This is a genomic window from Kitasatospora griseola (assembly GCF_044999035.1).
GTDB lineage: Bacteria > Actinomycetota > Actinomycetes > Streptomycetales > Streptomycetaceae > Kitasatospora > Kitasatospora griseola.
Window position 1 is genome coordinate 4,718,045 of sequence record NZ_CP173360.1, and the last position, 228,494, is coordinate 4,946,538.

The window sequence follows — 228,494 nt, forward strand, 5'->3', positions numbered from 1 at the left end:
CCACGTCCTTGGTGGCGATCACCAGGCCGGCCTTGGCCACCAGGCGCTGCGCGAGCTGCCCCATCTCCAGCACGATCGGGTGCAGGTCGTTCGGGACGGCGGTCTCCGGGTAGCGCAGCCGGGCGACCTTGGCGACGTGCCGGGCCAGGTCGCCGCAGCGCTCCAGGTCGGAGCTCATCCGCAGCGAGGTGACCACGATCCGCAGGTCGGTGGCGACCGGCTGCTGGCGGGCCAGCAGGTCGATGGCCCGGTTCTCCAGGTCGTGGTGCAGGTTGTTGATCTTCTCGTCGGCGGCGATCACGCTCTCCGCCAGCTCCAGATCCGCGTCCAGCAGTGCGGTGGTGGCCCGTCCCATCGCCGAGCCGACCAGCCGGGCCATCTCGACCAGGCCGTCGCTGATCGAGTCGAGTTCCTCGTGGTACGCGTCGCGCATTGCGCTCTTCTCCTCCAGTACCGGTGTCGGTGGCGGTGCCGACCGGACGCCTCGCACCGGGCGGCCCGATGCGGGGCCGACCGAACGGACGGCCGCTGCTGGTGGCGCGAATGGTAGCCGCGTCACCGCCCACACGGGCTTGCACGGCCCAGAATTGTTCGTTCGAGCGACCTCCCACGGCCTCAGCGGTGAATCAGCAGCATCGTGAAGGTGAATTCTCGGCAACGCCCGGCCGATGCCTTGATCGCACCCTTACGGAGCCCGCCCGGCCACCATTTACGCTGGCAGGCATGGACGTGAACGTGGCCGCCGCCGCTGCCTGCGCCATAGCCGGGCTCGGCGTCGGCCTCACCGCCTCCATCGCCTTCCGTTGGAGCGAGCGCGAGCAGAACCGGGGAAGCGGCGGCGGCAGCAGCAGGAACGCAGGACCGGAACCCCTCCAGGAACCGGCCCTGCCGCCGGGCGTGGACACCGTGCTGTCGGTGCTGCGCTCCTGCGCGATCGTGCTCGGCGACGGCGACGAGGTGGTCAAGGCCTCCTCCGCCGCCTACGCGATGGGCCTGGTCCGCGGCGGTGCGGTGGCCGTGGAGCAGATGCTCTCGCTGGCCCGCTCCACCCGCCGGGACGGCGAGATCCGGCAGATCGAGCTGGAACTCACCCGCCCCGGCGCCTCCGCCCGGGCCGCCGAACCGCTCGCGGTCTCGGTCCGGGTCGCCCCGCTGGGCTCCCGGCTGGTGCTGGTGCTGGTCGAGGACCGCACCGAGCGCCGCCGGATCGAGGCGATCCGCCGCGACTTCGTGGCGAACGTCTCGCACGAGCTGAAGACCCCGGTCGGCGCGCTCTCCCTGCTCTCCGAGGCCGTCGCGGACGCCGCCGACGACCCGGAGGCGGTGCAGCGCTTCGCCGGCCGGATGCAGGTCGAGGCCACCCGGCTGGCCAGCCTGGTCCAGGAGATCATCGACCTCTCCCGGGTCCAGGACGACCAGCTGAAGGTCGACCCGGAGCCGGTCTCGGTGGACGAGCTGATCGCCGAGGCGATCGACCGCTGCCGGCAGACCGCCGCCGCCAAGCAGATCGTCATCGCCGCGGGCGGCACCACCGGCCTGTACCTGGTCGGCAACCGCGGCCAACTGGCCGCCGCGCTCGGCAACCTGGTGGAGAACGCGGTGAACTACAGCCCGCCGCGCACCAGGGTGGCGATCGCCACCCGCCGGATCTCCAGCGCCGCGGCGCTGGGCGAGGCGGACGGCGAACTGATCGAGATCTCGGTGACCGACCAGGGCATCGGCATCTCGGAGAAGGACCGCGAGCGGATCTTCGAACGCTTCTACCGGGTGGACCCCGCCCGCTCCCGCCTCACCGGTGGCACCGGCCTCGGCCTGTCCATCGTCAAGCACGTCGCCGCCTCGCACCGCGGAACCGTGTCGGTGTGGAGCGTCGAGGGCCAGGGTTCCACCTTCACACTGCGGCTCCCCGCCGGGCAGGCCCCGGTCGAGGACCGCGCATCCTCAGCAGCACCCACACTTCCTGCCCCGGAGGCCCGATCGTGACCCGTGTACTGGTGGTCGAGGACGAGGAGTCGTTCAGCGACGCCCTGTCGTACATGCTCCGCAAGGAAGGCTTCGAGGTGGCGATCGCCGCCACCGGGCCCGACGCGCTGGAGCAGTTCGAGCGCAACGGAGCCGACCTCGTGCTGCTCGACCTGATGCTGCCGGGCCTGCCCGGCACCGAGGTCTGCCGCCAGCTGCGGGTCCGCTCCAACGTCCCGGTGATCATGGTCACCGCCAAGGACAGCGAGATCGACAAGGTCGTCGGGCTGGAGATAGGAGCAGACGACTACGTCACCAAGCCCTACTCCACCCGCGAGCTGGTCGCCCGGATCCGCGCGGTGCTCCGCCGCCGCGGCGAGGACGCGAACGGCGACGGCGCCGCCGCCCCCGGTGCGCTGGAGGCCGGCCCGGTCCGGATGGACGTCGACCGGCACGTGGTGACGGTGGACGGCGCCAAGGTCGACCTGCCGCTGAAGGAGTTCGACCTGCTGGAGATGCTGCTGCGCAACGCCGGCCGGGTGCTCACCCGGATGCAGCTGATCGACCGGGTGTGGGGCGCGGACTACGTCGGAGACACCAAGACCCTGGACGTCCACGTCAAGCGCCTGCGGGCGAAGATCGAGCCCGACCCGGGCGCGCCGCGCTACCTGGTCACCGTCCGCGGCCTGGGCTACAAGTTCGAGCCGTAAACCGCGACACACCGAGAAGGGGCCCCGCCGCGGCGGGGCCCCTTCTCGGTGGTGCGGGGTGTCAGTGCGCGGGGGCCGACGGGCTGCCCGCCGGGGCGCTCGGCGAGCCGCTCGCGGTGGCGCCGGCGGTCGGCGACGAGGTCGCGGCCGGGGAGGCGCTGCCGGTCGGCGAGGCCGAGGACTTGGTCTGCGGGCCGAAGCCCTGGTAGTAGCCGGCGGCCGGCTGCACGTTGGCGTTGGCGGAGACGTCGCCGGCGCTCTTGAACGTGAAGGTGGTCGGGGTGTAGCCGCCGACCGAGACCTTGGCGTTCGGCACCTGGGCGTTCGCGGCGCCGCCCTTGCCGCCCAGCAGCACCGACTCGCCCGCGTGGATGACGATCTGCGAGACCTGCGCGCCGTTCTCGTCGGTCAGGGTGGCGGAGGTGCCGCCGACCTTGATCCCGGTCAGCACCAGGTCGTCCTTCGGCGCGATGTTGGCGATGTTCGCGGTGACGGCGACCGGACCCGCGTACTCGCCGGCCGAACCCTCGGGGGCGACCACGACGATGTTGTTGAGCTTGACCGAGTTGTCGATCGAGGTCGCCGCGTTGTCCGGCTTGATCTGCAGGGTGTCGGCGTCGTTGCCCGCCGCGCAGGCGGACAGCGGGACGATCGCTGCGAGGACGAGGGCGGCGGCAGCGCCGCGTCGAAGGCTCCGGCTCACGGCGGCGACTTCTCCTTGGGGGACGATCCACGGAAGAGGGGATCACGGTCGGTGGTCGAGGGCCACACTACCGACCACACATATCCGGGAATCACGGGGTGGCCCCGTGTCGCGGTCCGATCACGATCCGGACCGTTCGGCGAGTCGGAGGCAAAAACTCAAGATCCAATCATGGTTTCGGGAGTGTGACCAGAGGTTTCGCCGCCCAGGTCAGACCGCCTCCGACCTGCGGGAAGCCCCCGTCGAACACCGGTCGCAGCACGCGACGGGGGTGGTTGTCAAGCCCTGGAACCCGCCCTGACCTGCGAAAACGCCCTTCGGGTCAGCCGAAAAGCGTGTTATTCTGGAAAGCCACGGAAGGGGTCCTGTCACATGACGTTCAAGGTTGGCGACACGGTGGTCTACCCCCATCACGGGGCTGCGCTGATCGAGGCCATCGAAACTCGCCAGATCAAGGGTGTGGACAAGACCTACCTGGTGCTGAAGGTGCAGCAGGGAGATCTGACGCTCCGCGTCCCCGCGGAGAACGCCGAGTTCGTCGGTGTCCGCGACGTGGTGGGCCAGGAAGGCCTGGACCGCGTTTTCGAGGTGCTTCGCGCGCCCTACACCGAAGAACCCACCAACTGGTCGCGCCGCTACAAGGCGAACCTGGAGAAGCTCGCGTCCGGCGACGTGATCAAGGTCGCCGAGGTGGTCCGCGACCTGTGGCGCCGCGAGCGTGAGCGCGGCCTGTCGGCCGGCGAGAAGCGAATGCTCGCCAAGGCGCGCCAGATCCTGGTCAGCGAGCTCGCGCTCGCCGAGAACACCAACGAGGACAAGGCCGAGACGCTGCTCGACGAGGTCCTCGCCTCCTGAGGCAGAGGCCCTGACGACAGCTTCGAGGGCAGCCTCGAACCCGGCTCGGCTCGACGCAGCGCCCGAGGGTACCCGAAAGGGCGCCTCGGGCGCTTCGCCGTGCCCGGAAGTCGAGTGGCACGGTGAAGCGGTGACGGAAGGGGCGGCGCGGTTCCACTAACGTGCAGTCAGGAAGGGGGCCTGCCCGCTCGCGAATCCGCGTTCGGCACGGCCATACCCATCGCGACCAAGGAGCCAAACCTGAACGCCTCAGCACAGCTCGCGGCAGCGGTCGTCCCGGCCGCCGGACGCGGCGAGCGACTCGGCCCCGGCGCCCCCAAGGCGCTGCGCGAACTCGGCGGCGTCCCGCTGCTGGTGCACGCGGTCCGGGCGCTGGCCCGCAGCCGGGCGGTCGGCCTGGTGGTGGTGTGCGCGCCGCCGGACGGCGTGGCGGAGGTCGTCGCGCTGCTGGACAGCCACGGCCTGGACGGCAAGGACGTCCGGGTGGTGCCCGGCGGCGCCAGCCGGCAGGAGTCGGTGCGGCTCGGGCTGGCCGCGATCCCGGCCGGCACCCGGGTGGTGCTGGTGCACGACGCGGCCCGCCCGCTGGTGCCCGTCGAGGTGGTGGACGCGGTGGCCGCCGCCGTCCGGGCCGGCGCCGAGGCGGTGGTGCCGGCGGTGCCGCTGGCCGACACCGTCAAGCGGGTCGAGCCGCAGCCGTCCGGCCCCGAGCCGGTGCTGGACACGCCCGACCGCTCCACGCTGCGCGCCGTGCAGACCCCGCAGGGCTTCGATCTGGCCGGCCTGGTCACGGCGCACGGGAAGGCCGTCGCCGAGGGCATCGAGGTGACCGACGACGCCGGGCTGATCGAGCGCTTCGGCGGCCGGGTCGTCGTGGTGCCCGGCCACGAGGAGGCGTTCAAGGTCACCCGCCCGCTGGACCTCGTGCTCGCCGAGGCCGTACTCGCCCGCCGGAGGGCCACCGATGCCTACTGAGAACACCGCCCCGATCCTGCCGCGGATCGGCATCGGCACCGACGTGCACGCCTTCGAGGCCGGCCGGCCGCTGCGGGTGGCCGGGCTGGACTGGCCGGGCGAGACCGGCCTGGCCGGGCACTCGGACGCCGACGTGGCCGCGCACGCCGCCTGCGACGCGCTGTTCTCCGCCGCCGGGATCGGCGACCTGGGCGCGCACTTCGGCACCGACCGCCCCGAGTGGGCGGGCGCGGCCGGCGTGGCGCTGCTCGGCGAGGCCGCCCGGCTGGTGCGGGAGGCCGGCTTCGAGATCGGCAACGTGGCGATCCAGGTGATCGGCGTCCGTCCGAAGATCGGCAAGCGCCGGGCCGAGGCCCAGGCCGCGCTGTCGGCGGCGGTCGGCGCGCCGGTGTCGGTCTCCGGCACCACCACCGACGGCCTGGGCCTGACCGGCCGGGCCGAGGGACTCGCCGCGATCGCGACGGCGCTGGTCTACGAACGGCCCGCCGCCTAGCCTGGGATGACGGACAGTCATCTCTCTGGTGCGGGAGGAATCGTGGGCGTCGAGCTCGACGACAACGTGAAGAAGCTGCTGGACACGAAGAGCTTCGCGGTGGTCTCCACCGTGCAGCCCGACGGCAGTCCGCAGTCCTCGGTGGTGTGGGTGCGGCGGGACGGCGACGACATCCTGTTCTCCACCGTGCAGGGGCGGCGCAAGCACCTGAACCTGGTGCGGGATCCGCGGGTCAGCGTGCTGATCAACCCGGCGGACAGCCCGTACCAGTACTTCGAGGCGCGCGGCGAGGTCACCATGACCACCGAGGGCGGCCGGGAGCTGATCGACGAGCTGTCCCGCAAGTACCGCGGCCAGGACTACGCGTGGGACGGGCCGGACGCGGTGCGGGTGGTGGTGAGGCTCAGTCCGCGCAAGGTGGTCGCCAACTTCTGAGCATGGCGCGCCAAGTGGCTGGAAGGTGGCGGGGCACCCCCCGCCGCCCACTACTCTGGACGCTGTGAGCCTTCGCCTGTACGACACCATGACCCGCCAGGTACGCGACTTCGTCCCGCTGGTGCCGGGCTGTGTCTCGATCTACCTGTGCGGTGCAACCGTGCAGGCGCCCCCGCACATCGGGCACATCAGGTCGGGACTCAACTTCGACGTGATGCAGCGGTGGTTCCGCTACCGCGGCTACGAGGTCACCTTCGTCCGCAACGTCACCGACATCGACGACAAGGTGATCGCCAAGGGGCGCGAGCAGTCCACCGAGTGGTGGAAGATCGCGCACGCCAACGAGCGTGCGTTCAACGAGGGTTACGACGCCCTCGGCTGCCTGCCGCCGAGCGCGGAGCCGCGTGCCACCGGCCACGTGCCGGAGATGATCGAGATGATGCGCGGCCTGATCGAGCGCGGCCACGCGTACGAGGCCGACGGCAACGTGTACTTCGCGGTCACCACCTACCCGGACTACCTGGCGCTCTCCAACCAGGAGTTGGAGAACCTGCGGCAGCCCTCCGGCGACAACGAGACCGGCAAGCGCGACCCGCGCGACTTCGCGATGTGGAAGGCCGCCAAGCCCGGCGAGCCGAGCTGGGAGACGCCCTGGGGCCGCGGGCGCCCCGGCTGGCACCTGGAGTGCTCGGCGATGGTGCACAAGTACCTGGGCACCTCGTTCGACATCCACGGCGGCGGGCTGGACCTGATCTTCCCGCACCACGAGAACGAGATCGCCCAGTCCAGGGCGTACGGCGACGACTTCGCCAACTTCTGGGTGCACAACGCCTGGGTCACCATGAGCGGCGAGAAGATGTCCAAGTCGCTGGGCAACTCGGTGCTGGTCTCCGAGATGGTGCAGCGCTGGCGGCCGATCGTGCTGCGCTACTACCTGGCCGGCCCGCACTACCGCTCGATGATCGAGTACAGCGAGGAGTCGCTGCGCGACGCCGAGACCGCGTTCCAGCGGATCGAGGGCTTCATCGAGCGCGCCGTCGAGCGCTGCGGCATGGTCGACGCCGCGCCCGAGGTGCCGCTGGCCTTCGCCGAGGCGATGGACGACGACCTGGGCGTTCCGCAGGCGCTGGCCGTGGTGCACACCGCCGTCCGGCAGGGCAACAGCGCGCTCGGCGCGGACGACAAGGAGTCCACCGCGGCCCGCCTCGGCGAGGTCCGGGCGATGCTCGGCGTGCTCGGCCTCGACCCGCTGGACGAGATGTGGGCCGGCGGCGGCAGCCAGGGCGAGGAGCTCACCGGCGTCGTCGACGCGCTGGTCGCGCTGGTCCTGGAACAGCGCCAGGCGGCCCGCGCCCGCAAGGACTTCGCCACCGCGGACGCCATCCGCGACCAGCTCGGCCACGCCGGGCTGGCGATCGAGGACACCCCGTCCGGCCCGCGCTGGACGATCAACCAGTAGCCCCTCGGGGCGCGTGGGGGCCGTACCCTTTGTATGGGTGCGGCCCCCACGCACGAAGCAGACGCAGAGACAGGAAGTACAGCCATGGCCGGCAACAGCCAGCGCAGGAACCGCCGCAACCCCGGATCGAAGAAGGGCGCGAGTGTCGGTACCGGCGGCCACAGCCGGAAGGCACTGCAGGGCAAGGGCCCGACGCCGCCCGGCGCGGAGCGCAAGGGACACCCCAAGCAGCGTGCCGCCAACGCGGCGCTGAAGCGCGAGCGCGACGCCAAGTCCCGGGCCGGCATGCGCCGGTCGGGCGGTCCGCGCAGCGGCCGCGGCGGCGCGGGCGCGGCCGAGCTGGTGGTGGGCCGCAACTCGGTGGTCGAGGCGCTGCAGGGCGGCGTGCCCGCGACCGCGCTGTACGTGCAGCAGTTCATCGACACCGACGACCGCGTCCGCGACGCCTTCCAGGCCGCCAACGAGCGCGGCATCCCGCTGATGGAGGCTCCGCGCCCGCAGCTGGACCAGATGACCGGCGGCCTGAACCACCAGGGCCTGGTGCTCCAGGTCCCGCCGTACGAGTACGCGCACCCGGACGACCTCCTGGAGGAGGCCGCCAACATCGGGCAGGACGCGCTGATCATGGCGCTGGACGGCGTCACCGACTCCCGCAACCTGGGCGCCGTGGTCCGGTCCGCCGCCGCCTTCGGCGCGCACGGCGTGGTCATCCCCGAGCGCCGCGCGGCCGGTATGACCGCCGGTGCCTGGAAGACCTCCTCCGGTGCCGCGGCCCGGCTGCCCGTGGCCCGCGCCACCAACCTGACCCGTGCGCTGGAGGCCTACCAGAAGGCCGGCCTGATGGTGGTCGGCCTGGCCGCCGACGGCGAGGCCGAGATCGGCGACCTGGACGCGCTGACCGGCCCCGTGGTGATCGTGGCCGGCTCCGAGGGCAAGGGCCTGTCCCGCCTGGTGTCCGAGACCTGCGACCTGCGGGTGCGGATCCCGATGCCCGGTCAGACCGAGTCGCTGAACGCCGGTGTCGCCGCCGGCATCGTGCTGTACGAGGCCGCGCGGATGCGTGCCAAGCGCTAGGCGCCGGAGCCGGGCGTCCGGTGTCGGACGTGGGGGCACCAAGCGCTAAGTCGACTGTTACTGTGCGTGACATTCGGCTGCTCAGTGCGTCAATTTCGTGAGTCGTCCGGTCGGGTTCGGTCGAGCCCGATCGGATTTCTCATGATCGCTTCAAATCCTCGCCCGGGATGCACCCGGGAGAGTGTCCTCCGGGCCGGTCACCCGGTTAGAGGGGTGTGGACACCAGAACACCTCGGCGTTTCGGGCAGCGCCCCGCGGCGATAGACGACGGCCCGGGCCTCAACACGGTCCGGGTTCCGTCCGACCCGGCGAAGCTCAGCAGCACCCAGGCCAGTTTCCGGGTCAGGCTCTCCGGCCCGGTGACCGCACTGATCGACCCCCCGGCCGGCGCCGCCTTCGGCGACCCGTACGGCCTGCAGCACGGCGCCCGTCCGCTGGTCACCCCGCAGGTCGTGGTGCCCGCGAAGGCCGCGGTGCCCGCACTGGCCGGGATCACCGCCGCCTCGGTCACCGGCGCCGCACCCCGCCGCAAGACCCGGGTGGTCACCTGGAGCGGCCAGGCCGGCCCCGGCGACACCGCCGCCACCCAGCTCCTCGAAGCCGTCCGGCTGAACACCGTGCCCGCCCCGGCGAAGGCCTTCGCCGAGCAGGACACCCAGCAACTTCAGGCCGTCCCCCGGCAGTACGGCTCGGGCTCGGGTACCGGCTCCGGCACGGGCTCGGGCTTCGGCTCGGACGAGACCTCGCGGGTGGGCATCGCCGAACTGCTGGACGACTCCGTGCGGGTCGGCGGGCACAGCTGGCACCCCGAGGGCGAGCTGCCCGAGATGCCGTCGCTCGGCGAGGGCTCCAGGCACGCCTGGTACCCCGGCCGCCGGGTCGACCTCGGCCTGGTCCTGCTGCCGCTGCGGGTGCTGCTCGGCTCGCTGTCGGTGTACGCGGGCTTCAGCAAGCTGTGCGACCCCGTCTACTTCGACGGCGGCGAACGCGGCTCGATGATGCGCTGGCTGTCCTCGCTGCACCCCTGGAAGGTCGCCCAGCCGCTGCTGGACTTCGCCATGGCCCACCCGGTCGGGGCCGGCCTCGCGGTCGCCTTCGCGGAGATCGTCATCGGCGTGCTGTCCATCCTGGGCCTGTGGCAGCGACTCGCCTCCGGCGCGGCGATGGCACTGTCCGCGGCCCTGCTGTTCACCGTCAGCTGGAAGGCGGTGCCGGCCTACGACACCCCCGACCTGATCTTCCTCGCGGCCTGGAGCCCGCTGCTGATCGCCGGCGCCCCGTTCGCCTCACTGGACGGACGGATCGCCCTGGAGGCCTTCCGCCGCCACGGACCCGCCGAGCCCGCCGCCGTCCGACGGCGGATGCTGCGCCGCCGCTCGGTCGTGACCGCCGTGGTGGTCGGCCTGACCCTGCTCACCGGCTCGCTGCTGGGCGCCGCGGTCCGCACCGGCCGCACCGCACCGGTGCACCCGCCGACGGACTACGGCTCCCCGGTGTGGCCGAGCAACGGCCCCTCGCCCTCCCCGGCCACGCCCTCGCCGACGCCGTCACCGTCCCCGAGCAAGGCCACGCCCTCGCCGAGCCGCAGCAACGGGACCAAGCCCAAGCCCAGCGCCAGCACCACCGGCGGCGGCTCCTCCACCTCGTCCCCGCACGCCGGGACGGGCAACGGGGTCGGTTCCGGAAGCGGCTCCGGGACGGGTGCCGGCACCGGCTCCACCGGCGGCACCGGCACGCCCAGCACCCCCCGGTCCCAGCCCTCGCACGGGGTGATCGGCGGGCTGCTCGGCAGCGGGCCGCCACTGCTGGAACTCGGCATGCGGCCGACGGCCGCGGGCGGAGGGGTCTGACGGGCCCTCGGCACAGCGGCAGGGCCCCTTCCGGGAACTCTCCCGGGAGGGGCCCTTCGCCGTGCGTCGAGCTGCGTGAGGGGCTGTGTGTTGAGATGCGTGGGGCGAGAGCGAGGGTGCGCAAAGAAAGAGGGGCGCGGGGAACTGCGCGACAAGCGCAAGGCCCGTCCGCAAGGTCGCGATCAAGTGCAGGTCATTGTCTCCTGCGTCGCGATCTCGCCGACGGGTTCCTTCCGCCTCGCGCAGCTCTCCGCGCCCCTGTCGGGCCGTGCTGCCCCTACCCGACCACTCCCGCAGCGAAGGAGCCGTCGCAGACCGGGCGGGCGAAGGAGCGGGCGCGCTGGACGTCGCCCTGGTACTTCTTCACCGCGGCGCGGCCGAGCTCGCCGGCCAGGGTGCTGCAGTACGGGGTGAGGGAGGGCTTCTCCCGCATGGTGCGTTCCAGGAGGTCGAGCGCGGTGCCCGGGTTGTGGTTCTTGAGCTCCTCCATCAGGTCGACCCGGAGCGCTTCCTGCGCGGCCAGGCCCTGGGTGTTGGGGGAGGTGGAGGTCCGGCCGATGGAGCCGTCCCCACTGGACGCCGCGACCACCTGCTGGTCCAGCGCCGTCGGTGGGGCCCATGGGACGCGGGTGACGGCGAGGGTGCCGGTGGTCACCAGGATCACCGGCAGGGTGAGGGCAACGGTCTGGCCGATTCGGCGAACGAGCTGTTTCACGCACAGGAGAGTAGCGGTGCGTGGCGGAACAGGCGCGCCGCGTTACCCCAACGAGTGACCAGTGTCCTGTTTTGTTCCGCCATGAGGTTGACGCGAGGGTCCGGGAACGGCGAAACCCCCTGCCGACCGCCGCGGGCAGGGGGTTCCGTGTGCTCGTCAGTGACGCGCGTCGGCCGTCAGCGGCTGAGGCGCGCGCCGGTGGTGGCGAAGACGTGGGTCTCGTTGCCGACCGGGACGACGTGGATGGTCTCGCCGCGCTGCGGGATCTCCCGGCTGTGCACGCGGACCACGATGTCCTTGTCCTGGCCCGACACCTGGGTGGTGCCGTAGACGAAGCCGTCCGCGCCGAGCTCCTCGACCACGTTGACGGTGACCGCGACGCCCTCCAGGCCGCCGGCCGGGACGATCTGGAAGTGCTCGGGGCGGATGCCCACCACGACGTTCTTGGCGTCGCCGGCCTTCGACAGGTCCTCGCGGTCGATGTTGATCACCGAGCCGCCGAACTTGACGCCGCCGTCCACCAGCGGAACCTCGACCAGGTTCATCGCGGGGGAGCCGATGAAGCCGGCCACGAACAGGTTGGCGGGCCGGTCGTACATGGCACGCGGGGCGTCGACCTGCTGGAGCACGCCCTTGTCGAGCACCGCGACGCGGTCGCCCATGGTCATGGCCTCGGTCTGGTCGTGGGTGACGTAGACCGTGGTGATGCCCAGGCGGCGCTGCAGGCCGGCGATCTGGGTGCGGGTCGAGACGCGGAGCTTGGCGTCCAGGTTCGACAGCGGCTCGTCCATCAGGAAGACCTGCGGCTGGCGGACGATCGCACGGCCCATCGCGACACGCTGGCGCTGACCGCCGGAGAGCGCCTTCGGCTTGCGGTCCAGGTACTCGGTCAGGTCGAGGATCTTGGCGGCCTCTTCGACCTTGGTGCGGATGTCCGCCTTGTTCACGCCGGCGATCTTCAGGGCGAAGCCCATGTTCTCGGCGACGGTCATGTGCGGGTACAGCGCGTAGTTCTGGAACACCATCGCGATGTCCCGGTCCTTCGGCGGCAGGTGGGTCACGTCGCGGTCGCCGATGCGGATGGCGCCCTGGTTCACGTCCTCCAGGCCGGCCAGCATGCGCAGGGAGGTGGACTTGCCACAGCCGGAGGGGCCGACCAGGACGAGGAACTCGCCGTCGCCGATCTCCAGGTCGAGCGCGTCGACCGACGGCTTGTCGGCACCCGGGTAGACGCGGGTGGCCTTGTCGTACGTCACAGAAGCCATGCTGCTTCGCTCCTTCACCGGCAGGAACGTGCCGGACGATCCGAGTAAAGGTTGGGTTGTCTGCACCGCCCCGAGTGGTCTGGACCACCGACCCTCCAGCGCGGTTCCTCGTGACGCTACCTGGCAGTTCGTCGTTTTGTCAGCCCTCAACCCCCCTTGCTCCCGCATCGATCAGGTCACGACCCCACCACTCCCCCTCCCCGCCCCACCCCCAACCGCCCGCATCCGCCCGCCCCCGCCCGGTACACTGCCCACTGGTACCGCCGCGTATCCCGCGGCCGGTCACCACGCCTCCTTAGCTCAGCTGGCCAGAGCACCGCTCTTGTAAAGCGGGGGTCGTCGGTTCGAACCCGACAGGGGGCTCCGCAGGCCATCAAGTGCAGGCCTCTGACCTGCGCAAACGTCCGTAGTGCAACCAAGAAATCCCCCTCCAAGATCATCTGGAGGGGGATTTTGCGGTCGGTGGGGACACGGTGGGGACGTGGCGTCGGGGGGTACCTGGGTCTTTCGGCCGACGGCCACCTCGGCCCTGACGAACACGGAAGACGACCCCACAAGGCCAAGCTCACGCTCGCCCCGGGGCAACCAGCCGCGTGTCCACCTGCCCGCGCTAAGGCCCGGACAGGCCTGCCTCTGACTGGACGATGCCGTCCCCGGGCCTGCATCGGGGACGACCGCCTGTCAGGACTGTGCGTCGCTACCGAGCTTGTCGCCCACGTACCCGAGCCGGAACGCGGGCTCCTCCGGAACGAGGCGGAAGTGCAGTCGCCCCGCTCCTGGAGTGAACCGGCCGTGCCAGGAGAAGCAGCGGTCTTCGCCGTCGAGATCGGTGAAGGTGCAAAGCTGCTGACGGCTCTGTGATTCCGGAGTGATGTGCGGGTGCTGCCACGTGGGTTCGGGAGAGCTCGCCGGGTCCCAGTTGGCGGCTGTCGCTTCCAGATCGACCAGCAGCTTGCGGACAGGTCGGTGCCACTTCACGTCGAGGCGGCGGAGGCCTCGCTCAAAGCGGGGGGTCTTCTGGAGGTGCGGGAAGAACTCGTCCCAGGCGTCGAGGATTTCTGTAGGAGTGGTGAGCGAGGCTGAAGCCGTGTCCTGCGCCCAGGCTCTGTGCTCCTCGGCCTCACTCGGGCTGGAGCAATGCCGCGCGCGGTCGCGGCTGCTCTCGATGCCGTCTTCGGTGAGATGGTGGATATCGACGTCCAGCCATGAGGTCGCCCACTTCGCCGACACCGGAAGACTGACGGCAAGCCCGTCGGCGAGGTGCGCGAACGCGATTCCCTCCACGGTGCGGTTGTCGTGCCGGTACTCGATTTCATCCGGATCGAGCGTCAACTGGACGGCGTCGTGGAAGGGCGAACGATTGCGCAGCGCGAGGAGGTAGCGATGCCGATCGCGGTTCTGCTTGCTTGAGCTCACCCACTGTTGGTACAGGTACCCGCGCGCCAGCTCGGACGTCGGGAGTGGGCTCCTGGTGACCAACGCGATGCTCTGCCAGCTCTTGAGATGGCGCAGTGTGTCGATGAAGCCGGCCATTGCAGTGTCCACCTCTCTGCGGTCAGATTCGGACTCGCAGGACAGCTCGTTGAGAAACAGTGTCAGGGACACTCCCACCCCGGGGTTTCTGTTGAGGATCGACTGTTGGAACGCGACGCCGGACATTAGTCGAGAAGCTTCTCCAGAGAGTTCTCCCACTCGTCGAAGAACCCTGCCGGCCATTCGGAGAGCATGCCGTCGTCGCCCATGGCAGGGCTGATCACTTGGGCGGTCAGTGCGTGGCGCCGGAAGAAGTGGACGGCCGTGGACGAGGCAGGGATGCGCCCGTCCTTCACGGCGATGCGCAACCCGTTGAGGACGTGGTCGGAGTGGGTCTCGAGGAGAACTTGAGCCCCAGCGGCGACTGCGGCCACGGCGAGGTATGCCAGCCAGGTCTGTCCTTGTGGGTGGAGGTGCGCCTCCGGGTTCTCCAGAAGGATCAGGGAACCCGGCTGGGCCGACAGGCAGGCGACGACGATCGGCAGGGCGTAGGTCAGCCCGAAGCCGACGTTGGTGGGACGGTAGCGGTTCGAAGCGGAGACACCGGAGCCGAAGCCGTAGCTGAGTCGTACGGTGTCAGTCCCGTCGATGCCCACGGCCTGGAGGTTGACGCCTGGGCAGAGCCGCTGCATCCACGCCTCGGTCTGCGAGAGGAGGGAGGCGGAGTGGTCGTCGTCGAGTCGGAGGGGGCCGGCCGCGACGGGGTCGTCCTGGTGAGCCCGCAGGAAGTTGACGGTGTGCTCGCCCCGAGAGCCGAGGAAGCCACGCCCCACGGCTGCTTGGTGGGAACGCGGATAGCTGGCGGCTGGGACGATGCGGTCGGCCTTGAGGTACTGGAATCCTGGCTGGAAGAGCGAGCACTCGTCCGCGTCCTGGGCGTCCGGGCCCATCGGGCAACCGGTCATCCTCAGCAGGTCGTCTTCACGGCCGTAGGCGGCACTCCACTCGTAGCGGGTGTTGTCGGAGGTGACGGCGAGTGCGATGGTGCGGTCGTCCGCGACGTTCGACTCGTGCCGTACGTACGTGTCGTGCCGGACGTCCTGACCGGTGCCGAGTTCGACTAGTTCGCCGTTGAGGAGGAAGCCGCCGCCGTCGTCGTGGAGGTGGAGGAGCCCCGCCTCGTAGGACTGGCGGAGGAGCGCGAGGGACTGCAGAACAGTGCTCTTCCCGGAGGAATTCAGTCCGGTGAGGAGCGTGAACGGGGCCAGAGTGATGTCCTGGCGGGCGAATGCCTTGAAGTTGGTGATGTCGATATGTTCAAGCATCGAGCGTCTCCTGGAAGATCCGGTCCATTTCGCGGAATCGAAGCCTGACTTTTCCGACATCGCCGGTGCCGGCCGACACTGCGCCGACGAAGAGTGGGTCGTCCATCAGTTCCATGAACTTCTCCTCCACGACGGACTGGCGGGCAGCAAGCACGCGGATCTCGGCGGGGGTCCGGTTGGCCAGGCATGCCGATTCGGTCTCGAACAGCGCCTTGTTGACCGGAGAGCGGCGGTTGTATCCCGGGAATCGCTTCCGGAAGGCGTGAATCCCGAAGATCCGTTTGGCCGCATCCATGGCGTGGAGGAAACGGTCCTCCAAGCTGGAAAGCTCGTCCGGGGACAATGTATTGATTTCATGCATGGCGGCGCGGAGGAATCCGTCGAAATCCTGCGATGCGTACGAATCCGGAGAGTTGAGGCTGAAGGCCAGGAACCGGAGGCACATCTCGCGGTCCGACATCCGTTCGGGGGAGACGCTGTAGGACGTCGCGCTTAGGAAGGGGCTAGTGTTGGCGAGCTCGTAGAGGAAGGTGCGGGCCCGGCCCGGAATGAGCGCATGCCGCAGTTCCTGACGGGTCAGCGGACGGCCGCCCGTGTTGATGCGGGCGAAGATGTTGAACTTCACCTCCTCCGGTGTGCCACGACGGATGAGGAGGACCACGAGTTCGGTCTCCTCGATCCGGGTCTGAAGGCGGCCTGGCAGGTCGGCGAAGGAGTGCCCGTTGAACTCGGTTAGGTACTCCAGGCCGGTAAGGACAAGTGGGTCGGCGCCGACAGCGGCGGGGTCGACGAAGCGCGCGATGGTGCTAAGGCGCTGGACGCCGTCGACGATCGCCCATGACTCCTCGTCCACCTCGGCGGCGTAGAGCGTCGGCAGGGTGATCCGAAGCAGAAGCGACTCGATGAGCCTGCTCTGCGCTTTCGCTGTCCAGATGCCGGCACGGCGCTGGAAGTCCGGGGCGAGGTCGATGGTGTCGCGCCGGATGCGATTGAGGAGGAGCGAGACCGTGGGGGTGCGGGTCTGAACTTCGATCTTGCTGGGATCGAAGGGGCTGGCGATCTGCTCACCGATGTCCTCGGACTCGACGCCGGAGCTCTTGCCGCCGTCGTCGAACTCGACAGGGAGCTGAGCCCCCGGCTCGTCGAATGCGAAGAGTGCGTCCGGGACGGGGTGCCGGGACTTCCTGCCCGAGGAACCGTTGCTGTCTGTCATGATCCATCCTCGTTGGCACTCAGTGCTGCTCAGTAACGCGCTGCCACCAGGCTCGACCCCGGAGTCGTTCCACGTAATTTAGCCCGACCGCGCGCTGCAGCCGGGCCAAATCGATCGGATACGTGCTGGCGACTCGGGGTCGCGGGCGGGTGAGGCCTTGGCGAACACCCAGGCTGCGCTATCGGTACTTGACCGGCCTCGCTCTTGGTCATCGACAGAGCCTGGACGTCGGTTAGCCCGACCTTGGAGGTCGGGCCCTCGGACCTTTCTGTGTCAGGGCCCAGCTTGGCGATCGTGCCAGTGGAGCTGGAAAGCAGCTCGGCGCCACGAGCAGGTGGGGACGTGGTGGGGACACACGAACCGTGAAGTCTCGTGAAAGCCAGTGACCACCCGATCAGGCATACGCCATCTGACCTGCGGCGGGGGTAAAGCTCGGGGCTGTCAGCGGCGGACCGTGAGGCACCTCGGTCCTCTTGTAGAGCGGGGGTCGTCGGTTCGAACCCGACAGGGGGCTCGGATTCGAGTGCGAGCCGGAGGGCCTGTGGAGGGTGGACGCCCCGGGGCCGGGAGTGGCTTCGGGGCGTTTCTGTGTCTGGGGCCGTCGGGCGGAGGGGTGCCCGTTGAGTGGGTGGCAAGTCGACGGCAATGGGGCGGACGTACGGTCGGCGGGATGGTGCTTCCCCGTGCGAGCGGGCTTCGCAGCCGCTCCTGTGCGCATGGCCGAACAGACTCTTCATGTGGAAAAGAGGCCTGATGTCACGCAGATTCCCGATGGCGGTCGTGTCACTCCTGGCGCTGGTGGCTTCGTTCCTGGCTGCCGCGCCCGCCGGGCACGCGGCCAGTCCCTGTAACGCCCCCGAGCCGCCGCCGTCCTGCAACGAGCCGCCGCCCCCGGGTGGCTCGGGGACGCCCCCGACGCCGAGACAACTGCCGTACAGCTATGCGGAGTCGTTGACGCTCAGCGGCTGGTGTGTGGACGTGCCCAACGGTTCGCCGGTCACCGGGAGCGCGATCCAGATCTGGGGGTGCAACAACTCCGGTGCACAGCGGTGGATTTCGCGGCCGGTGGGGGGCGGGGTGTCGTGGGTGGACGTCGCCACGGGCAAGTGCCTGGACGTCAAGTGGGGCGGCTCGGCGGACGGCACCGCCGTCTGGCAGTGGGACTGCAACGGGACGCCCGCGCAGGTCTGGCGCGACGAACCGGCGGCCTCCGGCGGCCGGCAGCTGGTCAACTCGGGCAGCGGGAAGTGCCTGGACGTCCCGAACGACGACTTCCGCAACGGCAATCCCCTGCAGGTTTGGAGCTGCCACGACAGGCCGGCGCAGCGGCTGGGGCGCCAGGCGGCCCAGCCGTGGCCGGGGTCGCGGCTGCGCCCGATCTACGCGATCGCGCACAACCTCAACTCCGCGGACCGGGTCGGTTCGGCCCTCGACGCCGGATACAACGCCATCGAGGTCGACGCCGCCAACCACGCGTACGGCGGCTGCTTCGTCGACGACTGGGAGTGGGTGGCCTGCGACGTCGGCAACCCGGCCTCCGAGAACGTCGACAGCGGCAACGTGGGCCGCAAGCGGGTCTCGGCGATCTTCGACGAGATGGCCGCCCAGCGCCGCGCCGGGCGCAACCTGACGCTGGTCTGGATCGACATCAAGCACCCCGAGAACCGGGACCTCGGCACGTTGAAGGCGCTGGCCCGGGACAAGCTGGTGGCCAACGGCATCCAGGTGGTCTACGAGGTGACCTGGGACAACGACCAGCGGACGCTCTGGGCGGACCTCAAGCAGGGCCTCACCCGGTCCGAGGGGGTGATGGTCACCGGGACGTACCAGGACGCCAACATCGCCTTCTCCTACAACGGCGGCGGCGTCGACTTCCAGCACCGGCTGGTCGACGACGGCTCCGCGATCTTCGCCACCGCGGTCGGCACCTGCGGCAACGACGGCAGCGACAAGGTGGCCGGCCTGAAACAGAGCACGGCGGTCCGGGACGCGGGCTACCTGACAGGAGTCTTCTCCTGGACCATCGGCTCCTCCTCCGGCGCCGCCTCGTGCGCCGGCCGGCTGCTCGGCGAGGCGGGCGTGGACGGCCTCATCGCGGGCTACAAGTTCGACGACTACCAGCGGTCCGGCGACACCGACCAGGCCGTGAAGAACATCACCGACTGGGTCAACGCCCACAGTGGCCAGGCGCGTCTGGCGACGGTCCAGGACACGGTCTTCGCCTGAGCCCGTCAGCCCGTCAGCCCGTCAGCCCGTCAGCCCGACGGCCCGTCAGCCCAGTAGTCCGGCAGCCCGACAGCCCTGCGCCGGCGGGGCGTCAGGCGGCGCCGGTGGTGGATTCGGTGGCGGCGATGAGGGTGTGGAGTTCGGCGACGACGGGGGTGTCGGCGGTGTCGAGGTGGGCGAGGGCGTCGTGCCAGTGGGCGAGGGCCTGGGGGATGCGGCCCTGGTCGTGGAGGACGCGGCCGTAGGCGTGTTCGGCGAGGCCGGTGCCGTAGGTGTCGTCGAGTTCGGTGGTGAGGTCGAGCAGGTGGCGGCCGAGGGCGGCGGCCTCGTCGAGGCGGCGCAGGCGGCGGAGGGCCTCGATCTCGCGGAGGCGGCATTCGCGCTTGGTGTTCCACGGGGCGTTCTCGGCGAGGTCGAGCGCGGCGCGGAAGTGGGCCAGTGCCTCGGCGGGTCGGTTCAGCCGCAGGTGGGCGTTGCCGATGTTGCAGCGGCCGGCCATCTCCATCGGCACCGGGTCGGGGAGGCGTTTGGCGGCGTCGATGCTGCGGGTGTGCAGGGGGATGGCGAGTTCGGGGTCCTCGGGTTCGAGCAGGTTGCCCAGTGCGGACAGGGCGCGGGCCTCGTTGAGCGGGTCGTCCTGTTCGACGGCGAGGCCGAGTGCCTCGTGCAGGGTGAGGACGGCCTCCCGCGGGCGGTCGAGGAGTTGCAGCAGCATGCCGCGGTTGTTCAGGGCGATCTGGAGGCGGTGCTGGTTGCCGGTGCGCTGCCAGAGCGGGATGGACCGGTCGACCAGGTCGAGGGCGTCGGCGAAGCGGCCGGTGTCGAAGTGGGCGCTGGCCAGGTCGACCAGGGCGAGGCCCTCGGCGGCGGTGCGGTCCTCGCGGCGGGCGACCCGGAGCGCGATCTCGTTCAGGTGCACCAGTTCCGGGGTGCGGCCGCGGGCGCGCAGGTAGGGGAGCAGGGCCTGGACCAGGTCGAGCAGGGTGGGGGCGGCCCAGCTCCGGTCGGCCAGCCGTTCGACCAGCACGGTGAGGTTGGTGTACTCGCCGTCGCCGAAGGCGAACGCGCTCTCCTGGTCCCGGTCGGCGACGTCGCTGCCGGCGGGCAGTCCGCGCTGGCGGTGCAGGGTCGGGTCGAGGACGCGGGCGGCGCCGGCGGCGGCGTCGAGGTACCAGTCGAGGGCGTCGGCGACGGCGCGGGTGCGGTCGGCCGGGTCCTCGGTGAGTTCGCGGGCGAAGTCCCGGACCAGGTCGTGCGGGGCGAACCGGCCGCCCCCGAGCTCGTCGACCAGGGCGACGTCGGCCAGCCGGTCCAGGGCGGCGCCGGCCTGCGAGGGGCTGATCCGCAGCACGCCGGAGAGCAGCCCGGGGGAGTACTCGGGCAGGTCGAGGGCGCCGACGGCGACCAGCGCGTCGGCGGCCCGGCGGTCCAGGCGGCGGTCGGAGCCGCGCAGTGCCTCGTGGGCCAGGGCGAGTGACTGACGGACGCTCAGGTCGTCGAGTTCGAGTTCGTCGAGCCGGTCCTCGTCGTCCTCCAGACGGCCGACCAGGTTGCGGACGGACGGGGCGGTGCGGGCGGTCAGTCGGGCGGCGACGATCCGCAGGGCGAGCGGGAGCCGGCCGCACAGTTCCACCAGCCGGGCCAGGTGGGTGTGTTCGACACCGACCAGTTGGAGGCCGCGGCCGGCCCGGCCGGCGGCGAGTTCGACCAGCGCGATGCTCTCGGCGGTGGAGAGGGTGCCGAGGCGGACGTGGACCGCGCCGTCGAGGGCGAGCATCGGCGTCCGGCTGGTGACCAGCACGCCGCAGCCGGGGCCGGACGGCAGCAGTGGGCGGACCTGGGCGAGGTCGGCCGCGTCGTCCAGCAGCAGCAGGGTGCGGGTGCCGCTCAGGGTGGAGCGCAGCAGGGCGGCGGCGCCGTCGACCTCGTCGGGGACGTCGGCGGGGTTGGTGCCGAGGCCGCGCAGCAGGGCGGTGAGGGCCTGGTGCGGGCCGAGCGGGGTGAGGCCGGCGGTGGCGCCGCGCAGGTTGAGGAAGAGCTGGCCGTCGGGGAAGCGGCCGCGCAGGGTGTCGGCGCAGTGGACGGCGAGTGCGGACTTGCCGACTCCGGCCATGCCGCTGAGCACGGCCAGGCCGGGGCGGTCGGTGCCGGCCAGCAGGGCCTGCCGGAGGGCTTCGAGCTCGTCCGGGCGGCCGACGAAGTGCGCGGGCGGGGTGGGGAGTTGGGCGGGGATCGGACGGGTCGGCCGGGCCTCGGGCGCGGGTTCGGGCTGGTCGGCGAGGATCCGGGCGTGCAGGGCGCGGACGGCGGGTCCGGGTTCGATGCCGAGTTCGTCGATCAGGGCGCGGCGCAGCCGCTGGTAGACGGTGAGGGCCTGGGCGCGCCGGTCGGCGCCGTGCAGGGCGAGCATCAGCTGCCCGTGGAAGGCCTCGCGCAGCGGGTGTTCGCCGACCAGGCGGGTGAGTTCGGCGACCAGCCCGCGGGGGCGGCCCTGGTGCAGTTCGGCGTCGAAGCGCCACTCCAGGGCCTGCAGCCGGTTCTCCTGCCACTGGTCGCGGCGGGCCCGGCCGTCGGCGCTGTCCGGCAGGTCGGCGAGCGGGTCGCCGCGCCACAGGTCGAGGGCGGCGGAGGTCTCGGCGAGCACCCGGGGCCAGTCGGCGGCCTCGTGCGCGGCGCGGGCCCGCTGGACCGCCAGTTCGAACTGGCGGCTGTCCAACTCCTGGTCGGCGACGACGAGTCGGTACCCGGAGGGGGCGGCGCGCAGTCGGTCGCCGGTCTCGTCGCCGAGCGACTTGCGCAGCCGGGCGACCAGGTTGCGCAGCGAGGCCTCGGCGGTGCTGGGGGCCTCCTCGCCCCACAGGGCGTCGATCAGCCGGTCCAGCGAGACCGGCTGGTTGGCGTGGATCAGCAGCACGGCCAGCAGGGTGCGGGCCTTGGGGCCGCGCACGGGGCAGTCCCGGGTGCCGTCGTGTGCCTGGAGACTGCCGAGCAACCCGAACCGCATGGTTCCACCCCCACGTCCGTTGCGACCCCCCAACGGCCCCACGGGACGCGTTAGGTCGATGTTATCGGCGGATTATGTGCGTGAACCAAGCTCTTTCATGTCGGCAGGTGAAGCCAGCTGGCGGAAAGTCAGAAATGGCGGCTTTGCCCACCGTGGGGCGGCCGGCCGACCGGAAGAGCCCAGGGAGACTGCCGTGACTCGCTCGAACACCGCTCGTCGTACCGTCGCCGCGCTGCTCACCGCGGGGGTGTCGGCGGTCCTGATGACCGCGGCGCCGGCGCACGCCGACAGCAGCGACAGCTGCCACCCGTCCGGCGCGATGCCGCGGGTCGGCGTGTTCGGCAACGAGTTCGCCCCGGCGCCGTCCGACCCGCTGGTCCGGGCGCAGGGCTGGGTCGGAGCGGGCCTGGCCTGCTCCCCGATGGGCAGCTTCGGCGGGTACCGGACCGACGCGGGCGGCTACGCGGCGATGGCCTGGCACCTGACCGAGTCGATGGAGCCGTCCGAGCTCCTCTCCACCGGGTCGGTGACGCCGCTCGCCGGCCGTGACGACCTGGCCCCCGGCGACGGACTGCTGAACCCGGCGGGCTTCGGCCACGTGGTGGTCTTCGACCACTGGGCCGACGACGCGCACACCTCCTACCTGGGCTACGAGTTCACCGCGGCGGGCGTGCAGCACCGTACCGTCCCGTACCCGTACTTCGCGGGCCAGGGCGATTTCCGGCCGGTTCGCGCGGCGCGCTGACCGACCCGGCCGAACCACCCCACCGAGAACCCACACCGACCAGCACCCGTACGGCAGTTCGCACGCCGTCGGCGGGTCGGCACCGCCATGCCGAAATCGAGAAGGAGCTGTCCCGTGAAACCGCACCGTCGAGCCCTGGCCACCGCGGCCACCGCCCTGGCCCTGGCCGCCACCGCCCTCGGAACCGTCCCCGCGTTCGCGGCGGGAGCGAGCGACGGTGCCACCAAGAACGTCGACTACCTGGGCCGGACGTTCTCGATCCCCGCCGACTGGCCGGTGATCGACCTGTCCGCCGACCCCCGGACCTGCGTCCGCTTCGACCGGCACGCCCTCTACCTCGGCACCCCCGGCGCCGACCAGGACTGCCCGTCCCACGTGATCGGCCGCACCGAGGCCCTGCTGGTCCAGCCGGCCGCCGGCGAGCCGGTCGGCACCACCGTCAACGACACCGGACGGGAGATCGCCGCCGCCGACGGGACGGTGCGGATCACCGCCGCCTACGACACCGACCAGGCGCTGGTCACCGGCATCCTGACCGGCGCCGCGATCCCCGCGAAGGCGCCCGCCAAGGCCGCCGCCCTCGGGGCCGGGGCGCTGACGGCCGCGGCCGTCCCGGCGACCAGCACGAACTACACGGGCAAGGGCTTCGACGCCTGCGCCGCCCCCAGCAGCTCCCTGATGGCGGGCTGGATGGCCGACTCGCCGTACCGCGCCGTCGGCATCTACATCGGCGGCTCCAACCGGGGCTGCGCCCAGCCCAACCTGACCCCCGGCTGGGTGAGTCAACAGGCCGCCGCAGGCTGGCACTTCATGCCGCTGTACGTGGGCCCGCAGGCCGCCGGCATCAGTTCCCCGGCCGGCCAGGGCGCGGCCGCCGCCGACGACGCGATCAACAACGCGGTCGCCCTCGGCTTCGGCCCGGGCAGCGTCCTCTACTACGACATGGAGGCGTACTCCCCGACCTACAGCAGCAAGGTGCTGGCCTTCGAGTCGGCCTGGACCGAGCGGCTGCACGCCCGCGGCTACCTCTCCGCCATCTACAGCAGCTCGGACAGTGGCATCGCCGACCTGGCGAACCACGTCTCCGCCCACACCATGCCCGACGTGGTGTACTTCGCCCGCTGGAACCGCTCTGCCGACACCAACGATCCGGCGGTTCCCGCCTCGTACTGGGCCGGCCACCAGCGGGTGCACCAGTACTCGGGCAACGTCACCGAGAGCTACCACGGCTACTCGTTGGAGATCGACGCCGACTACCTGGACGTCCAGGTGGCCCAGGAACCCGTCGTGCCGGCCGGCGTGCTCTACCACAGCATCGTTTCCGGGGGCGGGAGTTGGGCGGGGTTCGCGCCGCTCGCCGGAGTGGGCACGCCGACCATGCTGGCCCGCGAGAGCGCCATCACCGGAATGCCGGACGGCACTGCGCAGGTGGTGGGCATCGGCAGTGACGGCAATGTCTACCACGAGGCCCGGCTCACCGACGGGAACTGGACCGGGTTCGCGCCGCTGGCCGGTGTCGGTACGCCGACCATGCAGGCGAGCAAGGTGGCGATCGCCGGAATGCCGGACGGCACCGCGCAGGTGGTGGCGATCGGCAGTGACGGCAACGTGTACCACGAGATCCGCCTCCCGAACGGGAGTTGGAGTGGCTTCGCGCCGCTGGCCGGGGTCGGCACGTCGACCATGCAGGCCCGCGAGGTGGCCATCGCCGCGATGCCGGACGGCAGCGCCCAGGTGGTGGCGATCGGCAGTGACGGCAACGTCTACCACGAGACCCGTCTCACCAACGGGAGTTGGAGTGGCTTCGCGCCGCTGGCCGGTGTGGGTACGCCGACCATGCTGGCGAGCAAGGTGGCGATCGCCGGACTGCCGGACGGCAGCGCGCAGGTGGTGGCGATCGGCAGTGACGGCAAGGTCTACCACGAGACCCGTCTGACCAACGCAGGCTGGACCGGGTTCGCGCCGCTGGACGGCGTCGGGACCTCGACCATGCAGGCCTTCGAGGTGGCCATCGCCGGCCTGCCGAACGGGACTTCGCAGGTGCTGGCGATCGGCAGCGACCACCAGGCGTACTCCCGGGTGCGGCTCACGGACGCCAACTGGACGGCCTTCCAGGCGATGGCGGGCCACGACGGCGCCGCGACCTTCCCGGCCCAGCGGGTGGCGGTCGCCGCGATGCCCGACGGCTCCACCCAGGTGCTCGCCACCACGCTCTGACCCGCCCTCGGCCGGGGCCGGCCCCACGGCCCGCCCCGGCCGAGCCCCCAAATGTTCGCCCCACCAGTTTCGGACGGCCCTCCGGGCGTCCACATTCCTAGGAGTTCCACACCATGCGAATCGCACACAAGTTCGGCAAGGCCGGTCTGGCCGCCATGGTCGCGGCCGGCGCCCTGACCACCCTCGCGGCCGGCACGGCGCACGCCGACGTGGCCGGCATCGTCAATGTGGCGAACAGCCAAATCAACCAGGGCCCGTGCGGCCTCGGTGGCATCGGGTACTTCCCCCCCAACCACAGCGGCAGTTCCTGCGACGGAGCGGGCCACAAGCGCGAGGACTGGTGCTCCGACTTCGCGGCCTGGGTCTGGGGCCAAAGCGGCGTCGACCACGTCAATGACCTGACCCCCTCCGCCGCGAGCTTCTACGACTACGGTGTTCGATACGGCACCTTGCACCGGACTCCGCAGGTCGGCGACGCGGTCGTGTGGGACTTCAACCCCTCCACCGACTGGGCCAGGCACGTGAACCTGGTGACCGCGGTCAACGGCAGCACGATCACCGTGGTCGGCGGCAACCAGAGCGGCACCGTCAACCCCTACCAGATCTACAACGCCGGGATCGGATCCACGTCGTCCAGCGGCCAGCGGATCAGCGGCTTCATCTCCCCGGTCTTCAACGGCGCCACCAGCAACCCGTCCAGCCTGCCGGCCGGCACCCTGGTGAAGTCCGCCTCCAGCCCGACCGTCAAGGTGATCGTGGGCGGCGCCGGCCTGGCGATCCAGGGTTCCGACGTGGACGCCGACCACTACGACCTCAGCAAGATCGTCACCGTCGGCGACGCCGCGTTCAACGCGCTGCCCGCCGTCCCGCCGAACGGAACCGTCGTGATGGACCAGTCCGGTACCGACAACTCCCGCTACGTGGTCGTCGACGGCGTCGCCCTGAACATCGGCGGCGACGACTGGGTCTCGGGCGGCTACAGCACCAAGCCGCAGATGGGCGTCCCCACCTCCTGGCTGCGCGACGCCACGCAGCGCACCCTGGGCGTCGGTGTGGTCGTGCTGGACCAGTCGGGCGCCGACAACAGCCGCTACGTGATGGTCGGCGGCGCCGCGCTGCCGATCACCGGCGCCGAGTGGGACAACGACAACTACGCCGCCCGCCACTCGGTCGGCGTTCCGGCCGCCTGGCTGAAGGCGGCCGCCGCCAAGCCGGTGCCGGACGGGACCGTGGTGATGGACCAGCACGGCACCGACAACAGCCGCTACGTGATGGTCGGCGGCGCGGCCGCCGCCATCTCCGGCACCGAGTGGGACAACGACGGCTACAGCGACCGCCCGCTGATGGGCGTCCCCGGCGCCTGGCTGGGCCGGGCGGCCGCGGCCAAGCCCGCCGACGGAATGCTGCTGAAGGGCGAATCGGGCGCCGACCCGTCGGTGTACGTCACCGCCAACGGCTCCGCCCTGCCGCTGACCGTCCCCGAGTACAACGACGTCTGGGCCAACCGCGCGACCACCGGCGCCCCGGAGCGCTGGCTGGCCTGGATCGTCGCCAAGCCGCTGGCCAACGGCACCGTCATCACCAACGCCAGCGGACAGGAGGCCACCCGCTACGTGATGGCCGGCGGCAAGGCCGTCCCGCTCAGCGGCGCCGACTTCACCGCGCTCGGCTACGACCAGCAGCCGCTGCGCGGCGTCCCCGGCGCCTGGGAGGCCACTGCGGCCGCCAAGACCGCTCCGTCCGACGGCACCATGCTCCTGTCGCCCGACAACACCACCGTCTGGCAGGTCGTCAACAACGGCCACAAGCGTCCGATGGCCACGAGCGAGTTCGGCGACGGCGGCTACTCCTTCCTGGACGTGGTCCGCGTCCCGACCGCCCTCACCGCGTCCCTGCCCAACGCCTGATGCCCCACCACAACCCGCCGGCCCCGTTGTCGGGAGGTTCAGGCGAGCAGCAGCGGCATGTCCCAGTCGTGCGGGGTGCCGCCCGACGCGTACGAGTCGAGGGCGAGCGCGACGCCGGAGGCGCCGTCCAGGTAGCCGGAGACGTCGGAGGCGAACGGCTCGGCGGTCATGGAGAAGCGCAGGCCGAACGGGGCGTCCGGGTCGAACGCGTCGATCAGCCGGGCGGCGATCAGGTCGCGCCGCCGCTCGATCCGCGGGTCCTCGAAGTGCTCGTTCAGACGGCCGAGTTGGTGCAGTGCGCCGGCCCAGCCGTGGCACAGCGCGTGGTCGGTGATGCCCCAGTCGTCGAGCGGGACGGTGAGCAGCCGTTCCACCGAGTCGCGGGCGACCGCCGTCCAGTCGGGGCGGTCCAGCGCCGCCCCGGCCACCTGCAGGGCGCGCGAGACGCCGGGGGCCCCGTAGCACCAGGACGGCCAACTGGCGGGCTTCGCACAGGCGTCCGGGCCGGCCAGGTACTCGTCCAGGTCCAGGTAGCCCGGCCAGTACGGGCCGTGCTCGTCGCGCACCGCCCAGTGCAGCAGCAGTCCGGCGGCGCTCTCCATCGCCTCCTGGTGGCCGGGCAGCCGGATGCCGTCCCGCCAGGCCAGCGCGAGCAGCATCAGCGGGCCCGCGACGCCGTGCGACAGGCCCAGGTTGAGGTGGCCGTCGGGCATCAGGTGCTCGGAGCCGATCCGCGGCGCGTCCAGCGCCCACCAGCGCGGGACGCGCACCCCGCGGTGCTCGGTCTCGCCGCGGGCCAGCTCGATCAGGTAGCCGAGGACGCTCTCCAGCTCCTCGCCGCAGGTCTCGGCGCGGGCCAGCAGGTACCGGCCGACGCCGGTCATGCCGCGCACCACCTCGTAGTGGCCGATGGTGGCCAGCGGCCCGTCCGGCACGGCGGGCAGCGCGGTGTGCACCAACTGCCGCTGGTAGGCGTCCAGTCGGTGCAGGGCGGTGGTGTAGCCGCCGGTGGCCCGGTTGGCGACCAGCACGGCGAACGCCAGCGCCCCCGGGCCCTTGAAGATCCCGCTGGGCGTGGTGTCGCCGTCGGCGGCGGCCCGGGTGCCGACGGCGAGCCAGCCGTGCGCCCGCGCCACCCGGTCGGCGCGCGGCCGGGCGCCGCCGCTGAACGCCAGCGACAGGCCCGGACTGCCGCTGCCGAGCGTCAGCTCGACCCACACCCCCTCCGCCACCCCGTCCTCGGCGGCCTCGGCCGGAATCCGGGTGGCGGCCATGGTCGCGGCGGGGTCGGCCAACCGGTCGAGAATCCGGTCGGACACCTCCCCGGCCGCCTCGCGCAGCTCGGACGACGTCCTTGCGGTGGGTTCGGTGACGGTCATCGGGGGCTCCGGGTGGTGAAGGGGCGGGCGGTGGAACTGGGGTGACGCGACGTCATGACCGGCGATCGGCGTGCGCCCGGCGGCCCAGCAGGGAGCGGGCCGTGCCGCGCAGCACGGCGTAGCCGCGGGACTCGGCGGCCCGGTCGATGCCGAACAGGCGGTTGTGGCGCATGTGCAGCAACGACATCAGGGCCTCGTCCCGGTCGGCCTCCGGTGCGGCGAACAGCCTGCGGCCGAAGGCGCGCGGGGCGGAGGACTCCGTCCAGAGGGTGGCCAGGGCGGGGACGCCGAGCAGTTCGGCGGCGTGCCGGGCGGCGTCGCCGGGGCGGATCAGCCGGTCGGTCAGGGCGCGGTGGCGCTGGTAGACCTGGTGGTCGGCGGTCTTGTCGAACAGGCGGTCGGCCCAGTCGCACCAGTCCCAGTCGCCGAGCGAGTCCAGCAGCACGGCGTGGCCGACGGCGGCCAGCACCTCGTCCGGCACCGCGGCCGCGCCCGCCCGCCGGGCCTGCAGCTGGACGATCGCGGACTGGCTGTCCGTCAGGAACAGCTCCTCGGCGTCCGGCAGGGCGTCCGGCCCGAGGTAGCGGTCGGTCTCCGGCCGGTACACGTCCAGCGCCATGGTGCGCAGCGCGCCGGTGTCGATCAGCTTCCGGACGTGCCGGGCGAGGGTCGGCAGGACGCGGCCGGCCAGGGCGGCGGGGTCGCCGTGCAGGCGCAGCCGCAGGTGCGGTTCGGGGTCGCGGTAGCGCAGGAAGAACCAGCGGTCGATGTCGCCGTCGAGGTCGACGAGCAGCCGGGGCAGGTGGTCGGCGAGCAGCGTCTCGTGGGCCGACGGGTCGGCGTACAGCTTGGCGAACAGCCAGTCCTCGCCGGGCAGGTGGATGTCCGTCGGGGCGGTGCGCAGGGCCGGTACGGCGAGCGGCGGGCGGGTGTCGGCGGCGGGCTCCGGCGCGGGGGTGCGGAACAGCGGGACGACGATCTCGGTGCTGTGGCCGTGGTTCCAGCCGAGTCCGGCGCCGTCCGCGGTGAGGTCCTGGAACAGCTGGAACCGCGGTTCGGGGGCGGTGAGTTCGGCGCGCAGCAGCTCGGTGTCCCAGCTCTCGCGCAGGTCGATCGGGAACATCCGGTCGTTGCTGGCGATCTGCAGCCGGTCGGGCACCCGGTAGCGCTCGCGCCACTCGCGCAGGCCCTCCGCCCAGGCGGCGGGCCCGGCGGTGCGGGCGGCGTCGCGCAGGCGGCGGCCGGGCAGCCAGCGGCGCGGCGTGGTGAGGACCCGGCCGTAGCGGACGGCGGGCAGGTACGGCAGGGTGTCCAGGCCCGCCCAGTCCCAGCCGGACCACACCCGGGGGCGGGCCGCGGCCAGCTCGGACAGGAACCGGGCGACCGGCGGGGCCTGCCCGTCCAAGGCGAGCATGTGCGGGAAGACCGGGACGACCGGACGGCCCGTCTCCGGGTGCAGCAGGCGCAGCCCGTCCTCGCCGGCGGCGACCAGCAGGGTGCGCCAGTCCAGGCAGTGCGGGTCGCCGCGGTCGGCGGGCACCCCGATCGGCAGGCGGTGCGGCAGCAGCTGCGGGACCTGGACGATGTTCAGCGACCGCGGGTCGCGCGGGGCCAGTTCGACCTGGACGGGCAGCGCAGCGTTCTCGGTGGACTCGTCCGGCCCGGCGGCGAGCGCGGCGAGGCCGTCGGTCAGGCCGGTCAGCTCGGCGAACCGGCCGGCGGTGGCGCCGGCCGTCCAGGAGCCGATGTGCGGGCTGCCGAGCAGCAGGAACTCGCCGCGGTCGAGCGCGGCGGTGGAGTCGGCGAGCAGCTGGAAGCAGAGCTCCAGGGTGCGCGGCGGGCGGGTGCTGCCCGGGGTGTGGCCGGCGGCGTCGGCGAGCCGGGCGACGTCGGCGTCGTCCAGCACCAGGTCCCGGCCGGACATCACGGCCTGCTGGACGAGTTCGGCGACGGCGTTGCGGCGCGGCCGGTCGGCGTCGTCGCCGGGCCCGGTGCGGGCGTGCGCGGGCAGCGCGCCGCCGTACTCGGGCGGCAGGCCGAGGCCGCGGTGCGGGTCGGCCAGGTCGCCGAGCGGGACGGCGCTCGCGGTGCCGTAGCGCTCGATGAACCGCTCCCGGTAGTCCCGCAGGTGCTCCAGCGAGGTCCACTCCGGCGTGATCGCCCAGATCGCCTCCGCGTACCGGCGCACTTCCTCGCCGATCGCCTCCGGCAGCACCAGGTCGGCGGGCATCCGCAGGTCGACCTGGACGGGCGGCCGCTCACCGGCCCGGTCGGCCGGGTCGAGCGCCCGGACCTCGCGCAGCAGGGCCCGCCAGGACTCCAGCCCCTCGCCGGGACGGTCGCGTTCGTGCACGGCCGCGGCGGCGCGCACGGCCCGCAGCCCCTCGGCGGCGCCCGGCACCGCCCCGTCCACGGCGGACTCGATCCGCGCCAGCAGCGCGTCGTCGATCCGGTGCGGGGTGAGCGAGGTGAGCAGGAAGCCGTGCTGGACCAGCCCGGCCAGCACCCTGTCGATCCGTTCGGCGGACAGCTGCGGGAAGCGCTCCACCAGGTCGGCCAGCAGCGCGGCGTAGCCCACCGGTCGGGCCGCCAGCTCGCGCACCCGGGCGACCAGCGCGTTGTCGCGCACCGAGATCTCGCGCTCGTCGGTCTGCCGCAGCAGCCGGCCGTCGCGCAGCACGGACAGGTCGTCGAGCACCACCTCGACCCGGCGGCGGACCTCCGGCACGGCCAGCCAGGCCAGCACCCGGCGGTGCAGCCAGCCGCCGTCCAACCGCACCCGGACCTGGCCGGAGCCGACGGGCGAGGACTTCGCGGCGGCCCCGAACCGGGCCCGGCCGACACCCGCGAACAGCCCGAACGGCGTGGGCCGGCCGCCCGAACGCCGGGCGTAGCGGGTCAGGGTGCGAGCGGCGCTGACGGTCCGCTTGCGGCCGAGCGCCGCCGCGCCGTCGGGCTCACCGAGGCGCTGCAGGCTCAGCGCGAGGCTGCCGCTGGCGACCTCGACGGCCTGCCGCAGCAGCGGGCTCGCAGCCAGCCGGCGCACACCTGGGACGGGGTCGTCCGGGTCGATCAGGGCCTCGGCGCCCGTTCGGGGAGTGCTGGCCATCCGCACCAGCACCGGCTCACGGATCTCGAACAGGGCCTGCTCCGGTCGCACGTTCGTGGTGCCCCTCTAGGTCGGAAACGGCGGGGAACTGCGGGAATTGCGGGGAACTGCGGGAACCGCCGGAAACAGCGGGGGAACGGCGGGAAACACAGAGCGCGGGGCGGGCTGCAGCCCGCCCCGCGCACGTTGCTCACCGACGTGACGTCAGCAGCAGACCGGGCAACGGGTGCCGATCGCGTAGCTGCTCGGAGAGGTGAAGGTGCCCTGGCCGAAGGCCTGGGTCTCCTCCGCGACCTCCGCGATGCGGAGGTCCAGGTCGAGGTCGGTGTCCTGCTGCACGAGGATCTCGTTACGCATGTTCCCCTCCAGAGGGTTCGTCGGTCCGACCGGAGCGGAGCCCCGGCCGCAGCACCGGCCGTGAACGAGCGTTCGCATCCGGTGCCGAGGCCAACTTTTTCCCGGCTTCCCACCATGTGGTGAGTGCTGTCCTGGCCAACCTGGCCGCAGCCGCCCGCCCGGCGCCGTCCCGTCGCCCCCGCGACCCCCGCCACCTGCGGTTCGTCCCTCGTCGGGCCGCCGACCGGTCCAGGCCCGGACGGTGCGCACGCTGTCCATTTCGGGGCAGGGCGCCGACGGCCAGGTTTCAGCAGCGAAAACCATGAACACTCCTGGTCCCGGGTGGTGGGCACGAGGAGGACGGGACCCGTGCGACTGGAGTCCGCGACAGGTTCGGCGGACGTTCATCGTTTTGACTCGAACTTTGCCGTCCGACGGCCGGGAAACGATCAGTCGGCCGGCCGCGACGAGGCCTGCCGAGCCTCCGGAGCATCCGCCACCCGGTGCACGAACGTCGCGGTCAGGAACGCCACCACCGCGCAGACGATCACCAGCGGCATCGAATCCGTCGCCTGATCACCCAGCAGCGCAGCCGCCAGCACCGTGCTCGTCACCGGCAGCCGGGTGACCGCCGCACTGCTCGCCGCCAACCCCGCCGCCAACCCCGCCTCCACCCCCATCCCCGGCAGACCGCCCACCGCCACCCCCAGCGCCGCACCCAGCAGCACCGCCGGAAAGATCGGCCCGCCCCGCAGCGACCCCAGCGCCACCCCCCAACCCAGCCCCTTGAACACCACCAACGCCAACAGCGCCCCCACCGACCAGGACTGCGGATCCGCCGCCAACTGCCCGAGCGTCGCCTGCCCCGACAGCGCCGCCTCCTCCGGCGACCGGCCCGTCGCCACCGCGTACCCCGTCAGACACAGACCCACCAGCACCGCACAGATCACCGTCCGCACTGCCGTCCGCTGCGCCGTGAACGCCGCGAACCGGTGACCCAGCGTCCGCGCAGCGACCATCACCACCGCGACCAGCACCGCCAACGGCACCCCCCACAGGAAGTCCCCGGCATCCGGCAGCTCCGCCTTCGGCACCACCGGCAGCGTCAACGCCCCGATCGACAGCCCCGTCCAGTGCCCGAAGCCCGTGAACACCAGCGCGCCCACCCCCGCCGACAGCAGACACGGCAGGATCAGCAACGTCAGCTGCGGCCCGCCCAGACCCGCCGCCTCGATCATCATCACCGCCGCCACCAGCGGACTCCCGAAGATCGTCGAGATCGCCGCCGTCGACCCGGCCGCACCCAGCATCGGCCCCACCCTCGGATTCGCCGCCCGCCGGGCCCGGCTCACCGCCAACAGCGCCAACCCGCTGCCCACCGCCATCAACGGAGCCTCCGGACCCAGCACCGCACCGAGCGGCAACGAGACCAACGCCGCCAGCACCACCGACGGCACCTCCACCGGCAGCGTCGGCGGCCCGCCCAACCCGTGCACCGGGATGTGCCCGCCCCGCCCCGGCATCCTCGTCACGATCGGCGCCAGCAGCAGACCCGCCAACGCCAACGCCGGCAACGGCCACCACCACGGCGCCCGCCCGTACCCCAGGGCCTCCGGCGCCGACTCCCACACCCAGTGCTGCAACTCGTGTTCGAGGCTCACGAAACCGAACGCCGCCAACGAGACCGGTACACCCACCAGCGCGGACACCAACAGCAACCGCCCGTAACCCGGACTGCGCAGCAACTCCCGGATCCCGGCGGCCTGCTCTGCCATCTGCGCTCCCTGATCACCCGGACACACCTGCTCCGACCGTCCTGCGGCCCGCCGCCACCGGCCATCCGGGCGCGCCGAACGGGCGAGCAGCACTCGCGCGAGCCCGCCGCACCGGTCGTACGGTGGATCGAGGGGGCAGCAACCCGGGGGACCGACCCGAGGAGAACGCGATGCCCGGCTCCATGACCATCAGCCACACCGACGCACTCGTGATGCTCAGCCACCAGGACGCCGAACGGCTCGCCGGCGTCCTCTCCGGCCTCTCCCGCCTCGCGGCGACCGGCCAGCTCCCCGCCGCCGCGACCGCCGCCCTGTCGGGCGGCGACCCCCCGGACCGCGCGGAACTCGCGACCTGGTGCCACCACCTTTCGGACTACCTGCGCGATCACCTCTGAGTGGTCGGCGGGGGTGGGGAACCGCGCGACAGTCGCACAATCGGACCGCAAGGTCGCGATCGATGGCAGGTTCTGCCCTCGTCGCGATCTTGCGGTCAGGTGTTTTCCTCTTCGCGCGGTTCTGCCCTGGCGGGCCGGGAGGTACTCGCGTGCGCCCCTGGCGGTGCTCTCCACAGTTCGTGCGTCCGACAGCCCTTGCGGGCAGGTAAGTTGGAGGGATGGAGCTGTCATGGGTGACCGTGGACACGCCGTTGCCGAGTGGGGCGATGAAGTTCGGGGTGACGGCGAACGGGGTGGCCGCGGCGACGTACGCGGGGGAGGTCTTCGCGGGGAAGCCGGTGGGAGTGCCGGAGTGCGGGGACACCCGGGCGCGGGCGTTGGTGGAGGCCCGGGTGGGGGAGTACTTCGCCGGGCGGCGGCGGGAGTTGGGGCTGCCGATCGACTGGCGATACGCGACCGGGCCCCATCTGACGGTGCTGCGTTGCCTGTTCACCGAGGTGGAGTACGGCAAGGCCATCACGTACGGCGAACTCGCCGCCCGTAGTGGGGTGTTCGAGGATCTGTCGGGTCCTGGGCTGCCGGCCCGGACAGTGGGGCAGATGATGGGGGCCAATCCGCTGCCGTTGCTGGTGCCGTGCCATCGGGTGGTGGCGGCGGACGGGCTGGGCGGTTTCGGCGGGGCCTGGCACGGGGTGGAGACGAAGCGGTGGCTGCTCACCCTGGAGGGCGTGCTGCCGCCGACCCTGGACTGGGACGGGCCGGCGGACTGAGCCCGCGGGTCAGCGGGTGGCGGCGGTCGGCAGCAGCGCCTCGTCGAGCCGCTCCAGCGCGGGGGCCGTGGACTGTCGCGGCAGGACGGCCTGGACGCCGGAGACCAACGTGTACTCGCCGAGCGCGAGTTCGGTCGCCGGGGTCAGCAACGGGCGCGAACCGAGGGCGAGTTCGAGCGCGGCGGCGGGCAGGTTGAGTCCGCAGAGCCGGAGTTGGTGCAGGCCGCCGGACGGGCGGGTGTTGATGTCGAGGATCACGGGGCGGCCGTTGGGCTCGTGCCGGAACTGGACGTTGGAGAGGTGGCCGACGCCGAACTGTTCGACCAGGCGGCGGGCCGGCTCCAGGTAGCAGGGGTCGACGGTGAAGCTCCGGCGGCGGCCCTGCTTGGTGCGGCCGACGGCGGCGAGCAGTCGCCCGTCCTGGTCGGCGAGGCAGTCCACCGACACCTCGGGGCTGCTCAGGTAGGGCATCACCAGCAGGTCGGCGGGTGCGGTGGAGGACATCAACGCGGCGAGAACCAGGTCGAGTTGGACCCGGGCGTCGACGTACCCGGCGAGCCTGCGGAGGCTGAACGGCTCGCGGGTGAGGATCCGGAAGCCCTCACCGCCGGCGCCGCTCGCGGGCTTCAGGCAGGCCGTCGCGCCGGTGGCCTCGATCTCCTCGACGGCGACCAGGAGTTGGGCGGCGGTGTCGGCGTGCCGCCACAGCGGGGTGGGCAGGCCGGCGGCGTCGAGGGCGCGGTAGCCCTCCGCCTTGCTGTCGAACAGGGCGATCGCGGGTGCGGGCGGGCAGATCAGCGCGGTGCCGAGCGCCTCGAACTCGCGGCGGCGCAGCGATATCGCCAACTGGTGCAGGCGGGGCAGGAACACGTCCACCCGGTGACGGGCGCAGAATTCCAGCGCGAATTCCACGTAGCTCTCGGCGGACGGCAGATCCGGTTCCAGCAGCCCGAGGTCGGCGGCGGCGAGCACCGGGGAGTCGGGGTCGACGTGGGTCGCCAGGACGTGCACCGGGCGCGGCGCGGACCGCAGCAGCTCGATGAAGAAGACGTTCTCGGCGTAGGTGCGGTTGAGCCAGACGCGGACGGGCGCGGTCACGGAAGGTCTCCCTGGAGAAGGGCGTGCCGATGGGAGGTCACCGACCGGTTCGCCTGCGCTGTGGCGGCGGTCACCATGCGGTGTGGGGGCCACCTTAGCGCTGTTCCGGAGCGGTTCGAACAAGGGGGCGGTGAGCTGCTCGGACGCTTCGAAACCGGGGTTCGGCGGGGCCTTCGGGAGCGCCCGGCGGGGCGTGCGGGAGGACGCCGGGAGGCTCGGGCGGACCGAACGGCGATCGGCTCCGTGCACTGGTAGCACCGTTCGGCTCGCACACCTGAATCACCCGCACGAGTGATTGCCGCGCCCCCTGACCGACCGTCAGCATGGTTGCCGCCAACCGCCGTCGACACGATCACGAGGCCCTCGGAATGACGACCGAAACCACCGCCGGAATTCCCCAGGCGAGGCCGCAGAGCAGCCTCTCGGTGGCGGCCGCCAAGAATCTCGCGTCGACCACCAAGTCGGCGCCGCAGATGCAGGAGATCAGCAACCGCTGGCTGCTGCGCGCACTGCCCTGGGTCGAGGTCTCCGGCGGCACCTACCGGGTGAACCGGCGGCTGTCGTACGCGGTGGGCCGGGGCCGGGTGAGCTTCACGCAGACCGGTCGTCAGGTCTCGGTCGTGCCGCCCACGCTGCGCGAGGTGCCGGTGCTGCGCGGCTTCGAGGACGACGCGCTGCTCGCCGAGCTGGCCGGCCGGTTCGTCCAGCGGGACTTCGCGGCAGGCGAGTTGCTGATCGAGCAGGGCCGCGAGATCAACGAGGTGTACCTGGTCGCGCACGGCAAGGTCGACCGGATCGGCACCGGCCGGTACGGCGACGCCACCGTGCTCGGCACCTTCGCCGACGGCGACCACATCGGCGACGAGGCGCTCACCGTCCCCGACCGCCGTTGGCCCTACAGCGTCAAGGCCGCCACCGCCGGCACGATGATGGTGCTGTCCTGGCCGGCCTTCCAGGAGCTGGTGGACCGCTCCGAGGCACTGCGCGACCAGATCCTCGCTTTCGTCGCGGACTCGCAGCTCCCGCAGAACCGCAAGGGCGAGGCGGAGATCGGCATGTCGGCCGGCCACGAGGGCGAGTACGACCTGCCCACCGCCTTCGTCGACTACGAACTCGCGCCCCGCGAGTACGAGTTGAGCGTCGCGCAGACGGTGCTGCGGGTGCACAGCCGGGTCGCCGACCTCTACAACAAGCCGATGGACCAGACCGAGCACCAGCTCCGGCTGACCGTCGAGGCCCTGCGCGAGCGCCAGGAGCACGAGCTGGTCAACAACCCGGAGTTCGGCCTGCTGGCCAACGCCGAGTACAGCCAGCGGATCCAGACCCACTCCGGCCCGCCCACCCCCGACGACATGGACGAACTGCTCTGCCGTCGCCGCAGCACCAAGTTCTACCTCGCCCACCCGAAGGCGATCGCCGCCTTCGGCCGCGAGTGCAACCGCCGCGGCCTGTACCCGGAGACGGTGAAGGTGGACGGCAAGACGGTCCCCACCTGGCGCGGCGTCCCGATCTACACCTGCAACAAGATCCCGGTGGTGAACGGCTCCACCTCGATCCTGGCGATGCGCGTCGGCGACGACAACCAGGGCGTGATCGGCCTGCGCCCCGGCAAGCTGCCCGACGAGGTCGAGCCGGGACTGAACGTCCGCTTCATGGGGATCGACGAGAAGGCGGTCATCTCCTACCTGGTCAGCGCCTACTACTCCGCCGCGATCCTCGTCCCGGACGCCATCGGCGTGCTGGAGAACGTGGACGTCGCCAACTGGCACGACTGACCGGGCGGCGGGCCCGCCGTCCCGGGCCCGCCCCGCCGACCGCACCGGCACTCGGCCGGCGCGGAGATCCGCCCGCCCCGCACCCGGGGCGGGCCCAGGGGGAGGACTCACCATGGCCATCACCGTGTTCGAACGCGAGCAGCCCGGCGGGGACACCCCGCTCGTCGACGGCTCCCGCGACACCGCCGAGGCACTCGCCCTGCTCGGCCGGGCCCGCACCGTGGTCGACCCGGCCCTGCGCGCCGCCGTGGACACCCTCCCGGACTCGATGCGGCAGATCGCCGGCTACCACTTCGGCTGGCAGGAGGCCGACGGCACCCCCAGCGCGGCCGGCGCCGGCAAGGCCATCCGCCCCGCGCTGGTCCTCGCCGCGACCCAGGCCGTCGGCGGCCGTCCGCAGGACGCCGTCCGGGCCGCCGCCGCCGTCGAACTCGTGCACAACTTCACCCTGCTGCACGACGACGTCCTCGACCGCGACCACACCCGCCGCCACCGCCCCACCGCCTGGCGGGTGTTCGGCACCACCGGCGCGATCCTGGCCGGCGACGCCATGCACTCGCTCGCCCTCCGGGTACTCGCCGAGGACCCCCACCCCGCCGCCGCCGCGGCCGCCGTCCGCCGCCTCGCCGACTGCGTGGTCGAACTCTGCGCCGGACAGCAGGCCGACTGCTCCTTCGAACAGCGTTCCGACGTCACCCTCGCCGAGTGCCTCGCCATGGCGGAGAGCAAGACCGGTGCCCTGCTCGGCTGCGCCTGCGCCCTCGGCGCGCTCTACGCGGGCGCGGACGCCGCCACCGCCGACGCGATGGACGCCTTCGGCCGCGAGATCGGCCTCGCCTTCCAGCTGATCGACGACCTGATCGGCATCTGGGGCGACCCCGCGGTCACCGGCAAGCCGGTCGGCGCGGACCTGGCCGCCCGTAAGAAGTCCCTGCCGGTCGTCCACGCCCTGTCCTCCGGCACGCCGGACGGCGCGGAACTCGCCGCGCTCTACGCCTCCGGCCGCCCGCTCAGTCCTGCGGAGCTGGCCGCCGCCGCGACCGCCGTCGACCGCGCGGGCGGCCGCGCGTGGGCACAGGGCGAGAGCTGCGAACGGATGGCCACCGCGATCAGCCACCTGGCGGTGGCGGTCCCGGACCCGACCCGCACCGACGAACTGCTCGCGCTGGCGGAGCTGGTCACGCGGCGCAACTACTGAGAGCCGGCGGCGCGGGACCGGGGAGAGCACAGCCAGGGGCGCGTGGGGTACGGACGTGCTCTGCGCCTGTCGCGCAGTCCCGCCCCCTCGGCTTCGCCTGGGGGGTACCCCCGGCCCCGGCCCTCGCGCCCGCCTGCGGTCATCCCTTGAGCAACGCCTCCTCCTTCTGCGGGTCGATCCCCAGCGGGGTCTCCAGCTGCCGGTAGGCGACCTCGTCGCGTCCGCCGGATTCCAGCCAGGCCCAGGTGTCGGAGACGGTCTCGGCGAGGGGGCGGATGCGCAGGCCGGCGGCCGTCGCGGTCGAGGGGTCGGCGTGCCAGGTGCCGTGCCAGCCTTCGGTGGCGGGGGCCCAGAGGGGGAGTTCCACCCAGGGGGAGACCTCGGCGGCGAGCAGGGTCGCGTCGGGGGTCCAGACGAACTCCGCATCGGAGCCCGTCGCGGAGCGGCACGCGTCGAGGAACGCTCCCATCGTCGCCGAGCCGATCGGTGAGGTGGTGACGAAGCGCCCGGTCGCGCGCTGCTCGGCGAGGTCGAGGCCGAACGAGGCGAAGTCGCGGGCGTCGATCAGGCTGAGCGGGTTCTCGGGGGCACCCGGGGCGAGTACGCGGCCGCCGCGGGCGATCCGGTCGAGCCACCAGGGGAGGCGGCCGATCGGTTCGTGGGGGCCGATCAGGAGGCCGCAGTTGAGGATCGCCGCGGGGCCGAAGTTGTCGAGCAGGGCGCGTTCGCAGCCGGCCTTGAGGGCGTTGGCGAACGGCTGGTCCGGTCCGACGTCGCCGGCGCAGTCGAGGGTGGGGGAGTCCGCGTCCACCGGGTGGGCGGGCCAGTCGGCGAAGGCATGGACGGAGGAGACGAAGCCGTAGTGGCCGGCCCGGTCGCGGAGCAGCCGGGCGGCGGTGGCGACGTCGTGCGGCTGCTGGCCGGAGGTGTCGATCACCGCGTCCCACTGCCGGCCGTCGACCAGTCGGTGCAGGTCGTCGAGCGAGGTGCGGTCGCCGTGGACGGCCTCCACGCCGGGCAGGTCGGTGCGGCTGACGCCGCGGTTGAAGGTGGTGACGCGGTGGCCGCGGGCGAGCGCCTCGGCGGCGTAGGCGCGGCCGAGGAACTTGGAACCGCCGAGCAGAAGGATGTCCATGGGTGCAGCGTGTCCGGCCGGGCGGCCGGCCATCCGCACTCTTCGCTGTCGGCAGAGGAGAAAGGTCGGCCGGTGGTGCGTCGGAGGGTCGCGGCGACGGCCGGGTGGAGGCCGCATAGCATCCCCGGTGTACCGGTATGTCTGAATGATCCCTTTTTCGGGGAGAAGGGTGGACGGCATGGGCGGCCCGGCCAGCGGGGATCCGGCGGCGGTCCGGCGGACGGCGGCGCAGGCGTGGATCCGGGGCTACCCGATGCTGGTGAACTACGGGACGCTCCACGTGCAGGCGATCGACGACGCGGATCCCCGGTACGTCGGGGGTTTCGGCGTGTTCCGGCACTTCGCGCGCCCGTTCACCCCGGCCGACACGGACGTGGTGACGCCGAACAACGACACCCCGTACTCGTGGGCGTGGCTCGACCTGCGGGCCGAGCCGTGGGTGCTGGAGGTGCCCGCCACCGAGCGGTACCACGTGCTGCCGGTGCACGACCTGGACACCGCGTACGCGGGTTTCGTCGGCACCCGGGCCACCGGCAGCGGCGGCGGCCGTCACCTGATCGCCGGCCCCGGCCACCGGGCGGACCCGCCGGACGGCTTCGACACGGTGGTGCGGACGGACACCAACCTGGCGGGCATCGTCGCCCGGACGTACCTGGCCGGGCCCGCCGACGTGCCGGAGCTGCGACGCGTGCAGGCCGGGTACCGGCTGAAGCCGCTCAGCGAGCACCTGGGCACCCCGCGGCCGGTGGCGGCCGAGCCGGTGTGGCCGGTGTGGCGCGGCGAGGAGGTGCTCGGCACCCTGGAGTTCTTCACCTTCCTGGACTTCCTGCTGGGCTTCTTCCCGGTCCTGCCGGCCGACGCCGAGCTGCGCGAACGCCTGGCCGAACTCGGCGTCGGGACAGGCGACTTCGAGCCCGCCGCACTGTCCGCCGAAGTCCGGAGGGCGATGCTCGCGGGGATCGCCGACGGCCGCGAGCAGCTGGCCGCGGCGGCGCCGGGCGCGGCCACCGGGAGTGCCCTGTTCGGCACCCGCGAACAGCTCGGCACCCGCTACCTGGACCGCGCGTGCGGCGCGCTCACCGGCCTGTACGGGCTGCCCGCCGAGGAAGCCTGGTACGGCGGCTGGGAGTCCGAGGCGGGCGGCCGGCTGCCGGCCGTGCTGCGGTTCGGTCCGGGCCGGCTCCCGCCCGCCCGGTACTTCTGGTCGGCGACCATGTACCGCTTCCCGGAACGGCAGTTGGCACCCAACGACATCGACCGGTTCTCGATCGGCGACCGCACCCCCGGCCTGGTGTACGCCCCCGACGGCTCGCTGACCCTGTACCTCCAGCACGAACGCCCCACGGACCCGGCCGAGTCGGCGAACTGGCTGCCCGCCCCGGCCGGTCCCTACCAGGTCGTGGTGCGCGCGTACGGGCCGGAGCCCGAGCTGTTGAACGGCAGTTGGCGCCTGCCGATGCCCACTCCCCGCTGAACCCGCAGAAAGGACGTCCGCCATGGTTGACGCCACGCCCGAGATGCTGGCCGCCGAGGCCTTCGTGTACGGCTACCCGCTGGTCGCCGACCTGACCATGGTGGACACCATCCACCGGCGGGGCATGGGCTCGATCCCCCCGACCGAGTGGAACACCTTCGGGCACGGCGCCGAACTGGCCGGCCCCGGCTCGCACTTCGTGTCGGTGAACAACGACACGGTGTACTCGGTGGCCCCGCTCGACCTGTCCGGCGGCCCGCTGCTGCTGCACGTCCCGGACTCCGCCGGCGCCTACTACGTGCTGCAGTTCATCGACGCCTGGACCAACAACTTCGCCTACCTGGGCCGCCGTTCGTCCGGCACCGCCGAACAGACCTGGCTGATCGCCCCGCCGCACTGGCGGGGCACCCCGCCCGAGGGCGTGCCGGTGATCGCCGCCCCGACCCTCGTCGCGGCGATCGCGGCCCGCCACGCCTGCGCCGGACCCGAGGACCTGCCCCGGGTGCGGGCCCTGCAGGACAAGTTGACGCTCACCCCGCTCGAAGCGGGCCGGAAACTCGCCGGGCTGCCCGGGCCCGCCGACGGCGTGCCCGAGGAACTGGGGTTCCTGGAGCGGCTGCGGGTGTGGATGGCCGCCTTCCCGCCCGCCCCCGCCGACGTCGAGTTCCAGCATCGCTTCGCCCCGATCGGGCTGCTCGACCGCGGCCGCTCCCCGTACCTGGACGGGCCCGCCGACTGGGCGCAGGCACTCGCCAAGGGCCTGGCCGCGGGCCGCGAACGAGTGGAGGCGGCGAGCGTCGGCACCGTCGAGCCCACCGGCGAATGGACCGCCAACCTGCACCTGTTCGACTACAACCTGGACCACCTCGGCCCCGGCACCCGCGACGAACCGCAGTGGAAGGTCGCCGACCGCCGCGCCACCTACCTCACCCGCGCCGTCGCCGCCCGCACCGGCCTGTGGGGCAACCACGCCTACGAGGCCACCTACGCCACCACCTACCACGACGCCGAAGGCCACCCGTTGGACGGTGCCCGGGCCTACACGCTGCGCTTCGAACAGCCGCCACCGGTCGGCGCGTTCTGGTCGGTGACGATGTACGACACCCCCGAGTACCTGCTGGTCCCCAACGACATCGACCGCTACTCGGTCGGCGACCGCACCCCCGGCCTGGTGCACGCCCCCGACGGCTCCCTCACCCTCTACCTCCAGCACCGGCAGCCCACCGACGCCGACGAATTCGCCAACTGGCTGCCCACCCCGTCGTCCGGCTTCCGACCGATGGTGCGGATGTACCAGCCACAGGACGCGATCCTCGACGGCAGCTACCGGCTCCCGCCGATCAAGCCTCGTTGAGCCGGCAGGCGGACGCGAAACCAGGGGCGAGAGAGCCGACGGGCGCGAGCTGACGGGCGCGAGAACAGGGGCGCGTGGGGGGTACCTCCCGGCCCGTCAGGACGGCGTCGCCGACGGGCTCGGGCTCTCCGTGGGGGTCGGGGACGAAGACGACGGCGACGACGGCGACGGGGAGCCGCCGGGTGTCGGCACCCCGCGGTGGTCGGTGCCGCCCTCCAGGGTGACCACGGCGGTGGACGGGGCCAGTGCCAGGTGCGCCGTCCAGCGCGACTGCGGGGCGCGGGACTCGTCCACCGTGACGATGACGGTGATCCGCTGGCCGGGCGCGAGGGTGCCGGAGTCCCGGCTGAGGCGCAGCCAGTCGACGTCCAGGACGGCGTGCCAGGTCAGCGGGCGGTCGCCGGAGTTGGTCAGGGTGAGGACGGTGCGGCTGCCGTATTCGCCGGCCTCGACGGTCAGCTGCTCCCGGGCGGCGGTCGGCGGGGCGGGCTCGGCGGTCGGGGGCGGGCCGGACGACCGGGTCGGGCCGGGCGAGGGGGCCGCCATCACCGGGCCGTGCGTCGTCGGCAAAGACGTTTCTGCGGCGATCGCGCCCGCCAGCTGCAGGGAGCTCACCGCGGGCGGCAGCGCCACGGCCGGCGGCTGCGGGTCCTGCTGGTCCGTCGGCGCGTCGACCCGCACCGAGGACACCGCCGCGGTGCGTCCGTCCGGCCCGCCGCCCTGGTGCGCGCTCCACAGCGCCACCACCGGCGCGGCCAGCACCGCCGCCAGCACACCCGTGGTCACCACCCGCTGGCGCACGGCGGAGCCGCGGACCGGCACCACCACCCGGTGCCGGGGGAAGCCCCGCCGGTCGAACTGCGGCTCACCGCCGGCCAGGCCCCGCGCGGCCCGCCGGCCGGCCGCCGCGCCGGACAGGAACGCGGTGCCGGACAGGAACGCGGTGCCGCCCCCCGGCGGCGGAATCGGGCGCAGCCGGGTCGGGGCCGTCAGCAGCGGCAGGCCGGGCAGCCCGGCCAGGCCCTGCCCGAGCTGCCCGGCCACTCGTTCGGCCGTGCCCCGGCAGGTCGGGCACTCCACCAGGTGGTCGACCAGTTCCCGGCGGAGCGCCGCGCCGAGCACCCAGCCCCGCCAGGACTCCGCGCCTGTCCCGCCGAGCTGCGCCAGCTGCGGGCAGGAGCCCACACCGAGCACCAGGAGCGCCGTCCTGGTCCGGCCGACCTCGGCGCCCGCGGCGTCCAGCAGTGCGGCGGCGGCCTCGCCGGTCAGGCCGAGCACCGCCGCGACCTCGGCGGCGTCCAGCCGGTGACGGACCGCCAGCTCCAGCGCCTCGCGCTGCTCCGGGTCGGTGCCGGCCGCCTCCGGCCAGGCCAGCGAGGCGAGCTCGTGGGCGGTGCCGGGCGCGAGCGACGCGGCGGGGCCTGTGCCGTTCAGCCTGGCCAGGCAGCGGTGCCGGGCCAGCGCGTACAGCCAGGCGCGCAGCAGCGCGGGTTCGGTGAGCCGGTCGCCGTGGCGGCGGGCCAGGTCGCGGACCTCCAGCACGGCGGTGGTGGCGGCGTCGTGGTCGCAGAGCACGGACAGGCAGTAGGTGAACAGCCCGTCGACGCTGGCGCCGTACGCCCGCAGGGCCGGGGAGGGGGCGACGGGGTGGAGCTGGCCGGTGGTCACGTCATCGACGGTAGGCAGCTCAAACCCTCCGCCCGGTGGGTTTGCGCCGCTTGTCCTTCTTTCGGGTAACACCACCGCTTCCTTGTTCGCCTGGTTGACGCCAAGCATTGACGCCGCCCGTTGACGCCCGTCGACGCCCCGGTCGCCGCCCGCCCGCCGCCGTCCGCCGAGGACTGTCGGTGCGAGGCGCTACCGTGGCGCACATGGCTGCCCGTACCAAGACCACCTCCAAGCCGCGCCCGGCGTACCGCTGCACCGAGTGCGGCCACCAGCTGCCCAAGTGGGTCGGCCGCTGCCCCGAGTGCAACGCGTGGGGGACGGTCGAGGAGTACGGCGCGGTACCGATCCGCACCACGGCGGCCGGGCCGGTCTCCGCGCCGGCCAAGCCGATCGCGCAGGTCGACGGCCAGGTGGCCACCGCCCGTTCCACCGGCGTGCCGGAGCTGGACCGGGTGCTCGGCGGCGGCCTGGTGCCGGGCGCGGTGGTGCTGCTGGCGGGCGAGCCGGGCGTCGGCAAGTCCACCCTGCTGCTGGACGTCGCGGCGAAGGCCGCCACCGACCGGCACCGCACGCTGTACGTCACCGGTGAGGAGTCCGCCGGGCAGGTCCGGCTGCGCGCCGACCGGATCAACGCGCTCTCCGAGCACCTGTACCTGGCCGCCGAGCAGGATCTCGGCGCGGTGCTCGGCCACATCGAGGCGGTCAACCCGGGCCTGCTGATCCTCGACTCGGTGCAGACCATCGCGTCCGCCGAACTCGACGGCGCGCCCGGCGGCCCCGCGCAGGTCCGCGAGGTGGCGGGCGCGCTGATCCGGGCGTCCAAGGAGCGCGGCATGGCGACGCTGCTGGTCGGCCACGTCACCAAGGACGGCCAGATCGCCGGTCCCCGCCTGCTGGAGCACCTGGTCGACGTGGTGCTGTCCTTCGAGGGCGACCGGCACGCCCGGCTGCGGCTGATCCGCGGTGTGAAGAACCGCTACGGCGCGACCGACGAGGTCGGCTGCTTCGAGCTGCACGACGAGGGCATCGTGGGCCTCGCCGACCCGTCCGGCCTGTTCCTGACGCGCCGTGACAAGCCGGTGGCCGGCACCTGTCTGACCGTCACCCTGGAGGGCAAGCGCCCGCTGGTGGCGGAGGTGCAGGCGCTGATGGTCGATTCGCAGATCCCCTCGCCGCGGCGCACCACCTCGGGCCTGGAGTCGCCGCGGATCGCGATGATCCTGGCGGTGGTGGAGCGGCACGGCGGCGTGAAGCTCGGCAAGCAGGACATCTACACCGCCACGGTCGGCGGCGTGAAGCTCACCGAGCCGTCCGCGGACCTGGCGATCGCCCTCGCGGTGGCGTCCTCCTCGACCGACGCGCCGCTGCCGAACAACCTGGTGGCGATCGGCGAGGTCGGACTCGCGGGCGAGGTGCGCCGGGTGACGGGTGTGCAGCGGCGGCTCGCCGAGGCGCACCGGCTCGGATTCACCCACGCCCTGGTGCCGCCGGACCCGGGCAAGGTGCCGCCGGGCATGAAGGTGGTGGAGGTGTCCGACATCGGCGAGGCGCTGCGGGCGATCCCCGGCCGCCGCGCCCGTTCGAAGCCCCGTCAGGACGCCGCGCCGCAGGGCGTTCCGGCCGGGCGGGCCCCCGCGCGGGAGCGCGCCGCCGCCCCGGTGCCGGCGTACCCGGACGAGTTGATGGCGGGCTGGGAGCCGCTCGACTCGGACGAACTGGCCTGACCCACGTCCTGCTGCTGCCGCACGCAGTTAGACTGCACCTGCTAATTGCCATCAAGTGCAGTAATAACAGACAGACCGTCGGGCGCCGCGCCACACGGTCCGGGTCGGCCCAAGGAGTCACGTGGCAGCCATCGACCGGGCGGACAAGTCCACCCGCGAGGAGGCCCTGCTGCGGGCTTCCCTCAGTGCGGTCGCGCCGGGCACGGCGCTGCGGGACGGGTTGGAGCGGGTGCTCCGGGCCAACACCGGCGGTCTGATCGTCCTCGGCTTCGACAAGAGCGTGGACGCGCTGTGCACCGGCGGTTTCGTGCTGGACGTCGAGTTCACCGCCACCCGGCTGCGCGAGCTGTGCAAGCTGGACGGCGCGGTGATCCTCGACAAGGACATCACCAAGATCCTGCGGGCCGGCGTGCACCTGATGCCGGACGCCAACATCCCCACCGACGAGACCGGCACCCGCCACCGCACCGCCGAGCGGGTCAACCGGCAGACCGGCTTCCCGGTGGTCGCGGTCTCGCACTCGATGCGGCTGATCGCCATGTACGTGAACGGCACCCGCCGGGTGCTGGAGGACTCCACCACCGTGCTGTCCCGCGCCAACCAGGCGCTGGCCACCCTGGAGCGCTACAAGCTGCGCCTCGACGAGGTGGCCGGCACGCTGTCGGCGCTGGAGATCGAGGACCTGGTCACCGTCCGGGACGTCTCCGCCGTGGTGCAGCGCCTGGAGATGGTCCGGCTGATCGCCGGCGAGATCGCCGGGTACGTGCTGGAACTCGGCACCGACGGCCGCCTGCTGTCGCTCCAGCTGGACGAGCTGATCGCCGGCGTCGAGCCGGAACGCGAACTCGTGGTCCGCGACTACTTCCCGGACCGGGCCGCCAAGAAGGGCCGCACCGTCGCCGAGGTGCTGGACGACCTGGAGGCGCTGACCCACGCCGAGCTGCTGGACCTGCAGACCGTCGCCAAGGCGCTCGGCTACACCGGCGCCCCCGAGTCGCTGGACTCCGCGGTCTCCCCGCGCGGCTACCGGCTGCTGGCCAAGGTGCCGCGGCTGCCGAACACCGTCATCGAGCGGCTGGTCGACCACTTCGGGGGCCTGCAGAAGCTGCTGGCCGCGTCCATCGACGACCTCCAGACCGTGGAGGGCGTCGGCGAGACCCGGGCCCGCTCGGTGCGCGAGGGCCTGTCCCGGCTCGCCGAGTCCTCCATCCTGGAACGCTACGTCTGAGGGTCCGTCAGTCGTCGGCGGGCAGCACGGCGTACATCAGCGCGAACAGGGTCACCTCGACGGCGTCCGGCGCGGCGGAGTCGTCCTCCGCGAACATCTCGTCCAGTACCTCGTCCAGCCGGGAGCGCAGCTTGCGCAGCCGCTCCGGGGTGAGCCGCACCGAGGTGTGTGCGAACTTGTTGGGGCGCGGGTTGCCCTGGGACGCCGGGGTCAGGTCGATCCGGCCGGCCAGGAAGTTGCGCCGGAAGTCGGCCCGCACCAGGTCCATCGTCGCCAGCATGGTGTCCAGCGCGGCCGGCGGCTGCTCGCCCTCCGCGAGGACCTGCGGGGACAGCCGCAGTGACTGCTGGGCGGAGCGGTAGCGGCTCTCCACGATCCCGGAGACCAGCCGGGTCTCCGCGACGTACACCAGCCCGGTCTGCTCCAGCTGCTTGATGTGCCGGTACAGCTTGGTCGGCGCCTCGTCGAGCTCGGTCGCGATCTCCTTCACCGACAGCGGCTGCGGATCCCGCTTCATCAGCGCACTGAGCACGGCCAGGCGCAGCGGGTCGGCGAGCGCCTTCAGCGTCGCGACGTCGGTGACCTCGCGTTCCTTCATCTGATCAACCACGTTCACATTCAGCCACAGCGTTCAGGACTTGTGCAATCATTCGCGCCCGTGCAACCATTCACGCCAACGTGAATGGTTGCCGATGTGTGAACGGGGTGGAGTGATGACGGTGGCCGAGAACCCGACGACGGTGGCGCCCGGGACGGTGCCGCTGCGCCGCAACCGAAGGTTCCAGACGCTGTGGGCGGGATCCGCGGCCGCGATGCTCGGCACCTGCGTCGCCGACACCGCGTACCCGCTGCTGCTGCTCGCCATGACCGGATCGCCCACCCTCGCCGGGGCGTTCGGCGCCGTCCAGTTCGGCGCGTCCGTGCTGTTCGGCCTGCACGGCGGCGCCGTCGCCGACCGGCACGACAGGCGGCGGGTGCTGATCGTCGCCGACACCGTCCGCCTGCTCACCGCGCTCAGCGTGGCCGTCGCCCTGCTCGCCCACCGCCTCACCGTCCCGCACACCCTGCTGGCCGCCGCCGCCATCGGCGCCACCATGGCCTACGGCGGCCCCGCCCGGATGCTCGCGCTGCGCGCCGTCGTCCCGCCCGAGCAGCTGCGCCAGGCGCTGTCCCAGGACGAACTCCGGGTCAACGGCGCGGCCCTGGCCGGGCCCCCGCTGGCCGGCCTGCTGCTCGGCCTCGGCCGGGCCGTCCCGTTCCTCGCCACGGTGCTGGCCTCCGCGGCCGCGCTCGGCGCGTCGATCGCCGTCCGCTTCGACAGCGGGACGACGGACGACGCGGCGGACGGTGCGGCGGACGGCGGCAAGGAGAAGGGCGCGGTCTTCGCCGGGCTGCGGTACCTGCTCACCGACCCCACGCTGCGCGCCACCGTGCTGGTCACCGTCGCGCTCAACCTGGCCGGCTCAGCGATGCTGCTGGCCGTCATGGTGCTGCTGCGCGACCACGGCATCTCCGAGGCCGGCACCGGCCTCGCCCTCACCGGCGAAGCCGTCGGTGGCCTGCTCGGCGCCCCCCTCGTCACCCGCCTGCACCGCACCCTCGCCCCCGGCACCCTGCTGCTCGCCGTCGCCTGGAGCGCCGCGCTGCTGTTCCTCGTCCCCGCCTTCGCGGTCGGCCCCGTGGTGGTGTTCGCAGCCCTCGCCGCGATGTCCCTCGGCGTGCCCGCGCTGCGCGTCATGCTCGACGTGCTGGTCTTCCAGCAGGTCCCGGAGGCGATGCGCGGCCGCGCCGTCGCCGCCACCATGACGCTGCTGATGACCGGCCTGCCCGTCGGCACCATGACGGCCGGCCTGCTGCTCGACCACCTCCCCGCCACCACCGTCCTGCCCCTGCTCGCCGCGCTGTTCGCCGCCGGGCTGCTCCCGCTCACCCTCGGCCGCTCGCTGCGCGGCACGAGCTGGCCGAAGGCGTGAGCCGCGGGGGCCGGGACGGTGTCCGAGGGTTTCAGCGCTCGCGGTTTCGGTGCCCGCGGTTTCGGTGCCCGGTGCTTCTTCAGTACCCGATGGTGAAGCGGCGCTGCACGTGGCGGGGCAGTTCGGCCTCGTCGACCAGGGCGACGGCGGCGTCCTCGGCGGAGATCCGGCTGAGCCCGTCGGCGTCCAGTACGGGCTGGTCGCCGCCGAGGCGGAAGCGGCCGGTGCGCTCGCCGGGGCCGATCTGCTCGGCGGGGCTGAAGTAGGTCCACAGCCGGTTGGAGGTGCGCAGCACGTCGAGCGCCTCCCGGTGGCCGCGGACGGCGGCGGCGTACTCGCGCGGCAGGCCGAGTTCGTCGAGGGCGGCGTGGAGGAGCTCGTCGTGGTCGGCGCGCACCACGCCCGGTGCGAGCTCCAGGCTGCCGGCGCCGCCGATCACGATCAGCCGGAGCCGCGGGCGCCCGTCCAGCGCGGTGAGCAGCGAGCGGGCGGCCTGCGCGTAGACGCCCGCGTCGGCGATCGAACGCCGGACGGTGTCGTGGAAGTCGAGCGAGGCGTTGCCGGGCTGGAAGCCGCTGATCAGGACGTCCAGCCCGGGCGGCAGCGCGGCGGCGACGCTCGCCGGGTCCAGGACGTCGATGCTCGCCCAGTCGAGGTTCTCCCGCCGGTCGGTGATCGCGGACGCGTCCCGGCTGAACGCCGTGACCCGGTGGTCGCGGCCGAGGGCTTCGGTGACGATCCGGCTGCCGATGGTGCCGGTGGCTCCGATGACGCCGATGTGCATGGTTCTCCCCTGGTCTCATGCCTGCGGACAGCCGGATGCTGCACGCCGTGCAGTGACTATACGGCGTGAAGTTTTCGCACGGCAATCAGGACCGTGACGCTGTAGATTCGACCCGTGGCAGCCACCCCCAGCACCGGACGGCGCGAACGACTGCGCGCCGAGACCACCGCCGAGATCAAGCGCACCGCCCTGGACCTGATGCGCTCCGGCGGCCCCGACGCGATCACCCTGCGGGCCATCGCCCGCGAGATGGGCATGACCGCGAACGCCATCTACGGCTACTTCGCGACCCGCGACGACCTGGTCACCGCCCTGATCGCCGACGTCTGCACGGCACTGGCCGACGCCGTGGACTCTGCCTGGGCCGCCGGCGCCGCCGAACCCCCGGCGGCCCGGATCCGGGCCTGGGCGGACGCGTTCCGGGCCTGGGCGCTGGCCAACCCCGAAGGCTTCCGGCTGATCTACGGCGACCCCGTTCCCGGCTACCGGGCCCCCGAGGGCGGTGCCGCACCCGACGCGGCCCGCCGGGTCTGCGTCGGCATCGCCGCCCTCGCCGACGCCGCCTGGGCGCACGCCGAACCCGCGCACGGCGGCGCGGACCTCGACTGGGACGACTTCGACGCCGGCCTGCTCGACAAGGTCCGCCCGGCGTTCCCCGCCCTGCCCCCGGCCGGAGTGGCCCTGGCCCTGCGGATCTGGGGCCACCTGCACGGCCTGGTCGCCCTGGAGGTCTACGGCCACCTGGGCGCGCAGACGGTCTCGCCCGACAAGCTGTTCCGGGTCGAACTCGCCCAGCTGATCAGGTCACTGGGCCTGGCCTGAGGACTGTCTTCCGACCCGCGCCGCAGCCCTGCGGCGTCCGGTGCGTGCTCTCGGCGTGCCGGGTGGAAGGCCTCGTACTTGGGGGGTACTCGGCTGCGGTGGGAGCGCGTGCCTGGGGGCGCGTCGTGGGGCAGGCGGCGGTGTGAAGACAGGCCCTGGGACGTGTCCGGCCCGCCCCGGGCGTCAGCCCTCCAGGCGGATCGAGGTGCGGGCCGACAGCGGGCCGCCGGCCGGGCCGGTCAGGTCGGCCTGGACCAGGTAGTTGCCGGGCTGGGCCGGCGTGGGGTCGGCGGTGGCGCACTGCGGCTTGGAGCGGCTGCGGTCCCAGCCGAAGGTCTCGGTGACGCCGCTGTTGCCGGCGATCTGCGCCCAGGCGTCGACCCGCTCCGGGATGCAGTCGGCGGACGACCAGATCCGCTCGTTGGTGCTGGAGGTGATGGTCAGCGCCGAGTGCTCGTGCGACAGGTTGACCCGGCAGCCGGAGCCCGAGGAGTTGCGGACGGTCAGCGCGAGGCGCGGCTTGTCCTTGGCGGCGAAGGAGTTCTGCGCCGGGGCCAGCTCCAGCGACAGCTGCGAGGTGGCGCAGACCGGGAGGGCCATCACCTCGGGCGTGTTGACGGCCGGCGAGGGGCCGGGGGTGGCGGCGCGCCCGCCGCCGCCGTTCGAACCGGTGCCACCGCCGTTCGAACCGGTGCCACCGGTACCCGCACCGCCGCCGGTGCCCGAGCCGCCGCCGCTGCCGCCGGTCACGTTCAGGTCGCCGGCCGTGCCGCCGGAACCCGAGCCCGAGCCGCCGCCGGGGCGGCTGGTGATGGCGGAGCCGCTGGGGGAGGCGCCGGGCGTGATGGACTGCGCGGGCGCGGGCAGCGGATTGGTGGTGTCGGCCGCCTTCTTCTGCTTCCCGTCCCCGCCGGTGCCGAAGGCGAGCCAGCCGACCAGCAGCAGGGCGACGGCGAGGACGGCGAGGACCACGACGCGCCGCCGCCAGTAGATCGAGGCGGGCAGCGGTCCGACGGGCTGGCGCAGAGAAGGCACGGGCAAACTCTACGAGACCTTGTGCATCTGTTGACGCATCAACACCGCAGCAGGGGCACTTCTTTCACATGATCCGCCATTTGCTCCGTCAGAGGGACTCGACACGACGGTGCGCCGCCCTATAGTCGCCCTCATGGCCTCCCCGCACGACTCCGCTCCCGCGACCCTCGACCCCGCGCAGCTGATCGCCGAGGCGCGCCGGGCGTTCTTCACCATGTTCGGCTTCCTCTGCCTGATCTGGGCCGTGCAACTGGCGAACTGGGCGACGGACGAGCAGCTCGCCCTGCGGCACGGCATCGTCTCGCGCCAGGCGAGCAGCCTGCCGGACCTGCTGACTGCGCCGTTCCTGCACCTGAACTGGCAGCACCTGGAAGGCAATTCGGGCCCGCTGTTCGTGTTCGGCTTCCTCGCCGCCTACCGCGGCGTGCGCAAGTTCCTCGGCCTGACGGCGCTGCTGGTGGTGACCAGCGGCATGGCGGTCTGGCTGTTCGAGCGCGACAACGTGGTGACGGTCGGCGCCAGCGGCGTGATCTTCGGCTACTTCGGCTACGTGGTGCTGCGCGGCCTGTTCGACCGCAACCTGATCGACTCGCTGATCGGCCTGGTGATGGGCGCGTCCTTCGCGTACCTGCTGACCACGGCGATCCCCGGCACCCCCGGAGTGTCCTGGCTGGGTCACCTCGGCGGCCTGGTCGGCGGCCTGGCCGGCGCCTGGATCTTCCGCACCCGCGGCCCGAAGCGGACGGCGACCGCCGCCGCGGACCCCGAGCCGTCCGCGGCCCCGGCCGTGCTCGGCAACGGTGGCGGGGCGTCGGCCGGCCCGCGCGCGGACCTGCTGAAGGAGCTCGACGACCTGGGGCTTTAAGCCCGCACGGCACCTCGTGGCAGGATCGGGGTGCCATGGTTGCCACTGCTTCGATTCCCGCCCCCGCCGCCGTCCAGGCGCTGCACACCACTGTCATCGGCTGGTACGAGGCCAACGCCCGCGATCTGCCCTGGCGGACCCCGGACGCCTCGCCCTGGGCGGTGATGGTCAGCGAGTTCATGCTCCAGCAGACGCCCGTGAAGCGGGTGCTGCCCGCCTACGCGGCCTGGCTGGAGCGCTGGCCCACCCCCGCCGCCCTGGCCGCGGACGCCCCCGGCGAGGCGGTGCGGATGTGGGGCCGGCTCGGCTACCCGCGCCGCGCGCTGCGGCTGCACGCGGCGGCCACCGCGATCACCGAGCAGCACGACGGCGTCGTCCCGGACGACCACGCGGCGCTGCTGGCGCTGCCCGGGGTCGGCGAGTACACGGCGGCCGCGGTCGCCTCGTTCGCGTTCCGGCAGCGTCACGCGGTGCTGGACACCAACGTGCGCCGGGTGTTCGCCCGCGCCGTCACCGGCGTCGAGTACCCGGCGAACGCCACCACCGCGGCCGAGCGCCGCACCGCGCACGAGCTGCTGCCGGCCGGCGACGAGCGGGCCGCGACCTGGGCGGTCGCCGTGATGGAGCTGGGCGCCCTGGTGTGCACCGCGCGCGGCCCCGAGTGCGGCGCCTGCCCGCTGTTCGCCGAGTGCGCCTGGCAGCGGGCCGGCTGCCCGCCGTACCAGGGCCCGGCCCGGCGCGGCCAGACCTACGAGGGCACCGACCGGCAGGTCCGCGGCAAGCTGCTGGCGGTGCTGCGGGACGCCCACGGCCTGGTCACCCAGGGCCGGCTGGACGTGGTGTGGCCGGACGCGATCCAGCGCGCCCGGGCCCTGGACGGCCTGGTCGCCGACGGCCTGGTGGAACCCGTCGGACCGGGCACCTACCGGCTGCCCCAGTAACGCGCAGCGGCCCGGGACCGTCCGGTCCCGGGCCGCACGTCATGCGGGGGCGATCGTCAGATCGCGCCTTCCAGCGCGGCCTCGGCCTTGGCCTCGGCGGCGTCCGCGCCACCGCGCAGCTTGACCTCGCGCAGGAACAGCGAGGCGACGACGGCGACCAGGCTGATCACCGCGCCCCACAGGAAGACGGTGTGCATGCCGTTGGAGATGCCGTGCTGGTAGGCGTTCAGCACGTCGGGCGGCAGCTTGCTCAGGGTGGCCGGGTTCATCGCCGACATGCCCTCGCCGCCGCCACCGCTCTGCTGCATGTGCTGCAGGACCTCCGGCGGGAGCTTCTCGACGCTCTTGTTGACCTGGTTGATGTACAGGGTGCCGAACAGGGCCACGCCGAAGGAGCCGCCGATGGTGCGGAACAGGGTGGCGGAGGACGAGGCGACGCCCATGTCCTTCATCTCCACGCTGTTCTGCGCGACCAGCATGGTGACCTGCATCAGGAAGCCCATGCCGGCGCCGAGCACCACCATGTAGCAGGACGAGGCGAAGCTGGAGGTGTCCACGGACAGGGTGGACAGCAGCAGCGAGCCGCCGCCCATCACCACGGTGCCGATGATCGGGTAGATCCGGTACTTGCCGGTCTTGGTGATGGCCTGGCCGACCACCAGCGAGATCACCAGCATGCCGAACATCATCGGCATCAGCAGCAGGCCGGAGTTGGTCGCCGAGGCGCCCTGGACGATCTGCTGGTAGGTGGGCAGGAAGGTGACCGCGCCGAACATCGCGAAACCGACGATGAAGCCGATGATCGAGACCATGGTGAAGTTCCGGTTGCGGAACAGCCCCAGCGGGATGATCGGCTCGGCGACCCGCTGCTCGACGTAGCAGAAGCCGATCACCGAGGCGACGGACAGCGCGCCCAGGCCGAGGATCTGCTTGGAGCCCCAGGCGTACTCGTGGCCGCCCCAGGTGGTGATCAGGACCATCGAGACGATGCCGATGGTGAGCAGCGCCGCACCGAGGTAGTCGATCTTGGCGTTGGAGCGGATCTTGGGCAGCTTCAGCACCACGACGATGAAGGCCAGCGCGATCGCGCCCAGCGGCAGGTTGACGTAGAACGTCCAGCGCCAGTTCAGGTGGTCGGTGATGAAGCCGCCGATCAGCGGGCCGCCGATGGTGGCCAGCGCCATGACGGCGGCGAACATGCCCTGGTACTTGCCGCGGTCGCGGGGCAGCACCAGCGCGCCCATGATCGACATCACGCCGACCATCAGACCGCCGGCGCCCAGGCCCTGGACGGCGCGGAAGGCGATCAGCTGGTCCATCGACTGCGACATGCCGGACAGCGCCGAGCCGAGCAGGAAGATCGCGATCGAGACCAGGAACGAGCCCTTGCGGCCGTAGAGGTCGCCGACCTTGCCCCAGATCGGGGTGGAGGCGGCGGTGGCCAGGGTGTAGGCCGTGACCACCCAGGACATGTGCTCGGCGCCGTTCAGCTCGCCGACGATGGTGGGCATCGCGGTGCCGACGATCAGGTTGTCGAGCATGGCGAGCAGCATGGTGATCACCAGGCCGATCATCACCAGGCGCACCTCGCGGTGCGGCCGCTGCTCGAATCCGCCGTCGTCGGCCTTGCCGAGCTCGACCGGCGGCTCCTCCGGAGCCGCCTCGGACTGCTGGGTTGTCATGGTGCGTCTCTCCCGGGGCGCAGTGCCGCGGTGCTGCCCGCGACGGTACTTACTTGACGACCGGCTAGTTAATTGCCGTTCGGCACGGTAAGTTGTTACCTAGCCGGTCGTCAAGCCAGTTTCGAAGCAGCCCCTCTGGGCAGGGAGAATGCGAACAGAACCGGGCCTTGACACCCGTCCGCACCGCTTCAACGAGGCAGGCCGCCAGCGATGACCACTCCCCAGAGCCCCCGTAGCGACACCCGAGCGCGGATCATCGACGTGGCACTGGAGTTGTTCGCCGAGCACGGCTACGAGAAGACCTCGCTGCGCGAGATCGCCGACCGCCTCGGCGTCACCAAGGCCGCCCTGTACTACCACTTCAAGACCAAGGACGACATCGTCCGCGGCATCGTCGAGAAGATGGCCGCCCCGCTGGACGACGCCATCGCGTTCGGCGAGGGCAAGGACTGGTCGCCCGAACTGCGCGACGAACTGCTCCGCCGGTTCGCCGCCGGCATGGGCGAGCGGGCGCCGCTGCTGCGCTTCTTCCACGAGAACCAGCCCGCGCTGCGGGAGTCCGCGGCCGGGCTGGCGTTCAAGGAGCGGATGATCAAGATGATCACCCTGCTGCACGGGCCGGAGCCGAGCTTCCGCGACAAGCTGCGCGCCACCGTCGCGCTGACCTCCATGCACTCGGCGATGTTCCTGCTCAAGGCCGACCTGTGCGAGCCCGGCCGGGAACCGGTCGCCTGCGCGACGGGCGTCAGCCTGGACGAGGCGATGGAGGCGGCCCTGGAGGTCGCCCTGGAGGTCGCCGCACACATCGAGCCGCCCGCGCACTGACGCGGACGGCTCGGGGGTCCCCTGCGAGGGGGACAGGGCGGCGGATCAGAAGTTGTTCGCGCCGTGGCCCTTCAGGTAGCCGATCGGGTCGATCACCTTCGCGTACTGGTTGGCGGTGCGGATCTCGAAGTGCAGGTGCGGGCCGGTCGAGTTGCCGGTGTTGCCGGACTTGCCGATCCGGTCGCCCGCGTTCACGTGCTGGCCGGCCTTCACCTCCAGCTGCGACAGGTGCGCGTACTGGGCGTACCGGCCGTCGGACAGCTTCAGCACGACCTGGTTGCCGTAGGCGCCGGCCCAGCCGGACGACACCACGGTCGAGTTGCCGACCGCCATCAGCGGGGTGCCCACGGAGACCGCGAAGTCGGTGCCGGTGTGGTAGCCGGCCGCGTACGACGGGTTGGTCTTGTGGTACGGGTTGCTGATCTGCGCACCCGGGGCGGGGGAGGACCAGTCCGGGTTGACCGGCGCGGGGGCCGGGGCGGGCTCCGGCGCGGGCGCGGGGGCCGGCTCGGGCGCGGGGGCGGGCTGCTCGGCGGGCTGCTCGGCCGGGGCGGCCGGCTGCTCGTTCTGCTGCGGCTGCGCCTGGTGCTCGTCGGCGGCGTGCTCGTCGGCCGGGTGCTGGTCCGCGGCGTGCTGGTCCACCGGGTTCGTCAGCTGCTCCAGGTTGGCGGCGACCACGGCCAGCGGGCTGGTGGTGTCGGCCTGGTGCGTCTCGGGCTCGGACAGCTGGAGCTCGCCCGGCTGGACGTCCGCGGAGGCGAACGGGGAGTCGCCCAGGGCGGCCGGCTGGGCCTGTGCGGCGACGGCGTGCCCGCCGGGGATCAGCATGGCGCCGAAGGCGACCACGGCGGCGCCGGTGGCGAGTGCCTTGGCGGGGGTCCGGCGGGCCGGGGCCGCGACGGCGGAGTCGGAGCCGGTGACGGTGTAGACGTGGCGGGTGCTGATCGCCTGGAGAATCCGGCGGCCGGTGGCGGGGAAAGAACGCATCGGAGTCGGTACCTCACGGACGGGGCCAGAGCGGGGCCGAGCCGGGGGGCTCGCCGAACTGGGGGAACGACTCCGGTGTAAACGACCTCCCGGGGTGGGCCCAAAGGTGTGACGTACGACGACGGGTAGTGGGTGAAGCTCACGGAACAACGGTCCGGAGCATCGGACAGACCGGTACATCGAGGCGTAAACCTCCTACTTCCGGTCGTAGGTCGCCGGAGGCCTGTGACCATCGTCACCGGGAAGCGGCCGGTTTGAGTCCGAACCGGCCCGGGTAGAACCGGCCTCCGAACCAGCTGCACCGTCCGATCCACCCAGCCGTCGGAGATGATCAGCTGATGAACGACATTCCGGTGCAGGACCGCCGCTTCACCGCCCGCCGCCAGGCCGAGCGCCTGCTGTCCGGCGGCCGCCCGCAGACCGTCCGCGAATCGCTCGCCGAACTCGCCGCGCTGGCCGACGGCCCCTACCCGCTGGACGAGCCCACCGACCGGTACGGCGACGGCATCGTGCGCACCCTGGAACGCCGCACCGCCGACCTGCTCGGCAAGCCCGACGCCGCCTGGTTCCCCACCGGCACGATGGCCCAGCAGGCCGCCCTCAAGACCTGGGCCGACACCCACGGCCCGGTGGTCGCGATGCACCCGCTCGCCCACCCCGAGGTCCACGAACGCCGCGCCCACCAGGTGCTCAGCGGCCTGCGGTCGGTCCCCCAGGCCACCGGCCCGCAGCAGCCCACCGCCGCGCAGCTGGCCGCCCTGGACGAGCCGTTCGACGTGCTGATGCTGGAGCTCCCGCTGCGCGACGCCGGCTTCCTGCTGCCCAGCTGGGAGGAGCTGTCCGCGCTGTACGACTTCGCCGCCGACCGCGGCCTGCCGGTCCACCTGGACGGCGCGCGGCTGTGGGAGTCCGCCCCGCACCTGGGCCGGAGCCTGCCGGAGATCTGCGCCCGCGCCGGGTCGGTGTACGTCTCCTGCTACAAGTCGCTGGGCGGCCACAGCGGCGCGCTGGTCGCCGGCGAGGAGGAGTTCGTCCACCGGATCAAGGTCTGGCGGCACCGCTACGGCGGCCGGATCTGGCAGCAGTGGCCCGCCGTGCTGTCCGCGCTGGCCGGCCTGGACCGCGAACTGCCCCGGCTGCCCGACTACGTGGCGCACGCCAAGGTGGTCGCCGCCGCGCTCGCCGGGACCCCGGGCGCCCGGATCAACCCGGAGCCGCCGCACACCCACCAGTTCCAGCTCTGGCTGCCGCACCCGGCCGAGCAGCTGATCGAGGCCGGCCACCGGCAGGCCGAGGAGCAGGGCGTGTCGCTGTTCGGCGGCTGGTGGGAGCCCGGCCCGCAGCCCGGCGCGGCGATGACCGAGGTGACGGTGGCCGCCGACGCACTGGAGTGGAGCGCCGAGGACGTCACCGGGGCGATGACGGCCTTCCTCGCCCTGCTCTGAGCGACCGCGGCGGGAAACGGAGCAGGGCCCCGACGGTTCGAAAACCGTCGGGGCCCTACCGTTCAGCCGTGCTCAGGCAAGCGTCACTTGGCGTGCTTGACCTGGATCAGGGCCTCGAGCTGGTTGTTCGACTGCCACAGCACCTCGATCTGGGTACCGGTGTTCGGCACCTGGACGCTGCTGTAGGGGTTCGACTTGTCCCAGTAGGTGTTCTTGCGGTCGTTGAAGACCGTCACGCCACGCTCGCTGGGGATCTTGGTGAGCGCGTCGGCCTTGTGCAGCTGCAGGCCGGTGGTGCGGTCGAAGCGGAAGGTGGAGTCGTACGCCTGGAAGCGCGGACGCATCAGGGAGCCGTCGTTCCACTTCAGCGGGGTCGGGTGGGCGTCGATCGGGAGGATCAGGCCCTGGCCCGGGTGGTTGGCCACGTTGTTGTCCGACTGCGAGGAGTCCCACAGCCAGATCAGGACGCCGTTCTGGTTGGCGTAGTGCTCGACCCAGTCCGGGCGGGCGGCGGAACCGAAGTTGTACGGGCCGGTCTTCAGCGTGGTGTCGAAGGACACGTACTGACGGTTCTCGACCAGGTAGTGCTGGTCGTAGTCCTTGTTGAACTTGCCGGAGATCCGGGAGAAGCCCGACGCGGTCCAGCCGTTGTCGCCGTTCTCCGCACCGTCGGTGAAGACGGTCGCACCGTTCGCGGTCACCGCGATCTCGTCCAGGGCGAGGCCCTTCAGGTGGACGCCCGGGTCGGTGGTGTTGTGGAAGCGGATCTGGATCGCCTTGCCGGCGTACGCGTCCAGCGGGAACGACAGGTCGCCCCAGCCGTTCGAGTTACCGGTGATGGAGTTCTCCGGCAGCGCGGTGCCGTTGAAGGTGCCGGCCAGCGAGGACCAGTTCTTGCCACCGTCGGTGGAGACCTCGGCGAACGCGAAGTCGTAGTCCTGCTCCAGGTCGAACCAGCCCTTGGCGGTGAGCGTGGCCGAGGTCTTCCCGGTGAGGTCGACGCCACGGGTCAGCGTGACGTTCAGGTTGTCGGCGCTGCCGCTCCACCACTCGTTGCCACCCGCGAACGGGGTGTTGATCTCGGTGGTGACGGTCTTCGCCGGCAGGTCGACGACCAGACCCTGCTTGCGCTTGTTGTTGTACTCGGCCGGGCCGAGCAGGGTGGTGGTGGTCCGACCCGCCTTGGCGGTGTCGTAGTCCAGCCAGCCCAGCTTCAGCTTCGACCAGATGTCCAGGTCGTTCGGCATGTCGCCGATCTCGTTGCGGCCCTCGCCCAGCCAGGAGCCCGAGGACATCAGGGACCAGAAGCCGACCGAGTTGTCGATGCCGGTGCCCGAGGTGTCGTACAGGTCCGGCAGGCCCAGGTCGTGGCCGTACTCGTGGGCGAACACGCCCAGGCCGCCGTTCTCCGGCTGCATGGTGTAGTCGCCGACCCACAGGCCGGTGGCGCCGATCGGGGTGCCGCCGAGCTTGTTGTTCTCCGGGCCGGTCTTGCCGGCCTGGTTGGCGTACACGTACGAGCGGTGCGCCCACAGGGCGTCGGTGCCCTGGACGCCGCCGCCGGCCGACTGGTCCTCACCGGCGTGGACGATCTGGAAGTGGTCCAGGTAGCCGTCCGGCTCGTTGAAGTTGCCGTTGCCGTTGAAGTCGTAACGGTCCCACTGGTCGTACTGCGCCAGGTTGGCCTTGATGTCCGCGTCGGTGCGGCCCTTGGCCTTCTGGTCGGCGACCCAGGCGTTGATGCCGTCGCGGATCAGGTCCTGCGCGTTGGCGCAGACGTGCTGGCCGCAGTAGTCCGAGCCGTAGCGGGCCTCGTTCCACGGAACGCGGACCCAGTCGGTGACCAGGCCGTCGACCGAGTAGCGGCCCGAGGACTGCTTCTCGTAGTAGGTCTTCAGCGACGGCTTGTTCGGCGCGAAGTACAGGTCCTGGTAGTGGGCCTGGTTGTAGTCCGCCTGCCAGGCAGTGGAGTTGTCCTTGGTGCGGTCCGGGGCGGCGATCTGGTTGCGCGCGGGGCCGGGAGTGCCGCCGTACTTCACCTTGCCGTCGGGGGTCTTGGTGGTGCTGTCCACCTGGTCGCCGAAGTCGACCAGGATGGTGAAGATCCGGTCGGTGCGCTCGCGCGACAGCTCGACGTACTTGTCACGGCCGAGCTTGACCGAGGAGCCGTTGCCGTGCTTCTCGACCTGGGCGGTGCCGTTGACCAGCTGCTCTATCGCAGCCTTCTGCTCGGCCTCGACCTTGTCGGCCAGCGGGCTCTGCAGTTCGCGCGGCACGCTGTCGTTCTGAATGGCGTCGGCCGGGTCCGTCACGGCCGGGGTCGCCGGTGCGGCGGTGGCGATGCCGGGCAGCATGCCGACGCCAAGCGCGGCGCTGACCGCGATGGCGGCGGAGGCCGCGGCGACCTTCTTGGTCATCTTCAACGTGGGACGTCCTCCCCTTACCGGTGCGGCGGTGGCCGAGCCGGTGAACCAATGCAAGACAGGTGGACGACATTTGACCCAAGGTCGGGTAAAAAAGAAAGACCTTGACCCTGGCATGGCCACGCCGCTATGCTCCGCCAACTCAAATGATCTGACGATCCGTCAATCTACCTACGGTGCAAGGCATGGCGGGGTCGGTCGCACTCGCACCGCGCCGGAGCCCACCCGTTCGGCCGTCCGCCCCTTGGGATTCACAGCGCACGGAAACCTAAACAGTTTTTCAACTGAAAACTCGAACGCCGAAAAGCCGCCGCCCCCGACCTGATCAGGTCGGGGGCGGCGGCTTGGAACGCGCTTTGTGGCGCTATTACTTCGTCAGATCCGGACCGGTCGCCGTGACCGCTGCCGGGGTGTCCGCCACCGGGGACTTCTCCTCGCCGCGGAAGGTGAACTTGGCGGCCTTGCCCTCGCCCTCCACGCCGACGACCACGATGTGGCCGGCCCGCAGCTCACCGAACAGGATCTTCTCGGACAGGTGGTCCTCGATCTCCCGCTGGATCGTGCGGCGCAGCGGACGGGCGCCCAGGATCGGGTCGTAGCCGCGCTTCGCCAGCAGGCTCTTGGCCTCCGCGCTGAGCTCGATGCCCATGTCGCGGTCCTTCATCCGCTGGTCCACCTTCGCGATCATCAGGTCGACGATCTCGATGATGTTCGCCTCCGACAGCTGGTGGAACACCACGATGTCGTCGACACGGTTCAGGAACTCGGGGCGGAAGTGCTGCTTGAGCTCCTCGCCGACCTTCGCCTTCATCCGCTCGTAGCCGGTCTGGACGTCACCCGTGGCCGCGAAGCCCAGGTTGAAGCCCTTGGAGATGTCCCGGGTGCCGAGGTTGGTGGTCATGATGATGACCGTGTTCTTGAAGTCCACGACCCGGCCCTGGGAGTCGGTCAGGCGACCGTCCTCCAGGATCTGCAGCAGCGAGTTGAAGATGTCCGGGTGGGCCTTCTCGACCTCGTCGAACAGCACCACCGAGAACGGCTTGCGGCGCACCTTCTCGGTGAGCTGGCCGCCCTCCTCGTAACCCACGTATCCGGGCGGGGAGCCGAACAGCCGCGACACGGTGTGCTTCTCCGAGAACTCGGACATGTCGAGCGCGATCAGCGCGTCCTCGTCCCCGAACAGGAACTCCGCCAGGGTCTTGGACAGCTCGGTCTTACCGACACCCGAGGGGCCGGCGAAGATGAACGAACCACCGGGGCGCTTCGGGTCCTTCAGACCGGCGCGGGTACGGCGGATCGCCTGGGAGAGCGCCTTGATGGCGTCCTCCTGGCCGATGACCCGCTTGTGGAGTTCGTCCTCCATGCGCAGCAGACGCGAGGACTCCTCCTCGGTCAGCTTGAAGACCGGGATGCCGGTGGCGGTGGCCAGGACCTCGGCGATGAGCTCCTCGTCCACCTCGGCCACGACGTCCATGTCGCCGGCCTTCCACTCCTTCTCCCGCTTGGCCTTCGCCTGGAGCAGCTGCTTCTCGTTGTCGCGCAGCGACGCGGCCTTCTCGAAGTCCTGCGCGTCGATCGCGGACTCCTTCTCCCGACGCACCTCGGCGATCTTCTCGTCGAACTCGCGCAGGTCCGGCGGCGCGGTCATCCGGCGGATGCGCATCCGGGAACCGGCCTCGTCGATCAGGTCGATCGCCTTGTCCGGCAGGAAGCGGTCCGAGATGTACCGGTCGGCCAGGGTGGCGGCGGCGACCAGGGCGGCGTCGGTGATCGAGACGCGGTGGTGCGCCTCGTACCGGTCGCGCAGGCCCTTGAGGATCTCGATGGTGTGCGGGAGCGACGGCTCGGCGACCTGGATCGGCTGGAAGCGGCGCTCCAGCGCGGCGTCCTTCTCCAGGTGCTTGCGGTACTCGTCCAGCGTGGTGGCGCCGATGGTCTGCAGCTCACCGCGGGCCAGCATCGGCTTCAGGATCGAGGCGGCGTCGATCGCGCCCTCGGCGGCGCCCGCGCCGACCAGGGTGTGCAGCTCGTCGATGAACAGGATGATGTCGCCGCGGGTGCGGATCTCCTTGAGGACCTTCTTCAGGCGCTCCTCGAAGTCACCGCGGTAGCGCGAACCGGCGACCAGGGCGCCGAGGTCCAGCGTGTAGAGCTGCTTGTCCTTCAGCGTCTCCGGGACCTCGCCCTTGACGATCGCCTGGGCCAGGCCCTCGACGACCGCGGTCTTGCCGACGCCGGGCTCGCCGATCAGCACCGGGTTGTTCTTGGTGCGGCGGGACAGCACCTGCATGACCCGCTCGATCTCCTTCTCGCGCCCGATCACCGGGTCGAGCTTGGCCTCGCGGGCGGCCTGCGTCAGGTTGCGGCCGAACTGGTCGAGCACCAGGGAGGTGGACGGGGTGCCCTCGGCGGGGCCGCCGGCCGTGGCCGACTCCTTGCCGCCGCTGGTCTGGTAGCCGGACAGCAGCTGGATGACCTGCTGGCGCACCCGGTTCAGGTCGGCCCCGAGCTTCACCAGGACCTGGGCGGCGACGCCCTCGCCCTCGCGGATCAGGCCGAGCAGGATGTGCTCGGTGCCGATGTAGTTGTGGCCGAGCTGAAGGGCCTCGCGGAGCGACAGCTCCAGCACCTTCTTCGCCCGGGGGGTGAAGGGGATGTGACCGGACGGGGCCTGCTGGCCCTGGCCGATGATCTCCTCGACCTGCTGGCGGACCGCCTCGAGCGAGATGCCGAGGCTCTCCAGCGCCTTGGCGGCGACACCCTCGCCCTCGTGGATCAGGCCCAGGAGGATGTGCTCGGTGCCGATGTAGTTGTGGTTGAGCATCCGGGCTTCTTCCTGTGCCAGGACGACAACCCGCCGCGCGCGGTCGGTGAACCTCTCGAACATCGTTAATCGCTCCTCAGAGCGGTCGGTCAGTTCGGGGGCCGTCCCCGCCCTGTCCTTCCGCATGCTAGTCCCGCTCAGCGGCGCGGCTACGGAACTCCCACCGGAGCGGGAGAAACATGCTGCGCGACCAGCCGACACCTTTCCCAACCTGATGCTGGGAGACGGTGTTCCCAGCGGCGGGCCCGATGCACCGGATACCGCTACGCCAACGGCGAACACGAACCGGTGGAACCGGTGGACCGGCCCCGCGCAGTGCTGCGGCCGGGCTCCTACGACCCCGTCCACCTGCATTCATACCCGGTTGCGCGGCGGGTTTCGCGCGGTTTCCGGTGGGCGCTTGTTCGCCTGGCGAGAAGTCGGCCGGCCGGGCACCCGGAGTGACGGGCCGTCAAGTCGGCCGCGCGTGACGTACCGCCGCGTGGTGGACGGTCGTGGCAGCGTCGCTCACTCCAGCGTTGCACAGGTCGTGACCACTTCGCCGCCGGCCGCCGCCTGCCCGGGGAGGGCGTCGGCCGGCCGGCGCGGGGCGGGTCGCCGACCGGCTGCGGGCCGGTGCCGGGCGGCCCCTGTGGGACCTGCTCCCGCCCGACCCGCTCTGCCTGCTGGACGCCCTCACGGGGCGCCTGTGCGCGGGCGCGTCCGGGCCTGCCGCCCGCCCGCCCGCGGTAGTCCGCGAGGGCTCAGGAGGCGTGCGCCTTCTCGTACGCCTCGCGCACGTTGCTCGGGACGCGGCCGCGGTCGTTGACCGGGTGGCCGTTCTCCTTCGCCCAAATACGGATCTTGGCCGTGTCGGCCTGTCCGGCGGAAGAAGCGGAACGACCGGCGCCCCGGGTGCCGCCGCCGCGCCGCGGGGCGGTCAGTCGACCGCTCTGCTTGCGGCCCTTCTCGACGTACGGGGCCAGCAGACCGCGGAGCTTCTCCGCGTTGTCGCTCTTCAGGTCGATCTCATAGGCCACGCCGTCCAGGGCGAACGTCACCGTCTCGTCCGCGGAGCCGCCGTCGAGATCGTCTTCCAGAATGACCTGAACCCTCTGTGCCACGGGCTTCCCTTTCCGCGATAACGATCCATTGCCTAGTGAAAGGAAAGCGCCTTTTCCCGGAAAACACAAACCCCTGTGCCGCCCGTCGTGGCCGCAGCGGCGCATCAGAGGTGCAGTAGCATGCGCGAGTTGCCCAACGTGTTCGGCTTCACCCGCTCCAGGTCGAGGAACTCGGCGACGCCTTCGTCGTACGAGCGCAGAAGTTCTTCATAGACTTCTGTGGCCACGGCTGCCGGGTCTGCCGTACGATCGTCGTTTTCGCCGATCTCGACGAAGCCGTGTTTCGAGAAGAACGACACCTCGAACGTCAGGCAGAAAATCCGACGGACGCCAAGCCAGCGCGCCGTCTCCAGCAGCTTGTCCAGCAGCTGGTGGCCGATGCCGAGGCCTTTGCAGACCGGGTCGACCGCGAGGGTGCGCACCTCGGCCAGGTCCTCCCACATCACGTGCAGCGCGCCGCAGGCCACCACGCGGCTGTCCTCGTCGCGTTCGGCGACCCAGAACTCCTGGACGGATTCGAACAGGGTGACGGTCGGCTTGTCGAGCAGAATGCCGTCCCGCGAGTACGCGTCGATGAGTCGGCGAACGGCGCGCACGTCGGTGGTCCGCGCACGGCGGATGGTGACCTCCATGCCGTGGAACGTTATCGTGCCTCGGGCGCGCGGGTCTCCTCGGTATCGGCGCCGGCCACTCGCAGCGCGTCGCGCAGCCACTCGCGCTGTTCCGGCGACATCATCCCGAAGAAGTGCACCAGCGCCGCGGCCGGATTGTCACTCGTCGCCCAGGCGTCGTTCATCAGCGCGGCGGTGTAAGCCTCGCGTGAGGAGACCGGCTCATATCGGTATGCGCGCCCGGCGCGCTCCCGGCGCACCCAGCCCTTTCGATAGAGCTTGTCGAGCACCGTCATCACGGTCGTGTACGCGATTTCACGTTCTGAACGCAGATCCTGCAGAACCTCTCGAACAGTGACCGGGCGGTTCCACTGCCACACCCGGGTCATGATGTCGTTCTCGAGTTCTCCGAGTTGCCGCACCATAGTGCGGCCCAGGATAGGTCGGAATCGGACAAAGACCGGCAAATACTGAAAAGACCGGCGCGCCGCTCCCCGAAAGGGGGAACGACGCGCCGGTCTGCGGTCGGACTATTCGGCCGTGGAACGGGTCGCCATCGCCTCGGCGGCGGCGTCCTCCTTGGCCTTCTGGGCGCCGCCCTGGGTGCGGATGATGGCCCGCACCAGGAAGGCGAAACCGATCGCCATGACCAGGGGCGGCACGATCGCGCTGACGTACTCCATGGGGTTACTCCTCGGTGTCCTCGTCGGCCTCGGCGCCGGCTGCCTTCTCCGCTTCTTCGGTCTTCTCCGCCTTCTGGGGCTTGACCAGCGGGAACAGCACCGTCTCGCGGATGTTCTTGCCGGTCAGCAGCATGATCAGGCGGTCCACGCCGAGGCCGAGGCCGCCGGTGGGCGGCATCGCGTACTCCAGGGCGCGCAGGAAGTCCTCGTCCAGTTGCATCGCCTCGACGTCGCCGCCGGAGGCCAGCAGCGACTGCGCGGTCAGGCGGGCGCGCTGCTCGACCGGGTCGATCAGCTCGGAGTAGGCGGTGCCGATCTCGGTGCCGAAGATCACCAGGTCCCACTTCTCCGCGACGCCCTCGATCGAGCGGTGCCGGCGGGTCAGCGGGGACACCTCGGTCGGGTAGTCCTTGATGAAGGTCGGCTTGATCGCGTGGTGCTCCAGCAGGCGCTCGACCATCTCCAGGACGATCTGGCCGTGGCCCCACTCCTTCTCGTACGGGATGCCGGCCTCGTCGGCGAGCTTGCGCAGCTCGTCCACCGAGGTGGCCGGGGTGACCTCGGTGCCCAGGTGGGCGGAGATGCCCGGGTAGACCGAGACCTCCTGCCAGGGCTCGGCGAGGTCGATCTCGTGCTCGGCGCCGTCCGGGCCGAGGCCCCTGACCACGGTGGTGCCCAGCGCGTCCCGCGCGGCGTTCACGATGGTGGCCCGGATCAGCTCGGCCTGGGTGTCGTAGTCGCCGTAGGCCTCGTACGACTCCAGCGAGGTGAACTCCGGGTTGTGGGTGGAGTCCGCGCCCTCGTTGCGGAAGTTCCGGTTGATCTCGAAGACCTTCTCGGCGCCGCCGACCACCAGCCGCTTGAGGTACAGCTCGGGGGCGATGCGCAGGAAGAGGTCGATGTCGTACGCGTTGATGTGCGTGGTGAACGGACGGGCGTTGGCGCCGCCGTGCACCGGCTGCAGCATCGGGGTCTCGACCTCGAGGTAGCCGCGCTCCTCGTAGGTGCGGCGGATCGAGCGGACGACCTTGCTGCGCAGGTGCAGGATCTCGCGCGCCTCGGGGTTCACGATCAGGTCGACGTAGCGCTGGCGGACCCGGGCCTCCGGGTCGGTCAGGCCCTTGTGCTTGTCCGGCAGCGGACGCAGGCACTTGGCGGTGAGCTCCCAGCGGTCCACCATCACGCTCAGCTCGCCGCGGCGGGAGGTGATCACCTCGCCCTCGACACCGACCTGGTCGCCGAGGTCGATGTCGGCCTTCCAGGCGGCCAGCCGCTCCTCGCCCAGCTTGTCCAGGGACAGCATCACCTGGAGGTCGCCGGAGCCGTCGCGCAGCGTGGCGAAGCAGAGCTTGCCGCCGGTGCGGGCCAGGATCACCCGGCCGGTGATGCCCGCCCGCTCGCCGGTCGCGGTGTCCGGCGCCAGGTCGGGGTGCTTGTCCCGCAGCTCGGCGATGGTCGAGGTACGGGGGAAACCGACCGGGTACGGGTCGATGCCGGCGGCCCGCAGCCGGTCCAGCTTCTCGCGCCGGACGCGCATCTGCTCGGGAAGGTCGTCGGTCGCGGGGAGAGTGCTCTGATCGCTCACCCCACCAGGGTAGCCAGGCTCACGGGCTGTTCCGCCACGGGATATCGCGTCGCGCGGCCCCCGGGCCCGGCGACGCCGGACCCCCGGGCCGCCGACCTGGCGGCCCGGGGGCTCCTGACATCGCGTCAGCCGTGCGTGCCGCGCCGGCGGCGGGCCACCACGGCGATCACGCCGCCGCCCAGCACGATGGCGCCCACGCCCAGGCCGACCATGGTGCCGGTGCCCTCGCTACCGGTGAACGCCAGGCCGCCGCCGCTGCCCGCACCCGCGGTGCTGCTGCCGGTGGCGGTCGGGGTCGCGCCGGTGCTCGGGGCGGTGCCGGCGCCGGAGCCGTTCCCGGCGGGCGCGGTGGACTGCCCGCCGGCCGGCTGGGTGGCCGGAGCGCTCGGGGTGGCGGTCACGGCGGTGGAGCCGAGCGTCACGGAGACCGTGTTGTTGGCGTTCTCGGTGTCGTACGGCAGCGCCTCGACCTTGCTCTCGTACGCGCCCTGCTCGGTGGTCAGCGCGATGACGGCCTTCGGCCCGGTGGCCGGGGCGGCGACCGCGAGCGGCAGGTCGAAGGTCCGGTCCGCGCCGTTGAGCAGCCACATCGGGAGGCTGCAGGCGACGACGTTCGGGCGCTCCTCGCGGGCGCCGCAGCCGTCGGGCAGCTTGCCGGAGACGGTGACGCCGGACGGCAGCGTCACCAGGGCGGAGGCGATGGAGTTGCCGCTGCGCAGGTACGCGACCGAGGCCGGTCCGCCGTTGTGCACGGTGACCGCCAGGGTGCCCTTCCGGCCGCCGTCGGCCGGGGTCCAGGCGCCGCGGGCGGAGAAGTCCGCGTTGGTGGTGACGTTGTACTGGACGATCGCCGAGTTCCGCGCCTGCGGGCCGATGTTCGGCGGGCCGGGCTTGGCGGCGGGGTTCTCCGGGAGGCCGGCGGTGAGCCGCGGGCCGGTGTTGGAGGCGGGCGTGAACGTGTACCCGCCGCGGACGTACTTGAGGTCGTCGTTGACCCCGGAGGAGACGACGAAGTCGATGTCCGGGTACAGCGCGTCGGAGCCGACCACGGCCTCGATCGGGTCGACGGTGACCGTCTGGCCCGGCTTGACCGAGGTGTTGATGGTGCAGATGGCCGCCTGGGTGTCCTTGAACACCTCGTTCTTCTCGCCGCCCGCGTAGGTGCCGTACGAGCAGTTGGCGTAGTGCTGCTTGAAGGTCAGACCCGGCGAGAGCTGGGCCCCGACCACCAGCTGGCCGCTCTCCAGGGTGCCGTTGTTGGTCACCCGGAGCGGCTGCTTGATGACCGCGCCGGGCTTGCCGGCGTCGACCGGCCGGTTGCCCAGGTTCTGGTCGAGCTCCAGCTTCGGGCCGCCGGCGTACACCGCGATGTCGGCGGCGGGGCCGGTGGGGCCGCCCGCCCAGCCCTGGCTGATCCGCAGGTGGCCGGCCTGGCCCTGCGGCGCGCCCTTGACGGCGGTCAGCGTCGGGTTGAACTGGCTGCCGAAGGTGGTGGAATTCGGCCAGGAGTGCACGGTGAACGTGCAGGTGGACACCTGACCGGTGGTGTTGCACTTGGTGCCCCAGCCGGTGCCCCAGCCGGGGTTGAGCGCGAAGCTCGCGATGCCGGCCAGGCCGGTGGCGTCGTACGTCACGACGACTTCCCGCGAGGCGTTCGCGGCGATCGGGCCGGACGAGCCGACCGGCAGCTCCACCGGGGTGGCGTCGCCGGTGGCGGGCGCGGCCGGGAGCGTGAAGGCGGACGGGACGTCGAGCCGGAGCTCGTCCGCGGCGTGCGCGGGAGCCGAGGTAAGGGCCAGGATGGCGGCGGCGGCCAGCGGTGCGCCGATGGCGGCCGGGCGCGTGATGCGCGAGTTGCCCACGGTGATCCTTCGATCTTTCGGATGCGATCGACCCAGACCATAGGGTGGTTTTCGGACATCCGAGCAGTGTGATTTCGGACAGTTCGGGACGCGGCGGCCGCTTTCGCCCGCACCCGTTACCGAATCTTGATCGCCGTTCCTCCGCCAACGCCCCACGATGTCGACACATCTCCACGAGTCGGCGCGTGAGAAGCCCGGAGCCCCCGGGGTCCGCAGGTGCGGATCCCCGGGGGCTCCGGGCGTGCTGACGGCCGCTCAGGCCGTGGCGGTCACTCGTGCGCGCCGCGCTTGCGGCGACGGTTGGCCAGCGCGAGCACGCCGCCGCCGAGGAGGATCGCGGCGCCGCCGGCGGTCGCCGTGGTGCCCATGCCGTCCGCGCCGGTGGAGGCGAGGCTGCCGCCGACCGCGGAGGTCGACGCGGACGTCGACGGGGAGGCGGTGGCACTGGTGGACGGCGAGGTGCTGGGCGTGGCGGCCGGGGAACCCGAGGCCGAGGAGCCCGGGGTGGGCGTGCCGGGCGAGGCGGAGCCGCCCGGCACGGTCGGCCGGGTGGTGTTCGTCGTGGTGCCCAGCGGGATGACCACCTCGTTGTTGCTCTTGTCCGGGTCCCACGGCATGCCGCTGTCCTGGCCGTCCTCACCGATGGACGGGAGGGTGACCTTGGCCGACAGGCCGGCGTTGTGGTCGAGGTCCAGGGTGAAGAAGGACCAGTAGCGCTGCCCGTTCTTGATGTACGGGCTGGTGGTGCAGTCCCAGACGGTCACTGCCGGGTCCTGGTTCTGCTGGTTGAGCCCGCACTTGGGCTGCGAGCCGTTGAGGACCTTGACGGCCTTCGGGACCGTCACCCGGACGATCGCCGGGTAGGAGCCGGAGCGCCAGAAGATGGACGCGGGGCCGTTGTCGGCCATGCCGACGGTGAGCTCGCCCAGGCCGCTGCCCTGGTCCGGGGCCCACCCGCCCTCCACCGAGAAGTCCGCGGTGTTCGGGACGACCGCTGCGAGCGCGACCGCGTTGTTGCGGCCGAAGTCGATCACGCCGTTCGGCGCGCCCTGGGTCTCCGGCTTGCCGACGGTGAGCCGGGGGCCGCCGGGCGGGCCGGGGGTGAACGTGTAGCCGCCGAGCCAGCCGTCCTTCGCCGGTGCGGTGGCGGTGACCCGGACGTCCTCGTACGCGTAGTACGCCGTGGAGTCGACTTTGAACCCGATCGGGTCCAGGTGGACCGTCTCACCGGCCGCCACCTCGGAGTGGACGGTGCAGATCACCACGTCGCCGTTGGCGCTGGTGCCGTACTCGCAGTTGGAGAAGCGCGGGACGAAGGACAGGTCCATCCTGCCGGTGAAGGTGAAGTACAGCTGGGAGGCCGGGAGTTGGCCCTTGTTGGTGACGGCGATGTCGGGCGTCCAGGTGTCGCCCGGCTTGAGGTCGCGGTTGGTGTCGACCTCCTTCACGGTCAGGTTGCTGCCGCCGAGGGTCACCTTGGTGTCCGCGGTGGCGGTCCGGCCGTCGAACACCGCGGTGGTGTGCAGCACGGCGCTGCTGCCGGCCTCGCGGGCGGCGGCGGGGCCGTACAGGTAGTAGCGCAGGTCCAGCTTGCCGTCGTACATGGTCTGCATGTCGCAGGTCAGCACCTGGTCGGCGATCGTGCAGCCGGACTGCGGCATGACGGAGGCGATGCCCTGCAGCGGGGCGAGGTCGACCGTGACGCGGCCCGTGGCGGGCGCCGGGTGGTCGCTGAGCGTCAGGTGGAGCTGGACCGCGGTGGAGTTGCTGCCGTGGTCCGGCGCGGTGGACGACGGGTCCACGGCGACGGAGTCCGGGGCCTCGATCTTCAGCGTGGCGTCGGCGGCGTGCGCCGGAATCGCTGTGGCACTGCCCAGGGCGAGCACGGCCAGGGCCGAGGCGAGCCCGAGCGAGCGGGAGCGCGAGATGTGCATCTTCCCCCCAGAAAGAATCGTGTGCACATGATGTGCGCGCCCGACGTTAGGGGGTGGATCCGAGCGCCGTTCCGGCCCGAATCGGACACTTCGGGGCAGGATCGTTCGGATCGGTCCGGGATCGTTACCCGAGCGTTAGCAGGTCTCCCGCAGGGAGGTGACGGGAATGACGGAGCGTCAGTTGTCGTGCCGGGTGGTCCGGGAGGAGAAGGGGCGGTCGAGTCGCTGACCGGAAAGCCCCCTCCGGGGAGGGGGCCGGGGGGAGCCGACGGGGCGTCAGCCGTCGGTGCCGGTGGCGAGTTCCTGCTGGTCGGTGTCGGTGGGGGGTTCGGGGGCGGGGCGGGTGCGGCGGCCGAAGAGCTCGGCGGGGGTGGGCATCCGGCGCGGGCGGGGGCGGTCGGCGGGGGACTGCGGGTGCTGGTCGCTCATCGGGAACCGTCCTCCAACTGGGATGGCGGGGTGGGGTTCGGACGCGGGGCTCGGTACGGCGGCGAGGTGGCGCTGCCCGGAGCCGAGGGAGAGCCGCTCGCGGACCTCCGCCTCGGCGAGTGCGTGGCAGCGCCCGGCGAGGCGGGAGCGGCGGGCGTGCTCGTGCTGTCCGCACGGCTGGCGGGACAGGGCGCGCAGGGCGGAGAGGTCCTCGGCGGTGGGCAGGTAGCCGTCGGTGACGGCCTCCTCCAGCCGCTCCAGGTAACCGCCCGCGCTGCCGGGCAGCGCGGAGCGGTAGCGGCCCAGGTCGGCCAGCAGGAAGGAGCGCAGCCGCCCGCCCTCCTGGACCGCCTCGTCGATGGCCTCGGTGAGCCGAAGCGCGTCCTGGACGTCCTCGGCCCACAGTTCGCCCGCGGCGGTGGGGATCGGGAGCCGGTCGGGCGCGGCCGGATAGAGGGCTTGGGCGAGGACACGGCGCAGCACCCGGACTTCGTCGGCGCTGAAGGCCATGCCGCCGCGCGATCCGTGTGGCGTTGGCATGGCTCGACAGTACGTGGCGTACGTCCGACTTATGGCGATTGAGGACGTGTTTGTCCCGATTGGCCTATGAGATGGTGCATCTGACGCCCGGTCGGCGGCCGACCGGGCGTCAGCCGCCGTCAGGCGGTGGCCGGCCGGTTGCGCTCGAAGATCAGGCGCAGGCCGATCAGGGTCAGCCACGGCTCGTGCACGTCGATCGAGTCGGCCTCGCCGAGGACCAGCGGGGCCAGGCCGCCGGTGGCGATCACCTGGACGTCGTTCGGGTCCTTGGCGAGTTCCTTGGCCATCCGGTTGACCAGGCCGTCGACCTGCCCGGCGAAGCCGTACAGGATGCCCGACTGCATGCCCTCGACGGTGTTCTTGCCGATCACGTTGCGCGGGCGGGCCAGCTCGATCTTGCGGAGCATCGCGGTGCGGCCGCCCAGTGCGTCGACCGAGATCTCGATGCCCGGGGCGATCGCACCGCCCACGTAGTCGCCGCGCGCGTTGATCGCGTCGAAGGTGGTGGCGGTGCCGAAGTCGACCACGATGCACGGCCCGCCGTACAGGTGGTTCGCGGCCAGCGCGTTGACGATCCGGTCCGCGCCGACCTCCTTCGGGTTGTCCATCAGCACGTGCACGCCGGTCTTCACGCCCGGCTCCACGATCACCGCCGGCACGTCCCCGTAGTACCGGCGGGTCACCTCGCGCAGCTCGTGCAGCACCGCCGGCACCGAGGAGCAGATCGCCAGGCCGGCCACCCGGTCGTCCGCCGAGACGATCGGGTGGGCGCCCATCAACCCCTGGAGCAGCACCGCCATTTCGTCGGCGGTGCGGCGCGGGTCGGTGGAGATCCGCCAGTGCTCGACGATCTCCTCGCCGTCGAACAGGCCGAGCGTGGTCTGGGTGTTGCCGACGTCGATGGTGAGGAGCATGGGGCGCTTTCTGCTTGGAAGGGTCAGGAACTGCGGAGGTCCAGGCCGATGTCCAGGATCGGCGAGGAGTGCGTCAGGGCACCGACGGCCAGGAAGTCGACACCAGTCTCCGCGACCTCGCGCGCGGTGGCCAGGGTCAGACCGCCGGAAGCCTCCAGCTTGGCCCGGCCCGCGACCAGGGCGACCGCCTCGCGCAGCTGCTCGGTGCTGAAGTTGTCCAGCAGGATCAGGTCCGCGCCGGCCTCCAGCACCGGGGTGATCTGCTCGATGGTGTCGACCTCGACCTCGATCGGCAGCTCCGGGAACGCGGCCCGGACGGCGGTGAACGCCTCGGCGACGCCGCCGGCGGCCACCACGTGGTTGTCCTTCACCAGCGCCGCGTCCGAGAGCGCCATCCGGTGGTTGGCGCCGCCGCCCGCACGGACCGCGAACTTCTCCAGCGCGCGCAGGCCCGGCGTGGTCTTGCGGGTGTCCCGGACGACCGCTCCGGTGCCCGCCAGGGCGTCCGCCCAGGCGCGGGTGGCGGTGGCGATGCCGGACAGGTGGCACAGCAGGTTGAGCGCCGAACGCTCGGCGGTGAGCAGGTCCCGGGTGCGGCTGCGCACCGAGAGCAGCACCTGGCCGGCCTCGACCGCAGCGCCGTCCTCGACGTGCCGCTCGACCTCGAACTCGTCCTCGCAGACCAGCGAGACGACCGCCTCGGCGACCCGCAGACCCGCGACGACGCCCGCCTGGCGGGCCGTGAAGTCCGCGGTCGCGACGGCCTCGGCGGGGACGGTCGCCACCGAGGTGACGTCCTCGCCGCCGGCCAGGTCCTCGGACAGGGCCATCATCGCCACGTCCTCGACCTCGACCGGGTCCAGGCCCGCCGCCTCCAGCAGTTCGGCCAGGGCCGGGTCCAGCCCGGTCTCGTACACCTCGCCGTCACCGCACGCGCAGCCGTCGCCGCAACCGCCTTCGGCGGACTCGGCGGTGAGGAGGGGGAGTTCGTCGTGGGACATGTAGGGGGCTCCAAGAGGGGAGTGAAACCAGGGGCGCGGGGAACCGCGCGAGGTCGGGCGGGCGAGGAGTCGGATCCGGTGTCGGCGGGGCTGGGCTCCTCGGGCGGTGCAACCGGCTGTCGGGTCAAAGGTATTCGGTCGGTCGACCTGCGCTTCGCGCCCCTGCGGGGCACGAAGAACGCGGGGACGCCGGTCAGTCGCCGAGCGGGTGGGTGATGTGGTGCTGCCAGTGGGTGTCGTCGCGGTCGGGGAAGTCCTCGCGCCAGTGGCAGCCGCGGGTCTCCTCGCGGAGCGCCGCGGCGGCGGTGAGGGCGGTGGCGACCTGGTGGAGGTTGGTGGCCTCCCAGGTCTCGACGGAGGGCGAGGCGGGGTGGGCCGGGTCGGCCAGGGCCGCCAGGCCCTTCGCGGTGGCGGACAGCGACTCCGCCGAGCGGATCACGCTCGCGCCGGTGGACATCAGGTGCTGGATCGCGCCGCGGCTCTCCGCCGGCAGCAGCGGAACGGGCGCGGCGGCGTGCGCCGCGTCCGTGTTGACGGTGCGGGCGGGGAGCCGGCCGGCCTCGGCGAGCCCGGCCAGGTCGGCGGCGATCCGTTCGGCGAACACCAGGCCTTCGAGCAGCGAGTTGGAGGCGAGGCGGTTGGCGCCGTGCACGCCGGTGCAGGCGACCTCGCCGCAGGCGTACAGGCCGGGGACGGTGGTGCGGCCGTGCAGGTCGGTGCGGATGCCGCCGGAGGCGTAGTGCGCGGCGGGGGCGACCGGTATCGGCTCGGTGACCGGGTCGATGCCGTGGGTGCGGCAGGCGGCCAGGATGGTCGGGAAGCGGTGCTCCCACATCCGGGCGCCGAAGTGCCGACCGTCCAGGTACATGTGCTCGGTGTCCTGGGCGAGCATCCGGCGGGTGATGGCCTTGGCGACGATGTCGCGCGGGGCGAGTTCGGCGAGCTCGTGCTGGCCGAGCATGAAGCGCACGCCGTCGGCGTCCACCAGGTGCGCGCCCTCGCCGCGGACGGCCTCGGAGACCAGCGGCTGCTGGCCCTGCGCGTCCGCGCCGAGGAACAGCACGGTGGGGTGGAACTGGACGAACTCCAGGTCGGTGACCTCGGCGCCGGCCCGCAGGGCGAGCCCGACGCCGTCGCCGGTGGAGACCGCCGGGTTGGTGGTGGCGGAGAACACCTGGCCCATGCCGCCGGACGCCAGCACCACGGCGCGGGCCAGGATCGCGCCGACGCCGTCCCGCTGGCCCTCGCCCATCACGTGCAGGGTGACGCCGGAGGCGTGGCCGCCGGCGTCGGTGAGCAGGTCCAGGACCAGGGCGTGCTCGATGAGTTCGAGGCCCGGGTCGGCCTCGACGGCGGCGACCAGGGCGCGTTCGATCTCGGCGCCGGTGGCGTCGCCGCCGGCGTGCGCGATCCGACGCCGGTGGTGGCCGCCCTCACGGGTGAGGACGATCTCGCCGTCCTCGTCCAGGTCGAACTCGGCGCCCACCTCGATGAGCCGGCGCACCGCGTCCGGCCCCTCGGTGACCAGCGTCCGGACCGCGTCCTCGTCGCACAGCCCGGCCCCGGCGACCAGGGTGTCCTGGAGGTGCTGCTCGGGGGTGTCGCCCTCGCCCAGGGCGGCGGCGATGCCGCCCTGGGCCCAGCGGGTGGAGCCGTCGTCGAGCATCGACTTGGTGACCACCATGGCCCGCAGGCCGGCCTTGCGGACGTTCAGCGCGACGGTGAGCCCGGCCACGCCGGAGCCGACCACGACGACGTCGGTGCTCGTGGTCCAGCCGGGGGCGGGGGCGGTCAGGCGGTGCGACATGGCTTCAGCTGCTCCTTCAGTGCGCGGCGACGGCCGCGCCGTCGGCCCCACCGTACGCGGCGTCGCCGCGCAGCAGTCCGCTGCCCTCGGGGGCGTCCGCGGGGTCGCCGCCCAGGCCGGTGATCCGGTTGTGCTCGTCCACGAACACCACCTTCGGCAGGTAGCCCTTGGCCTCGGCGGTGTCCATCTGCCCGTAGGCGATCAGGATCACCAGGTCGCCGGGGTGGACCAGACGGGCGGCGGCGCCGTTGATGCCGATGATGCCGGAGCCGCGCGGGCCGGCGATGGTGTACGTCTCCAGCCGGGCGCCGTTGTTGATGTCGACGATGTGGACCAGCTCGCCGGGGAGCAGGTCCGCGGCGTCGAGCAGGTCCTCGTCGACCGTCACCGATCCCACGTAGTGCAGGTCGGCCTGGGTGACGGTGGCACGGTGGATCTTGGACTTGAGCATGGTGCGGAGCATGTGGTCACGCCTCTCTGAGTGCATGCCGGGGCTACTGCCGAATCTACTTACCGAACGATGATGCCGACGTTGTCGATCAGCCGGGTCGAGCCGACCTTGGCCGCGAGCGCGAGCACCGCCTCGCCCTGGAAGTCGTCCGGCGCCTCGGTGAAGGACATCGGATCGATCAGGGCGAGGTAGTCGAGGGAGATGCCGTCCGCGCCGTCCAGCACGGCGGCGGCCGCCTCGCGGACGGCCGCGGCGCCCTTGGCACCGGCGTCACGGCCGGCGAACAGGGCGCGGGACAGCGCGAGCGCCCGGGTGCGCTCGTCGTCGGAGAGGAAGCGGTTGCGGGAGGACAACGCCAGGCCGTCCTCCTCGCGGACGGTCGGGACGCCGACGATCTCCACGTCGAAGTCCAGGTCCGCGACCATCCGGCGGATGATCGCCAGCTGCTGGGCGTCCTTCTCGCCGAAGACCGCGAAGTCCGGGTCGGTGATGTGCAGCAGCTTGGCGACCACGGTCAGCATGCCGTCGAAGTGGCCGGGGCGGGACGCGCCCTCGAAGCCCTCGCCCATCGGGCCCGCCGAGAGCCGCACCAGCGGCTCGCCGTTCGGGTACACCTCGTCCACGGACGGGGCGAACACCACGTCCGCGCCCATCTCCTCGGCGAGCGCGACGTCCGCCTCCAGGGAGCGCGGGTAGCGGTCCAGGTCCTCGCCGGCGCCGAACTGCAGCGGGTTCACGAACACCGTGACGGCCACCCGGCCGTCCTTGCCGACCTGGCGGCGGGCCTCCCGGACCAGCGCCGCGTGGCCCTGGTGCAGCGCGCCCATGGTCATCACCACGGCGTTGTCCACCGGCTGCTCGTCCGGCCAGAACGCCGCCTCGAACTCCTCCACGGTGCGGGTCAGCACCGCCTTGCGGACCTTCGGGGCCTTCGGGGCCTTCGCCGGGCGCCTGTCGCGTGCCATCAGTGCTTCTCCTCGTTCAGTACGTCCAGCAGCGCCGCCGCCGGTTCCGGCTTCAACGATCCGTTGGCGACCGCACGCTGCGCGGTCGCCTTCGCCATCGCCCGGTAGGCCTGGCCGATGTCCGGGGTCACGGTGGCGAGTCGGTCGAGGTGCTTGCGCACCGTCCCCACGTCGCCCCGGGCGACCGGGCCGGTGAGGGCCAGGTCACCGGAGCGCAGGGCGTTGTCCAGGGCCGCGCCGAGCAGCGGGCCGAGCATCTGGCCGGGCTCGGCGACGCCCGCGGTGCGCAACAGCTCCATCGCCTGCGCGACCAGCGTGACCAGGTGATTCGCGCCGTGCGCGAGAGCCGTGTGGTACAGCGGCCGGACGTCCTCGGGGATCCAGGACGGCTCGCCGCCCATCTCCACCACCAGGGCCTCCGCGACCGGACGCAGCTCTTCGGGCGCCGTCACCCCGAACGGGCAGCCGGCCAGCCGGGCCACGTCCACCGAGGTGCCGGTGAACGTCATCGCCGGGTGCAGCGCCAACGGCAGCGCGCCCTTGCGGGTGGCGGGCTCCAGCACGGCCACGCCGTGGGCGCCCGAGGTGTGGACGAGTATCTGGCCCGGACGGACGGCACCGGTCGCGGCCAGACCGCTCACCAGATCGGGCAGCACGTCGTCCGGGACGGTCAGCAGCACCAGATCGGCCGCCGCCATCACCTGCGGCGGCGTCACCAGGCGGACGCCCGGCAGCAGGGACTCGGCGCGACGCCGCGAAGCCGCGGACACGCCGGACGCGGCAACCACCCGGTGCCCGGCCAACTGCAGCGCCGCACCCAGCGCAGGACCGACCCGGCCGGCCCCGACCACCCCGACAGCAAGCCGGGCCGGGCGGTTACCGGGGTCGGAGGGGTCTCCGAAGTCGTGCAGCACTCTTCCGTTCCAGTCCTCGACGGGTACCAGACGTACCGGTCAATGGTACGGGCAACGGTCGCCGCCCTTCCTGCGCCCACCCACCTGCCCGTGACCCGCCGGAGAACAGGAGATGGTGGGCGCAGGGGGTCAGGGAGTCTCGCCGGCGCGGACGAGGCCGTTCTCGTAGGCGAGGACGACGGCCTGGACGCGGTCGCGGAGGCCGAGCTTGGCGAGGATGCGGCCGACGTGGGTCTTGACGGTGGCCTCGGAGAGGACGAGGCGGGCGGCGATCTCGCCGTTGGAGAGGCCCTGGGCGACCAGCAGGAAGACCTCGCGTTCGCGTTCGGTGAGCGGGCCGAGGACGGCCGAGCCGGGCGTCGAGGCGGGGGTGGGGAGGACTTCCGCGAAGCGGTCGATCATGCGGCGGGTGGTGGTCGGCGCGACCACCGCGTCGCCCCCGTGCACGGCCCGGATCGCGGCGACGAGTTCGATCGGCGGCACGTCCTTGAGCAGGAAGCCGGACGCGCCGGCCTTGAGCGCGGCGAACGCGTACTCGTCCAGGTCGAAGGTGGTGAGGATGAGGACCCGGGGCGCGCCCTCGATGGGAGTGCCGCGGTCGTCGAGGCAGATCCGGCGGGTGGCCTGGACGCCGTCGAGGCGGGGCATCCGGACGTCCATCAGGATCACGTCCACCTCGGCGGTGCGCAGCACCTCCAGGGCCTGCTGGCCGTCGCCCGCCTCGGCGGCGATCTCGATGTCGCCCTGCGACTGCAGCACCATGCGGAAGCCGGTGCGGAGCAGTTCCTGGTCGTCGACCAGCATCACGCGGATCGGCATCGGTCGGGTCTCCTTCACTTGGACACTTTGAGGGGCAGGACGGCCCTGATCCGGAAGCCGCCGCCGGGCCGGGGCCCGACGTCCAGGCTGCCGCTGACCATACCGACCCGTTCACGCATGCCGATCAGGCCGTGGCCGAGACCGTCGGCGCCGCCGGCGGTGAGCTGTTCGCGGGTGCTGCCGCGGCCGTCGTCCTCGACCAGGACCTCCAGGTCGCCGTCCCGGAAGTCGACGGTGACCTTGGCGCTGGCGCCGGGGCCGCCGTGCTTGCGGACGTTGGTGAGGGCTTCCTGGACGATCCGGTAGACGGTCAGCTCCAGGCCGCGGGGCAGTTCGCGGACCTCGCCGGTGGCGGTGAACTCGACCGGCAGGCCGGCGGTGCGGACCTGTTCGAGCAGTTCGGGGAGTTCCTCGACACCGGGCTGCGGCACGTACTCACCGGTGGTGTCGGCGGTGCGCAGCACCCCGAGCAGGCGGCGCATCTCGGCGAGCGCCTGGCGGCCGGTGGAGGCGATGGTGCCCAGCGCCTCCTTGGTCTGCTGCGGGGAGGTGTCCATCACGTACGCGGCGCCGTCGGCCTGGACGATCATCACGGACACGTTGTGCGCGACCACGTCGTGCAGCTCGCGGGCGATCCGGGCGCGTTCGGCGGCGACCGCGACCTGTGCCTGGGCGTCCCGTTCGCGCTCCAGCCGGGCGGCCCGGTCCTCCAGTTCGACCAGGTAGGCGCGGCGGACCCGGGTCAGCCGGCCCCACGCCCAGCACAGCACGAACGGGGTGGTCATCAGTGCGGACAGCACCACCCGCTTGGTGAGGGTGTCGTTCGCACTGTCGGGGGACGGGACCAGCCGCCACACGGTGAGCGGCCCCGCCGCCAGGCTGGCGGCCAGCGCCAGTCTGGACGTCCAGGCCCGGCCGAAGGCCGCGCCGGTGTACGCGAACACCAGGTAGGCGACGGAGGACAGGCCGGGTTCGATCCGGCCGGCGATCTGGCTGAGGCCGAGGACGACGGCGGCCGCGGTGGTGACGTCGGGCCAGCGCCGCCGGACCACCATCAGGCCGGGCAGGACCGCCGCGATCGCCAGGCCCGCCCACAGCTGCGGCCCGGTGACCCGGTTCCCGTTCACGTCGACCTGTTCGGCCGCCACCAGCACGCCGAAGACCAGCACGATCAGTGCCCAGGCGGAGTCCACCACCATGGGATGTCGGCGGAGCCAGGCGTTGAGTCGATGCACATGTCCAGCCTAGGGAGTCGGACGTCGTGCTCAGGTCCGTCGTAGGAGCGATCCACGGCTACTCCCCAAGGTGGAGACCGCCCCCTCCCGGTAACGTCCTCCGCTATGACATGGATGCGGTGGCGGCCCGCGATCGAACACGCGCTGTACCGGTCCGACGGCGGCTTCTACCGCAGGCCGGAGGGCCCGGCCGGGCACTTCCGCACCTCCGTGCACGCGTCCGCCCGGTTCGCCGGCGCGGTGGCCCGCCTGCTGGCCGGCGTCGACGCCGCGCTCGGCTCGCCGCCCCGGCTCGCCTTCGTGGACGTCGGCGCGGGCCGCGGCGAACTCACCGTCGCCGTCCGTGACGCACTGCCCGCCGAACTGCGCGCCCGGGTCGCGTTCCACGCCGTCGAACTCGCCGACCGTCCCGCCGGCCTGCCCGCCGGGATCGACTGGGGCCCCGACCTGCCGTCCGGCGTCACCGGCCTGCTGTTCGCCAACGAGTGGCTCGACAACGTGCCGCTGGACCTCGCCGAACGCGACGAGGACGGGCGGCTGCGGTACGTCGAGGTCGACCCCGACGGCAGCGAACGGCTCGGCGCACCGCTCGACCCGGACGACACCGGATGGGCCGAGCGGTGGTGGGCCGACGGTGAGCGGATCGAACTCGGCGGACCCCGGGACGCCGCCTGGGCCGACGCCGTCGGCGCCCTGGGCAGCGGCCTCGCGGTGGCCGTCGACTACGCGCACACCCGCGACACCCGCCCCCCGTTCGGCACCCTGACCGGCTTCCGCGACGGCCGGCAGACCGCGCCCGTCCCCGACGGCAGCTGCGACCTGACCGCGCACGTCGCCCTCGACGCCGCCGCCGCACCCGGCCACCCCACCCTGCTGACCACCCAGCGCACCGCCCTGCACGCCCTCGGCGTCAGCGGCGCCCGCCCCCCGCTCGCGCTCGCCACCACCGACCCGGCCGGCTACCTGCGGGCCCTCGGCGGGGCCGGCGAGGCCGCCGAACTCACCGACCCGGCCGGGCTCGGAGCGTTCCACTGGCTGGTCCAGGCCGTCCGCATGCCGGTACCGGACGACCTCACGGGCCTGCCGGGATGGCAGACTCTCCCCTCATGAAGGAGTCGACGGCCATGACGGAGACCACGGTCGGCATCGGCCCGGGCGCACAGAACCTGCCCGGCGGGCCCGACAGCACCGACATGGTGCTCAACATCGGTCCCCAGCACCCGTCCACGCACGGCGTGCTGCGCCTGAAGCTCGTCCTCGACGGCGAGCGGATCAACTCCGTCGAACCCGTCATCGGCTACATGCACCGCGGCGCGGAGAAACTCTTCGAGGCCCGCGACTACCGGCAGATCATCATGCTGGCCAACCGGCACGACTGGCTGTCCGCGTTCGCCAACGAACTCGGCGTGGTGCTCGCCGTCGAGCGGATGCTCGGCATGGAGGTCCCCGAACGCGCCGTCTGGCTGCGGACCCTGCTGGCCGAGCTGAACCGGGTGCTCAACCACCTGATGTTCCTGGGCTCCTACCCCCTGGAACTGGGCGGGATCACCCCGATCTTCCACTCCTTCAACGGCCGCGAAGAACTCCAGCACGTCCTGGAGGAAGCCTCCGGCGGCCGCATGCACTACATGTTCAACCGCGTCGGCGGCCTGAAGGAGGACCTGCCGGCCGGCTGGCTCGGCCGGGTCCGGGCGGCCGTCGGCGTCGTCCGCTCGCAACTGCCGGTCTTCGAGGACCTGGTGCTCGGCAACGAGATCTTCCGCGGCCGGACGGCGGGCATCGGCGTCCTGTCCCGCGAGCACGTCCACGCGTACGGCGTCAGCGGGCCGATCGCGCGTGCCAGCGGCGTCGACTTCGACCTCCGCCGCGACGAGCCGTACCTCGCGTACGGCGAGCTCCAGGACGTCCTGCGGGTGCCCGTCCGGGAGGAGGGCGACTGCCTCGCACGGTTCGAGTGCCTGCTCGAACAGACCGTGAACTCGCTCGACCTCGCGGACGCGTGCCTCGACCGGCTGGCGGAGATGCCCTCCGGACCGATCAACCTGCGGCTGCCCAAGGTGCTCAAGGCCCCCGAAGGGGAGACCTACGCCTGGACCGAGAACCCGCTCGGGCTGAACGGGTACTACCTGGTGTCGCGCGGCGAGAAGACGCCTTGGCGGCTGAAGCTGCGGTCGGCCTCGTTCAACAACATCCAGGCCCTGACCGAACTCCTGCCGGGGACGCTGGTGGCGGACATGGTGGCGATCCTGGGGTCGATGTTCTTCGTCGTGGGAGACATCGACAAGTAGCGGTCCTGGCAGGCGCGGAGGAACACATCAGGGCTCGGGGAACGGCGGGGCATCAGCAGGGCGCTGAGCGCGCCGCCGTTTCCGGTCCCCGGTCTCGACCCGCCGCAGCCATGACCAACCGCTGTCCATGACCACCGGCAACACGGCCTCGCAGTTCCCCGAGCCCCTGAACGCGCACGCTGGTGGTCAGTCAGCCGGGTGCGGGGCGAGCTTGGGGTTGTGGGCTTCGCAGAGGGTGACGAGGGTCGCGTAGGCGTCGGGGCCCATGAGTTCGACGAGTTCGGGGCGGTAGGAGACGTAGACCGGGTCGGGGGCGTTGTGGGCCTCGGGGGAGCCGGTGCACCACCAGTGGAGGTCGTGGCCGCCGGGGCCCCAGCCGCGGCGGTCGTACTCGCCGATGGAGACCTGGAGGTAGCGGGTGTCGTCGGGGCGGTCGATCCAGTCGTAGGTGCGGCGGATCGGGAGCTGCCAGCAGACGTCGGGCTTGGTCTGGAGGGGTTCGAGGCCCTCGCGGAGGGCGAGGACGTGCAGGGCGCAGCCGGCGCCGCCGGGGAAGCCGGGGCTGTTGAGGAAGAGGCAGGCGCCGTTCACGCGGCGGGTCTGCCGGTCGCCGTCCTCGTCGAACATGGTGATGCCGCCGTCGCGGCGGATCCGGCCCTTGGCGTCGGTGCCCTCGGCGTGGTGTTCCCAGATGTCGGGGGTGAGGCGGGCGGCGTGCTCGGTGACGCGCTGCTCGTCGTCCTCGTCGGAGTAGTGGGCGCCGAGGGTGCAGCAGCCGTCGGACGCGCCGCGGCCGGGCTGGATGCCGTGGCAGCCCTTGCCGAAGATGCAGCCCCAGCGGGAGGTGAGCCAGGTGAGGTCGCAGCGGAACACCTGGTCGTCGTCGGCGGGGTCGGTGAACTCGACCCAGGCGCGCGGGAAGTCGAGGGCGACTTCGCGGACGGTGGGCATCGCCAGGTCGATGACCGGGTTCTTGGCGGGCTTGGGGGCCTTGCCGGACTTCTTGGACTTCTTGTTCTCAGCTGGTGCCACCCGGCAAGGGTATGGCCTGGGCCCTCCGTTTCGGATTCTGCCGGGCGCACACCGCCGGATCGTCCCGTCCTCGGCCCCGGCGGGCCGGGAGGCGCCCCCGGGGAGGCCGCGGCGGGATCCGGGAGGGAGGGCGAGGGCCAGGGTCCTGGAGGCCGTGGTGCGGCGGTGAGGTCTTTCTCGTGGTTCGTCGGTATTGGGCGGTTTTCCGGGGGTCCTGGCGGGCGGTGTAGGTGAAACGGCTGTGAAAAGGGCCGCAGCCCGGGCGGCGGCGGCCGTGCGCGGCCCTAGGATGTCCCAGCCGGGGGTAGGTCGGGCGCGAGAGCGCCCTTGCACGGGGGAGTGCACATGGGCGACAAGGTCGTCATCCGGTCGTGGGAACTCCACGGCGAGGGACGGGAGTTCGAGACCGTCGCGAAGGAGTTCGGCGGCGCGGCGAAGCAGCTGGAGAGCGGGCTGGCGGCGCTGGGTGCGCCGTGGGGCGGTGACGCTCCGGGCAAGCCGTTCGGGGTCGCGTACGGCGAGGCCCGGGAGGGCGTGCTGGCAGGGCTGCAGGGTCTGGCGGAGCGGCTCGGCCGGATCGGTCAGGGCCTGCACAGCATGGCGGACAGCATGCAGCGCACCGACAGCGAGATCAGCGCGGACTTCAACGCGCCGTCGCTGAACCGCCCGGCCGCAACCGGCCGGGCCTGAACCGCAGTCAGAGCACGCGGCGGGCGGCTGTGCACGCCGAACCGCACCACCCGAAGGGGGAGCACGTGTCCAGGAACCTGCCGGAGGAACTCGCCCCCGCGCTGGCACGGACCGGCCACGCGTGGCCGCAGGCGGACGAGGACGGGCTGCGCCAAGCAGCCGTCCTGTGGCGCGAGTTCGGCTCGGAGGCGGAGGCCCTGGTGCGCCGCGGCAACACGTCCGCGCAGCGGGTGTCGGGGGAGAACTCCGGCGCCGCGGTGGACGCGTTCAGCGCGCACTGGCAGCAGTTCAGCGGCGGCGGTCGCGGCCAGCTGGACGACGCCTCGGCGGCGGCCGGCCTGGTGGCCGGCGCGCTGGACAAGGCGGCCGGTGTGGTCGACCACAGCAAGGCCGAGATCGTCGCGGTGCTGCAGGAGCTGACCGAGAAGATCCGGGCGGCGGACGCGGCCGAGGCGAAGGCGAAGGCGCAGATCGCGCAGGCCGGCAAGGAGATCACCTCCGGGGTCGGCGGCGTGGTCTCCGGACTGGTCTCGGGCGCGGTCGCGGTGGTGAAGGAGGGCGTGGCCGAGGCCGAGGAGCTGGCCGCGGTCGCGGACGCCAAGCGGAAGATCGGCCAGCTGCTGGAGCAGCTGGAGCGGGACATGGCGGAGGCGGCGAAGGCGCTCGCCAAGGAGCCCGCCCTGGTCGCCCTGGAGCGGATCGCCCAGACCGACGGCCGCGGCCTGCACGGCGAGCGGCGCGAGACCTCGATGGCCGCGCGCTCCGGGCAGGTCACCGGCGTGCTGGCGACCTCCGGCGTGGCCCGTTCGGTGGAGGTCGCCGGGGTGGCCGGCGTGCACGCCGAGCTGAAGGCCGACGGCACGGTCAAGACCGACCGGCACGGCAACCCGGTGCTGGTCGGCGACGACGGCCAGCGGGTCAAGGGCGTTGACGGCCTGAAGGTCACTCAGGGCGCGGACGGCACCCAGCAGCTGGTCGGCCCGGACGGCACCCCGATCAGCGGGGTGGCGATGGGCGAGGACGGCAAGCCGCTGCTCAGCAAGGACGGCAAGCCGCTGCTGGTCGGCCTGACCGGCGCGCTGGTCGGCACCGGCATCACGCTGGCCCTCGGCCTGGACGGCCACCCCAAGCTCGGCGACGACGGCCACCCGGTGATGATGGCCGCCAACGGCTCCCCGGTCTCCGGCCTGGTCGCCGACCCGAAGGGCCACCTGCTGATGGGCAGCAACGGCCAGGTCGTCACCGTGAACGCCGACCTGCAGGCGGTCGGCCCGAACGGGCAGATCGTCCAGTTCGGCGCCGACGGCCGCCCGCTCGACCTGCTCGGCCCGGACGGGAAGCCCGTCCCGATCGCCGACAACCAGAACAACGGCCCGTTCGGGGACGGCTCGCACAACAACCACGGGCGCGGCCACGGCGACCAGGGCAACGGCCACGGCCAGCCGGGCAACGGCCACGGCGGCCCGAACGGCCCCGGCAACGCCTCCGGCGCCAACGGCCCGCTGGGCGGCCTCCCGGGCAAGATCCTCGATCCCGTCCTCGACCCGCTGGGCGGCCAGGACCAGGGCCAGTCGCAGTCCGCCCCGGGGGACGGCAACCACCGCGGCAACTCCGGGAACCACGGCAACTCCGGGAACCACGGCAACTCCGGCAACTACGGAAACTCCGGTTACCAGAACAACTCGGCTCCGGTGTACGGCAATTCGCACGCTCCGTCCGGTGGCGGCGGTGGCGGCGGCTCGTACGGCGGCGGTGGCGGCTGGGCCCCGAACGATGCGCCCTCGCCCTCCTCGTCGCACGGCCCGGTGTCGGTGCACGTCGACTCGGTGCTGACGCCGCCCGCGCCGCACCTCCCGCCGGTGGTGGACGGCGGCGACATCTGGTCGTCCGGCGGTGGCGGCGTCCACCGCGGCGGCGACTCCGGTTCGGTGTTCGGCGGCGGTTCGTCCGGCGGCTCCTCGATCCAGCTCGGCCCGGTCGGCGGCGGCGCCCCGTCCGGCGGCGGTCTGCCGGCCGGCGGTCCGGTCGGCGGCGGTGCGGTCGGCGGCGGTGCGGTCGGCGCCGGTCCGGTGGCCGGTGCGGGCCCGGTCGGCGGTGCGTCCGGCGGTGCGGCCGGCGCGGCCGGCGCGGCAGGCGCCCCCGGCGCCCCGGGTGCGGCGGCCGGCGCGTCCGGCGCTCCCGGTGCCGCGGCCGGTGCGGCGGCGGGCACCCCGGGTGCTCCCGGCGCGGCGGCCGGTGCGACCCCCGGCGCGCCCGGTGCGGGCGGGCAGGCCGGTTCGGCGGCCGCCGTGGTCGGTGTCGGCCAGCACGCGGCGGACAACCGTCCGGTGGCGGCCCGGCCGGTGACCGGTCCGGTTCCGCCCGCGGGCGGCGGCGGCATCGGCCAGCAGGCCCCCGGCGGCCCGGTCCGGCACGACCCGCTGCCGGACGGTCGGCGGCACGGCGTCGACGAGTCCGGCGCGCCGCTGCACCAGGCGTCCGCGGCGTGGCTGGTGATCACCGGCGGCGGCCCGGGCGGCGCGGTGCGGCCCGGCTCCGCCGAGCAGACGGTGCGCACGCTCGCCGACAGCCGCCCGTACGGGCTGCCCGGCGGGCTCGGCCCGGTCGATCCCGCGCACCAGGCCGAGGTGGTGCGCCGCACCCCCGGGCCGTACCCGGACCCGATGGTCGGCGAGTGGATCGAGGTCCTCAACGGCGGCGGCCCGGCCGAGAGCGGCCGCGCCAACAACTGCGTGGACGTGGCCCTGTCGGCCGTCGACACACTCGGCGGCGCGCCGACCTGCGCGGCGCCCCGGCTGCCCGACGGCCCGGCCGGCGAGCGCGGCGGCCGCGACCGCGCCGAGCTGGAACTCGGCACCCGGTTCCTCGACCTGGGCGACGGCGACGACGCGCACGGCAAGCTCGGGCAGGCGCTGCTCGCGCACGGCACCGGCACCCGCGCGGTGCTGCTGACCGTCGACGGCTTCGGCCGCTCGCACACCTGGAACGCCGTCAACCACAAGGGCGTGCTCAGCTACCTCGACCACCAGACCGGCTACGCCGCGCCGACCCCGCTCTACCCGGCCGACCACGGCCTGTGGGCGATCGCGGTGGACGCCGCCGACCGGCCGATCGACCTGTCCGCGCCGCTGCCGGTCACCGTCGCCGTCCCGTCCGGGGCGCCCGCCGCGGTGGCCGAGCCGGTGCCGGCCATGGTCGGCGCGCCCGCCGGGGAACCGGCCGCGGACGTCCCGCCCGCGGCGGCGCCGCCGCGCTCCCGTCTCACCATCCACCGCACCACCGGGAGCACCAGCCGATGATCACCCGTGAACAGGCCCTCGCCACTGCCCACCGCTGGGTCAACGGCGACCTCCCGCAGGAGGGTTCACGGCCTGTCAGGTGCCACGAGTTCGACCTCGGCTGGGTGCTCTGGCCGGAGCCCGCGCCGATCCTCACCGACCCGCTCACCGGCGCGCGCCGCGCGCCCGAGGAGATCGGCACGGCCTGCGCCGTGGTCGACCGGGTCAGCGGCGAACTCACCGTCTTCCCGTCCGTCCCGGTGCCCGAGGTGGAGCGGCTCTACCGCGACCGCCTCGGCGCCGGCAGCCACAACCCGGCGCTGCCGCCCGTCACCGGCCCCGGCACCCGGGCCGCGCTGAGCTACCGGGACGACAAGGGCGTCACCCGGTCGCTGGCCGTGCACTCCGCGCACGGCCACCCGCACCCGGCGCTGCGCGCCTGGCAGCAGCTGTCCGCGCAGGGCGTCGCCCTCGACGACCTGGTCGCGCTCCGCACCGACCTGCGGCTGTCGATGCTCCCCGGCGGCTACTGGGAGCACGTCATCGCGGCCCGGCTGCCCGGCGTCCGGATCGAGTTCGAGCAGCCGTACGGGCCGCGCCACGACCACCGGGCGGCCGCCGTCCGGGCGCTGGTCGCCCGTACCGGCCGGACCTACAACCGGGTGCCGTTCCCGCTCGCCGTGCCGCCCGCCCAGCCCGAGGACGAGAACGGCCTCGGGCAGCGGCTGGCCGCCCTGTTCGGCGAGGACGGCACGCACCGCTTCGAGCAGGTCGAGGTGCTCGCCGCCGACCTGCCCGAGCCCGCCGCCCGCGCCCTGCAGCGCACCGGCCTGCCGCGGGTCGTGCCCGGCTTCTTCGCCCTGCACCTGCCGGAGAGCGACGGCATCGCCGAGCAGGCCGGGCCGGTCCTGCCGGACCTCGCCGAGCACCTCGGCGGGCTCGGCCGCGGCCGGCGGGCCACCGCCGCGGCCCGCGCCGCGCTGCTCGGGCAGCGGCTGCTCGGCACCGACGGCTGGGCGCTGTTCACCGTCGACACCGCGCAGGGCCGGATCCGCGCCGTCGACCCCGACACCTGCGAGGCCCGCTACTGCAACACCGACCTGACGGCCTTCACCCGCTGCCTGGCGCTGCTCGCCGAGCGCTACCCGCGTCTGCGCGACCTGCCGCCCGAGCAGGCCGGCCCCGCCGTCGCGGAGTTCCAGTGGGCGCTGGCCGCCCTCGACCGGACGGCGCTGCGCGACCCGGAGAACTGGTGGGCGGTCATCGTCGAACAGCTCTGGGACGGTCTGCTGTGACCCCGCCGCTACCCCTGGCGGTCACCGGTTTGGGCTAGGTTGGACGGTCATGCGACTCGGTGTGCTCGACGTAGGCTCCAACACCGTCCACTTCCTCGTGGTGGACGCCCACCCCGGCGCGGCCCCCCTGCCCGCCTACTCGCACAAGGCGGACCTGCGGCTCGCCGAGCTGCTGGACGCGGACGGGGCGATCGGCGAGATCGGCGTCGAACGGCTGGTCTCCATGGTCGCCTCCTCGCTGCGGGTCGCCGAGGACAAGGGCGTCGTCGACCTGCTGCCGTTCGCCACCTCCGCCGTCCGGGAGGCCGCCAACGGCGAGGAGGTGCTGCGCCGGGTCGAGGACGAGACCGGCGTCGCCCTCACCGTGCTGTCCGGCCAGGACGAGGCCCGGCTGACCTTCCTCGCCGTCCGCCGCTGGTTCGGCTGGTCCTCCGGCCGGCTGCTCAACCTCGACATCGGCGGCGGCTCCCTGGAGATCGCCTGCGGCCTGGACGAGCAGCCCGACGTCGCCACCTCCCTGCCGCTCGGCGCGGGCCGCCTCACCTCCCGCCTCCCGGGCGACGTCGCCGACCCCGGCGACATCCGCGAGTTGCGGCGGTACATCCGCGCCGAGATCGCCGGCACGGTCGGCGACATCGCCCGCCTCGGCGCGCCCGACCACTCGGTGGCCACCTCCAAGACCTTCAAGCAGCTCGCCCGGATGACCGGCGCCGCCCCCGAGGGCGCGGGCGTCCGCGTCCCCCGCAAGCTCACCCGGGCCGGCCTCTCCGCCTGGCTGCCCCGGCTCGCCGCGATGACGCCCGCCGAACGCGCCCGGATCCCCGGCGTCTCGCTCGGCCGCGCCCGCCAGCTGCTGGCCGGCGCGCTGGTCGCGGACGCCGCGATGGACCTGTTCGGTCTGGAGGAGCTGGACATCTGCCCGTGGGCGCTGCGCGAGGGCATCATCCTGCGCCGCCTCGACACCATGGACGGCCAGGACAGCCGGGTCGCGATCGAGGCCTGACCGGCAGTCAGGCCTCAACTCTGCTCTTCCGCTGGGAAATTCGTGTGCGAGCGCTTATGATCCCGGTGATTTCAGGGGGAGAGCACCACACCGGGGGGCCGCGATGCCAGTGCCGTTTGCCGACCGCAGAAGAGCGACGTGGCTGCTGGCCGCGGTCGGGGGCCTGCTGGTCCTCGCCGTGCTGGTGTCGCTGGCGCTGCTGCTGCCGGGGAAGGACGACCCGAAGCCGGTGGCGTCCGGACCCGCCAACGCGTCCGCCGCCGCCTCGCCGTCCGCCACGACGCCCACGCCGACGCCGACCTCCGGCGCCACGCCGAGCCCGTCCGCCTCCGCCACCTCGGGCGCCCCGGAGACCCCCGGCACCGGGGGCACCCCCGACGACCCGGACGGCACGACGGACGACGGGTCCACCGGGTCCACCGGGTCCGGCGGCGGGCGCCGCACCGGCGGCGGGAGCGGGCCCGTGCGGGTCGGCGGCCCCGGCACCCCCGCACCGACCCGGACCCAGACCCCGACTCCGGCGCCCGGGGGCACGCCGGGCCCGTCGCCGTCCGGCTCCGGCTCGCCGACGCCGTCCCCGAGCCCGAGTCCGTCCACCAGCCCGTCCCCGAGCCCGTCCACCAGTCCGTCGCCCAGCCCGTCGCCCTCGGACGGCTCGTGCCCGGACGCGCTGGAGCCCCAGGTCATGGTGACCTGCAATCTCGCCCCGGGCAGGCCGACCCTGTTCCGGCTGCCGGTGTCGCAGGCGCGGGACATGGTGATCGTCCAGGTGTCCAGCAAGCTGTTCGGCATGGTGCCGCGGCTGTTCGGCCCGGACGGCAAGCAGGTGGCCTGCGACGTCTCGCCGGACACCTACAGCTACGGCCCGGCCCGGTGCGTCACGAACGGGGCCGGCACGTACACGCTGCGGCTGTACGACTACGACACGAAGCCCCTCCCGGTCACGCTCTCGTACCTGCCGGTGTTCTCCACCGACAAGTGCGTGGCCCTGAGCGCCGCCGACCGTTCGCTGGGCCGGCCCACCATGTACGACGGCGTGGTGCCGCTCGGCAAGGCGGGCGACTGCTACGCGGGCGACTTCGCCACGGGCGACCTGCTGCGGGTGCTCCACTCCAGCCTGTCCGCCAGTGTGTTCGACGCCACCGGCGCCGAGGTCTGCACCAAGGGCGACTGGTCCGTCCTGGACTGCCGACTGGCCGGCACCGCCCCCTACCGGGTGGTCGTCCAGTACGGCGGCTACTCGGACCGGACGTACCGCCTGGCGCTGTCGCGGCTGTCGGGGCCGGAGGGCTGCCCGGTGGTCGAGCCGCAGGCGTACGGGGTGGCCCCCGACCTGACGGACGTCTCCCGCTGCCGGATTCTGCGGGTGCCCGCCGACGGCCACTACACGTTCCGCGGGACGGGCGAGATCGGCGACAAGTCCGGCGCCCTCTACCGGTCCGATGCCACCCAGCTGTGCCCGGACGGGGAGTGCGACCTCAAGGCCGGCGACTACACCTACACGGTGGCGCCGAGCATCTACGAGATCCCGTACGCGATGGTGCTCCGCTCGGCCACCGACACCCGCGGCTGCACCGTCGGCCGGGACGACCAGATGGCCTCCGGCGCGCCCGTCGAGACCTTCGACGCGGCCGGCCAGGACCGCTGCCGGACCTTGCCGACCGCGTCCGGCGACTCCGTCTTCCTGCGGAACGGGACGGCCAAGGGCGAGACGGTGCGCTACCGCGTGCTGGACGCCGCCGGTGCCGTGCAGTGCCAGGGCAACACCGTGTCCGCCACCTACGACGTGTGCCGGCTGACCGGCGCCGCCCCGTTCCGGCTGGTGCTGACCGCCACCGGCGCGTTCAACTACCGGGTGATGATCCAGCGGGTCGGCGAGACCGCCGGCTGCGTCCCGTGGGCCGGCTCCGAGTACGGCACCGGCAGCGGCACCCGCACCGGCCTGTCCGGGACGCGGGCCGACGGCACGCTGGAGACCTGCTTCACCGTCCCCGCCGACCACCCGGCCGCCGAACTGCTCAACTACCGCCTGGAAGGGTCGCAGTTCGAGTCCGTGCTGCACCTGGTCGACCCGTCCGGCACGGAGTTCTGCCAGATCGTCGCCGGCCGGACCGACGTCTGCCGCCCGCCCGCCGGCCGGCCCTACACCGCGCTGCTGACCTACGGCCGCGCCCTGGGCGGCTACACGCTGGTCCGCCGGGACGCCACCCCGTCCGCGGCCTGCGACCTGCCCGCCTCGTCGGGCAAGGTCGGCGGCCCGGGCGCCGGCGTCGCCTTCGACACCTCCGTCGACGTGCACTGCACCACCTTCGACGCCGCCACCGCGGACCTGCTGAAGGTCGGCGTCCGCACCAACACCGACCAGACGTTCGCCGAGGTGACGGTGGTGGACGCCGAGGGCCGGACGGTGTGCCGGGACTGGAGCACCGAATGCCGGGTCACCGGCTCGACCCGCTACGTCGCGCTGGTGGCCGCCCGCAACCCGGGCGACCGGACCCCGTTCCCGGGCACGCTGGACGTCTGGCGGCTGGCCACCGCCGCCGGCTGGGCACCGGAGTGCGCCGCCCACCCGGTCTCCGCCGACGGCTTCGACCAGCGCGGCGGGGTGCTCACCGACGCCGCGCCGCTGTACTGCGCGGTGCTGGAGATGCGGCCCGGGCAGCGGGTGGACGTCGCCGCGGCCAACGACGACTTCCTCGCCCGGCACGGGCTGACCGTGGCCGGCCGGGAGAACTGGGCCGACGCGGACACCGCCTACACGTGCACGCGGGACGACCCGAACACCGGGATCTCCACCCTCTGCACCTACAACGGCACGACCACCGGGCACGCGGTGCTGCTGTTCACCCCGGGCCGGGCCCACCTGCCGCTCGCGTTCACGCTGCAGGGCGCCCGGCCGGGCACCGGCACCGAACGCTCCGGAGTCCCGCAGTGGACCGGCCCGGCCGTGGCGACCTTCGGCGGCTACGTCGAGATGACCGTCCGCGGTACGGGGCTCAGCCTCAACAGCCAGATCGACCTGCTCCCCGAGAACAACCGGTACGACAACCCGCCGGTGCGCCCGCTGTGGGTGAGCGCGGACGGCACCGAGCTGCACGTCCGGGTCAATCTCGGGTACGCCTACGTCGGCGGCTACGACCTGCTGGTCAGGGGCGCCGCCTACAAGAAGGGCGTCCCGTCGCCCGGCTACCTGCCCAAGGCGTTCCAGGTGGTCAAGGGCTAGCCGCCGGGTCCACGTGCCGCATCGCACACCGGTCGGGATCCCGACGGGGCCGCGCCGTGCGCTTAACCTGGTTCGCGTGGTGGATTCAGCGGACCAGCGAAAGCCGAGGCGCGGCCCCCTGCCGTTGAAGGCGGCGCGGGCGGCCCGCGCGGCGCGGCGGAAGCTGGAGCGGCCGCCGCTGCTGCGCACCACGGACCGGCTGGTGCTGCCGCCGCACCCGGCGCTGCACGTGCCGGACACCAAGGTGGCGCTGTCGACGGCGTCGGTGTACCCGTCGACCACCGAGACGGCGTTCGAACTGGCCTCGCGGCTCGGGTACGACGGCGTCGAGGTGATGGTCTGGAACGACCCGGTGAGCCAGGACGTGGAGGCGCTGCGGCGGCTCTCCGACACCTACGAGGTGCCGATCCTCGCGGTGCACGCCCCGTGCCTGCTGATCACCCAGCGGGTCTGGAGCACCGACCCGTGGACCAAGCTGGTGCGGGCCCGGAAGGCGGCCGAGCGGCTCGGCGCGGACACCGTGGTGGTGCACCCGCCGTTCCGCTGGCAGCGGCAGTACGCCAAGGACTTCGTGGCGGGCATCGACCGGATGGCGGGGGAGACGCCGATCCGGTTCGCGGTGGAGAACATGTACCCGTGGCGCTACCGGGACCGCGAGATGCTGGCCTACGCCCCCGGCTGGGACGTCACCGAGGAGGAGTACCGGCACTTCACCGTCGACCTGTCGCACGCCGCGACCTCGCGGGTGGACGCGCTGGGGCTGGTGGACCGGATGGGGGAGCGGCTGGCGCACGTGCACCTGGCGGACGGCTCCGGGTCCGGCAAGGACGAGCACCTGATCCCGGGGCGCGGCAAGCAGCCGTGCGCGGAGCTGCTGGAGCGCCTGGCCCGGACCGGGTTCGACGGGCACGTGGTGCTGGAGGTCAACACCCGCAAGTCCGGCACCCCGGCCGACCGGGAGGCCGACCTCGCGGAGGCGCTGGCCTTCACCCGTCTGCACCTGGCGGCGGTCCGACCCGCGTCCTGACGCCGCGTCAGTTCGTGAACCGGCGGACATGCCGCCGGACCCGTGCCTAGAGTCGGCCCCATGATCGAACACCGAATGATCACCCGGCGAGCGGCGGGCCCGGCATGATCGGCGCCGACACCCACGTCCGACTGGCCCGACCCTCCCGCGACCTGGCGGCGGCCGAACGCTTCTACGTCGAGGGCCTCGGCCTGTCCGTGCTGTGGCGCACCGCCGAGCGGGTGTCCGGCGAGCACGACCTGCTGATGGTCGGATTCCCGGGCGGCGCCTGGCACTTCGAGCTCGCCGTGGACCCGGAGCACCCGGTCGAGCCGGCCCCCACCGTCGAGGACCTGTTCGTGCTGTACCTGGGCGAGCCGGTGGCCGAGGCGCTGGTCGAGCGCCTGGTCGCGGCGGGCGGCCGCCGGGTGCCCGCGCACAACCCGTACTGGGACGAGTTCGGGGTGACGGTGCTGGATCCGGACGGCTACGGCCTGGTGCTGTGCTCCCGCACCTGGGGATGACGAGAGGACGAACCGATGAGTGACCTGCAGGCCCACGCGAGTTCCTTCGGCGCGGTCGCCGCCGAGTACAACGCGGCCCGCCCGTCCTACCCGGACGCGCTGTTCGACGAGCTGGAGCGGCTGTCCGGTCGCCCGCTGAACGGCGCGGACGTGCTGGACGTCGGCGCCGGCACCGGCATCGCCACCCGGCTGCTGGCCGGCCGCGGCGCCCGGGTGGTGGCGGTCGAACCCAGCGACGGCATGGCCGCGGTGTTCCGCGAGGTCAGCCCCGAACTGCCGGTGGTCAGGGCGGGCGGTGACGAACTGCCGTTCCACGACGCCTCGGTGGACTTCGTCACCTACGCGCAGGCGTTCCACTGGACCGACCCGGAGCGGTCGGTCCCGGAGGCCCTGCGGGTGCTGCGCCCGGGCGGGGCGCTCGCCCTGTGGTGGAACGTCAAGGACTACGAGACCCCGTGGCTGGCCGCCCACCAGGAGCGGATGGCCGCCACCCTGCCCGGCTACCACTACTACGGCGGAGTGATCGCCGGGCCCGAGAAGTTGACCGAGGCGGGTCTGGAGGTGCGGGAGGCCTCGGTGCGCTGGGAGCGGCGGGTGACGGTCGATCAGGTGATCACCGACCTGACCTCCCGTTCGTACGTGGCGGTGCTGGACCCGGAGCGGCGTGCCCCGGTCCTGGCCGCCGAACGGGAGGCGCTGCTCGCCGAGTTCCCGGACGGGCAGCTGGTCGAGCCGTACCGGCTGGACCTGTACGTCGCCCCGAAGCCGTAGCCCGGGGCCCCGGCAGCCGCCCGCGCTGACCGCATCGCGGACACCTGGTCCGGATCGGGGCGGCGCGGGCGTAGGCTCGACGGACCCAGAAAAGTCCCGAAGGAGCGGCTCCGATGCCCCAGCTGAGGTCCAACACGGTCACCCAAGGTCGCAACATGGCGGGCGCGCGCGCCCTTCTGCGCGCCGCGGGCGTAGCCCGCGAGGACTTCGGCAAGCCGATCATCGCGGTCGCCAACTCCTTCACCGAGTTCGTCCCCGGCCACACCCACCTGCAGCCGGTCGGCCGGATCGTCTCCGAGGCGATCAAGCAGGCGGGCGGCATCCCGCGCGAGTTCAACACCATCGCGGTCGACGACGGCATCGCCATGGGCCACGACGGCATGCTGTACTCGCTGCCCTCGCGCGACCTGATCGCCGACTCGGTCGAGTACATGGTCAACGCGCACTGCGCGGACGCGCTGATCTGCATCTCCAACTGCGACAAGATCACCCCGGGCATGCTGATGGCCGCCCTGCGCCTCAACATCCCCACCGTGTTCGTCTCCGGCGGCCCGATGGAGGCCGGCCAGGCCACCCTGGTCGACGGCACCGTCCGCAAGCTGGACCTGGTGGACGCGATCTCCCAGGCGGTGAACGAGCAGGTCTCCGACGCGGACATCTCGATCATCGAGGAGAACGCCTGCCCGACCTGCGGCTCCTGCTCCGGCATGTTCACCGCCAACTCGATGAACTGCCTGACCGAGGCGATCGGCCTGTCGCTGCCCGGCAACGGCTCGGTGCTGGCCACCCACACCTCCCGCCGCGCCCTGTACGAGCAGGCCGGCCGCACGGTCGTGGACATCACCAACCGCTACTACGGCGGCGACGACGCCACCGTCCTGCCGCGCAACATCGCCACCCGCGCCGCGTTCGAGAACGCCATGGCGCTGGACATCGCGATGGGCGGCTCCACCAACACGATCCTGCACCTGCTGGCCGCCGCGCAGGAGGCTAAGGTCGACTTCGACATGCGGGCCATCGACGCGATCTCGCGCAAGGTGCCGTGCCTGTCCAAGGTCGCCCCGAACGGCAAGTACTACATGGAGGACGTGCACCGGGCCGGCGGCATCCCCGCCATCCTCGGCGAGCTGTACCGCGGCGGGCTGCTCAACGAGGAGGTGCACACCGTGCACTCCGACTCGCTCGCCGAGTGGCTCAAGACCTGGGACGTGCGAGGCGGTTCGCCCTCCGCGCAGGCCGTCGAACTGTGGCACGCCGCCCCGGGCTGCGTCCGCTCCGCCGAGGCGTTCAGCCAGTCCGAGCGCTGGGACACCCTGGACACCGACGCGGCCGGCGGCTGCATCCGCAGCGTCGAGCACGCCTACTCGGTCGAGGGCGGCCTGGCCGTGCTGTACGGCAACATCGCCGAGGACGGCTGCGTGGTGAAGACCGCCGGCGTGGACGAGTCGATCTGGCGCTTCCGCGGCAAGGCCGTGGTCTGCGAGTCCCAGGACGAGGCGGTGGAGAAGATCCTCGCCAAGCAGGTCGCCGAGGGCGACGTGGTGGTCATCCGCTACGAGGGCCCCAAGGGCGGCCCGGGCATGCAGGAGATGCTCTACCCGACGTCCTTCCTGAAGGGCCGCGGCCTGGGCAAGGCCTGCGCGCTGATCACCGACGGCCGGTTCTCCGGCGGCACCTCCGGCCTGTCCATCGGCCACGTCTCCCCAGAGGCGGCGTCCGGCGGCGCCATCGCCCTGGTCGAGGACGGCGACCCGATCACCATCGACATCCCGGCCCGCACCATCAACCTCGACGTCTCCTTCGAGGAGCTGCACGAGCGCCGGCTCAAGCTGGAGTCGGGCAGCGGCTACCGCCCGAAGACCCGCGACCGGCAGGTCTCGGCCGCCCTCAAGGCGTACGCGGCGATGGCCACCTCCGCCGACAAGGGCGCCGTCCGGGACGTCAGCAAGCTCGGCTGACACCCCCCGCCCGCCCCCAGCGTGCCGCCCGGGGCGGGCAGCCCGGCGTGGTGATAATCGGACGCGTGAGGACGACCACCACCACCGCCGACGGTGCGCCCGCCCCCGAGCCGATCCGCTTCTTCGGCACCACCTGGGTCGACCGCGACGCCGCCTACTGGCTGCGCCGCGCCCTGGTGTCGCTCGGCGCCCTGGCGGCCACCGCCGCCGGGGCGCTGCTGCTGCGCCTGGGCGTCTCCGGCGTCCGGCTCTCCGCCGCCGCCCCGCTCACCGTGCTGCTGTCCCTCGCCATCGGAATCTGCACCGCCCTGGCAGGCCTGCGCAACTGGAAGATCCTCACCGAGGGCCGGGACTCGCTCACCGGCTGGATGGCCGAGGACAAGGCCCTGGCCGGCGTCTGGCTGGTCGGCTCCGTCGGCGCCCTCGCCGTCTACTTCCTGCGCAGCCTGGTCGAGGCCCCCGGCGAGGGCCTCCGGCGCGCCGTCCACGACCAGCGGACCGCCACCTGGCAGCGCCGCCGGGCCGCCCGGGCGGAACGCGACGCCCGCAAGGCGGCCCGGCGGCGGGCCTGAACGGCCGTCAGGTGCGGCTGGCCGTCCCGCACCTGGTGTCGGTGCTCATCGGACGGCCCCAGTCGTACGGGTCGGTGGTCGGGCCGCCCCCGGGCGAGGCGCTGACGCCCTCGTCGGACCGGTCGGCGCGGAACGACGGCCGCAGGTAGCCGCCGTTGTAGCCGCAGAGCGTGTTGGACCACTCGCTGTTCATGCCGGCGACCCAGACCTTGTCCTTCTTCACCTGGAAGCGCGCCGGGTCGGCGAAGCGGACGTCGACCTTGCGGCGGACGATCTCCCGCTGCACCTCGACCGTCACCGGGTCGGCCTGGATCCAGGCCACCGACTTCGCGCCGGCCGTGCCGGTCGGCTGCCCCCCGCCGTTCGGCACGGGCTTCGCCGACGGCGAGGCCTTGCCGACCTGCGGGCCCGGCTTCAGCGCGTACACGAAGGTGACGTCGGCGTGCACCAGCAGGCCCTGCTCGCCGTCGCCCTCGAAGCTGATCAGACCCTGCACCTTCACCTGGTCGGTCACCGGCACCGCCCACGCCGGGTCGAAGCGGCTCACCCAGTCCGCCGGGTCGTGCTCCTCGCTCGGGTGGGCGAAGTCCGCCGCCAAGCTGTCGGCGGTCTCCCGGCTCAGCAGGTCGATCGCGGCCTGCGGGTACCCGCCCGCCATCACCTTCGGGTCCAGGTTGGTCGCGACCAGGAACGCCTTCGCCAGCTCCAGGTCCTTGGCCACCCGCTCCTGGTCGAACACCCCGACCGCGGCGGCCGGCGGCAGCGCCAGCCCGTCCGCACCGGCCGGCCACGCCTCGGCGGGCGAACCCGCCCACGGCCGCTCCGGCGTCGGCGTCTCCGGGGCCACCTGCGGCGCCCTGCTGCTCGGCACGGCGGTCGCCGGACCCACCGACGGAAGCTCCGAGGACGACGCCTGCGGCTTCCCCTTCGGGTTCCCCTCCGCGACCATCACCGCGATCAGTGCCACCGGCACCAGCAGCGTCAGCAGCGCGTTGCGCACCGGATGCGGCTTCCTGATCTTCGGCGCCTTGGCGGCGGTCTCCGTGGGCGGCCGCCAAGGCCCGTTCTCCGGCGGCGGGTCGTCCTTCCAACGCGCCGTCAACATCCGGGCCCGGCCGGATGATTCGGTGTTCTTCGCCCCCCGGACGAACTCCTCGTCCAGTACCAACCCCTCGAAGGGGTCCCCCTCGTGTCCGGGCTCGCCGCTCTCCGGCCCCGGCCCCTCTTTTCTCGGCACGGCCGGAAGTATGCCGACCACCGCCGACACGCCCGACACCGGGGGCGGAGCTACGCGTCCTTGCGGGCCGCCTTCACCGAACCGACCACACCCGCCACGCCCAGCAGCAGACCCGCGGGCAGCAGCGACGTGAACAGCGCCTCGAACAGGCCCCAGTCGCCCAGCAGCCACAGGTTCAGGGTGTTCGCCAGCCACAGCGCCGCCGACGCCGGAACCGCCGACTGCCACGGGTGCTCCGCCGCCCAGCGCCGAAGCCGCCGGTCCCCGCCCTTGCGCAGCCGGCCGCCGACCGTGCCCACCAGGAAGAAGAAGAACAGCCCGAGGCCCACCGGCCCCGCCAGGATGTCCATCGACCAGTGCCCGGTCACCACGTCCACCGCGAGCGCGGCCCCACCGACCATCGCACCCACCGCCGTCGCCGTCCGCCACGGCCCGAGCGTCGCCGCGGCGACAGCGACCTGACGGTTCTCACGTCCTGACAACTCTCCGTGTCCCATGCCTCCACGGTGCTCCTCGGCCGCCCGGGAATCCAGCACCGGGACCCCTGAAATTCCCCCTACGGGGCGTGACCGCCACACCACGACGCCGGTGTCGGAGGCCTGCGGCAGACTGCTCGGATGACTCCGACTGCGCACGACTACGCCTGGCTCGCCGACTCCCGCTGGTTCGCCTGCTGCCTCCAGGACGGTTACTCCCTCACCCTGGTGCGCGGCCGCACCCCGCAGCAGGTGCTGGAGTCGATCGGCGCCGTCCCGCAGGGCTTCGGCGACGGCGCCGACGACCTGTTCGACTGCCAGGAGGAACTGCGCGAGTGGGTCGACGACCACCAGGACTCCTCGTTCGCCGTCGGCGCCGCCGCCGTCCCCGGCGCCGGCGGCGACTGGACGCTGCTGCTCGCCCTCGACGGCGGCGGCGGAATGCCCCGCCACCTGGCGGTCCTGTCCCGCGGCGGCGCCACCGTCACCCACGACAGCAACGGCGGCAAGCCCATGCACATGTTCCACCACTACCTGGACGGCGAGCTGCGCACCTCCTTCGAACACCCGGCCTCGTCGCACGGCAGCGACCCGCGCGCCCTGGACGCGCTGCTGCACGAGGTCGGTCACCGGGACACCGCCGACACCCTTGAGCGGAAGGCCGTGATCTTCGCGCTCTCCGAACGGCTCACCGGCGTCCGGATCACCGAAGAGACGGTCCGCGACGCCGAGTTCGTGCTCGGCGTGGTGCCCGACGAGGACGACACCGACTGACCGCCCGCAGGGTGGACGCCTGCGCCGCGGCGGCGGCGTTCCGGGGCAAGATGGCGGGCAGGAACCGCAGCGCACGGAGGGCCCCATGAGCAACAGCACCACCGCCGGCCAGAAGATCGCCTTCCTGGGCACCGGAAAGATCGGCGAAGCCCTGCTCTCCGGCCTGCTGCGGGCCGGCGCCGACCCGGCCGACGTCATGGTCACCGCCCGCCGCCCCGAGCGGGCCACCGAGCTCGCCGACCGCTACGGCGTCGCCACCGCGACCAACGCCGAGGCCGCCAAGCTCGCCGACACCCTGATCCTCGCCGTCAAGCCGCAGGACATGGGCACCCTGCTCGACGAACTCGCCGAGCACGTCGCCGCCGACAAGCTGATCGTCTCCGCCGCCGCCGGCATCCCCACCGCCTGGTTCGAGGACCGGCTCGCCCCCGGCACCCCCGTGGTCCGCGTCATGCCCAACACCCCCGTCCTGGTCGACGAGGGCATGAGCGTCATCTCCGGCGGCTCGCACGCCACCGAGGCCCACCTGGAGCGCACCGAGGCGATCTTCCGCTCGGTCGGCAAGGCGCTGCGCGTCCCCGAGAGCCAGCAGGACGCCGCCACCGCGCTGTCCGGCTCCGGGCCCGCCTACTTCTACTTCCTGGTCGAGGCGATGATCGACGCCGGAATCCTGCTCGGCCTGCCCCGCCAGGTCGCCCACGAGCTGATCGTGCAGTCCGCGATCGGCGCCTCGGTGATGCTCCGCGACTCCGGCGAGCACCCCGTAAAGCTGCGCGAGGCCGTCACCTCCCCGGCCGGCACCACCATCGCGGCCATCCGCGAGCTGGAGAACCACGGCGTCCGGGCCGCCCTGCTCGGCGCCCTCGAAGCCGCCCGGGACCGCTCCCGGGAACTGGCCACCGGCGGAAAGTAGTCTGGAGCAACGTGAGTTACGACCTGCTGATTCTCGACAACGACGGCGTCCTGGTGGACAGCGAGCCGATAGCCAACCGGGTGCTCGCCGAGTACCTCACCGAGCTCGGCTTCCCCACCACCGTCGAGGACTCCTACCGCGACTTCATGGGCACCGCCGCGCACCACGTCCACGACGTGATCGCCGAACGGCACGGGGCCACCCTCCCCGAGGGCTTCGACGACCTGTTCCACGACCGGGTGTTCGCCGCGTTCGAGAGCGAACTCCGGCCCGTGCCCGGCGCCGAGAAGTTCCTGACCCACCTCCAGGAGCACGGCGTCCGCTACTGCGTCGCCTCCTCCGCCCACCACTCCTGGATCCGCACCGCGCACCGGCTCACCGGCCTGTCCCGCCACTTCACCGACGACCTGCTGTTCTCCGCCCAGGACGTCGGCATCGGCAAGCCCGCCCCCGACCTGTTCCTGCACGCCGCCCGCACCATGGGCGCCGACCCGGCCCGCTGCCTGGTCCTGGAGGACAGCGCCAACGGCGTCCTCGCCGCCCGCGCCGCCGGAATGGACGTGTACGGGTACACCGCGCTCACCGACCCGGAGAAGCTCGACGCCGCCGGAGCCACCGGCCTCTACGCCGATCTGGAGCGGGCGGTCGACCTCCTGAACTGATCGCGCCCGACCCCTCCCGCCGACGCCGCCCACCCCCTACGCTCTGGCCAACATCCTTCGTACCGGCCGGTAGCGTCGGTGGTGAGCGAGGTCCCGATGCAGGACACGGCCACGGCCGAACCCACCCCGAGACTCCGGCAGGCCCGCGCCGCGCTGACCCTCTCGTTCCTCCTCCAGGGCAACACCTTCGCCCTGCTGGTCACCTGCATACCCGAGATCCAGAAGCGCTACGGACTCAGCGACTCCCTGCTGCCGGTCTTCCTGGCCGCCGTCCCGATCCTGGCCGGCGTCGGTTCCATCGGCTCCGAGACGCTGGTCAAGCGGACCACCGCCCGCGGCGTCCTGCGCGTGGTCCAGCCCGCCCTCTGCCTCACCCTCGGACTCACCGGCCTCGGCGACCAGCTCTGGCAACTCGCCATCGCCCTCGGCCTGTTCGGCCTCCTGGTCGGCGCCCTCGACGCCTCCATGAACATGCTCGGCGTCGGCCTCCAGCACCGCTACGGCCGCAGCATCATGATCGGCTTCCACGCCGCGTTCAGCCTCGGCGGCATCGCCGGCGCCGCCCTCGCCGGCCTCGCCGCCCACTACGACGCCGGCCTGCCCACCCTCTTCGGCGGCGCCGCGATCGTCCTCGCCCCCGCCGCGCTGCTGGTCGGCCGCCGCTTCGCCGGCCCGGCCGAACTCGGCGACGCCGTCCGGGAAGCCGCCGAACTCGCCGCCCGCCGCATCCCCTGGCGCCCGCTGCTGCCGCTGTGCGCCGCGATGGCCTTCGCCTACATCGCCGACGCCTCGGTCTCCAACTACAGCGTCAAGTACCTCACCGACGGCCTCGGCAGCCGCGAGGACCTCGCCAAGCTCTCCTACCTCGGCTACATGGTCGCCATGCTGCTCGGCCGCGCCGTCGGCGACCGCGCCGTCCAGCGCTTCGGCGCGATCCCCGTCGTCCGCACCGGCGCGAGCCTGGCCGGCGCCGGCTTCCTGCTCGCCGCCACCGCCCCCGGCGCCTGGGCCGGCATCCTCGGCTTCACCGTCCTCGGCTTCGGCATCTGCGCGATCATCCCCCAGGTCTTCGCCGCCGGCGGCCGCCTCCTCCCGCACGCGAGCGACGCCGCCGTCGCCCGCCTCAACCTCTTCAACTACGTCGGCTTCCTGATCGGCTCCCCCCTCGTCGGCACCCTCGCCGAACTCTCCGACTACCGCTGGGCCTTCGGCGCCCCCATGCTCATGATCCTGGCGATCATCCCGCTGGCCCCCCACTTCGAGGGCGCGAAGCCAGGGGCGCGGGAGACTGCGCGAAGCGGTAGGCAGCCAGTGGCAGGACCGCGTCGCACACCATGACCTGCGCCCGGGTGCGCCGCTGCCGGATACCGTGTGCCCATGGCAGAAACTTGCGGACTGCACCTCTACTGGGACGAAGCCGAAACCGGCTACGACTTCGGACCGGGCCACCCCATGGACCCGACCCGTCTCGCCCTGACGATGCGTCTGATCGAGTCCCTCGGCCTCGCCGAGCAGCCCTCCGTGACCGTCCGTTCCGCCCCCGCCGCCGGCGACTCCACGCTCCGCCTGGTGCACACCGCCGACTACCTGGCGGCCGTGAAGCGCGCCGCCGCCGACCCGTCCGGCACCGACCCCGTGCACGGCCTGGGCACCGACGACAACTGGTCGTTCCCGGGCCTGCACACCGCCTCCGCGCTGATCGCCGGCCAGTCGGTGGCCGCCGCCGAGGCGGTGTGGCGCGGGCAGACCCCGCACGCCGTCAACTTCGCCGGCGGGCTGCACCACGCGATGCCCGGCCAGGCGTCCGGGTTCTGCATCTACAACGACCCGGCCCTCGCCATCGCCCGCCTGCTGGAACTGGGCGCGGAACGGGTCGCCTACATCGACGTGGACGTCCACCACGGCGACGGCGTCCAGCAGGCGTTCTGGAACGACCCCCGGGTGCTCACCGTCTCCGTGCACGAGAGCCCCAGCACCCTGTTCCCGCAGACCGGTTGGGCCACCGAGACCGGCGGCCCGGACGCCGAGGGCTCCGCCGCGAACCTGGCGCTGCCCGCCGGCACCGGCGACGCCGGCTGGCTGCGGGCCTTCCACGCCCTCGTCCCCGAACTGCTGGCCGCGTTCCGCCCGCAGGTGATAGTCAGTCAGCACGGCGCGGACACCCACATCGAGGACCCGCTCGCCCACCTCGCCGTCACCGTCGACGCCCAGCGCCTGATCGCCGAGTCGGTGCACCGCCTCGCCCACCAGTACGCCGACGGCCGCTGGGTGGCCACCGGCGGCGGCGGGTACGCGGTGGTCGACGTGGTGCCCCGCACCTGGACGCACCTGGTGGCCACCGCCGCCGGCCACCCCGTCGACCCGGCCACCGAGACCCCCGAGGAGTGGCGCGCCGAGGTCTACCGGCTGACCCGCCGCCCCGCCCCGCTGCGGATGACCGACGGCGCCGACCCCGACTGGGCGGACTTCCACGACGGCGGCTACGACCCCGCCGACCGGCTCGACCAGGCGATCCTGGCCACCCGCCGCGCCGTCCTCCCGCACCACGGACTGCTCCCGTGACCGCGACCGCGTCCGCGCTCGCGACCGCCCGCGAGGACCTCCGCGCCCACCTGCTGAAGCACCGCCTGGCCGGCCCCGACGTGCCCACCCCCCGGCAGAACAACCTGCGGCACTACCGGCTGTTCGCCCAGGGCGACCCCAAGGCGCTGATGGGCCTCGCCCCGGAGCCCCGCCGCGACCAGGACGCGGTGCTGCGGCTGATGGCCGAACGGGTCGGCGTCGACCCCGACCCCCGGTACACCGAGGGCCCCGACACCATCGACCCCGAACTCACCCTCGCCGCGCTGGACCGCCTCGCCGCGCTGCTGCGCCGCACCGCCGACCGCCGCGGCAGCGTGCTGGCCGGCACCGGGCACCCGACCAAACTGGCCGGCTTCCACGGGGCGCTCGTAAGGGCGCTCGAAGCGGCGGGCTGCCCCGTGCACACCCCTGCGCGGGGCGTGCGCTTCCGTGAGCCCACCCCGGAGGGTGACCGCCCCCGTTACCTCGACGCGGTCGACCGGGTGCTGGTGATGCGCGCCCTGGACGGCCCCGAACGCCCCGGCCGGCCGGGCCCGGGCGACCTCGCCCACACCCACTCCGCGCTGCCCGTCCAACTGGCCGTGGCCGCCCTCGCCGACGCCGGGCACCGCCCTCCCGACCTGGTCCTGGGCGACCACGGCTGGCTGTGCGGCGCCGGCCGCCTCGGCATCCCGGCCGGCGGGATCGCCGACTGCAACGACGTCGCCCCGTTCGCCGCCGAGGCGGACGGTCTGGTCCGGGTGGTCGTCCCGCTGGAGGACGGCTCCGCCCCGGCCTGCTACCGCCCGTTGAGCGACTACGTACTGCAACGGGCGGATCTCGCACCGTACAACAGTTGACGGCCACCCCCTTCCCACCCGTACCACCCATAACTACTCTGGGGATACACGTGTGCCGGTGGAGTCACCGGAGGGGAAGCCGGTGCCTTGCACACGGGTAAGGGTCGGGTGAGGGTCATGAGCGAGCGTCCCCTGCAGGATGTGGTCTTCCTGACCGTCGCCGAGGTCGCCTCGGTGATGCGGGTCTCGAAGATGACGGTCTACCGTCTCGTGCACAGCGGCGAACTTCCGGCCATCAGGGTCGGACGCTCGTTCCGGGTGCCCGAGCAGAAGGTGCACGAGTACCTCCAGGAGTCCTACGTGCGGCTGCAGAGCGCGTAGTCTGCAACCGCCACGGGACACCGATTACGGCAAACGCGAGGTGGACGGTAGGCTAGGCCCTCCGTCAGTCGTATGGACTCCCGTTCCTCACGGGCGCGGGTCCGAGTGAGCGAGGAATGTTCCGTGGGCTCTGTCATCAAGAAGCGTCGCAAGCGTATGGCCAAGAAGAAGCACCGCAAGCTTCTGAAGAGGACCCGCGTTCAGCGTCGCAACAAGAAGTAACACCGTTCGGCGTCATCCTCGCTCACGCGGGGGTCGGCCCCGCACGCGCGTTCAGCGACGCAGGAAGAACTGACGCCGACGGTGCACCACTGCCCGCCCCGGGATGATTTCCGGTGGCGGGCAGTGGCGTTTCCGCTCCCGCGACCGCGGCGCGGTACGGTGCAGGCCAGGGGGAAGGCAGCACCGGCAGCCAGGGAGGTCGCGGCAACGTGGGCAAGGTCGTGCTCGTCACCGGTGTGGCGCACTGGCTCGGTGCGCGGTTCGCCGGGCAGATCGCCGAACAGCCCGGCGTGGACCGGGTGGTCGGCGTGGACGCCGGCCCGCCGCCGGCCGCGCTGCCGTTCGGCGTGGAGTACGCGCAGGTCGACCTGCGCCGGCCGGCGATCGCCCGGGTGATCGCCGAGCACGAGGTCGACACCGTGGTGCACCTGCACGTCACCTCGCTCGGGCACGGCGGCCGGGCGCTGGTGAAGGAGACCAACGTCATCGGCACCATGCAGCTGCTCGGGGCGTGCCAGAAGGCCCCCGGCGTACGCCGCCTGGTGGTCAAGTCCACCACCGCCGTCTACGGCTCCGCGCCGCGCGACCCGGCGGTGTTCGGCGAGCGGATGCAGCCCAAGGCGCTGCCGGCCGGCGGCTTCGCCCGGGACGCCGCCGAGGTGGAGGGCTACGTCCGCGGGTTCGCCCGCCGCCGCCCCGACGTCGCGGTGACCGTGCTGCGGTTCGCCAACATCCTCGGCGCGCACGGCGACACCCCGCTGACCGCGTACTTCCGGCTGCCGCTGCTGCCGACCGCGCTCGGCCACGACCCGCGCCTGCAGTTCGTCCACGAGGACGACGCGCTGGAGGTGCTGCGGCTGGCCGCGCTGGACGCGCCGAGCGGCACCTACAACGTGGCGGGCGACGGCGTGCTGCTGCTCTCCCAGTGCGCCCGCCGGCTCGGCCGGCCCACCGTGCCGCTGCTGCGGCCCGCGCTCGGCGTGGTCGGCCGGCTGGCCCGGCAGCTGACCGCCCCCGCGGACCGCGCGTTCTCCCAGGAACAGCTCCAACTGCTCACCCACGGACGGGTGGTGGACACCGCGCTGCTGCGCGGCACGTTCGGCTACACCCCCCGCTGGAGCACCTCCGAGGCGTTCGCCGACTTCGCCGCGCATGTGAAGCCCGGCCCGCTGCCGCCGGCCCGGCTGACCGCCGTCACCGACCGGCTCACCGACCTGCTCGCCGACCACCGCCCCACCGAACCCGAGGAGTTGAGGCCGCGATGACAGCCGCCCGGGAGCCCGCCGACCCGGCGGCCAAGGTCATCCCGATCGAGTCCGCGCCGAGCTGGTCCGGCCCCGAGCCGCGCCCGGCGCTGGCCGACCGGCTGGCCGACGGCGTCGGCGCGGCGCTCTCCGGCCAGCTCGGCGCGACCGCGACCCGGCTGCTCGGCAAGGGCTGGGAGCAGCGCGCCGCCGGCGGACTCGGCTTCCTGCGCCGCCGGCTGACGGGCGACTACGAGGTCGACGACTTCGGCTTCGACCGGGAGCTGACCGAGGAGGTGTTCCTCGCGATGCTGCGGCCGCTGGCGGAGAAGTACTTCCGGATCGACGTCCGCGGCACCGAGCACATCCCGGCCGACGGCGGCGTGCTGATCGTCGCCAACCACTCCGGCACCATCCCGCTGGACGCGCTGATGACGCAGGTCGCGGTGCACGACCACGCCGACCGGCACCTGCGGATGCTGGCTGCCGACCTGGTGTTCGTGCTGCCGGTGGTCAACGAGCTGGCCCGCAAGGCCGGGCACACGCTGGCCTGCAACGAGGACGCGCAGACGCTGCTGGAGCGCGGCGAGGTGGTCGGGGTCTGGCCGGAGGGCTTCAAGGGCATCGGCAAGCCGTTCGCCGACCGGTACAAGCTCCAGCGGTTCGGCCGCGGCGGCTTCGTGGCGTCCGCGCTGCGGGCCGGGGTGCCGATCGTGCCGTGCTCGATCGTCGGGGCGGAGGAGACCTACCCGATGATCGGCAACTTCAAGACGCTGGCCCGGCTGCTCGGCCTGCCGTACGTGCCGATCACGCCGACCTTCCCGTGGCTGGGCCCGCTCGGGGCGATCCCGCTGCCGACCAAGTGGACCATCCAGTTCGGCGAGCCGATCCCGACGGACAGCTACCCGAAGGACGCCGCCGACGACCCGATGCTGGTGTTCAACCTGACCGACCAGGTGCGGGAGACCATCCAGCACACGCTGTACAAGCTGCTGGTGCAGCGCCGCTCGGTCTTCGGCTGACGGGCCGCCGCTCCGCGCTCCCGGCGCGGGGCGGCGGCCCGCCCGGCTCAGCCGAGCGTGAGGCCGGGCAGCAGCCCCGGGAGGAGCGGCGGCAGGTTCAGGCCCTGGCTGCCGTCCGCCGGCGCGGCGGGGGAGGCCGACGGGGCCGGGGCCCCGCCGCCCTGGGCCGGCGGGGCGGCCGGCGAGGGCGTGGCACCGGTGAGGTTGCCCAGCAGGTCACCCAGACCGGGCTTGGCGGACGGGGTGGCCGACGGGGTGGCCCGCCCGGCGGACCCACCGGCCGGGCCCTGCCCGGCGCCGCTGCCGGTGCTCGCGGTGTCGCCGCCGGCCGGCCGGCCCGCCTTGGAGTCGCCGGCGGCTCCGCTGCCGTCGCTGCCCTGGCCGGCGACCTCCACCAGCCGCAGGGGCGCGACGTCCTCGCTTATGTCGCTGAACAGGCGGTCCACCTTGTCGGCCTGGCCGGCCAGGCCGGACGGCAGCCGGGACTGCAGCGCCGACCAGCGCTCGTCCTGCCCGGCGAAGCCGGCGAGTTGGCGCATCGGGGCGAGCGAGCCGTTGGAGCGGTAGACCGCGCGCAGCAGGTCGCGGCCGCGCAGGGCCTCGGCGTGCATGTCGTCGAGGGCGCGGCGGACCTGGTCGACCGTGGCCGGGCTGAGCGTGTTGCCCGGGTCGGTCCGGCCGAGCAGGGACTGCGCCTCGTCGAGCCGGGTGGAGGCCTGCTGGAGGAGTAGGGCGCCACGCTCGGAGTCGCTGTCGGCCCAGTCGAGGCGGAGCCCTTCGAGGCCGCGCTTCATGCCGTACAGGGCGTCCCCGGGGAGGGCGCCGGTGGAGGCGGCGGCGGCCCCAGCGAAGGAGCCGACGGCGACGCCCGCGACCAGTCCGCCGATCGCCAGGCGGCGGCCCCAGCGACTCCGCCGGACGCGCCCGCGGCGCTGGACGGGGATGACCGCCGTGGGGGCGCCCTCGGCCCACTGCTGCTCGAACGCGGCCATCAGCCGGGCGCGTTGGACCGTCCGCGTCTCGGCGGCGAGCCCGGGGGCGGGGAGCGCGCCGAGGGCGTCGGCCATGGTGAGCAGCTCGGCCATGGCGGCGGAGCCGGCCCGGTGCGCGCCGCTGCTCCGGTGGTCACTCTGGTGGGCCTCCAGCGCCTCGGCGAAGGACTTCGCCCGCCGGTGCTCCAGCATGTTTGCCGTCACGGGCCACACCTCCCTTCGTCGTTTTCGACACCGTGGCCCGGCGGTTGGTTGTCCCGGCGGGCCCACACCACACCATCGGGTGACAGTTCGAGTTGCCTCTTGACTGTGGGCCCGGCGGCGGATTGCACGCTGGCCAACGAGCGGTGTCGGGAGTCGGTTACGCACGACCCCCCTGGCGTATTAAGCAGAGCAGATGACCGCTCTCTCACCCGGACGGGCAAGCGCCAGAGGTGGGTTGACGGCGCGTCAGGCAAAGGGTGAGCCGGCGAGGGGCGCACCGGGCCCCGGCGCGCCGCCAACGGGCGCGCCGGGCGCGGGTGTTCGGGCCGGGGTCTGCAGGGTGTCGCGTCCACGGGCGGCGGACTACCGGGCGTCCGGCGGCAGCAGGCGGGCCAGCGTGCGCACCGCCCGGTACTGCAGCGTCTTGATGGCGCCCTCGTTCTTCCCCATGATCCGGGCCGTCTCGGCGACCGAGAGGCCCTGTAGGAAGCGCAGCGTGACGCACTCCTGCTGCTGCGGGTTGAGTCGGCGCACCGCGTCCAGCAGGGCGGCGTTGGAGAGCGACTCCAGCACCGACTCCTCGGGGCTGCGCTCGCACTCGTTGGAGTCGAGCATCTCGCCGGTGGTGACCTCCAGCCGGAACCGGCTGGACTTGAAGTGGTCGGCCACCAGGTTGCGGGCGATGGTGACCAGCCAGGCGCCGAAGTCGCGGCCCTGCCAGGTGAAGGTGCCGATCCGGCGCAGCGCGCGCAGGAACGTCTCGCTGGTGAGGTCCTCGGCGGTGGCCCGGCTGCCGACCCGGTAGTAGATGTACCGGTAGACGGTGTCGGCGTAGTGGTCGTAGAGCCGGCCGAAGGCCTCGCTCTCGCCGTTCTGGGCGCGCTCGACCAGGTCGACGACGGGGTTGTGCTCGGTGTCGTAGCCGGGTCCGGCGGGGGCGGTGCGGGCACGGCCGCGGGTGCCGGGGGAGGGGACGGTCCGGCTGCGCGGGGCGGCGGCGGGGGAGCCGGCGGCGGTGGAGCGCAGCAGGGGCGAGGCGAACGCGGCGGGGGCGGGCGCGGCGAACGCGGGGCCGGCCACCGCGGGTTCGGGGACCAGCAGTTCGAACTCGCGGATCGCGGCCCACAACCGCTCCAGGCGCACACCGCGGCGCAGGCCGGCGGTCGACGGGCGGGAGGTGGCTGGCGCGTCGTTCCGGACGGGTGGGTACACGGGACTCCCAGAGGCAGAACTGTGGACGGATCACCTCCGCCTGCGCGGAGCAGCACGCCGCATTGACCACCCGTCACGGGGACGTTCGGGGTGGCGTGCATCCAGGAGAGAATAACGCTTTGTGCAATGACAGCTACACCGCGTGGTCGAAGTGGTCGAACAAAGTCCACTTCTTGTGCATATTCACCTACGGGTGACCGGAGTTGACACCATTTCACCGACCCAACGCGACCACTTGCGTGCGTCAGGTGACCGAACGGTCACGGAGGTCCGGGGTTTCCCCGGTCGGGGCGGTCTCAACCCACGACTTTGGCCGACTGTCGAACGATCATTTCCGGTCACGGTCGAGAGGCCTGTTCAGGCCCCTCGCGGCCGGATCGCGAGGCGTGCCGGGACCACCCGTCGAGGGGCGTGTCGGAGGCGACGGGTTGACGCCCGGTCAAGATCGGGCCGGGTGACGGAGGGTGGACCGTACCGTGACGGCGGGTCAGGCCTGCCGGCGGCGGCGCATCGCCACCGCGGTCGCGGCCGCCCCGGCCGCGACGCCGAGCGCGGCCGCCGCGGGGATGCCGACCCGGACGGCCTTGCGCCCGGTGCGGAAGTCCCGCACCCGCCAGCCCATCGCCCGGGCGTGCCGGCGCAGCGCCGCGTCCGGGTTGATCACGTACGGGTGGCCGACCAGGCTGAGCATCGGGATGTCGTTGGCGGAGTCGCTGAACGCGGCGCAGCGGGCCAGGTCGAGGTGTTCGCGGCGGGCCAGCGCCTGAACGGCGGCGGCCTTGGCGGGGCCGTGCAGCATGCCGCCGACCAGCTTGCCGGTGTACTCGCCGTCGCGGGCCTCGGCGACGGTGCCCAGGGCGCCGGTCATGCCGAGCCGGCGGGCGATCAGCCGGGCGACCTCCTGCGGGGCGGCGGTGACCAGCCAGACCCGCTGCCCGGCGTCCAGGTGCATCTGGACCAGGGCGCGGGTGCCGGGCCAGACCTTCTCGGCGAGGACGGGTTCGAAGATCTCCTCGCAGATCCGCTCCAGGTCGGCGGTGCGCTTGCCGGCGACCAGGCCGAGCGCGCTGTCCCGGGCGTCGGCGATGTGCTCGGGGTTCTCGGAGCCGCGCAGCCGGAACGCGGCCTGCTGCCAGGCGAACCGGACCAGGTCGCGGCGGGTGAAGAAGCGCCGCCGGTACAGGCCGACGCCGAGGTAGAAGATCGCGGCGCCGCGCAGGATGGTGTTGTCGCAGTCGAAGAACGCGGCGGCCCGGACGTCGCCGGGCACCGGGGTGTGGTCGCCCTCGGGGGCCTTGGGCCGTCCGGGCTCCGTGTCGTCCGGGCCCAGCTGTTCCTGGGCGGCGTCGGCCGCGGCCTCGCCCGCCAGGGCGGTCCGTTCGTCGGTGGAACGCCTCGACCGGGTGAGCCTTCGCAGCGCTGCCATGCAACGAGCATAGTCAGCCGGGCCGTCCGCCCCCGTGACCGAGGAGTGCCGCGGCGGTGAACGAGGGGCATCCGGGGCAGTGGTGTGAGCGACGGCAGAATGGGCGCTGTGAGCCTGCTGCGACGTGACAAGAAGAATCCGGCCGACACCGTGGTGACGCTGATCGGCAAGCCCGGCTGCCACCTGTGCGAGGACGCCCGGGAGGTGATCCTCAAGGTGGTGGAGGAGCTCGGCGTCGGCTTCGAGGAGAAGGACATCCTGCAGGACGCGGCGCTGTACGAGCAGTACGCCGAGCAGATCCCGGTGACCCTGATCGACGGCCGCCAGCACGACTTCTGGCGGGTGGACGAGCAGCGGCTGCGCAAGGCGCTGGCCTGACCCCCGCCCGGCCGGTGTGACCCTCCTCGCACCGGCCCGCCCGGGCGGTCCTTCGTGGACGTTCGACTGTCTCGGCCCTAGGAGTTCGACCGGGTTCCGGCATACCATCGAACGTCTTTCCGTGTCCGCCGGGGGCCGTGCAAGAGGAGGGCGCGATGAACGGCTATGCCGTCGTCGACGTCGAGGCCACCGGTCGCAGCCCCTGGCGCCACCGGGTGGTCGAGGTCGCCGTGGTGCAGCTGGACGCGGCCCTGCGCACCGAGCGGGAGTTCGCCACGCTGCTCGATCCGGCCGGACCGGTCGGGCCGACGCACGTGCACCGGATAGCGCAGGAGGACGTGGTCGGCGCGCCCCGGTTCCGGCAGATCGCGCCGTGGCTGCTGGAGCTGCTGGCCGACCGGGTGCTGGTCGGGCACCACGTGACCTGCGACCGGGCGTTCCTGGAGCGGGAGTTCGCGCGGATCGGCGTGGTGCTGCCGACGGTGCCGACGCTGTGCACGATGCGGCTGGCCCGTCGGCTGCTGCCGCAGGCGGGCGGGTTCGGACTGTCGGCGTGCGTGGAGGCGGCCGGGCTCGGCTGGTTCCCGGCGCACACCGCGCTCGGCGACGCGCAGGCCACCGTGGAACTGCTGCGGCACTGCCGCCGGGTCGGCAGCGCGGCCGAGGAGCCCGTTCCGGCCGCCGCGGTGCCGTGGCCGCGGCTGGCGCCGGGCCGTTCGGCGGGTTCCCGGGAGCCGGTGCGGCTGCTGCGCCGGTGGGCGCCGCTGGGTCCGTGGCCGGCCGGAGCGGAGGGGTCGCGTCCACTGGTCGGCGCGGCGGGTTACGAGTGATGCGTGTCACTGTTCGGGGACAAATCGGACACCATCTTTGTGCACACGTTCACAAACGCATAGCCTGGCGGTCCAAGCCCAGCTTCACCCACAGGAGCAACGTGGCAATCGGCCGACCCTCCCCCAGCAGTTCGCAGACGCCCGACCCGGGCGCCGCGCGCCGGACCTCGCGTGCGCGGGGCATTCCGGAGGCGACCGTGGCCCGTCTTCCGCTCTACCTGCGGGCGCTGACCGCGCTGTCCGAGCGTTCCGTGCCGACCGTCTCCTCCGAGGAGCTGGCCGCGGCGGCCGGCGTGAACTCCGCCAAGCTGCGCAAGGACTTCTCCTACCTCGGGTCCTACGGCACCCGCGGCGTCGGCTACGACGTGGAGTACCTCGTCTACCAGATCTCCCGCGAGCTCGGCCTCACCCAGGACTGGCCGGTCGTCATCGTGGGCATCGGCAACCTCGGCCACGCGCTCGCCAACTACGGCGGCTTCGCGTCCCGCGGATTCCGGGTGGCCGCCCTGCTGGACGCCGACCCCAACGTGGTCGGCAGCACCGCCGCCGGCCTGCCGGTGCGGCACATGGACGAGCTGGAGGACATCGTCGTCTCCCAGCACGTCTCCATCGGCGTCATCACCACCCCGCCCGGCGCCGCCCAGCTTGTCTGCGACCGCCTGGTCGAGGCCGGCGTCACCAGCATCCTGAACTTCGCCCCCACCGTGCTGACCGTCCCGGACGGCGTGGACGTGCGCAAGGTCGACCTCTCGATCGAGCTGCAGATCCTCGCCTTCCACGAGCAGCGCAAGGCCGGCGACGAGCCCGCCGGCGACTCGGTGCTCGACCGCGCCCCCGGGCCGGTCCGCGCCGCGGCCGCCAAGCTGCGCCGCGCCGCCGGCGGCGGCAAGTCGGCCGAGCCGGCGAAGAGCGCCCCGGCCGCCAAGGGCCCCGAGGACGACCTGTCCGCGGTGATGCCGGCGTGAGCACGAACATCCGTCACGACGAGGTGGGGGCATGAGTCTTCTGGTAGTCGGTCTGAGCCACCGGACCGCACCGGTCGGCGTGCTGGAGCGCGCCGCGCTCACCGGCGAGACCCCGACCCGGCTGCTGCACGACGCCGCCGCCTCGGCGACCGTCGCCGAGGCCGCGCTGGTCAACACCTGCAACCGGATCGAGCTGTACGCCGACGTGGACAAGTTCCACGCCGGCGTCGCCGAGCTGTCCCAGCTGCTCGCCGGGCACAGCGGCGTCGACATCGACGAGCTCACCCCGCACCTGTACGTGCACTACGAGGACCGCGCCGTCCACCACCTGTTCTCGGTGGCCTGCGGCCTGGACTCGATGGTCGTCGGCGAGGGCCAGATCCTCGGCCAGCTGCGCGACGCCCTGGCCAAGGCCCAGGACGAGCACACCGCGGGCCGCGGCCTGAACGAGCTGTTCCAGCAGGCCCTGCGGGTCGGCAAGCGGGCGCACAGCGAGACCGGCATCGACAAGGCCGGCCAGTCGCTGGTCACCTTCGGCCTGGAGCAGGTCGCCGCCGGTGCCGGCCCGATCGCCGGCAAGCGCGCCCTGGTGGTCGGCGCGGGCTCGATGAGCTCGCTGGCCGCCGCCACCCTGGTCCGCTCCGGCGTCACCGACCTGCAGATCGCCAACCGCACCCCGGTCCGCGCCGAGCGCCTGGCGGAGATCCTCGGCGACGCCGCCCGCACCCTGGACTTCGACCGGGTCCCGCAGGCGCTCGCCGACGTGGACCTGGTGATCTCCTGCACCGGCGCGGCCGGCACCGTCATCGACGCCGCCGAGGTGGCCGCCGCGGTCGCCGCCCGCACCGCCGAGCAGCCGCTCGCCTTCCTCGACCTCGCCATGCCGCGGGACGTCGACCACGCCGTGCACCGGCTCGACGGCGCCCTGCTGGTCGACCTGGAGAGCCTCTCCCACGCGCACGCCGCCAGCCCCGGCGCGGGCGACGTGGACGCCGTCACCACCATCGTCGGCGACGAGGTCACCGCCTTCGGCCAGGCGCAGCGCGCCGCCCGGATCGCCCCCACCGTGGTCGCCCTGCGCGCCATGGCCTCCGAGGTGGTCCGCAGCGAACTCGCCCGGCTCACCTCCCGGCTGCCCGACCTGGACGAGCGCTCCAGCGCGGAGATCTCGCAGACCGTCCGCCGGGTGGTCGACAAACTGCTGCACGCCCCGACCGTCAAGGTCAAGCAGCTCGCCGGCGAACCCGGCGGGGCCTCCTACGCGGAAGCCCTGCGCGAGTTGTTCGACTTGGACCCGGCGGCAGTGCACGCTGTCTCCGGCACCCCGGTCGGCGACCGGGCCGGGTCCTCGATCCCGGCCGGCGGCATCCCCGCCGCCCAGGCCGCCGTCGCCCCGCCCGCCGGAGCACCCAGATGAACACCCCGTCAGCCCCCCAGCACGACCAGGACGATCACCTCATGAATGGTCCAGAGACAGTGACGCCGCTGCGCCTCGGTACCCGCCGCAGCGCCCTCGCCATGGCCCAGTCGGGCATGGTCGCGGAGGAGGTGGCCAAGATCACCGGCCGCCGGGTGGAGCTGGTCGAGATCACCACCTACGGGGACGTCTCCCGGGAGTCGCTGGCGCAGATCGGCGGCACCGGTGTGTTCGTCTCCGCGCTGCGCGACGCCCTGCTGGAGGGCCGCATCGACCTGGCCGTCCACTCGCTCAAGGACCTGCCCACCGCCGCCCCCGCCGGGCTGCTGCTGGCCGCCGTCCCCGAGCGCGAGGACGTCCGGGACTCCCTGGTCGCCCGCGACGGCCTCACCCTGGCCGAGCTGGTCGGCAAGGCCGGCGGCCGCACCGTCCGGATAGGCACCGGCTCCCCGCGCCGGATGGCCCAGCTCAACGCCTGGGCCCGGGCCCACGACGCGGACCTGGAGACCGTCGCGATCCGCGGCAACGTCGACACCCGCATCAACTACGTCACCTCCGGCGAGCTCGACGCCGTGGTGCTGGCCACCGCCGGCCTGAACCGGCTCGGCCGCTCCGGTGAGATCACCGAGCACCTCGACACCGCGCTGATGCTGCCCGCCCCCGGGCAGGGCGCGCTCGCGATCGAGTGCGTCGACCCGACCCTGGCCGCCGTGCTGTCCCGGCTCGACCACGCCCCCACCCGGGCCGCCGTGGTCGCCGAGCGCGCCCTGCTGGCCACCCTGGAGGCCGGCTGCTCCGCGCCGGTCGCCGCGCTGGCCACCTGGGCCGGCACCGAACTGCGCCTGGACGGCGCGGTCGGTACCACCGATGGCGCCGAACTGCTGAAGATGTCCGCCAACGGCCCGCTCGTCCCCGACGAGACCGCCGAGGAGCAGGCCGCGGCCCTGGGCCGCGCCCTGGCCACCCGGCTGCTCGACACCGGAGCGGCCGACCTGATGGGGGAGCGCGCCCGATGACCGCCGCCGGATTCCACCCGCCCGCAGGGCGCTGCACCTTCCTCGGCGCCGGCCCCGGCGACCCCGGACTGCTCACCCTGCGCGCCGTCGACGTGCTCAACACCGCCGACGTGCTGATCGCCGACCCGCTGACCGCCGCCGCGGTGCGCACCCACTGCCCCAGCGGCGTCCAGGTGCTCGACCCGGCCGAGGCCGGCAAGGAGCTGTGCGACCTGGCCGCCGACGCGGTCAAGGCCGGCCGCCACCTGGTCCGCACCGTGGACGGCGACCCCGGCCTGGACGGCTGCGCCGCCCAGGAGATGCTGCGCTGCGCCAAGGCCGGCGTCCCGTTCGAGGTCGTCCCCGGCGTCGCCCAGTCGGTGGGCGTGCCCGCCTACGCGGGCGTGCCGCTCCGCGGCGACCAGGGCGCGGACGTTCGGTTCGTGGACGGCGAGGCGCTGCTCGGCGGCCAGCTGGTCGACCTGGGCGCGCCCGAGACCACGCTGGTGGTCCGCACCACCCTGGGTCAGCTGCCCGCGACCGCGAACGCCTTGGTGGCGCACGGCCGCAAGCCCGACGCGGCGCTGTCGGCGACGCTGTCCGGCACCACCACCCGGCAGCGCACCTTCACCTCCACGCTGTCCGCGATCGCCGCCGACCTGAAGGCCGCCCGGGTGCTGCCCTCGCCGGTCTCCGCCCCGGTGGACCCGGCGACCTCGGTGATAGCCGTGGTCGGCGAGCAGGTCGCGCACCGCGCCTCGCACTCGTGGTTCGAGACCAAGCCGCTGTTCGGCTGGAACGTCCTCGTCCCGCGCACCAAGGAGCAGGCGCACGGCCTGTCCGAGCAGCTGCGCTCCTACGGCGCGGTGCCGCAGGAGGTGCCGACCATCGCGGTCGAGCCGCCGCGCACCCCGCAGCAGATGGAGCGGGCGATCAAGGGCCTGGTCACTGGCCGCTACGAGTGGATCGCCTTCACCTCGGTGAACGCCGTCAAGGCCGTCCGGGAGAAGTTCGAGGAGTACGGCCTGGACGCCCGGGCGTTCGCCGGCATCAAGGTCGCGGCGGTCGGCGAGACCACCGCGCAGGCGCTGGTCGACTTCGGCGTGAAGCCCGACCTGGTGCCGTCCGGCGAGCAGTCCGCCGCCGGCCTGCTGGAGGACTGGCCGCCGTACGACCCGGTGTTCGACCCGATCGACCGGGTGCTGCTGCCGCGCGCCGACATCGCCACCGAGACCCTGGTGGCCGGCCTGGTCGAGCTCGGCTGGGAGGTCGACGACGTGACGGCGTACCGGACGGTGCGCGCCTCGCCGCCGCCGGCCGAGACCCGGGAGGCGATCAAGGGCGGCGGTTTCGACGCGGTGCTGTTCACCTCGTCCTCGACCGTCCGGAACCTGGTCGGCATCGCCGGCAAGCCGCACAACGTGACCGTCATCGCCTGCATCGGCCCGGCCACCGCCAAGACGGCGGAGGAGCACGGCCTGCGGGTCGACGTGATGGCCCCGGCCCCGTCCGCGTCCGCGCTCGCCCAGGCGCTGGCCGACTTCGGGGCCAACCGCCGGGACGCCGCCACCGCGGCGGGCGAGCCGGTCTACCGGCCGAGCGAACGCCGCCCCGGTTCGCGCCGCAAGGCGCGTTGACCCTCCGTCAGGGGGAGGCCCGACGGCCTCCCCCTGACGTCTTCTCCGCGACTCAGGGAGCCTTCGAAGTGTCCGCCGAATTCCCGTCCGTCCGCCCGCGCCGCCTGCGCTCCACCCCCGCGATGCGTCGCCTGGTCGCCGAGACCCGGCTGCACCCGGCCGAGCTGGTCCTGCCGGCGTTCGTCCGCGAGGGCCTCACCGAGCCGAAGCCGATCACCGCGATGCCGGGCGTCGTCCAGCACACCCGCGACACCCTGCGCCGGGCCGCCGTGGAGGCCGCCGAGGCCGGCGTCGGCGGCATCATGCTGTTCGGCGTCCCCGAGGTGCAGGACGCGATCGGTTCCGAGGGCACCAGCCCCGAGGGCATCCTGCAGCTCGCCATCCGCGACGTGGTCTCCGAGGTCGGCGACGCCCTCGTGGTGATGTCCGACCTGTGCCTGGACGAGTACACCGACCACGGCCACTGCGGCGTGCTCGCCGCGGACGGCTCGGTCGACAACGACGCCACCCTGGAGCGCTACGCCGAGATGGCCGTGGTGCAGGCCGACGCGGGCGTCCACCTGGTCGGCCCGTCCGGGATGATGGACGGTCAGGTCGCGGTCGTCCGCCGGGCGCTGGACGACGCCGGCCACCAGGACGTCGGCATCCTCGCGTACACCGCGAAGTACGCCTCCGCGTTCTTCGGCCCGTTCCGGGAGGCCGTCGGCTCCTCGCTGAAGGGCGACCGCAAGACCTACCAGCAGGACCCGGCCAACGCCCGCGAGGCGCTGCGCGAGCTGGAGCAGGACCTCGCCGAGGGCGCCGACATGGTGATGGTCAAGCCCGCGATGGCCTACCTGGACATCCTGCGCCAGATCGCCGACGTCTCCCCGGTGCCGGTCTCCGCCTACCAGGTGTCCGGCGAGTACTCGATGGTCGAGGCCGCCGCCGCCAACGGCTGGATCGACCGCGAGCGGACCATCCTGGAGACCCTCACCTCGATCCGCCGGGCCGGCGCCGAGCAGATCCTCACCTACTGGGCCACCGAGGCCGCCCGCCTGGTGCGCTGACGCAGAGCGGGCGAAAACAGGGGCGCGGGGAACTGCGCGCACCGGAAGGCAGCCAACCGCAAGGTCGCGGTGCAGGACGATGACCTGCACTCGATCGCTACCTTGCGGACGTGCGCCCGTTGCTCGCGCAGTTCCCCGCGCCCCTGGTGGTGCAGGCCCTGGTGGTGCGTTCGTTCTCAGTCCATGGCGATGATGCCGCCACCGCCGCCGCCGAGGGCGGTGGAGGTGGCCCAGCCGCCGCCGCCACCCATGGTGAAGATGTGGTCGGTCGCGGCGACGCCGCCGCCGTGGCCCGCGAGGAAGGGCTCGTGGGCGGTGATGACGCCCTCCTCGCCGCCGCCGGCCACGACGGTCGCGGAGGCGGGCGCGGCGATGCCGGCCAGCGCGAGCGCGGCGACGGTGGTGACGACGGCCTTGCCCAGCTTGCTCTTCATGGAGAGTTCCTCTCTGCGTCGATGCTGTTTCAAGGTCAACACGGGGGTGCGGCCGGTGGGGCGCTGCACGCGCCCACGGGTGCTCCGATCACCCGATCGCGCCGCGGACGAACGGGTGGTGTGCGGCCGGAGACACGGAACCGCCGGGCCCGGGGCTGGCCCCGGACCCGGCGGTCGGCTGTGACCGGGGAGGATCAGCCGATCAGGTGGGAGACGCCGCCGTCGCCGCTGGTGGCGGTGTTCTGGCCGATGTCGCAGGTCTGCTTGGCGCCGTTGTTGAGCGCGTCGACCTCGACCGGGACGACGATGCCGATCAGGGCGCCCACGCCGATGTTGTGGATGTCGGGCAGGCAGATGTTCGGGTTGTCCAGCACGTGGTTGTTCGGGCTGTGGTTGCCGTGGGTGCCGGTGGCGTTGGTGCCGCCGTCGCCCTGGATGGAGGCCGCGGAGCCGTCCGCGTCGCCGATGGCCATCGCGGGGGAGGCGGACATGGCGAAACCGGCGGCGACGACGCCGACGGCGGCGAGAGCCTTCTTGATCATGGGGTCATTCCTTTTCGGATCTGATGGAGTGGAGCAGCAACCCCTTGCGCGTGGCTCGCGCCGGGGCCGACCGCCCGGCCGGGGGAACGGACCGGGCGGGTCGTGGGGCGCGGAACCGGGGTTCCGCGCCTTGACAGTGACGGTGCGTCAGCCGACCAGGTGGGAGACGCCGCCGTCGCCGCTGCCGACGGTGCCCTGGCCGACCACGCAGGTCTGCTTGGGCTCGTTGTTGAGCGCGTCGACCTCGACCGGGACCGCGACGCCGAGCACCGCCACGCCGATGTTGTGGATCTCCGGCAGGCAGATGTTCGGGTTGTCGGCGAAGTGGAAGTTCGGGCTGTGGTTGCCCCAGGTGCCGCTGGAGTTGGTGCCGCCATTCCCCTGGATGGTGGCGGCGGAACCGTCCGCGTCGCCGATCGCGACGGCGGGGGTGGACACCGCGGCCAGCGCGGCGGCGGCCAGGCCCACGGTGGCCAAGGACTTCTTGAGCATGGTGGAGATACCTCTCTGAAATGCCGTTCGAGGGGTGCTGCCCCGTCGTCGTCGGGATCAAAGAATGGCGAACAGGAAAGTTACGGGGGCGGAGAAAATTCGTCGAGGATCACCGGTTTCCCTGCGTGCCGGTCTGATTATTGGGCCGTTCAGGTTAACTGCCGCTATCCGCGAGGGAGCTGGCTCGTTCGCCAAGGTGTGTGCGCCGCACCCGAATTACCCTCGGGGTCCACGACGCCACGAGAAGTCATACGGAATGACCGACGTACCGAATGACCGACCTACCGAATTACCGGATATCGAACGAACGGCGGACACCATGAAGCTCTCCAAGCGGGCCACCGGCGCCCTGCTGCTGGCGGTCGGCGCCGGCGTGGCTGCGGCGCAGGGCGTGGCCCAGGCGACCCCGAAGACCCCGTCCGAGGTCGCCGCGCTGGAGGACGGGCTGGCCACCAAGGAGGTGCCGTTCAGCATTCCGCTCAGCACCGCGATGTCGCCGCTGCCGCTGCTCGCGGACGGCGGCGAGATCCACGGCGGCATCCCGAGCTCGCCGCTGCTGCCGCCCACCGACACCGGCCAGAGCCCGACCCAGCCGATCCCGGACCACATCCTGCCCGCCGTCAACGGCACCAAGCTGGGTCCGTCGCTGGGCGCCACCCTGCCGCTGCCCGAGGCGGACCGGGACGCGAAGCTCGGCACCCTGGACCTGGACGCTCCGGCCGCCCCGCTGAACCTGGCCGGACCGGCGGTGGGCCTGGGCCAGCCGGTCACCTTCGTCCGCAGCGAGAGCGGCGAACTGACCGACGCGGCGCTGTCCCTGGACAAGGTGGACCCGCACCTGGTGACCGCCCCCGTGCAGGCCGTGCCGGGCGCCAAGGCCTCGCTCGGCGGCGAGCAGGACCAGATCTCGGTCACCGACTCGGTGAAGGCGCTGGCCGCCACCACGACCTCCATGACGGGCGAGATGCTCAACCAGGCCGGCCCGGCGCAGACCCTCACCGGTGCGCTGGACCAGTCGCAGATGTGACGACACGTCAGAAGTGCCGTACGGCCCGGCTGCTCCTCGCGGAGGCCGGGCCGTACGGCTGCCGGGCGCGGGTCAGATCGGCAGCGCGGTGAGCAGCGGGCCGGCCAGCGGGAGGTTCTTGGCCCCGCCGCCGGCGGACAGCGGCGCGGTGAGCGTGCCGGTGCCGACCGGGCCGAGCCCGTTGTCGGGGACCACCGCGACACCGTTGTTGAGCAGGTCGGCGGAGGAGTTGGCCCACGGGTCGAGCCGCAGGTCCTTGACCGGGGCGACCGCGTGGCCGAGCCCGGCGGTGGTGCCGCCGAGGGCCTGCTTGGCGTCGGTGGGCTGCAGGTGGGTGGTGGGCAGCGGGAGCCCGCCGAGCTGTTCGGTCTCGGCGTGCGCGGCCTGGGCAGTGGCGCCGCCGAGCAGCAGGGCGGTGCCGAGCGCGGCCAGCGCGCCGGTGGTGGTCCGGGACATCGGCCATTCCTTCGGGGGTGAGAGGGGCGGGTACGAGCACTGCCCCCCGGCCGGCGGCCGAGGGGCAGTATGCACGGGCTGGTGAGCGGCCGGGGCCGGTCAGTCGCAGTCCTCGACCGGCTCGTGGTGGTGGTGCTCGTGCTCGTGCTCGTGCTTGGCCGGCGGCTCCTGCTCGTGCTTGACCGGTGCCGCCACGTGCTCGGGCTCGTCGCCGGAGTCGGCGTTGACGCAGGTGTTGCCGAACGCCGGGTTCAGCAGGCCGATGATGTTGATCGAGTTGCCGCAGACGTTGACCGGGACGTGCACCGGGACCTGGATCTGGTTGCCGGAGAGCACGCCGGGGGAGTTGGCGGCGACGCCCTCGGCCTCGGCGGAGGCGTTGGCCAGGCCGGCCGAGCCGAGGACCAGGCCGGCGGCGGCGACGGACAGGACCGCGGCCTTCTTGAAGTTGCGCATGAGGGTTTGATCTCCTAGATCACAACGGGGAGTTGGTGCGCCGCGCCGAGCGGGCGCGGCGCGGCATCAGGCGGGTCAGCCGCCGTTGACGCAGGTGTTGCCGAAGGCCGGGTTCAGCAGCGCGATGATGTCGATGGTGTTGCCGCACAGGTTGATCGGGACGTGCACCGGGACCTGGATCTGGTTGCCGGAGAGCACGCCGGGGGAGTTGGCGGCGACGCCCTCGGCCTCGGAGGAGGCGTTGGCCAGGCCGGCCGAGCCGAGCATCAGACCGGTGGCGGCAACGGACAGGACCGCGGCCTTCTTGAAGTTGCGCATGACTTTCTCTTCCTCACGTTCTGCCCGACTGTGGAAGGTCGGGGTCGGGCGATCGCATCATCGCCCGCTGTTTTCGGGATCTGCCGGGAATGTCACTCACGCGGCCCATGACCCGCGTGTCGCCCGTGGTTTGGGCGGTCGGCGCTGCCGTCGACGCCGCGCGCCGGACTCCGCCGGCGTCAGCCGCCGTTGACGCAGGTGTTGCCGAAGGCCGGGTTCAGCGCGGCGATGACGTCGATCGTGTTGCCGCACAGGTTGATCGGGACGTGCACCGGGACCTGGATCTGGTTGCCGGACACGACGCCGGCCGAGCCGGCGGCGACACCCTCTGCGTCGCTGCTGGCCACGGCCGCACCGGCGGTGCCGAGCAGCAGGGTCGCGGCGGCGGCGGAGCCGAAGGCGCCGAAGGCGAGCTTGCGCATGGTGAAGTCTCATTTCTTGCGGGTGGATCGGGTTCGCCAGGAAGAACGAACCAGTAGGGCGGGGGAAACGGGCGAGTTCGCCGATCCTCCGAGCCGTTCACCCGAATGCTGTGATTACGCCGGACGGGTGATTGTCCGAAGAACGGCGCAACTGTTCCGGCGGGGTCTCGTTGGCTGAGTGCACGTCCCGTGTGCTTCCTTCCGGTAGCCCCGGCGCGGCAATTGGAAGATCTGATTTAAAGAGGAGACTCAAATGAGCATCAAGAAGGCTGCCGCGGTCGGCGCCGCTGTCGCGGGCATCGTCGCCGTCGGTGCGGGTTCCGCCATGGCGAGCAGCGAGGCCGAGGGCGTCGCCGCCAACTCCCCCGGTGTGGTGTCCGGCAACCAGATCCAGGTCCCGGTGCACGTCCCGGTCAACCTGTGCGGCAACTCGATCAACATCGTCGGCCTGCTGAACCCGGCGTTCGGCAACACCTGCATCAACGGCGGCTGACCGCAGCCGCTGGCAGATCGAGCCGCCGTCCGCACCGCATCAGCGGTACGGGCGGCGGCTCAACTGCGTTTTCCGGGCATCTTCCTGACGGCACGTCTCAGTGCTCCGGTCAGGTCGCGCCGCGAGTCTTGTTGTGTTACCTGTCAGTACCTAGCATGTGAGCCTGCCTCATGTTCGCCGGGTCCCGGCCCGGTTCCCCCATGCTCCGCGCCGCCCGGCACCCGCCGGGCGATCCCCCACCCCGCAAGGAGTCATGAGTGTCCAGGACACCCACGGTCCGCCGCAGGCCCCCGGCCCTGCTCGCCACCGCCGCGCTGCTGGCCGCCCTCGGCCTCGGCTCGGGCCTCGGCACCGCTGCCACCGCCCAGGCCGCCTCGCCCAGTGCGGGCAAGCCCGCCGCCATCGTCGCCCTCGGCGACAGCGCGATCTCCGGCGAGGGCGCCGGCACCGACACCAACGACGACTACGTCCCCGGCACGGACAGCCCCACCAACTACTGCCACCGCTCCACCAAGTCCGAGATCTTCGTGACCCAGCTCCCCGGCGTCACCCCGATCGACCTGGCCTGCTCCGGCGCGCAGACCGGCGACCTGGTCAGCGACCCCGAGCTGGCGAAGATCACCGGACCGGGCAGCGGCGACTTCGGCGAGGCCAAGCAGGACGTCCAACTGGCCGCCACCGCTGCCGACTACGACGTGAAGATGGTCGTCGTCACGATCGGCGCGAACGACGACTTCGAGTTCGCCAACATCATGATGTCCTGCCTGGCCCAGTACTTCCCGATCCCGCAGTCCCAGGGCTGCCGCGACACCATCGGCAACGCCGAGATCACCCGGCGCGCCGCCGGGGTCAAGCCCAAGGTGACGGCCGCGCTGACCAACATCCGCAACACCATGCGGAAGGCCGGCTACTCCGACGACTCCTACCAGCTCGTCTATCAGTCGTACTTCAACCCGATCACCCCCGACATCCGGCGCAACGACTACGTCGGCAAGGTCGCGGACGGCTGCCCGGCCTTCCCCGAGGACCTCGCCTGGGGCCACAACTGGGTCGTCCCCACGCTGAGCGACGCGCTGCGCGAGGCCGCCTCCGGCGTGCCGGGCGTGCGCTACCTCGACCAGCGGCGGGTCGCCTTCGGCCACGAGGTCTGCGCGGAGTGGACCAGCTCGCCGTACGAGTACACCAACGGCGACGTGATCGACCTGTCGGAGAGCACCCGCAACGGCTGCGACACCCCGATCTCCATCCCGGGCCTGTGCATGAACAACGTCCGCCAGTCGTACCACCTGCGGGTCGCCGGCTACTCCGCCGAGGCGGCCTGCCTGCGGCAGTTCTACCAGCAGTCCGGACTCGCCCAGGCGTTCTGCTCGCTCAACCAGCAGAACGGCACCTCGATCACCGGGCTCACTCCCGGCAAGCCGTTCCCGGACACCCCCGAGGACGGCGCCTGGTACCAGCTCACCAACCAGGCCAACGGCAAGGTGCTCGACCTGTCCGGCGGCGGCACCTACGGTGACTCCACCAACGGCCGCACCGCGATCACCTATCCGGCCACCGGCGGCCTGAACCAGTCCTTCGTGTTCGAGATCAAGGCCGGCGGCTCCTTCGAACTCGACTTCAGCGGCAACCGGAACATGTGCCTGGACGTCTCCGGGGCCTCCACCGCGCCCGGCGCCAAGATCCAGCAGTGGGGCTGCAACGGCGGCGGCAACCAGCACTGGCTCCTGCAGCCGGTCGGCGACGGCACCTACAAGCTCGCCGACTCCCAGGACGCCACCAAGCTGGCCACCGCCTCCGCCCAGACCGACGCCCAGGGCAACCAGCTGGTCCAGCTGGCCGCCGACAACGGCTCCGCCGCGCAGCACTGGCAGCTGACCAAGCTCGGCATCGTCTACCTGCACGGCTGACCCGCCGGCCTGACGGAGAGCCGCCCCTACGACCTCCGTCAGGCCGCACCCAGCCGGACGGCCGCACCCGGCGGCATCGGGTACGGCCGCTCCGGCGGCAGCAGCGCGGCGTCCCTGGTGGCGTGCAACTCCCGGGCCAGCGGCGTCAGATCCTCGATCCGCACCAGCCACTCCCCGGCGTAGCGCCGCAGCAGCTCCCCGCTCAGCCCCAACTGCAACGACCGGTGCGGCAACGGCCGGAGATCCAGATCCCGCTCCGGATCCCACTGCACCCGGGCCGGGCTGCGCCGCAGCGCCCGCTGCCACTCGGCCTTCGAGGCGTGCACCCCCGGCTTGTAGCCGCTCAGCACCGCCGCCTCCAGCGCGGCATCGAATCCCCGGCGGCTGATCACCACCCCGAGGATCCGCGACTGCCCTTCGGCGCGCGCCCAGTCGCTCCGGTACATCAGCCAGCGGAACGACGGCTTGATCCACGTCATCCGCTCCACCGAGAACGCCTCCGGCCACCGCCCGTCCGCGACCGCGGGGTCACCGATCTCGGGCCGGAACGCCTGGTACACCGTCACCGTCCCGTCGTCGTAACGGGCCCTGATCTGTCGCTTCGGCACCTCGTTCATCCGACCATCCTGTCGCACCCGGGCGCGAAGACCGGGGTGCCGGGGGTACCCCGGGGCGAAGCCGAGGGGGCGGAAGCGAGCGACAGGCGCAAGGCCCCCCGCCCGCCCCTGGTTCCTCGCCCTCCGTACTGGTCTAGTCCTGTCGTTGACAGCGGTGGCGGACCGGACCGACCATGTGAGCCGTCCCACAGTGCTCCGCCTGGAGGTTCACGTGCCCAGCCCCTCTGCAGTCGATTTCGTCGCCGCCGCCCACGCCGCCATTGACCGGGTCAGCAGCTCGCAGGCCGAGGAGGTGGCGAAGGCCGCCGAGCTGATCGCGGATGCGCTGGCCGCGGACGGCATCGTGCAGGCGTTCGGCACCGGTCACTCCGAGGCGTTCGCGATGGAGATCGCGGGGCGGGCCGGCGGGCTGGTGCCCAGCAACCGGATCGCGTTGCGCGACGTGGTGCTGTTCGGTGGGCGGCCGGTGGAGATCCTGTCCGGCTCCGAGCTGGAGCGGGGAACCGAATCGGCGGCGATGCTCTGGGAGTTGACCGCCCCGCACCCGGCCGACGTGTTCATTCTCGCGTCGAACTCCGGCGTCAACGGCTGCGTGGTCGAACTCGCCCGGCTGGCGAAGGAGAACGGTCACCCGCTGATCGTCGTCACCTCCGCCGAGCACACCGCCGGTGTCCGGCCCAAGCACCCGTCCGGCCTGCGGCTGCGTGACTACGCGGACGTGGTGCTGGACAACGGCGCGCCGTTCGGCGACGCCGTGCTGCCGATGGCGGGTGGCGGCCGGGCCTGCGGCATCTCCTCGATCACCGCCGCGCTGCTCGGCCAGCAGATCATCGCCGAGGTGATCCGCCGGGTGGAGGAGAGCGGTGGCGTCCCGCCCGTCTACCTGTCGGCGAACATCCCCGGCGGCGACGAGCACAACAACAGGCTCGAAGCGCTGTACGCCGGCCGCATCCGCCGCACCGCATGACGCCCCATCAGCAGGTCTCGGCGGGCGCGCCGCTGGTGCTCGGCCTCGACGTGGGCGGCACCAGCACCCGCGCGCTGGTCGCCACCCTGGACGGTCGGATCCTCGGCACCGCGCACGGCGCCGGGGGCAATCCGGTCGCGCACGGTGCGGAGGTCGCCGTCCGGGAGATCGGCGGCGCCGTCCGTGCCGCGCTGGCCGGGCTGGACCCGGCCGGGGTCGCGGCCGGGGTGATCGGCCTCGCGGGCGGCTCGCTCGCCCCGCCGGAGGTGCTGGCGCTCTGGCCCGCCACCGGACTGACCGTCACGCCGCGGCTGGTCGGCGACGCCGAACTCGCCCACGCGGCCGGGACGGCCGCCGCCGACGGCACCCTGTTGCTCAGCGGCACGGGCGCGATCGCCGCGGAGATCCGTGATCACGCGCTGCGCCGCACCGCCGACGGTCACGGCTGGCTGCTCGGCGATCGCGGCTCCGGTTTCTGGCTGGGGCGCGAGGCGGTCGCCGCCGCGCTCACCGCCGTGGACCGGGCGCTGCCGTTCGACGGTCCGTCACTTCGGCTGCCCGGCCTGGCCGGGGCGATCGCCGACGCGCTGGTCGGACCGGACGGCCTGGGGCGCGAGCCGCGTTCGGCGCTGATCGCCGCCGCCCATGCCGAGGCCCCGGCCCGGCTGGCCCGGTTCGCGCCGATCGTCCTCGATCACGCGGCGGCCGGCGATCCGGTCGCCCTCGCCCTGGTCGACCGTGCCGCCGACCATCTGATCGCCACCCTCGCGCTGGTCCGCGAGCCCGACTCCCCGCTGCCGCTGGTGCTGGCCGGCGGGCTGCTCGCCTCGCAGACGCCGCTGGTGGCGCACCTGCGCCCGCGCCTGGCCGCCCGCTGGCCGGACGCGGTCGTCTCCACCGCCCGCAACGGCGCCGGCGCCGCCGCCTGGCTGGCCGCCCGGGACCTGGGTCGCGGAACGGAGGAGCTCCACCGCCTGCTGACGGCGTGATCAGGCCCGCCGGGTCGGGGCGAGGTCAGTGACAGGTCATGGCCCCGGGCGCGACCCGGTCGGCCGGGGGCTTCGGCGGGACGCCCTGCCGGGGGTTCCGGTCCGGGGGTTCGTCGGTGCGGCGGCTCCGGGTCGGCCACCACAGGCGGCCGACCGGCCCGGTCGGCAGGGCGATCTCCGCCCACACCCACTTCCCGGTGCGCTTGCGGATCACCCCGTGGGCGAGCGCGAGTTCGGCGATCAGCAGGATGCCGCGGCCGGATTCGGAGTCCCGGTCGGGGCGGCCGGCCACCGGGACGGCGGGGGAGGCGTCGTAGACCTCTATGACGGCCCGGTGGTGCAGCGGGTCGGCGTGCACGCCGACGGTGACGACCGGGCCGGTGGCATGGCGGACGGCGTTGCCGAGCAGTTCCGAGGTGACCAGATCGACGGTCAGTTGGGTGTCCTCGTCCAGCGGGGCGCCGCCCCAGGCGGTGATCAGCGCGCGGACCCGGCGGCGTCCGGCGGCGACGGTGGCGGGCTCGCGGGGCAGTGAGAACCATCGACGGTGCACGGACATGGCGGGCTCCTCACGCGGGTTCGCTCGATGAGCGCTCCTGGAACGCCCGTCGAGCGGGAGACTCGGCAGCCGATATGAGGGTATGTCAGATTGCAGCATCTCTAGACAAGCTGAAATCTCTAGAGATGTCAATGCACTTGGGGGCGGGCCGTGCGTAGGATGTCTAGAGAAGGGAAGGAAACCCGCCGCCATGACCAGTCACCCCCGGGCCACCCGGCCCAAGTACCAGCGGATCGCCGAAGACCTCAAGCGCGACATCGACTCCGGCCGCTACCGACCCGGTGACCGGCTGCCGGGCGAGAACGACCTGATGGTGACGTACGGCGTGGCCCGGATGACGGCCCGCCAGGCGCTCGGCGTGCTGCAGACCGAGGGGATCGCGGAGGCCCGCAAGGGGGTGGGGGTCTTCGTCCGGGAGTTCCGGCCGATAAGGCGTCGCGGCATCCAGCGGCTGTCCGACCGGAACTGGGGCAGCGGCTTCTCGGTCTGGTCGACCGACATAGCGGCCCGCGACCTGACGGTGGACCAGCTGACCGTCGCCGAGCGCGAGGTCCCCGAGGAGATCGCCGCCGTCCTCGGGCTGAAGGCCGGTGAGTCGGCCTGCGTGCGCAGCCGCCGCTTCGTGCTGGACGGCAAGCCGGTGCTGCTCTCCGAGTCCTACCTGCCGGCCGCACTGGTGGCGGGCAGCCGGATCACCGATCCCGACACCGGCCCCGGCGGCACCTACGCCCGGCTCGCCGAGCTCGGCCACAAGCCGGTGCACTTCCAGGAGCACATCCGCTCCCGGATGCCCGCCGGCGACGAGGCCGAGCGCCTCGCCCTCGCCCCCGGCACACCGGTCTTCCTGGTGCACCGCACCGCCTTCGCCGAGGACGGCCAGGTGGTGGAGTTCAACGCGATGGTGCTCGACTCGTCCTCGTACATCCTCGAATACGACTTCGACGCCTGACCGTCCACAGCCGGTGGACGGCCGGTGGACAGTCGGGCGCACTTGTCCACAGGTCTGTGGACAAGTCCCGGCGCGCTATCCGCGGCTCCAGCGGAACTCGACCTCGGGGAAGCGCGGCGAGGGGCTGTCGAGCAGCCGTGCGGGCCGGTGCCGCAGGAAGTGGTCGAAGTAGGCCCGGGCGTAGCCGCGGGTGAGCTCGGTGGTCCGGTCCGGGGCGAGCGTGCCGAACAGCGCCGCGTACGCCTCGGCCGGCAGGTGCTGCGGCAGCCCGCCGGGGACCGCCGCGTGCGGGAGGTCGGTGAAGCTGAGGTGCCCGGCGCCGAGGAAGCGCAGCTGGCGGGCCCAGCCGCGCTGGTGGTCGCGCCAGCGCTGCCAGGTGTCGTGGTCGGCCGACGAGGTCAGCAGCAGGAACGGTCGGTCCAGGCCGAGTTCGGGCACCGGGGAGCCGAACAGGCCGCCGTCCAGGTCGAGCCCGGCGACGAACCGGTCGTCCTGACGGACCGCCTCGGCCGCCGTCGCCCCGCCCATCGAGTGGCCGAGCACACCGATCCGCCCGCCGTCCGCGCACGGCAGCCCGGGTCGGCGCGGCAGCTCCCGACGCTCCGTCAGTGCGGTGGCGACGAACCGCAGGTCGTCGACCCGGGCGGCGATCTCCTGGTGCTCGGTGGCGCCCCAGTCGGCCGGATCGTCGGCCAGCACGCTGCGCACCAGTCGGCCGTCGGGAAACTCCACCGCGGCGGCGTCGTACGTGTGGTCGACGGACGCGACCAGGTAGCCGTGGGCGGCGAGCTCCTCGGCCAGCGCGGTGCAGTTGCTCCGCCCGCCCTTGCGGCCGTGCCCCAGCAGCAGCAGGGGGAGGGCGCCGGGCGCGGCGGGCGCACCGTCGCGCGCCGTCGGGCGGACGGCGGCGAGGGTGCCGGGGTCCAGCTGCAGCAGTGTCTCGAACGCCGCCGCGACCCTCGGCGTGGTGTACGGCGCGCGGGCGTACTCGCCCCGGTCGAGCGCCGGGTACCAGAGCTGGACCATGAGTTCGCGCGGCCCCGGGGTCGGCGCGAACGGGTCCTGCCGGGCCCGGTCGACGAGGTGCAGGGCGACGGTGCCCACCGGCCGGTCGACGGTCGGCCTCGGCAGGTCGATCGACCGTACGGGCGCGGCCGAGGCCGACCGCGCGGAGAACGTGAGAGCGGCGGCTCCCGCCCCGGCCGCCACCAACAGTGATCGTCGCCCGATCATCGTCCACCCCCGGAGTTCGGCCCGACCTGATGGCCACTCACGGTAGAGGTCCGGATCATCGTCGACCAGAGGGCGTGCCCGGCGCCGGGCACGCCCCTCGCTGTCAGCTCTCGTACTCGGCGACCACGCTGGCCCGGGCCAGCGCGTGGAAGCCGAGGGTGCCGCCGATCGCCGCCGCCGAGGTGTCCGCGTCCAGGCCGATCGAGTCGACGCCCAGGGCGTGGACGGTGAAGACGTACCGGTGCGGGCCGTGGCCGGGCGGCGGGGCCGCACCGCCGAAGTCCCGGGTGCCGTAGTCGTTGCGGCCGTGCACCGCACCCGCCGGCAGGCCCGGGAACTCGCCGCTGCCCGCGCCGGACGCCAACTCGGTGACGGTCGCCGGGAGATCGAACAGCAGCCAGTGCCACCAACCGGAGCCGGTCGGCGCGTCCGGGTCGAAGCAGGTCACCGCGAAGCTCCGGGTCTCCGCCGGGAACCCGGACCAGCTGAGCTGCGGCGAGCGGTTCCCGGCCTGGTGGACCTGCTCGTCGTCCAGTCGGCCCCCGTCCGTCACGTCCTCGCTGACCAGTGTGAACGTCGGGACGGGGCGCAGGAAGGTGTGCGGCAGCGGCGGCCGGTCGGATGCGGTCATGGGTGTCCCCCCGGGGGTGGTGCGTCGATGGATGCCCCGCGACCCTGGTGGGGCGACGTCGGTTCGCCAAGATCCGTTCTGTGCAGGGCAGCTGACCACACCTTGGCTCGGCGGGCTGGTAATTCGCTTGCCTGACACCGGAATTGGTCGAGACCTTTGAGGGTTGCCTGCCGCCGTCGCCGAAGGAGTCCGCGCCGTGGACGGGATCTTCGCCCGGGAGTACCGGGCGGTCACCGCCTGCTTCACCGCCATCATGTTCCTGACCGGGTTCGCGGCCCTGGCCGTGGTGCCCACCCTGCCCACCGCCGCCGCGGATCTGCACGGAGTGGCGCTGTTCCCGCTGGTCGCCGGGTGCTTCGTGGCCGCCGGCCTGCTCGGCGGCGTCCTCGGCGGCACCTGGTCCGACCGCGCCGGGGCCCGCGACCCGCTCGCCGCCGGCCTGGTCCTCACCGTCCTCACCCTGCTGGTCTCCGCCACCAGCACCTCCATCCGGCAGCTCGCCGTCGGACGCTTCCTGGACGGTCTCGCCGCGGGCATGGCCGCCGTCGCCGTCAACGCGGCCATCGGCCAGGCCTACCCCGAACGGCTCCGGCCCCGGGTGCTCGCCCTGATGAGCGCCTGCTGGGTGATCCCCTCACTGGTCGGCCCGCCGATCGCCGGACTGGTCTCCGAGCTCTGGTCCTGGCGCGTCGTGTTCCACGGCCTGGCCGCACTGACCGCACTCCCCACCGTCCTGCTGGTCCCGGTCCTGCGCCGCCACGCGCTGCCGCGCAGTCTCGACGCACACCCGCCCCGGCCGCCGCTCTTGATCGCCGCCGTGGTCAGCGTCGGCGCCGCCCTCGGCCAGTACGGCGTGTCCGGCCGGGACGCCCAGCACCTGCTCTTCGTCGCCGCCGGCGCCGCCCTGCTGATCGCCTTCGCCCCGCGCCTGCTCCCCACCGGCACCTGGCGGGCCCTGCACGGCCTGCCCACCACGGTGCTGCTGCGCGGCCTCTCCTCGGGGACGTTCTTCACCCTGGAGGCGTACGTCCCCCTGCTGCTGATCACCGAGCGCCACGTCAACCCGGTGGTCAGCGGCTTCGCCTTCACCGGCGCGGCGATCGCCTGGGCGGACGGCTCCTGGGCGCAGGGCCGTCTCTGCCAGCACGCGCCGCGCCACCGGGTGGTCGCCCTCGGCGCCCTGGTGATGTCCGCCGCCGTCGCCCTCGCCGTCCTCGGCACCCTCCCCACCGTGCCCGCCCTCACCGCCGCCCCCGCGATGCCCGTCGCCGCCCTCGGCATGGGCCTGCTCTCCCCGGCCCTGACCGTCCTCTCCCTCACCCACAGCCCGCCCGGCCGCGAGGGCCACACCAGCAGCGCCATGCAGACCAACCAGAACCTCGGCCAGGTCGGCGTCCTCGCCCTCGCCTCCGCCGTCCTCAACACCTGCCTGGCCCTCGACACCACTCGACTCACCGGCTACGCCACGGCCTTCGCCCTGCTCACGGCCCCGGTGGCACTGCTCGTCGCACTGGCAGGGCGCGCGCGAGCATAGGCGCGAACCGTACCGGCGGCCGGGCGGGGCGACTCGGGCACGCGTGCCGACGGGTGCCGGAGCCGTGGATCGCCGCCACCCGCCGGATCGAGGCCACCCTGCTCGCCGCCTGCGTCCGCAGCGGCTTCCACCCCAGGGTCGAGTACGAGGTGGCCGGCTGGACGGCCAAACTCGGCCTGGTGGCAGCGGGGTTGGGCATCACCTTGATCCCGTCCCTGGCCGCCCGCGCCGCCCGCCCCGACCTCGCCCTGGTCCCCCTCCACCCGGACGACACCCCGATCCGCCACGTTCACACCGCCACCCGCCGAGGCCACCGCCCCGCTCCGGCGGTCACCGCTTTCCTCCCCCATCTGCACGCCGCAGCCACCGCCCCGCACCACTGACACCCCGAGAACCCGGACGCCCGGACGCCCGGCCGCGCCCTACCGTGGCGGGATGACGGGAAGACCTCGCCCATTCGCCTACGCCGGCCCGCCCGAGCTGCACGTCGGCGCCAGTGACCGCACGCTCGGCCGCCGCGTCCGCGCCCCGGCCGAACTGGACGGCTGGCTCGGCGAGTTGGCACCAGCCGAGCGCGCCGAACCGGTCACCTACGTGATCGACCTCGCCGGGACGCTGCGGCCGGCCCCGCGCCGCAGCGAACACGTCGCATGCGCCGGCGGGGCGGCGGTGTCGGCGGCCGGCGAGATCGGTTTCGCCCGGCAGGCCGACGGCCGGTGGGCGGTGTGCGAAGTCAGCAACCAGTCCACCGGCTACTGCCCGGACCTCGACTGCTGGTCGGCCGTCGCCACCGCCCTCGACCGAGCCGGACTGCCCCGCCCGGACGGATTCACCCACACGTGCGTCTTCCGCCGCTGCCCAGTGTGTGCACAGGTCAACCTGGTCAAGGACGACGACCTGACGTGCGCCGTCTGCGACAGCGCCCTGCCGGGGGAGTGGAACCTCGATGCAGGTGGGCGGTGAACGGGTCTCCCGAACGGGTGCGCGCCACCGCACCGTGTTGACGGTCGGTCAATTCGGCGGTGCCGGCCGAGCCCGGAGCGGGCTCAGGGCCAGACCAGGCAGTAGAGCTGGTGGCCGGCGTCGTGCAGGCGGTTGGCGAAGTCCTGCCACTCGTGCAGCATCTGGTAGATGACGAAGGCGTCCCGGGGGCCGCGGCGGTCGGGGACGGTGGACCAGATGAAGGCGGCGGCGCCGAGTTCGGTCTCGTCGGCCTTGCGGAGCGGTTCGACGACGGTGTGCGGTAGTTGGACGACCGCGTAGTCGGGGTGCAGGACCACCAGTTCGAGCGGCGGGACGTGGTGGAGCGGGACGCCCTGGATGCCCGTGAGGACCATCGCGCTCATCGTCTCGGGCTTGATCTTGGTGGAGAGGTGGCCGTTGCCGGAGCCGCTGGTCTCCATCAGGTCGCCGAGCCGGCCCAGCGCGCCGAGCTCCCCGGCGTCGAGGCCGAGGCCACCGGGGCCGAGGGCGGTGGGGACTCTGGCGGCGGTGGCGCGGTCCGGTGCGCCGAAGTACTTGTAGGTGACCCCCACTTTGTCTTCGCCCCTCCTTCCCCTGCCCGCTTCCCTGCCCCCGCCGGTCTCGGACGGCCTGCGGGTGCGCTCCGCGGCCTCGTCGAAACCGTCCTGCCTCTCGGACACTCGGACCATCCTCACCGGAACTCACCGGAATCGACAGACCCCCGCATGTCCGACTTTCCCTCCGGACATGCCCCTTACCCGTCTGCTGGCGTGCTACACGAGCGCGCGCTACTCGACCTTACCTTCGCCACAGCCAGTGAGGGGAGCAGCACACGGATCATCGTTCCAGATGATCGGGCCCGACATGCAGAACGCAAAGACACGATTTGAGACCATGTTCGGGTAAGAGAGGCTCCAGGCCACCCCGCGGACCCAACGGATGAGCGAGCAGATGAGCTACCCGTACGAAGCACCCCAGTCCCAGTCGCTGTTCGAGCGCGCCTTGGCGGTCACCCCCGGCGGCGTCAACTCGCCGGTGCGGGCCTTCCGCGCGGTCGGCGGCACGCCCCGTTTCATGGTGTCCGGCAGCGGCCCTTACCTGACCGACGCCGATGGCCGCGAGTACGTGGACCTGGTGTGTTCGTGGGGTCCGATGCTGCTCGGCCACTCGCACCCGGCGGTGATCGAGGCGGTGCAGCAGGCGGTCGCCCGCGGCACCTCGTTCGGCACGCCCGGCCAGGGCGAGGTCGAGCTCGGCGAGGAGATCGTCGCCCGGATCGCCCCGGTCGAGCAGGTCCGCCTGGTCTCCAGCGGCACCGAGGCGACCATGTCGGCGATCCGGCTGGCCCGCGGCTTCACGGGCCGCGCCAAGGTGGTCAAGTTCGCCGGGTGTTACCACGGTCACGTGGACGCGCTGCTGGCCGCCGCCGGTTCCGGCGTCGCCACCTTCGGCCTGCCGGACACCCCGGGCGTCACCGGCGCGCAGGCCGGCGACACCATCGTGCTGCCGTACAACGACCTGGACGCGGTGCGCGCCGCGTTCGCCGCGCACCCCGGCGAGATCGCCTGCGTGATCACCGAGGCCTCGCCCGGCAACATGGGCGTCGTCCCGCCGCTGCCCGGCTTCAACGGGGGCCTGGCCGCACTGTGCCGGGAGAACGGCGCGCTGTTCATCTCCGACGAGGTGATGACCGGCTTCCGCGTCTCCAAGGCCGGCTGGTACGGGCTGGAGGCCGCCCACGAGGGCTGGGCGCCGGACCTGCTGACGTTCGGCAAGGTGATGGGCGGCGGCTTCCCGGCCGCGGCGTTCGGCGGCCGCGCCGACGTGATGGCGCACCTCGCCCCGGCCGGCCCGGTCTACCAGGCGGGCACCCTGTCCGGTAACCCGATCGCCACCGCGGCCGGCCTGGCCCAGCTGCGCCACTGCACCGACGAGGTGTACGCCACCGTGGACGAGGTCGCCGCCGAGGTGTCCGGCCTGGTCACCGAGGCGCTCTCGAAGGAGGGCGTGGCGCACCGCCTGCAGACCGCGGGCAACATGTTCTCGGTCTTCTTCACCGACGAGCAGGTCACCAACTACGACGAGGCCCGCCGGCAGCAGGCGTTCCGCTTCAACGGCTTCTTCCACGCGATGCTGAGCCAGGGCGTCTACCTGCCGCCGTCGGCGTTCGAGTCCTGGTTCGTCTCGTCCGCGCACGACGCGCGCGCGATCGAGCGGATCGCCGCCGCCCTGCCCGCCGCGGCCCGCGCCGCCGCCGAGGCCACCGAGGAGTCGAAGTGACCGAGCGAAGCGAAGGAGCCGTCGAGCACGGCGAAGCGTCCGACGAGCGAGTCGAGGCGGGTGCATCGACCGGGAAGAAGGACATCACCGTCGTCCACGTGATGCGGCACGGTGAGGTGCACAACCCGGAGGGCGTGCTGTACGGCCGGCTGCCGGGCTATCACCTGTCCGAGCTGGGGCGGGAGATGGCCGAGCGGGTGGCCGACCACCTGAAGGACCGTGACATCACGCACGTGGTGGCCTCCCCGCTGGAGCGCGCCCAGGAGACCGCCGAGCCGATCGCCAAGGCGCACGGCCTGACCGTCGCGGCCGACCCGCGGCTGATCGAGGCGGAGAACATCTTCGAGGGCAAGACCTTCGGCGTCGGCGACGGCTCGCTGCGCAACCCGGCGTACTGGCGGTACCTGACCAACCCGTTCAAGCCGTCCTGGGGCGAGCCGTACATCGACCAGGTGGTGCGGATGATGGGCGCGATCGCCGCCGCCCGGGACGCCGCGCGCGGGCACGAGGCGGTGTGCGTCAGCCACCAGCTGCCGATCTGGATCCTGCGTTCGTTCGCCGAGCGCCGCCGGCTGTGGCACGACCCGCGCCGCCGGCAGTGCTCGCTGGCCTCGCTGACCAGCTTCACCTACGAGGGCGACCGGATCGTCTCGATCGGCTACCGCGAGCCGGCCCGCGACCTGCTGCCGGCCCACCTGGTGGGCAAGGGCAAGAAGGGCGACAAGCCGGTCGGGAAGAGCTTCGGGGCGTAGGCCGCACCGCCCCGGGGCGTGGCGCGCACCGCCTCGACGCGCGGCGCGCGCCCGCTCCGGGGCGTTGGTCACACCGGCGGCCCCGGGGTAAACCCGGCGGGCGGCGGAATGCCCGAATTAAGACGATCATAAGCGGAGTCTTCGCAGGTCACGGGGGGTCCGGCCGACAACGCCGGACCCCCCGAAAACGGGCCGAAGAGCCATGCGAAACTTTTCACATGTCTTGGACGCGCAGCCGCCGCACCCGCCTCACCGCCGCCCTCGGTGCGGCCACCGCCCTGGCCCTCGCCGGGTGTGGCAGCTCGGGCAGCGGGGGAGGCTCCGCGGGCTTCATCACCGGCAAGGGCGGCATCGCCACCGTTCCCGCCGGGCACCGGGTGGACGCCCCGGACATCAGCGGCACCGGGCTGGACGGCACCGGCGCGCTCAAGCTCTCCGACTACCGCGGCAAGGTGGTCGTCCTCAACGTCTGGGGCTCCTGGTGCAGCCCCTGCCGGGCCGAGGCCAAGGGCCTGCAGGCCAGCGCCGAGAAGTACGCCGACCAGGTGCAGTTCCTCGGCATCAACACCCGGGACACCGACCCCGCCAACGCGGTCGCGTTCGAGAAGAACTTCGGGGTGACCTACCCGAGCATCTACGACCCGGACGGCACCCAGATCCTCAAGTTCCCCAAGGGCAGCCTCCCCCCGCAGTCCATCCCGACCACCATCGTGATCGACAAGGACGGCAAGCTGGCCGCCCGCGCCATGCGCGCGATGTCCACCGAGGACCTCGACAAGATGATCGAGCCGGTCCTCGCGGAGTCCAAGTGAGCGCCGTCCTGGTCGCTGCCGAGGTCGGTTACAACGAAACCGTGGGCAGCGGCGCGCTGATGCTCGCGCTGCCGATCGCGCTGGCCGCCGGGCTGGTCTCGTTCTTCTCGCCGTGCGTGCTGCCACTGGTGCCCGGCTACCTCAGCTACGTCACCGGCTTCTCCGCCGCCGACCTGTCGGAAGCCCGCGGCACCCGCCGCGGGCGGATGCTGGCCGGCTCGCTGCTGTTCGTGCTCGGCTTCGGCGCGGTGTTCGTCTCCGGCGGCGCGCTGTTCGGCTCGTTCGGGCACACCCTGCAGGAGCACCAGCGGACCATCTCGATCGTGATGGGCTGCGTCACGGTGCTGATGGGCCTGGCCTTCATGGGCCTGCTGCCCGGCTTCACCATGCGCGAGCTGCGGACTCACCGCCGCCCCGCGGTCGGTCTGGCCGGGGCCCCGCTGCTCGGCCTGGTGTTCGGGATCGGCTGGACGCCGTGCATGGGCCCGACCCTGGCGGCGATCAACACGCTGGCCGTCAACGAGGGCAGCGCCGGGCGCGGCGCGCTGCTGATGGCCGTCTACTGCCTCGGCCTCGGCGTACCGTTCGTGCTGGCCGCCCTGGCGTTCCGCAAGGCGCTGGGCGCCTTCGGCTGGGTGAAGCGGCACTACCAGTGGGTGATGCGGATCGGCGGCGGCATGCTCGTCGCGGTCGGCCTGGCCCTGGTGACCGGGGCGTGGGACGCGCTGGTCAACCAGCTCCAGTACCTCACCGAGAACTTTTCGATCGGAATCTGACCCGTGAGCGACACCAAGACCAGCCCCCAGCCGGCCGACGCCGCGGACAGCCCCGGATCGTCGGACGGCTCCGACCGTACGGACAACCCCCTCCTGGCGGACGCCGAGGCCGTCGAGCGGCTCAGCACCGCGCCCGTGGAGAGCGACGGCCCCGTCGGCATGGGCGTCATCGGCTGGGCGCGCTGGGTCTGGCGGCAGCTGACCTCGATGCGGGTCGCCCTGCTGCTGCTCTTCCTGCTGTCGCTGGCGGCCATCCCGGGTTCGCTGATCCCGCAGGACGGCCCCGACCAGATGAAGGTCGCGACCTGGAAGAGCGCCCACAAGGGCATCACCCCGCTGTTCGAGCGGCTCGAACTGTTCAACGTCTACAGCTCGTTCTGGTTCTCGGCGATCTACATCCTGCTGTTCGTCTCGCTGGCCGGCTGCATCGTCCCGCGCACCTGGCAGTTCGTCGGCGTGCTGCGCGCGCAGCCCCCGGCGGCCCCGCGCAACCTGACCCGGATGCCGGTCTACGCGGCCTGGCACAGCGACGCCGACCCGGACGCGGTGCACGCCGCCGCCCACCGCCTGCTGAAGAAGCGCGGCTTCCGGGCCTCCGCCGACGGCGGCTCGATCGCGGCCGAGAAGGGCTACCTGCGCGAGGTCGGCAACCTGCTGTTCCACTTCTCGCTGTTCGCGCTGCTGATCGGCGTCGCCTGGGCCGGCCTGGCCTCCGGCACCGCCAGCAAGCTGGTGCTGGAGGGCCAGGGCTACTCCAACACCACCACCCAGATCGACGACTTCTACGGTTCGTACGGCTACACCGTCGACGACCTGGACGCCTTCGGCTTCAAGCTGGACGGCTTCACCGCGCGGTACCAGGAGAGCGGCCCGCAGGTCGGCACCGCCCGGCAGTTCACCGCGAACGTCCGCTACTGGGTCGGCGACGACGCGACCAAGCTGAAGAAGTCCACCATCGAGGTCAACCACCCGCTGGAGATCGGCGGGTCCAAGGTCTACCTGATCGGCCACGGCTACGCCCCGGTGGTGACGGTCAAGAACGCCAAGAACGAGATCGTCTACCGCGGCCCGACGCCGTTCCTGCCGCGCGACGCCAACATGACCTCGCCCGGCGTGATCAAGGTCAACGACTATGGCACCGACGCCAACGGCAACAAGACCCAGCTGGCCTTCCAGGGCTTCTTCCTGCCGACCGCGCCGGAGAACTTCGAGAAGACCGGCCCGCGGTCGGTGTTCCCCGCCGCCGCGGACCCGATGCTGGTGCTCACCGCCTACGCCGGCGACCTGCGCACCGACAGCGGCCTGCCGCAGAACGTGTACCAGCTGGACGACAAGGCGATGACCCAGCTGAAGGTCGGCGACGACATCGCCCGCGCCCGCCTCAAGGTCGGCGAGGGCTGGCAGCTGCCCGACGGCTACGGGACCATCACGTTCGACGGCTACCAGCAGTGGGCCACGTTCACCGTCTCGCACCGGCCCGGCAACTCCATCGCGCTGGCCGGCGCGGTCGCCGCGATCCTCGGCCTGATCGGCTCGCTGTTCGTCCAGCGCCGCCGGATCTGGGTCCGGGCCACCACCGGCCCCGACGGCCGCACCCTGGTCGAGATGGCCGGCCTGGGCCGCAGCGAGTCCACCCGCACCGCCGAGGAGCTCGCCGAGCTCGCCGTCGAGCTGCAGGGCGACGCCCCCGCCACCGACGAGGAACCGGCGCCCGCCGATCCCACCGGCAACGACGCTGACGACGACGCACCGACTGCGGCCGACTCCCCGGCCGCAGCCGCCCCCACCGCCCCGGAAACCAAGGAGTAGACGGTGCTGCTCGCGCAGGTCAACCATGAGTTGGCCGACATCTCCAACAAGCTGGTCTATTCGGCGATGGCCGTCTACACCCTGGCCATGTTCGCTCAGATGTTCGAGTGGACCTTCGGCGCCAAGGGCGGCGTCGCCGTCCGCTCCCGGCAGCAGGCCACCCTCGCGGACTCGGTCAGCGACTCGGCCGACGCGGCCAAGGGCGTCCGCAAGGTCAGCGTCACGGTGGCCTCGCAGGGCGGCGGCACCACCACCCTGACCCGCACCGCACTGGCCGACGCCGGTGCCACCACGGTGACCAGCGGCCGCGGCGACGAGGGCCCGGCCGACGGCCTCGGCCCGGCCGGCAGCAGCGAGAAGGCCGACATGGCCGGCCGGATCGCGGTCTCGATGACCGTGCTCGGCATGCTGCTGCACACCGGCGGCGTGATCACCCGCGGCCTGTCGGTGATGCGCTGGCCGTGGGGCAACATGTACGAGTTCTCCGTCGCGTTCGCGCTGATGATGGTCGGCTCGTACGTCGTGCTGCTGGCCACCAAGAAGAACGTGCGCTGGCTCGGCCTGCCCGTGGTGATCGCCGTCCTGCTGATCCTCGGCGTCGCCGTCAGCGTGCTGTACACGGAGTCCGAGCAGCTCGTCCCGGCGCTGCACTCCTACTGGCTGGGCATCCACGTCTCGACCGCGACGATCTGCGGCGGCGCGTTCTTCGCGGCGTTCGTCGCCACCGGCGCCTACCTGCTCAAGGACCGCTACGAGCACCGGCTCGCGGCCGGACTGACCGTCCGCGCGGCCAACCTGATGGACCGGCTGCCCGCCGCGAGCAGCCTGGACAAGCTGTCCTACCGGATCAACGCCCTGGTCTTCCCGCTGTGGACGTTCACCATCATCGCGGGCGCGATCTGGGCCGAGGCCGCCTGGGGCAAGTACTGGGAGTGGGACCCGAAGGAGACCTGGTCGTTCATCACCTGGGTCGCCTACGCCGCCTACCTGCACGCCCGGGCCACCGCCGGCTGGCGCGGCCGCAAGGCCGCCTACCTGGCCCTGCTCGCCTTCGCCTGCTGGCTGTTCAACTTCTACGGCGTCAACATCTTCGTCACCGGCAAGCACTCGTACGCCGGCATCTGACGCCCCGCCCCACCCACACCTGATTCACCCCCGAGATCCACAAAGCCGCGAGGAGGGCCGCACCATGGAGTGCGACGAGGTCATCATGACCGTCCGAATCACCGCAGCGGAACGTGCGCTGCTGCGACGGCTCGCCCAGGGCCACCACAGCGACGTCTCGGAGGTCGTCGCCGACGGCCTGCTGGACGTCCTGCCCACGCTGCACTGCCCGGCGGACGCCCACCGGCTGCTCGCCGCGCTCGCCACCCCGGCGCCCTGTGCGCTCACGGTGTGGCTGCCCACCGAGCTCGCCGACCTGCTCACCATCGCCACCGCGCGGATCGCCCACTCCACCGGCGTCCGCCTCGGCTCGTCCTGCATCATGCTCGGGGCCGCGGTGCGGCTCTGGCTGGCCCAGGACCCGCAGCGGCTGGCGGCCAACCTCATCACCATGCACGCCGGCCGCCCTGCGGCGCTGGCCGCGGCGTAGCAGCAGCAGAATAGGAAACCGAGGGCTCCGGAGGCACTGGCTCCGGAGCCCTCGGCGTTCGCGCGAATCCTCAGGACCTGCCCCGCAGGACGGGCCTTATGCGGCCTGCTGCCAGCTGACCGGGGAGAAGTACGCCGGGCGGCGCTCCATCCGGGACCAGGTGGCGATCGGCTCGACGACCTGTCCGGCGGCGGCGACCGACGCGGCCTGCGCGGCGCGGGCGGCCAGCACCGCGGTCAGGGCGGCGAGCTCCTCGGCGGACAGCGAGCCCCGGACGATGCGGACGAGAGGTTCGTTCATGATTCCTGTTTCTCCCCCAGGCTGGCGGCTGAACGGTGGCGGCGGGCTCGACGCACCGGTTACATCGGCGGGTTGCCGTGCTTGCGGCTCGGCAGGTCGGCGTGCTTGGTGCGGAGCATGGCCAGCGAGGAGGCCAGCACGGCGCGGGTCTCGGCCGGGTCGATGACGTCGTCGACGAGGCCGCGCTCGGCCGCGTAGTACGGGTGCATCAGCTCGCTCTTGTACTCCTTGATCTTCTGCGCGCGCATCGCCTCGGGGTCGTCGGCCCCGTTGATGTCACGGCGGAAGATCACGTTGGCGGCGCCCTCGGCCCCCATCACGGCGATCTCGTTGGTCGGCCAGGCGAAGGACAGGTCCGCGCCGATCGAGCGGGAGTCCATCACGATGTACGCGCCGCCGTACGCCTTGCGCAGGATCAGCTGGATCCGCGGCACGGTGGCGTTGCAGTACGCGTACAGCAGCTTCGCGCCGTGCCGGATGATGCCGTCGTGCTCCTGGTCCACGCCCGGCAGGAAGCCCGGCACGTCCAGCATGGTCACCAGCGGGATGTTGAACGCGTCGCACATCTGCACGAAGCGCGCGGACTTCTCGGACGCGTTGATGTCCAGCACGCCCGCCAGCGACTGCGGCTGGTTGGCGATGATGCCCACCACGTGGCCGTCCACCCGGGCCAGCGCGCAGATCACGTTGGTCGCCCAGCGCTCGTGGACCTCCAGGTACTCGCCGTGGTCGACGATCTCCTCGATCACCTTGCGCATGTCGTACGGGCGGTTGCCGTCCGCCGGGACGAGGTCCAGCAGCGAGTCGTTGCGGCGGTCCACCGGGTCGTCACTGGCCACCGTGGGCGGCATCTCGCGGTTGTTCTGCGGCAGCAGCGACAGCAGGTAGCGGACTTCCTCGATGCAGGACTGCTCGTCGTCGTAGACGAAGTGCGAGACACCCGAGACCGACGAGTGGACGTCGGCGCCGCCGAGGCCGTTCTGGGTGATCTTCTCGCCGGTGACGGCCTGCACCACGTCCGGGCCGGTGATGAACATCTGCGAGGTCTCGCGGACCATGAACACGAAGTCCGTCAGCGCCGGCGAGTACGCCGCGCCGCCCGCGCACGGGCCGAGCATCACCGAGATCTGCGGGATCACGCCCGAGGCCCGGGTGTTGCGCTGGAAGATGCCGCCGTAGCCGGCCAGCGCGGTGACGCCCTCCTGGATGCGGGCGCCCGCGCCGTCGTTCAGCGAGACCAGCGGCGCGCCGGCCGCGATGGCCATGTCCATGATCTTGTGGATCTTCTGCGCGTGGGCCTCGCCCAGCGCGCCGCCGAAGATCCGGAAGTCGTGGGCGTAGGTGAAGACCGTCCGGCCGTGCACGGTGCCCCAGCCGACGATCACGCCGTCGGTGTGCGGCTTCTTCGCCTCCAGGCCGAAGCCCTGGGCGCGGTGCCGGCGCAGCGGCTCGACCTCGTGGAAGGAGCCCTCGTCCAGCAGCAGCTCGATCCGCTCACGGGCGGTCAGCTTGCCCTTGGCGTGCTGGGCCTCGGTGGCCTTCTCGCTCGGACCCCGGCGGACCTGCTCGCGCAGCTCGTGAAGTTCGGCGACCCGGCTACGGGCATCGGCCGGAGCCTCGCCGCCGACCGGCGCATCGTGCAGGACCGTCATCTCGAACCTCTCCAGGGTCACGTGGGCCAGCGAACACCTCTTCTGTTACGACAGTACGAGCCACTGCGCCCGCGTTTCGGCGTCGATTCCGTACAAGGTCGGAAGCCGATCGCTGTAGAGGGCGCACAGAAGGGGGCGCACAGGCCTACTGCCGGGTCACCCCCGACGGGTGCCCGGGGGCACCCCCGGCGGGATCGCCAGGACCAGTGAATTGGCAGGTCAGCGGCAAGATGGCGGGCATGCGGAGGCCGCCGGAACGCGGCCCTCCGGAAGGGGCGCGCGAAGGCCGGCGGCCGACCGGAGCGGAACCGGGGAACGCTCGGGTCGTAGGGATCCGCCAAAAGACGGGATCAGCCCTTGGGAACGTCGTCCTCGGGGCGCTCGCCGCCCCGCCGCAGCTCCTCCTCGCGGCGGCGCAGGTCCGCCTCCCACTGCTTGAGCATGTCCTCGTGCTGCTGGTTGCCGCGCTTCAGCGAGGCCAGGAACTCCGGGTCGTCGTCCGGCGCGAGCGGCCGCGGCCGCTCGCGCTCCGGGAACCCGGCGGTCGGGCCGGACGGCCACGCCGCCCGCCGGCCGCGCGAACGGGCCCGGTCCTTTCCCGCCACCAGCCAGGCGATCGACCCGACCAGCGGGAACAGCAGCACGATGATCACCCACACCACCTTCGGCAGGTGGCGGATCTCGTCCTCCGGGGTGGTCAGGCAGTCGATGAACGCCCACACCCACAGGGCCAGCAGTGCCACCGTGGGGACGACTCGCAGAAGCACGCGCAGAACTCCGAACTATGTTCGAACAGGACCCTTGGCGGGCCCAGGTTAGCCCGTACCGGATACTGACAGGTATGGCATACGACGATCTCCGTTCCTTCCTCCGGGCCCTGGAACGCGACGGTGACCTGAAGCGGATCAAGGTGGAGGTCGACCCCCACTTGGAGGTCGGTGAGATCGTCGACCGGGTGCAGAAGGCCAAGGGCCCCGCGCTGCTCTTCGAGAACGTCAAGGGCTCGGCGATGCCGCTGGCCATGAACGTCTTCGGCACCGAGCGCCGGCTCTCCAAGGCCCTCGGCCTGAAGTCCCCCGACGACATCGCCGAGAAGATCGGCGGCCTGCTCAAGCCCGAGCTTCCGCACGGCTTCACCGGCTTCCGCGAGGCCTTCGGCAAGCTCGCCACGATGGCGCACGTCCCGCCGAAGAACGTGAAGTCCGGCGACGCGCCCGTGCACGAGGTGGTGCTCACCGGCGAGGACGTCGACCTGGAGCAGCTGCCCGCCCTGTTCACCTGGCCGCTGGACGGCGGCTCCTTCTTCAACCTCGGCCTGACCCACACCAAGGACCCCGACTCGGGCATCCGCAACCTCGGCCTGTACCGGCTGCAGCGGCACGACAAGCGCACCATCGGCATGCACTGGCAGATCCACAAGGACAGCCGCAACCATGCCGCGGTCGCCGCCAAGCGCGGCGAGAAGCTCCCCGTCGCGATCGCCTTCGGCTGCCCGCCCGCCGTCACCTACGCCGCCACCGCCCCGCTGCCCGGCGACATCGACGAGTACCTGTTCGCCGGCTTCGTGGCCGGCGAGCGGGTCCGGATGGTCGACTGCAAGACCGTCCCGCTGCAGGTCCCGGCGGACGCCGAGGTCGTCCTCGAAGGCTGGCTGGAGCCCGGCGAGATGCTCCCCGAGGGCCCGTTCGGCGACCACACCGGCTTCTACACGCCGCAGGAGCCGTTCCCCGCGCTCACCATCGACTGCGTCACCATGCGCCGCCGCCCGATCCTGCAGTCCATCGTGGTCGGCCGCCCGCCCACCGAGGACGGGCCGCTCGGCAAGTTCACCGAGCGCTTCTTCCTGCCGCTGCTCAAGGTGATCATCCCGGACATCGTCGACTACGACCTGCCCGAGGCCGGCGGCTTCCACAACTGCGTGATCGTCTCGATCGACAAGAAGTACCCCAAGCACGCGCAGAAGGTCATGCACGCCATCTGGGGCGCCCACATGATGTCGCTGACCAAGCTGATCATCGTGGTGGACGCCGACTGCGACGTCCACGACTACCAGGAAGTCGCCTGGCGGGCCCTCGGCAACGTCGACTACAGCCGCGACCTGTCCGTCGTCGAAGGCCCTGTCGACCACCTCGACCACGCCTCCTACCAGCAGTTCTGGGGCGGCAAGGCCGGCATCGACGCCACCCGCAAGCTCCCCGAGGAGGGCTACACCCGCGACGGCGGCTGGCCCGAGATGGTCGCCTCCGACCCGGAGACCGCCGCCCGGGTCACCCGCCGCTGGAAGGAGTACGGGCTGTGACCGCCGCCACCGCTCTCGAAGCCCCGAAGAGCAGGACCCGGGCCTTCCTGCGCCTGGTGATGATCGAGCACTCGATCTTCGCCCTGCCGTTCGCCTACATCGCCGCCCTCACCGCGATGTTCCTCGCCGACAAGTCCGTGCACTGGGGCGAACTGCTGCTGGTCACCGTCTGCATGGTCGGCCTGCGTACCTTCGCGATGGCCGCGAACCGGATCATCGACCGCGAGATCGACGCCCGGAACCCGCGCACCGCGGGCCGCGAACTCGTCACCGGCGCGGTCTCGCTGCGCACCGCGTACATCGGCTCCGCCGTCGCCCTGGTGGTCTTCCTCGGCTCCGCCGCCCTGCTCAACACCCTCTGCCTGGTGCTGGCCCCGGTCGCCGTGATCCCGATGGTGGTCTACCCCTACGGCAAGCGCTTCACCGACTTCCCGCAGGCCATCCTCGGCCTCGCCCAGGCCATCGGCCCCGTCGGCGCCTGGCTCGCCGTCACCGGCACCTGGTCCTGGGAGGCCGCCGTCCTCGGCCTCGCCGTCGGCATCTGGATCGGCGGCTTCGACCTCATCTACGCCTGCCAGGACGTCGCCGCCGACCGCGGCATGGGCGTCCGCTCCGTCCCCGCGAGGTTCGGCATCCCCGCCGCGATCCACGGCGCCCGCGTCTGCCACGCCCTCACCACCGCCCTCCTCGTCTGGTACGCCGTCCTCACCCACGCCGGCGCCTTCTTCTGGTGCGGCCTCGCCGTGGTCGCCGGCGCCTTCGTCTACGAGCACACCATCGTCAAGCCCCACGACCTCTCCCGCCTCAACCGGGCCTTCTTCTCCACCAACGGCTTCGTGGGCATCTCGCTGTTCGCGTTCGCGCTGATCGACCTGATCGCGCGAGGGCTTGTGGCGTAAGGGAGTGCAACCAGAGGGGCGCTGGGGTATCCCCAGCGCCCCTCGGTGGTGCATCGCCCGCAAAACCGTTGGCCCGGTCCGAGGTCCCGTCCCTAGGCTGGCCGTATGCGCGTGCACTACCCCCGGACGCCGCACCTCCCGTGGTCGCCCGGTGCGACGGCGGACGACGTCCGCAGCGGTGATCTCTCCGGCCTCGCCCACCGCGAGGTGGTTCTCACCGAGAAGCTCGACGGCGAGAACACCACCCTCTACCCGGACGGCCTGCACGCGCGTTCCCTCGACTCCGCGCACCACCCCTCCCGGACGTGGGTGAAGGCGCTCCAGAGCCGTCTCGGCCCGCGGATTCCCCAGGGCTGGCGGATCTGCGGCGAGAACCTGTTCGCCCGCCATTCGCTCCCGTACAGCGGGCTCGACAGCTGGTTCTACGGCTTCTCGGTGTGGACCGCCGACGACCACTGCCTCGACTGGGACGCCACCGTCCGTTTCCTGCGCCGTCTCGGTGTCCCGACGCCCCGCGTGCTGTGGCGAGGCCGGTACGACGAGCGCGCGATCCGGGCGTTGAAGCTCGACCTGGACCGTCAGGAGGGCTACGTCGTCCGTACGGTCGAGGGCTTCCCGAGGGCGGAGTTCGGCAGCCGGGTGGCCAAGTGGGTCCGCCCGCAGCACGTCCGGACCAGCACCCACTGGATGCACGCGGCCGTGGTCGAGAACGGTCTCGGCCCGAACGCCCCGCTCTGGCAAGTCCGTTCGGGCGGCACGCCGGATCGCGCCGCGCTCGCGGAGGCCCTGCGCCTGCCCGAACTCCCGCCGCTGGACGAGATGTCCGCCCGCCTGGACGAACTCGGCCGCACCGGCGACGCCCGGCTGAACGGCATCCTCGCCGCCGCCCTGTCGACCGCCCGCCGCGAGGACGTGCTGCCGCGGCTCGCGCCGACGCTGGGCCTGCCGCAGGCCCGCCGGGTGGCCGACCTGGTCGGGCTGCACCCGCAGCTCGGCCGGCCGTACCCGGACGAGGACCGTCGTGCGGGCCTGGTCCGGCTGACGGCGGCCGCCGATCTGGGGGTGCTGCACGCCGTTGCCACGACCGTCGCGGGGACGGCGGAGGAGCGTGAGCAGGTCGCCTGGTCGGCGCTGCACGCGGAGGACGCGGGGCTGCTGGGGCCCGATCCGCTGGCGGGCCTGCGGGCGGGGTTGAGCGAGGCGCTGGAGGGTTTCGGTCCGGACGTCCGGGACAGGTGCTGGGCGCAGGCCCGGGAGGCGTTCGCGGCGGGCCGGATCGCCACCGCGGAGGAAGCCGTCGCGGCGACCTGGGCGTGGCGGGACGGCCGGTTCCCGCGGCTGGTGCACCTGTGCGGCCCGGCGGGCAGCGGCAAGTCGACGTTCGCGGCGACCCTGCCCGGTACCCGGATCGCGCTGGACGACCTGCGGACGGCCCGCGGCTCGCGCAGCGACCAGCGCGACAACGGCGAGGTGCTGCGCGAGGGTCTGGCCGCGCTGGAGGCGGCCCTCGGCGAGGGCGGCGCCGCCGTGTGGGACGCCACCTCGCTGAACCGCCATCAGCGTTCCCACGTGCAGGCGATCGCCCGGCGTCGGGACGCGCTGCTGACCCAGGTGGTGCTGGTGGTCGACGAGGCCGAACTGGCCCGCCGCAACGCGGTCCGGGCGCACCCCGTCCCGGCCGAGGTGCTGACGGCGCAGCTGCACCGCTGGAGCCCGCCGTACCCGGGGCAGGCGCACCGCACCTGGTACGTGGGCGCGGGCGGCGCGGTGGAGGACACGGCGGGCGCCCTGGACGGCGAGGAGGACTGACATGCGTCCCATCGAGCAGATCTGCCAACGCATCCGCTGGGACGACCGGTTCGACCCGGCCCGGTTCACGCTGGGCGTCCGGCAGCGCGACGACCGCACCAAGCTGGTCCCGCTGGAGACGTTCACCGCCGCCGGGGACGTGCCCTGGCACCGGGTGCGGCACGTCGAGGCCGACGGCCGGGTGGTGTGGGACCGCGACACCGGCGTCGACCTGCTCGACACCACCACCGCGGGGCGGCGCACCGCCCCGCGCGTGCTGCCCGCGCCGTTCTTCACCCCGAGCACCCCGCACGCCTGGCACCGGGAGCGCGGCTGGCGGGCCGCGGAGGGCCGACCCGGCGTTCCCGTCGGGCAGCTGCGGGTGGTCACCTGGAACACCCTGTGGGACCGCTACGACCCGGAGCTGATCCACACCGCCCGCCGCCGTCCGCTGCTGCTCGCCGAGCTGGAAGCCGCCGACGCCGACCTGATCGCCCTGCAGGAGGTCGAACCGGCGCTGGTGAAGCTCCTGTTGGCGCAGGAGTGGGTCCGGCGCGGCTACACCCTGGGCGCGGACCCGTTCGGCCGGGAGATCGACGACCACGGGCTGCTGCTGCTCAGCCGACTGCCCGTGCTGGAGGCCGGCCGGCACGCCCTCGGCCCGCACAAGGCCGTCACCGCGATCACCGTGCCCACCGGGGACGGGCCGCTCACCGTCGCCGCCGTCCACCTCAGCAGCGACCACTCGCCCGACGGCGCCGTCCGTCGGAGCGCCGAACTCGCGCTGCTCGCCGAGGGGTTCGCCGCCGTCGAGGGCGACCTGCTGGTGCTCGGCGACTTCAACGACAGCAGCTCGACGCCCGCCGCCGCCCTCGACCTGAACGACACCTGGACCGAGGTGCACGGCCCCGAGGACGGCACCCCCACCTTCGACCCGGTCGCCAACCCGCTCGCCGCCGTCTCCTCCCTCACCGGCCGGGCCGGCCGCCTCGACCGCGTCCTGCTCCGTCCCGGCCGGGCCCGCGCCGGAGCCGCCCGCCTGCTCGGCCGGCTCCCCGACCGGGAGGGCCTGTTCGCCTCCGACCACTACGGGCTCGCGGTCGACCTGGACTTCACCCCCGCTCCCGCCGAGGGCCGGCTCGACGCCCCGCCCACCGCCCGCACGGCCGTCGCCTGGCTGCCGCCCGAGCAGCTGCGGCCCCCGATTCAGCGCCTGCGCGCGGAGCACGACCCGCAGCTCGACCGCTGGCCGCCGCATGTCAACCTGCTGTACGGCTTCGTCGCCGAGCACGAGTGGGACGCCGCGCTGCCGCTGCTGGCCGAGGCCGCCGCCGAAGTCCCGCCGTTCACGGCCACGTTGGCGGGCGTGCGGACGTTCGCCCGGCGGACCGGCCACACCCTCTGGCTCGACCCGGCCGCCGACGGCCCCGCCCCGTGGGCCGCCCTGCGGCACGCCCTGGAACGCCGCTTCCCGCAGTGCCGCGCCCACGCCGACGGGTACCACCCGCACCTGACGCTCGGCCGGTCCGACGATCCCCGCCGGGCCGTCGCCGACTGCACCGCCGCGCTCGGCCCGATGACCGCCCCCGTCGGCGAACTGGTCGTGCTGTCCCGGCGCGGCGACGGCCCGATGCTCCCGCGCGCCACCGTCGCCCTCGGCACCGGCGAACTCCGGTCCGCTCCCGAGCCGGTGACCGCCGCTCCGGTCGAACCTCCGGTACCCATAGGTGAGTTGACGGAACGGATCGCGGCCGTGCTGCCCGGCGAGGTCCACCCGGTGGGCTCCCGCCGGCTCGGCTGCGCACTGCCCGGCGCCGACCTGGACCTGGTCGCCGTGCTGCCTGGCGCCGTCGAACCCGACCTGCTGGCCGCCGAGTTGGCCGCCGCACTGCCGGACGCCCGGAACGTCCGCGAGGTGCGCGGCGCGCGGGTACCGGGGCTCCGGCTGGACGTCGACGGGCTGGCCGTCGACCTGGTGCTGGCCCCGGCCGACGGGCCCGCCGAGGACTTCGCGGTCGCGTACAGCGCCGTCACCGACGCCGAGGCGGTGCTCGCCGCCGTCGGCGACCGCCACCGGGCGTTCGCCGCGCTGGCCCGCCGGGTCAAGGCCTGGACCCGGGCGCGCGGCCTGGACGGCGCGCCGTTCGGCCAACTCCCGTCCCTGGCCTGGACGGTGCTCGTCGCACGGACCGTCCGGGAGACCGCCTCGGACGACCCGGCCGAACTGTTCCGCCGCTTCACCGGGACTTGGGCCGCCTGGGACTGGCGGCAGCCCGTCACCCTGCTCGGCGGGCCGGCCGCCCCGCACCCCGACCCGGTGACGGTGCTGACCCCGACCGCCCCGGTCCGCAGCTGCACTGCCCAGGTCGGCGCCGGCGCCCGCGACCTGCTCGCCGAGGAGCTCTACCGCGCCTGGGAGCTCGGCCCCGACCGCCCCGAGCTGCTCGCCCCGCCCCCGCTGCACCGCCGCCACGCCGCCTGGCTGGTGCTGACCGCCGACCCCGAACGGCTCGGACCGGTCAAGGGCCGCCTGCGCGCCCTGCTCACCGCCCTCGAACCCGCCCCCGGCGTGCACGCCTGGCCGCACCTGCTGCCGGGCCACCGCCTCGCCGTCGGCCTGGGCCCGCAGCCGCCCGACCGCGAGACCCTCGACCGGATCACCGCCGCCTGGCTGCCCGGCATGCCGGGCGTCACCGCCACCCGCCTGCCGGGCGGCGAACTCGACCCGGCCGGGTGATCCGGTGGCCCGCCGCCGGGCACCCGGATGCGCCATGCTGGAACGAGGGACTCGACCAGATTCGGACGGGGAGCACGATGATCGGCACACTGCAGTGCGTAGTGCTGGACTGCCACTACCCGGCGGGCCTGGCCCACTTCTACGCCGCCCTGCTCGGCGGCGAGGTCGACCGGCCCGACCCGCGCTGGTCGCTGGACGAGGAGTGGTCCACCGTCCACCTGCCCGGCGGCCAGGTGCTCGGTTTCCAGCGTGTCGAGGACTACCGCCCGCCGATCTGGCCCGACCCGGCGCACCCGCAGCAGCTCCACCTGGACATCGAGGTCGAGGACATCTCCGCCGTCGAGCAGCGGGTGGTCGAACTCGGCGCCGAGGTCAAGGACCGCGAGGCCGGCTGGACGGTGTTCGTCGACCCGGCCGGGCACCCGTTCTGCCTGATCCCGCGCCGCGCCGCCTGACGCTCAGGCCAGCGTCAGCACGTCCCCGACCCGCAGTCGGCCGGGCCGGGAGACGGACGCCAGTGCACCGAGCTCGCAGTCCCGCTCGTGCGCGACGGTCTTCAGGATCTCCGGCGCGTGCGGCAGCCCGGGCTGCGCCGCCCCGACCATCGCGCACCGCACACTGGCCCGGACGAACGCCAGCCGCACCCCACCCTTCACCCGGCCCTCCCGGCCGTACCAGGCGTCCTCGGTGAACGGGGGAGTCCCGGGCGGGGTCCGCAGCAGCACGTTGGGCCGGAACCGGCGCTCGTCCACCACCGCGGACGGCACCGCCGCGGCGACCCAGTCCAGCGTGGCGGTGGTCAGCACGCTCACCGGCAGCTCGTCGAAGTGCGACACCGCGTCCTCGCGGGCCAGCCCGACGTCCTCCTGCTCCAGGTACGCGCGCAGGAAGGCGTCCGGGTCCGGCACCGGCATCCCCAGTGGGTCGAACAGCTCCGGGCCGTCGATCCTGCTGCCGAGCCGGGAGCTGAGCCGCAACAGGCCGTCCATCCGCCGGAACCGGCGGGTGTTCTTCCCCGACCCGAACCTCCCGGCGCCGTCACGTACCGCGTACAGCCGGTCGCCGACCAGGCCGCGGTCGTCCACCTCGACGGAGTCGAGCAACTCGCCGCCCGTGGACTTCACGGGGTAGCGCCACAAGCGCTCGACCACACCGACGATCTGAGGCATGGCGGGAGCCTATCGGGGCCCCGCCCCGGTGGTCTAGACCAAGTCGCGGGCGGGGGCGGCCCGTTGGCCGCCCGTCAGCCGATTCGCGCCACCGCCCGCACCGGCGCCCCGTCCGCCGCCGTCAACCGCAGCGGGAACAGCGACACCTCCACCGGCACCCCGGCCGCCTGCGCCTCCAGCAGCGGCGACAGATCCGTCAGGTTCTCCGCGATCACCCCACCGCCCTCCGGCCCCAGCAGCACCCGGTGCGCCGCCAACGTCGGGAGCTCCGGCGCCGGATCGTGCTCGTCCGCCAACTCCGCCAACAGGCTGGCCACTTCGGGATCGGACGGCCCCGGATCGGGCGTCGGATCCACCGACAGCGCATCCACCCCGACGGTGCGCACGCCCGCCGCGACGATGGCTGCCGCGGCCTCCTCCGACAGGTACGGATGCGCGAAGTACCGGTCCGTCCCCCAGTACCTGGGCCACCCCGTCGCCAGCAGCAGCACCGTCCCCGGCCCCGACACCGCGAGCGCCTCCGCCAGATGCCCCGCCGTCACCTCCCCGAGCGCCGGCAGCCCCCGCAGATCCACCACCACCGCGGGCCCGGTGAACAACTCCAACGGCAGCCCGTCCAGCGTCGGCCACCGCACGTCCAGGTGATACGGCGCGTCCACATGCGTCCCCGTCTGCGACCCCAGATGCACCGCCAGCACATTCACCCCCTCCACCTCGGCCGTCAGCGCCGCCCGCAACTCCACCCCGGGATCCCCGGGATACACCGGCATCCCGGACACCACCGGATGCGTCAGATCCACCAACTCCACAGCCATGCAGACCATTCTGGTCTTGAGCGGCGAGCGGGTGCGAAGACAGGGGCGCGGGGAACTGCGCGAAGGGGGAACGCAACGCATGACAATGTCTCCATGAGCACCCCCCGTCGCCCCTGGGTCGTCGGCGTCTCCGGCGCCAGCGGCACCCCCTACGCCGCGTCCGTGATCCGCGCGCTGCTGGACGCCGACGAGTCCGTCGATCTGGTGGTGAGTCGGGCCGCCCGGCTGACCATTCTGGACGAGACCGGCATCTCGTTCCGGGACGCGCACTGGAAGGCCGATCTCGCGCAGTGGCTGGGCCGGGAGGAGAAGGAGCTGGACGACGTCCGGTACTGGCCCGCAGGGGATTTCGCGGCGGGCCCGTCCTCCGGCTCGTACCCGGCGAAGGGGATGCTGGTCGTCCCGGCCACCACCGGCGCCGCGGCCGGCATCGCGCTGGGGCTGTCCAAGGACCTGCTCCAGCGCACCGCCTCGGTGACGCTCAAGGAGCGCCGCCCGCTGGTGCTGTGCCTGCGCGAGACGCCGCTCACCGGCGTCACCCTGCAGCACCTGGTGGCCCTGGACGCGCAGGGTGCGGTGGTGCTGCCGGCCTCGCCGGGGTTCTACGCGGGGGGCTCGACGGCCCAGGAGCTGGTGGATTTCGTGGCAGGCCGGGTGCTGGACGCGGTGGGGGTGTCGCACCGGTTGTACCGGCGCTGGTCGGGCAGCCTCGGCGAGGCGGGGAGCACTCCCGGAAGCACCCCGGAAACCCGGTCGCGCCGGGGCGAGTGAGCGGCCTCGCCAGGGGAGAGTATGTTCTCTGGGATACCCCGGTCGATCGGCGCTCGGCGCCTTGGATTCCAGAAAATGATCTTGATTCTGGAAAGGTTCGGAAGGACGCGGCAGGCAATGGACTCTGTGGACAGGCAGCTCATCCAGGCACTTCGTGAGAACGGCCGTGCCTCGTATGCCGAGCTGGGCCGTCTGGTGGGCCTCTCCGGGCCGAGCGTCACGGACCGGATCAACCGTCTTGAGCAGGCGGGCGTGATCACCGGGTACCGGGCGACGGTCAACCCGGCCACCCTGGGCTACGGGGTGACGGCGCTGATCGGTCTTCAGCTGACCGACGCCGCCGACCACGACGACGTCTCGCACCGGCTGAAGGACCTCCCGGAGGTGGAGGACTGCTGGTTCATCGCGGGCGACGACTCGTACATGCTGAAGGTCCGGGTGCCGGACGTGGAGGGCCTGGAGTCGGTGGTCAAGCGGCTGTCCGGCACCAAGGGCGTGGCGCGCACCCGGACCACAGTGGTGCTCTCCACCAAGTGGGAGAACCGGGTCAGCGAATTGCCGCTGCACCTCGCCGAGTAGCGCAATAGGGTCGTCGTCCCACGAACCGTCAACTGCTGAGGATGGCCCCGGATGTCCCTGGTCGACCTGGAAGACCTGCGCGCCGCTCAACGTCGGATCGCCGGCACGGCGGTCCGCACCCCGCTGCTGCCCTGCCCGTGGGCGGAGCAGCCGGACGGGCGCCGGCTGTGGCTGAAGCCGGAGAGCCTCCAGCCGACCGGGGCGTTCAAGGTCCGCGGCGCGTTCAACCGGCTGGCGGCGCTCAGCGCGGAGGAGCGCTCCCGGGGCGTGGTGGCGCAGTCCAGCGGCAACCACGCCCAGGCGGTGGCGTACGCGGCGCAGCGGCTCGGCATCAAGGCGGTCATCGTGATGCCGGACACCTCACCCGCGGTGAAGATCGAGAACACCCGCTCGTTCGGCGCCGAGGTGCTGGTCGTCCCGGCCGAGCAGCGCGACACGCTCCCGCCGGAGCTGGTCGCCGCGCACGGCTACGTGTGGGTGCCGCCGTACGACGACCCGTACATCGTGGCGGGCCAGGGCACGGTCGGCCTGGAGATCGCCGAGGACGCCCCGGACGACCTGGACACCGTGCTGGTGCCGGTCTCCGGCGGCGGCCTGATCTCCGGCACGGCCGCGGCGCTGAAGCTGACCTGCCCGGGCGTGCGGGTGATAGGCGTGGAGCCGGAGCTCGCGGCGGACGCGCAGGAGAGCCTGCGCAAGGGCGTCCGCACCGCCTGGCCGATGGCCGACACCTACCGCACCGTCGCGGACGGCCTGCGCACCCCGGTGGTGGGCGTCCTCCCGTTCGAGCACCTCACCGCGTACGTGGACGACATCGTCACCGTCTCCGAGCAGGAGATCAGGGACACCGTCGCCCTGCTGGCCCGCCGCGGCCGGCTGGTCGCCGAGCCGTCCGGCGCGGTCGCCCCGGCCGCGTACTTCCACCGCGCCGAGGAGCTCGGCGGCCGCGTCTTCGCGGCCGTGGTCAGCGGCGGGAACCTGGACCCCGCCCTGCTGGCCGAACTGCTGGCGGCCTAGGCGTAGTCTCGACTGGCAACGAATCGAAGGACCGAGGAGGCGGAGCGCCGCATGGACGCAGGGCTCAAGCGCGAGCTGGAGGCGAAGGTCTACGCCGGTGAGCGGCTGACCCGCGAGGACGGGATCGCGCTCTACGAGAGCGACGACCTGGCCTGGCTGGGCGGCCTGGCCCACCACGTGCGGACGCAGAAGAACGGCGACGTCGTCCACTTCAACGTCAACCGCCACCTCAACATGACCAACGTGTGCAGCGCCTCCTGCGCGTACTGCTCGTTCCAGCGCAAGCCGGGCGAGAAGGACGCGTACACGATGCGCATCGAGGAAGCCGTCCGGCTCGCCAAGGCGATGGAGTCGGAGTCCCTCACCGAGCTGCACATCGTCAACGGCCTGCACCCGACCCTGCCGTGGCGCTACTACCCGCGCTCGCTGAAGGAGCTGAAGGCCGCGCTGCCGAACGTCTCGCTGAAGGCGTTCACCGCGACCGAGATCCACTGGTTCGAGCGGATCAGCGGCCTGACGGCGAGCGAGATCCTGGACGAGCTGATCGAGGCCGGCCTGGAGTCGCTGACCGGCGGCGGCGCGGAGATCTTCGACTGGGAGGTCCGCCAGCACATCGTCGACCACGACACCCACTGGGAGGACTGGTCGCGGATCCACCGCCTGGCGCACGAGAAGGGCCTCAAGACCCCGGCCACCATGCTGTACGGCCACATCGAGGAGCCCCGCCACCGGGTCGACCACGTGCTGCGGCTGCGTGAGCTGCAGGACGAGACCGGCGGTTTCCAGGTCTTCATCCCGCTGCGCTACCAGCACGACTTCCACGACTCGAAGGACGGCAAGGTCCGCAACCGCCTGATGGACCGCACCGAGATGGCCACCGGCGCCGAGGCGCTGAAGACCTTCGCGGTGTCCCGTCTGCTGTTCGACAACGTCCCGCACGTCAAGGTGTTCTGGGTGATGCACGGCGTCACCACCGCGCAGCTGGCGCTCAGCCACGGCGCGGACGACATGGACGGCTCGGTGGTCGAGTACAAGATCACCCACGACGCGGACAACTTCGGCACCCCGAACAAGCTGGGCCGCGACGACCTGCTCGGCCTGATCCGGGACGCCGGCTTCCGCCCGGTCGAGCGCAACACCCGCTACGAGATCATCCGGGAGTACGACGGCCCGGACCTGCAGCGCCGGGAGACCCCGCAGGCCATGCGCCTCTGACTCCCGCTCGCACGTACGACTGCGCCCGGCGGCCGGTTTCCGGCCACCGGGCGCAGTCGTTCCGCAAGGGGCGCGCGGGACGGTTCTGCACTACCCGGTATGCCCCTCACCACCGGGAATGCGTTTCCACGCGCGTATGCTCACAGGCTCATCACACAGCCCGGGTTCCACCGCCTCCCCCGGGTCTGGGAGGATCGACGACATGTCCGGTTCCCATCGCGCCGCCTCGCACCGCCGCTCGGCCCCCGCGCCGGCCTCCCGGAGCGAGGCCGAGCAGACCCAGGGCCGAGCCGCGAGCCGCCGCCGCAAGCCGAAGCCGCGCCGGGCCGCCAAGCTCACCGTCGGCACCGCGACCCTGCTGGCCCTGACGGCCGGCTGGTTCACCGTCGGCCCCGGCCGGGACTTCCAGGGCGAGACCGCCAGCGCCGCCCCGGACCGCGAGCCCGAGGTAGCCCCGATGAAGGCGGCCGACGCCCACACCGGGGCCCCGGCCGCCGACCGCTCCACCCGCGACAGGATCACGGCGATCCCGGGGCTGGGCGCCTCCTGGACGGCGAAGATCCCCGCCGAGACCCGTCAGGTGCTGGTCGCCAGCGGCAAGGGCAAGGACTCCTCGGACAACACCGTCACGCTGTGGACCCGCGGCGACGACGGCGGCTGGCAGGCCGGCCAGAGCTGGCCCGCCCACAACGCCTACAAGGGCTGGACCGCCGACCACCGCTCCGGCGACCTGCGCAGCCCGATCGGCCTGTTCTCGCTCACCGACGCCGGCGGCCGCAAGGCCGACCCCGGCTCCAAGCTGCCGTACGACGAGAACGCCAAGTTCGTGATGGGCGGGCGCGGCTTCAACAACGAGCCGCTGGCCGGCTCCTTCGACTACGTGGTCGCGATCAACTACAACCGGGTGGTCGGCTCCTCCCCGCTCGACGGCCGCTTCCCGGACGGCGCGGCCAAGGGCGGCGGCATCTGGCTGCACCTCGACCACGGCGGCCCCACCCACGGCTGCATCTCGCTGACCGAGGACCACATGGTCGAGCTGATCAAGACCCTCGACCCGGCCATGCACCCGATGATCGCCATGGGCGACGCCGATTCCCTGGCGGCGTGACGGGTTCCGGTTGTGAGGCCCCTACAGCATCCGGCACCCGATCCTGTGCCAGGGCGTTACCGCCCGACTGGCCGGTAACCCGGTTGAGTGGCAGTATGACCGCCTCTCGTATCGTGGCGCTGGGCCACTACCAGCCGCCGAAGATCCTCACCAACGACGATCTCTCGGCGATGGTCGACACCGACGACCAGTGGATCCGGAGCCGGGTCGGCATCCGCACCCGGCACATCGCCGAGGACGAGACCCTGGTCGACCTCGCCGCCGGCGCCGCCCAGAAGGCCCTCGCCCGCGCGGGAGTGACCCCCGACCAGATCGACCTGATCGCCGTCGCCACCTGCACCGCCGTCGAACGCAGCCCCAACACCGCCGCCGCGGTCGCCGCCCGGCTCGGCGTCCCCACGCCCGCCGCCTACGACCTGAACACCGTCTGCTCGGGCTTCTCGTACGCGCTGGCCACCGCCGACCACGCGATCCGGGCCGGCGCCGCCACCCGCGCGCTGGTGATCGGCGCCGAGCGGATGTCCGACATCGTGGACTGGACCGACCGCACCACCTGCGTGATCTTCGCGGACGGCGCCGGCGCCGCCGTCCTGGAGGCCGTCCCCGACGACCGGGCCGGCATCGGCCCGGTGGTGTGGGGCTCCGAGCCGGAGAAGGGCGAGGCGGTGGTGATCAGCGGCTGGCAGCCGATCATCAGCCAGCAGGGCCAGACCGTCTTCCGCTGGGCCACCACCCAGGTCGCCCCGCTGGCCCGCAAGGCCTGCGAGAAGGCCGGCCTGGACCCGTCCGAGCTGCGCGGCTTCGTCGCCCACCAGGCCAACCTGCGGATCATCGACGCGATCGCCGGAAAGCTCGGCCTGGCCGAGGACGCGGTGGTCGCCCGCGACGTCGTCGACTCCGGCAACACCTCCGCCGCCTCCATCCCGCTGGCGCTGTCCAAGCTGGTCGAGCGCGGTGAGCTGCACAGCGGCGACCCGGTGCTGCTGTTCGGCTTCGGCGGCGGCCTGGCCTACGCGGGCCAGGTGGTGCGCTGCCCCTGACCCGGGAGCGGCCCACGACACGACACGGCGCAGGGGCGGCCGGGAGAACATCTCCCGACCGCCCCTGCGTTTCGTTGTATCGGTGCGGATGACGCCCCGCGGTACGTCGGCGAACCTCCCCCGAGGACACGGCCGCGTCCGACGCACCCCGTACAGGAACCGGGGCTCGGGCGTCAGAGGACTGGGCTGAGTGTTACTTCGGCGGCTTCTTTCCGGTGACTCCGAGGTACACCTGGAGCGCCAGGCTGGGCTTGAGGTCCTTGACCTTCACGCCCCACGAGGTGAACGCCTTCGAGTGCTCCGCGGACGCGGCCAGCAACGTCACCAGGGCGCCGGCGATCGCCGACCCGTCGACCGTCTTGTCGGTCTTGCCCTGGGTGTTACGAACCGCCTCGGCGAGCGGAGCCGCCACCGAGTTGAGGACCTTCATGCGGATCTTGAAGAACCGCTTGTCCCCTTCCGCGGCACCGAGTGTGATCACTCGGAGAATGGCGTCATTCTTGCGCCAGAAGGCGAGGAATCCGTCCACCAGTTCTTCGGAAGTGGTGAAGCCGGTCTTTCCCGCCCAGGACTTTCCATCGACGAGCTCTTTGAGCCCGCCGCTGTCCTCGGCCATTTCCTCGGCGATCTCAAGGACTGCGCCCTCGACATCCGGGAAGTACTGGTAGAAGGTCGCGGGGGAGGTACCCGCCATACGGGCGACGTCGATGACCTTGACGTCCCGGTACGGCGACGTGCTGAGCATCTCGCGGAGGCAGTCGAGCAGCTTCTGCCGCGTCTCCTGTCCGCGCCGCCCGGCGACGCGACCGTCGACGGTGCGAACTTGTCCTGTCATGCCGTCAGCTTACCGTGGCACGATCTTGGCGCGATTCGGTAGTGCGACTATTAGTCCGCTCGTGGGGAGAATCAACGACTTTTCAGCGTGTGTTGTTGCCCCCCCGTGCACTGATGACCCCACAGCGTGACGACAAGTCAGCTCCGACGGGTTCGGCGACGGCCGCGACCCCCCGACACGCCCGGTGACCCGCCCGGCCGGGGCGGGTGACACGGGCGGGGGAGATTGGCTCCAGGACGGCGGGCATTGGAGAATCGGGGGCGCGCCACCGCCGGGGGGCGTTGGCGGAAGGGGAGGTGGCTGCGGAGTGGACCCGCTGACGGCGCACGATCCGAGACGGATCGGGCCCTTCGAGGTGCTGGCCCGGCTCGGCGCGGGCGGCATGGGCCTGGTGTACCTGGCCCGATCGGCCTCGGGCCGCCGGGTGGCCATCAAGACCGTCCGCAGCGAGCTGGCCGAGGACAATCTGTTCCGGGTCCGTTTCGCTCGCGAGATCGCCGCCGCGAAGACGGTCGGCGGCTTCTACACCGCCGCCGTGGTGGACGCCGACGCCGACGCCGCGGTGCCCTGGCTGGCCACCGCCTACGTGCCCGCGCCCTCGCTGGAGGACCTGGTCACCGACTGCGGGCCGCTGCCCGCCGACGCGGTGCGCTGGCTGACCGCCGGCATCGCCGAGGCGCTGCAGTCCATCCACGCCGCCGGGCTGGTGCACCGCGACCTCAAGCCGTCCAACGTGCTGGTGGTCGAGGACGGCCCGCGGGTGATCGACTTCGGCATCGCCGCCGGCGTGTCGAGCACCCGGCTCACCATGACCAACGTCGCGGTCGGCACCCCGGCCTACATGTCGCCCGAGCAGGCCCGCGACAGCCGCAGCGTCACCGGCGCCAGCGACGTGTTCTCGCTCGGCTCGCTGGTGGTGTTCTGCGCCACCGGGCACCCGCCGTACCGGGGCACCAACCCGGTCGAGACGGTGTTCCAGCTGCTGCGCGACCAGCCGGACCTGTCCGGGCTGCCCGCCGAGCTGACCGACCTGGTGCGGGCCTGCATGCGGCCCGCGCCCGAGCACCGGCCGACGCCCGCCCAGATCCAGGCCGAGTTGGCCCCGCACCTGTTCTCCCGGGCCGACGCCTCCGGCGAGGCCGGGGACTGGCTGCCGCCCGTCGCGCTCGACCTGATCGAGGCCAAGCGCAGCAGCCGCCGTCCCGTCAGCCAGCAGCCGCAGGACCAGCCGCCGGCGCCGGTGGTGCCGCCGCCGCCGTCCGCGCCGCCGATCTCGCAGGCCGCGCCGGTCGGGGCGCCGTCCGAGGCCGAGGTGGCCACCGAGCGGATGCGGCCGCACCGGCGGCCGGCGTCCGGCGGGGACGGGGAGATCCGGCTGGCCGGCGCGCACGTGCCGATAGGCCCCGGGCCCCGGGTGGAGCCGGTGGCGCCGTCCGCGGCCCCCGTCGGCACCGACTGGGTGCGCCGTACCTCCGCACCGGCCGCCCCCGCCGCCCCACCGCAGCCGCCCGCCGCCCGCTGGCGGCCCTGGCGGTTCCGGATGTCCAACGACGTGTGGGGCACCCCCGTGGTCGCCGACGGCACGCTGTTCGTGTCCAGCTTCGAGGTGCACGCCCTCGACATCGGCTCCGGCGAGCGCCGCTGGAAGACCCGCGACGTCGCCTGGGCCCTGGCCGTGGACAGCGGCCGGGTGCACGCCGCCGACGGGCCGCACCTGTACACCGTGGACTCCGCCGACGGCACCGAGCGCTGGCGCACCTCGCTGGACGGCTGGGTGTACTCGCTGGACGCCGCCGACGGCGTGCTGTGCTGCGGCATCCGCGGCGGCGGGGTGCAGCTGCGCTCGGCCGCCAGCGGCGCCGAACTGTGGCGCGCCGACGACGCCCAGCAGGAGTACGAGAACCCGCAGTCCGGCCCGGCGCTGATCGCCGGCGCCGCCTACTACCAGGGCTCCGGCCGCCTGCACTGCGTGGACCCGCGCGGCGGCGGCGTGCGCTGGGCGTTCCCGGTCACCGGCAAGGTCCCGGCCCGGCCGGTGGAGCGCGGCGGCGTGCTGTACCTGACCTCCGGCCAGCGGGTGCACGCGCTGGACGCCGCGACCGGCGCCGAGCGCTGGCGGTTCGACGCGCCCGTGGTGCTGTTCACCCCGCCCGCCGTGGACGACCGCACGGTGTACGTCGCCGACTACCTCGGCACCCTGTACGCGCTGGACGCCCTCACCGGACACGGCCTGTGGCGGGCCGCCACCACCTCCCGGCAGGGCGCCGAGCCCGCCGTGGTCGCCGACGGCACGGTGCTGCTGGGCTCCGGCGACACCCTGTTCGCCTTCGACAGCGCCACCGGCCGGGAGCGCTGGCGCTACGCCGCCCGCGCCGACCTGGTCGGCTCGCCGGCGGTCGCCGACGGCCTGGTCCACCTGGGCAGCCGCGACCACTCGCTGCACACCCTGGAACTCGCCACCGGCCGCCTGCGCTGGGAACTCGGCACCAAGGGCGAGCTGACCGGCTCGCCGGTGGCCGTCGACGGCCGGGTCTTCGTCGGCTCCAAGGACCGCTGCGTGTACGCGCTGGACTCGTTCTACGGGACGGCCGTCCCGCACTGACACCGGGTGGGCGGACTTCTTCGCCGGCGGGGGCGACCGCGGGCCGGGCTTCGGCGATCGGCAGAAGGAAGGGACTCGCGCGACGGCTACGGGTGGCGGTGCTGCCAGCCGGCCCAGGCGGAGGCGACCATGTCGCGGACGTCGTGCCGGGCGGTCCAGCCGAGTTCGCGGTGGATCAGCTCGGCGGACGCCACCACCCGGGCCGGGTCGCCGGCGCGGCGGGCGGTCACCTCGGGGGCGGTGTCGAGGCCGGTGACCTCGGCGATCTCGGCGAGCATCTCGCGGACGGAGACGCCGTGGCCGGTGCCGATGTTGAGAGTCAGCCGGACCTGCTCGCCCGGTGCGCCCGCGCTCAGCCGGCGGACCGCGGCGACGTGCGCGGAGGCGATGTCCGAGACGTGGATGTAGTCGCGGATGCAGGTGCCGTCCGGGGTCGGGTAGTCCTCGCCGAAGATCAGCGGGGGCAGCCCGGCGGTGAGGCGCTGGAAGGCCAGCGGCACCAGGTTGGCCGCGCCCGGGTCGGACAGCTCGGGGGCGGCCGCGCCGGCCACGTTGAAGTAGCGCAGCGACACCGCGGACAGCCCGTACGCGTCGGCGCAGGCGTTCAGCAGCCACTCGCCGGCCAGTTTGGTCTCGCCGTACGGGTTCATCGGCGCGCACGGCGTGGCCTCGGTGACCAGGTCGACGTCCGGCATGCCGTAGACGGCGGCCGAGGAGGACAGCACCGCCCGGCGCACGCCCGCGTCGACCGCGGCGGCCAGTACGACCCGCAGGCCCTCGACGTTCTCGTGGTAGTAGCGCAGCGGCTGGGCGACCGACTCGCCGACCTGCTTGCGGGCGGCCAGGTGCAGCACGCCGGTGACGCCGTGCTCGGCGAGGACGCGGTCCAGCAGCGGGCGGTCCAGCGTGGAACCCGTCACCAGAGGGACGCCGGGAGGCAGGTGGGCGGCCGAGCCGGTGCTCAGGTCGTCCAGGACGACCACCGACTCGCCGGCCGCGACCAGCTCCCGAACGACATGACCACCGATGTAGCCGGCCCCGCCCGTGATCAACCAGGTCATGCCCCGATCCTAGACGGCCGCCTTCCGGGTGGCGGCGGGTGTGTCTGGACAGGCATTCGGACAATTCGCTGAAATGCTGACAAAGTTCTGTCCCGCGACCGGAGGTGGCTGCCGTGCGCCCCAAGAAGGAACCGACCCGCCCCCTTCCGGCCGGCCCCCGGCCCACCGGGCCCAAGCTGTGGCTCGGCCCGGCAGCGGTGCTGGCCGCGGCCGCGCTGCTGGTCACGGGCTGCTCCAGCATCGACGACGGGTCCGGTTCCAGTACGGCGGCCGGTGCCGCCACGACCGCGCCCGCCACCTCCACCAGCGACCAGCTGGAGCAGAACTACCAGCAGGTGATCTCCCAGGTGCTGCCCTCGGTGGTGCAGATCACCGCGGGCGACAGCCTGGGCTCCGGGATCGTCTTCGACGACAAGGGCGACATCGTCACCAACGCGCACGTAGTCGGCACCGCGCAGACCTTCACCGTGACGCTGGCCAACAGCACCAAGCCGCTGGACGCCACTCTGGTGGGCAGCTACCCGCAGTCCGACCTCGCGGTGATCAAACTGAGCAGTCTGCCCAACGGCCTCAAGCCCGCCACCTTCGCGGACAGCTCCAAGGTCGCGGTCGGCCAGATCACGCTGGCCATGGGCAGCCCGCTGGGCCTTTCCAGCAGCGTCACCGAGGGCATCGTGTCGGCGGTCGGGCGCACCGTCACCGAGCCGCAGACCTCCGGTTCGCCGGGCGCCACCATCGGCAACATGGTGCAGACCTCGGCGGCGATCAACCCCGGCAACAGCGGCGGCGCGCTGGTCAACCTCTCCAGCCAGGTGATCGGGATCAACACCCTGACCGCGGTGGACCCGGAGCTGGGCAACGCGGCCGCGCCCGGCATCGGCTTCGCCATCCCCGCCGCCACCGTGACCAGCATCGCCAACCAGCTGATCACCAGCGGCAAGGTCACCAACTCCGGGCGGGCCGCGCTCGGGGTGACCGTCCGCCCCTACTTCGACACCAACTTCCAGCCCGCCGGGGCGGCGATCGTCTCGGTGGCCCCCGGTGGACCGGCGGCCTCCGCGGGGCTGCAGGCGGGCGACGTGATCACCAAGATCAACGACACCGCGATCACCAGCCCTTCCGTGCTGACCACCGTGCTCGCCTCGTTCTCCCCGGGCGACAAGGTGACTGTCGGCTACCAGCGCGACGCCCAGAACCAGACAGCGGAGGTCACCCTGGGGACGCTGTAGCCCCGCCCGCTCGGGCCCGGAGTGCCGTACCGCGCAAGGGAGACGGCACCCCGGGTCCGTCCACGCCCGGGCCGGGCCGTCAGGCCCGGCCGACCCGGGTGCGCCAGGGGAGCTCGACGGCTATCGACGTCGGGCCGCCGGCCGGGCTGTCCACCACGAACACGCCGTCCACCGACTCGGCGCGCTCGGCCAGGCCGGCCAGGCCGCCGCCCGGGCGGACCTCGGCACCGCCCCGGCCGTCGTCCTGCACCGTCAGCATCAGCCGGTCGTCCTGCCGCCAGAGGTCCACCGAGGCGGAGCGGGCGCCGGAGTGCTTGGAAGCATTGGTGAGCAGCTCGCTGACGGTGAAGTAGGCGATGCCCTCGACCGCCGAATCGGGACGCCCCTCGCCCAGCTCGACGTGCACCTTGACGCCGCCGGGCAGCGTGCAGCGGGCCGCGACCGAGGACAGCGCGGCATCGAGCCCGCGGTCCGTCAGCACCGCAGGGTGGATGCCCCGGGCGAGATCGCGCAGCTCCTGCAGGGCCAGCTTCACCTCGCCGTGCGCCGCGTCGACCATCTTCTGGGCGGCCACCGGATCCTCCGACAGCTTCTCCTTCGCCAGGCCCAGATCCATTGCCAGTGCCACCAGCCGGGCCTGCGCGCCGTCGTGCAGATCCCGCTCGATGCGGCGCAGATCGGCGGCCGCGTGGTCGACCACCGCACCGCGGTCGTCCTCCAGCTCACGGACCCGCTCGGCCAGCGCGCCCGGCGACAGCAGGCTCTCCACCAGCAGCCGGGAGACCCAGGCCAGCCCGCGCACCGCCCACGGCAGCACCGGCCAGCCGACGATCAGCAGCACCAGCGTCACCGTGAAACTGAGGATGCCCCAGGGCAGCATCAGCAGGCAGTACAGCGCGCTGCGCCAGCTCAGCCCGTCCGACAGCGACGCCACGACCCAGCCGGCCGGGCCCGGACGCGTCGCCACCAGCGGCTCCGGCTCGGCGACCCGGCTGCCCAGCGAGACCCGGGCCCGGGCCCGGCCCAGCCGGCCGAACAGCCGGCAGCACGTCAGCCCGAAGGCCAGCAGCGGCAGCCCGACGACCGTCACCGCCATGCCGAGCCCCGCCGACAGCAGCGTCACCATCACCGTGAAGGCGGCCAGCCCGATCGGGAAGTTCAGCAACTCGTGCTGGACCCGCTGCCACATCTCCGCCCCGTACAGCGACGGACGCTTCGCCTCGTCCTCCATGGTCGGCGCCCTCTCCTGATGCTCGCCGTTCTCTGACGATCACCAGCATCCCGGTTGCGGACCGGGCGCCGCCATGGTGCTGCACTCCGTCTTCGTCCGGGGGTTATCCCCACCCCTCGCGCTGAACCCCGGTCCCGGCGGGCCAGCAAGCGGAATTCCGGCGAGTGTCCACCGGACGTCTTGCAGACCGGGCAGATGGGGGAGTAGACGAGCGGTGCACATAGACTCCCGCGATAGCGATGGTTATGGACGGGCAAAGAAGAAGGGCGTAATCCATGGAGTGGCAGCCGCTCGCTGCCGACCCCGCCGCCGGCAGCGGCTACTTCGACGCCTACGCGGCGATCGGCCTGCTGGCGGTCATCGGCGTCCTCTTCGTCACGGTGGCCTTCACCGCCAACCGCCTGCTGCGACCGGTGGTCGACACCCCGGAGAAACTGCTCGCCTACGAGTGCGGCGTCGATCCGGTCGGCGAGGGCTGGGCGCACACCCAGATCCGCTACTACGTCTACGCCTTCCTGTACGTGATCTTCGCGGTCGACGCGATCTACCTGTTCCCGTGGGCCACGGTGTTCGCCGCCGCCGGCTTCGGGGCGGCCACGCTGGTGGAGATGTTCGTCTTCATCGGCTTCCTCGCGGTCGGACTGCTCTACGCCTGGAAGAAGGGCGTTCTGGAATGGACGTGACGCACTCCCACGGGACGCCCGGTCGGGGCCCGGTCCCGCTCGGCATCCCCGACCCCGCCACCCCCGGCGCCGCCGTCGAGCAGCGCCGCCTCGGCCCGCTCGCCCGGCTCGCCCCGGACCCGGTCAAGGTGGTGCTCAACTGGGGCCGCCGCTACAGCCTCTGGTGCTTCAACTTCGGACTCGCCTGCTGCGCGATCGAGTTCATCGCCGCGTCCATGGCCAAGCACGACTTCATCCGAATGGGTGTCATCCCGTTCGCGCCCGGACCCCGACAGGCCGACCTGATGATCGTCTCGGGCACCGTCACCGACAAGATGGCCCCCGCCGTCAAGCGCCTGTACGAGCAGATGCCCGAACCGAAGTACGTCATCTCCTTCGGCGCCTGCGCCAACTCCGGCGGCCCCTACTGGGACTCCTACTCCGTCACCAAGGGCGTCGACCAGATCATCCCCGTCGACGTCTACGTGCCCGGCTGCCCGCCCCGGCCCGAGGCGCTGCTCCAGGGCATCCTCAAGCTCCAGGAGAAGATCGCCGCCGAGGACGTCCCGCAGCGCTACGCCGCACCCGCGGCCGCGCTGCGCCGCCCGCTGCAGGCCGCGCCCGCCCCGACCGAGGAAGGCGAGCGGTGACCGAGAACCCCGACGTTCCGACTGCTGCCGAGCGCACCGCCGCCGCGATCGGCCCGTGGGCCACCGCCGCCGAGGCGTACGAACTGCTCACCGTCACCGTCCCCGCCGAACACTGGATCGAGGCGCTCACCGCCGCCCGCGACGTCCTCGGCCTGGCGTTCCTGGACTGGCTGAGCGCCGTCGACGAACTCGCCGAAGGCTTCGCGGTCTGCGCCCACCTGGCCGCCGTCGGCGAACCCGGCAGCGTCCGCCGACTGCTGCTGCGCACCCGCGTGCCGCGCGACAAGGCAGTACTGCCGACCGCCGTCGGGGTGTACGCCGGCGCCGCCTGGCACGAACGCGAGACCCGGGAGATGTTCGGCATCGAGTTCCCCGGCCACCCCTACCCGGCCACCCTGCTGCTGCCGGACGGCTTCGAAGGCCACCCGCTGCGCAAGGACTTCGTCCTGGCCGCGAGGGTCGCCAAGGACTGGCCCGGCGCCAAGGAACCCGGCGAGTCCGACCACGGCGGCGGCCCCGCCCGACGCAAGATGCTCCCGCCCGGCGTCCCCGACCCGAACGAGTGGGGCCCGCTCAAGGGCACCCTCCCCCCGGTCGCCGAACGCCCCGCCCGCGCCGCGAGGGCCGGCGCGGGAGCCGGCGTCGACCGCCCCCGCCGCACCCGCACCGTCGGCGAGGGCTCCACCAGCCAGGCCACGACGCCCCCGGACGCGACTCCCGCCGCCGACGCACCGCCAGTACGCGCCGACCGCCCGCGCCGCAGCCGAAGCGTGGGCGAGGGCTCGGTCAGCCAGGCCGCCCCCGAGACCCCCCGCCGCCCCACCCGCACCCAGTCCTCCGACGCCCCGTGGCACGCCCCCGTCCCGGCCCACGAGACGCCTGCCGGCGCGAAGCCCGAGGCGGAGAAGCCTGCGGCTGCGGCGGCCGAGGCAGTGAATTCCGAGGCTGCGGGACCTGAGGCCGCGAAGCCTGAGGCCGTGGAGCTTGAGGCCGTGAAGCCTGAGGCTGCGGAGTCCGAGGTGGCCAAGCCCGAGGTCGCGAAATCCGAGATCGCACAGGTTGAGCCTGGGGCGGCTGAGTCTGTGAAGCCTGACGCCGCGGAGCCCGAGGCGGCGGAGGCGAAGCCCGTGCAGCCTGAGTCCGCAGCGGCCGAGCCCGCGCAGGCCGGGGCCGTGGCGGCGGAGCCCGTGCAGCCTGAGTCCGCAGCGGCCGAGCCCGCGAAGCCTGGGGCCGCGAAGCCCGAGCCTCCGGCGGCGGAGCCTGCGAAGCCTGAGACCGCGAAGCCAGAGCGTGCAGAGGTGAAGCCCGCGGAGCCCGAGTTCACGCAGGCCGAGCCTGCGGCGGCTGAGTCCGTGAAGTCCGGGGCCGCGAAGCACGAGCCTGCGGAAGCAACGCCCGCGCACACCGAGCCCGCGACGCCCGAAGCCGTGCAGGCCGCGCCTGCGGGGGCGGAGCCCGAGCCCGTGGGGCCTGGGGCCGCACAAGCCGAGCTCGCCGGGCCTGCGCCTGCGAAGCCTGAGGCCGTGCAGCCCGAGCCCGCGAAATCTGACACCGCGCAGCCCGAGCCCGAGCCCGAGTCGCAGCCTGAGTCCGAACCGTCCGAACCCGATCAGCAGTCCTCGCAGCCCTCGCAGAACGGAGACAGCGCGTGAATCTTCTCGACACGCTGCTGCGCTGTGTCGGCACGCTGGTGGCGTTCCTGGTGTTGCCGTTGGTGGTCGGGCAGGCCGAGCACAAGGTGATGGCGCACATGCAGGGGCGGCTCGGGCCGATGTATGCGGGCGGGTTTCACGGGTGGGCGCAGTTGGTGGCCGACGGTGTGAAGTTCGTGCAGAAGGAGGACGTCGTTCCGGCGGGGGCGGACCGGCGGATCTTCCGGTTGGCTCCGGCGGTCGCGTTGCTGCCGTACCTGTTGGTGCTGCTGGTGATTCCGATCGGGCCGAACGGGCTGGTCGGGCAGGCGGTGGACGCGGGCATCTTCTTCGTGCTGGCGGTCATGGGCATCGGCGTGCTGGGTTCGCTGATGGGCGGTTGGGCGTCGGCGAACAAGTTCTCGTTGCTGGGTGCGCTGCGGACGGCGGCGCAGCTGATGTCGTACGAGTTGCCGATGCTGCTCGCGGCGGCGTCGGTGGCGATGGCGGCGGGCACCGTCTCGTTGCCGGGGATCGTGGACGCCTTCCACTGGTGGTGGGTGCCGTGGCAGCTGATCGGCGCGTTCGTGTTCTTCACGGCGGGTCTGGCGGAGCTCCAGCGGCCGCCGTTCGACATGCCGGTGGCCGACTCGGAGATCATCTTCGGCGCGTACACCGAGTACACCGGTCTGCGGTTCGCGTTGTTCCTGCTGTCCGAGTACGCGGGCATCGTGGTGCTCTGCGGGCTGACCACGGTGCTGTTCCTGGGCGGTTGGCACGGCCCGTTCTCCGACGGCCTGGGCGTGGTGTGGACGTTGGCGAAGACGTTCGCGCTGGCGTTCGTGGTGCTCTGGCTGCGGGTGACGTACCCGCGGTTGCGGGAGGACCAGCTGATGCGTTTCGCGTGGACGGTGCTGATCCCGCTCGCCCTGGCCCAGCTCGCCCTCACCGGCATCGTCAAGGTGGCGATCTCCTGATGAAGTTTCCCGGCTCCGGCCTGGCCAAGGGCCTGGCCGTCACCATGCGGACGATGACGCGGAAGACCGTCACCGCGCAGTATCCGGACGTGCAGCCCGAGCTGCCGCCGCGTTCGCGCGGCGTGATCGCGCTGCTGGAGGAGAACTGCACAGTCTGCATGCTGTGCGCCCGTGAGTGCCCGGACTGGTGCATCTACATCGACTCCCACAAGGAGACGCTGCCCGCCGCCGACCCGAACGCCCGGGCCCGTACCCGTAACGTGCTGGACCGTTTCGCCATCGATTTCTCGCTCTGCATGTACTGCGGGATCTGCATCGAGGTGTGCCCGTTCGACGCGCTGTTCTGGTCGCCGGAGTTCGAGTACGCGGAGACCGACATCCGCGAGCTCACCCACGAGCGCGACCGGTTGCGCGAGTGGATGTGGACCGTCCCGCCGCCGCCCGCGCACGATGTCGCGGCGGAGGAGCCCAAGGAGATCGCCATGGCCCGAAAGGCCGCCGACAAGCTGGCGGCCGCGGCCGCCGCTGCCGCCGCCGAGGAGGGGGAGCAGAGTTGAGCGCCCTGCTGGCCGCGGCGGGCTCGTTGGAGCCCGCCGCGCGCTCGTACCTCTCGCCGACCGGGCAGGAGATCGTCTTCCTGCTGGTCGGTGTGCTCGTGCTCGGTGCGGCCGTGGTCTCGGTGACCACCCGCCAGCTGGTGCACGCCGCACTGTGGCTGGTGGTGGCGCTCGGCGGTCTGGCGGTGGAGTTCCTGCTGCTGACGGCCGAGTTCGTGGCCTGGGTGCAGGTGCTGGTGTACCTGGGTTCGGTGGTCGTGCTGGTGCTGTTCGGCCTGATGCTGACCCGGGCCCCGATCGGCAGCTCCCCGGATGCGGACTCCGGCAACCGTCCGGCGGCGCTGGCCGTCGGCGTGGCCTCCGCCGCGACCCTGGTGACGCTGGTGGTGGACGCGTTCCGCTCGTCCTGGATCGACCTGTCCGGTCCGGTCGGCACCACCCGGCTCACCGGTGAGTTCCTGTTCTCGCACTGGGTGCTGCCGTTCGAGGCGCTGTCGGTGCTGCTGCTGGCCGCCCTGGTCGGCGCGATCGTGCTGTCCCGCACCAAGGGCGACCGGACGAAGCCGAGGCCCGGGAACCTGCGCACCGCCCTGACGAAGACGAAGGAGCGCTGAGCGTGCACCTCGCCTATCCCGCGGTCCTCGCCGTGCTGCTGTTCAGCGTCGGCGTGTACGGCGTGCTCGCCCGGCGCAACGTCGTCCTGGTGCTGATGTCCGTCGAGCTGATGCTCAACGCCGTCAACCTCAACCTGGTCGCCTTCGACGTCTGGCTGCGCGACACCCTGCACGCCGGCCAGGCGCTCACCCTGTTCACCATCACCGTCGCCGCCGCCGAGATCGGTCTCGGCCTGGCCATCGTGCTGCTGGTGTACCGCACCCGCCGCACCGCCGCCGTCGACCTGGTCACCGCGCTCGGCGACCGGCACGAGGCGGACGCGGCCGAGGAGAAGGAGCAGGCCGCCGCATGAACCTCGCGCTGCCGATCCTCGTCCCCGTGCTGCCCGCGCTCGGCGCCGCCGCCGGCCTGGCCACCGGACGCCGCAACCCCTCGCTGGCCCGCCCGCTGGCGGTGCTGCCGGTCGCGGTGGCCGCCGTCCTCGCCCTGGTGACGGCCGTCCAGCTGGGCACCGGCGCCACCCTGGACGCCGGCACCCGGCTCGCCCCCACCGGCGGCCCGGAGATCTCGCTGGCCCTGCACCTGGACGGCTTCACCTCGGTGATCTCGGTGCTGGTCGGCCTGGTCGCCACCTGCGTGCAGATCTACTCCACCGCGTACCTGAAGGACGACCCGCGCTACCCGTCGTACGCGGCGCTGGTCTCGCTGTTCACCGCCGCGATGTTCCTGGTCGTCTACTCGGGCGACCTGATCGTGCTGCTGGTCGGCTGGGAGGTGATGGGCATCTGCTCGTACTTCCTGATCGGCCACCACTGGGAGACCGCCGACGCCCGGGCCGCCTCGCTGAAGGCCTTCCTGGTCACCAAGCTCGGCGACGTGCCGTTCCTGTTCGGCCTGTTCCTGCTCGGCGCGGACGCCGGGACCTTCCGGATCACCGACGTGCTGCACACCGCCGCCACCGGCGGGCTGCACCACCCCACGCTGATCGCCCTGCTGCTGCTCGCCGGCGTGGCCGGCAAGAGCGCCCAGTTCCCGCTGCACACCTGGCTGCCGGACGCGATGGCCGGCCCGACGCCGGTGTCCGCGCTGATCCACGCCGCCACCATGGTCGCGGCCGGCGTCTACCTGGTCGCCCGGCTGCTGCCGGTGTTCCTGCAGTCCTCCGCCGCGCTGGTGGTACTGGCCGTGATGGCCGCCGTCACCATGGTCGGCTCCGCGCTGTGCGCGCTCGCCCAGGACGACCTGAAGCGCGTCCTCGCCTATTCGACGGTCGGCCAGCTCGGCTACATGACCGGCGCGCTGGCGTCCGGCGACCGGCAGGCCGCGGTGTTCCACCTGGTCTCGCACGGCGTGTTCAAGGCGCTGCTGTTCCTGGGCGCCGGCGTGGTCATCCACGCCGCGCACACCAACTCGCTCAGCGCGATGGCCCGGATGGACGGCCTGCGCCACCGCATCCCCGACGCGATGTGGACGATGGGCATCGGCCTGGCCGCGCTGGTCGGCCTGCCGCCGCTGGCCGGCTTCTTCTCCAAGGAGTCGGTGCTCACCGCCGCCGAGCACGCCGCCCGGGGCGAGGCCCTCACCGGCAGCCTCGGCCCGGCCTCCGCCGTGCCGACCGCCGTCGGCTGGACGGTGCTGGTGGCCGGCCTGCTGACGGCGCTGCTCACCGCCGCCTACGCCGCCCGGCTGTGGCTGGCGGTCTTCCACGGCCGCTCGACGGACGGCGCCGACCTCTCCCCGCAGCCCGGCGCCCCGTACTCGCCGGAGCCCGACGAGGCCGACCCGGCCCACGTCGAGCCCGCCGCGATGCGCTGGCCGTTGTGGGTGCTGGCGGTCCCCGCGATGGGCTTCGGCGTGGCCGCGCTGCGCACCGACTGGCTGCCCGCGCTGCTCGACGGCGAGTCGCTGCGCCCGTCCACCGCCACCTGGGTGCTCGGCACCGGCATCGCCGTCGCGGGCCTGCTGATCTCCTGGGCCGCCTGGCGCACCGTCACCGCCCGCACCGCCGCCGGACAGCCCGCCGACGACCCCGGACGCCTGCTGCTCGGCCCGCTGTACCGGCCCGCCCAGCACGGCTTCGGCGTCGACCGGCTGTACAGCACGCTGTTCGTCCGGCCCACCGAGGCCGCCGCCGAGCTGGTCCGGTTCCTGGACCGCGCCGTGGTGGAGACCTACGTCCGCGGCGCGGGCGCCGCGCCCGGCTGGCTCGGCCGCGCCGTGCGCTTCGCCCAGACCGGCAACGCCCAGGGCTACCTGAGCGCGCTGCTCGCCGGGGCCGTCCTGCTCGCCGTGCTGGTGGCGGTGGGATCGTGACGCACCCCCAGTTCCCCGTCCCGGCATTTCCTAGGAGCCACCGATGAACGCGGTCCTCATCGCCCTCCTGGTGCTGCCGCTGCTCGGCGCCGCCCTGATGCTCGCCCCGATCGGCGAGAAGCAGGCGCTGCGCCTGGGTACCACCGTCACCGGCGGCACCCTGCTGCTGGCGATCGCCCTCGCCGCCGGCTTCGACCACGACGCGCCGAGCCGGATGCAGGCCGTTACCGACGTGTCCTGGATCCCCGCGCTGGACGTGCGGCTGCACCTCGGAGTGGACGGCATCTCGCTGCCGCTGCTGGTGCTCACCGCGCTGCTCACCTTCCTGTGCGCGGTGTACTCGGTGAAGAAGCTCCCCGCCGGCCCCGGCGGCCGCGCCTTCACCGGGCTGCTGCTCCTGCTGGAGACCGGCATGCTGGCCACCTTCGCGGTGCTCGACCTGGTGCTGTTCTTCCTGGCCTTCGAGATCGTGCTGATCCCGATGTACTTCCTGATCTCCCGCTGGGGCAGCGGGAAGAAGGTCGCCGCGGCCAACCGGTTCATCCTGTACACCCTGCTCGGCTCCGCCGTGATGCTGCTCGGCTTCCTGCTGATCGGCGTCAAGGCCGGCACCTTCGACATGGTGAAGCTCGCCGACGCGCACGGCAGCGGCCTCTCGCACACCACCCAGCTGATCGCCGCGCTGGCGATCCTGGTCGGCCTGGCCGTGAAGGCCCCCGCCTGGCCGCTGCACTCCTGGCTGCCCGACGCGCACACCGCCGCGCCGACCGCCGGCTCGGTCCTGCTGGCCGGCGTGATGCTCAAGATGGGCACCTACGGCCTGGTCCGGGTGCTGCTGCCGATCGTCCCCGACGGCACGGCCACCTACGCTCCGTACCTGGGCGCGTTCGCCGCCGTCGGCATCGTCTACGGTTCGCTGGCCTGCCTCGCCCTCGCCCGGACGGGCGCCAAGGGCGACCTGAAACGGCTGATCGCGTACTCCTCGGTCGGCCACATGGGCTTCGTGCTGCTCGGCATCGCCTCGCTCACCCCGACCGGCGTGAACGGCGCGCTGTTCGCCAACATCGCGCACGGCCTGATCACCGGCCTGCTGTTCTTCGTGGTCGGCGCCGTCAAGGACCGCTACGGCACCGCCGACCTGGACACCCTCGCCGGGGCCACCGGCGCCGCGCTGTACGGTCGCGCCCCGCGGATCGGCGCGCTGCTGGCGTTCGCCGCCGTCGCCAGCCTCGGACTGCCCGGCCTGGCCGGCTTCTGGGGCGAGCTGCTCGCCATGTACGGCGCGTTCGACCCGGCCGCGGGCCTGTCCCGGCCCGCCTTCGTCACGTACATGGTGCTGGCCGGCCTCGGCACCCTGCTGACCGCCGCCTACCTGCTGGTCGTGGTCCGGCGGGTCTGCATGGGCGACCCGAAGCAGCCCGCCCCGGTCGCCGAGGTGGCCGACCTGCAGGGCTACGAGGCCGCCAGCTGGACGCCGCTCGCCGCGCTCACCCTGGTGGCGGGCCTGTGGCCGGCACTGCTGCTCGGCCTCTCCGACCCGGCCGTCAAGCACCTCCTCGGGAGCGGCTGATGACCACCACTCACGACCTGGGGCAGCCCCTCATGACTCCGCTCGCCGTCGCCGACCCGGGCGGCCTGATCCAGTCCGTCGACTGGGTGGCCATCGCCCCGCCGCTGATCGCCGCGCTCGCCGCCCTCGCCGTGCTGGTCGCCGACCTGTTCCTGCCCGAGGCCCGCAAGCGCCTGCTCGGGTGGCTGAGCGCCGCGGGCCTGCTCGCCGCGCTGGCCGCCCTGCTGCCGCTGGTGCTCGGCGACACCCGCTCCACGTTCTGCTTCACGAGCGGCGGCTGCTCCTACACCGCCGACCACTTCGCGCTCGCCTTCCAGCTGCTCGCCCTCGGCGGCGCGCTGCTCACCGCGCTGCTCTCGCTGCACACGGTCGAGGACGAGAAGCTCCCCGGCGGCGAGTACTGGTTCCTCCTCCTCTCCTCCGCCTGCGGCGCCGCCCTGCTGCCCGCCGCCCGCGACCTCGCCACCCTGGTGATCGCGCTGGAGGTCGCCACCCTGCCCGCGTTCGCGCTGGTCGCGCTGCGCCGGGACGGCCGGGGCGCGGAGAGCGCGCTCAAGTTCTTCCTCTCCTCCGTCACCGCGACCGCCGTGATGCTGCTCGGCGTCAGCTTCGTCTACGCGGCCGCCGGAACGATCCAGCTCCAGGGCATCGCCGACGGCCTGGCACACGCCCCCGCCCAGTTGAAGCCGCTGGCCGAGGCCGGCGCGGTGCTCACCCTGGTCGGCTTCGCGTTCAAGACCGCCGCCGTCCCGTTCCACTTCTGGGTCCCCGACACCTACGTCGGCGCGCCGCTCCCGGTGGCCGGCTACCTGTCGGTGGTCGGCAAGGCCGCGGGCCTCGCCGGTCTGGCGCTGGTCACCACGCTGGCGTTCCGCCCGTACGGCCACACCTGGGGCCTGGTGCTGGCGGTGCTGGCCGCGCTGACCATGACGGTCGGCAACGCGGCGGCGCTGCGGCAGCGCGCCGACACCCCGTACGGCGCGGTGCGGCTGCTGGCCTGGTCCTCGGTCGGCCAGGCCGGCTACCTGCTGGTGCCGCTGGCCGCCGCCGGGTACGCCGGCTCCGCCGAGCCGCTGGGGGCGACGGTGGCGTACGCGCTGATCTACGGCCTGGTGAACCTGGGCGCGTTCGGCGTGGTCGCGCTGGTCGGCGGCTCGGGCCGGCTGGAGTCGTTCCGCGGGCTGGCCGGGCGCAACCGCTGGGCGGCGTTCGCGCTGGCGTTCTTCCTGCTCTGCCTGGCCGGTCTGCCGCCGGGCGTGGTCGGCCTGTTCGGCAAGGTCGTGGTGTTCCGGTCGGCCGTGGACGCGGGCCTGGGCTGGCTGGCCGTGGTGATGGCGGTGAACGTGGTGATCGCGCTCGCCTACTACCTGAAGTGGACGGCGCTGCTGTTCGCCCCGTCCGCCGAGCAGGTCGTCGCGCCGCGCCGCGTTCCGGCCCCGCTGGCCACCGCGCTCGGTCTCGCGGCGAGCGGCGCCGTGGTGCTCTCGGTGGCTCCGCAACTGGTGTTGCAGGTGGTGTCGGGCAGCCTGTTCTGACCTGTGGTCGAATGCCGAAGGGAACGATCGGGCCAGCTCGGCGCGTTGATCCCGGCAGAAGGAAGCTGCTCCACAGGCTTCCCCGGCACCACAGGAGGGCCCGCAGTGCACCGCCACCACAACGGATTGCGGACGGCCGTTCTGCTCGGCGGCCTGTCCGCGTTGATCCTGGTGATCGGCAGTTTCTTCGGCCGCACCGGTCTGCTGGTGGCGCTGCTGATCGCGCTCGGCACCAACGCCTACGCGTACTGGAACAGCGACAAGCTGGCGCTGCGCGCGATGCGGGCCCGGCCGGTCAGCGAGATCGAGGCCCCGCAGCTGTACCGGATCGTCCGGGAGCTCTCCACCGCGGCCCGGCAGCCGATGCCCCGGCTCTACATCTCGCCCACCCCGGCGCCGAATGCTTTCGCCACCGGCCGCAACCCGCGCAACGCGGCGGTCTGCTGCACCGACGGCATCCTCCAGCTGCTGGACGAGCGGGAGCTGCGCGGGGTGCTCGGCCACGAGCTCAGCCACGTCTACAACCGGGACATCCTGATCTCCTCGGTGGCCGGCGCGCTGGCCTCGGTGGTGATGTTCCTGGTGAACTTCGCCTGGCTGATCCCGATCGGCCGCTCCGACGACGACGAGGGCCCGGGCCTGCTCGGCATGCTGCTGATCATGATCCTGGGGCCGATCGCGGCGAGCCTGATCCAACTGGCCGTCAGCCGCTCCCGCGAGTACCAGGCGGACGCCGACGGGGCCCGGATCACCGGCGACCCGCTGGCCCTGGCCAGCGCGCTGCGCAAGCTGGACGCCGGCACCCAGCGCCTGCCGCTGCCGCCCGAGCCGCAGCTGCAGACCGCCAGCCACATGATGATCGCCAACCCGTTCCGGCCCGGCGAGGTCGGCGCGAAGCTGTTCTCCACCCACCCGCCGATGCGCGAGCGGATCGACCGCCTGGAGCGGATGGCCGGCCGCTGATTCCTTCGGGGGAGGGCGCGGCGAGCGTCCGCCCGGGCCTCCGGCCCCGCTGGTAGTGCTGGACGCACTGCCAGACCCGAGGCCGGAGGTGCGGTGCGGTGACGATACTGCCGAGCGATGCCGAACTGGGCGTGACCGGCCCACCCGCACCCCCGGCACCGCGCCGCCGCTTCGGCCGGGCCACCCGCCCCCACCGGGGCCGCCGGCTGGTGATGTGGCTGACCACCACCGACCACAAGCAGATCGGCACCCTGTACCTGGTCACCTCGTTCGGGTTCTTCCTGGTCGGCGGCGTGATGGCGCTGCTGATGCGGGCCGAGCTGGCCCGGCCGGGGACGCAGTTCCTCTCCAACGAGCAGTTCAACCAGCTGTTCACCATCCACGGCACGATCATGCTGCTGATGTTCGCCACCCCGCTGTTCGCGGGCTTCGCGAACTGGTTCATGCCGCTGCAGGTCGGCGCCCCCGACGTCGCGTTCCCCCGGCTGAACGCCTTCGCGTACTGGCTCTACCTGTTCGGCTCGCTGATCGTGATGGCCGGGTTCGTCACCCCGCAGGGCGCGGCGGACTTCGGCTGGTTCGCGTACGCGCCGCTGAACGACGCGGTGCACTCGCCGAGCATCGGCGCCGACCTGTGGATCATGGGCCTGGCGTTCTCCGGCTTCGGGACCATCCTCGGCTCGGTCAACTTCGTCGCGACCATCATCTGCCTGCGGGCGCCGGGGATGACCATGTTCCGGATGCCGATCCTGGTCTGGAACGTGCTGCTGACGGCCGTGCTGGTGCTGATGGCCTTTCCGGTGCTGGCCGCCGCGCTGCTCTGTCTGGAGGCCGACCGCAAGTTCGGCGCGCACGTCTTCGACCCGGCGAACGGCGGGGCGATCCTCTGGCAGCACCTGTTCTGGTTCTTCGGCCACCCCGAGGTGTACATCATCGCGCTGCCGTTCTTCGGCATCGTCTCGGAGATCATCCCGGTGTTCAGCCGCAAGCCGATGTTCGGCTACTCCGGCCTGATCGCCGCCACCATCGCGATCGCGGGCCTGTCGATCACGGTCTGGGCGCACCACATGTTCGTGACGGGGCAGGTGCTGCTGCCGTTCTTCTCCTTCATGACGCTGCTGATCGCCGTCCCGACCGGGGTGAAGTTCTTCAACTGGATCGGCACCATGTGGCGCGGCTCGCTGTCGTTCGAGACGCCGATGCTCTGGTCGGTCGGCTTCCTGGTGACCTTCCTGTTCGGCGGCCTGACGGGCGTGCTGCTGGCCTCGCCGCCGATCGACTTCCACGTCTCGGACAGCTACTTCGTGGTCGCGCACTTCCACTACGTGGTGTTCGGGACGGTGGTGTTCGCGATGTTCGCGGGTTTCTACTTCTGGTGGCCGAAGATGACCGGCAGGATGCTGGACGAGCGCCTCGGGAAGATCCACTTCTGGACGCTGTTCGTCGGTTTCCACACCACGTTCCTGGTCCAGCACTGGCTGGGGGCGGAGGGCATGCCCCGCCGGTACGCGGACTACCTGGCCTCGGACGGCTTCACCACGCTGAACACCGTCTCCACCATCGGCTCGTTCCTGCTGGGCCTGTCCACCCTGCCGTTCCTCTACAACGTCTGGCGGACCGCGGGCCGTGCGCCGCGGGTCACCGTGGACGACCCGTGGGGCTACGGCCGCTCGCTGGAGTGGGCGACCTCCTGCCCGCCGCCCCGCCACAACTTCGTCACCCTGCCGCGGGTGCGCTCCGAGTCCCCGGCGTTCGACCTGCACCACCCCGACATCGCGGAGCTGGACCGCCTGCAGAACAACCCGGACTGACGTCCGCCGCCCGACATGCGATGCCCGATTGGCGGTGATACGAATCGTTTCGTCCCTGTGCCGTTCGAGGTGCGGGGACATTCGGTCTGACTGTGCGCGGGATCGGAGCGTCATGGACAACTATCCGTTGCTCAACATCTTCTGGACGATGCTGGAGCTGTTCCTCTGGATCCTCTGGTTCTTCCTGCTGTTCAAGATCATCACGGACATCTTCCGAAGCCAGGACATGGGCGGCGGCGCCAAGGCGGGCTGGACGGTCCTGGTGATCCTGCTGCCCTTCCTCGGCGTTCTGATCTACCTGATCGTCCGCGGCGGCTCCATGCACGAACGCGACGTCGCCCAGGCCAAACAGGCCGACGCCGCCTTCCAGGACTACATCCGCCGTGCCGCCGGCACCGGCCCCGCCGAGGAGGGCGGCGGCGCGTCCGCGAAGAGCCACGTCGACGACCTCCACCGGCTGGCCGACCTCAAGAGCAGCGGCGCGATCACCGAGGAGGAGTACCAGCGGGCCAAGGACAAACTCCTCGCCTGACCGCCCCGCGAAAGGCCCGCCCCGGACACCTCCGGGACGGGCCTTCGGTCTGCCCGGCCCCGCCGCGTCACACCCCTGCCACAACGGCGCCGCACCGGCTCCCCAGCTCGGCCGCACCGTGGGACGCTGGAGGCATGAAGCTGATCAACTTCCTGCTCAACGTCATCTGGCTGCTGTTCTGCGGGCTGTGGATGGCGATCGGGTACGCCCTCGCCGGGATCATCTGCTTCGTCCTGATCGTCACGATCCCGTTCGGCATCGCGTCCTTCCGGCTGGCCGGCTTCATGCTCTGGCCGTTCGGCCGTACCACCGTGGTGCGGGACGACGCCGGCGCGCCGTCCTGCGTGGGGAACGTGATCTGGCTGGTGTTCGCCGGCTGGTGGCTGGCGATCGGCCACATCGTCACCTCGATCCCGCTGTTCCTGTCGATCATCGGCATCCCGTTCGGCTGGGCGAACCTCAAGATGGTGCCGATCTCGCTCACCCCGCTCGGCCGCGAGGTGGTCCGGACCGACGACGGCTTCGGCGCCCGCTGACCGGAAAACCGGTTGGCAGCCGTCCGGGGCCGGGATAGAACCGTCCGGTCCCGGAAGGCCGTCGAGGCAGAGGAGCGAGTGCGTGGCGGACAGGGAGATCCTGGCCGGCGGCGTCAACCAGGTGGAGCAGGTCGGTGACCGGGTGCTGCGGCCGACCGGGCCGTGGTCGCCGGCCGTGCACGGGCTGCTCGGGCACCTGCGGGCGAGCGGGTTCACCGCCGGGCCGGCGTTCCACGGGCTGACGGCGGACGGGCGGGAGATCCTCGACTTCCTGCCCGGCGAGGTCTCCGACTACCCGGCCACGCCGGCCGCCGCCTCCCGCACCGCGCTGCTGACGGCGGCCCGGGTGCTGCGGGCCCTGCACGACGCCACCGCCGGGTACGCGGCCGAGGGCTGGATGCTGCCCGCCCGCGAGCCCGCCGAGGTGATCTGCCACGGCGACTACGCCCCGCACAACTGCGTGCTGGACGGCGAGGAGGTGGTCGGCGTCATCGACTTCGACACCGCCCACCCCGGCCCCCGGCTGTGGGACGTCGCGTACGCGGTCTACCGCTGGACGCCGACCACCGCCCCCGGCAACGCCGACGGCTTCGGCACCCCGGACGAACAGGCCGCCCGCGCCCGGGAGTTCTGCGACGCCTACGGGCTCGACGAGGCCGGCCGGGCCGGGCTGGTGGACGCCCTCGCGGCCCGGCTGCACGCCCTGGTCGACCACATGCGGGCCGAGGCCGCCGCCGGCAGCGCCGCGTTCGCCTCGCACCTGGCCGACGGGCACCACCTGATGTACCTGTCGGACGCCGCGTACGTGCTGCGCGAGCGCGACCGCTTCGAGCGGGCGCTACTCGGTGCCTGACGCCTCCAGGTGCTCGCGCAGGGCGCGGAACTCGGCGGCGATCCCGTCCAGGGTGTAGTGCGCGTTCAGCCCGCTCGGGTTCGGCAGCAGCCAGACCTCGGTGTCGCCGATGCTCTCCGGCTGCCGGCCGACCGCCGCCCTCGGCCGCCCGAACGCGGCCCGGTACGCGCCGATGCCGAGCACCGCCAGGGCGCGCGGGCGCAGGCGCAGCACCCGGGCGGTCAGCGCCTCGCCGCCCGCCCGGTACTCCTCGGCGGTCAGTTCGGCGGCCTTCGCGGTGGTCCTGGCGACCACGTTGGTGATGCCGAGCCCGAGGGCGAGCAGTTCGTCCTGCTCCTCGGGGCCGAGCTGCCGCGGCGTGAAGCCGGAGCGGTGCAGGGCGGGCCAGAAACGGTTGCCGGGCCGGGCGAAGTGGTGGCCGGTGGCGCCCGACCACAGGCCGGGGTTGATGCCGCAGAACAGCACCCGGAGGCCCGGCGCGGCCACGTCGGGGATGGTGGTGTCCTGGGCGGCGGCGAGCTGCTCGGGAGTCGGGCGGGACGGGGGAGTGCGGGTCACCCGGACCACTCTGCCGTACGCGATTGCGGCCTCGGGTACTTGATACGTTCATGTCCGGTATATCGGATGGATAGCCAGTTCGATTGTTTTCCAGACCTGATGACTGTTCGGACGGAGAATGGGGTGGTGCCATACGAACTGAACGCCCTGATCGCCACCGATGAGCTGATCACCGTCGTGGCGGCCGAACTCCCACTCGCGCGGGTCACCCGCCTGTCCCACGGGCTGGCGCTCATCCCGATGACGGACGAACTCCACAACGCACTTCAGCATCCGTCCACCGCGCCCGACTACGACTTCAAGCGATTCCCCTCCGGATTCGCGCTGCGGATCGCCGGCTGGTCCAAGGCCGCGCAGATCGCCTTCGCCGAGATCGACGCCGAGCACCCCGCCGGCCGGCGCGCCGCCCTCTGGTACGACGGCCGGATCACCCTCGGCCCGCTCACCCCCGCCGACGGCGCCCCGCTCGACCGGATCCTGCACGCCCTCGGCGCCCCCGCTGCCGCCCTGCCCGAACTCGCCGCCGCCCTGGCGTCGCTGGTGGCCGCCGAACCGCCGGAGGCCTGACCCGGACCCGCCGCGAACGGCCCGCCCCGACGACGCGAGAATGATCACCGGTCGATCGGTCGGAACGGGGACGGACACCATGCGGATCAATGTCCTGGGGCCACTGCAACTGGTACGCGGCGACGGGCCGACCGACGGACCCGGCGGCGCCAGACTGCGGCTGCTGCTGATCCGGCTCGCCCTCGACCCCGGGCGGGTGGTGACCCGCGAACGGCTGGTCGACGACCTCTGGGGCGACACCCCGCCGGACGAACCGGCCGGCGCCGTGCAGTCCCTGGTCTCCCGGCTGCGCCGCACCCTCGCCGAGGACCGGACCGCGATCGCCTCGCACCCCGCCGGCTACCTGCTCGACCTGCCCCGCCGGCACATCGACGCCTGGGACTTCGAACAGCGGGCCGCCACCGGCCGGGCCGCCCTCGCGGCCGGCGAACCCGCCCGCGCGGCGACCGAACTGGGCGCGGCCCTGGACCTCTGGCGCGGGGCGCCGTTCGCCGACGCCGAAGCCGCCGAATTCACCGCCGCCCCCGCCGCCCGGCTCGCCGAACTCCGGCTCGCCGCCGTCGAGGACCGCGCCGACGCGCTGCTCGCCCTCGGCGACCCCGACGCCCTGCCCCGGCTGATCGCCGAACTCACCGGCCTCCGCGTCGACCACCCGCTGCGCGAACGCACCGCCGCCCGCCTGGTCCGCGCCCTGTACGCCAACGGGCAGAGCGCCGCCGCCCTGGAGGTGTTCGACCGCACCCGGCAGACGCTGGCCGACGAGCTCGGCGCCGACCCCTCCGTCGAACTGCGCGACGCCCACCTGCACGTCCTGGCCGGCCGGCGCCCGCCCGCGCGCACCGTGCTGCCCGGCCCGCTCACCGCCCTGATCGGCCGCGACACCGACCTGGCGGCCGTTCGGGACCGCCTGCGCCGTTCCCGACTGGTGACGCTCACCGGGCCCGGCGGCGTCGGCAAGACCCGGCTCGCCGTGGCCGCCGCGGCCGCCGTGGGCGCGGACGTCCGGTTCGCCGAACTCGCGGGCGCCGACGGCCCCGACGGACCGGCCCGGGCCGTCCTCGGCGCCCTGCGCCGCCCCGCCGACAGCGGGGCGCTCACCGGCGGCCTCCCCGCCGGCGAGCCGCCCGGCGGACCCGTCGAGCGGATCGTCCGCGCCCTGGACGGCCGCGACGTGCTGCTCGTCCTCGACAACTGCGAACACCTCGTCGCGGACGCCGCCCACCTCGCCCACCGCCTGCTCGCCGCCGCCCCCCGGCTCACCGTGCTCGCCACCAGCCGCGAACCGCTCGGCGTCCCCGGCGAGACGCTCTGGCCGGTGCGGCCGCTCGCCGTCCCCGAACCCGGCGGCACCCCGCAGCAGGCCCTCGCCCACCCCGCCGTCGCCCTCTTCGTCGAACGGGCCGCCGCCGCCCGCCCCGGCTTCACCCTGGACCGGGAGAACCTCGAACCCGTCGTCCGGATCTGCCGCGAGCTCGACGGCCTCCCCCTGGCGATCGAACTCGCCGCCGCCCGACTGCGCGCCCTCGACCCCCACCGGATCGCCGCCCGCCTGCACGACCGCCTCCGCCTGCTCGACCGCGGCCCGCGCACCGCCCCCGACCGGCACCGCACCCTGCGCGCCGTCATCGACTGGAGCTGGGACCTGCTCGACCAGGACGAACGCGTCCTGCTGCGCCGGCTCTCGGTCTTCGCCGGTGGGGCCACCCTCCGCGACGCGCACACCGTCTGCGCCGCGCACTGGCCCACCGGGCCCGCCCCCGACCCCACCGCCGTCGAGGACCTGCTGACCGCCCTCGCCGACAAGTCCCTGCTGGCCGCCGGCGGTTCGGACACCGGCGAGGCCCGCTACCGCCTGCTGGAGACCGTCCGCGCCTACGCCGCCGAACGGCTCGCCGAAGCCGACGAGCACGACCGCACCGCCACCGCCCACCTGCGCTGCTTCCTCGACCTCGCCGAACACGCCGAACCCCTGCTGCGGACGGACCGTCAGGCCGACCGACTGGCCCGGCTCGACGCCGAACAGGACAACCTGGACGCCGCCCTCCGCCGCGCCGTCACCGCCGGCCCGCCCGACCACGCCCTACGACTCGCCGCCGCCCGCACCTGGCCCTGGCTGATGCGCGGCCGGGCCCACGAAGCCGGCGAACGGGCCGCGGCCGTCCTCGCCGCACACGGCGCCACCCCGCCGCCCGGCCTGGAACAGGAACACGCCCGGTGCGTGATCCTCGACCTGCTCACCGCCCCGCTCCGCGGCGCCGAGACGCGGCTGCCGCCCCCCGCGCTCGGTGCGGCCCTCGCCACCGCCCGGGACGGCGACCACCCGACCGCCCTCGCCGCCGCCCTGCTGCTCGCCGCCGGCGGACCGCCGGACGCCCCCGGCGCGACCGCCCGGCAGTACTGCGCACACCCCGACCCGTGGATCCGCTCCGCCGCTCGACTCGTCCTCGGCCGCATCGAGTTGAGCGCCGGACGGATCGAACCCGCCGAACGCTCCCTGCGCACCGCCGTCGACGGCTTCCGTGCCCGGGGCGACCGCTGGGGACTGGCCATGGCCCTGGTCACCCTCGCCGCGCAACTGGCCCTCACCGGCGCCGTCGAGGAAGCCCTCGCCGCCCTCGACGAAGCCGCCCTCCACGACACCGAGACCGGCGGCACCGGCGAATCCCCCCTGACCCTCCTGCTCTCCGGCCGCCTCCGTACCCGCAACGGCGACCCGACCGCCGCCCGCGCCGACCTCGAACGCGCCCGCACCGCCGCCGAACACGCCCGGGACCCGCACCTGCAGGCCGCCGCCCACTACGCACTCGGCGAACTCGCCCGCCGCACCGGCGACTTCACCGCCGCGCTGGCCACCCAGCGCCGCACGCTCCAGCAACTCGAACAACTCCCTGCCACCACCCCCACCCACCACCACCTGCTCGCCCTCGTCCACAGCAGCCTGGCCCGCACCCACCACCGTCTCGCCGACCCCCTTGCCGCCGCCTCCCTCCACCGCCGCGCCCTCGAACTGGCCGTCACCACCCGGGACCGCCCGGTCCGCGCCGACGTCCTGGAAGCCTGGGCCGAGCACCGCCTCGCCCTCGCCGACCCCGCCCGCGCCACCACCGCCCTGGCCGCCGCCTACGCCCTGCGCGGCGGCCACGATGCCGGCGACCCGGAACTGCGCGCCGTCCTGGACGGCTGTGCCGCCGCCCTCGGGGGTGCCGCGTTCCGGGCCGCCTGGGAGCGCGGGCCGGCGCTGGCGGAGCCGGAGGCGTTCGCGCTGACGGCCGGTCAAGAGCTGGACGGCTGACGTTCGTTTGGCGTGCGAGCGGTCCGCCTGATCGCTGCACGCGTCGTCACCGGCAGTCGGGGCCGGGCGTCGTCCCGCGCTTCCCGACCTCGACTGTCCCGCCGGCCAGCCGACTACTCGAACGGCCGGTGGTTCGGTGCGCACACCGTGCCCGACGGGGGCAGGACGCCGTCCACCAGGTAGCGGGCCTCGTACCGGGCCGCGCAGTCGCTCGGGTTGGCCAGGACGGTGTGGCCGAAGCCGTCGACCGTCAGCAGTTCGGCCCGGCCCAGTGAACGGGCCATCGCCTGCGAACCCGCGTACGGCATCGCCGGGTCACCGGTGTTGGCGACCACCAGGACCGGTCGGGCCGTGCGGCGGTTCCACGGGCCGTCGTACCGGGCGGCGTCCCGGGCCGGCCAGCCGGCACAGCGCTCGTCGATCCAGGCGAACCAGGGGCCGACCGGACCCGAGCGGGCCAGGGCGAGCGCCGCCGTTCCCGCGTGGTCGGCGGCGGCCGAGGGGCCGGCGCTGTCCGAACACACCACCGCCAGGGCCTGGTCCGGCGACGGATGGACGACGGGCGGCAGTGGCGCGGTGGGTGCGTCGCCCGCCGCCCACAAGGTCTGCAGCAGCGTGCCGAGCTGCGCCCATCCGCTGCCGGGGAGGCCGGGGACGGGCGCTGCGGCGTACAGCGAGACGATCGTCGCCTCCACCGCCGCGGCCTCGGTGAACGCGGCGTCGCCGAGTGCCACCGGGTGGGCCCGCAAACGCGTCAGCAACTCGTCGTACCGGGCCCGGGTGGCGGCGGCCGTCCCGGCCGAGAACGCGCACCCGGAGGGGCCGGCCTGGCCGCATGCGTCGAGGAACGCGTTCAGCACCCGACCGGCGGCGACGTCGCTGCGGTTGCGCAGCAGCGGGCCCGTGGCGGCGGCCTCCCGCCCGCTCCCGGTCGACCAGGCCACCGGGTCCGGGCCGCTGTCCAGCACCATGGCGCGCACCCGGCCCGGGAACAGGTTGGCGTAGGTCGCGCCGAGGTAGCTCCCGTACGAGGTGCCTAGGTAGGTGAGGTCCCGGTCGCCGACGGCGCGGCGGAGCAGGTCCAGGTCCCGGGCCGTGTTCGCGGTGGACAGGTGCGACACCAGCGGGCGGGTCGCGCACTGCTCGCCCAGCCGCCGGTACGCGTCCGTCCAGGCCCGCTCCTGCTCCGCGCCCTCCGGGAAGCCGACCGCGGTGCGTGCCAGCAGGGCCTGCTCGTCCGCCGGGTCGTCGAAGCACCGGACGGGAGCGCTGCCCCCGGTGCCGCGCGGATCGAAGCTGACGATGTCGAACCGCTGCCGCACCTCCTCCGGGAACCGGTCCAGCATCAGCGGCAGCGCCGCCGTCCCCGGCACGGCCGGCCCGCCCGGGTTGTAGAACAGCGAACCGATCCGGTGCGCCGGGTCACCCGCCGGATGCCGGATCACGGCCAGATCGAGCTTGGCGCCCCGCGGGTCACGGTGGTCCACCGGCACTTCGGCGGTCGCGCACTCGAAACCGCCTGCGCACGCCGCCCAGGTCAACCGCGGCACCGCCGCCGCGACCGCCACCGCCGGGGCCGTCGTCCCCAGCACCGCGGCCACGGCGACCCCTGCCGCCAACCGCCACGCAACACGTCCACGACGAGCCATCCTCAGGCCCTCCCTCCACCGGCCGGCCGGTCGCCCGCGCCCCTCGGTCGCAGCGTCCCGCCCGGCACACCGGACGATTCCGCACCGCGCTGCCGGAACGCCGGCATTCCGCTGGCACCTCCGCCCGGCCGGTCAGACCCCGGCGATCCGGCCGGCGAGCTCCCGGTAGCCGACCGGATCGCCGCACAGCCGCTGCACGGCGGCCAGGCCCGCACTGGCCCGGCCGCCCTCCGCCACGCTCGCGCGCGAGGCCACGTAGAAGCTCCACTGGGCGACGTCCAACGGGTCGTACTCGGCGTGGCTGCGCGCGGTGTGCAGGGCGAACACGTAGACGTCGGCGTTGTACGACGGCTCCGCGGCGGTGCCGCCCTCGGGAGTCCAGACCCGGCCGCGCAGGCGGGAGAACTGGATCCGCGACAGCTCCCGCTGACCCCAGACCTGCAGGTAGGCGCTGGTCTTGACCTCGATCCGGAGCCCGTCCGGCGCCAGCACGTCGAAGCTCTCCCACTCCGCGTTCCGCGCCGTCGCACCGACGGCGCGGTGCACCAGGAACTCCGCCAGCAGCCCACGGGTGGTGTTGGTCCGGAGATCGGGCATCGCGTACCGCCAGAAGTCCACCACCGCACCGGCCTCGGCGCCCCGGAACACCTCGCCCCCGTCGAGCGGCGCCAGTGCCGCCGGAGTCAGCCAACCATCCGTCATCTCCCCACCCTCCCACGGGAGTCGACCCCGACCGGCCCGCAAACGCCGGGAGGGCACACCGTTCCCGGTGTGCCCTCCCGCGCCGGCACTCCGGCGGTACCGCCCCTGTGTCAGCGGTAGTTCACGTACTGCACCAGCACCGCGCTGACCTGCAAGTTTACAGCGATCATGGTGCTGAACTGGGAAAACTCTTGTATGGAGTTTTCACTGGTCAGCGCCGTTTTCCGCCCGCATGTGCCCCGGATGTGCCCTCGTTTCGCACGGTTCGGCAGCGTTATTCGCCAACCTGCCCCCACGCCCGGGGCGGCGGGCTCAAGTGCAATCGGAGGTGCGGGCAGGGCCAGACGCTCTTTCGTGCGCCGCAGATGCCCGTGCGGGGCCCTGCCATGTGAGCCGCCTAGTCGTTCTAACCCCGGGCTTACACAATCAGGTCGCTCAGGGCAGTGACAGCGTCCAGCAGAGCCTCTGCGCGCAGCCGGGACACGTGAATGCGCTGCCCCTCCTTCTGGGCGCTGGATGGGACTCGGGCAAGGTACTTCTGGTCGACGATGCCCCCGTTGTGAACGAGGACGTGGCGAGCGGCCATGGCTCCGACAAGTCGGTCCCAGTTGTCGCCAATCGCTGCTGGCATGTCGATACCCAGATGGTCGCGGTAAAGCGCGGCTGCGTCATCTAGGCGTTGGAAGACATTGCCGCTCTTCTTCGCCTGCTTGAGCACCTGATCGGCATCGGCCACCCGGGCGGCGAAGACCTCCTTGAGGAGCGTCTCCAACGCGGCGCATGTGTCCTTGATGGTGCTCTCGTAGATCGCCGTCAACGCACCAGAAGCCCCCATCGCCGCGCGGGCCTCGGCCCCGAGGTCGTCCTGTAGGTGTTGGAGCGTGCGGCGCTGGACATCCACGATCTCGCTGAACTGCTCAGCCGGCGCGAGCTTGCCGCACTCGGGGCAGAACAGCGCGATGCCGAAGACTGCCACGGTCTCCCCGCAACGGGAGCAACTCATTGTGCGCCGGGTCTTCTCCTGCTCGAACGTGTAGATGGGGCCTGGTGTCGGTGCCGGACCGGGCTTGAAGGTCAGGTACCGGGAACGGCGTGCTGCGTTTCCGAAGGCCTTGCTCACCTCGTCGAAGGCGTACTGAATCGCCGCTGCTTCGGCGGCCTCGGTTATGCGCCTTCTCGTGTCCGGGCTCAGAAAGGCGCTGCTGCCCTCTCGGTGCCCGCAGTAGGGGCAGAAGCAGTCGGTCTCTTCTGCTCCCCCGAATCGAACTGCGATGGCGAACCGATGTTCGCTCTCCTGCGGGCAGGCCAGCATCAGCAGGCCGTTCTCGTCCGTTGGCATGGTGACTCCGAAGCTGAAGTTGTCACCATCGCTGCCTTGGTAGCTCACACCTTGAGGGAGCCGATCTTGCCAGTCCATTTTTCGGGACCTCCCGTGCGCCGGGTCACCTGCTGCCGTGCAGCGAGCATCGCAGACGGTACCGACAAAATGCCACAGGTCTTGGCTGTATCTGTCAGTAGTTTGGCCGCTCTGCTCGCGCGCCCTACGTCTGTGGCGCTTGGTTCGCTCTGCTGGTCTTTACGCGGCCCTGGGCGGCGCGGATGGTTTTCGATCGCCGCCGGGTTAGGCCGGGCGCTGGCTAGAGGTGATCTCCTGCACATCCTTCGAGGATGAGGATGTCGGTGATCAGGAGGCGCCCCCGGATGAAGCTGAGGTTGACGGCCAGCCGTTGGGCATAAGGAATTCGCGAGGATCGCCTGAGATGCTCATGGTGTTCTCGGCGGGGGTAGGCATGGCGAGCCGATCGAGGGGAGCGTCCTCCGGATGGTGAAAGACGGCGCGGTGTGCGTTGAAGATCACCATTTGGTTGATGTGATTGGCGAGGAGGGCATTTGGAGAGACGTTATAGTCGTCGCCGGTGGAGCTGTTGTTGATTACCAGCGCTGCCCGGCGATCTAGTGGAATCACTAGGGCTTCAGCGGTGGCCAGACCCACTCCGTCGTAGGGTGAACTGTTGGGGTGGCGCATAAGGACCACGGGATCGTCGGCGGTTATCAGTGATTTCCGCTCGAATCTAATCAAGCCCCATGGCCTGCTGAAAAAATGAGCTGCGGCGCGAGGCATCAGGTCGCCGATAAGGCGCAAGTGCTTGTTCGGATGCTCGGACACCCTGTAGGAGTCGAAGTCCGTCATCTCGTCCCAATGCTCGTTCACCTCCTCATCGGTCACCTTGCGGCCGTGAGCCTGCTCCAGCACCTTGCGGACCTGTGGCTTCCCGCCAACTGCAACCTGCAGCTTGAAAATGTGGTCGGCGATCTCGTTGCCCTGTTGCCGGATGCGCGGAACCCGAACGTGTTGGGCGGCGGCCCACAATGCAATGGCCTGGCGATTCTCATCCGTGGGAGGCCATTGCCCGTCGTCGACTACGGCGCGGAATGCGGAGGCCGCTGCGCCTTCGATCTGCCCGAGTGCATCCTCAATGGCATCGGTGAAGACGCCTTCTTCAGTCTCAAGCAGGTAGAAGTTCTTGACTACAGAGGCGTCTTTGACGGAGACGGTGCTTTTCTCGTTGCCGGGCAAGGGGACGCGGATGATCTGACCGCGCTTGTCGGCGAACCGAGCAAGGTAGAACTTCGGCACGGTGTGGTGCCGTCGCTTCATAGGTGGCTTCTGGGGTGATCTTCCCATGCCTGCGACCATAGATCTTGATCGCTGCTCGTAGCGCCAGGTTTTTGCGGTTGGAACCAATTCGTGACGCCGGGCGGCCAATTTTGCGCTGTGCATGCCGAGGGCTGGGTGGCCGGGCACGCGCTGCCAAGGGCAAGGCGCGCGGGCGTTAACGGCCTTGATCGCATTCGCTGGTTGGCTACAGCGAATGCACCGTGCGGCCTGTCAGTTGCGGACCTACGGGCGAGTTGCTCCGTGCTCCAGGTAGACGGTCTCGGACTTCGTCCTGGCGGCGCAGGCGGCGTGGACGCGGCGGGCGAGGCGGGGGATGAGAAGCGCGTCGAGCTGGTCGGTGGTGTGGAAGGCGTGCTCGCCGATCTCCACCTGGTCGACGGTGATGTGTGCGAGCTCGTCGGCGGGGAGGATGCCTCCGTCGAAGACGAAGAGGAGCTTGTCGCCCTCGGTGGGGTGGGGCGCCCAGTCGGCGACGAGCAGGCGGCCGATCGGCGGGGTGATACCGAGCTCCTCTTTGACTTCCCGTGCCGCACCCTCGCTTGGGGTCTCGCCTGCGTGCAGGTAGCCGCCGGGGATCTCCCAGCCGGGCTTGTAGGTGGGTTTGACGAGGAGTACGCGGTTGTCCTCGTCGAAGAAGAGCACGCCGGCGGCGGTGCGGGGCTGGGCTACGACCTCGTGGGGTAGGGAGTCGCTCATGGTGACGACTGTAGCCAGCGGACCGAGGTGGTCGGCGGGTGTCGACGGATGAAGTGATAGCGGATCTGCTCGGGGCAGTTCCTCGGCGGGCATGGCTGGGTGGGCTCGTCGAGAATGCTCCTCAACGAGCCCACCCAGCCACGTCGTCATGCCGCTGCCGGCTCCCAGCCGTAGCGCGAGAAGGCGGGGCCGCCAGCGCGGTAGGCGGTGAGCGCCTGTGTGGCCGTGGGGAAGGCCGGTTCGGGGAGGCGGCCGGCGGGAACCCAGCGGGCGGTGAGGTGCTTGTCGGGCTCGGTGTTGGCGAGCTCGCCGGTCCACTTGTCGGTGGCGAAGACGAAGAGGACGAACTGGCCGGCCTGGTCCCAGCCCTGCTCGACGTGGATGACGTGGACGAGTTCGAGGTTCGCCGGGTCGACGAGCAGGCCGGTCTCCTCCTTGAGTTCGCGGGCGGCGGCCTCGTCGAGGGCTTCGCCCGGCTCCGCCTTGCCGCCGGGGACGGTCCAGGCGGGGTGCGGGGACCAGTTGCGGGCGGCGTAGTGCACGGCGGCGATCGTGTCGGTGCTCTTGTCGTGGACGATCACGCAGACCGAGTTCCGGCTGTTCATCACGCTGTTGTGCGTCACGGTGCGGACTCCTTGTCGAGGTACCGGAGGACGTCGGTGGTCCAGGACGGCCTGGTGGTGTGCCAGCTGAACCGGTAGCCGTTGGTGCCGAGGTAGGGCGTGGTGAGGACGTGGTGGAACTCGCACCATGCGGCGAACTCGCGCCAGGAGCATCCGGGCAGGCCGCGCTGGCGGGGGTGGTGGTTGTAGGTGTCCACGGCTCGGCGGATGGTGTCCTCGGGCAGCGGGCCGGTGGTCATGGCGGTGCTGACGACGAGCTTGGCGAGGTCGTACCCGAATGGCGCGAGGGTGAGGGAGTCGAAGTCGATGACGGCCACATCGGCGTCGGCGATGAGGAAGTTGCGCGGGTTGGCGTCCTTGTAGAAGGCGGCCGGCATGGTCGCGGCCTGCTTCAGCCAGTCGTCGGCGGCCTCGGGCGTCAGGGCCGCCTCCGGCACGGTGCCGGAGGCCAGGAGTCGGTGGAGGCGTTCGCGGCGGCCGTCGGCGAAGCTGGCGATGGTGATGGTGTCGTGGGTGTGCGGCGTGTCGAGGCGGGCTGCGTGCAGCTCGCGGGTGTGAGCGGCGGTGTGCTGGTGCCCGAGGAGGTTGGCCAAAGCCACCAGATCGTCGGGACCGCCGTGTCGTCCTTCGAGGTGTTCGAAGTCGATCTCGGTGGGGCGGACTTGGACGATCCGGGGGATGCGCACCTCGGGGTTGGCACGGGCGATCCACCGGTGGTGGACCAGGGATTGCTGCTGGGCCTGGGCGCTCAGGTACGTCTTGGTGAAGGTCTTCATCGACGGGCGGCCACGACGTAGGTGACGGTGGAGGTGGTCTCCAGCGGGCCGTTGCCGACGGTCTCCCGAAGCCGGCGGGCGATCTCCTCGACGCCACGACCGAGTTGGTACTTCGGGTTGGTGGCTGCGTACTCCGCGATGTGGTCGGCATCGGTGAAGCGGAAGCGGTGTTCGTGGTGGATGACCTGCTGCACGTCGAGGCAGGTCGCAACGATGTCGGCCTGGTTGTGGCTGTGGAAGGTCTCGTACAGGCTCGGCCGGCTGGTGGCCTCGGGGTCAAGGCCGCTGGTGGCGATCACCTCGTCCAGCGTGCGGTAGCTGTCGGGCGACTTGGTGACCGTGATCGACAGCCCGCCGGGTGCCAGGCAGCGGGCGATCTCGGCGATCACTGCCGCCGGCCGGGGCGAGTGGTAGAGGCAGAACGCGGCCACCGCGACGGCCACGGAGGCGTTGGGAAGGTCGATGGCGTGGAAGTCGCCGCGCAGGAACTCCACGCCCAGGCGGCCGGTGAGCCGGCTCCGGGCCTCGGCGAGGAGGGCGGTGGACTGGTCGAAGGCGATGAGCCTCGGCGGGTCGAGCCGCTCGGCCAGGGCGAGCGTGGTCGTGCCACGTCCGCAGCCGATGTCGAGGACGGTACCGCGCAGCCCGGTGGCGGCGAGGTCGGCGATGACGGTGGCGGGGTGGGGACCGGCGGTCTTGGCGCGGGACAGCGCGCCGGTGCGCTGGGCGATGCGGCCCGCGTCGGCGTACAGGTCGTGGCGGACGTGGTCGGTGTCGAGGAACGGGTTGGCGGTCATGGACAGGTGGAGCCTTCCCGGTGCGAAGTGGGTCAGGTCATGTCTGTGGAGGGACGGTGGCGACGAAGCGACGGGCGGCCCGGCGGCTGGTGAGGGTGACGACGCGGGCGTGGCCGGCGTGCTCGGCGATCAGCGCGCGGACCTTGGGCCGCATCTGGCGCCGGTAGCCCAGGATGTAGCGGACGAAGCCCCAGGTGATGCGGTCGAAGACGCCCTGGGAGGTGTGCTGGCCGCCGCGGTAGCGCCAACGTCGCTGCAGGATGCCGAGCAGGCAGACGACCGGGGGGATGTCGAGGAAGATGACGGTGTCGGCCCGCTTGAGGCGGATCGGGAGGGTGGAAGCGTAGTTCCCGTCGATCACCCAGCGGGGCCGAGCGACGAGCTCCTCCTGGAGAGCAGCGAACTTCTCCTGCGGCAGCGGGTTCCAGTCGGCGTCGTAGTAGACGCCGTCGAGGTGGGTCAGAGGGGCGTTGATCAGTTCGGCGAGCTGGCGTCCGACGACGGTCTTGCCGCTGCCGCCGCAGCCCATGATGGCGATCCTGTCCATGCCGCTACACGCTACCGAGCCGTGCGACGGCCCGGCCCCCGACTTGTTCGGGCCACTCGGGCGAGATCTCCAGCGTGGTCATGCGCGGTCTCCTTCGAGCAGCAGGGGCGGGATGGTTGTGCCAGCCAGCGCGGCGGTGAGGGTGCGGAGCTGGCGGGAGACGCGGAACGGGTCGAGTCGGTCGATGCAGCGGGCGATCAGGTCGGCGTGGGCCTGGCTGCCCGCGATCCGGGCGAGCGCGGTGACGGTGGCCACCACATCGGCCGCGCTCGTGATGACCAGCTCGCGCGGGACGACCGTCTCGGCGGCCCGCATGGTGCGCGGGGCCAGCGGCAGGCAGCCGGCGAGGACGGCCTCGAAGAGCCGCTGGGTGAACTGGCCGGTTCTCGCGTACCGGTCCGGGGCGAGGAGCACGGTGCTCACTGCGGAGCGGTAGGTGGGGGTGACCTCGTCGAAGGGGATGCGGCCGGTGAAGTTCACCTCCGGCCAGCGGGCGGTGTTGTTCCACTTCCCGGCCACCTGGTGCGGCAGCTGGGCGGCGGCCGGGGCGAAGAACTCCCCGAAGGCCGTGTCGCGGTCGTACTGGTTGCCGATGTAGACCAGCGGCAGTTCCCGCTTCTCGGCCGCGAGGGCGGCCGGGTAGGCCCGGTCGAGGGCGTCGTCGGCGACCGGGAAGAGCAGGCTGACCGTTCCCGGCGACGGGTACAGGGCCGGCTCGCACACCTGCAGGTGCCGAACAGCCCGCAACGGGTGGTCGGCGGGCAACTGCTGGTCCTTGTCCCACAGCACCGTGCGGACGGCGAGCCGTTGGGTGTAGTGGTCGAGGAGTTCCTGCTGCCGGTGCAGGTCGCAGGTGTGCCCCTCGGTGCCGCAGTCGGTGGTGTTGCGGCCGGGGATCGGCCAGCGCCACTCCAGGAACAGGGCGTCGATCTCGGGCAGGCCACCGTCCCATCGGTAGGTGGCGGTGAGGTCGGTGCCGGCCTCGGCGAGATCGCGGTTGGCCTGGAGGAAGACGATCTCGTGTCCGGCGGCGATCAGGCCGTCCACCAGGGTGCGGCGGTGGCTTCGCCCGCCGTCGGGGGTGTCGGTGATCCCGGAGCCGAGGAAGCCCCAGTGGCTGTAGCCGATCCTCATGCCTTGGTCACCCACCAGTCCTCGATGAGGAGCGCGTCCAGCCCGGACTCGGCCAGGCAGTCCAGCGCCATCTCCGGGGTGCCGCAGATCGGCTTGCCCTTCACGTTCAGGGAGGTGTTGATCAGGACCGGCACGCCGGTGAGCTCGGCGAAGGCGGTCAGGATGTCGGCCAGGAGCGGGTTGTCCCTGGGCGCGAGGGTCTGCACCCGGGCGGTGCCGTTGGCGTGGACGACCGCCGGAATCGTCGCGCGGGCCAGGCCGGTGACCGGGGAGGCCATGGACATGAACGGGGCCTCTTGGCCGAGCGTGAAGTACTCGGCGGCCTTGTCGGCCAGGACCACGGGGGCGAAGGGCCGGAACGGCTCGCGGAACTTCACCGTGGCGTTGAGCCGGTCGGCGACGCCGGGCCGCAGCGGTGAGGCGAGGATCGAGCGGTGCCCGAGAGCGCGCGGGCCTGCCTCCAGCTCGCCCTGGAACAGGCCAATGATCGCGCCCTTGGCCAGCTCGCGGGCTGCGAAGCCGACCGGGTCGTCCAGGCGCCGGGCGGTCATCCCTGGTCGTGGTTCGGCCGGCAGCTCCAGGCCGGGGAAGGACGGGCCGAGGTAGCAGGCCCGCGCCAGCCCGGTCGGGAGGTCACCGTGCCGGTCGAGATGGGCCACGGCGGCGGCACCGATCGCGGTGCCGGAGTCACCGGGCGCGGGCGGTACGGCGACCTCGTCGAACAGCCCGGTGGCGATGATCTTCCCGATGCTGACGCAGTTCATCGCCACCCCGCCACCCACGCACAGCAGCCGGGCACTCGTGCGTTCGCGGGCGATCCGTGCCAGGTGCAGCATCACCTGTTCGGTGCGTTCCTGGAGAGCGGCGGCGAGGTCGGCGTGGACCGGAGCGACTTCCTCGTCCGGTCGGCGCGACGGGCAGGTGAGCGAGGTGAAGGCTGCGGTCAACCGCGGGTAGCGGCGGTCCATGACCCGCAGACCGATCAACCGGTGATCGAGGGCGAAGCCGTCGGTGGTGAGCTGGACGGCCTTGGCGAACAGCGAGCGGAACCGCTTCGGGTCGCCGAGGGCGGCCAGCGCCATGACGGTGCCCTCCTCGTCCCCGCGCCGCCAGCCGAGGTGCTCGGTGACGGCGCCGTACAGGTAGCCGAGGGAAGCGGGGTCGTCGAGGGCATGGACGATCCGGTACGAGCGGCCGGCCGCGCTCTGCCGCGCGTGGCCGATGGTGGTGGTCTGGGTCTCGCCGAGGCTGTCCACCACCAGGACGGCGGCCTCCTCGTAGCCGGAGGCGGCGAAGGCGTACAGCCCGTGGGCGCGGTGGTGCAGGACGGGCTGCACCTCGGCGTTCGGGAAGATGTCGGCCAGGCGGGCAAGGCGGCGGCGGGTGTTGGCGGCGACCTGGGCGAACGAGCGGGCCCGGGGCAGGGCCCTGGCGGCCGTCGCCGGTCGCAGGGTGTGAGCGAGGGCGGAGGGGATCGCCCGGAGGTAGTGCTGCGGGGTGAAGTTGTACGCGACGGTGCCGATGTCGGCGAGGGTCAGGCCCGCTTCGTCGAGGAGCCACTCCACGGCCTTGGCCGGGTAGCTCTTGTCGTGCTTGACGGCGCTGAGCCTCTCCTCCTCGACGAAGCCGACGAGTCGGCCGTCGACGAGCAGGGCGGCGGCAGAGTCGTGGGTGTAGGAGCACAGGCCCAGCACGATGTTGCGGTTCGCGGCCACGTTGGTCACCTCTTCACCGGGATCGCTGGGATGGGCATGGCCGCGAGCGGGATCTTCTGTTCGCGCTGGTCGTACCAGAGCGCCAGGGTCTCGGGCAGCGGCCCGGTCGCCTCGGCGGCCCTGGCACGGGCCTCGTCGCGGCGACCGGCCTTCCACAGCCGGTAGCTGGCCAGGACGGCGGCGAAGCCGTCCCAGACCGGGTGGCCGACGGCCTCGCCCACGGTGACCTGCTTCAACATCAGGTCGAAGTCCTCCCACGGGATGCCGAGCGGCTGCCACGCGGGCGAGGCGGGTGCGTCAGCGGCGAGGCTCCAGGCCGTGTCCTGGTGCTGGGCGTACAGGTGCAGGGAATCGACGTGGTGGTGGTAGTCGCCGACCTCGGCGCCGAGCCATCCGGCCATCAGCTCGTGCAGGACCGTGGTGGTGATCAGGTCGTACGGCAGGCCGAGCCACACGTCCTGGCTCCGCATGCTGGTGTGCATCTCCAGGCGGCCCTCGCGCAGGTAGAAGCGGTATCCGAGGGTGCAGGGCACGTCCTTGTGGCCGGCGGTGTCGCGTGCGGGGTCGAAGATCTGGACGACGGCCCGGCGGCTCTCGCTGTCGCGGGTCAGCTGGCGGCGCACGTAGTCGAGCTGGTCCAACTGCCCATGCCAGCGCCGCAGGCGCGGACCGTAGGCGCCCTGGAGGGCGCCGTGGTCGGTGAGGCCGGCCAGGCGGCTGTTGAAGTCGTGGATCCAGTCGGCGCTGGAGCCGGAGAGGATCCACACGGTCTCGGCGGCGGCGAACGCGGGGTTCAGCACCCGGTACGGGCCGAGGTGGACCATCCGGGCGGCCGGGTTGGTCAGCTTGAGGTAGGCACCCATGAGTTCAGCGGTGGCCATGCCGCGCGGTGCGACGCTGCGGCCCTGGCTCAGGATGGCCTTGCCGGCGCGGGTGAACAGCGCGTTCGCGCTGTCCGCGGTGGTGACGAACACAATTCCTCCGGTGGAACGACGGGGCAGGATCGTTCAGGTGCCCACGGGCTGCGGGGAGTCGGCGTTGAGGTGGGCGAGCTGGCGCGAGACGCCCTGGGTGAGGGCGGTGCGGGGCTTCCAGCCCAGGAGGTCCACCGCCCGGGAGTTGTCGGCGAGGGTGGCCTCGACGTCGCCGGCCTGGGCGGGCAGCCGGTTGACCGGCACGGGGCGGCCGGTCAGCTCCTCGACGGCGGCCAGCACGTTCAGCACGGTGGTGGTGACGCCGGTACCGATGTTGAGGACCGTCGTGCCGATCGGGGCGGTCGCGGCGGCGATGGCGGCTCGGACCACGTCGCCGACGTAGGTGAAGTCCCGGCGCTGGCTGCCCTCGCCGTAGAGGTTCAGGGCGGGTCCGCCGAGCGCCGCCGTGAGCGCGCGGCCGATCAACATGTCATCGCGCTGGCGAGGGCCGTAGACCGTGAACAGGCGAAGTGCCACCGCGGTGACGGTGGAGGTGGCCTTGCCCGCGTGGGCCAGGCAGAGCTGTTCGCCGGCGAGCTTGCTGATCGCGTACGGCGACTCGGGGCTCGGCACGATCTCCTCGCCGGTCGCGCCGCCGCTCGTGGTCCCGTAGACGCTGGAGGAGGAGGCGTAGACCAGCCGGGGAACGCGGACGTCCTCGCAGGCGGCCAGCACGCGCTCGGTGGCGAAGACGTTGCAGGCGGTGTACTCGGCGAACCGCTCGCCCCAGGAACTGCGGACACCTGGCAGTGCCGCGAGGTGGAAGACCGCGTCGGCCTGCAGGAACAGAGCCGTGAGCGGGCAGGTCATCAAGTCGGCGGCGACGAAGGTGAAGCCGGGATGGTCGAGGGCTCCTGTCAAGTTCGCCGCCGCACCGGGGTCGGTGCGAGGGTCGCGGCGGTCCACGCCGATGACGGTGGCGCCCGCGCCAAGGAGGGTGTCGACCAGGTGCGAGCCGATGAAGCCGGCGGCTCCGGTGACGACCGCCCGAGACGGGGCGCGTCCTGGTGTTGCCTTGTGCTGCATTGAAGTCCCCCAAGGGTCTTGTCGTTGGTGTCTGGATCGACGGCGCCGGACGGTCAGGACGTGTGCGGCGTGCGCGGGTGGGTGCCGTCGAGCGCCGTGGTGTGGCTGAGGGCCGACGGGGCGAGCTGGTGCTGGACGGCCGTGCCGAGCAGGGCGAGGCACAGGACGTGGCCGAGGGCCCACAGGCCGGTGAGAGCCGAGCCGATCGGGTCACGGGCCGCACTGCGGCGTCGTCTGCCCGGCGTTCCGCCCAGGATGTGGATCATCACCTTCTCCTCCGAGGTTCCGTGCGCGGACCCGAAGGGCCACGGCGGTCGAGTGCGAACGACGTGAGATGCACGCAGATCAAGGCGCGCTGGCGCGCTGCCCAACGGTCGGCCGGTGGTGAGGCTCGTTGCCTTGGCGGCCGGGGCGTGTCGAAACCATCACGCACCGCAACCCCGGTCGGGAAGGACTGCCGATGGTCAGTCAGGTCAGGCGTTGGTCAGATTGGTCAGAATCACCCAATGGCGGAGGTCGGCACCGAGGGCTGTTGTACGTTGGCGTCAAATCTGTTCAGCCGAACCGGACTTCGAGGTCACCTGTGGACGAAGGGTCTGTTCTCGGCGACTGCCTCAAGCGACTCGGCTGGTCGCCCGACAAACTGGCACGCGAGATCAACCGCGTGCGCCCGAACAGCATCAGCCCGAAAGCGCCCTACGGCTGGCTCAAGGGCTCCACGCCGCGCGGCTCGCTTCCGCAGATCGTCGCGTCGATCCTCTCGCACCATCTGAGGGAGACGATCACTGCCGATGCCCTGTGGCCGGCGAAAGCCACCGCGCCCGGTGCCGACGGCTGGCTGCAGCAGCCGTGGTCGCAGGGCGGTACCTGGGAGGGACTCGGAGCGTTCACGGCGGGTCCCCTCCGCTCCGGCCTCGGAGTGTCGCGCACCTTGTCCGGCCAGGGGCTCATCGGCCCGGCCGTCGACTGGCTGACGACACCGGACGCGCCGGTCGCGGGACGGCCCAGTGGCGAGACGATCAGCCCCCAAGCCATCGACGTCCTCACCGACCGCGTCGCCCAGCTCCGCCGGCTCGACGATGCCCAGGGCGGCCCGCTGGTGCTGGACTGGATCACCCAAGACCTGAACTGGGCCGCGCACTTGGCCCGCAACGGCACCTACGATCCGGCCATAGGGCAACGCCTCCACAGCGTGCTCGCCGAACTCGCCCAGCTGGCCGGTTGGCTCGCCTGCGACCTCGGTCGCAACGCGCTCGGCCAGCGCTACCTCCTGTTCGGACTCCGCGCCGCGCACACGGCCAACAACCGCGCGCTCGGTGCGAACATCGTCTCCTGCCTCAGCTACCAGGCCACCTGGCGCAGTGCGCACGACGAGGCGCTTCGCCTGATCAAGATCGCCCGGCAGGGCGTCGGAGACACACCAGGCGGCGCGGTCCACGCCCTCCTCGCCACCAGGCAGGCCCGTGCCCATGCTCAGCTGGGCCAACTGGACGACTGCGCCCGGACCCTCGACGAGGCGGCTGGCCTGGTCGAGTCCGCAGCGGACAGCGGCACACCACCCTCGTGGGCCTACTGGGTGACACCGGCGGTCCTGGCCGCCGACGCGGGCCGCGCATGGCTCGAACTCGGCCGTCCCGAGGTCGCCGAATGCCACCTGCTGCGCGGCCTGCAGCTGTTCGGTGACGAGCAGCCCCGGAACCGGCTGCTGCACACGATGTCCCTGGCGGAAGCCCGGCTGCGGCAGCACGACCTTGACGGCGCCGCCGAGGCCACCCGCCAGGCCCTCGATCTCCGCTCGTACCTCGACTCCGGCCGTGCCAGACAGCGGATGGCCGGCCTACGAGACGAGTTCGAGCACTCCGACAGCCCATTGGCGCGCGACGTCACAGACGAGATCAGCGCCGTCCTAGCCGCGTAGCCTGGACTTCCGCACGCACCCGAGGAACCGAATGTACGTCCGCACACAGGTCCCGCTGGCTCCGCTCACCACGCTCGGCATCGGCGGCAACGCCGTAGTCCTCGCCGAGCTGACCGACCCCGCCGACTTCCCCGACGTCGTTGGCCTGGCCCGTCGGGAGGGCGCCCGGCCCTTGGTCCTCGGAGGCGGCAGCAACATCCTCGTGGCCGACGCCGGGTGCGGCGTGCCCGTCGTACGCATGGCCACCCAGGGCGTGGTGTTCGAGCGCGGTGACGACAGCGAGGCGGTCACCGTCACCGTCCAGGCCGGCCACATGCTCCAGGACCTCGTCGAGGAGACCATCTCCAACGGCCTGACCGGGATGGAGACACTGATCGGCATCCCCGGTACCGTCGGTGCCACCCCAGTCCAGAACGTCGGTGCCTACGGGCAGGAAGTCGCGGACATCCTCGTGCGCGTCACCGCCTGGGACTGGGTCACCGGCCGCGAGGTCGCGCTCTCGGCTGAGGACTGCCGGCTGGGCCACCGCACCAGCATTTTCAAGCACTCCACCCGCTGGACGCTCCTCACCGTGACGTTCCGGCTGCGGCCGTCCGAGCTGAGCACCCCGATCACGTACGGGATGGTTGCCAGGGTCCTCGACGTCCCCAAGGGCACGCCGGTCCTCCTTGCCGACGCGGCTGCCGCCGTGCTGACCGTGCGCCGCAGCAAGGGCATGGTTCTCGACCCCGGAGACAGCGACAACCGCAACGTCGGCAGCGTCTTCCTCAGCCCTGTCGTCGACGAGAAGCAGGCCGAGAAGCTCCGGGCCGAACAGGCGCCCGTGAACGCCTTCCCCGACGGCCTGACCAGAGTCAGTGCCAGCTGGCTGATCAAGGCCGCCGGGTTCGCTCTCGGCCAGCCGATCGCCCCTGGCATCCGGATGTCAACCAAGCACTTCACGCTCGTCGCCGAGGGCCACGCCAACGCCGGCGCGTTCGCCGAGGCATCCAGGACGGTCGCCGAGAGCGTGCAGGAGGTCACGGGAATCCAGCTGACCCCCGAGCCCGACCTCTTCGGCGACGAACCCGCGTACCTCCGCCTCAAGCAGAACGCGCTCGCTTCAGCAACACACTGACGGGGCTGGCCAACCCGGACGGTCGCTTCGCCGGCCTGGCCTGGCACTCCTCCCGGTGAAGATGCTCCCTACCCGGCGGTGGCCAGGTTGAGGCCGACCGTCTTCGCTGTGCGCAGTGCCGCTCGGGCGCGTGCAGCACCGTTGTGGGTCACCGCTTCGCCTCCGCCGACGGTGAGCATGCGGGTTGCGAGGCCCGCACAGGGGCGGCAAATGCCCGGCTGGGGCACGGGGTCGTGGCACTTGGCGCACTCGGCGTACCGGGCCGCTGCTGGGCGCACAGGGGCCGGTACGGGCGGCATCTTGCGCTCCAGGCGGTTGCGGAGCACCGCCACTGGCGAGTGGACCGGGCTGGGCAGGCCGGGCAGGAGGGCAGCGGCAAGGTCGGCGTGGGTCGCGCCGCGCTCCAGCCACTGGACGACCAGCGGTGCGAGCGTTCGCGCCTCGGCCTCGCCCAGGTGCAGGCGCGGCTCAGGCCGGATCACCCGGAACAGCGTGGCGACCGCCTCGCGGACCTGCTCGTCCGGCACCGGCGGAGCAGCCTCGGTCTCCTGGCGGTCGCCCTCCCGCCCACCCGGCTCCTCGTCCGCCTCGTCGGCCGTCGCCTGGCCTTCGACGGGGAGGGAGGGTTCTTGGCACCGGTTACTTCCAAGAAGGGCGTCAGCACGGCCGGTGGTCGCTTCACCGGAGACCGGACGGGTGGCACCCGGCAGTGCGAGCTGTGGGGTGTCGTAGACGTGGGTCTCGGTGCGGATGGTGCCGTCGGGCATGCGGATCTTCTCGACGCGGTAGAAGCCGGCGTCGGCGAGCTCCTTCAGGGCCTTGCGGATCGCGCCGCGGCCCTGGGGGCTGGTGTCGGCCATGTGTCGACCGTCCTCGCGCCAGCCGTCGGGGCGGGAGAGGAGGTCCGCGAGCAGGCCGCGGGCGGTGTAGGACAGCTGCCGGTACTGCAGCATGCAGTTGGGCAGCACCGTGAAGTTGCGCACGTGGGCGCTACGATGGACACGCATCGGGAGGTCGCACTCCTGTTGCCGGACCCCGGGGTGTTACCAGCACCGCCGGGGTCGCCTATTTTCGATTGGACCACGGAACGTAGCACGTACGCCGCCGAAGATCGACGCGAATGTCGAGCGACCACCATCACATCGCTCGACGTGACTGGCGCACAGTCAGAATCCAGGCTGTGGCTGGCCGGTCTTGTCCGAGCTGCCGCTGAGCAGGCGACCCTGTGCGACGATAGGACTGCCGCGTCCGTTCGCCTCGCCGCTCTGGCGCGAAAACCTGTTGGGGCCAACCGGTTTGGCGCTGAGCGGGTGAGCCGACCTGCAGGAGATAGCTGCTCGTGCCCACCTTACGGTCAAGCAACCAAGGAAATGCTGGCCCTCTGTCGACGGCGCTGGCGCGCGCGGTCATAGCCGTGTGCCGGGACGCGCTCCATTGGCGCGACGATCTGCGGGCCATCTTCCTCGCTGCTGGGGTGTCACGCTCCCACTATGAACGTTACGACCGGCCAGAGCTGAGCAAGGCCAAGATCGCCCGCGCACTTCTCGATGACCTCGGCGAGGTGGGCGCGGCTGGCTACGGCGTCCAACGAAAGGTCGTCGAAGAGCTGTGCCAGATGAATCGGCCGCATGCAGATGCACCAGACCAACACGCCGGCAAGGAAGCTCTGGCCGAGCTGAAGCGCGAAGCTACAGCGGAGCGGATTCTCGTCAATCCAGAGCAGGCCGCTGCAGAAGCGCGGAAGGCGGCAGAGAAGCGGCGTCTGCAGGCAATTGCCGAGAGGCGGCTGGTCGTAGGCGAGTTGCGCGATGAGTTCATCGCGTTGGTGCAGATGCAGCAGGGGCAGAGCACCCAAGGCCGCGGGTACGACCTTGAAAAGCTCCTGGTCCGGCTCTTCAAAGTTCACGATCTTGACTACCGCCCGCCGTACCGCATGGCCCGAGAGCAGATCGACGGCTCCTTCCACTTCCGCGGCTTCACCTATCTCGTCGAGGCCCGATGGCGTTCTGCGCAGCCTGACCTGGGTGATCTCCTCGACTTCAAGGGGAAGGTGGACGGGAAGCTCGATAGCACAAGGGGCGTCTTCATCTCGATGGCTGGGTTCGATCCGGACGTTCTCGACCACTTCGTGCGCAACTCCCGGGGGAGTCGCAACAACATCATCATGTTCACCGGCCGGGACGTTTCCCAGCTCTTCGAGGGAAGCATCGGGTTGGTGGACGCGCTCACCAAGAAGGTTGATGCTGCCGAGCAAGAAGGGGTTGCGCTCCGAGAGCTGTGAGGTGGGGCGGATCCTTGCTCAAGGAGCCGCCCCTGCTCGCTCAGCCGTTCCAGATCGTTCCGGCGAGGAGGCCGTCGAAGCCCAACCCAGTCATGGCATCGTCGAAGTTGTCCCACTCGCGTTCGGGAGCGGTGAAGTGCTCGTCGAAGTCGGTGCGGGTGAGGTCGGGCTCGTGCCATTCAGCCGCGCAGCGGCAGCGGATGAAGACCTGCCGGCGGACGTTGAGGAGAAGCCAGTCGCGGATGGCGTCGCAGTTTGGGCAGGCGATGACGAAGCCACGCGGGTTGAGCACATCAGGGTGGGGGACAGCGCGAATTACGGGACGGCTGGAGGGGGTCCAGCCGGAATCGGCGAGGTCGGTTATGGGAACCTCCATGGGGGTATCGGTCGATGCGGACCTACACAAGAGGCCCCAGTGCGGGAATGTTCCCAGCGCGCCGAGATGACATCGAATCGATACCAACTGCCAAGGCCAGCAAGGATGTTGCATCGGCGATGTGGCCGCTGTGTGTCGTCGCGGTCCCGCTACCCACCCACGAGTGCGGCTGCGGTGGCGTCGACCCGGGCGACCGCATGCCGGACGAGGTCGAGGGCCGCAGCGAGCTCGGCGGGGCGGAGGAAGCCGTTGGCGTTGAGGGCGAAGGCGACCTGGTTCAGGTTGTTGCCGACGCGGGCCAGTTGAGCGCGGCTGGCGGCCAACTCGTCGACGGCGCGGTCGAGGCAGTCTTGCGGATCGCCGGCGCTCAGGCCGCGGGCGTCGTTGAGGGTACTGGTGGCGCAGAAGCGAGCGACAGTCTGGCTGCGGGCAGCGGCGGCTCGGCGGATCTCTTCGAATTCGGCGGCGTTGTATCGGACGGTCACTCGGTGCGGGCGCTGCTGCGGGTCACGGTGGCGGCGACGCGGCTGGCGAGTGGCCTGGCTCGGGGCGATGTTCTCAAGGCGGTCGCTCTCTTCCCCTACCTCGCTCGGCACCCCCTGGTGCCGAGCTGCCGGTGACGGGTCGAGCGCCCCCGCTCGACTCGCCGCCGGCTGTCCCTCGCCGACCGGCGAGGGACCTGCGTGGGGCCGCCTCTGGGGCGGTCCCACGCGATAGCTTGCTGCGCCAGGGGCGGTCAGTTCGGGCGCCGGTTGCGGATCGCCTTTGTGAACCGGCGAGTTGAGGAGCGCTTCCAGGTCGCCATCGGGGCTGTCGGTGTGCCCGGCGTCGGGCTGGTGGATCGTCAGAGGGGACTCCTGGGGGTGCGTGGGGACGGTGGGTGGGACCGGACGGGGCCTGGTCTGGATCACGGAGAGGGGATCCGGGTGCCTCGCGGGACGGTGCCGAGCGAGGCACCCGGGGTGAGCGGAATGGCCGGGATCAGATGTCGGCGGCGGGACCGTCGTCCGGTTCGTCCGGACGGACCATCTTCATGACCGCGGTGAGGCGTTCGTCGGACAACGTGAGGCCCTGGGCGCGTACCGCGTTGCGGACGACGGACCGGCTCAGCCTCCCGGTGTCCGTCCACGCCCGGACGGCGATGTCAGCCAGATCCTCCAACGGCGCGCCCGCCGGTCGGCCGACGGGCCGAGGCTCCGGGGACTGTCCGGCAATTCCGCTCGGCCCTTGGCCTGCGGCTTCTTGGTCCACGGTGTCGTCGGGCCGGGCGTGCTCCGCGCGGTCTGGGTCTGTCCATGGGAGGTCCTCGCCTGCGGACGGACGGTCTGAGCGGAATGGCCCGTCCGGTTCCGGGCCCGGTCCCGGACAGCGGTCCTTGTCCAGTCCATCCGCAGGCCGCAGCGGTCCGGCGGTCCGGTTCGCAGTCCGGTTCGGTCCAGTCTGGTGGACCTCCATGGTCTGGTCCGGTCCGTCGGATCGTCCGTCGTCCGGAGACCGTCCGGTCCCAGAAGAGGGGACGGGGACCGAGTTGCGGGCCACCGGTTCACCGTTCGACTGGACGACGGGCCGGATGTGGCGGGTGGTGTGGATGCCGAGGTGGACGGCTCCAGTGAGGGCGAGCGGGGAGATGGCGGACAGAACGCCGACCGTCGTGTCGCTCAGGTGCAGGTGTCCAGCGGTGGCCAGGGCCTGCTGGTTGAGTCGGACGGCGTGGAGGGTGTTGGCCCAGATGCTGGCGGCGGTGGAGGTGCCGAACAGCAGCCACACGTACGCGCGGGCGGTGAGCGGGGCGGTTCGCAGGAGCAGAAGGGCGCGGACGCTGTAGGCGACGAACCCGTCGACGATGAGCGGGAACAGGTAGGCGAGCTGGTCGCGGATGTGGATGGCGAGGGCCATCTGGCGCAGGGCGTCGTAGGAGAGGGCGAAGCCGACGGCAGCGAGCAGGCCGATCGCGGCGAAGTCCCAGACGGTCACACGGCTGGTGCGGGCGGCGCGGTCCGTGGTGGGCATGTGGGTGGTGGTCCTCCTTAGGGGCGGTCGAGGTGTTGGTGGCGGTGGGCCGTTGCATCCGTATTGGGCGTCCATGGCCCTTGTCCCGCTTGGCCGGTCGAGCCGGCCGTGACGTCCCGCCCGCCGTCCTAGCGGTGTACGCCGAGCCCGGCGGCAAGCGGGGGCGATACGGACGGCGTGACGGCGGGAGGGGAATGCCGTCCCAGCTGTGGCCTTTGGGACATGGGATGCAACGGCGGGGACGGGGCCTACCGCTTCTGGCGGGTGGGGTCAGGCATCGGTCGCGGGCGCGCGGGGCGGGAGCGGGTGGACCTTGGGGCAGTAGCGGCGCCATGAGTCAGCGAACTTGTTGAAGGTGTAGCCCTTGCGCTGGGTGCCGTCGGGCAGGCGGATGTTGGCGGAGGAGATCTGGTAGTCCTTCAGCAGTCCGGAGAGCGCTCGGGCGGTGAGGCCGCCGCGTCCGTGCTCGGCCCACGGAGCCTCCGGGTCGTCGTTCAGCGACGCGAGGAGGCCGGTGGTGGGCAGGGTCTCCGGGTCACCGTGGGCGAAGAAGATCCGGCGGATGTCGGCGAGGATCCTCGCTCCGCCGCAGCTGTCCTCCTCGATCACCTCCTCCGCAGCGACCATGCTCACGCACGCCTGGCGGGCCCGGTGCGGCCAGGAGCCGCCGGCAAGGTCAGCGACCGCGATCAGGGGCTCCCAGGTGTCGGCGGCCCGGTCCTCTACCAGCATGTCCGGCTCCAGCACCTGAGCCTGCTCGGCTACCTGGCCTGCCCAGAGGGAGAGCTTCGCGCGGGTCTCCCGAAGGAGGACACCGTCTCGGCGGTCGCGCAGCGGCGCGACGACCTCGCCGTCGGCACGGCGGCGCATGCGGATCACGATCGACCGATCCATGATCGTGTCCGGCAGATCGCCGATCCCGGCAAGGGCGGCCATGGCGAAGGTCTCGAACTCCCGGGCCTGGTGGTCGTTGCCGACCGCCCGGGTGACCGGGCGGTTGCGTTGGTGCCCGGCGTTCAGCAGGCCACGGATGTCCTCGTACTTCTCGGCGGTCCTGGGGTTGCCGAAGATGGTGTCGACCTCGTCGACCAGCAGGGTGCGGGGCCGGTCGCTGATCGTGCGGTAGATGGCCGCCGCGCTGGTGTTGACCGTTATCAGCGGGTCGTGGACGGTCTCGACCAGGACGTCGAGCAGGCGGGACTTGCCGCACCGGCGGGCCGGAGCCACGATCGCCAGGCGCGGCGCGTGGTGCCACACCGCCTGCAGGTGCGTCGCGACAGCCCACAGCGTGACCGCGTCCAGGGCCTCCGCCGACGGCAGGACCGCGTACCGGCGGATGTGGGTGTGCAACTCAGTCAGCAGCACGGCACCCGGCGACTCCGGCATGTCCGGAACCGCGGTGGAGCTCGGCAGGTTGCCGGTCTCGCTGCCGACGGTGACCGGCTCTTCACCAGCGATGGACTCCGACAGCGGCTGGTCGGACACGTGAACGCCGGGGTGGCCCGGCTGGGCAACCGGCGGCCACGAGGCCGCCAGAACAGGCAGGTTGGGCAGGTTGGACGTGGGGGTGATGGGGGACTCCAGACCGCGGTGCGGCGGCGAACCGCCGCACCGCTCAGGGGGCAAGGAAGGAGTGCCGCCTCGCCATTCGAGATGCGAACTGGGGCTGCGGCGAGGACGGTACGACTGCGCGGAGCCAAGATCCACCGCACGGCGGCAAGTCAGCCGACGGCAGACAGGAGCGCTCCTCGGCTCAGATGCGGTGAGGCGGGTGCGATCAGGCGGCCTGGTCGGCGCTCTGGCTGTCGAGCCAGGCTTCCACCTCCGTCCAGCGGTAGCGCAGGTGCCGGCCGACCTTGATCGCCGTCGGGCCCTGGCCGCGGTGGCGCCAGGCGTAGACGGTCCCCAGCGGGACACCGAGGTACGCAGCGAGCTCCTCGGCACTGGCCAGCGGACGGCGATCGGCGGCGGCACGGGAAATCTTGGACAAGAGGTCTCCGGTGGGTAGGGGATAAGGGGAATTCGGGCAGGTCGGCGAAGGCCCGCGAGGGGCAGGTGCGTTTCCGTGCGGAGAGAAGTCTGCGCGCGGCCCGGCCGGAAACCTAAAAAGGACCCCAGCCCGCCTTCCTGCGACCCCGGGCGGAGTCGTGGCCTGCCCGGCGGGGCGACGTTCGAAGCATTCTCCATGCGACCCGGCTCGCAACCTAAAACGGCCCCGGATCGGCTCACCGGCCGCCTCCGAGGGCAGAGGTCCGCCCAGCCTTCACGGCTCTACGGCAGGCCACGTGCAAGCTCGACCGCGTCTTGCTGCGGATCAGCGTCACGATCGCTTGCCCGTCAGGCGAACGCGCTGCTGAATACCTGGGACGATCCGGCACGATCGGACACTATCGGGCACGGAAATCGCCGTACGAGAAACTCACACTTGACAATCGGCTGCCACTCGATCAATATCCAACACCCCGCCAAGAGCAGGTGCTGAGAGCGCTTCTGCCTGCGCGCTCCATTCGGCGGCCAGACCTTCCCGCCGCCACCTCATCCGACTGCCGGCCAAAGGCCGTAATTCCCCTTACCCCGACACAAGGAGCCGAATGGCGACCGTTTACGACACCTGGCACAAGACCCACCCCCGCCCCACCGACAAGCCCTGCCGTGAGCACAAGGGCAAGTACCCCACCGCCGACCACGGCAAGGGCAAGCGCTGGCAGGTCCGCTACCGCGACCCCAGCGGCGAGCAGCGCAAGCTCAACTTCGCCCGGCGGGCCGACGCCGACGCAGAGGCTTCGCGCCTCGACAACGACCTCAACCGCGGGGCCTACATCGACCCCACCCTCGGCAAGGAGACGTTCCGCGAGGTCGGCGAGCGGTGGCGCGCGAGCGCCGTCCACGGGTCGAGCACCGTAGAGCGCGTCGATCGGGCGCTTCGCCTGCACATCTACCCGATCCTCGGCGACGGGGCCATCGCGGGCTTCAAGACCTCGGAGATCCAGGCGTGGGTCAAGGACCGCTCGAAGGTCCTGGCGCCGTCGACCCTGCGGGTGCACTACAGCTACGTGACCGCGATCTTTCGCGTAGCGGAGCTCGACCGCCAGATCCCGTTCAACCCGACGAAGGGGGTGAAGCTGCCACCCCCGCCGCGCAAGGAGATCGTCCCGCTCGCCGTCGAGGTCGTGGCTGCCCTGGTCGACGCTGCTCCCGGCTGGTACCGGGTGCTGCTGCTACTGGCGGCGGCCTCGGGACTGCGTCAGGGCGAGCTGTTCGGACTCGAGCTGGAGCACATCGACTTCAAGCGCGGCACGGTCCAGGTGAAGCAACAAGTGGTCGGCCCTGATCGGGGCGAGCCGTACCTTGCGCCGCCCAAGACCCACGAGAGCTACCGGACGGTCCCGGTGGCCAAGCCCGCGATGGACGCGCTGGCGGCGCATCTGGAGAAGTACCCGGCTCGCCGGGTCGATATCGAGGACCGCACCGACCCGCGCCCCTCCAAGTGGAAGCGGCGGAAGGCGCTGCTCGTCTTCACCAACGAGCGCGGTGAGGCGATCCGCCGTGCGGCCTGGGCGTCGGTGTGGGAGACCCTCGTGCGGGTTGCCGACAAGGCCCTGCGGAAGCAGTACGAGGGCGCGCTCAAGAGTTGGGAGCGCCGTGGCCGGCTGGCCGACGCGGAGCCGACGCTCCGCCAGGTGCCGGACGACGCCACGATGCACGACCTCCGGCACTTCTACGCCTCGGTGCTGATCAAGCACCGCGAGAGCGTGAAGACGGTGCAGAAGCGGCTCGGCCACGCCAAGCCGTCGATCACGCTCAACACCTACACGCACCTGTGGCCGGACGAGGAGGACACAACGAGGGCGGCGATCGAGGCCGTTTTCAGCGCGGTGCCGTCGATGTGCCCTCCTCGCAGTGGGATGGCGCTCAGTTCAACCTGAGCATTACGTGTGGATGGAGCTGGACGGCTTGTCGTAGAGGCGCCAGGCGGGAAGGCGCAGGGCGCTGCTGCCCTCCTCGATGTCGAGCAACTGCCGCCGCCGGAGCATAAGACGTAGGTGGCGAGCCTCGTCAGCTCCCTCAGCATGCCCGAGGTCGAGCAGAACTGCCCGCATGTCCTGGCCAGTTCGTGTGACGGCGTCAGCTCGATGGCCGTTCACCATGGTGTCGAGCTCGACGGTCGATCCAGGAGAAGCCGACAGATGGGTGTACAACCTCTTGAGCAACTCGTTGTGCTCGTCTTGGTCGGCCCGGACCTGGTTCCCCGCTGAAGCTGAGGCACGGAAGAGCGCGGTGCCGACTCCGCCGCGCTGCTGCCAGAGTTCGGCATTGCCGACGACGATCAGGTGTGAGCGGGCACGGGTGATCGCAACGTTCCACAGGTTGAGCTGCCGGTCCACCCAGCCGATCGCGCCGGGGTGCATTCCGTCACTCGCGACCAGGGAGAAGATCACGACATCGCGCTCGCCTCCCTGGAAGGTGTGAACGGTGCCGACACGGACCCGCGCCGGGTCGTGGTCGCGGAGGCGGTTCCGCAGCGCTTCCTCGTGGGCCTTGAAGGGAGTGACGACACCGATGGAGGCCTCGGCAGGAAGATCACGGAGCAGGCTCCGTACGAAGCTGTCCACCATGGCGATCTCGCCGTCGTTGACCCAGGAGTTCCCGGATCGCGGCCGTGCGGCCGTAGCCCTGACATCCGACCAGAAGATCGCCGGCTTCTCCAAGGACGGGCGCGAGCGGACATCCGTGAGGACGGTCAACCGGCCGTCGTAGAAGAGGCGGTTGGAGACGGCGGCGATCTCCGGATGGCACCGGAAGTGCTCGTCCAGGAGCAGGCTGGTCCCGGCAGCCCGCTCCGCCGCGTGGAAGGCGCTGTGCCGGCGATAGGCCAGCTGGTGGCGCTCAAGCCAGTCCGAGCGGAGTCCACTTGCGCGCCGGATCACCGACTCGCGCTCCGGGCCGATCTTGGCGATGTGCGGCAGCTGCATGGCATCCCCGATGATCAGCGCGCGGCGGGCCCGGAACAGCAGGGGCAGCACGTGGGGGATGGCGCATTGGCTGGCCTCGTCGACGATCACCAGGTCGAAGAGGGCGGCGTCCGGTGGGAACCGTCGGGCTGAGAGGCTGGTCACTGCCCAACCCCGGACGGAGGGCAGCACCGACTTGACCGCAGGCCAGTCACTCCCGTTGGCGTCGCGAGCGGTGAGCAGTCCGATGATGGCTTGCCGTCCCGCGCGGGCTGCCGTCTTCACGGCGCTGTCGAGCAGAACGCCGCTGGTGGAGCGGAACCCGAACTCGACGCCGTCGAGCTTCTCGGTCAGCACGGCGTCGTCCGGCAGGGCCAGTGCGCGCTCGCGCCCGCCGCGCCAGCCTTGTTCGGCTGCGGCGAAGTCCGACAGGACCGAGCACAGCTCGGTGGTCGGCCGTTCGTCGGACTCGATCCCGACTCTGCGCAGCAACCCCTTGCGGCGGCGTTCACCGAAGAACCAGGCACGCGAAAGGCCAGCGGCCTTGCGCGCCAACTGGTCGAGGTCGCTGCCTGCGAGAAGCTCGACCAGGTCGCCGACCGGCGTGCCGAGGCGATCGGCATGCTCCTCCCGTGCCTCGCCGGTCTGGCGCAGTGCCCGCTCGGTGCGGGCCACCTGGGCGAACTCCTTCCGTACCCGAGAGAGCTGGTCGGTCGCGACGTCGACCTCCAGCGCAGCGGTCGTGAGATTCCGGTCCGGTGCCGAGACCTCCAACAGCCCGCGAAGGGTCGTGGCTTCGATCTCCCGGTAGTCGACCTCGCGCCCGGTGGAACCGGTGCGGACGACACTGCCGGGCGAGAGCTGCTCGCAGCGCTGCCAGACCTCGTCCACGGCCTGGTTGTTGGTGGAGGCGATCAGCACCCGTTCGCCGGCAGCCAGGGCCGTGGCAACGAGGTTGGCTACCAGCTGGCTCTTGCCGGTACCGGGCGGACCGGTGGCCACGGTGAGTCGACGCGTCATGGCCTCCCGCAGCACGGCCGACTGCGCCTCGTTGGAGGGCAGTGGCGTCACCAGACGGACCGGCCGGGCGTTCCCTTCGTCAGGCTCCGAACGCTCGGCCGGGACCGGTGAGAGCGCGGCGAGGGCGGTGCGCCCGATCTCGGGAATCTTCCTGGCGATGTTCTTGAAGTCGTCCAGCAGCTTCTTGGTCGCCTTGGAGTCGCGCGGAGCCAGGAAGAGCACTGCGGAGTTGCGAGCGCCGTTGCCTGGCGTCTTGACGTCGATCCGGTCGGCCAGTTGGTCAGGGCGGGGCTCGTCGACGCACGGCAGCTCGTACTCCTGCATCAGGAGGTTGCGCACGTCCACAGCCATCCGATCATGCTGTCCCGCATGCCAGGTCGGATGGTAGGTCTCCGAGAGCTCGGCGGCCTGCTCCTTGCCGAGCCACTCCTCGGCCAGCCGGGGGTGTGGCATGACCGGGCCGTAGGGCTTGAGCCGGATGCCGTCCTCGTGATGCACCACCTCGACTCGGCGCACAAGCAGCGGGGCGAACTTCGGATTTGCCCAGCTCCTTCCGGTTCGGGGGCCGTTGATGAGGACAACGGGGTAGCCGGCCCAGAGGTCCGCGTCCTGAGCTGCAGCGGCCTCGATCAGTTCCACGGCCTCCGCCGGCACCTCGGTGCAGTCGTCCTCGTCCAACTCACCCGACAGCAGGCGCTCCGATCCGGTGAGACAGACGTAGGAGGTGCCGTGGTCATGGACGGACAGGAGCGGTGTGTCGGCCTCGTCCGACAGCACGCATTCCCGGTAGTAGTCGAGGAGCTCGCTCCACCCGGGTTGGCTCCGGCCCGGGGCGGCGGCCTTGGGCGTCTGCTCGGTCGGTGGAGTCTCGGAGAAAGGCCGCCGATTGAGCGGTGCGAGTCGCGGGGCGCTGCCGACGGGGCAACTGGCCAGGATCATGCGGTCGTCGACGGCGTGGGCGGACTTGACCGGGATCTGCGCCGACCCCTTGGCGCGCATGCGTCGGACTACGTAGTCGAACAGGTCGCCGACGGAGACCTCGCCAGTCCCGCTCTTGCTGACCTTGCCGGTGCGCAGGGCTTCGACCACTTCCGCGGTGAAGGCGGACGGCTCGATCACGCCACCGGTCTCGGAGCCGCCGAAGGAGTCCTCACCGACGCGCGAGGACGAGAGCACGTACACGCCGTGACTCCGCAGGGGCGATTCCGCGCCCGACTTCGCGGCCGGTGCGCTCGGCTGGTCCGTGGTCCGCAGGCCGACTGCGAAACCACCGCTCTGGCAGCAGTCGATCATCACGACCTTCTGCCGTGCCCAGCAGGACTCCAGGCGCTCGTTGACGAAGCCCGCGCCCACCGCGGTCGCGGCGACCCGGTCGTAGTCGGTGTCCTTGGCGACGAAGTGGAACTCTCCACCCGCGCGTGCGGAGAGCCTGGTGCCGTGGCCGGAGACGTAGAGGAGTGCGAGTTCGTCCTGATCGCAGCTTTCGAGGAACTCGCTGATCTCGTACTGCATGTCGTCTGCGGTGAGGTCGGCGACCGTCTTCACCGAGACGAAGGCACCGATGCTGCGGTGTTCGAGCACCTGCCCCAAGTGCCAGATGTCCGCCTTGGTGGAGGGCAGGCGGCCGAAGCGGCCGTCGTCGTAGTTCTCGTTGGCGATCAGCAACGCGCGGCGCCGCACCAGGCGAGTCACGCCTGCTCGCCCTCAGGGGCACCTTGCTCGTCGGCTTGGTCGAGGAAGGCCCGGATGATCCGCTCCTGCGCCTCGTCCGGGTGCCCGGTCACGGTGAGCGACCGTTCCCCGTCGCTGATCTCGACCTTCCGGTGGCGGTCCTTGGCACACCATTCCTTGACCAACTCGATCAGGACACGGGATGCGGGTCGAGTAGCGGCAGCTGCGAGACCAAGAGCCGTGATCTCGGTAAGTGCCCCACCCTTGCGGCCGTCATCTGTGGGTGCGGCCCCGGCAGTCAGATAGGCCGTCTCGGGTGCGCCGGCGCGATGAAGCGTGTCCTGCAAATCCCGAGTGAGACGTTCCTGACGGAGTGTGTCGCCGCCAGCGAGTACCTCCAGCCGCCACAGCGGTTGCTCCTGACTCACGCTGCCCCCTTATCCTGCGCCAGCAGGCCACCCTGCAGGCCGAGGACAGGCTACGCCGTGCGGTGGTTTTGCGTGACCGTTTGATCACATAGGGATCCGTCGGAAGCGGGGTTTCCGAGGTGTCCGGGCGGGCTGGGGGCGTAGGGCTGGCGCTGAATGAGCCGGAGAGCGCCGGTACCTCGGGAGGGCACACCGGGGGGCTGCTTTGACACGCTTCTGACTTCGCGCATCGTCCAGCGTTGTGCCCTCGATGTGCCCTCCCGGGCCGAAAAGCTAGCGTTTCCGCAGGTCAGCGGGGTCTGCTAGCGGTAGTTGACGAACTGCAGCGCGAACTCCAGGTCCTTGCCCTTCAGCAGGGCCTGCACCGTCTGCAGGTCGTCACGCGACTTCGAGGTGACCCGCAGCTCGTCGCCCTGCACCTGCGCCTTGACGCCCTTGGGGCCCTCGTCGCGGATGATCTTCGCCACCTTCTTGGCATCCTCGGTGGTGATGCCCTCCTTGATGTCGGCGAAGATCTTGTACTCCTTGCCGGACAGCTGCGGCTCCGCCGCGTCCAGCGCCTTCAGCGACAGTCCGCGCTTCACGAACTTGGTCTGCAGCACGTCCAGGATCGCCCGGACCCGCTCCTCGCCGTTGGCCTTCATCTCGATCTTCTCGCCGGTCCGCTTGATCTCGGCGCCCACGTTCTTGAAGTCGAAGCGGGTGGCGATCTCGCGGGAGGTCTGGTTGATCGCGTTGTCGACCTCCTGCCACTCGACCTTCGAGACGATGTCGAAACTGGAGTCGGCCATGGGTGTTGGTCTCCTTGAACTACTGGCTGCACGGTCTTCGCCACCCGCCTCCGGCGGGCGACGCCCCAGCCTATCCAGCCCCCCGCACCCCCGCCCGCAACAGCTCGCGCCCCGACCTTGATCATCACGTGACGAAACGAGTGGCAGACCACCCCCCAACATCGGGTATCGTTTACGACGTCGAACGGGGCAGCGCCCCGCAAGACACCATCCCTGGCGGGTTGCCCGAGCGGCCAAAGGGAGCAGACTGTAAATCTGTCGCGCAAGCTACGCAGGTTCGAACCCTGCACCCGCCACTGGATAGTGAAACAGCCCCCGAGCTGCGGAAACGCAGAACGGGGGCTGTTTCGTTGTGTTCGAGCATCGATCGCGTCGGACGGTCGTTTTGAGCGGTTCGTCTCACCCGGTTCCGCCCGAATCCCGGGCCTGACCGGCAGTTACGGACCAGGCGCGGACCAGAACTTCGGCGCCTCCGGGGCGGCCGCCGCTGGAGCCGCGCGGTGACGAGCCGGTCGGCACGATCCTCGTCACAAGGGGCGGCTAGGTTGTGGTGGCCATGCAAGGTGTGGCCATGGGGGCGGGGAACACAGGGGGCAGGTGTGGCGACGGCGTGGCTGGTTCTGGCGGTGGGCGACAACCGCGAGCGCAGCGGCAACGACGGGTACGACGATGATCCGGCGCGGCACTACAGCTGGGACGAGACCGTCCCCAACAGTGGGGGACCAGCAGTCGGTGACGTGATCGCGTTGTGGGACAAGAAGACCTTGCTCGGGGTGTCGGTGATCGAGCACATCGAGCTCGGCCGGGCCGAGAAGGACCGCTACACCTGCCCGCTTCCGAACTGCGGGAAGGGCAGCTTCAAGCCGAGGAAGACGAAGCGACCGGTCTACGTGTGCAAGTGCGGGGGCACATTCGACGTGCCCGACTCGCGTCGGGAGGAAGTCACGACCTACCGCACTCGGCACGATGCCGCATGGGTCGACATGGCGGGCGTCCTGCCCGGATCGGTGCTTCGGCCGATGTGCGACAAGCCCGGTACCCAGCACAGCATTCGCAGCATGCGCTGGGAGCGGCTCCAGGAAGCCCTCGCCGGTGCAGGAGTGAGCGCATCGGTGACCATCGCCGAGCAGGCCCGGCGCGCGATCACGGGTGGCCATTCCGAGCGGATCGTGCGTGCTCGGGTCGGACAGGCGGCCTTCCGCGCCCGGTTGATGGAACGGCACGGCGCGGTGTGCGCGTTCACCGGGCCCGCCCCTGCCAGCGTGCTGGAGGCTGCGCACCTGTACAGCTACGCCGCCAGTGCCGAGCACCATGAAAACGGCGGCCTTCTCCTGCGCCGGGACGTCCACCGTCTCTTCGACCTGGGACACATCGCGGTCGACCCCGGCAGCCTGGTCCTCGACCTGGCGCCGGAGCTGGCCGCATACCCGACCTACGCGCCCCTGCACGGCGCTGCACCGGCCGTGCCACTTGAGCACGGCCGCGACTGGTTGGAAGCGCACTGGGCCCAGCACCGCGGCAACTGACACGACCACGCTGCAAGCCGGTCGCGCCCCCGGCTGGGACAGGTGCGGCCTGCCGGCCGACAAGCGCGGGACGGCTCGTCAGCCCGGGTGGTTCTGGCGGGGGAGGGCGAGGGCCACGGTGTCGGCGAATTCGCGGACGGCGCTGGTGCGGGAGACGATTCGGCCGCAGTGGACGACGAGGCGGGAGTGGCCGCCGGCGAAGGCGCCGGTGAGGCTGTCGCCGCGGATGGCGAGGAGTTCGGCGGGGAAGCCGGCGTCGACCCGGACGGGTGGGAGGCCGAGGGTGGCGCGGGCCTGGGCGGAGACGGCGTCGTAGGCGGCTTCGGGGGAGAGCGCGCCGCCGGCGGCGAGCAGGCGGGCGGTGTCGAGGGGATCGGCGCGGCCGACCGGGTTGGCGGCGTCGCGGAGGCTGCCCGCGCCGGCGGTGAGGGCGACCCGGGCGTGGGCCAGTTCGCGGACCAGGGACGGGCGCAGGCCGGTCGGCGGGCCTTCGAGTCCGGTGCAGCCGCCGTTCTGGGGGAGGCAGGCGACTCGGATGCCGGAGTTGGCGAGCACGGTGGAGCCGCCCGGCGGCAGCGCGCTGCACGGTCCGAGGGTGACCCGTGGGCGGTGCGGGGCCAGGGCGGCGACCAGCCGGGCGAGCTGGGCCCGGTCGGCGGCGTCGGTGTGCAGGTCGACGGGGCAGTCGGCCTCGGCGGCGGCGGACAGCAGGGTCTGGACGTAGCCGATCGGGTCGGGGTCGAGGTCGGGGCAGCCGCCGGCCGCATCCGCGCCGAGTTTGAGGGCGTCGCGCAGTTGGGCCCGGCCGTCGGCGCCGGCCAGGCCGGTGAGCAGTCGGGGCATCGCGACGGCCTGGAGTTCGGCGAGTCCGCGCAGGGACTGACGGGCCGTGAGGACGGCCTCCAGCCGCCCGAGTCCGTGCACGTCGCCGATCCGGACGTGGGTGCGTTGGGCGGTGGCGCCGTAGCCGAGCGAGGTGAGAGCGGCTTCGGTGACCCGGCGGACCAGGTCGGCGGGCCCGTCCGGGGGAGGGGCGGGCAGGGCGGCGGAGAACGCGTTGTCGTAGTGCCCGTGCGGTTCGGCGGGGGCGGGCAGCAGCAGGTAGCCGGACAGGTCGATGCGGGCACCGGTGGTGACGGTGGGTTGGCCGGGCAGGGCGGGCAGCGGTCCGAGGCTGCCGACGGTGCCGACGGCCTGGATCCGGTCGCCGCTGATCCGGACGTCCACCACCCGGCCGTCGGTCAGCCGGGCGCCGGTGAGCAGCAGCACCGGCCCGTGTCCGAGCGGGTTGGGGGTCGGCGGCCGGTCGCCCTCGCTGCGTTCGCCCATCGGCCCGTTCCCTCCAGTCCGGTTGACCGCCCGGCGGCCCTGGGGCCCGGTGTGCGGGGAGCCGGCCTGCGGCGTGCCCGCGAGAGAGGTCACTGACGGTCGAGCCTAGGGCGCGCCCGGCCGGGACGCTCGGACCCGGGTCGTCGCCCGTGTCGTGCGGCAGAAGTGGAGGGAGAAGTGGAGGGAGGAGCGGGGGGAGGAGCGGGGGGAGGAGCGGGGGGAGGAGCGGGGGGAGAGCCAGCGGGAGTGGCGGCAGGAGGGCTGGTGCGAGGGCCGGCGGGAGGGGCGTCGCGGAGGGCCGGTTCCGGTTGCGGCGGCGGTCGAACGGGTGTCGGGCGACGGCCCGTCAGTGCGGCCCCTTCGACCTGCGGAGATCGGCTGCGGATACGGATTTCACCTCTGGCCCGGAACCGTGTAATCTCTTCCTCGTTCGCCCCTATAGCTCAGTCGGTAGAGCGTCTCCATGGTAAGGAGAAGGTCTGCGGTTCGATTCCGCATGGGGGCTCTGGTGGAAGTCTCCTCACCTCGGTGGGGGTTCGTTCATCAAAGCGGTGTAGCTCAGTTGGTAGAGCAAGCGGCTCATAATCGCTGTGTCACCGGTTCAAGTCCGGTCACCGCTACCCGCGTAGTCGATCGGGGGGATCACTCCCGATCGGCTACTCTTGTCTGTGTTCTTATTCGTTGTCCCAGGAAGGCACTCCCGTGGCTGCCACTGACGTCCGCCCGAAGATCACGCTGGCCTGCGTGGAGTGCAAGGAGCGGAACTACATCACCAAGAAGAACCGGCGCAACGACCCGGACCGTCTTGAGATGAAGAAGCACTGCCCGCGTTGCAACTCTCACACGGCGCACCGCGAGACCCGCTGACTTTGCCTCGACTCCAGGCCGCACCCCACCATGGGGCGCGGCCTGGAGTCATTTCTGCATGACGGATCAGCCGGACCATCGGAGGAGTTGCCCATGCCGCTCGACCCCTCGTTCATCGGGCGGACCTACCCGCCCACCGCGCCGTACGAGGTCGGCCGCGAGAAGATCCGTGAGTTCGCCGCCGCGATCGGCGACGCGAACCCGGCGTACACCGATGCCGAGGCGGCCAAGTCGCTCGGTCACCCGGATGTGATCGCCCCGCCGACGTTCCCCTTCATGCTGTCCTTCCAGGCGGCGGCGCAGGTGGTGAACGACCCGGAGCTGGGTCTGGACTACAGCCGGGTGGTGCACGGCGACCAGAAGTTCGTGTACTCCCGCCCGGCACGCGCCGGGGACCGGCTCTCGGTGACGATCTCCATCGACGCGATCAAGTCGCTGGCCGGCAACGACGTGCTGACGGTCCGCGGCGAGGTGCACGACGCCAGTGGCGAGCACGTGGTGACGTCGATCATGACGCTGGTGGCCCGTGCCGCCGACGAAGCCGGGGAGGAGTGACCGTGGCGGTCCGCTTTGACGAGGTCCAGGTCGGCACCGAGCTGCCGGCCCGGTCGTTCCCGGTGACCCGGGCCACGCTGGTCCAGTACGCGGGGGCGTCGGGGGACTTCAACCCGATCCACTGGAACGAGAAGTTCGCGGTCGAGGTCGGCCTGCCGGACGTGATCGCGCACGGCATGTTCACCATGGCCGAGGCCGCCCGGGTGGTCACCGACTGGGTCGGCGACCCGGCCGCGGTGGTCGAGTACGGCGTCCGCTTCACCAAGCCGGTGATCGTGCCGAACGACGGCGTCGGCGCGGTGATCGAGGTCAGCGGCAAGGTCGCGGCGCTGCTGGACGACAACCGGGTCCGGGTGGACCTGGTGGCGACCAGCGAGGGCCAGAAGGTACTGGGCATGGCCCGGGCCGTGGTCCGACTGGGCTGAGACCGACCCCCCGGGCGCCGGCGCGCCCGGGGGCTTCGGGCCCCTTGCGGAAGTTATTGGTCAATCACTAATCTGAGGCCATGGCCAGGACCAGCATCCGGATGTCCGCCGAGGAGCGGCGCGAGAGCGTCGTCCGGGCGGCCATGGTGGAGTTCGCCCGGGGCGGCTACCGGGGCACCTCCACGGAGGCGATCGCCCGCCGGGTGGGCGTCTCGCAGCCGTACCTGTTCCGGCTGTTCCCGAACAAGCAGGCGATATTTGAGGCGGCCTGCGAGCACTGCATCGAGGAGACCTGGCGGGTCTTCGACCGGGTGTCGGAGGGGCTGACGGGGGAGGCGGCGCAGGCCGCGATGTCGCGCGCGTACGTGGATCTGATCGAGGACCGCGAGCAGGTCATGATGCAGATGCAGATGTACGTGTCGGTGTTCGCGGCGGAGTCGGCCGGCGACGTCCAGGTCGGCGAGACGGCCCGGGCGGCCTGGCTGCGGCTGTTCGAGCGGATCGAGGAGCGGATCGGCGGCGGCCGCAAGGAGGCCACCCAGTTCATGGCCTACGGCATGCTGATCAACACCCTGGTCGGGCTGGGGTACCCGAGGGACCACCGGATCTGGGACGGGTTCGAGGGGTACGGCAAGCAGGCCGGGGGCTGCTGAGGCGCTCCGCCCGGGTGGCGGCGCGCCCTTTTTTCGGCCACGAAAGTTATTGATCAATCACAACCTTGGGGGGCATCCATCGTGAACAGGCAAGCCGTCTGGACCTTGGTGGTCGTCAGCGTGGCCAGTTTCATGGCCGGACTCGACAACCTGGTGGTCACCACCGCACTGCCCGCGATCCGCGCCGACCTGGGCGGCGGCCTCGCCGACCTGGAGTGGACGGTCAGCGCCTACACCCTGACCTTCGCGGTGCTGCTGATGCTCGGCGCCGCCCTCGGCGACCGGTTCGGCCGCCGCCGGATGTTCCTGATCGGGATGACCGTCTTCACCCTCGGCTCGGCCGCCGCCGCGCTCGCCCCGAACATCGGCACGCTGATCGCCGCCCGCGCCGTCCAGGGCATCGGCGCGGCGGTGGCCATGCCGCTCACCCTCACCCTGCTGGCCGCCGCGGTGCCCGCCGCCAGGCGCGGTGCGGCGCTCGGCATCTGGTCCGCCGTCAGCGGCCTCGCCGTCTCGGTCGGGCCGCTGATCGGCGGCAGCCTCACCGAGCACTTCTCCTGGCAGTGGATCTTCTGGGTGAACGTCCCCGTCGGCCTGGCCTTGTTGCCGATCGCCCGCGCCAAGCTGGCCGAGAGCCGCGGCGAGAACCCCCGGCTGGACGTCCCCGGCACCCTGCTGGTCAGCACCGGCCTGTTCGGCATCGTCCTCGGCCTGGTCCGCGGCAACCCCGACGGCTGGACCGACCCGCTCGTCCTCGCCTCGCTGATCGGCGGCGTCCTGCTGCTGCTCGCCTTCGTCGGGTACGAGCTGCGCTGGGCGCAGCGGCCGATGCTGCCGATGCGGCTGTTCCGCGGCCGGGCGTTCAGCGCCGTGAACGCCGCGAGCCTGCTGATGTACCTCGGCATGTTCGGCTCGATCTTCCTGATCAGCCAGTACTTCCAGGGCGTCGGCGGCTACACCCCCGAGCAGGCCGGCCTGCGGATGCTCCCGTGGACCGGCATGCCGCTGCTGGTCTCCCCGCTCGCCGGACTGCTCATCGACCGGATCGGCGGCCGCCCGCTGGTCGTCACCGGCCTCGCCCTGCAGGCCCTCGGCCTGGCCGGGTACGCCCTGCTGATCGACCACTCCGCCGGGTACGGGCCGCAGGTGCCGATCATGGTGGTCTGCGGGATCGGCATGTCGCTGTACTTCGCGCCCACCGCCGGCCTGGTGATGGCCAGCGTCCGGCCCGCCGAACAGGGCATCGCCTCCGGCGCCAACAACGCGATGCGGGAGGTCGGCGGGGCGCTCGGAGTGGCCGTGCTGTCCGCGGTGTTCTCCGCGCAGGGCGGCTACGACAGCGCCGCCGCCTTCACCGACGGCGTCGTCCCCGCCCTGCTGGTCGGCGCGGCCGTGGTCGCGGCCGGCGCCGTGGCCGCGGCCCTCGTCCCGCGGCGGCACGGCATCCGGGCCGCCGCGAAGGTCGCCGACCACGCCGCTCCGACCGCCGCCCCGGCCGGCCGGGCCTGAGCCGCTCGCGCGAGGCCGTCGCCGTGCGGCGGGCGGTTACGCTGGGGCGGTGATTGAGCAGATGGACGCACCGCTGGCCCCGTTGACGACGCTGCGCCTCGGCGGCCCCGCCCGCCGGCTGGTGACGGCCGAGACGGACGCCGAGGTGGTCGCCGCGGTCCGCGCGGCCGACCGCGCGGGGGAGCCGCTGCTGGTGCTCGGCGGCGGCTCCAACCTGGTGATCTCCGACGCCGGCTTCCCCGGCACCGTCCTGCGGATCGCCACCACCGGTTTCACCCTGGACGGCACGCTGCTGGAACTCGCGGCCGGCGAGGTCTGGGCGGACGCGGTGGCCCGCACCGTCGACGCGGGCTTGGCGGGCATCGAGTTCCTGGCCGGCATCCCGGGCTCCGCGGGCGCGACCCCGGTGCAGAACGTCGGCGCGTACGGCCAGGAGGTCGCCGAGACCATCACCGAGGTGGTCGCCTACGACCGCCTGCTGGGCGAGACGGTGACGCTGGCGGGCGCCGACTGCGCCTTCTCCTACCGGCACAGCCGCTTCAAGGCCGACCCGGACCGGTACGTGGTGCTGCGGGTCCGCTTCCGGCTCGCCGACGAGGGCGGGCTGTCCTCCCCGATCAAGTACGCGGAGGTGGCCCGCTCGCTCGGCGTCGAGGCCGAGCAGCGGGTGAAGCTCGCCGAGGCGCACGCCGAGGTGCTGCGGCTGCGGGCCGGGAAGGGCATGGTGCTCGACCCCACCGACCACGACACCTGGTCGGCGGGCTCCTTCTTCACCAACCCGGTCCTGACGGACGCTCAGTTCGCCGACTTCACCGCCCGGTTGGGTGAGCTGCGGGCCCCCGGCTACCCGGCCGGCGAGGGCCGCACCAAGACCTCCGCGGCCTGGCTGATCGACAACGCGGGCTTCCGCAAGGGCCACGGCTCCGGCCCGGCCACCCTCTCCACCAAGCACACCCTGGCCCTCACCAACCGCGGCTCGGCCACCACCGAGGACCTGCTCGCACTGGCCCGCGAGGTGCGGGACGGCGTGCGGGCGGCCTTCGGGGTGGACCTGGTCAACGAGCCGGTGATGGTCGGCGTCAGCCTTTAGGGTCTGTCCGGCCGCCCGGCAGGCGTTAGAGCGGGACCGGCTCGGCCCCGGCGAGGGCCGGCTCCTCGACCAGCCAGGCGTCGACGTCCGCCAGCAGCTCCTTGGCGACGTGCTCGGGAGCCCGCGACGAGCGGATCGACTGCCGGGCCAGTTCGGCCAGTTCGGCGTCGGTGAACTCGTGCGACTCGCGGGCCAGGGTGTACTGGTCGGCCAGCCGGGAGCCGAACAGCAGCGGGTCGTCGGCGCCCAGCGCCAGCGGCACGCCGGCCTCGAACAGGGTGCGCAGTGGGACGTCCTCGGGCCGCTCGTAGACGCCGAGCGCGACGTTCGAGGCCGGGCAGACCTCGCAGGTGACCTGCCGGTCGGCGAGCCGCTGCAGCAGCCGCGGGTCCTCGGCGGCCCGCACGCCGTGGCCGATCCGGCCGGCGCCCAGGTCGTCCAGGCAGTCGCGGACCGAACCCGGCCCGGCCAGCTCCCCGCCGTGCGGCGCGGCCAGCAGCCCGCCGCTCCGGGCGATCGCGAACGCCCGGTCGAAGTCCCGTGCCAGGCCCCGCCGTTCGTCGTTCGACAGACCGAACCCGATGACTCCCCGGTCGGCGTAGCGGACGGCGAGCCGGGCCAGCGTGCGGGCGTCCATCGGTGACTTCATCCGGTTCGCCGCGACCAGCACCCGGATGCCCACCCCGGTGGCCTCGGAGGCCTCCCGGACGGCGTCCAGGATCAGCTCCAGGGTCGGGGTGAGCCCGCCCAGCAGCGGGGCGTACGAGGTCGGGTCGACCTGGATCTCCAGCCAGCGGGAGCCGTCGGCGCGCTCGTCCTCGGCGGTCTCCCGGACCAGCCGGCGGATGTCGGCCTCGTCGCGCAGGCAGGAGCGCGCGGTGTCGTACAGCCGCTGGAACCGGAACCAGCCGCGTTCGTCGGTCGCCCGGAGTTTCGGCGGGTGGCCCGAACTGAGGGCCTCCGGCAGCCGGACGCCGTGCTTGTCGGCGAGTTCGAGCAGCGTCGCGGGGCGCATCGAACCGGTGAAGTGCAGGTGGAGATGAGCCTTCGGGAGGCTCCGGACATCACGCAGGCGATCCATTCACCGATCCTGCCGCATAACCCGCCGAAACAGGAACCGCCCCCCGCACGTCGCCCGAAGGGGTGAGGTGCGAGGGGCGGTCGAGCCGGCGGGACACGCCGCGGCCCGGGTGAATCAGGCGCGGGCCTCGCCCAGCAGCTTCTGCAGCCGGCTGACGCCCTCGACCAGGTCGGCGTCGCCCAGCGCGTACGACAGCCGCAGGTAGCCCGGGGTGCCGAAGGCCTCGCCGGGGACGACCGCGACCTCGGCCTCGTCCAGGATCAGCGCGGCCAGCTCGGCGGAGGTCTGCGGGCGCTTGCCGCGGATCTCCTTGCCCAGCAGCGACTTGACGGACGGGTAGGCGTAGAACGCGCCCTCCGGCTCGGGGCAGTAAACGCCCTCGATCTCGTTCAGCATCGCCACGATGGTGCGGCGGCGGCGGTCGAACGCGGTCTTCATCTCGTCCACCGCGGACAGGTCCCCGGCCACGGCCGCCAGCGCAGCGCGCTGCGCCACGTTGGAGACGTTGGAGGTGGCGTGCGACTGCAGGTTGGCGGCGGCGGCCACCACGTCCTTCGGGGCGATCAGCCAGCCCACCCGCCAGCCGGTCATCGCGTAGGTCTTCGCCACGCCGTTGACCACGATGCACTTGTCGGCGAGCTCGGGCAGCAGGGCCGGCAGCGAGGTGAACTTCGCGTCGCCGTACACCAGGTGCTCGTAGATCTCGTCGGTGAGCACCCACAGGCCGTGCTCCAGCGCCCAGCGGCCGATCGCCTCGGCCTCGGCCTCGGTGTACACCGCGCCGGTCGGGTTGGACGGCGAGACGAACAGCACCACCTTGGTGTTCGCGGTGCGGGCGGCCTCCAGGTGCGCCACCGAGACCTTGTAGCCGGTGGTCTCGTCCGAGATCACCTCGACCGGGGTGCCGCCGGCCAGCTTCACGGCCTCCGGGTAGGTGGTCCAGTACGGGGCCGGGATGATCACCTCGTCGCCCGGGTCGAGGATCGCGGCGAAGGCGTTGTAGATCGCCTGCTTGCCGCCGTTGGTCACCAGCACCTGCGAGGCGTCCACCTGGTAGCCGGAGTCGCGCAGCGTCTTGGCGGCGATCGCGGCCTTCAGCTCCGGCAGACCGCCGGCCGGGGTGTAGCGGTGGTTCGCCGGGTCCTGGCAGGCCGCGACGGCGGCGTCCACGATGTAGCCGGGGGTCGGGAAGTCGGGCTCGCCGGCGCCGAAGCCGATCACCGGACGGCCGGCCGCCTTGAGGGCCTTGGCCTTGGCGTCGACGGCGAGGGTGGCCGACTCGGCGATGGCGCCGACCCGGGCGGAGACCCGGCGGTTCGCGGGGGGGACGTTCTCGGGGGTGGGTGCGCTCATGTCTTGCATGGTCCCAGACCGCACAGCGGTCGGGCATCGCGGTTCCACCATGCGTACCGGCGCGTTCCAGCATCCGTACGCCGCTGCCGACCGGGTGACGTTCGCCCGCTGCCCGGGTGACGCCGTCGCGCGGGTCGCGGGAAATGAGGTTCGACCAATCGACCAAGAACCCGTACACTCACTGCTCGACGGCTCCCAAGTGCGGATCCTTCGGCCGGGGTTCACCACACGGCCGGGTGGATACGGTAGGTTGGGGGCCACGACGGAGCCGCAAGGTTCCGAAGGGCACTAGCTCAATTGGTAGAGCACCGGTCTCCAAAACCGGCGGTTGGGGGTTCGAGTCCCTCGTGCCCTGCAGCTCAATTCGTGCCAAGCCCGTTCGCTCCGAAGAGCGAGCGGGCTTGATGCGGAAAGGGCCCCGCCCAGCACTGCTTTCGCCGGATCGCCCGTGCACCAGGCACGGTAGCTCCGCAGGACCCGGATTCAGGTGAGGACGAGTGACGGAGACCACGGGCTCCACCGCAACGCCTGAGAGCGGCAACCCCGAGGGGGCCGACGCGGCGGACGAGACCACCGCGGACGGCAAGCTGTCGCGGCGTGAGCGTCGGCGTGCCAACAAGGCCGACGGCGGCGAGGGTGGCAAGAAGTCCGGCAAGCGGGCCAAGAAGGGCCTGTTCGCGCGGATGGGCATCTTCTACCGCCAGATCATCGCCGAACTGCGCAAGGTCGTCTGGCCCACCCGCAGCCAGCTGATCCAGTACACCACCGTCGTGGTGACCTTCGTGATCGTGCTGATGCTGCTGGTCGCCGGTCTCGACTGGGTCTTCGCCAAGGGAGCCTTCTGGCTCTTCGGCTGACGCTCGATCAGGCCGACCGAAACCGGGATCCCCGCCGATTCCGCACCGATACCTCACCCCGACCCGGGCCGAACCTCTCGGCCCGGGTCGAGCTGTCGGCGCGAACGGCCGCGGGCGACTACCGTTGAGTCGGTACTGTTGAGGTATCCGTTCCACAACCAGGAAAGAAGCAGCGACCGTGTCTGAGTCCCCCCTGTACGACGCCGACGAGACCGTCCGCGAGGCGGATGTCGCCGCCGAGCTGGACGCGGCCGAGGCTGCCGACGTCGAGGCCGCCGAGGAGATCGTTGACGGCGCGGACGGCGACGAGGACGAGGTCGAGGTCGCCGACGCCGAGGCGGGCGAGCCGGCCGAGGTCGAGGCCGTGCACGAGGTGGACGACGAGGCCGCCGAGGGCGAGCAGGCCGAAGAGGCCGAGGACGTCGTCGCCGAGGAGGTCGAGTCCGACCCCGTCGCCGAGTTCCGTGAGCAGCTGCGCCGCGCCCCGGGCGAGTGGTACGTCATCCACACCTACGCCGGCTACGAGAACCGGGTGAAGCAGAACCTGGAGCAGCGCTCCGTCTCGCTGAACGTCGAGGACTACATCTTCGAGTCCCAGGTTCCGCAGGAGGAGGTCGTCCAGATCAAGAACGGCGACCGCAAGACCATCCGGCAGAACAAGCTCCCCGGCTACGTGCTGGTGCGCATGGACCTCACCCCCGAGTCCTGGGGCGTCGTGCGCAACACCCCCGGTGTCACCGGCTTCGTCGGCAACGCCTACGACCCCTACCCGCTGACCCTGGACGAGGTCGTCAAGATGCTCGCCCCCGACGTGGAGCGCGCCGCCGCCAAGGAGGCCGGCAAGGCTTCCCCGGTGCGCCCGGT

205 protein-coding genes, 5 tRNA genes and 1 pseudogene (2 of these 211 running past the window's edge) are annotated in these 228,494 nt (G+C 72.3%); 120 read left to right on the forward strand and 91 right to left on the reverse strand.

All coding sequences use genetic code 11. The features are described from left to right. Positions 1-433: the 5' portion of a phosphate signaling complex protein PhoU gene (gene phoU / locus ACI1MP_RS21475; protein WP_043914925.1), read on the reverse strand. The gene continues 242 nt to the left of window position 1, outside the view; the window shows 433 of its 675 coding nt (coding positions 1-433); its start codon is at positions 431-433; its stop codon lies beyond the left edge, outside the window. A 290-nt stretch (positions 434-723) separates the two neighbouring features. Here phoU and ACI1MP_RS21480 point away from each other — a divergent pair, with 290 nt between their 5' ends. Both ACI1MP_RS21480 and ACI1MP_RS21485 read left to right on the forward strand, forming a co-directional pair. Beyond that, positions 724-1,983: a cell wall metabolism sensor histidine kinase WalK gene (locus ACI1MP_RS21480; protein ID WP_043914923.1), complete on the forward strand. Its 1,260-nt coding sequence runs from the start codon at positions 724-726 to the stop codon at positions 1,981-1,983. After that, positions 1,980-2,672, forward strand: coding sequence for a response regulator transcription factor (locus ACI1MP_RS21485; RefSeq protein ID WP_043914922.1), 693 nt, complete (start codon positions 1,980-1,982; stop codon positions 2,670-2,672). Before ACI1MP_RS21480 ends, ACI1MP_RS21485 begins: the two co-directional genes overlap by 4 nt. A 61-nt stretch (positions 2,673-2,733) precedes the next feature. On the opposite strand, the gene ACI1MP_RS21490 is transcribed toward ACI1MP_RS21485, so the two are convergent. Further along, the gene (locus ACI1MP_RS21490; RefSeq protein ID WP_380335914.1) at positions 2,734-3,375 is read right to left on the reverse strand and encodes a DUF461 domain-containing protein; all 642 of its coding nucleotides are present in this window, start codon (positions 3,373-3,375) and stop codon (positions 2,734-2,736) included. Between the two features lie 372 nt (positions 3,376-3,747). On the opposite strand from ACI1MP_RS21490, the gene ACI1MP_RS21495 reads away from it, so the two are divergent. The 7 genes from ACI1MP_RS21495 (at position 3,748) to ACI1MP_RS21525 (ending at position 10,516) form a co-directional block, all read left to right on the forward strand. Continuing rightward, entirely contained in the window at positions 3,748-4,230 is a 483-nt protein-coding gene (locus tag ACI1MP_RS21495) for a CarD family transcriptional regulator (protein ID WP_014136563.1), read from the forward strand. Positions 4,231-4,443: 213 nt separating this feature from the next. Next, positions 4,444-5,205 carry a 2-C-methyl-D-erythritol 4-phosphate cytidylyltransferase gene (ispD, locus tag ACI1MP_RS21500; protein WP_404870814.1) on the forward strand — a complete coding sequence of 254 codons (762 nt, stop codon included), beginning with the start codon at positions 4,444-4,446 and terminating at the stop codon, positions 5,203-5,205. Further along, positions 5,195-5,698 carry a 2-C-methyl-D-erythritol 2,4-cyclodiphosphate synthase gene (gene ispF / locus ACI1MP_RS21505; protein ID WP_363472055.1) on the forward strand — a complete coding sequence of 168 codons (504 nt, stop codon included), beginning with the start codon at positions 5,195-5,197 and terminating at the stop codon, positions 5,696-5,698. The genes ispD and ispF overlap by 11 nt, the downstream gene beginning before the upstream one ends. A 42-nt stretch (positions 5,699-5,740) precedes the next feature. Beyond that, entirely contained in the window at positions 5,741-6,133 is a 393-nt protein-coding gene (locus ACI1MP_RS21510; RefSeq protein ID WP_100588277.1) for a PPOX class F420-dependent oxidoreductase, read from the forward strand. Positions 6,134-6,197: 64 nt separating this feature from the next. Beyond that, positions 6,198-7,592, forward strand: coding sequence for a cysteine--tRNA ligase (gene cysS, locus ACI1MP_RS21515; RefSeq protein ID WP_100588278.1), 1,395 nt, complete (start codon positions 6,198-6,200; stop codon positions 7,590-7,592). A gap of 84 nt (positions 7,593-7,676) precedes the next feature. Beyond that, positions 7,677-8,666 (forward strand): 23S rRNA (guanosine(2251)-2'-O)-methyltransferase RlmB, encoded by a 990-nt coding sequence (gene rlmB, locus ACI1MP_RS21520; protein ID WP_100588279.1) that lies wholly within the window; start codon positions 7,677-7,679, stop codon positions 8,664-8,666. Between the two features lie 215 nt (positions 8,667-8,881). Further along, entirely contained in the window at positions 8,882-10,516 is a 1,635-nt protein-coding gene (locus tag ACI1MP_RS21525; RefSeq protein ID WP_404869272.1) for a DoxX family membrane protein, read from the forward strand. 277 nt (positions 10,517-10,793) lie between these two features. Here the strand turns inward: ACI1MP_RS21525 and ACI1MP_RS21530 are convergent, their stop codons facing one another. Next, positions 10,794-11,231, reverse strand: coding sequence for a hypothetical protein (locus ACI1MP_RS21530; protein ID WP_189277324.1), 438 nt, complete (start codon positions 11,229-11,231; stop codon positions 10,794-10,796). 176 nt (positions 11,232-11,407) lie between these two features. After that, positions 11,408-12,496 (reverse strand): ABC transporter ATP-binding protein, encoded by a 1,089-nt coding sequence (locus ACI1MP_RS21535; protein ID WP_043914913.1) that lies wholly within the window; start codon positions 12,494-12,496, stop codon positions 11,408-11,410. 289 nt (positions 12,497-12,785) lie between these two features. Between ACI1MP_RS21535 and ACI1MP_RS21540 the strand changes: the two genes are divergently transcribed. Beyond that, positions 12,786-12,859, forward strand: a tRNA-Thr gene (locus ACI1MP_RS21540). Positions 12,860-13,177: 318 nt separating this feature from the next. Here the strand turns inward: ACI1MP_RS21540 and ACI1MP_RS21545 are convergent. From ACI1MP_RS21545 to ACI1MP_RS21555, 3 genes are all read right to left on the reverse strand, one after another. Further along, positions 13,178-14,029 carry a hypothetical protein gene (locus ACI1MP_RS21545; RefSeq protein WP_380335924.1) on the reverse strand — a complete coding sequence of 284 codons (852 nt, stop codon included), beginning with the start codon at positions 14,027-14,029 and terminating at the stop codon, positions 13,178-13,180. 125 nt (positions 14,030-14,154) lie between these two features. Then, on the reverse strand, positions 14,155-15,294 hold the full coding sequence (locus ACI1MP_RS21550) for a DUF3696 domain-containing protein (RefSeq protein WP_380335927.1): 1,140 nt from the start codon (positions 15,292-15,294) through the stop codon (positions 14,155-14,157). After that, positions 15,287-16,507, reverse strand: coding sequence for a DUF262 domain-containing protein (locus ACI1MP_RS21555; protein ID WP_380335930.1), 1,221 nt, complete (start codon positions 16,505-16,507; stop codon positions 15,287-15,289). Before ACI1MP_RS21555 ends, ACI1MP_RS21550 begins: the two co-directional genes overlap by 8 nt. A 771-nt stretch (positions 16,508-17,278) precedes the next feature. Here ACI1MP_RS21555 and ACI1MP_RS21560 point away from each other — a divergent pair. Then, positions 17,279-18,733, forward strand: a complete 1,455-nt coding sequence (locus tag ACI1MP_RS21560) for an RICIN domain-containing protein (RefSeq protein ID WP_380336044.1) — start codon at positions 17,279-17,281, stop codon at positions 18,731-18,733. A 91-nt stretch (positions 18,734-18,824) separates the two neighbouring features. Here the strand turns inward: ACI1MP_RS21560 and ACI1MP_RS21565 are convergent, their stop codons facing one another. Further along, positions 18,825-21,737, reverse strand: coding sequence for a BTAD domain-containing putative transcriptional regulator (locus tag ACI1MP_RS21565; RefSeq protein ID WP_404869273.1), 2,913 nt, complete (start codon positions 21,735-21,737; stop codon positions 18,825-18,827). Between the two features lie 193 nt (positions 21,738-21,930). Here ACI1MP_RS21565 and ACI1MP_RS21570 point away from each other — a divergent pair, with 193 nt between their 5' ends. From ACI1MP_RS21570 to ACI1MP_RS21580, 3 genes are all read left to right on the forward strand, one after another. Then, positions 21,931-22,482, forward strand: a complete 552-nt coding sequence (locus ACI1MP_RS21570) for a hypothetical protein (RefSeq protein WP_404869274.1) — start codon at positions 21,931-21,933, stop codon at positions 22,480-22,482. A 114-nt stretch (positions 22,483-22,596) separates the two neighbouring features. After that, the gene (locus ACI1MP_RS21575; RefSeq protein ID WP_404869275.1) at positions 22,597-24,699 is read left to right on the forward strand and encodes a glycoside hydrolase domain-containing protein; all 2,103 of its coding nucleotides are present in this window, start codon (positions 22,597-22,599) and stop codon (positions 24,697-24,699) included. A gap of 113 nt (positions 24,700-24,812) precedes the next feature. Next, positions 24,813-26,606 (forward strand): CHAP domain-containing protein, encoded by a 1,794-nt coding sequence (locus ACI1MP_RS21580; protein WP_404869276.1) that lies wholly within the window; start codon positions 24,813-24,815, stop codon positions 26,604-26,606. A 38-nt stretch (positions 26,607-26,644) separates the two neighbouring features. On the opposite strand, the gene ACI1MP_RS21585 is transcribed toward ACI1MP_RS21580, so the two are convergent. From ACI1MP_RS21585 to ACI1MP_RS21600, 4 genes are all read right to left on the reverse strand, one after another. Continuing rightward, positions 26,645-27,985 carry a lanthionine synthetase C family protein gene (locus ACI1MP_RS21585; RefSeq protein ID WP_380335944.1) on the reverse strand — a complete coding sequence of 447 codons (1,341 nt, stop codon included), beginning with the start codon at positions 27,983-27,985 and terminating at the stop codon, positions 26,645-26,647. 52 nt (positions 27,986-28,037) lie between these two features. Beyond that, positions 28,038-31,094, reverse strand: coding sequence for a lantibiotic dehydratase (locus ACI1MP_RS21590; RefSeq protein WP_404870815.1), 3,057 nt, complete (start codon positions 31,092-31,094; stop codon positions 28,038-28,040). Positions 31,095-31,298: 204 nt separating this feature from the next. Beyond that, positions 31,299-31,451, reverse strand: a complete 153-nt coding sequence (gene lanA, locus ACI1MP_RS21595) for an SCO0268 family class II lanthipeptide (protein ID WP_063856615.1) — start codon at positions 31,449-31,451, stop codon at positions 31,299-31,301. A gap of 428 nt (positions 31,452-31,879) precedes the next feature. Beyond that, on the reverse strand, positions 31,880-33,205 hold the full coding sequence (locus ACI1MP_RS21600; RefSeq protein ID WP_404869277.1) for a chloride channel protein: 1,326 nt from the start codon (positions 33,203-33,205) through the stop codon (positions 31,880-31,882). A gap of 170 nt (positions 33,206-33,375) precedes the next feature. On the opposite strand from ACI1MP_RS21600, the gene ACI1MP_RS21605 reads away from it, so the two are divergent. Together ACI1MP_RS21605 and ACI1MP_RS21610 are read left to right on the forward strand one after the other, a co-directional pair. After that, positions 33,376-33,600, forward strand: coding sequence for a hypothetical protein (locus ACI1MP_RS21605; RefSeq protein ID WP_043914874.1), 225 nt, complete (start codon positions 33,376-33,378; stop codon positions 33,598-33,600). A 233-nt stretch (positions 33,601-33,833) separates the two neighbouring features. After that, on the forward strand, positions 33,834-34,370 hold the full coding sequence (locus ACI1MP_RS21610) for a methylated-DNA--[protein]-cysteine S-methyltransferase (protein WP_232734139.1): 537 nt from the start codon (positions 33,834-33,836) through the stop codon (positions 34,368-34,370). A gap of 9 nt (positions 34,371-34,379) precedes the next feature. Here ACI1MP_RS21610 and ACI1MP_RS21615 read toward each other — a convergent pair whose 3' ends face one another. Then, a complete protein-coding gene (locus tag ACI1MP_RS21615) occupies positions 34,380-35,468 on the reverse strand; it encodes an ATP-grasp domain-containing protein (protein ID WP_404869278.1) in 1,089 nt (362 codons plus the stop codon). A gap of 368 nt (positions 35,469-35,836) precedes the next feature. On the opposite strand from ACI1MP_RS21615, the gene ACI1MP_RS21620 reads away from it, so the two are divergent. Together ACI1MP_RS21620 and ACI1MP_RS21625 are read left to right on the forward strand one after the other, a co-directional pair. Further along, on the forward strand, positions 35,837-37,243 hold the full coding sequence (locus tag ACI1MP_RS21620; RefSeq protein ID WP_404869279.1) for a family 2B encapsulin nanocompartment shell protein: 1,407 nt from the start codon (positions 35,837-35,839) through the stop codon (positions 37,241-37,243). Between the two features lie 112 nt (positions 37,244-37,355). Continuing rightward, complete coding sequence (locus ACI1MP_RS21625) at positions 37,356-38,441, forward strand: family 2 encapsulin nanocompartment cargo protein polyprenyl transferase (protein ID WP_404869280.1); 1,086 nt, start codon at positions 37,356-37,358, stop codon at positions 38,439-38,441. A 139-nt stretch (positions 38,442-38,580) separates the two neighbouring features. Here the strand turns inward: ACI1MP_RS21625 and ACI1MP_RS21630 are convergent, their stop codons facing one another. Next, positions 38,581-39,576 (reverse strand): NAD-dependent epimerase/dehydratase family protein, encoded by a 996-nt coding sequence (locus tag ACI1MP_RS21630; RefSeq protein WP_404869281.1) that lies wholly within the window; start codon positions 39,574-39,576, stop codon positions 38,581-38,583. A gap of 178 nt (positions 39,577-39,754) precedes the next feature. Here ACI1MP_RS21630 and ACI1MP_RS21635 point away from each other — a divergent pair, with 178 nt between their 5' ends. Continuing rightward, a complete protein-coding gene (locus ACI1MP_RS21635; RefSeq protein WP_404869282.1) occupies positions 39,755-41,050 on the forward strand; it encodes a DUF1254 domain-containing protein in 1,296 nt (431 codons plus the stop codon). A 22-nt stretch (positions 41,051-41,072) separates the two neighbouring features. Then, a complete protein-coding gene (locus ACI1MP_RS21640) occupies positions 41,073-42,404 on the forward strand; it encodes a DUF1254 domain-containing protein (protein ID WP_380335967.1) in 1,332 nt (443 codons plus the stop codon). 96 nt (positions 42,405-42,500) lie between these two features. On the opposite strand, the gene ACI1MP_RS21645 is transcribed toward ACI1MP_RS21640, so the two are convergent. Further along, entirely contained in the window at positions 42,501-44,072 is a 1,572-nt protein-coding gene (locus tag ACI1MP_RS21645) for a BACON domain-containing protein (protein WP_404869283.1), read from the reverse strand. A 203-nt stretch (positions 44,073-44,275) separates the two neighbouring features. Here ACI1MP_RS21645 and radA point away from each other — a divergent pair, with 203 nt between their 5' ends. Both radA and disA read left to right on the forward strand, forming a co-directional pair. Next, complete coding sequence (gene radA / locus ACI1MP_RS21650; protein ID WP_404869284.1) at positions 44,276-45,796, forward strand: DNA repair protein RadA; 1,521 nt, start codon at positions 44,276-44,278, stop codon at positions 45,794-45,796. Between the two features lie 121 nt (positions 45,797-45,917). Beyond that, on the forward strand, positions 45,918-47,024 hold the full coding sequence (gene disA, locus ACI1MP_RS21655; protein ID WP_043914862.1) for a DNA integrity scanning diadenylate cyclase DisA: 1,107 nt from the start codon (positions 45,918-45,920) through the stop codon (positions 47,022-47,024). Between the two features lie 7 nt (positions 47,025-47,031). On the opposite strand, the gene ACI1MP_RS21660 is transcribed toward disA, so the two are convergent. Beyond that, entirely contained in the window at positions 47,032-47,634 is a 603-nt protein-coding gene (locus ACI1MP_RS21660) for a helix-turn-helix domain-containing protein (protein WP_157815705.1), read from the reverse strand. A 103-nt stretch (positions 47,635-47,737) separates the two neighbouring features. Here ACI1MP_RS21660 and ACI1MP_RS21665 point away from each other — a divergent pair, with 103 nt between their 5' ends. Continuing rightward, entirely contained in the window at positions 47,738-48,997 is a 1,260-nt protein-coding gene (locus ACI1MP_RS21665; protein WP_404869285.1) for an MFS transporter, read from the forward strand. 79 nt (positions 48,998-49,076) lie between these two features. On the opposite strand, the gene ACI1MP_RS21670 is transcribed toward ACI1MP_RS21665, so the two are convergent. Next, the gene (locus ACI1MP_RS21670; RefSeq protein ID WP_380335980.1) at positions 49,077-49,781 is read right to left on the reverse strand and encodes an NAD(P)-dependent oxidoreductase; all 705 of its coding nucleotides are present in this window, start codon (positions 49,779-49,781) and stop codon (positions 49,077-49,079) included. Between the two features lie 114 nt (positions 49,782-49,895). Between ACI1MP_RS21670 and ACI1MP_RS21675 the strand changes: the two genes are divergently transcribed. Beyond that, positions 49,896-50,603 (forward strand): TetR/AcrR family transcriptional regulator, encoded by a 708-nt coding sequence (locus ACI1MP_RS21675; protein WP_404869286.1) that lies wholly within the window; start codon positions 49,896-49,898, stop codon positions 50,601-50,603. A gap of 183 nt (positions 50,604-50,786) precedes the next feature. Here ACI1MP_RS21675 and ACI1MP_RS21680 read toward each other — a convergent pair whose 3' ends face one another. After that, positions 50,787-51,638, reverse strand: coding sequence for a hypothetical protein (locus ACI1MP_RS21680; protein ID WP_404869287.1), 852 nt, complete (start codon positions 51,636-51,638; stop codon positions 50,787-50,789). 133 nt (positions 51,639-51,771) lie between these two features. Here ACI1MP_RS21680 and ACI1MP_RS21685 point away from each other — a divergent pair, with 133 nt between their 5' ends. Both ACI1MP_RS21685 and ACI1MP_RS21690 read left to right on the forward strand, forming a co-directional pair. After that, the gene (locus ACI1MP_RS21685; RefSeq protein ID WP_404869288.1) at positions 51,772-52,503 is read left to right on the forward strand and encodes a rhomboid family intramembrane serine protease; all 732 of its coding nucleotides are present in this window, start codon (positions 51,772-51,774) and stop codon (positions 52,501-52,503) included. A 35-nt stretch (positions 52,504-52,538) separates the two neighbouring features. Next, positions 52,539-53,444, forward strand: a complete 906-nt coding sequence (locus ACI1MP_RS21690; RefSeq protein ID WP_380335992.1) for an A/G-specific adenine glycosylase — start codon at positions 52,539-52,541, stop codon at positions 53,442-53,444. 56 nt (positions 53,445-53,500) lie between these two features. Here ACI1MP_RS21690 and ACI1MP_RS21695 read toward each other — a convergent pair whose 3' ends face one another. Then, positions 53,501-55,126: an MDR family MFS transporter gene (locus ACI1MP_RS21695; protein WP_404869289.1), complete on the reverse strand. Its 1,626-nt coding sequence runs from the start codon at positions 55,124-55,126 to the stop codon at positions 53,501-53,503. A gap of 210 nt (positions 55,127-55,336) precedes the next feature. Between ACI1MP_RS21695 and ACI1MP_RS21700 the strand changes: the two genes are divergently transcribed. Beyond that, positions 55,337-55,951 carry a TetR/AcrR family transcriptional regulator gene (locus tag ACI1MP_RS21700; protein ID WP_100588310.1) on the forward strand — a complete coding sequence of 205 codons (615 nt, stop codon included), beginning with the start codon at positions 55,337-55,339 and terminating at the stop codon, positions 55,949-55,951. A 45-nt stretch (positions 55,952-55,996) separates the two neighbouring features. Here the strand turns inward: ACI1MP_RS21700 and ACI1MP_RS21705 are convergent, their stop codons facing one another. Next, positions 55,997-56,938 carry a M23 family metallopeptidase gene (locus ACI1MP_RS21705; RefSeq protein WP_404869290.1) on the reverse strand — a complete coding sequence of 314 codons (942 nt, stop codon included), beginning with the start codon at positions 56,936-56,938 and terminating at the stop codon, positions 55,997-55,999. 338 nt (positions 56,939-57,276) lie between these two features. Here ACI1MP_RS21705 and ACI1MP_RS21710 point away from each other — a divergent pair, with 338 nt between their 5' ends. Then, a complete protein-coding gene (locus ACI1MP_RS21710; RefSeq protein ID WP_404869291.1) occupies positions 57,277-58,383 on the forward strand; it encodes a threonine aldolase family protein in 1,107 nt (368 codons plus the stop codon). Between the two features lie 83 nt (positions 58,384-58,466). Here ACI1MP_RS21710 and ACI1MP_RS21715 read toward each other — a convergent pair whose 3' ends face one another. From ACI1MP_RS21715 to ACI1MP_RS21800, 18 genes and pseudogenes are all read right to left on the reverse strand, one after another. After that, entirely contained in the window at positions 58,467-60,800 is a 2,334-nt protein-coding gene (locus tag ACI1MP_RS21715; protein WP_380336050.1) for an immune inhibitor A domain-containing protein, read from the reverse strand. 373 nt (positions 60,801-61,173) lie between these two features. Continuing rightward, complete coding sequence (locus ACI1MP_RS21720) at positions 61,174-63,693, reverse strand: ATP-dependent Clp protease ATP-binding subunit (RefSeq protein WP_043914849.1); 2,520 nt, start codon at positions 63,691-63,693, stop codon at positions 61,174-61,176. 680 nt (positions 63,694-64,373) lie between these two features. Continuing rightward, positions 64,374-64,733, reverse strand: a complete 360-nt coding sequence (locus tag ACI1MP_RS21725) for an Lsr2 family protein (protein WP_100588313.1) — start codon at positions 64,731-64,733, stop codon at positions 64,374-64,376. 104 nt (positions 64,734-64,837) lie between these two features. Beyond that, the gene (locus tag ACI1MP_RS21730; RefSeq protein ID WP_380336005.1) at positions 64,838-65,365 is read right to left on the reverse strand and encodes an amino-acid N-acetyltransferase; all 528 of its coding nucleotides are present in this window, start codon (positions 65,363-65,365) and stop codon (positions 64,838-64,840) included. An 11-nt stretch (positions 65,366-65,376) separates the two neighbouring features. Next, positions 65,377-65,769 (reverse strand): BlaI/MecI/CopY family transcriptional regulator, encoded by a 393-nt coding sequence (locus tag ACI1MP_RS21735; protein WP_100588343.1) that lies wholly within the window; start codon positions 65,767-65,769, stop codon positions 65,377-65,379. Positions 65,770-65,874: 105 nt separating this feature from the next. Further along, the gene (locus ACI1MP_RS21740) at positions 65,875-66,027 is read right to left on the reverse strand and encodes a hypothetical protein (RefSeq protein ID WP_198520590.1); all 153 of its coding nucleotides are present in this window, start codon (positions 66,025-66,027) and stop codon (positions 65,875-65,877) included. A gap of 79 nt (positions 66,028-66,106) precedes the next feature. Next, a pseudogene (lysX, locus tag ACI1MP_RS21745) lies at positions 66,107-67,597 on the reverse strand (bifunctional lysylphosphatidylglycerol synthetase/lysine--tRNA ligase LysX); the annotation flags it as partial. Positions 67,598-67,737: 140 nt separating this feature from the next. Continuing rightward, positions 67,738-69,474, reverse strand: coding sequence for a hypothetical protein (locus ACI1MP_RS21750; RefSeq protein ID WP_404869292.1), 1,737 nt, complete (start codon positions 69,472-69,474; stop codon positions 67,738-67,740). 269 nt (positions 69,475-69,743) lie between these two features. Next, positions 69,744-71,408, reverse strand: coding sequence for a hypothetical protein (locus tag ACI1MP_RS21755; protein WP_404869293.1), 1,665 nt, complete (start codon positions 71,406-71,408; stop codon positions 69,744-69,746). Between the two features lie 276 nt (positions 71,409-71,684). Next, positions 71,685-72,377: a hypothetical protein gene (locus ACI1MP_RS21760; protein WP_052509634.1), complete on the reverse strand. Its 693-nt coding sequence runs from the start codon at positions 72,375-72,377 to the stop codon at positions 71,685-71,687. 119 nt (positions 72,378-72,496) lie between these two features. Continuing rightward, a complete protein-coding gene (locus ACI1MP_RS21765; protein WP_035863765.1) occupies positions 72,497-73,291 on the reverse strand; it encodes a type III pantothenate kinase in 795 nt (264 codons plus the stop codon). Between the two features lie 23 nt (positions 73,292-73,314). Next, positions 73,315-74,292 carry a carboxylating nicotinate-nucleotide diphosphorylase gene (gene nadC, locus ACI1MP_RS21770; protein WP_100588317.1) on the reverse strand — a complete coding sequence of 326 codons (978 nt, stop codon included), beginning with the start codon at positions 74,290-74,292 and terminating at the stop codon, positions 73,315-73,317. Between the two features lie 193 nt (positions 74,293-74,485). Further along, a complete protein-coding gene (locus ACI1MP_RS21775) occupies positions 74,486-76,099 on the reverse strand; it encodes an L-aspartate oxidase (RefSeq protein ID WP_380336018.1) in 1,614 nt (537 codons plus the stop codon). 16 nt (positions 76,100-76,115) lie between these two features. After that, a complete protein-coding gene (panD, locus tag ACI1MP_RS21780; RefSeq protein ID WP_043914829.1) occupies positions 76,116-76,562 on the reverse strand; it encodes an aspartate 1-decarboxylase in 447 nt (148 codons plus the stop codon). Between the two features lie 47 nt (positions 76,563-76,609). Then, complete coding sequence (panC, locus tag ACI1MP_RS21785) at positions 76,610-77,515, reverse strand: pantoate--beta-alanine ligase (RefSeq protein ID WP_380336022.1); 906 nt, start codon at positions 77,513-77,515, stop codon at positions 76,610-76,612. Continuing rightward, entirely contained in the window at positions 77,515-78,429 is a 915-nt protein-coding gene (locus tag ACI1MP_RS21790; RefSeq protein WP_152645210.1) for a Rossmann-like and DUF2520 domain-containing protein, read from the reverse strand. Before ACI1MP_RS21790 ends, panC begins: the two co-directional genes overlap by 1 nt. Positions 78,430-78,558: 129 nt before the next feature. Further along, on the reverse strand, positions 78,559-79,248 hold the full coding sequence (locus tag ACI1MP_RS21795; RefSeq protein ID WP_100588321.1) for a response regulator transcription factor: 690 nt from the start codon (positions 79,246-79,248) through the stop codon (positions 78,559-78,561). A 14-nt stretch (positions 79,249-79,262) separates the two neighbouring features. After that, positions 79,263-80,447 (reverse strand): sensor histidine kinase, encoded by a 1,185-nt coding sequence (locus tag ACI1MP_RS21800; protein WP_404870816.1) that lies wholly within the window; start codon positions 80,445-80,447, stop codon positions 79,263-79,265. 141 nt (positions 80,448-80,588) lie between these two features. On the opposite strand from ACI1MP_RS21800, the gene ACI1MP_RS21805 reads away from it, so the two are divergent. Together ACI1MP_RS21805 and ACI1MP_RS21810 are read left to right on the forward strand one after the other, a co-directional pair. Next, positions 80,589-81,593, forward strand: a complete 1,005-nt coding sequence (locus tag ACI1MP_RS21805; RefSeq protein ID WP_380336029.1) for an SAM-dependent methyltransferase — start codon at positions 80,589-80,591, stop codon at positions 81,591-81,593. A 14-nt stretch (positions 81,594-81,607) separates the two neighbouring features. Beyond that, on the forward strand, positions 81,608-82,771 hold the full coding sequence (locus tag ACI1MP_RS21810; RefSeq protein WP_100588324.1) for an NADH-quinone oxidoreductase subunit D: 1,164 nt from the start codon (positions 81,608-81,610) through the stop codon (positions 82,769-82,771). Positions 82,772-82,957: 186 nt separating this feature from the next. On the opposite strand, the gene ACI1MP_RS21815 is transcribed toward ACI1MP_RS21810, so the two are convergent. Continuing rightward, positions 82,958-83,803 (reverse strand): hypothetical protein, encoded by an 846-nt coding sequence (locus ACI1MP_RS21815; RefSeq protein ID WP_380336033.1) that lies wholly within the window; start codon positions 83,801-83,803, stop codon positions 82,958-82,960. A 345-nt stretch (positions 83,804-84,148) separates the two neighbouring features. On the opposite strand from ACI1MP_RS21815, the gene ACI1MP_RS21820 reads away from it, so the two are divergent. The 10 genes from ACI1MP_RS21820 to ACI1MP_RS21865 all read left to right on the forward strand — a co-directional run bounded on the left by ACI1MP_RS21820 (position 84,149) and on the right by ACI1MP_RS21865 (position 98,123). Beyond that, the gene (locus tag ACI1MP_RS21820) at positions 84,149-84,493 is read left to right on the forward strand and encodes a WXG100 family type VII secretion target (protein WP_043914817.1); all 345 of its coding nucleotides are present in this window, start codon (positions 84,149-84,151) and stop codon (positions 84,491-84,493) included. Positions 84,494-84,558: 65 nt separating this feature from the next. Next, complete coding sequence (locus ACI1MP_RS21825; RefSeq protein WP_404869294.1) at positions 84,559-87,792, forward strand: toxin glutamine deamidase domain-containing protein; 3,234 nt, start codon at positions 84,559-84,561, stop codon at positions 87,790-87,792. Continuing rightward, a complete protein-coding gene (locus ACI1MP_RS21830; RefSeq protein ID WP_380334246.1) occupies positions 87,789-89,066 on the forward strand; it encodes an SUKH-4 family immunity protein in 1,278 nt (425 codons plus the stop codon). The genes ACI1MP_RS21825 and ACI1MP_RS21830 overlap by 4 nt, the downstream gene beginning before the upstream one ends. A gap of 49 nt (positions 89,067-89,115) precedes the next feature. Continuing rightward, positions 89,116-90,069, forward strand: a complete 954-nt coding sequence (locus ACI1MP_RS21835; protein ID WP_100587082.1) for a Ppx/GppA phosphatase family protein — start codon at positions 89,116-89,118, stop codon at positions 90,067-90,069. A gap of 103 nt (positions 90,070-90,172) precedes the next feature. Beyond that, entirely contained in the window at positions 90,173-93,292 is a 3,120-nt protein-coding gene (locus ACI1MP_RS21840) for a hypothetical protein (protein WP_404869295.1), read from the forward strand. Positions 93,293-93,491: 199 nt separating this feature from the next. Continuing rightward, positions 93,492-94,319 carry a sugar phosphate isomerase/epimerase family protein gene (locus ACI1MP_RS21845; protein ID WP_380334712.1) on the forward strand — a complete coding sequence of 276 codons (828 nt, stop codon included), beginning with the start codon at positions 93,492-93,494 and terminating at the stop codon, positions 94,317-94,319. A gap of 104 nt (positions 94,320-94,423) precedes the next feature. Next, positions 94,424-94,822 carry a VOC family protein gene (locus ACI1MP_RS21850; protein ID WP_380334253.1) on the forward strand — a complete coding sequence of 133 codons (399 nt, stop codon included), beginning with the start codon at positions 94,424-94,426 and terminating at the stop codon, positions 94,820-94,822. Positions 94,823-94,837: 15 nt separating this feature from the next. Next, entirely contained in the window at positions 94,838-95,593 is a 756-nt protein-coding gene (locus ACI1MP_RS21855; protein ID WP_100587085.1) for a class I SAM-dependent methyltransferase, read from the forward strand. A gap of 113 nt (positions 95,594-95,706) precedes the next feature. After that, positions 95,707-97,551, forward strand: a complete 1,845-nt coding sequence (gene ilvD / locus ACI1MP_RS21860; RefSeq protein WP_404869296.1) for a dihydroxy-acid dehydratase — start codon at positions 95,707-95,709, stop codon at positions 97,549-97,551. Positions 97,552-97,616: 65 nt separating this feature from the next. Beyond that, on the forward strand, positions 97,617-98,123 hold the full coding sequence (locus ACI1MP_RS21865) for a hypothetical protein (RefSeq protein WP_404869297.1): 507 nt from the start codon (positions 97,617-97,619) through the stop codon (positions 98,121-98,123). Between the two features lie 7 nt (positions 98,124-98,130). Here the strand turns inward: ACI1MP_RS21865 and ACI1MP_RS21870 are convergent, their stop codons facing one another. Continuing rightward, positions 98,131-99,360 (reverse strand): hypothetical protein, encoded by a 1,230-nt coding sequence (locus tag ACI1MP_RS21870; protein ID WP_404869298.1) that lies wholly within the window; start codon positions 99,358-99,360, stop codon positions 98,131-98,133. A 50-nt stretch (positions 99,361-99,410) separates the two neighbouring features. Next, complete coding sequence (locus ACI1MP_RS21875; protein WP_404869299.1) at positions 99,411-99,857, reverse strand: hypothetical protein; 447 nt, start codon at positions 99,855-99,857, stop codon at positions 99,411-99,413. A gap of 120 nt (positions 99,858-99,977) precedes the next feature. Between ACI1MP_RS21875 and ACI1MP_RS21880 the strand changes: the two genes are divergently transcribed. The 10 genes from ACI1MP_RS21880 (at position 99,978) to ACI1MP_RS21925 (ending at position 108,416) form a co-directional block, all read left to right on the forward strand. Then, entirely contained in the window at positions 99,978-100,610 is a 633-nt protein-coding gene (locus tag ACI1MP_RS21880) for a DUF6461 domain-containing protein (RefSeq protein WP_380334267.1), read from the forward strand. A gap of 85 nt (positions 100,611-100,695) precedes the next feature. Beyond that, a complete protein-coding gene (gene proC / locus ACI1MP_RS21885) occupies positions 100,696-101,523 on the forward strand; it encodes a pyrroline-5-carboxylate reductase (protein ID WP_189271548.1) in 828 nt (275 codons plus the stop codon). An 11-nt stretch (positions 101,524-101,534) separates the two neighbouring features. Continuing rightward, a complete protein-coding gene (locus tag ACI1MP_RS21890; protein WP_404869300.1) occupies positions 101,535-102,185 on the forward strand; it encodes an HAD family hydrolase in 651 nt (216 codons plus the stop codon). 96 nt (positions 102,186-102,281) lie between these two features. Then, positions 102,282-103,523, forward strand: a complete 1,242-nt coding sequence (locus ACI1MP_RS21895) for an MFS transporter (protein ID WP_404869301.1) — start codon at positions 102,282-102,284, stop codon at positions 103,521-103,523. 39 nt (positions 103,524-103,562) lie between these two features. Continuing rightward, positions 103,563-104,747, forward strand: a complete 1,185-nt coding sequence (locus tag ACI1MP_RS21900) for an acetoin utilization protein AcuC (RefSeq protein ID WP_387993819.1) — start codon at positions 103,563-103,565, stop codon at positions 104,745-104,747. Continuing rightward, on the forward strand, positions 104,744-105,607 hold the full coding sequence (locus ACI1MP_RS21905) for a phosphatase (RefSeq protein ID WP_380334280.1): 864 nt from the start codon (positions 104,744-104,746) through the stop codon (positions 105,605-105,607). Before ACI1MP_RS21900 ends, ACI1MP_RS21905 begins: the two co-directional genes overlap by 4 nt. A gap of 117 nt (positions 105,608-105,724) precedes the next feature. Further along, positions 105,725-105,928, forward strand: a complete 204-nt coding sequence (locus tag ACI1MP_RS21910; protein ID WP_035863710.1) for a helix-turn-helix domain-containing protein — start codon at positions 105,725-105,727, stop codon at positions 105,926-105,928. Between the two features lie 123 nt (positions 105,929-106,051). Continuing rightward, on the forward strand, positions 106,052-106,150 hold the full coding sequence (locus ACI1MP_RS21915; protein ID WP_003948845.1) for a 30S ribosomal protein bS22: 99 nt from the start codon (positions 106,052-106,054) through the stop codon (positions 106,148-106,150). A 209-nt stretch (positions 106,151-106,359) separates the two neighbouring features. Beyond that, the gene (locus tag ACI1MP_RS21920) at positions 106,360-107,415 is read left to right on the forward strand and encodes an NAD-dependent epimerase/dehydratase family protein (protein ID WP_380334284.1); all 1,056 of its coding nucleotides are present in this window, start codon (positions 106,360-106,362) and stop codon (positions 107,413-107,415) included. After that, positions 107,412-108,416, forward strand: a complete 1,005-nt coding sequence (locus ACI1MP_RS21925) for a lysophospholipid acyltransferase family protein (protein WP_189271542.1) — start codon at positions 107,412-107,414, stop codon at positions 108,414-108,416. Before ACI1MP_RS21920 ends, ACI1MP_RS21925 begins: the two co-directional genes overlap by 4 nt. 47 nt (positions 108,417-108,463) lie before the next feature. On the opposite strand, the gene ACI1MP_RS21930 is transcribed toward ACI1MP_RS21925, so the two are convergent. The 3 genes from ACI1MP_RS21930 to ACI1MP_RS21940 all read right to left on the reverse strand — a co-directional run bounded on the left by ACI1MP_RS21930 (position 108,464) and on the right by ACI1MP_RS21940 (position 112,250). After that, positions 108,464-109,612 carry a DUF5667 domain-containing protein gene (locus ACI1MP_RS21930; protein WP_404869302.1) on the reverse strand — a complete coding sequence of 383 codons (1,149 nt, stop codon included), beginning with the start codon at positions 109,610-109,612 and terminating at the stop codon, positions 108,464-108,466. 363 nt (positions 109,613-109,975) lie between these two features. Continuing rightward, positions 109,976-110,824 carry an ECF subfamily RNA polymerase sigma factor, BldN family gene (locus tag ACI1MP_RS21935; RefSeq protein ID WP_369880211.1) on the reverse strand — a complete coding sequence of 283 codons (849 nt, stop codon included), beginning with the start codon at positions 110,822-110,824 and terminating at the stop codon, positions 109,976-109,978. Between the two features lie 487 nt (positions 110,825-111,311). Beyond that, a complete protein-coding gene (locus ACI1MP_RS21940; RefSeq protein ID WP_380334290.1) occupies positions 111,312-112,250 on the reverse strand; it encodes an HAD family hydrolase in 939 nt (312 codons plus the stop codon). Between the two features lie 99 nt (positions 112,251-112,349). Here ACI1MP_RS21940 and ACI1MP_RS21945 point away from each other — a divergent pair, with 99 nt between their 5' ends. From ACI1MP_RS21945 to hemB, 7 genes are all read left to right on the forward strand, one after another. Then, on the forward strand, positions 112,350-112,628 hold the full coding sequence (locus tag ACI1MP_RS21945; protein WP_100587099.1) for a glutaredoxin family protein: 279 nt from the start codon (positions 112,350-112,352) through the stop codon (positions 112,626-112,628). A gap of 155 nt (positions 112,629-112,783) precedes the next feature. Beyond that, complete coding sequence (locus ACI1MP_RS21950; RefSeq protein WP_404869303.1) at positions 112,784-113,458, forward strand: exonuclease domain-containing protein; 675 nt, start codon at positions 112,784-112,786, stop codon at positions 113,456-113,458. Between the two features lie 107 nt (positions 113,459-113,565). Then, positions 113,566-114,423 carry a redox-sensing transcriptional repressor Rex gene (locus tag ACI1MP_RS21955; protein ID WP_100587324.1) on the forward strand — a complete coding sequence of 286 codons (858 nt, stop codon included), beginning with the start codon at positions 113,566-113,568 and terminating at the stop codon, positions 114,421-114,423. Between the two features lie 31 nt (positions 114,424-114,454). After that, positions 114,455-115,840, forward strand: coding sequence for a glutamyl-tRNA reductase (locus tag ACI1MP_RS21960; RefSeq protein WP_380334298.1), 1,386 nt, complete (start codon positions 114,455-114,457; stop codon positions 115,838-115,840). Positions 115,841-115,881: 41 nt separating this feature from the next. Then, positions 115,882-116,856: a hydroxymethylbilane synthase gene (gene hemC / locus ACI1MP_RS21965; protein ID WP_380334301.1), complete on the forward strand. Its 975-nt coding sequence runs from the start codon at positions 115,882-115,884 to the stop codon at positions 116,854-116,856. Further along, positions 116,853-118,472: a uroporphyrinogen-III synthase gene (locus ACI1MP_RS21970; RefSeq protein ID WP_404869304.1), complete on the forward strand. Its 1,620-nt coding sequence runs from the start codon at positions 116,853-116,855 to the stop codon at positions 118,470-118,472. The genes hemC and ACI1MP_RS21970 overlap by 4 nt, the downstream gene beginning before the upstream one ends. Positions 118,473-118,540: 68 nt before the next feature. Next, positions 118,541-119,521 carry a porphobilinogen synthase gene (gene hemB / locus ACI1MP_RS21975; RefSeq protein WP_380334304.1) on the forward strand — a complete coding sequence of 327 codons (981 nt, stop codon included), beginning with the start codon at positions 118,541-118,543 and terminating at the stop codon, positions 119,519-119,521. Positions 119,522-119,697: 176 nt separating this feature from the next. Here hemB and ACI1MP_RS21980 read toward each other — a convergent pair whose 3' ends face one another. The 3 genes from ACI1MP_RS21980 to ACI1MP_RS21990 all read right to left on the reverse strand — a co-directional run bounded on the left by ACI1MP_RS21980 (position 119,698) and on the right by ACI1MP_RS21990 (position 120,989). Continuing rightward, positions 119,698-119,955 (reverse strand): hypothetical protein, encoded by a 258-nt coding sequence (locus ACI1MP_RS21980; protein WP_043914751.1) that lies wholly within the window; start codon positions 119,953-119,955, stop codon positions 119,698-119,700. Positions 119,956-120,149: 194 nt separating this feature from the next. Continuing rightward, the gene (locus ACI1MP_RS21985; protein WP_043914748.1) at positions 120,150-120,497 is read right to left on the reverse strand and encodes a hypothetical protein; all 348 of its coding nucleotides are present in this window, start codon (positions 120,495-120,497) and stop codon (positions 120,150-120,152) included. 147 nt (positions 120,498-120,644) lie between these two features. Then, positions 120,645-120,989, reverse strand: a complete 345-nt coding sequence (locus ACI1MP_RS21990; RefSeq protein WP_380334308.1) for a rodlet layer protein — start codon at positions 120,987-120,989, stop codon at positions 120,645-120,647. A gap of 319 nt (positions 120,990-121,308) precedes the next feature. On the opposite strand from ACI1MP_RS21990, the gene ACI1MP_RS21995 reads away from it, so the two are divergent. Next, the gene (locus tag ACI1MP_RS21995; RefSeq protein ID WP_404869305.1) at positions 121,309-122,016 is read left to right on the forward strand and encodes a hypothetical protein; all 708 of its coding nucleotides are present in this window, start codon (positions 121,309-121,311) and stop codon (positions 122,014-122,016) included. A gap of 72 nt (positions 122,017-122,088) precedes the next feature. On the opposite strand, the gene ACI1MP_RS22000 is transcribed toward ACI1MP_RS21995, so the two are convergent. The 4 genes from ACI1MP_RS22000 to ACI1MP_RS22015 form a co-directional block, all read right to left on the reverse strand. Further along, positions 122,089-122,472 carry a hypothetical protein gene (locus tag ACI1MP_RS22000; protein ID WP_404869306.1) on the reverse strand — a complete coding sequence of 128 codons (384 nt, stop codon included), beginning with the start codon at positions 122,470-122,472 and terminating at the stop codon, positions 122,089-122,091. A 99-nt stretch (positions 122,473-122,571) separates the two neighbouring features. Then, positions 122,572-122,928, reverse strand: coding sequence for a chaplin (locus ACI1MP_RS22005; protein ID WP_229847356.1), 357 nt, complete (start codon positions 122,926-122,928; stop codon positions 122,572-122,574). Between the two features lie 75 nt (positions 122,929-123,003). Beyond that, positions 123,004-123,246: a chaplin gene (locus ACI1MP_RS22010; RefSeq protein WP_043914739.1), complete on the reverse strand. Its 243-nt coding sequence runs from the start codon at positions 123,244-123,246 to the stop codon at positions 123,004-123,006. A gap of 179 nt (positions 123,247-123,425) precedes the next feature. Beyond that, positions 123,426-123,668: a chaplin gene (locus ACI1MP_RS22015; protein ID WP_189271535.1), complete on the reverse strand. Its 243-nt coding sequence runs from the start codon at positions 123,666-123,668 to the stop codon at positions 123,426-123,428. Positions 123,669-123,921: 253 nt separating this feature from the next. Here ACI1MP_RS22015 and ACI1MP_RS22020 point away from each other — a divergent pair, with 253 nt between their 5' ends. Together ACI1MP_RS22020 and ACI1MP_RS22025 are read left to right on the forward strand one after the other, a co-directional pair. Next, entirely contained in the window at positions 123,922-124,161 is a 240-nt protein-coding gene (locus ACI1MP_RS22020; RefSeq protein WP_043914736.1) for a chaplin, read from the forward strand. A gap of 257 nt (positions 124,162-124,418) precedes the next feature. After that, positions 124,419-126,068 carry an RICIN domain-containing protein gene (locus tag ACI1MP_RS22025; RefSeq protein ID WP_404869307.1) on the forward strand — a complete coding sequence of 550 codons (1,650 nt, stop codon included), beginning with the start codon at positions 124,419-124,421 and terminating at the stop codon, positions 126,066-126,068. A gap of 38 nt (positions 126,069-126,106) precedes the next feature. On the opposite strand, the gene ACI1MP_RS22030 is transcribed toward ACI1MP_RS22025, so the two are convergent. Beyond that, positions 126,107-126,685, reverse strand: coding sequence for a DUF4291 domain-containing protein (locus tag ACI1MP_RS22030; protein ID WP_380334324.1), 579 nt, complete (start codon positions 126,683-126,685; stop codon positions 126,107-126,109). A gap of 211 nt (positions 126,686-126,896) precedes the next feature. Between ACI1MP_RS22030 and ACI1MP_RS22035 the strand changes: the two genes are divergently transcribed. Together ACI1MP_RS22035 and ACI1MP_RS22040 are read left to right on the forward strand one after the other, a co-directional pair. Then, positions 126,897-127,652 (forward strand): sugar isomerase domain-containing protein, encoded by a 756-nt coding sequence (locus tag ACI1MP_RS22035; protein ID WP_404869308.1) that lies wholly within the window; start codon positions 126,897-126,899, stop codon positions 127,650-127,652. Further along, complete coding sequence (locus tag ACI1MP_RS22040; protein WP_404869309.1) at positions 127,649-128,641, forward strand: N-acetylglucosamine kinase; 993 nt, start codon at positions 127,649-127,651, stop codon at positions 128,639-128,641. The genes ACI1MP_RS22035 and ACI1MP_RS22040 overlap by 4 nt, the downstream gene beginning before the upstream one ends. 25 nt (positions 128,642-128,666) lie before the next feature. On the opposite strand, the gene ACI1MP_RS22045 is transcribed toward ACI1MP_RS22040, so the two are convergent. Beyond that, positions 128,667-129,200 (reverse strand): ATP-binding protein, encoded by a 534-nt coding sequence (locus ACI1MP_RS22045; RefSeq protein ID WP_380334333.1) that lies wholly within the window; start codon positions 129,198-129,200, stop codon positions 128,667-128,669. A gap of 190 nt (positions 129,201-129,390) precedes the next feature. On the opposite strand from ACI1MP_RS22045, the gene ACI1MP_RS22050 reads away from it, so the two are divergent. Continuing rightward, on the forward strand, positions 129,391-130,149 hold the full coding sequence (locus ACI1MP_RS22050; RefSeq protein ID WP_100587112.1) for a GntR family transcriptional regulator: 759 nt from the start codon (positions 129,391-129,393) through the stop codon (positions 130,147-130,149). Between the two features lie 75 nt (positions 130,150-130,224). Here the strand turns inward: ACI1MP_RS22050 and ACI1MP_RS22055 are convergent, their stop codons facing one another. Then, the gene (locus ACI1MP_RS22055; protein ID WP_404869310.1) at positions 130,225-131,382 is read right to left on the reverse strand and encodes an alpha/beta hydrolase; all 1,158 of its coding nucleotides are present in this window, start codon (positions 131,380-131,382) and stop codon (positions 130,225-130,227) included. 103 nt (positions 131,383-131,485) lie between these two features. Then, positions 131,486-132,013 carry a YbhB/YbcL family Raf kinase inhibitor-like protein gene (locus ACI1MP_RS22060; RefSeq protein ID WP_380334342.1) on the reverse strand — a complete coding sequence of 176 codons (528 nt, stop codon included), beginning with the start codon at positions 132,011-132,013 and terminating at the stop codon, positions 131,486-131,488. A 253-nt stretch (positions 132,014-132,266) separates the two neighbouring features. Here ACI1MP_RS22060 and ACI1MP_RS22065 point away from each other — a divergent pair, with 253 nt between their 5' ends. From ACI1MP_RS22065 to ACI1MP_RS22075, 3 genes are read left to right on the forward strand one after another with little or no spacing between them, the layout of a single operon-like run. Continuing rightward, positions 132,267-133,547, forward strand: a complete 1,281-nt coding sequence (locus ACI1MP_RS22065; protein WP_404870817.1) for an MFS transporter — start codon at positions 132,267-132,269, stop codon at positions 133,545-133,547. A gap of 53 nt (positions 133,548-133,600) precedes the next feature. Further along, positions 133,601-133,930, forward strand: coding sequence for a LysR substrate-binding domain-containing protein (locus ACI1MP_RS22070; protein ID WP_404869311.1), 330 nt, complete (start codon positions 133,601-133,603; stop codon positions 133,928-133,930). Between the two features lie 52 nt (positions 133,931-133,982). Further along, positions 133,983-134,510 (forward strand): hypothetical protein, encoded by a 528-nt coding sequence (locus ACI1MP_RS22075; protein WP_404869312.1) that lies wholly within the window; start codon positions 133,983-133,985, stop codon positions 134,508-134,510. 83 nt (positions 134,511-134,593) lie between these two features. On the opposite strand, the gene ACI1MP_RS22080 is transcribed toward ACI1MP_RS22075, so the two are convergent. Beyond that, positions 134,594-135,082: a hypothetical protein gene (locus ACI1MP_RS22080; RefSeq protein ID WP_035863661.1), complete on the reverse strand. Its 489-nt coding sequence runs from the start codon at positions 135,080-135,082 to the stop codon at positions 134,594-134,596. Positions 135,083-135,449: 367 nt separating this feature from the next. Here ACI1MP_RS22080 and hemL point away from each other — a divergent pair, with 367 nt between their 5' ends. The 7 genes from hemL to ACI1MP_RS22115 all read left to right on the forward strand — a co-directional run bounded on the left by hemL (position 135,450) and on the right by ACI1MP_RS22115 (position 142,533). Next, positions 135,450-136,790, forward strand: a complete 1,341-nt coding sequence (gene hemL, locus ACI1MP_RS22085) for a glutamate-1-semialdehyde 2,1-aminomutase (RefSeq protein ID WP_380334348.1) — start codon at positions 135,450-135,452, stop codon at positions 136,788-136,790. Between the two features lie 101 nt (positions 136,791-136,891). Next, positions 136,892-137,542, forward strand: a complete 651-nt coding sequence (locus ACI1MP_RS22090) for a histidine phosphatase family protein (protein ID WP_100587327.1) — start codon at positions 136,892-136,894, stop codon at positions 137,540-137,542. Positions 137,543-137,760: 218 nt separating this feature from the next. Continuing rightward, positions 137,761-138,354: a TlpA family protein disulfide reductase gene (locus tag ACI1MP_RS22095; RefSeq protein ID WP_380334350.1), complete on the forward strand. Its 594-nt coding sequence runs from the start codon at positions 137,761-137,763 to the stop codon at positions 138,352-138,354. 59 nt (positions 138,355-138,413) lie between these two features. Continuing rightward, complete coding sequence (locus tag ACI1MP_RS22100) at positions 138,414-139,130, forward strand: cytochrome c biogenesis CcdA family protein (RefSeq protein WP_404870818.1); 717 nt, start codon at positions 138,414-138,416, stop codon at positions 139,128-139,130. A gap of 3 nt (positions 139,131-139,133) precedes the next feature. Continuing rightward, entirely contained in the window at positions 139,134-140,939 is a 1,806-nt protein-coding gene (locus ACI1MP_RS22105; RefSeq protein WP_380334353.1) for a cytochrome c biogenesis protein ResB, read from the forward strand. A gap of 3 nt (positions 140,940-140,942) precedes the next feature. Continuing rightward, entirely contained in the window at positions 140,943-142,064 is a 1,122-nt protein-coding gene (ccsB, locus tag ACI1MP_RS22110; protein WP_380334356.1) for a c-type cytochrome biogenesis protein CcsB, read from the forward strand. Between the two features lie 64 nt (positions 142,065-142,128). Next, on the forward strand, positions 142,129-142,533 hold the full coding sequence (locus tag ACI1MP_RS22115) for a hypothetical protein (protein ID WP_043914717.1): 405 nt from the start codon (positions 142,129-142,131) through the stop codon (positions 142,531-142,533). Positions 142,534-142,629: 96 nt separating this feature from the next. Here the strand turns inward: ACI1MP_RS22115 and ACI1MP_RS22120 are convergent, their stop codons facing one another. The 3 genes from ACI1MP_RS22120 to ACI1MP_RS22130 all read right to left on the reverse strand — a co-directional run bounded on the left by ACI1MP_RS22120 (position 142,630) and on the right by ACI1MP_RS22130 (position 145,252). Continuing rightward, the gene (locus tag ACI1MP_RS22120; RefSeq protein WP_043914715.1) at positions 142,630-142,833 is read right to left on the reverse strand and encodes an acyl-CoA carboxylase epsilon subunit; all 204 of its coding nucleotides are present in this window, start codon (positions 142,831-142,833) and stop codon (positions 142,630-142,632) included. 59 nt (positions 142,834-142,892) lie between these two features. Then, positions 142,893-144,485, reverse strand: a complete 1,593-nt coding sequence (locus ACI1MP_RS22125; protein ID WP_380334726.1) for an acyl-CoA carboxylase subunit beta — start codon at positions 144,483-144,485, stop codon at positions 142,893-142,895. 350 nt (positions 144,486-144,835) lie between these two features. Further along, complete coding sequence (locus ACI1MP_RS22130; RefSeq protein ID WP_100587119.1) at positions 144,836-145,252, reverse strand: PLD nuclease N-terminal domain-containing protein; 417 nt, start codon at positions 145,250-145,252, stop codon at positions 144,836-144,838. Between the two features lie 74 nt (positions 145,253-145,326). Here ACI1MP_RS22130 and ACI1MP_RS22135 point away from each other — a divergent pair, with 74 nt between their 5' ends. From ACI1MP_RS22135 to ACI1MP_RS22155, 5 genes are all read left to right on the forward strand, one after another. Continuing rightward, positions 145,327-146,784 carry a menaquinone biosynthesis decarboxylase gene (locus ACI1MP_RS22135; RefSeq protein ID WP_043914710.1) on the forward strand — a complete coding sequence of 486 codons (1,458 nt, stop codon included), beginning with the start codon at positions 145,327-145,329 and terminating at the stop codon, positions 146,782-146,784. Next, complete coding sequence (gene mqnP / locus ACI1MP_RS22140) at positions 146,781-147,683, forward strand: menaquinone biosynthesis prenyltransferase MqnP (RefSeq protein WP_404869313.1); 903 nt, start codon at positions 146,781-146,783, stop codon at positions 147,681-147,683. Before ACI1MP_RS22135 ends, mqnP begins: the two co-directional genes overlap by 4 nt. Positions 147,684-147,788: 105 nt before the next feature. Next, on the forward strand, positions 147,789-149,492 hold the full coding sequence (locus ACI1MP_RS22145; protein ID WP_404869314.1) for an RNA ligase family protein: 1,704 nt from the start codon (positions 147,789-147,791) through the stop codon (positions 149,490-149,492). A 1-nt stretch (position 149,493) separates the two neighbouring features. Further along, positions 149,494-152,208, forward strand: coding sequence for a poly(A) polymerase (locus ACI1MP_RS22150; RefSeq protein ID WP_404869315.1), 2,715 nt, complete (start codon positions 149,494-149,496; stop codon positions 152,206-152,208). Positions 152,209-152,285: 77 nt separating this feature from the next. Next, entirely contained in the window at positions 152,286-152,663 is a 378-nt protein-coding gene (locus tag ACI1MP_RS22155; RefSeq protein WP_100587330.1) for a VOC family protein, read from the forward strand. Between the two features lie 3 nt (positions 152,664-152,666). Here ACI1MP_RS22155 and ACI1MP_RS22160 read toward each other — a convergent pair whose 3' ends face one another. Together ACI1MP_RS22160 and ACI1MP_RS22165 are read right to left on the reverse strand one after the other, a co-directional pair. Next, positions 152,667-153,377 (reverse strand): MOSC domain-containing protein, encoded by a 711-nt coding sequence (locus tag ACI1MP_RS22160; protein WP_404869316.1) that lies wholly within the window; start codon positions 153,375-153,377, stop codon positions 152,667-152,669. A gap of 74 nt (positions 153,378-153,451) precedes the next feature. Continuing rightward, positions 153,452-154,192 (reverse strand): cyclase family protein, encoded by a 741-nt coding sequence (locus ACI1MP_RS22165; RefSeq protein ID WP_404869317.1) that lies wholly within the window; start codon positions 154,190-154,192, stop codon positions 153,452-153,454. A gap of 93 nt (positions 154,193-154,285) precedes the next feature. Here ACI1MP_RS22165 and ACI1MP_RS22170 point away from each other — a divergent pair, with 93 nt between their 5' ends. The 6 genes from ACI1MP_RS22170 (at position 154,286) to ACI1MP_RS22195 (ending at position 159,922) form a co-directional block, all read left to right on the forward strand. After that, positions 154,286-154,963, forward strand: coding sequence for a UbiX family flavin prenyltransferase (locus tag ACI1MP_RS22170; RefSeq protein WP_189271518.1), 678 nt, complete (start codon positions 154,286-154,288; stop codon positions 154,961-154,963). 117 nt (positions 154,964-155,080) lie between these two features. Beyond that, positions 155,081-155,542 (forward strand): Lrp/AsnC family transcriptional regulator, encoded by a 462-nt coding sequence (locus tag ACI1MP_RS22175; protein ID WP_030462120.1) that lies wholly within the window; start codon positions 155,081-155,083, stop codon positions 155,540-155,542. A gap of 51 nt (positions 155,543-155,593) precedes the next feature. Then, the gene (locus ACI1MP_RS22180) at positions 155,594-156,559 is read left to right on the forward strand and encodes a threonine/serine dehydratase (protein ID WP_043914691.1); all 966 of its coding nucleotides are present in this window, start codon (positions 155,594-155,596) and stop codon (positions 156,557-156,559) included. A gap of 51 nt (positions 156,560-156,610) precedes the next feature. Further along, entirely contained in the window at positions 156,611-157,774 is a 1,164-nt protein-coding gene (mqnE, locus tag ACI1MP_RS22185; protein ID WP_043914689.1) for an aminofutalosine synthase MqnE, read from the forward strand. Between the two features lie 202 nt (positions 157,775-157,976). Next, on the forward strand, positions 157,977-158,882 hold the full coding sequence (locus tag ACI1MP_RS22190; protein ID WP_189271517.1) for a L,D-transpeptidase family protein: 906 nt from the start codon (positions 157,977-157,979) through the stop codon (positions 158,880-158,882). A gap of 95 nt (positions 158,883-158,977) precedes the next feature. Then, a complete protein-coding gene (locus tag ACI1MP_RS22195) occupies positions 158,978-159,922 on the forward strand; it encodes a beta-ketoacyl-ACP synthase III (RefSeq protein ID WP_100587126.1) in 945 nt (314 codons plus the stop codon). A 193-nt stretch (positions 159,923-160,115) separates the two neighbouring features. On the opposite strand, the gene ACI1MP_RS22200 is transcribed toward ACI1MP_RS22195, so the two are convergent. Continuing rightward, positions 160,116-160,757 carry a TetR family transcriptional regulator gene (locus tag ACI1MP_RS22200; protein WP_100587127.1) on the reverse strand — a complete coding sequence of 214 codons (642 nt, stop codon included), beginning with the start codon at positions 160,755-160,757 and terminating at the stop codon, positions 160,116-160,118. 307 nt (positions 160,758-161,064) lie between these two features. On the opposite strand from ACI1MP_RS22200, the gene ACI1MP_RS22205 reads away from it, so the two are divergent. Further along, complete coding sequence (locus ACI1MP_RS22205) at positions 161,065-163,359, forward strand: serine/threonine-protein kinase (protein ID WP_404869318.1); 2,295 nt, start codon at positions 161,065-161,067, stop codon at positions 163,357-163,359. Between the two features lie 86 nt (positions 163,360-163,445). Here the strand turns inward: ACI1MP_RS22205 and galE are convergent, their stop codons facing one another. Further along, positions 163,446-164,420: a UDP-glucose 4-epimerase GalE gene (gene galE, locus ACI1MP_RS22210; RefSeq protein ID WP_387993920.1), complete on the reverse strand. Its 975-nt coding sequence runs from the start codon at positions 164,418-164,420 to the stop codon at positions 163,446-163,448. 176 nt (positions 164,421-164,596) lie between these two features. Between galE and ACI1MP_RS22215 the strand changes: the two genes are divergently transcribed. Further along, positions 164,597-165,649, forward strand: a complete 1,053-nt coding sequence (locus ACI1MP_RS22215) for a S1C family serine protease (RefSeq protein WP_380334729.1) — start codon at positions 164,597-164,599, stop codon at positions 165,647-165,649. Between the two features lie 79 nt (positions 165,650-165,728). Here the strand turns inward: ACI1MP_RS22215 and ACI1MP_RS22220 are convergent, their stop codons facing one another. After that, the gene (locus tag ACI1MP_RS22220) at positions 165,729-166,880 is read right to left on the reverse strand and encodes a sensor histidine kinase (RefSeq protein ID WP_404869319.1); all 1,152 of its coding nucleotides are present in this window, start codon (positions 166,878-166,880) and stop codon (positions 165,729-165,731) included. A gap of 275 nt (positions 166,881-167,155) precedes the next feature. Between ACI1MP_RS22220 and ACI1MP_RS22225 the strand changes: the two genes are divergently transcribed. The 15 genes from ACI1MP_RS22225 to ACI1MP_RS22295 all read left to right on the forward strand — a co-directional run bounded on the left by ACI1MP_RS22225 (position 167,156) and on the right by ACI1MP_RS22295 (position 182,085). Beyond that, entirely contained in the window at positions 167,156-167,563 is a 408-nt protein-coding gene (locus ACI1MP_RS22225; RefSeq protein WP_380334388.1) for an NADH-quinone oxidoreductase subunit A, read from the forward strand. Beyond that, complete coding sequence (locus tag ACI1MP_RS22230; RefSeq protein ID WP_380334391.1) at positions 167,554-168,192, forward strand: NADH-quinone oxidoreductase subunit B; 639 nt, start codon at positions 167,554-167,556, stop codon at positions 168,190-168,192. The genes ACI1MP_RS22225 and ACI1MP_RS22230 overlap by 10 nt, the downstream gene beginning before the upstream one ends. After that, complete coding sequence (locus ACI1MP_RS22235; RefSeq protein WP_404869320.1) at positions 168,189-169,844, forward strand: NADH-quinone oxidoreductase subunit C; 1,656 nt, start codon at positions 168,189-168,191, stop codon at positions 169,842-169,844. The genes ACI1MP_RS22230 and ACI1MP_RS22235 overlap by 4 nt, the downstream gene beginning before the upstream one ends. Further along, complete coding sequence (gene nuoH / locus ACI1MP_RS22240) at positions 169,841-170,800, forward strand: NADH-quinone oxidoreductase subunit NuoH (RefSeq protein ID WP_189271511.1); 960 nt, start codon at positions 169,841-169,843, stop codon at positions 170,798-170,800. The genes ACI1MP_RS22235 and nuoH overlap by 4 nt, the downstream gene beginning before the upstream one ends. Further along, on the forward strand, positions 170,797-171,357 hold the full coding sequence (locus ACI1MP_RS22245) for an NADH-quinone oxidoreductase subunit I (protein ID WP_100587332.1): 561 nt from the start codon (positions 170,797-170,799) through the stop codon (positions 171,355-171,357). Before nuoH ends, ACI1MP_RS22245 begins: the two co-directional genes overlap by 4 nt. Continuing rightward, complete coding sequence (locus ACI1MP_RS22250; protein WP_100587136.1) at positions 171,354-171,971, forward strand: NADH-quinone oxidoreductase subunit J; 618 nt, start codon at positions 171,354-171,356, stop codon at positions 171,969-171,971. The genes ACI1MP_RS22245 and ACI1MP_RS22250 overlap by 4 nt, the downstream gene beginning before the upstream one ends. Before the next feature lie 2 nt (positions 171,972-171,973). Further along, positions 171,974-172,324 carry an NADH-quinone oxidoreductase subunit NuoK gene (nuoK, locus tag ACI1MP_RS22255; RefSeq protein WP_100587137.1) on the forward strand — a complete coding sequence of 117 codons (351 nt, stop codon included), beginning with the start codon at positions 171,974-171,976 and terminating at the stop codon, positions 172,322-172,324. Beyond that, on the forward strand, positions 172,321-174,285 hold the full coding sequence (locus tag ACI1MP_RS22260; protein ID WP_380334401.1) for an NADH-quinone oxidoreductase subunit L: 1,965 nt from the start codon (positions 172,321-172,323) through the stop codon (positions 174,283-174,285). Before nuoK ends, ACI1MP_RS22260 begins: the two co-directional genes overlap by 4 nt. Positions 174,286-174,328: 43 nt before the next feature. Next, positions 174,329-175,855 (forward strand): NuoM family protein, encoded by a 1,527-nt coding sequence (locus tag ACI1MP_RS22265; protein ID WP_189271508.1) that lies wholly within the window; start codon positions 174,329-174,331, stop codon positions 175,853-175,855. A 32-nt stretch (positions 175,856-175,887) separates the two neighbouring features. Then, positions 175,888-177,390, forward strand: a complete 1,503-nt coding sequence (locus tag ACI1MP_RS22270) for an NADH-quinone oxidoreductase subunit N (protein ID WP_100587333.1) — start codon at positions 175,888-175,890, stop codon at positions 177,388-177,390. 105 nt (positions 177,391-177,495) lie between these two features. Then, a complete protein-coding gene (gene htpX, locus ACI1MP_RS22275; protein WP_100587140.1) occupies positions 177,496-178,353 on the forward strand; it encodes a zinc metalloprotease HtpX in 858 nt (285 codons plus the stop codon). A 98-nt stretch (positions 178,354-178,451) separates the two neighbouring features. Continuing rightward, entirely contained in the window at positions 178,452-180,164 is a 1,713-nt protein-coding gene (gene ctaD, locus ACI1MP_RS22280; RefSeq protein WP_380334408.1) for a cytochrome c oxidase subunit I, read from the forward strand. 112 nt (positions 180,165-180,276) lie between these two features. Beyond that, positions 180,277-180,696: an SHOCT domain-containing protein gene (locus ACI1MP_RS22285; protein WP_380334411.1), complete on the forward strand. Its 420-nt coding sequence runs from the start codon at positions 180,277-180,279 to the stop codon at positions 180,694-180,696. A 134-nt stretch (positions 180,697-180,830) separates the two neighbouring features. After that, positions 180,831-181,232 carry a YccF domain-containing protein gene (locus tag ACI1MP_RS22290; protein ID WP_100587142.1) on the forward strand — a complete coding sequence of 134 codons (402 nt, stop codon included), beginning with the start codon at positions 180,831-180,833 and terminating at the stop codon, positions 181,230-181,232. An 82-nt stretch (positions 181,233-181,314) separates the two neighbouring features. After that, positions 181,315-182,085, forward strand: coding sequence for a phosphotransferase enzyme family protein (locus tag ACI1MP_RS22295; RefSeq protein WP_404869321.1), 771 nt, complete (start codon positions 181,315-181,317; stop codon positions 182,083-182,085). On the opposite strand, the gene mug is transcribed toward ACI1MP_RS22295, so the two are convergent. After that, positions 182,071-182,643 (reverse strand): G/U mismatch-specific DNA glycosylase, encoded by a 573-nt coding sequence (gene mug, locus ACI1MP_RS22300; protein ID WP_404869322.1) that lies wholly within the window; start codon positions 182,641-182,643, stop codon positions 182,071-182,073. The two genes, ACI1MP_RS22295 and mug, sit on opposite strands and share 15 nt — an antisense overlap. A 126-nt stretch (positions 182,644-182,769) precedes the next feature. On the opposite strand from mug, the gene ACI1MP_RS22305 reads away from it, so the two are divergent. Both ACI1MP_RS22305 and ACI1MP_RS22310 read left to right on the forward strand, forming a co-directional pair. Beyond that, entirely contained in the window at positions 182,770-183,210 is a 441-nt protein-coding gene (locus ACI1MP_RS22305) for a hypothetical protein (protein ID WP_157815618.1), read from the forward strand. Between the two features lie 79 nt (positions 183,211-183,289). Then, positions 183,290-186,502, forward strand: coding sequence for a BTAD domain-containing putative transcriptional regulator (locus ACI1MP_RS22310; protein ID WP_404869323.1), 3,213 nt, complete (start codon positions 183,290-183,292; stop codon positions 186,500-186,502). Between the two features lie 113 nt (positions 186,503-186,615). Here the strand turns inward: ACI1MP_RS22310 and ACI1MP_RS22315 are convergent, their stop codons facing one another. The 14 genes from ACI1MP_RS22315 to ACI1MP_RS22380 form a co-directional block, all read right to left on the reverse strand. Then, entirely contained in the window at positions 186,616-188,103 is a 1,488-nt protein-coding gene (locus ACI1MP_RS22315) for an alpha/beta hydrolase (protein WP_404869324.1), read from the reverse strand. Between the two features lie 180 nt (positions 188,104-188,283). Further along, positions 188,284-188,853, reverse strand: a complete 570-nt coding sequence (locus ACI1MP_RS22320) for a hypothetical protein (protein WP_100587146.1) — start codon at positions 188,851-188,853, stop codon at positions 188,284-188,286. A gap of 418 nt (positions 188,854-189,271) precedes the next feature. Continuing rightward, complete coding sequence (locus ACI1MP_RS22325) at positions 189,272-190,240, reverse strand: hypothetical protein (RefSeq protein ID WP_404869325.1); 969 nt, start codon at positions 190,238-190,240, stop codon at positions 189,272-189,274. A 297-nt stretch (positions 190,241-190,537) separates the two neighbouring features. Next, positions 190,538-191,512, reverse strand: coding sequence for a DUF4238 domain-containing protein (locus ACI1MP_RS22330; RefSeq protein WP_404869326.1), 975 nt, complete (start codon positions 191,510-191,512; stop codon positions 190,538-190,540). 243 nt (positions 191,513-191,755) lie between these two features. Further along, the gene (locus ACI1MP_RS22335; protein WP_404869327.1) at positions 191,756-192,229 is read right to left on the reverse strand and encodes an NUDIX domain-containing protein; all 474 of its coding nucleotides are present in this window, start codon (positions 192,227-192,229) and stop codon (positions 191,756-191,758) included. A gap of 146 nt (positions 192,230-192,375) precedes the next feature. Further along, positions 192,376-192,852 carry an NUDIX domain-containing protein gene (locus ACI1MP_RS22340; protein ID WP_404869328.1) on the reverse strand — a complete coding sequence of 159 codons (477 nt, stop codon included), beginning with the start codon at positions 192,850-192,852 and terminating at the stop codon, positions 192,376-192,378. After that, a complete protein-coding gene (locus ACI1MP_RS22345) occupies positions 192,849-193,628 on the reverse strand; it encodes a phosphotransferase (RefSeq protein WP_404869329.1) in 780 nt (259 codons plus the stop codon). Before ACI1MP_RS22345 ends, ACI1MP_RS22340 begins: the two co-directional genes overlap by 4 nt. Next, entirely contained in the window at positions 193,625-194,425 is an 801-nt protein-coding gene (locus ACI1MP_RS22350; RefSeq protein ID WP_404869330.1) for a methyltransferase domain-containing protein, read from the reverse strand. The genes ACI1MP_RS22345 and ACI1MP_RS22350 overlap by 4 nt, the downstream gene beginning before the upstream one ends. Positions 194,426-194,462: 37 nt before the next feature. After that, entirely contained in the window at positions 194,463-194,972 is a 510-nt protein-coding gene (locus ACI1MP_RS22355; RefSeq protein WP_404869331.1) for a topology modulation protein, read from the reverse strand. 78 nt (positions 194,973-195,050) lie between these two features. Continuing rightward, on the reverse strand, positions 195,051-196,106 hold the full coding sequence (locus ACI1MP_RS22360; RefSeq protein WP_404869332.1) for a hypothetical protein: 1,056 nt from the start codon (positions 196,104-196,106) through the stop codon (positions 195,051-195,053). After that, positions 196,103-197,821, reverse strand: coding sequence for a carbamoyltransferase (locus ACI1MP_RS22365; protein WP_404869333.1), 1,719 nt, complete (start codon positions 197,819-197,821; stop codon positions 196,103-196,105). Before ACI1MP_RS22365 ends, ACI1MP_RS22360 begins: the two co-directional genes overlap by 4 nt. Positions 197,822-197,826: 5 nt before the next feature. Continuing rightward, positions 197,827-198,795, reverse strand: coding sequence for a thymidylate synthase (locus ACI1MP_RS22370; protein ID WP_404869334.1), 969 nt, complete (start codon positions 198,793-198,795; stop codon positions 197,827-197,829). 33 nt (positions 198,796-198,828) lie between these two features. Continuing rightward, positions 198,829-199,821: an NAD-dependent epimerase/dehydratase family protein gene (locus ACI1MP_RS22375; RefSeq protein WP_404869335.1), complete on the reverse strand. Its 993-nt coding sequence runs from the start codon at positions 199,819-199,821 to the stop codon at positions 198,829-198,831. Between the two features lie 53 nt (positions 199,822-199,874). Continuing rightward, a complete protein-coding gene (locus ACI1MP_RS22380; protein ID WP_404869336.1) occupies positions 199,875-200,087 on the reverse strand; it encodes a hypothetical protein in 213 nt (70 codons plus the stop codon). 317 nt (positions 200,088-200,404) lie between these two features. On the opposite strand from ACI1MP_RS22380, the gene ACI1MP_RS22385 reads away from it, so the two are divergent. Beyond that, entirely contained in the window at positions 200,405-201,739 is a 1,335-nt protein-coding gene (locus ACI1MP_RS22385; RefSeq protein ID WP_404869337.1) for a hypothetical protein, read from the forward strand. A gap of 31 nt (positions 201,740-201,770) precedes the next feature. Then, the gene (locus ACI1MP_RS22390) at positions 201,771-202,856 is read left to right on the forward strand and encodes a UDP-N-acetylmuramate dehydrogenase (protein WP_404869338.1); all 1,086 of its coding nucleotides are present in this window, start codon (positions 201,771-201,773) and stop codon (positions 202,854-202,856) included. A gap of 68 nt (positions 202,857-202,924) precedes the next feature. Here the strand turns inward: ACI1MP_RS22390 and ACI1MP_RS22395 are convergent, their stop codons facing one another. Continuing rightward, positions 202,925-203,863 (reverse strand): hypothetical protein, encoded by a 939-nt coding sequence (locus ACI1MP_RS22395; RefSeq protein WP_404869339.1) that lies wholly within the window; start codon positions 203,861-203,863, stop codon positions 202,925-202,927. Positions 203,864-204,195: 332 nt separating this feature from the next. Here ACI1MP_RS22395 and ACI1MP_RS22400 point away from each other — a divergent pair, with 332 nt between their 5' ends. After that, the gene (locus tag ACI1MP_RS22400) at positions 204,196-205,137 is read left to right on the forward strand and encodes a hypothetical protein (RefSeq protein ID WP_404869340.1); all 942 of its coding nucleotides are present in this window, start codon (positions 204,196-204,198) and stop codon (positions 205,135-205,137) included. 40 nt (positions 205,138-205,177) lie between these two features. Here ACI1MP_RS22400 and ACI1MP_RS22405 read toward each other — a convergent pair whose 3' ends face one another. From ACI1MP_RS22405 to ACI1MP_RS22425, 5 genes are all read right to left on the reverse strand, one after another. Continuing rightward, on the reverse strand, positions 205,178-205,513 hold the full coding sequence (locus ACI1MP_RS22405) for a hypothetical protein (protein WP_404869341.1): 336 nt from the start codon (positions 205,511-205,513) through the stop codon (positions 205,178-205,180). 149 nt (positions 205,514-205,662) lie between these two features. Continuing rightward, the gene (locus ACI1MP_RS22410) at positions 205,663-206,424 is read right to left on the reverse strand and encodes a plasmid mobilization protein (RefSeq protein WP_404869342.1); all 762 of its coding nucleotides are present in this window, start codon (positions 206,422-206,424) and stop codon (positions 205,663-205,665) included. Between the two features lie 70 nt (positions 206,425-206,494). Next, positions 206,495-207,523, reverse strand: coding sequence for a DUF2637 domain-containing protein (locus ACI1MP_RS22415; protein ID WP_404869343.1), 1,029 nt, complete (start codon positions 207,521-207,523; stop codon positions 206,495-206,497). A 270-nt stretch (positions 207,524-207,793) separates the two neighbouring features. Beyond that, positions 207,794-209,008, reverse strand: coding sequence for a DUF3631 domain-containing protein (locus tag ACI1MP_RS22420; RefSeq protein ID WP_404869344.1), 1,215 nt, complete (start codon positions 209,006-209,008; stop codon positions 207,794-207,796). Between the two features lie 292 nt (positions 209,009-209,300). Beyond that, positions 209,301-209,513: a helix-turn-helix transcriptional regulator gene (locus tag ACI1MP_RS22425; RefSeq protein ID WP_404869345.1), complete on the reverse strand. Its 213-nt coding sequence runs from the start codon at positions 209,511-209,513 to the stop codon at positions 209,301-209,303. Between the two features lie 601 nt (positions 209,514-210,114). On the opposite strand from ACI1MP_RS22425, the gene ACI1MP_RS22430 reads away from it, so the two are divergent. After that, positions 210,115-211,449: a tyrosine-type recombinase/integrase gene (locus tag ACI1MP_RS22430; protein ID WP_404869346.1), complete on the forward strand. Its 1,335-nt coding sequence runs from the start codon at positions 210,115-210,117 to the stop codon at positions 211,447-211,449. A gap of 3 nt (positions 211,450-211,452) precedes the next feature. Here the strand turns inward: ACI1MP_RS22430 and ACI1MP_RS22435 are convergent, their stop codons facing one another. From ACI1MP_RS22435 to ACI1MP_RS22445, 3 genes are all read right to left on the reverse strand, one after another. Next, a complete protein-coding gene (locus ACI1MP_RS22435; RefSeq protein WP_404869347.1) occupies positions 211,453-215,187 on the reverse strand; it encodes an AAA domain-containing protein in 3,735 nt (1,244 codons plus the stop codon). Then, the gene (locus ACI1MP_RS22440; RefSeq protein WP_404869348.1) at positions 215,184-215,594 is read right to left on the reverse strand and encodes a hypothetical protein; all 411 of its coding nucleotides are present in this window, start codon (positions 215,592-215,594) and stop codon (positions 215,184-215,186) included. Before ACI1MP_RS22440 ends, ACI1MP_RS22435 begins: the two co-directional genes overlap by 4 nt. A gap of 302 nt (positions 215,595-215,896) precedes the next feature. After that, positions 215,897-216,385: a YajQ family cyclic di-GMP-binding protein gene (locus ACI1MP_RS22445; RefSeq protein WP_043914650.1), complete on the reverse strand. Its 489-nt coding sequence runs from the start codon at positions 216,383-216,385 to the stop codon at positions 215,897-215,899. 215 nt (positions 216,386-216,600) lie between these two features. On the opposite strand from ACI1MP_RS22445, the gene ACI1MP_RS22450 reads away from it, so the two are divergent. Both ACI1MP_RS22450 and ACI1MP_RS22455 read left to right on the forward strand, forming a co-directional pair. Further along, a tRNA-Tyr gene (locus ACI1MP_RS22450) sits at positions 216,601-216,681 on the forward strand. A gap of 303 nt (positions 216,682-216,984) precedes the next feature. Then, entirely contained in the window at positions 216,985-217,911 is a 927-nt protein-coding gene (locus ACI1MP_RS22455; protein ID WP_404869349.1) for an HNH endonuclease, read from the forward strand. 78 nt (positions 217,912-217,989) lie between these two features. Here the strand turns inward: ACI1MP_RS22455 and ACI1MP_RS22460 are convergent, their stop codons facing one another. After that, the gene (locus tag ACI1MP_RS22460) at positions 217,990-219,240 is read right to left on the reverse strand and encodes a hydrolase (RefSeq protein ID WP_380334429.1); all 1,251 of its coding nucleotides are present in this window, start codon (positions 219,238-219,240) and stop codon (positions 217,990-217,992) included. Positions 219,241-219,672: 432 nt separating this feature from the next. Between ACI1MP_RS22460 and ACI1MP_RS22465 the strand changes: the two genes are divergently transcribed. From ACI1MP_RS22465 to ACI1MP_RS22500, 8 genes are all read left to right on the forward strand, one after another. Beyond that, positions 219,673-219,745, forward strand: a tRNA-Thr gene (locus ACI1MP_RS22465). Between the two features lie 42 nt (positions 219,746-219,787). Beyond that, a tRNA-Met gene (locus ACI1MP_RS22470) sits at positions 219,788-219,860 on the forward strand. A gap of 82 nt (positions 219,861-219,942) precedes the next feature. Continuing rightward, on the forward strand, positions 219,943-220,107 hold the full coding sequence (gene rpmG / locus ACI1MP_RS22475) for a 50S ribosomal protein L33 (protein ID WP_006604855.1): 165 nt from the start codon (positions 219,943-219,945) through the stop codon (positions 220,105-220,107). A 93-nt stretch (positions 220,108-220,200) separates the two neighbouring features. Further along, entirely contained in the window at positions 220,201-220,662 is a 462-nt protein-coding gene (locus ACI1MP_RS22480; protein WP_100587149.1) for a MaoC family dehydratase N-terminal domain-containing protein, read from the forward strand. Further along, a complete protein-coding gene (locus ACI1MP_RS22485; RefSeq protein ID WP_043914642.1) occupies positions 220,659-221,087 on the forward strand; it encodes a MaoC family dehydratase in 429 nt (142 codons plus the stop codon). The genes ACI1MP_RS22480 and ACI1MP_RS22485 overlap by 4 nt, the downstream gene beginning before the upstream one ends. An 80-nt stretch (positions 221,088-221,167) precedes the next feature. Next, positions 221,168-221,740, forward strand: coding sequence for a TetR/AcrR family transcriptional regulator (locus ACI1MP_RS22490; protein ID WP_232734044.1), 573 nt, complete (start codon positions 221,168-221,170; stop codon positions 221,738-221,740). Between the two features lie 81 nt (positions 221,741-221,821). After that, positions 221,822-223,249 (forward strand): DHA2 family efflux MFS transporter permease subunit, encoded by a 1,428-nt coding sequence (locus ACI1MP_RS22495; protein ID WP_404869350.1) that lies wholly within the window; start codon positions 221,822-221,824, stop codon positions 223,247-223,249. Between the two features lie 49 nt (positions 223,250-223,298). Continuing rightward, entirely contained in the window at positions 223,299-224,339 is a 1,041-nt protein-coding gene (locus ACI1MP_RS22500) for a UDP-N-acetylmuramate dehydrogenase (RefSeq protein WP_404869351.1), read from the forward strand. Positions 224,340-224,364: 25 nt separating this feature from the next. Here ACI1MP_RS22500 and ACI1MP_RS22505 read toward each other — a convergent pair whose 3' ends face one another. Both ACI1MP_RS22505 and ACI1MP_RS22510 read right to left on the reverse strand, forming a co-directional pair. After that, positions 224,365-225,420, reverse strand: coding sequence for an adenosine deaminase (locus ACI1MP_RS22505; protein ID WP_380334440.1), 1,056 nt, complete (start codon positions 225,418-225,420; stop codon positions 224,365-224,367). A 114-nt stretch (positions 225,421-225,534) separates the two neighbouring features. Beyond that, on the reverse strand, positions 225,535-226,782 hold the full coding sequence (locus tag ACI1MP_RS22510) for a pyridoxal phosphate-dependent aminotransferase (protein WP_404869352.1): 1,248 nt from the start codon (positions 226,780-226,782) through the stop codon (positions 225,535-225,537). A gap of 273 nt (positions 226,783-227,055) precedes the next feature. Between ACI1MP_RS22510 and ACI1MP_RS22515 the strand changes: the two genes are divergently transcribed. The 3 genes from ACI1MP_RS22515 to nusG all read left to right on the forward strand — a co-directional run. Then, positions 227,056-227,128 (forward strand) — tRNA-Trp (locus ACI1MP_RS22515). A 142-nt stretch (positions 227,129-227,270) separates the two neighbouring features. Further along, positions 227,271-227,630, forward strand: coding sequence for a preprotein translocase subunit SecE (gene secE, locus ACI1MP_RS22520; protein ID WP_083462530.1), 360 nt, complete (start codon positions 227,271-227,273; stop codon positions 227,628-227,630). Between the two features lie 178 nt (positions 227,631-227,808). Continuing rightward, a protein-coding gene (gene nusG, locus ACI1MP_RS22525) for a transcription termination/antitermination protein NusG (protein ID WP_380334445.1) crosses the window boundary here: on the forward strand, positions 227,809-228,494 show its 5' portion. 184 nt of this gene lie beyond the right edge of the window; only the first 686 of its 870 coding nucleotides appear in the window; the start codon lies at positions 227,809-227,811; its stop codon lies off the right edge, out of view.

Coding starts and splice junctions, on each gene's coding strand:
- ACI1MP_RS21480 (WP_043914923.1), top strand. CDS start 724: ATGGACGTGAACGTGGCCGCCGCCGCTGCCTGCGCCATAGCCGGGCTC.
- ACI1MP_RS21495 (WP_014136563.1), top strand. CDS start 3,748: ATGACGTTCAAGGTTGGCGACACGGTGGTCTACCCCCATCACGGGGCT.
- ispF (WP_363472055.1), top strand. CDS start 5,195: ATGCCTACTGAGAACACCGCCCCGATCCTGCCGCGGATCGGCATCGGC.
- rlmB (WP_100588279.1), top strand. CDS start 7,677: ATGGCCGGCAACAGCCAGCGCAGGAACCGCCGCAACCCCGGATCGAAG.
- ACI1MP_RS21535 (WP_043914913.1), bottom strand. CDS start 12,496: ATGGCTTCTGTGACGTACGACAAGGCCACCCGCGTCTACCCGGGTGCC.
- ACI1MP_RS21545 (WP_380335924.1), bottom strand. CDS start 14,029: ATGGCCGGCTTCATCGACACACTGCGCCATCTCAAGAGCTGGCAGAGC.
- ACI1MP_RS21550 (WP_380335927.1), bottom strand. CDS start 15,294: ATGCTTGAACATATCGACATCACCAACTTCAAGGCATTCGCCCGCCAG.
- ACI1MP_RS21555 (WP_380335930.1), bottom strand. CDS start 16,507: ATGACAGACAGCAACGGTTCCTCGGGCAGGAAGTCCCGGCACCCCGTC.
- ACI1MP_RS21560 (WP_380336044.1), top strand. CDS start 17,279: ATGGCGGTCGTGTCACTCCTGGCGCTGGTGGCTTCGTTCCTGGCTGCC.
- ACI1MP_RS21565 (WP_404869273.1), bottom strand. CDS start 21,737: ATGCGGTTCGGGTTGCTCGGCAGTCTCCAGGCACACGACGGCACCCGG.
- ACI1MP_RS21580 (WP_404869276.1), top strand. CDS start 24,813: ATGCGAATCGCACACAAGTTCGGCAAGGCCGGTCTGGCCGCCATGGTC.
- ACI1MP_RS21585 (WP_380335944.1), bottom strand. CDS start 27,985: ATGACCGTCACCGAACCCACCGCAAGGACGTCGTCCGAGCTGCGCGAG.
- ACI1MP_RS21590 (WP_404870815.1), bottom strand. CDS start 31,094: ATGGCCAGCACTCCCCGAACGGGCGCCGAGGCCCTGATCGACCCGGAC.
- lanA (WP_063856615.1), bottom strand. CDS start 31,451: ATGCGTAACGAGATCCTCGTGCAGCAGGACACCGACCTCGACCTGGAC.
- ACI1MP_RS21600 (WP_404869277.1), bottom strand. CDS start 33,205: ATGGCAGAGCAGGCCGCCGGGATCCGGGAGTTGCTGCGCAGTCCGGGT.
- ACI1MP_RS21605 (WP_043914874.1), top strand. CDS start 33,376: ATGCCCGGCTCCATGACCATCAGCCACACCGACGCACTCGTGATGCTC.
- ACI1MP_RS21620 (WP_404869279.1), top strand. CDS start 35,837: ATGACGACCGAAACCACCGCCGGAATTCCCCAGGCGAGGCCGCAGAGC.
- ACI1MP_RS21625 (WP_404869280.1), top strand. CDS start 37,356: ATGGCCATCACCGTGTTCGAACGCGAGCAGCCCGGCGGGGACACCCCG.
- ACI1MP_RS21630 (WP_404869281.1), bottom strand. CDS start 39,576: ATGGACATCCTTCTGCTCGGCGGTTCCAAGTTCCTCGGCCGCGCCTAC.
- ACI1MP_RS21635 (WP_404869282.1), top strand. CDS start 39,755: ATGGGCGGCCCGGCCAGCGGGGATCCGGCGGCGGTCCGGCGGACGGCG.
- ACI1MP_RS21640 (WP_380335967.1), top strand. CDS start 41,073: ATGGTTGACGCCACGCCCGAGATGCTGGCCGCCGAGGCCTTCGTGTAC.
- radA (WP_404869284.1), top strand. CDS start 44,276: ATGGCTGCCCGTACCAAGACCACCTCCAAGCCGCGCCCGGCGTACCGC.
- ACI1MP_RS21665 (WP_404869285.1), top strand. CDS start 47,738: ATGACGGTGGCCGAGAACCCGACGACGGTGGCGCCCGGGACGGTGCCG.
- ACI1MP_RS21670 (WP_380335980.1), bottom strand. CDS start 49,781: ATGCACATCGGCGTCATCGGAGCCACCGGCACCATCGGCAGCCGGATC.
- ACI1MP_RS21685 (WP_404869288.1), top strand. CDS start 51,772: ATGGCCTCCCCGCACGACTCCGCTCCCGCGACCCTCGACCCCGCGCAG.
- ACI1MP_RS21690 (WP_380335992.1), top strand. CDS start 52,539: ATGGTTGCCACTGCTTCGATTCCCGCCCCCGCCGCCGTCCAGGCGCTG.
- ACI1MP_RS21695 (WP_404869289.1), bottom strand. CDS start 55,126: ATGACAACCCAGCAGTCCGAGGCGGCTCCGGAGGAGCCGCCGGTCGAG.
- ACI1MP_RS21700 (WP_100588310.1), top strand. CDS start 55,337: ATGACCACTCCCCAGAGCCCCCGTAGCGACACCCGAGCGCGGATCATC.
- ACI1MP_RS21705 (WP_404869290.1), bottom strand. CDS start 56,938: ATGCGTTCTTTCCCCGCCACCGGCCGCCGGATTCTCCAGGCGATCAGC.
- ACI1MP_RS21710 (WP_404869291.1), top strand. CDS start 57,277: ATGAACGACATTCCGGTGCAGGACCGCCGCTTCACCGCCCGCCGCCAG.
- ACI1MP_RS21715 (WP_380336050.1), bottom strand. CDS start 60,800: ATGACCAAGAAGGTCGCCGCGGCCTCCGCCGCCATCGCGGTCAGCGCC.
- ACI1MP_RS21720 (WP_043914849.1), bottom strand. CDS start 63,693: ATGTTCGAGAGGTTCACCGACCGCGCGCGGCGGGTTGTCGTCCTGGCA.
- ACI1MP_RS21730 (WP_380336005.1), bottom strand. CDS start 65,365: ATGGAGGTCACCATCCGCCGTGCGCGGACCACCGACGTGCGCGCCGTT.
- ACI1MP_RS21735 (WP_100588343.1), bottom strand. CDS start 65,769: ATGGTGCGGCAACTCGGAGAACTCGAGAACGACATCATGACCCGGGTG.
- ACI1MP_RS21740 (WP_198520590.1), bottom strand. CDS start 66,027: ATGGAGTACGTCAGCGCGATCGTGCCGCCCCTGGTCATGGCGATCGGT.
- ACI1MP_RS21755 (WP_404869293.1), bottom strand. CDS start 71,408: ATGCACATCTCGCGCTCCCGCTCGCTCGGGCTCGCCTCGGCCCTGGCC.
- ACI1MP_RS21760 (WP_052509634.1), bottom strand. CDS start 72,377: ATGCCAACGCCACACGGATCGCGCGGCGGCATGGCCTTCAGCGCCGAC.
- ACI1MP_RS21765 (WP_035863765.1), bottom strand. CDS start 73,291: ATGCTCCTCACCATCGACGTCGGCAACACCCAGACCACGCTCGGCCTG.
- nadC (WP_100588317.1), bottom strand. CDS start 74,292: ATGTCCCACGACGAACTCCCCCTCCTCACCGCCGAGTCCGCCGAAGGC.
- ACI1MP_RS21775 (WP_380336018.1), bottom strand. CDS start 76,099: ATGTCGCACCGCCTGACCGCCCCCGCCCCCGGCTGGACCACGAGCACC.
- panD (WP_043914829.1), bottom strand. CDS start 76,562: ATGCTCCGCACCATGCTCAAGTCCAAGATCCACCGTGCCACCGTCACC.
- panC (WP_380336022.1), bottom strand. CDS start 77,515: ATGGCACGCGACAGGCGCCCGGCGAAGGCCCCGAAGGCCCCGAAGGTC.
- ACI1MP_RS21795 (WP_100588321.1), bottom strand. CDS start 79,248: ATGCCGATCCGCGTGATGCTGGTCGACGACCAGGAACTGCTCCGCACC.
- ACI1MP_RS21800 (WP_404870816.1), bottom strand. CDS start 80,447: ATGGTGGTGGACTCCGCCTGGGCACTGATCGTGCTGGTCTTCGGCGTG.
- ACI1MP_RS21805 (WP_380336029.1), top strand. CDS start 80,589: ATGACATGGATGCGGTGGCGGCCCGCGATCGAACACGCGCTGTACCGG.
- ACI1MP_RS21810 (WP_100588324.1), top strand. CDS start 81,608: ATGACGGAGACCACGGTCGGCATCGGCCCGGGCGCACAGAACCTGCCC.
- ACI1MP_RS21820 (WP_043914817.1), top strand. CDS start 84,149: ATGGGCGACAAGGTCGTCATCCGGTCGTGGGAACTCCACGGCGAGGGA.
- ACI1MP_RS21830 (WP_380334246.1), top strand. CDS start 87,789: ATGATCACCCGTGAACAGGCCCTCGCCACTGCCCACCGCTGGGTCAAC.
- ACI1MP_RS21835 (WP_100587082.1), top strand. CDS start 89,116: ATGCGACTCGGTGTGCTCGACGTAGGCTCCAACACCGTCCACTTCCTC.
- ACI1MP_RS21840 (WP_404869295.1), top strand. CDS start 90,173: ATGCCAGTGCCGTTTGCCGACCGCAGAAGAGCGACGTGGCTGCTGGCC.
- ACI1MP_RS21850 (WP_380334253.1), top strand. CDS start 94,424: ATGATCGGCGCCGACACCCACGTCCGACTGGCCCGACCCTCCCGCGAC.
- ACI1MP_RS21855 (WP_100587085.1), top strand. CDS start 94,838: ATGAGTGACCTGCAGGCCCACGCGAGTTCCTTCGGCGCGGTCGCCGCC.
- ilvD (WP_404869296.1), top strand. CDS start 95,707: ATGCCCCAGCTGAGGTCCAACACGGTCACCCAAGGTCGCAACATGGCG.
- ACI1MP_RS21875 (WP_404869299.1), bottom strand. CDS start 99,857: ATGGGACACGGAGAGTTGTCAGGACGTGAGAACCGTCAGGTCGCTGTC.
- ACI1MP_RS21880 (WP_380334267.1), top strand. CDS start 99,978: ATGACTCCGACTGCGCACGACTACGCCTGGCTCGCCGACTCCCGCTGG.
- proC (WP_189271548.1), top strand. CDS start 100,696: ATGAGCAACAGCACCACCGCCGGCCAGAAGATCGCCTTCCTGGGCACC.
- ACI1MP_RS21895 (WP_404869301.1), top strand. CDS start 102,282: ATGCAGGACACGGCCACGGCCGAACCCACCCCGAGACTCCGGCAGGCC.
- ACI1MP_RS21900 (WP_387993819.1), top strand. CDS start 103,563: ATGGCAGAAACTTGCGGACTGCACCTCTACTGGGACGAAGCCGAAACC.
- ACI1MP_RS21910 (WP_035863710.1), top strand. CDS start 105,725: ATGAGCGAGCGTCCCCTGCAGGATGTGGTCTTCCTGACCGTCGCCGAG.
- ACI1MP_RS21925 (WP_189271542.1), top strand. CDS start 107,412: ATGACAGCCGCCCGGGAGCCCGCCGACCCGGCGGCCAAGGTCATCCCG.
- ACI1MP_RS21940 (WP_380334290.1), bottom strand. CDS start 112,250: ATGGCAGCGCTGCGAAGGCTCACCCGGTCGAGGCGTTCCACCGACGAA.
- ACI1MP_RS21945 (WP_100587099.1), top strand. CDS start 112,350: ATGGGCGCTGTGAGCCTGCTGCGACGTGACAAGAAGAATCCGGCCGAC.
- ACI1MP_RS21950 (WP_404869303.1), top strand. CDS start 112,784: ATGAACGGCTATGCCGTCGTCGACGTCGAGGCCACCGGTCGCAGCCCC.
- ACI1MP_RS21960 (WP_380334298.1), top strand. CDS start 114,455: ATGAGTCTTCTGGTAGTCGGTCTGAGCCACCGGACCGCACCGGTCGGC.
- hemC (WP_380334301.1), top strand. CDS start 115,882: ATGAATGGTCCAGAGACAGTGACGCCGCTGCGCCTCGGTACCCGCCGC.
- ACI1MP_RS21970 (WP_404869304.1), top strand. CDS start 116,853: ATGACCGCCGCCGGATTCCACCCGCCCGCAGGGCGCTGCACCTTCCTC.
- ACI1MP_RS21980 (WP_043914751.1), bottom strand. CDS start 119,955: ATGAAGAGCAAGCTGGGCAAGGCCGTCGTCACCACCGTCGCCGCGCTC.
- ACI1MP_RS21985 (WP_043914748.1), bottom strand. CDS start 120,497: ATGATCAAGAAGGCTCTCGCCGCCGTCGGCGTCGTCGCCGCCGGTTTC.
- ACI1MP_RS21990 (WP_380334308.1), bottom strand. CDS start 120,989: ATGCTCAAGAAGTCCTTGGCCACCGTGGGCCTGGCCGCCGCCGCGCTG.
- ACI1MP_RS21995 (WP_404869305.1), top strand. CDS start 121,309: ATGAAGCTCTCCAAGCGGGCCACCGGCGCCCTGCTGCTGGCGGTCGGC.
- ACI1MP_RS22000 (WP_404869306.1), bottom strand. CDS start 122,472: ATGTCCCGGACCACCACCGGCGCGCTGGCCGCGCTCGGCACCGCCCTG.
- ACI1MP_RS22005 (WP_229847356.1), bottom strand. CDS start 122,928: ATGCGCAACTTCAAGAAGGCCGCGGTCCTGTCCGTCGCCGCCGCCGGC.
- ACI1MP_RS22010 (WP_043914739.1), bottom strand. CDS start 123,246: ATGCGCAACTTCAAGAAGGCCGCGGTCCTGTCCGTTGCCGCCACCGGT.
- ACI1MP_RS22015 (WP_189271535.1), bottom strand. CDS start 123,668: ATGCGCAAGCTCGCCTTCGGCGCCTTCGGCTCCGCCGCCGCCGCGACC.
- ACI1MP_RS22020 (WP_043914736.1), top strand. CDS start 123,922: ATGAGCATCAAGAAGGCTGCCGCGGTCGGCGCCGCTGTCGCGGGCATC.
- ACI1MP_RS22030 (WP_380334324.1), bottom strand. CDS start 126,685: ATGAACGAGGTGCCGAAGCGACAGATCAGGGCCCGTTACGACGACGGG.
- ACI1MP_RS22040 (WP_404869309.1), top strand. CDS start 127,649: ATGACGCCCCATCAGCAGGTCTCGGCGGGCGCGCCGCTGGTGCTCGGC.
- ACI1MP_RS22045 (WP_380334333.1), bottom strand. CDS start 129,200: ATGTCCGTGCACCGTCGATGGTTCTCACTGCCCCGCGAGCCCGCCACC.
- ACI1MP_RS22050 (WP_100587112.1), top strand. CDS start 129,391: ATGACCAGTCACCCCCGGGCCACCCGGCCCAAGTACCAGCGGATCGCC.
- ACI1MP_RS22055 (WP_404869310.1), bottom strand. CDS start 131,382: ATGATCGGGCGACGATCACTGTTGGTGGCGGCCGGGGCGGGAGCCGCC.
- ACI1MP_RS22060 (WP_380334342.1), bottom strand. CDS start 132,013: ATGACCGCATCCGACCGGCCGCCGCTGCCGCACACCTTCCTGCGCCCC.
- ACI1MP_RS22065 (WP_404870817.1), top strand. CDS start 132,267: ATGTTCCTGACCGGGTTCGCGGCCCTGGCCGTGGTGCCCACCCTGCCC.
- ACI1MP_RS22075 (WP_404869312.1), top strand. CDS start 133,983: ATGACGGGAAGACCTCGCCCATTCGCCTACGCCGGCCCGCCCGAGCTG.
- hemL (WP_380334348.1), top strand. CDS start 135,450: ATGAGCGAGCAGATGAGCTACCCGTACGAAGCACCCCAGTCCCAGTCG.
- ACI1MP_RS22090 (WP_100587327.1), top strand. CDS start 136,892: ATGCGGCACGGTGAGGTGCACAACCCGGAGGGCGTGCTGTACGGCCGG.
- ACI1MP_RS22095 (WP_380334350.1), top strand. CDS start 137,761: ATGTCTTGGACGCGCAGCCGCCGCACCCGCCTCACCGCCGCCCTCGGT.
- ACI1MP_RS22100 (WP_404870818.1), top strand. CDS start 138,414: ATGCTCGCGCTGCCGATCGCGCTGGCCGCCGGGCTGGTCTCGTTCTTC.
- ACI1MP_RS22115 (WP_043914717.1), top strand. CDS start 142,129: ATGGAGTGCGACGAGGTCATCATGACCGTCCGAATCACCGCAGCGGAA.
- ACI1MP_RS22120 (WP_043914715.1), bottom strand. CDS start 142,833: ATGAACGAACCTCTCGTCCGCATCGTCCGGGGCTCGCTGTCCGCCGAG.
- ACI1MP_RS22125 (WP_380334726.1), bottom strand. CDS start 144,485: ATGACGGTCCTGCACGATGCGCCGGTCGGCGGCGAGGCTCCGGCCGAT.
- ACI1MP_RS22135 (WP_043914710.1), top strand. CDS start 145,327: ATGGCATACGACGATCTCCGTTCCTTCCTCCGGGCCCTGGAACGCGAC.
- ACI1MP_RS22145 (WP_404869314.1), top strand. CDS start 147,789: ATGCGCGTGCACTACCCCCGGACGCCGCACCTCCCGTGGTCGCCCGGT.
- ACI1MP_RS22150 (WP_404869315.1), top strand. CDS start 149,494: ATGCGTCCCATCGAGCAGATCTGCCAACGCATCCGCTGGGACGACCGG.
- ACI1MP_RS22155 (WP_100587330.1), top strand. CDS start 152,286: ATGATCGGCACACTGCAGTGCGTAGTGCTGGACTGCCACTACCCGGCG.
- ACI1MP_RS22160 (WP_404869316.1), bottom strand. CDS start 153,377: ATGCCTCAGATCGTCGGTGTGGTCGAGCGCTTGTGGCGCTACCCCGTG.
- ACI1MP_RS22165 (WP_404869317.1), bottom strand. CDS start 154,192: ATGGCTGTGGAGTTGGTGGATCTGACGCATCCGGTGGTGTCCGGGATG.
- ACI1MP_RS22170 (WP_189271518.1), top strand. CDS start 154,286: ATGAGCACCCCCCGTCGCCCCTGGGTCGTCGGCGTCTCCGGCGCCAGC.
- ACI1MP_RS22175 (WP_030462120.1), top strand. CDS start 155,081: ATGGACTCTGTGGACAGGCAGCTCATCCAGGCACTTCGTGAGAACGGC.
- ACI1MP_RS22180 (WP_043914691.1), top strand. CDS start 155,594: ATGTCCCTGGTCGACCTGGAAGACCTGCGCGCCGCTCAACGTCGGATC.
- mqnE (WP_043914689.1), top strand. CDS start 156,611: ATGGACGCAGGGCTCAAGCGCGAGCTGGAGGCGAAGGTCTACGCCGGT.
- ACI1MP_RS22190 (WP_189271517.1), top strand. CDS start 157,977: ATGTCCGGTTCCCATCGCGCCGCCTCGCACCGCCGCTCGGCCCCCGCG.
- ACI1MP_RS22195 (WP_100587126.1), top strand. CDS start 158,978: ATGACCGCCTCTCGTATCGTGGCGCTGGGCCACTACCAGCCGCCGAAG.
- ACI1MP_RS22200 (WP_100587127.1), bottom strand. CDS start 160,757: ATGACAGGACAAGTTCGCACCGTCGACGGTCGCGTCGCCGGGCGGCGC.
- galE (WP_387993920.1), bottom strand. CDS start 164,420: ATGACCTGGTTGATCACGGGCGGGGCCGGCTACATCGGTGGTCATGTC.
- ACI1MP_RS22220 (WP_404869319.1), bottom strand. CDS start 166,880: ATGGAGGACGAGGCGAAGCGTCCGTCGCTGTACGGGGCGGAGATGTGG.
- ACI1MP_RS22225 (WP_380334388.1), top strand. CDS start 167,156: ATGGAGTGGCAGCCGCTCGCTGCCGACCCCGCCGCCGGCAGCGGCTAC.
- ACI1MP_RS22230 (WP_380334391.1), top strand. CDS start 167,554: ATGGACGTGACGCACTCCCACGGGACGCCCGGTCGGGGCCCGGTCCCG.
- ACI1MP_RS22260 (WP_380334401.1), top strand. CDS start 172,321: ATGAACCTCGCGCTGCCGATCCTCGTCCCCGTGCTGCCCGCGCTCGGC.
- ACI1MP_RS22265 (WP_189271508.1), top strand. CDS start 174,329: ATGAACGCGGTCCTCATCGCCCTCCTGGTGCTGCCGCTGCTCGGCGCC.
- ACI1MP_RS22270 (WP_100587333.1), top strand. CDS start 175,888: ATGACTCCGCTCGCCGTCGCCGACCCGGGCGGCCTGATCCAGTCCGTC.
- ACI1MP_RS22285 (WP_380334411.1), top strand. CDS start 180,277: ATGGACAACTATCCGTTGCTCAACATCTTCTGGACGATGCTGGAGCTG.
- ACI1MP_RS22290 (WP_100587142.1), top strand. CDS start 180,831: ATGAAGCTGATCAACTTCCTGCTCAACGTCATCTGGCTGCTGTTCTGC.
- ACI1MP_RS22310 (WP_404869323.1), top strand. CDS start 183,290: ATGCGGATCAATGTCCTGGGGCCACTGCAACTGGTACGCGGCGACGGG.
- ACI1MP_RS22320 (WP_100587146.1), bottom strand. CDS start 188,853: ATGACGGATGGTTGGCTGACTCCGGCGGCACTGGCGCCGCTCGACGGG.
- ACI1MP_RS22330 (WP_404869326.1), bottom strand. CDS start 191,512: ATGAAGCGACGGCACCACACCGTGCCGAAGTTCTACCTTGCTCGGTTC.
- ACI1MP_RS22335 (WP_404869327.1), bottom strand. CDS start 192,229: ATGAGCGACTCCCTACCCCACGAGGTCGTAGCCCAGCCCCGCACCGCC.
- ACI1MP_RS22345 (WP_404869329.1), bottom strand. CDS start 193,628: ATGAAGACCTTCACCAAGACGTACCTGAGCGCCCAGGCCCAGCAGCAA.
- ACI1MP_RS22350 (WP_404869330.1), bottom strand. CDS start 194,425: ATGACCGCCAACCCGTTCCTCGACACCGACCACGTCCGCCACGACCTG.
- ACI1MP_RS22355 (WP_404869331.1), bottom strand. CDS start 194,972: ATGGACAGGATCGCCATCATGGGCTGCGGCGGCAGCGGCAAGACCGTC.
- ACI1MP_RS22360 (WP_404869332.1), bottom strand. CDS start 196,106: ATGAGGATCGGCTACAGCCACTGGGGCTTCCTCGGCTCCGGGATCACC.
- ACI1MP_RS22375 (WP_404869335.1), bottom strand. CDS start 199,821: ATGCAGCACAAGGCAACACCAGGACGCGCCCCGTCTCGGGCGGTCGTC.
- ACI1MP_RS22380 (WP_404869336.1), bottom strand. CDS start 200,087: ATGATCCACATCCTGGGCGGAACGCCGGGCAGACGACGCCGCAGTGCG.
- ACI1MP_RS22390 (WP_404869338.1), top strand. CDS start 201,771: ATGTACGTCCGCACACAGGTCCCGCTGGCTCCGCTCACCACGCTCGGC.
- ACI1MP_RS22395 (WP_404869339.1), bottom strand. CDS start 203,863: ATGCGTGTCCATCGTAGCGCCCACGTGCGCAACTTCACGGTGCTGCCC.
- ACI1MP_RS22405 (WP_404869341.1), bottom strand. CDS start 205,513: ATGGAGGTTCCCATAACCGACCTCGCCGATTCCGGCTGGACCCCCTCC.
- ACI1MP_RS22415 (WP_404869343.1), bottom strand. CDS start 207,523: ATGCCCACCACGGACCGCGCCGCCCGCACCAGCCGTGTGACCGTCTGG.
- ACI1MP_RS22430 (WP_404869346.1), top strand. CDS start 210,115: ATGGCGACCGTTTACGACACCTGGCACAAGACCCACCCCCGCCCCACC.
- ACI1MP_RS22445 (WP_043914650.1), bottom strand. CDS start 216,385: ATGGCCGACTCCAGTTTCGACATCGTCTCGAAGGTCGAGTGGCAGGAG.
- ACI1MP_RS22460 (WP_380334429.1), bottom strand. CDS start 219,240: ATGGGCGAACGCAGCGAGGGCGACCGGCCGCCGACCCCCAACCCGCTC.
- ACI1MP_RS22480 (WP_100587149.1), top strand. CDS start 220,201: ATGCCGCTCGACCCCTCGTTCATCGGGCGGACCTACCCGCCCACCGCG.
- ACI1MP_RS22490 (WP_232734044.1), top strand. CDS start 221,168: ATGGCCAGGACCAGCATCCGGATGTCCGCCGAGGAGCGGCGCGAGAGC.
- ACI1MP_RS22505 (WP_380334440.1), bottom strand. CDS start 225,420: ATGGATCGCCTGCGTGATGTCCGGAGCCTCCCGAAGGCTCATCTCCAC.
- ACI1MP_RS22510 (WP_404869352.1), bottom strand. CDS start 226,782: ATGCAAGACATGAGCGCACCCACCCCCGAGAACGTCCCCCCCGCGAAC.